The following is a 228,020-nucleotide window of genomic DNA, read 5'->3' as shown; positions in this document are numbered from 1 at the left end:
ACCGCGCCGAGCGCAACAATGGCGCGCAGGTTGGTCATTTCCGCGATGGTGTCCTTGAAGAAGTCGCGGCAGGTATTGATTTCGGCAGGCGTCGGCTTGTTCTCCGGCGGCACGCACCGCACCGCATTGGTGATGCGGCAGTCGATCAGCGCGAGGCCGTCGTCGATGCGGGCATCGAACTTTCCATTGGCAAAGCCAAAGCGCGACAGGGTGTCGTAGAGCAGGTCACCGGCGTAGTCGCCGGTGAAGGGGCGGCCGGTGCGGTTGGCGCCTTGCACGCCCGGCGCCAGGCCGACGATCATCAGGCGTGCATCGGCCGGCCCGAAGGAGGGCACCGGAGCGTTGAACCAGTCGGGTTGCTTGACGCGGCAGTCATTCCGATAGGCGACAAGGCGCGGGCAGCGCGGGCAGTCGCGGCCCGGCTTGCCGCTGTCCGGCCAATCGTATCCATCAGGTTTTGTTGCGGTGGAGCGCGCCACGGCACGCTCCCACTAGCTTTGGCGGCTTCGGCGCGTTTTCGTCACGCGAACGGTTCCCACGGTGCCGTAAAACGCGTTGCTCAATCCTCGAAATCTTCGTCGGCGGCGCCAGCCCGCTGCGGCGCCGGTCCGCGCTGCAGGAACTGCGGTGTGTGGCTGCCATGGCCCGGACCATGTCCGGCGTCAGCCGGGTCACGCGTGCGCATGGGCCGTTCGGACGGATCACGGCCGATCTTGCTCTGCAGGCTCATCAGGTCGACGAAGACGTCGGCCTGGCGGCGCAACTCGTCGGCGACCATCGGCGGCTGCGTAGTAACCGTCGAAACGACGGTGACGCGCACGCCCTTGCGCTGCACGGCTTCGACCAGACGGGTGAAGTCGCCATCGCCAGAGAACAGCACGATGTGGTCGACATTGCTGGCGGTCTCCATGGCATCGACGGCGAGTTCGATATCCATGTTGCCCTTGACCTTGCGGCGGCCGGTCTGGTCGACGAATTCTTTGGTCGCCTTGGTGACGACGGCGTAGCCGTTGTAATCGAGCCAGTCGATCAGCGGGCGAATCGATGAGTATTCCTGATCCTCGATGATCGCGGTGTAATAGAAGGCCCGCAGCAGATATCCGCGCGACTGGAATTCCTTCAGCAGTTTCTTGTAGTCGATGTCGAAACCGAGGGATTTGGCAGTGGCGTAGAGATTGGCGCCGTCAATAAACAAAGCGAATTTTTCGCCGGTCATGGTCAGGTCCTGTGGTCCTTAAAGTCGCCGCTGTGCGTCGCGGACAGTTTCATGCCGAATGCGGCGTCAGCCGGGCGCACGCGCCGAGCGCGGGCCGAAAAGCCTGTGGAGAGGGCTGATCTGGGTATCAACGGCACGTGATGAACAATTCTGTTGGCACCCGCGCAATCGAAGCCGCCACCGATAATACCTTCGGCCGGCCTTCCTTGCGGTCGCTAGCCGTTCGCTAACAGGAAGATGGGGCCAAACCAAGACAAAAAAGGGTTGAAAAACACGGTCGCAGAGGATAGGTAGCCCCTAATCTCGAAATTATACCATTTTGAGGAGTGACGAGCCGATGGCCCGTGTCACCGTAGAAGACTGCATCGACAAGGTTGAGAACCGTTTCGATCTCGTGCTTTTGGCGAGCCACCGCGCCCGCATGATTTCGTCGGGCTCGCAGATCACCGTCGATCGCGACAACGACAAGAACCCGGTCGTGTCGCTGCGCGAAATCGCGGAAACCACCGTTTCCCCGGGCGATCTGAAGGAAGACCTGATCCATTCGCTGCAGAAATACGTCGAAGTGGACGAGCCCGAGCCCGAAGCGCCGCTCATCGGCGCCGGCGTCGATTCGGACGACACCGATATGGTCGTCCCAGACCGCATGACCGAGGAAGAGCTGCTCAAGGGCCTCGAGGGCCTGGCCCCGCCGGAAGAGGTCCCGGAAGACGACGCCGAGTAAGCGCCGTCCGTCAGCGTAAATTTGGGGTAAAGGCCCGGCCGCTGTGCCGGGCCTTTGTCGTTTGGGACGTTCGCCGGCGAGGGGCGGGCTGTCGTCCCGTCCGGCGCGCCTGCGGGTAAATGATTAAGCAGAGTGCAACACCGCTTGCGGCTCCGCGAAATTGACGTGATATCTATGTCATGATGGGCCGCCGGGGCCTTTGAGACGCGTCTTCGGCGGTATTTTAAGGCTGGAACCGACCGAATGCGCACGCGCTCCGACCTTCCGCGCATGCAGAGCCAGGCATTGACCCGGGCGCCGCTGCACGCGCCGCCGGTTCCCCCGCCGTCGCCGGAAAAGGCCGCCCCGCGCAAGCCGCAGATGATGCGGCAGTACGATCTGATCGAACGGGTCCGCGCCTATAACCCGAACAGCGACGAAGCGCTGCTCAATCGCGCCTATGTCTATGCCATGAAGGCGCATGGCGATCAGCGCCGCGCCTCGGGCGATCCGTATTTCTCGCACCCGATCGAAGTCGCGGCGATCCTGACCGACCTCAAGCTCGACGATGCGACCATCGCCGCCGCACTGCTGCACGACACGATCGAGGACACCGATGCGACCCGCGCCGACATCGACCAGTTGTTCGGCAAGGACATCGGCGCGCTGGTCGAGGGCCTGACCAAGCTCAAGAAGCTCGATCTCGTCACCAAGGAGGCCAAGCAGGCGGAAAACCTGCGCAAGCTTCTGCTCGCCATCGTCGACGACGTGCGCGTGCTGCTGATCAAGCTGGCCGACCGCCTGCACAATATGCGGACGCTGGAATACATGCCGCCCGCCTCGCGCCGGCGCACGGCGGAGGAGACGCTGGAAATCTATGCGCCGCTCGCCGGCCGCATGGGCATGCACGAGATGCGCGAGGAGCTCGACGACCTGGCGTTCCGGGAACTTTATCCCGACGCCTATCAGGTCGTTACGGCTCGGCTCGATTCCATCGCCGCGCTCAACGCGCAATTGATCTCCGAGATCGAACAGCAGCTCACGCGCAAGCTCGCCGAGCGCGGCATCACCGCCGCCGTTTCCGGGCGGCGCAAACGCGCTTATTCGGTGTGGCGCAAGATGGAGCGCAAGGGCGTCGGCTTCGAGCAATTGTCCGACATCTACGGCTTCCGCGTCATCGTCGGCAACGTGACCGAATGCTACCAGGCGCTCGGCATCGTGCATACGACCTGGCCGATGGTGCCGACGCGGTTCAAGGACTACATCTCGACGCCGAAGGCCAACGACTATCGCTCGCTCCACACCACGGTGATCGGGCCGGGCAAGCAGCGCGTCGAGCTGCAGATCCGCTCCAAGGAAATGCACCAGATCGCCGAATACGGCATCGCCGCGCACGCGCTCTACAAGGACGGGGTCGGCACGCCGACCGAAATGCTGTCGCGGGAATCGAGCGCTTATGCCTGGCTGCGGCGCACCATCGAGGCGCTGGCGGAAGCGTCTAACCCGGAAGAATTCCTCGAGCACACCAAGCTCGAGCTGTTCCACGACCAGGTGTTCTGCTTCACGCCGAAGGGCAAGCTGATCGCGCTGCCGCGCAAGGCAACGCCGATCGACTTTGCCTATGCCGTGCATACCGATGTCGGCAACACCGCCGTGGGCTCGAAGATCAACGGCAAGATCGCGCCGCTCACGTCGGAATTGATGAATGGCGACGAGGTCGAAATCCTCACCTCCAAGGCGCAGTTGTCGCCGCCGTCGGCTTGGGAGGCGCTAGTCGTCACTGGCAAGGCGCGCGCGGCGATCCGGCGCGCAACGCGCACCGCGGTCCGCGAGCAATATGCGGGCCTGGGGCGCCGCATCGTCGAGCGTCTGTTCCAGCGTGCCAAGATCGCCTATTCGGACGAGAAGTTGACCGGTGCGCTGCCGCGACTGGCGCGCTCGTCACTTGAGGACGTGATGGCGGCGGTTGGGCGCAGCGAACTCAAAGCTTCCGATGTCGCCCGCGCCATGTATCCCGACTACAAGGAAGAGCGCGCAGCAGCCAATGCGGCGCGGCCGAAGCCGGAGACCGGCAGCGGCTGGTTCGGTCTGCGCAAGCTGACTTCGGTGAAATTCAAGGTGCCGGACGCGACCGGGCCTGCGATTCCGATCCGCGGCATCAACGGCGACCTGCCGGTGCGCTTCGCGCCCGAGGGCGGGGCCGTGCCGGGCGACCGCATTGTCGGTATCATCTCGCCGGGCGAGGGCATCACCATCTATCCGATCCAGTCGCCGGCGCTCGCCGAGTTCGAGGACAAGCCGGAGCGCTGGCTCGACGTGCGTTGGGACGCCGAAGAGTCGGTGCGGCGTTTTCCGGCGCGCATCACGGTGCAATCGGCCAACGAGCCCGGTTCGCTGGCGCAGATCGCGCAGGTCATCGCCGAGCATGACGGCAATATCGACAACATCGCCATGACGCGCCGCGCGCCGGACTTCACCGATGTGCTGATCGATCTGGAGGTGTATGACCTGAAGCACCTTAACGACATCCTGTCGCAATTGAGGGTGAAACCGATGGTCGCCAAGGCGGAGCGCGTGAATGGGTAAGCCGTTACGGTTGGGCGTGAACGTCGACCACGTCGCCACCATCCGCAATGCGCGCGGCGGCCGGCATCCCGATCCGGTGCGCGCCGCCAAGCTGGCGATTGCCGCCGGCTGTGACGGCATCACCGCGCATCTGCGTGAGGACCGCCGCCATATCCGCGACGACGACATGGCGAGGCTGAAAGCCGAGATCGACAAGCCCTTGAATTTCGAAATGGCGGCGACCGACGAGATGGTGGCGCTGGCGCTCAAGACGCAGCCGCATGCCTGCTGCCTGGTGCCGGAAAAGCGCGAGGAGCGCACCACCGAAGGTGGCCTCGATGCCGCCGGCCAGCAGGCCCATCTCAAGCCCGTGATTCACAAGCTCAAGCACGCCGGCATTCGCGTATCGCTGTTCATCGGCGCGCAGCCGGAGCAGATCGAGACCGCCGCGGCGCTCGGCGCGCCGGTCATCGAGATTCACACCGGCGCCTGGTGCGAGGCTTTGGCCGACGGCCACAGGGAAAAGGCGCAGGCCGAGTGGCAGGCGATCGTGAAGGGCGCCGAACTTGCCGCCGGTCTTGGTCTCGAGGTCCATGCCGGCCACGGCCTCGACTACGCCACAGCCGAGGAGATCGCGGCGCTGCCGCAGATCGTCGAGCTCAATATCGGCCATTTCCTGATCGGCGAGGCGGTGTTCGAGGGTTTGACCGAGACCATCAAGTTCATGCGCGCCGCTATGGGTCGCGGCCGGGCCCGCATATCCCGATGATCGTTGGTCTCGGCTCCGACCTCTGCGACGCGCGCCGCATCGCCAAGACCATCGAACGCCACGGCGAGCGCTTCCTGTCGCGCATCTTCACGCCGATCGAGCGCGAAAAGGCCGACCGCCGCAAGAACCGGATCGAGACCTATGCCAAGCGTTTTGCCGCCAAGGAGGCCTGCGCCAAGGCGTTGGGCACCGGGATGAGCCATGGTGTGTTCTGGCGCGACATGGGGGTGGTCAATCTGCCGGGCGGCCGGCCGACGCTGCGGCTGACCGGGGGGGCGCTGCGCCGGCTCCAGGAACTCGTACCGCCGGGTCACGAGGCCCGCATCGACCTTTCCATGACGGACGAGGGGCCGCTGGCGCAGGCCATCGTCATCATCCAGGCGATTCCCGTCGCTAACCTGGCGGACTCCCGCTAAGGCGGATAAACCGATATTGTCCAGTGGGTTACGCCCTATTTTGAGGGAACTTCATTGCACTGCATAAGGCCAGCGGCTACAAGACCGCCGGGGCGCTTTGCGGACCTTTATCGCGTTCGCATCAGCCAGGACCGAAAGGCGCAATGAGCGTGACATCCAGCAAGCGGCACGAAGGCGGCGTCGGCGAAACGATCCGCGTCATCTTTCACGCGTTGATCATTGCACTCGTGATCCGCACGTTTCTGTTCCAGCCTTTCAACATCCCATCCGGCTCGATGAAGGCGACCTTGCTGGTCGGGGACTATCTGTTCGTCTCGAAATACTCCTACGGCTACAGCCAGTACTCGCTGCCGCTGTCGCTGCCATTGTTCTCGGGGCGCATTCCCGGCGGCATGATGCCGGAGCGCGGCGACGTGGTCGTCTTCCGTCTGCCGTCGGACACCTCGACCGACTACATCAAGCGCGTCATCGGACTGCCGGGCGACAAGATCCGCGTCACCGACGGCGTCGTGTCGATCAATGGTGCGCCGGTGAAGATGGATCGCATTGCCGACTTCGTCGGCGAGGCGGCCTGTCCCAACCCGTTCATCGACCGCGTCAAACAATGGCGCGAGACGCTGCCGAACGGCGTGACGCATAACGTGCTCGATTGCTCGACCGATCACTCGCGCTTTCCGCAGACCACCGAAGAATACGTCGTGCCGCCCGGCTATTATTTCATGATGGGCGACAACCGCGACAATTCGACCGACAGTCGTTTCTCATCGGTCGGCTTCGTGCCGTTCGAGAACTTCGTCGGCAAGGCGCAGATCATCTTCTTCTCGGTCAATGAAGGCGAACAGGCCTGGCAGTTCTGGCGGTGGCCGGTCTCGGTGCGCTGGAACAGGCTGTTCACGATCGTCCGATGAGCCGCAAGGTTAAAGACCGTTCGGGTCTCGAGGCGAGGATCGGCTACAGCTTTTCCGACAAGTCGCTGCTCGAGCGCGCGTTGACGCACATCTCGGCTTTGTCGGGCGGCCCGCAGAACCGCGTGTCGAGCTATCAGCGGCTCGAGTTTCTCGGCGATCACGTGCTCGGCCTCGTCATCTCCGACATGCTCTACCGCAACTTTCCGAAGGCGAACGAGGGCGAACTGTCGAAGCGGCTCGCCGATTTGGTGCGCAAGGAAACCTGCGCCGCGGTTGCGAAAGACATGGACCTCGGCCCTGAACTGCGGCTGGGTAATTCGGAGTCGCATGCCGGCGGCCGCCTGCGCACCACGATCCTCGCCGATGCCTGCGAGGGGCTGGTCGGCGCCGTCTTCGTCGATGGCGGCTATCCGGCCGCCGAGGCGCTGATTGCCAAGTTCTGGCAGGATCGCATGGTGCAGTCGGTCAAGCCGACGCGCGACGCCAAGACCATGCTGCAGGAATGGGCGCAGGCGCGCGGCCTGCCGACCCCGGCCTACAAGGAAGTGGCGCGCACCGGGCCGCATCACGATCCGCAGTTCAGGGTCGCGGTGCTGCTGCCGGACAAGCCGCCGGCCGAAGGCGTTGGGGCCTCCAAACGCGCGGCCGAGCAGGCGGCAGCGGCGGCCATGTTGACAAGCGTCGGCGTAAAGCTGGACAAGGCCTGATGGCAGAACAAATCACGGCCGGCGCGGAACCGGGCGCAGGCACGCGCTGCGGCTTCGTTGCGCTGATCGGCGCACCCAATGCCGGCAAGTCGACTTTGCTCAATGCGCTGGTTGGTTCCAAGGTCACCATCGTCTCGCACAAGGTGCAGACGACGCGGGCGCTGATCCGCGGCATTAGCGTCGAAGGTTCATCGCAGATTATCTTCGTGGATACGCCTGGCATCTTCGCGCCGAAGCGGCGGCTCGACCGCGCCATGGTGACGACGGCGTGGAGCGGGGCGCACGAAGCCGATCTCACCGCGGTGCTGGTCGACGCGCGCAAGGGGCTGGACGAAGACATCGAGCCGATCCTCGATCGTCTCAAGGAGGTGAAGGGGCCGAAGATCCTGATCCTCAACAAGATCGATGTCGTGCCGCGCGACAGCCTGCTTGGCCTCGCCAAGGCGGCGAACGAGAAGGCCAAGTTCGAGACCACCTTCATGATCTCGGCGCTCAAGAGCGACGGCGTGGTCGATTTGAAAAAGTGGCTGGCCGAGCGCATGCCGGCAGGCCCGTGGCTCTATCCCGAAGACCAGATCGCCGACGCGCCGATGCGCCAGCTTGCCGCCGAGATCACGCGCGAAAAGCTGTTCGAGCGCCTGCACCAGGAACTGCCATATCACTCCACGGTCGAGACCGAGCAGTGGAAGGAACTGCGCGGCGGCGACGTGCGCATCGAGCAGACGATCTATGTCGAGCGCGAAAGCCAGCGCAAGATCGTCATCGGCAAGGGCGGGCAGACGCTGCGCGCCATTGGCGAAGCGGCGCGCAAGGACATCGCCGAGATCGCCGACGCCAAGGTGCACCTGTTCCTGTTCGTGAAAGTGCGTGAGGGCTGGGGCGACGACCCGGAGCGCTATCGGGCGATGGGGCTGGAGTTTCCGAGGGAGTGATGTGTCGTCCCCGCGCATAGCCGCCCGAAGGACGGCGTTCTTTCCGAACGCCTATGGGCGGGGACCCATACGTCGCAGCGTTACCTTGTGGCACGAAATGAAACGGTTTTTATTCGAGATTGTGCGCCGTCGTTAGCTCAGGGGTTATGGGTCCCCGCTTTCGCGGGGACGACAAAGAAATGCAATGGACCGATGAAGGCATCGTGATCGGCGTGCGGCGGCACGGGGAGGCATCCGCCATCCTCGAACTGATGACGCGCGAGCACGGCCGCCATGTCGGCATGGTGCGCGGTGGTTTCGGTTCGCGCATGAAACCGGTGCTGCAGCCTGGCAATAGCGTCTCTGCCACCTGGCGCGCACGGCTCGAAGACCACATGGGTAACTATACGATCGAGCCGCTGCGCCAGCGAGCGTCCAATTATTTCGCCGCGCCCCATGCGATTTACGGCGTCTCGCATCTCGCCGCGCTGATGCGCCTCTTGCCCGAACGCGATCCGCATGAGGGCCTGTTCAACGAATTCCAGACGATCCTCGACCGCCTCGAGGATGCCGCCTGGGCCGCGCCGCAGGTCGCGCGCTTCGAGATGCAGTTGCTGTCGGAGCTGGGCTTCGGCCTCGACCTTGAAGAATGCGCGGCGACCGGTGCCACCGAGGACCTGATCTATGTGTCGCCGAAGTCCGGGCGGGCGGTGTCGCGCGAGGCGGGCGCGCCTTACGCCGACCGGATGTTCAAGCTGCCGCCGTTCCTGATCGATGCGGGAGTCAGTCCCAATGGCAGCGATCTCGACGATGGGTTCAAGCTGACCGGCTTTTTCCTCGCGCGTCACGTGCTGGAGCCGCGCGGCATGCAGCTCGCCGACGAGCGTATGCATTTCCTCGCCGCGCTGGCGCGGGCGGTGCCCAAGGTCGCCTGAAAGCGGTTGCGAAATGAAAAGGCCCGGCGTCGCCGCCGGGCCTTTGCATGTGAGATGAACGTCGCGTTTACCAGACGCGCCGACAGACGCGCTCGTAGTGGCAGCGGCGACCATAGGGAGTCCAGCGGCAGACGCGGACGTTATGGCAACGCACCCGCGGACGGCGGTGATAACGATAGTACTGCGTCTGCTCAACCAGGTTCTGCCCGGTGATGGCCGCGTTGATGTCCGCGATCGGGGCGGCGCTGGCCGGAGCTGCGGCCAGTCCAAGGCCGATGGCAAACAGGGACGAAAGGATCAAGGCGCGCATTGCATTTTCCTCCTGCTAGACCGTGCCGCGACCTGCGGCTGGTATTATTTCAATAATGCCGGTCCCCAAGGTTCCCGGCTGTGACATAGATCACAACATCATGGCACAGTTCCTCGGCGACCCCGGTACCGGATCATGGTTCCGGCGCGGTCGCCGCAGCAATGAACGCCTGATGTTGCTGCCGGTTCAAAAACTAAACGGCAAAACTCGAAAATTTGCTGGCCGGGGCGTTCATCAGCCATTCATCGCCCGAATCCCCGGGTCCAAAAGCGGGCCACGCCGGGGGTCTTGTTCGGCCCGCGGCCCCGCAGTATCCCGTGCCGCATGGCAAAAAAAGTGATTCCCCCCAATAACGGCGGCCCGCCGGGCGGCATCGTCGAACCGGTTGCGTTGCAGTCGGCGCTGGAAGAGCGCTACCTCGCTTACGCGCTGTCCACGATCATGAACCGCGCGCTGCCCGATGCGCGCGACGGCCTCAAGCCGGTGCACCGCCGCATCCTGCACGTGATGCGCAGCCTGCGACTCGATCCCGGCGCGGCGTTCAAGAAGTCGGCCAAGGTGGTCGGCGACGTGATGGGTAACTTCCATCCGCACGGCGACCAGGCGATTTACGACGCGATGGTGCGTCTGGCGCAGGACTTCGCACAGCGTTACCCGCTGGTCGACGGTCAGGGCAACTTCGGCAATATCGACGGCGATAACGCCGCGGCGATGCGCTATACGGAATCGCGTCTCACCGATGTCGCCAAGCTTCTGCTCGACGGTCTCGACGAGGACGCCGTCGATTTCCGGCCCAGCTATGATGGCTCCAACGAAGAGCCGGTGGTGCTGCCGGCGGCGATTCCCAATCTCTTGGCCAACGGCTCGCAGGGCATCGCGGTCGGCATGGCGACGTCGATCCCGCCGCACAACATCGCGGAACTCGCCGACGCTGCGCTGCATCTGATCGAGACGCCGAATGCGCGCTCGAAGACGCTGCTTAAATACGTCAAGGGTCCGGATTTCCCGACTGGCGGCATCATTGTCGATCCGCCGGAAGCGATTGCCGAAGCCTACAATACGGGCCGCGGCTCGTTCCGCGTCCGTGCCAAGTGGTCGGTGGAGGAGGGCTCGCGCGGCACCTACGTGATCGTCATCACCGAGATGCCGTGGCTGGTGCAGAAATCGCGTCTGGTCGAGAAGCTCGCCGAGCTGCTCAACGAGCGCAAGCTGCCGCTGGTCGCCGACATCCGCGATGAATCGGCCGAGGACGTCCGTCTCGTTATCGAGCCGCGCGCCCGCACCGTCGACGCCACCATCCTGATGGAGTCGCTGTTCAAGCTCACCGAGCTTGAAACGCGCATTCCGCTCAACATGAACGTGTTGGTGAAGGGCCGCATCCCCAAGGTGCTGGGGCTCGCCGAAGCGCTGACGGAGTGGCTGGAGCACCGCCGCGATGTTTTGCTGCGCCGGTCCAAGCATCGGCTGGCCGAGATCGAGCATCGCCTCGAAGTGCTGGGCGGCTATCTGGTCGCCTATCTCAACCTCGACAAGGTCATCAAGATCATCCGCACCGAGGACGAGCCCAAGCCCGTCCTGATGAAGACCTTCAAGATCACCGAGGTGCAGGCCGACGCCATCCTCAACATGCGGCTGCGCAACTTGCGCAAGCTGGAGGAAATGGAAATCCGCGGCGAGGAGAAGCGCCTCAACGAGGAGCGCGCCGGTCTCAAGAAGCTGATTGGCTCGACCGATCTGCAGTGGAAAGCGATCGCCGCGCAGGTCAAGGAACTCAAGACCCAATTCGGGCCCAAGACCGAGCTTGGCAGGCGCCGCACCGAATTCTCGACCGCCCCCGAGCACGACGAGGCCGCGATCGAGGAGGCGCTCGCCGTGCGCGAGCCGATCACGGTCGTGGTGTCGGAAAAGGGCTGGATCCGCGCGCTGCGCGGCCATCAGTTCGATCTGTCCGGTGTCTCGTTCAAGACCGACGACGCGCTGAAATTCGCGTTCCAGACCGAGACCACGGCGAAGATCCTGATCTTCGCCGGCAACGGCAAGTTCTACACCCTCGATGCGTCGAAGCTGCCGGGCGGCCGCGGCCACGGCGAGCCGATCCGTATGTTCTTCGATATCGAGGCGGATTACGACATCGTCGCGGGCCTCGCTTATCAGGGTGGCCGCAAGTTCATCGTCGTCAGCTATGACGGCAACGGCTTCATCGTGCCCGAGGACGAATGCCTCGGCACGACGCGCAAGGGCAAGCAGGTGCTGAACCTGAAGGCGCCGGACAAGGCGGCGGCACTCAATGTGGTCGATGGCGACACCGTCGCGGTGATCGGCGAAAACCGCAAGATGGTCGTGTTCGGTCTCGATCAGGTGCCGGAGATGACCAAGGGCCGCGGTGTGCGTTTGCAGCGCTATCTGCAGAAGGGCCTGTCCGACATCACCACGTTCAAGGCCGCCGACGGCCTGTCCTGGGTCGACGGGGCAGGGCGCACGCAGACCATGACGATGAAGGACCTCAAGGACTGGCGCGGCAACCGCGCCGATGCCGGCCGCATCGCGCAGGGCCTGCCGAAGAACAACAAGTTCCGCGGCGCACCGGCGGCGAAGAAGAGCGACGAGGGCTGAACCTCAAACTCCGTTCGTTCCCGCGAAAGCGGGAACCCAGTTAAACCGCAAAGTCCGCCTGCGACAATCTGGGCCCCCGCTTTCGCGCGGACGAACGGTGGTGGTGCTTCGCCTGGCGTTCGTGTTCGCCCGCAATATCTTCCACACACCGTGTGCGGTCGCGACGGCACGTGGGCCCCGCCGCGCGCGCATGCCTCAGCTCACCACGAACACCAGCGACTGCTGAGCCTTTTCCAGCAGCGCCGTGGCGGTATCGCCGAAGAACAGTTTCTCGCCGGGCCGGCGGCCGGCGCCCATGATGATGACATTGTGCTTGCGCCGCGCGGCTTCGCGCAGGATCGCATCGCCGGCCGCTTTCTCGGTGCGCACCGCCGTGCGGACGTCCACCGAAAAGCTCTCGGCCAAGGCTGAGATGTCCTTGAGGATGGCCTCCTCGGCGCGGCGCGACCGCGCCTTGCCCTGCGGCGCGACATAGATCGCCGTGAGCGGAGCTTTGGTGGCGCGCGCGATCGCAACCGCGACCTCGGCGGCGCGGCGCGACACCTCGGTGCCGTTGACCGGCAACAGGATGCTGACGGTGCCGTGCAGCGGGTGCTTGCGATGTTCCTCGCGGGCATCGGCGATGAGCAGGGGGCCTTCGAATCCAGTGGCCAGTTTGGTCACTGCATCGGAGAAGTGGTTGGTGCGCGCCACCATCTTGTCGATGCCGAGGATCATGGCGCCGTAGCCTTTCGCCGCTTCCTCGGCGACGATCTCGGCGGTCGGCTTGCCGACCAAAGTGCTGACCTCGAGCGACAATAGGCTTTGCTCTTCAAGGGTTTTGGTGGCCTCGGCGCGTTCGGCCACTTCCTGAACGATGGACGCGGCGTCCTTGGCCTTGGCAGCTTCCTGCTTGACGCGCTTTTTGTCGTCGATGTCCCCTTCGGTGATGTGCATCACCGTCGTCGGCATTTCGTGGGTGGCGGCGACGATACCGGCAAGCCTTGTCGCGAAGGTGCCGTTGGTGGATTCATCGACTGCCAGCAGCAGCCGCTCGATATTGGCGAGAAAGCCCTGGCTTTCGATTTCCTCACGCTCCAGTCGTTGCTTCTCTTCCTTGCTCAAAGGAATGCGCGATAGCGCCCAGCGCAAGGTCGGCGGCATGGCAAGTGTCGTGACCACCGCCATGGTGACGATCATGGTGAAAAGGTTCTGGGTCAGCGCGCCCATCGACAGGCCGACTGTCGCGATGATGACTTCGGTTGAGCCGCGCGCATTCATGCCGCAGGCCAGCGCAAAGCCTTCGCGCTTGGTCAGGCCGCCAAGCTCGGCGCCGATGAAAGCGCCGCCGAACTTGCCGATACTGGCGATCAGGATGAGGCCGGCAGTGGCGAGCGCGATTTGCGGGTCGGCGAGAATGGTCAGGTCGGCCGACAGTCCAGCGAGGCCGAAGAACACCGGCGCGAAGAACGCCGTGATCAGCCCGCGCAATTGCTCGTCGATATGCTTGGTCAGGATTGGCGATTCACCGACCAGAATGCCGGCCACGAATGCGCCCAGCACCGAATGCACGCCAATGGCATGCGTTGTCAGCGCCATCACGCTCATGATGATGAGGATCGCGGTAATCACCGCGAAGTCGCTCTTGAGTACGTCGTTGGCCCAGCGGATAGCGAAGAACACCAGGCGCCGGCCGACGGTCAGACTCAGCACCATGAAAATGAAGGTGCCGACCACACTCTGCGCCAGCGACCAGGCATCGACTTCGCCATGCAGCGCCAGTGAGAAAATGATCGAGACGATGATCCAGCCGACGCTGTCATCGATGATGGCGGAGGCGAGGATCACCTGGCCGACATTGCGGCGCATGAAGTTCATTTCGCGCACCACCATGGCCACGATCTTCACCGAGGCGATCGACAGTGCGGTGCCGAGGAAGAGGGCGGTGATCAGGCGCCGGTCGGGATGCGGCAGCATGTGATCCGGAATGAAATAACCGAGCGCCACGCCGAAGCCGAACGGCACGACGATGCCCATCAATGACGCATAGACCGAGGCCTTGCCGGTGGCGCGCACCAGCCGCAGATCGGTCTCCATCCCGGTCAGCAGCAGCAGTAAGAGAATGCCGGCTTCGGAGATGCCCTGGAGCATGGCCTTCTGCTCCGGTGCCTGGGGGAACAAAGCGTGTTGGAAGTCGGGCCAGAGGAAGCCGAGGAAGGACGGGCCGAGCAGCAGGCCGGCGATGAGCTGCCCCATCACCGCCGGCTGGCCCATGCGGAGCATGGCCTCGCCGAGGAGGCGGCCGACAAGCATCAGTGCCACGAGCTGGGCAATGAAGATGACCTCGGACGGTCCTTTGGCGCCGCCGGCGGCCCAGGCCGGCATGCCCGCCGTGAAGAGGAGGGCGATGGCTCCGACGATGGCCCACCGGCCGGACACGGTGATTGGTCTTGTTGTCAGTGTCGCCCCCTGCGGCCTGGTGCCGGCCCGCCGCTACAACGGCCGTTTCCTGCCGGAGTTCCAATTTTTGCAATTGCAACTTATTCGCAATTAGACTATTTGAACGGGATTGCTACCCCGGCGAGCCGGCCTTCGCCGTCGCTTGACCCTAAGGCTGCCTATCCATGGATGCGATGTCGAATTCCCGGACTGAGCCACACCCAGGGCGCGATGGCTTCCGTTTCGCCCGCGTTGCCGCGGACCAGAAGAGCCTCGCCGAGGTCCATGCCAGCGTGCAGGTGCCCTTGGGCGGCTGGTGGTTGCGCCGGCTGCTGGCCTTCTCAGGCCCCGGTTACATGGTCTCGGTTGGCTACATGGACCCGGGCAACTGGGCGACCGATCTCGCGGGCGGCTCCAAGTTCGGTTACACGCTGCTCGCCGTCATCATGATCTCGAACCTGATGGCGATCCTGCTGCAGGCCTTGTCGGCGCGGCTCGGCATCGCCAGCGGACGCGATCTGGCGCAGGCCTGCCGCGACGCCTATCCGCGGCCCGTCGGCTATGTACTGTGGTTCGTCTGCGAACTTGCCATCATCGCCTGCGATCTGGCCGAAGTGATCGGCACAGCCATTGCTCTCAAGCTTCTGTTCGGCATCCCGCTGATCGGCGGCGCGCTCATCACCGCGCTTGATGCCTTCCTGGTGCTGATGCTGATGAGCCGCGGCTTTCGCTACCTCGAAGCCTTTATCATTGCGCTTCTGATCGTCATCGCGGTCTGCTTCGCCGTCCAGATCGCGCTGGCGGCCCCGCCGGTCGCCGCTGTCTTCAGCGGTTTCATTCCGTCGCCAGAGATCGTCACCAATCCGGAGATGCTCTACATCGCCATCGGTATCCTCGGCGCCACGGTGATGCCGCATAATCTCTATCTGCATTCCGCGGTCGTGCAGACGCGCGCCTATGAGCGGAGCGAAGATGGCAAGCGCAGCGCCATCCGCTGGGCGACCACGGACTCGACCATCGCGCTGATGCTGGCGCTGTTCGTCAACGCCAGCATTCTCATCGTTGCCGCGGCGGTGTTCCACAGCGCTGGCAAGGATGTCGCCGAAATCGAGGAAGCCTATGCGCTTTTGTCGCCACTGCTCGGCGTCGGCATCGCCTCGACCTTGTTCGCCGTCGCGCTGCTGGCCTCCGGCCTCAATTCGACGGTCACCGCGACGCTCGCCGGCCAGATCGTGATGGAGGGCTTCCTCCATATCCGCCTGCCGCACTGGATGCGGCGGCTCATCACCCGCGCCATCGCCATCGTGCCGGTGGTGTTCGTCACCGCGCTCTACGGCGAGAGCGGTACGGCCAAGCTGCTGATCGCCAGCCAGGTGGTGCTGTCGATGCAACTGCCCTTCGCCGTGATCCCTCTGGTGCAGTTCGTCTCGGACAAACGCAAGATGGGGGTGTTCACCATCGGCAAGCCGGTGGCGCTCCTGGCGTGGCTCGTCGCCGCTATCATCGTGGTGCTGAACGTGAAGCTGCTGATGGATACGTTTGCGGGCTAGGCGTCGTGCCCGGCCATGATGGGAAGACTCATTTATCCACCCGCGCCCATCCCGCCGGCATCAGGCGTTCCTGCGGCAGGAAGCGGCCCTTGTAATCCATCTTCTTCGAGCCTTGCACCCAGTAGCCGAGATAGACATAAGGCAGCCCCATCGCTTTGGCGCGCGCGATGTGGTCGAGGATCATGAAGGTGCCAAGCGAGCGGTGCGCCTCTTCCGGATTGAAGAAAGAATAGACCATCGACAGCCCGTCCGACAGGACGTCGGTCAGCGCCACCGCCATCAGTTCGCCGGCGCCGCGATGGGTGAAGCCTGAATCCGCGTCGCGCTTGCGGTAATTGACGACGCGGGTCTCGACATGGCTGTCCTCGACCATCATCGCGTAGTCGAGCACGGTCATGTCGGCCATGCCACCGTCGCGGTGGCGCGCATCGAGATAGGCCCGGAACACCGAATACTGCTCCGAGGTCGGCGCCGGCTCGCGCATGTCGCCGATGATGTCGTCGTTGAGTTCGAGATTGCGCCGCATGTTGCGCGACGGCGCAAAGTCGTTGACCACGACGCGCACCGAGACACAGGCGCGGCAGGTCTCGCAGGCGGGACGATAGGCGATCGACTGGCTGCGGCGGAAGCCGCCATGCGTGAGCAGGTCATTGAGTTCGCCCGCTCGCGCGCCGACCAGATGTGTGAACACCTTCCGCTCTTCCTGGCCCTTGAGATACGGGCAGGGCGACGGCGCGGTCAGATAGAATTGCGGCGTGTCGCGGGAATGCTGGGTCACGGCTTCCGGTCGGTTATTGGCCTGTCAGTCTGGCTCCGCAAGGGACTCGTTTCGCCTCCAGCATTGCGCGGTCCGGGCCCGGCGTCAAAGCGGTCACACCGGGCTGGTGGCGAAGCCGCGCAGAATGGCGGCCCGCTGCGGATTATTGATGATCACGGTACCGAGCAGGATGTCGTGCAGCAGCCGGCGGCGGCGGTTGAAGAATGCGACCAGCAGAATGAACGGCGTCAGCGCCGACACCGACACCCAGAACAGGATGACGTGGACGGCGCCGAGCACGAAATAGGCCGGGGCGCCGTACCAGGTGCGCATCTCCAGATCCATCACCCGCATGCCGATGGTGGCCGAGCGCTCGCCGGCGACGCCGAGGCCGAAATAGACGATCGCCCAGATCACCGAGGCCGGCGGCAGCAGCCAGTACAGCGCCCAGCCGAAGCCGAGTGTCACAATGCCGAACACGAAAATGACCATTGCCGCCAAGATGACCGGCGCGCCCACACAGACGAAATCGATCAGGAAGGCGATGATCCGGCGTGCCAGCACGCCTTCGAACAATTCCGGGTTCAGGTCCGGGTCATAAGCATGCGGCCGGACATCCATCGAAATTGACATAATCGGGTCCCCGAAGTCTGGTCTTGACCATCATAGCCCGAGATGGATCGTGGGCGAAGCCTTCGCAAGAGGCGGCGGCCGGTTGGCAGAGCACGGCAACCTGCGGCATGGTGTGCCAGAGCCGCAGGAATCGGAGCCTTTCGTGACCGTCACCATCGCCGATATCGAGGCCGCCCGAAAGGTTATCGCCGGGGCGGTGCTGCGCACGCCGATGCTGCCGGCGCCGCGCCTCTCGGCGCTCACCGGAGCGGAGGTGTTCGTGAAATACGAGAACCTCCAGGTCACCAACTCGTTCAAGGACCGCGGCGCGCTCAACAAGCTGTCGTCGCTGAGCGAGGCCGAGCGCCAGCGCGGCGTTGTCGCCATGTCGGCCGGCAACCACGCCCAGTCGGTCGCCTACCATGCCGCGCGCCTGGGCATCCCGGCGACCATCGTCATGCCGGTGACGACACCGCATGTGAAGGTCGCGGCGACGCGCTCGCACGGCGCCGAGGTGGTGCTGCACGGCGAGACGGTCGCCGACGCGCAGTCGCGCTGCGAGGCGATCATGGCCGAGCGGGGCATGACGCTCGTGCATCCTTACGACGACGAGAAGGTCATTGCCGGGCAGGGCACCATCGCACTCGAGATGTTCGAGGACGTGCCCGACCTCGACATGATGGTGATCCCAATCGGCGGTGGCGGGCTGATCTCCGGCAACGCCATTGCCGCCAAGGCGCGCAATCCGAAGATCGAAGTCATCGGCGCCGAGGCGCTGCTCTATCCGGCGGTGTGGAATGCGCTGGAGCATGGCAATCGGCCGATCGGTGGCCCAACGCTGGCCGAAGGCATTGCCGTCAAGAATGTCGGCAGACTGACGCTGCCGATCATCCGGGAACTCGTCTCCGACGTGATCCTGGTCGACGAGGCCCATCTCGAACGCGCGGTGAACGCCTATCTCACCTTGCAGAAGACCATGGCCGAAGGCGCCGGCGCCGCAGGGCTGGCCGCATTGTTCGCCGAGCCGGTGCGCTTCAAGGGCAAGCGCGTCGGCCTCATTCTGTGCGGCGGCAATATCGACCCGCGCATTCTCGCCTCCATCATGGTGCGCGAACTCGAGCGCGAGACGCGCATCGTCGCCTTCCGCCTCATCATCCCGGATCAGCCGGGCGTGCTCGGCATTATCGCCACGCGTCTCGGCCAGCTCGGGGCCAACATCCTCGAGGTCGAGCATCGCCGCCTGTTGCTCGATGTCCCGGCCAAGGGTGCCAGCCTCGACGTCACCATCGAGACCCGCGACGCGGCCCATGCCCGCGACGTCATGGAAGCGCTCGCCGCCGACGGCTACAAGCCGAAGCGGCTCGGTTCGGGGGCGCCAGTCTAACGGTTACCTCGGTTATCCCGCCTAAAGGAGTGTCGCACCGGGTTCGAACCCGGTGCTAGGACACCGGGTGGAACCTGTCTCGCGTCATCCGCGTTTCGTGGGGATGCGCCCAACAATTGGAGATGACGGATGTCGACCACTGCGATCAGGCCGGTCTATGCGACGTCGCCGCTTGCGGATACGGCACTGCTCATCGGACGTATCGTCCTGGTGGTGATCTATTTGATGTCCGGCGTCCAGAAGTTCACCGACCTCGCATCCATCGCCGCCATGATCGGCGCCAAGGGCCTGCCGCAGCCGATGATCCTCGCCACGCTCGCGGCGATCACCGAAGTCGCTGGCGCCTTGCTGATCGCGGTCGGCCTGCGGACGCGGCTGGTGGCGATCGGCCTCCTGATCTTCACGCTGATCGCGACGTATTTCTTCCACGACTTCTGGAATCAGCCGCCGGGTCCCGAGCAGATGAACAACATGATCCACGCCATGAAGAACCTGTCGATCTGCGGCGCTTTCCTGATGCTGGCCGGCAGCGGCCCGGGACGATTCTCGATGGATCGGCGCTAGATGCCGGCGCGCAGCTTCTCAGCCACGCGCGGCGCGAAGTAGGTGAGGATGCCGTCGCAGCCGGCGCGCTTGAAGGCGACAAGGCTTTCCAGCATCGCGCGTTCGCCATCGAGCCAGCCATTATTGGCGGCCGCCATGATCATCGCGTATTCGCCGGACACCTGATAGGCGAAGGTCGGCATGCCGAAGGCATCCTTCACGCGCGCGCAAATGTCGAGATAGGGCATGCCCGGTTTGACCATGATCATGTCGGCGCCTTCCTCGATGTCGAGCGCGACTTCGCGCAGCGCCTCGTCGGTGTTGGCCGGGTCCATCTGATATGTGCGCTTGTCGCCATTCAATGTCTTCGACGAGCCAACGGCGTCGCGGAACGGGCCGTAGAAGGCCGACGCGTATTTCGCCGCATAGGCCATGATCGACACGTCGGTGAGCTTTACCGCATCAAGCGCCTCGCGAATGGCGCCGACGCGGCCGTCCATCATGTCGGACGGCGCGATGATGTCGCAGCCGGCTTCGGCCTGCACCAGCGCCTGCTTCACCAGCACCGCGACAGTCTCGTCATTGAGGATGACGCCATCATCGCGCAACAGGCCGTCATGGCCATGGCTGGTATAAGGGTCGAGCGCAACGTCGCAGAGAATGCCGATCTGCGGCACCTCCTTCTTGATGGCGCGCACGGCGCGGCAGACGAGATTGTCGGCGTTGAGCGCCTCGGTGCCGTTCTCGTCGCGCAATGATGGGTCGGTATAGGGGAACAGCGCGATGCAGGGGATGGTCAGTTCGGCCGCGCGCACGGCCGCGCGCACCGCCTGATCGACCGACAGGCGCTCGACGCCGGGCATCGACGCCACCGGCTGGCGGGCATTGTCGCCATCCATGACGAAGATCGGCCAGATCAGGTCGTCGGTGGTGACGACGTTCTCGCGCACCATGCGGCGCGCCCACTCGGCGCGCCGGTTGCGGCGCATGCGCACCGTGAGATCGAGCGGCTCGGCGCTCGCCTCGCCGGGGGCGAAGCGCACGGTGTGTTGCAGGGGGCGTCCGTACTTGATGGCCATGGCTGAAACTCCAGACGGCTCTCTCATAGCCGCTTCGCGCCGCGACCGCCACCCGGAGAGAGCTCTCAGCCATGCAGGGCAGCCGCCTTGACCCGGACGGGCGGGCAATCGCCAGCGTGGTGTCGCCCTCCTGACGGCCTCAACAGGGGGCCTTGGTGGCCGGCGTTCTGCCTGCTAGCAATCCGGCAGGGAGGCGACCGGGCCGATGGATTTTTCCCTCACCGAAGAACAACAGGCTTTTCAGGCCACCGCGCGGCAGTTCGCCCGCGACGCGATGATGCCCCATGCGCGCGATTGGGACGCTGGCTCGATTTTCCCGGTCGAGACATTGCGCGAGGCGGCGGCGCTGGGCTTTGCCGGCATCTATGTCCGCGACGACGTCGGCGGTTCCGGCCTGACCCGGCTCGACGCGGCGCTGATCTTCGAGGAACTGGCGCAAGGCTGTACTTCCACTGCGGCTTACATCTCCATTCACAACATGGTGGCGTGGATGATCGACACTTATGGCTCGGATGCGGCGCGCCAGCGCTTCCTGCCGAAGCTGTGTTCGATGGAGCACTTCGGCAGCTACTGCCTGACCGAGCCCGGCTCGGGGTCCGACGCCGCCAGCCTCACCACCAAGGCACGGCGCGACGGCGACCATTACGTGCTCGACGGCGCCAAGGCCTTCATCTCCGGCGGCGGGATCTCGGATCTCTATCTCGTGATGGCGCGCACCGGCGAGGGCGGGCCGCGCGGTATCTCCTGCATCGCCGTAGAGAAGGGCACGCCGGGGCTCACCTTCGGCGCACAGGAGAAGAAGCTCGGCTGGAAATCGCAGCCGACCTCCATGGTCATGTTCGAGAACTGCCGCGTGCCGGTATCGAACCTGATCGGCAAGGAAGGCGAGGGCTTCCGCATCGCCATGGCCGGGCTCGACGGCGGCCGCCTCAATATCGGCGCCTGTTCGATCGGCGGCGCGCAGTTCTGCCTCGACCGCACCGTGGAGTACATGAAGGAGCGCAAGCAATTCGGCACCCGGCTTGCCGACTTCCAGGCACTGCAATTCCGCATTGCCGACTATGCCACCGAGATCGAAGCCGCACGTTTATTACTACATCGTGCCGCCGTCGCCGTCGGCGAGAAGGAGCCGGCGGCGACGCAACTCGCCGCCAAGGCCAAACGCTTCGCCACCGATACCGGCTTCGAGGTGGTCAATGGCTGTCTGCAATTGCACGGCGGTTACGGCTATCTCAACGACCATCCGATCGAACGCGTGCTGCGCGACGTGCGCGTCCACCAGATTCTCGAAGGCACCAACGAAGTCATGCGCGTGATCGTGTCGCGGAATATGTTGGGAAATTAAGCGGTGTCGATAGACGAAGCAGCCGAAATCCTGTTCGAACGCCGTGGTGCCGCCGGGCTGATCACGCTCAACCGGCCGAAGGCGCTCAATGCCGTCACGCATGGCATGGTCAATGCCATGCGCGCGCAGCTCGACGACTGGGCGGACGATCCGGCGGTGACGCGCGTCGTCATCATGGCCGCGGGCGACAAGGCCTTCTCTGCCGGCGGCGACATCCGCCATCTCTACGATCTCGGCAAGGAAAAGCGCTTCGACGAGCAGCTGCAATTCTGGCGCGACGAGTATCCGCTTAACGTCGTCATCAAGAACTACCGCAAACCCTATGTGGCGCTGATCGACGGCATCGTCATGGGCGGCGGCGTCGGCGTGTCGGTGCACGGCTCGCACCGCGTCGCCGGCGACAGATATTCCTTCGCCATGCCGGAAGTGGGCATCGGCTTCTTTCCCGATGTGGGCGCCACCTGGTTTCTGCCGCGCATGCCGGGCGAACTCGGCGCTTATTGCGCGCTGACCGGCGATCGGTTCGGTATCGCCGACGCGCTCTATGCCGGGCTCGCGACGCATCGCATTTCCTCGGCGCGCTTTCCCGACCTGCTCGACGGTCTGACCGGCACGGTATCGGTCGATGCCGTGCTCGCCGCATTCGCCGAGCCGGCCGGGGAGGGGCCGATTGGCGCGCGGCGCCATCTGATCGATCATATTTTCCACGGCCACGATGTCGAAGTTATCCTGGAGCGGCTCGATCATGAAGCGGCCACAAACAGCGCCGATGCCGAATGGGCCGGCAAGACCGCGGCGACCATCCGCGCCAAATCGCCGACCAGTCTCAAGCTGGCGCTGGCGCAGGTGCGCTTCGGCGCCATCCACGATTTCGAGACTTGCATGCGGGCCGAGATGCGCATCGTCTCGCGCGTCGTGAAGGCCCACGATTTCTACGAAGGCGTCCGCGCCGTCATCGTCGACAAGGACAACAAGCCGACATGGAATCCTCAGACTTTGAGCGAAGTGACGACCGAGGCTATCGAGGCTTACTTCGCCTCCTCGGATGGCGGCGAGCTGATCCTGCCCTAGATGGGGCGGTCGCCGATCCTTACGCCGACCCTTACGCGGACTTGCGCGATCTCGAGCCGGTCCACGAGCAGGAGGGCGAACCCGGCGTCGGGCGCTGGACGCGCCGGCTTGTGCTGTTCTTGCGCATCATGGCAGGGATATCGATGCTCAAGGGCCTCTATCACTGGGCCAATATCTGCGGCGTCGGCGTTGGCGATGACGATCTCTACGCCAACCATTCGATTGCCTGGCAGACCGCCACAGTCTTCTTCGCCGTCATCGATCTCGTCGCCGCGGTCGGGCTGTGGCTGGCGGCCGCCTGGGGCGCGGTGATCTGGCTGACCGCGGTCGCCTCGATGATCGCGGTGCAGCTGTTCTTTCCGCAGGTCTTCGGCCGCGGTTTCTTCACCATCCTGTTTGAAGGCGGCATGCTCGGCATCTATCTTTATCTGGCGCTGAAGTCGGCGCGCGAGCAGCCGGTGTGACGAGACAGGCGACGGCATCGCGATATAACGAGAAAACAAGAGAAGAGGGGAGAGTTAGACATGGCGCGCATTGCATTCATCGGGCTCGGCAATATGGGCCTGCCGATGGCGGTCAATCTCATCAAGGCCGGCCATCAGGTCGAAGGCGTCGATGTCAATCCGGCCTCGGTTGCCAAACTGAAAGAGGCCGGCGGCACGCCGGTCGAATTCGCGCATGTCGCCGCGGCGCGCGCCGATGCCGTCATCACCATGCTGCCCGCCGGCCAGCACGTGCGCGATGTCTATCTGGGCGCGAACGGTATCGTCGCCACTGCCAATCCCGGCACGCTGCTGATCGACTGCTCGACCATCGACGTCGATACGGCGCGCGCCGTCGCTTCCGCTGCCGAGGCCAAGGGCCTGTTCATGGTCGATGCGCCGGTCTCCGGCGGCGTCGGCGGCGCCACCGCCGGCACGCTCACCTTCATGGTCGGCGGCAGCGCGCAGGCCTTCCAGCGCGCCGAGCCGATCCTGCAGAAGATGGGCAAGACCATCGTCCATGCCGGCGGGGCAGGGAACGGCCAGGCGGCGAAGATCTGCAACAACATGATCCTCGGCATTTCTATGATCGCGGTGTCGGAGGCTTTCGTCATGGCCGAGAAACTTGGCCTCGATCACCAGAAGCTGTTCGACATCTCCTCGAAGTCGTCGGGACAGTGCTGGGCACTGACCACCTACTGTCCCGTTCCGGGACCGGTTCCGACGTCACCGGCCAACCGCAATTATGAACCGGGATTTACCGTAGCGATGATGCTGAAGGATTTGCGGCTGGCGCAGGAAGCGGCGCGCGCGGTTGGCGCCAATGCCGAAATGGGCGCCGAGGCGGAAAGGCTTTATTCAGCCTATGCCGACAGCGGCGAGGCGGGCCGCGACTTCTCGGCTATCGTGCGTTTCATCCGCGGTTAGCGTGGATTTCGGCGTTATCGCGCCCGAATTCCGGCACAGGCGCTTCTCGTCGTGCCGGATGACGGAGCAGAGGAGAGGGTGAACAACTCCTTGCTGCGATCGTTCGACTTGAATCCATGAACCAAGGATTCACCCTCGCAAATAAACCTAACGTTTATGCTGTTATTTAAGCCGATTTTAGAAGGCCCCGAATAGGTTGACGCATGTAAGGGACGAGGAAAACAGGGCCTCGTCACCTCGGCCACAAAAAACGGCCGGCGTTATAAAAACGAAGGGGCGTTAGACATGAAAGCCGTAGTGAAGACGGTCGAACCCGCCGAACGCGAAGCGCGGTTCGACACCATCCGTCCTCTGTATCAGGAGGCGCTTACCTTGGTCGAGCGGCTGCATCGCCGTTTGCTCGACGTCATCAAGGACGAATTCGACCGCCGCGGTCGCTCCGACATCAACTCGGTGCAGGCGCTGCTGCTCTACAATATCGGCGACAAGGAATTGACCGCCGGTGAGCTGCGCACGCGCGGTTATTATCTCGGCTCCAACGTCTCCTACAATCTGAAGAAGCTTGTGGAGATGGAGTTCCTCGATCACCAGCGCTCGCGCGTCGATCGCCGTTCGGTCCGCATCAAGCTGACCGCGAAGGGCCAGGAAGTGCGCGACATCGTCGATGCGCTTTATCAGAAGCACATTCGCACCGTGGAGCAGGTGGGCGGCATCAACTCCGAGGAGTTCGCGACGCTGAACAAGTCGCTGCACCGGCTCGAGCGTTTCTGGACCGACCAGATCCTCTATCGCCTGTAAGCCTTCTGACTCTGCAAGCCTTCAAGTTCAAGCCTTCAAGTTTGTAAGCCTTCGAAGTCTCTGAAGTCTTCAGTCTTTGCCTCTTCTGGCGTGACGACTTGCCCCGGCCGGGAAAACCTCCCCTGGCTGGGGCTTTTGTCGTGCGTGCCGGTCGTTCCGTTGTCCGTGGGTGAGAGTCGTTCCGCCTGCCTGGAGAGGACGGCGTTTGCGCTGCCGCCATCAATAAGCGCGCGAGCCGCCGCGGGAGTCTTCTACGCGATAAGAATAATACCCTATATTGCAATACGCATGTAATGTGTATTGTGGCTGTCATGCAAATGACCTCCGTCGGGGCGCGCCGCAGCCAGCCCCTCAGCCATGCCGAACGCAGCGCCGCCACGCGGGCGCAGATTCTCGACGCAGGCATAAAGGTCATGCGCGCCAACAGCTTCCGCGCCGCCTCGATGTTCGAGGTTGCCAAAGCCGCGGGTGTGACCCCGGGCGCCTTGCAGCATCACTTCGGCTCCAAGGCCGAGCTCATGATGCATCTCCTGGAGCGCGCGATCGGGTCGATCCCCGAGCGCGACGGACGCAGCGCCTGGCCCAAACCGACCGACAGCCTGTCGCGGCGTGCGTCCGGCTTCGTGCAGGCCTTGTGGGCCTACTCCTACGAGCCGCCGCGTTTCCTCGTCGCCTGGGGCATTTATTTCGGCAGCGCCGGCGATCCCGAGACGCTCAAGCGCGTCGTCGCCATGAGGGCGCGGCTGCGCGTGACGTTGCATAACCATTTCATCCGGACCTTCCCCGAACTCGCTGGCGCGCCTCGTCTCGAAGCCTTCATCGATCTCGTGTTGTCGAGCCTGCGCGGCATCGGCGTTGTCCGCCTGTTCGGACCGGCGCCGCAATCCTGCGCGGCTCAACTCGCGGAACTGGCGGCGGTCATCGCGTGGCGCTGCCGCCAACCGATCAAGAAGACCAACAAACCGGCCACGGCGAAACGGCCTGGTCGAAGGAGAACAGCATGAAGACGTTTCAGCTTTCGCCGGCGGCGCTGTGCCGCTGGCTTGCGGCCTGTCTGTTCGCGGTGGCGCTATGCGGGCCGGCCGCAGCCGACTACCCCGATCGACCGATCGTGCTCGTAGTGCCATACCCGGCAGGTGGCGCAGCCGACACGCTCGGGCGAATTATTGCGCGTCATCTCACCGAGCAAGTGCCTGGCAGCACATGGGTGGTGGAGAACAAGGGTGGCGGGGGCACGGCGATCGGCGCCGGGCTCGTCGCCCGCGCCAAGCCGGATGGCTACACTTTGCTGGTCTCGGGCAATACGACCTACACGCTCAATCCGGCGCTCAAGTTGAATCTGCCGTACGATCCGCTGGCCAGTTTTGAATCGCTGGGCATCCTGGGCGAAAGCCCGCTGGTGCTGGTGGCCAATGCGAAGTTTCCGGTCAGCTCGGTGAGAGAACTGATCGCGATGGCCAAGCGTGAGCCGGGCAAGCTGAACCTGGCGTCGTTCGGCTTCGGCACCACGTCCCATTTCGCCGGCGAGATGTTCAAGGCGGCGGCCGGGCTCGACATGGTGCATGTGCCCTATAGCGGCAGCGCGCCGGCGATGAAGGATCTGATCGGCGGGCAGGTGCAGCTTTCGTTCGACACGAATGTTGCCAGCGTGCCGCAGGTGGAGTCCGGGACCATCAAGGCGCTGGCCCTGACTTCGACCTATCGCATCGACACCTTGCCGGGCGTGCCGACCCTCGCCGAATCCGGCTTTCCTGGCTTCGACCTGACGGCCTGGATCAGCGTCGTCGCGCCGCGCGGCCTGCCGGAGCCGGTGCGTGCGGTGCTGGTGAAGGCGATGGCCGATGCCATCGCCAAGCCGGCGATGAAGGCCGATCTGGAGCGGGCCGGGCTCGTCGTTCGCTTCCAGCCGCCGAGCGCCTACGAGACGCGGGTCAAAAGCGAGTTGCAGACGATCCGGGCGATCATGCAGCGCGCCAATATGACGGCCCAATAGAGTGACGCGCGTGCCGGGCAACGTCACACACCGGGATATCCTCGACCTCAGTGCGGTGCGGATGCGCGCGCTCATCGGCGCGCGGCAGCTTTCGCCGGTGGAACTGATGGATGCGTGTATCGCCCGCATCGAGGCGGTCAATCTCGCCGTCAACGCCATCGCCGCCACCGATTTCGAGCGCGCCCGCGATGCGGCGGTGGAAGCCGAGGCGCGCGTCATGCGCGGCGAAGCGCTGCCGCCGCTGCATGGTCTGCCGCTCGGCGTGAAGGACTTGCAGGACACCGCCGGCTTGCTGACGACCTGCGGCAACATCGCGCTGCGCGGCAACGTTCCGCGCACGGACAACAGTCTGGTCGCGGCGCTGCGGGCGGCCGGCGCCATCGTCACCGCCAAGACCAACGTGCCGGACATGGGCGCGGGCGCGAACACGCGAAACCCGGTCTGGGGCGCGACCGGCAATCCGTTCAACCCGGCGCTCAATGCCGGCGGCTCGTCGGGCGGTTCGGCCGCGGCGCTCGCCACCGGCATGCTGCCGATCTGTACGGGTTCTGACACCGGCGGCTCGCTGCGGATCCCGGCGGCGCTGTGCGGCGTCGTCGGTTTGCGGCCGTCGCCGGGCCTTGTCGCCAATGCCAGCCGGCCGCTCGGCTGGTCGGCGATTTCGGTGCTCGGGCCGATGGGCCGGACCGTGGAGGACACGGTCTTCCTCATGGCAAGCTGCGTCGGGCTCAACCGGCACGACGCCTTGTCCTATCCGGCGGCAGCCAATGAGTTCTGGCCGCTGACGCCATCCGATCCGGCGCAATTGCGTGTCGGCTACACCGAGGATTTTGGTTTCTGCGCGGTGAGCGCCGAAGTGCGCCGCGTGTTTCGCACGCGGGTCGAGGCGCTGGCGCGGCATGTGAAGCTGTGCGAACCGATCGCGCTGGACATGTCGCAAGCCGATCGGGCCTTTGACGTCATTCGCGCCGAAAGCTTCGTCGCCGCCTTTGCCGAGACCTTCCGCACCGCGCCGGAGACGCTCGGCCCGAATGTGCGGGCCAATGTCGAGCTCGCTGCCGCGTTCACGCTGATGGATCGCGCCGAAGCGCATCTGGCGCAGACACGGATCGCAGCGCAATTTGCCGACGCCTTCGAGCAATACGATCTCATCGTCGCGCCGGTGACGCCGGTGTCGCCGTTCCCATGGACGGAGTTGTACGCCAAGGAGGTGGATGGCCAGGCGATGGCCAACTACTATCGCTGGCTGAGCCTGTGTTACGGCGTGACCTTGTCCACGCATCCGGCTTTGTCGCTGCCCTGCGGCCGCGACGAGCACGACATGCCGTTCGGCCTGCAGATGATCGGCCGCTTGCGCGGCGACGCTGAATTGTTGTCGGCGGCCGCCGCTATTGAGCGTGCCTTCGCCGACGATACGAAACTGGCACGTCCTGAACCTGATATCGCGGCGCTGGCCGCCAAACCGCAGCCATCGCTGAAGTCCATCGTCACCCATCCGCCGCTGGTTGATGCAGCCGCGCCGGTCGCGATAAACAATACCGCCGTGTAGCCGCCATGCCCGATCCGTAAGCGCTTGACGTGGATCAATGCGCCTTCCGTTTTGGCAGCGCGACATGCGGGTCATTCACGGTGGAATGATCCGCGGAGGCGCTGGTGGTAAAGACGGTCACCCTCATCGTATTCGGCGTCATCATTGCCGCCGCCACATTGCTCGATAGCGGGCATATGGCGCAGGCGTGCAGCTTCATCCTGTGGAACACCAATGGTCGCGCGGCGCTGGCGGCGCGTACCATGGACCTCTACGTCGATGAAAAGCCGCGCCTGGTGTATCTGCCGCGCGGCATTGCCCGTCGTGGGGTCGCGGGCCCCAACGCAGCGACGTGGACTTCGAAATATGCAAGCGCCGTACTGACTGCGTTTGACACCGCCGCCAGCGACGGCATGAACGAGGCCGGGCTCAGCGCGCATCTGCTTTATTTGCACGGCACCGAATACGAGCCGGCTGACCATCGGCCAGGCGTCTCCAATCGTCAGTGGGTGCAGTTCGTGCTCGATAATTTCGCCACGGTCGCAGACGCCGTCGAGGCGCTGAAGCAGGTCCGCATCGTGTCGGAACAGGCGTTCGGGCGCGAATGGCCGCTGCATCTCGCGCTCGCGGATGCGTCGGGCGATGGCGCCGTCATCGAGTTCGTCAAGGGACGGGCCGTGATACATCACGGCAAGGACGTTACCGTGATGACCAATGAGCCGACGCTCGATGAGCAGCTCGCCAATCTCAAGCGCTACAAGATGTTCGGCGGCGATCTGTCGATGCCCGGCGACATTGACCCGATGAGCCGCTTTGTCCGCGCCGCATCCTATCTGAAGACCTTGCCACAACCGTCGGACGCCTCCGAGGGGGTTGGCCGTCTCGCCGGGATTCTCCGCAGTGTTGCCGTACCGTTCGGGGCCGTCGACACCTCAGGCGGCGGATCGGTCGACTCGTGGCCGACGCGTTGGGGCACGGTCGCGAACCTTACGGACAAAATTTATTATATCATGCCGGTGAACAGCCCGAACGTATTCTGGGTGGACTTCAGCAAGCTCAGCCCCACCTCCAAGGAGATCCTGGCGGTGCCGGCCTATGATGCCGGCCTTAGCGGCGAGGTTTCGGCGCAGCTCAAGCCCTTCAGCTCGGTGCAGACGCCGTTCCCGCCGTCGCCTTAGAGCATGATCCCGAAAAAGCCTGCCCCCGACTTGATCGGGGGTGGAAACCGGTTTTCGGAAAAGATCATGCTCAAACAAAAAACTAGACCATGATCAGATTCTATCCAGATGGATCATGGTCTAGTGCTTGCCCGGCCGGTTGTCGCCAAAAGCGCGTTCCAGCGCCATCGCTTCTTCGAGGCCGGAGCAGGGAACGGCGGTGGTCGAACGTTTCGCCAGGTCTTCGTCGGAGGCGCCGACGACCAGCGGCTTGCCCTTGATCAGATAGGTGTCGAAACCTTGTTTCGAACCCTGCGCCGATTGTTCGGGATAAAGCGCGAAGACGAGGTCGTGCGCCTCGATCACCTGGCGCAGCGCATCGGCGGGCACGGGCGCAGCGGCGATGCGGTTGAGGTTCTCCCGCGCCATGGCGAGCAGTTCGGCGTTGGTCATCGTGTCCCTATATTTGGCGTCCCCATACTTCACATCGGCGGCCGAGGCGAGTCGGCTATAGTGCAGCGGCGATGGCAAACGAATCCCGGCGCGAATCCGAAGTCTATTTCGAGATCACCGTCATCGGCGGTAGCGCTAAGGTGGCGGCCGTCGACGCCGCGACCGCGATCGAGGTGGCGGTGGTCGGACCGGCCAGCGCGTCCCTGACGGACCTCAAAAAGCTGGCGCTGGCCAAGCTGAAGGCGCGCATCGCCCGCGAGCGTCGCGAGGGCGGAATTCCCTGAGATTTCCCTACATCTTGCGCCTGTGATCCGGCGCCCGTGCCATCGCTTGGCGGGTCGGGGCCGATATGCTATTCGCAGATGCGAACCGGAACCCCCGGAAATCCCCACGAAAACGGCGCCGATTCTCTCATCGGGCGCCCGGAGACCTAAAGGTATGTCGGCAACGACACAGCAGTTCTTTTCCGCCCCCTCAAGGATGTCGACCCGGAAATCTTCGACGTGATCGGCAAGGAGCTCGGTCGCCAGCGCGACGAGATCGAGCTGATCGCCTCGGAGAACATCGTTTCCCGCGCCGTGCTGGAAGCGCAGGGTTCGGTGCTGACCAACAAATATGCCGAAGGTTATCCGGGTCGCCGCTACTACGGCGGCTGCCAGTTCGTCGACGTTGCCGAGACGCTCGCCATCGAGCGCGCCAAGAAGCTGTTCGGCTGCAACTTCGCCAACGTCCAGCCGAACTCCGGCTCGCAGATGAACCAGGCCGTGTTTCTCGCGCTGCTGCAGCCGGGCGATACCTTCATGGGCCTCGATCTCAATGCCGGCGGCCATCTCACCCATGGCTCGCCCGTCAACATGTCGGGCAAGTGGTTCAAGCCGGTGCCTTATGGCGTGCGCCGCGAGGACCAGCTCATCGATATGGACGAGGTGGCCAAGATCGCGCGTGAAACGAAGCCGAAGCTCATCCTCGCTGGCGCCACCGCCTATAGCCGCGTCTGGGACTTCAAGCGCTTCCGCGAGATCGCCGATGAAGTCGGCGCCTATCTCATGGTCGACATGGCGCATTTTGCTGGTCTCGTTGCCGGCGGCGAACATCCCTCGCCAATCCCACATGCTCATGTCGTCACCACGACGACGCACAAGTCGCTGCGTGGTCCGCGCGGCGGCATGATCCTGTGCAACGACGAAGCCATCGCCAAGAAGATGAACTCGGCGGTGTTCCCCGGCCTGCAGGGCGGACCGCTGATGCATGTCATCGCGGCGAAGGCGGTCGCCTTCGGCGAGGCGCTGCAGCCAGAGTTCAAGACCTACGCCAAGAACATCGTCGCCAATGCGCGGGCGCTCGCCGAGACGCTGAAAGCCAGCGGCCTCGATATTGTCTCGGGCGGCACCGATAACCATCTGATGCTGGTCGATCTGCGCCCCAAGCGCCAGACCGGCAAGGTCGCGGAGACCGCGCTCGGCCGCGCCCACATTACCTGCAACAAGAACGGCATCCCGTTCGATCCCGAAAAGCCGATGGTGACCTCGGGCATTCGTCTTGGCACCCCGGCCGGCACCACGCGCGGCTTCGGTACCGCCGAGTTCAAACAGGTCGGCGAGATGATCGTCGAGGTGCTGGACGTGCTGGCGCAGAAGGGCGTGACCGAAGACTCGCTGGTCGAGGAAAAGGTACGCGGCAAGGTGAAGACGCTGCTCGACAAGTTTCCGATCTATCAGTGAAGACCGTCATCACCGGGCCGCGCCGAAGGCGCGTGACCCGGTGATCCCGCTTAGGGGCGCAGTGCCCATCTAAGCGGGATGGCCGGGGCAAAAGGGCGTTTACGCCCGTCTTCGACGGGCTATGCCCGGCCATAACAGACAGGGAGGAGTGGCTAAACCATGCGTTGCCCAAGCTGCGGTAGCCTCGATACGCAGGTGAAGGATTCTCGTCCGACCGAAGACTCGGCCGTGATCCGCCGCCGCCGCGTTTGTCTGTCCTGCAATTTCCGCTTCACCACCTTCGAGCGCGTGCAACTGCGCGAACTCACCGTGATCAAGCGCAACGGGCGCCGCGTGCCCTTCGATCGCGACAAGCTGATGCGCTCGGTGCAGGTTGCCTTGCGCAAGCGGGCGGTCGAGCCGGAGCGCATCGAACAGATGGTCTCGAAGATCGTGCGCGAACTTGAAAGCATGGGCGAGAACGAAGTGACGTCGGAGACGATCGGCGAAGCGGTGATGCAGCATCTTCGCGAGATCGACGACGTCGCCTATGTGCGCTTTGCCTCGGTCTATCGCAATTTCCGCGAGGCCAAGGATTTCCGCGCCGCGCTCGATGAATTGCGCGGCGAAGACGACGAGGTTCCGGTCCGTAAATGAGCGAAGCCGAAGCCACCCAGGCGGCGCCGTCCGCGGCCGCCGATGACGAACGTTTCATGCGCCTGGCGCTCTCGCTTGGCCGGCGCGGCCTCGGCAATGCCTGGCCGAACCCGGCGGTCGGCTGCGTCATCGTCAAGGATGGCGTCATTGTCGGCCGCGGCTGGACGCAGGCCGGCGGCCGCCCGCATGCCGAGGTCGAAGCCTTGCGCCGCGCCAAGCGCGCCGCCAAGGGCGCGACGGCCTATGTCACGCTCGAGCCGTGCTCGCACGAAGGCAAGTCGCCCCCTTGCGCCGACGCCATTATCAAGGCTGGCGTCGCGCGTGTCGTCTCCGCGCTCGAGGATCCGAACCCGGAAGTCGCCGGGCAGGGCCATGCCCGCCTGCGCGAGAATGGCATTGCCGTCGATGTCGGCCTGTGCGCCGATGAAGCGCGCCGCGCCCATGCCGGCCACATCGCGCGCATCACGTCCGGTAAGCCTCATGTGACGCTCAAGCTCGCGGTCTCGGCCGACGGCAAAGCTGGTCTGGCCGGCCGCAAGCAGGTCTTCATCACCGGCGACGAGGCGCGCGATCGTGTCTTCAACATCCGCGCCCAGCATGACGCCATTCTGGTGGGCCTCGGCACGGTGCTCGCCGACAATCCGCAACTCACGTCACGCCTGCCGGGCCTCTATGAGCGCTCGCCGGTGCGCGTCGTGCTCGATGCGCAATTGCGCGTGCCGCTGTCGGTGTCGGTGATCTCGACGGTGCGCGACGTGCCGACATGGGTATTCTGCGCGCACAAGGCGTCGCCGGTCGCCGAGGAGATTCTGGTGTCGAAAGGCGTCAAGGTATTCCGCGTCGACGATACGCAAGGCCGGCTCGATCTCGATGAGGTCATGAAGGTGCTGGGCGGTGAGGGTATCACGCGGCTGATGGTGGAGGGCGGCCCGACGGTAGCGGCCTCGTTCGTCGCCGCCGATCTGGTCGATGAATTCGTGCTGCTGAAAGGGCCGAAGGAGATCGGTGACGGTATCGGCCCGCTCGAAGGCATGCCGCTCGACAGATTGACCGGCAAACTCAAGCTCGACGGCACCGAGCCGCTTGGCGCCGATACGCTCGAGCATTATGTGCGGGCGGGACAAGAGGCAGCCTGATGTTCACCGGTATCGTCACTGACCTTGGCGAAATCCGCTCCGTCGATGCGAAGGCCAACAACCTGTCGCGGCTGACAATTTACACGCGCTACCCGCGCGAAGAACTTGTCGAGGGCGCCTCGGTCGCCTGCAATGGCGTTTGCCTCACCGTGGTCGATACCGGCGAGGAGGATGGCCGTACCTGGTTCGCTGCCGATGCCGCGGCAGAGACGCTCGCCATCACCTCGGTCGGCCGCTGGCGTCACGGCAGCCGCATCAACCTCGAACGGCCGCTGAAGATCGGCGACGAACTTGGCGGCCATCTGGTCGCCGGCCATGTCGATGGCCTCGCCAAGGTCATCGCCCGCGACGACATGACCGACATGGCACGCTTCACGCTGCGCGCGCCGCCGGTATTGGCGCGCTTCATCGCGCCGAAAGGCTCGGTCGCGCTCGACGGTGTGTCGCTGACCGTGAACCAGGTCAGCGGAGACGATTTTACCGTTCTGATCATCCCGCACACACTGACGGTGACGACCTTCGGCGGTCTCCGCCAGGGCGATGACGTCAATCTCGAGGTCGACACCATGGCGCGCTATGCGGCGCGGCTGATCGAGACGCGCTGACGCATCGGCTGCGGGTTTTTACCGCGCCGGCCTCGATTGTAGACGGCGCGCGCTGTAATCGAGAACGGTAACCAGTAACCCATTCATAACGGACTATACGTAGCTTGTTCGGAATCAAGCGCGGTTCGGCGTACTTTCGAAGTCGACCATCGCGATTCTGTCGGGAAAAGTCCTTATGCGCCTCAATACACCTGTGACCGCGACCGAGCATGCGTTGCGTGACGGCCGGACCATCGTGTCGACGACCGATCTTCAGGGCCGGATCACCTACGCCAACCCGTATTTCGTCGAGGTCAGCGGTTACACCAAGGAAGAACTGATCGGCGCACCGCACAACATCCTGCGCCATCCCGACATGCCGGCGGGCGCCTTCGCCGATCTGTGGGCGACCATCAAAACTGGCAAGCCGTGGACCGGTATCGTCAAGAATCGCTGCAAGAACGGCGACTACTACTGGGTCTTCGCCAATGTCACGCCGGTGGTCGAGAACGGCAAGCCGGTCGGTTATGTCTCCGTGCGCACCAAGCCGAGCCGCGAGCAGGTGGCGGCCGCCGATGCGCTCTATCGGCAGGTGGCGGCGGGCATGCCGTTGAAACTGCGTCAGGGCCAGGTACTCGGCGGCGGCTTCATTGGTGCTGTCGCCCGGGCCATGCATCTGTCGCTGCGCGGCCGTATCGCCGTGACGCTGTCGCTCATTCTGGTTGCGCTCGCAGCGTTCGGCTGGACGGCCTGGTCCTCCGACGACCTGGCGCGCGCCGGTCTCAGCGGCTGGGGCGCCGGATTTGCCGGCGCGGTGGCGCTCGCGACGGCGTCGTTCTGGCTCTACCTCGAGCGTAATGTCGCCCAACCGATGCAGCAGGCCCTGAAAGCCGCGCTGTGCATGGCCGGCGGCGACATGACCAGCACCATCGAAACGACCCTGACCAACGACGCCGGCCAGTTGCTGCGCGCGCTGCGCCAGATGAATATCAATCTGCGGAGCATCATCGCCGACGTGCGCCGCAATTTCGAGACGATGCAGAAGGCAACCCACGAGATCGTCGAAGGTAACGTCGATCTGTCCGGCCGCTCGGATTCGCAGGCCGCCGCGCTCGAGGAAACCGCCGCCAGCATGGAGCAGCTTGCCTCGACCGTGCAGTCGAACGCGCAGCGCTCGACGAAGGGCAACGAGGTCGCCGCCGCTGCGCTCGCCATCGCCGAAAAGGGCGGCACGGTGGTGCAGCAGGTCGTCTCTACCATCGGCGAGATCAGCGAGTCCTCGTCCAAGATTCACGATATCGTTGATATCATCAACGGCATTGCGTCACAGACCAATCTCCTGGCGCTCAACGCCGCGGTCGAGGCCGCGCGCGCGGGCGAAGCGGGCCGCGGTTTTGCCGTGGTGGCGACCGAGGTGCGCAATCTCGCCCAGCGCAGCGCCGCGGCGGCAAGCGAGATCAAGCAACTGATCGAGGTCTCCTCCGCCAAGGTCAATGCCGGCACGACGCTGGCGCACCAGGCCGGCGACACCATGAAGGAAATCATCCAGGCGGTGAACGGCGTCACGGCGATCATGAGCGAAGTCGCGGCTGCGTCGATGGAACAGAGCGCCGGCATCGGCGAGGTCAATCTGGCGATCACCCAGATGGACGAGGTGACGCAGAAGAATGCCGAACTGGTCGAATTGTCGGCGCGCGCCACTGCCGGTCTCGATGGCAGCGCGACGACGCTGATGGAGGCGCTCGCGATCTTCAAGCTCGGGAGCGTGAAGGCTGAGGCGGCCGCCCGACGGGAGCGCCGGGAGCCGGTGCGGCGCGCCGCATAACGGCGGCGTTTCGCGGCCATTTTCGATCCGATTCCGCTTTGCCGCCGCGCACTGGCGCAGAGCCCTTGTTCGCCGTTCGCGCCCTTGCTACGACGCCGCCCGAACAGGGACAGAGAGATAATGGCCAAAAAGACAGTTGCTGCCAAAACGGGTGGCAAAGCCGCCACGGGCAAAACGGCGGCGAAGGCGAAACCGCCGCACGTGCTCATCGTCGAAGCGCGTTACTATGATGCGATCGCCGACGAACTGCTGCGCGGCGCCAAGGCCGTGCTCGATGAGGTCGGCGCGACCCATGAAGTCGTCACGGTTCCCGGCGCGCTGGAAGTTTCGCCGGCCATCGCCATGGCCCTCGATGCGCCGAGGACCAAGGGCAAGTTTGACGGTGTCGTCGCACTCGGCTGCGTCATCCAGGGCGAGACCTATCATTTCGACATCGTGTCGAATGAATCGGCGCGCGGCCTGACTGATCTGTCGATCGCGCGCGCGCTGCCGATCGGCAACGGCATTCTCACCGTCGACAACGAAGGCCAGGCGCGCGCGCGTCTCGGCGGTCTGCATGGCCATAAAGGCGAGGGCGCCGCCAAGGCCGCGCTGGCCATGATCGCGCTCAAACGGAGCCTCGGCGGAAAATAATGGCGCCCACCAGCGACAAGGACGCGCGCAAGGAGCCGCCGAAGGCGAACAAGCGCGGCGCGGCAAGGCTTGCCGCCGTGCAGGCGCTCTACCAGATGGATCTCGCCGGTGCGGGCCTCAACGACATCCTTGCGCAGTTCGAGAGCCACTGGCTCGGCCGCGAGGTCGAGGGCGCGCAATATCTGCCGGCCGAGGCCGCGTTCTTCCGCGATATCGTCACCGGCGTGGTGCGCGAGCAGCGCATTCTCGATCCGATGATCGACGACGCCCTGCAGCAGGGCTGGCCGCTCAAGCGCATCGAGGCGGTGATCCGCGCCGCCTTGCGCGCCGGCGCCTACGAACTGTCGCACCGCCGCGACGTGCCGGCGCGCGTCGTTATCAAGGAATATGCCGACGTCGCCGCCGCCTTCGTCGAGCGCGACGAAACCGGCATGGTCAACGCCGTGCTCGATCAGCTGGCCCGCAAGCTGCGCGGCGAGGAGTTCACGGCCTGACACGTCATGGAGTAGGGTGCGCCCTATGTCCTCAGACTCCCCCTCCGGCGAAGACAAACTCATCGCCCGCTTCTTCGGTCCCATCGCCACCGATCCCGGTGCGCTCGGGCTGACGGACGACGCCGCTTTCATCAAGCCGCCGCCGGGCACCGAGATGGTGCTGAAGACCGACGCTATCGTCAGCGGCATTCATTTCTTTGCCGAGGACCCCGCCGATGCCGTGGCGCAGAAGGCGCTGCGCGTGAACCTTTCCGACTTGGCCGCCAAAGGCGCAAAGCCGCTCGGCTTCCTCGTGTCGCTGGCGCTGCCAAAGGACATTGGCGACGACTGGCTCTCTGCTTTCGCATCCGGCCTGCGCGAGGACGCTGCAACCTACAAATGCCCGCTGTTCGGCGGCGACACCGTGCGCTCGCCGGGTCCAGTCATGGTGTCGGTCGCGACCTTTGGCAGCGTGCCCGAAGGCCGCATGGTGCGGCGGTCGGGTGCGAAGGCCGGCGACCATGTGTTCGTCACCGGCAGCATCGGGGATGCCGCCCTCGGGCTCAGGCTACGCCAGGGCGCCGAGTGGCCGCTTGATGAGAAGCAGCGCGAACACTTGCTGTCGCGCTATCTGTTGCCGCGGCCGCGCAACGCGCTGGCGCAGGCCGTGCTCGATTACGCCTCGGCCTCGATGGACGTCTCCGACGGCCTGGCCGGCGATCTCGCCAAGCTGTGTCGTGTTTCCAAGGTTGCCGCCGAAATCGACGCCGCGCGCGTGCCTTTGTCCGACGCCGCGCAAGCCGCGGTCAGGCATGACGCGTCACTGCTCGAGCCCGTGCTCACCGGCGGCGACGATTATGAAATTCTCTGCACGGTATCGCCCGCCAATATCGACCGCTTCCGCGTTGCCGCCATGATGGCGCGCACCGCCATCGCCGATATCGGCACCATCGCCGACGGCGAGGGCGCGATATTCCGCAGCCCCAACGGCCAGCCGCTGCACTTCAGCCGTACCTCGTTCAGTCATTTCTGACCGTCCGCAAACAACACAAGACAAAAAATCAAGAGGAAACGATGGACGAAGACAAACTCCGGCAGTCTTTCATGCCGGCGGGCCAGACCGCGAACTTCCAGAAGCATCTGCGCGAATTTCCGACTTCGCTCTTCTTCCGCAAAAAGGCGCCGCGCCGCGTACCGCGCTTCGCTTTCGAATATGGTGACACCGGCGCCGGCGACGATGTCGGTATTGCGCACAACTGGGCCTCGCTTGATGGCGTCAAGATTGTGCCGCGCTACGGCGTCACCGCGGTGTCGCCGCCGGTTGGCGTCGAACTTTTCGGCACGAAGTATTCAGCGCCGGTCGGCATCGCGCCGATGGGCGGGCCGTCGATCGTCTGGCCCGGCGCCGATCTCATCATGGCCAAGGCGGCGCAGGCGGCGCGCGTGCCTTATGTGCTCAGCGTGGTCGGCGGCGCCACCGTCGAAGAGGCCGCGGAGGCCGCGCCCGACGTCATCTGGTTCCAGATCTATCGCTTCGCCCGCGACGATCACCGCATGGGCTTCGATCTCGTCCGCCGCGCGCAAGCGGCCGGCATCAAGGTGCTGACGCTCACCGTCGATACGCCGGTGCGGACCGTGCGCTCGCGCGAAACCTATGCCGGGCTCGGCAACGAGTTCCGCCCCAATGCGCGCATGATCGCCGAGATGCTGGTGCGGCCGCGCTGGCTGATGGCCCTGCTGCGCAACGGCTATCCGCGTTTCGCCAGCATGCAGCAATATGCCGGCGGCAAGACGCGCACCAACGACATCATCCGCTTCGCCCGCAGCGCAATGGGCGGCGCCTTTCTATGGGACGAGATCGCGCGCTACCGCGACGCCTGGAAGGGACCGATCGCGCTCAAGGGCATCATGCACCCTGAAGACGCCGAGAAGGCGCTGGCGCTCGGCATCGACGGCATCTGGGTGTCGAACCATGGCGGCCGCCAGATCGAAGCGCTGGCGCCGACCATCGATGTGCTGCCGTCTATTGCGTCCGTGGTCGGGAACAAGGCAACGATCCTGTTCGACAGCGGCATCCGCTCCGGCCAGGACGTGATGCGCGCGCTGGCCCTCGGCGCCAATGCCGCCTTCGCCGGCAAGTCGTTCCTGTGGGCGATCGCCGCGCTCGGCGAGGAGGGGCCTGGCCAGCTCATCGATCTCTACATCAACGAGTTGCGCGCCTCGCTCGGGCAGATCGGCGCCCAGTCGCCGGCCGAGGCCCGCGCCGCCAAGGTTCTGCACCCGACCCGCATCGCGTTCTGACGGCACCCGGGGCACGGCCAGAAGGGGATCGCGACAGTCCCGTTGATCTGAGTCAACCGCTTGATTTCCGTTTGCGCCATCATGATCAAAAGCGGGCACGGCCCGCTCACCGAGTCACTGGACTTCAATGCGGAACATCAAGCTCGTCTTCTGGGGCACGCTTGTGCTCCTGAGTGTGCTCTGGGCGGCGGCGGATCCCAGCGCATTTTCGCTGGCCGGATTCTTCGCGCTTCGCGATGCGATGACGCAGTACACAGGTGTCATCGCCATCGGTTGCATGAGCGTCGCGATGATCCTGGCAGTGCGGCCGCGCCGGCCGGAGCGGTGGCTCGGCGGTCTCGACAAAATGTATCGCCTGCACAAATGGCTCGGCATTGGCGGGCTGGTGTTCGCGGTGGTCCACTGGTTATGGACGCAAGGCCCCAAATGGGCAGTCGGCCTCGGCTGGCTCGAGCGCCCGGCCCGCGGAGCAAGACCGGTTCTGGAAAATCCGATCGAACAATTCTTCATGACATTGCGCGGCGCCGCAGAGGGGCTTGGGGAATGGGCCTTCTACGCCGCCGTGGTGCTCATCGCTTTGGCGTTGATCCAGCGCTTTCCCTACCGGCTGTTTTACAAGACGCACCGCTGGCTGGCCGTGTCGTATCTGGTGTTGGTGTTCCACACGGTGGTGCTGACGAAGTTCAGCTACTGGCTTACGCCCTTGGGCGTCGCGCTGTTATTGCTGCTGGCTTGCGGCACGGCCGCCGCCGTCATCGTGCTGCTGCGGCGGGTCGGCGCCGGTCGTCAGGTCGAAGGCACGATCTCCAAACTCATCTATTATCCGACGCTGCGTGTGCTGGAAGGCGAGATCGAGATTCCCCACGGCTGGCCGGGGCACAGAGCCGGGCAGTTTGCTTTCGTCACCTCGTCCGAAGCGGAAGGGGCGCACCCGTACACCATCGCCTCGGCATGGCACGACGCCGAGCGCCGGCTCACCTTTATTGCCAAGGAGCTGGGTGATCACACCCGGACTCTAAAGGAGAGGCTGCGGATCGGTCAGAAGGCGACCATCGAAGGACCTTACGGCTGCTTTACGTTCGACGATGATTGCCCGCGCCAGATATGGGTCGGCGGCGGAATCGGCATCACGCCTTTCATCGCCCGCATGAAGCAGATTGCGTTGCGGAGCAATGAAGAGCCCGGTCGATCGCAGCCGCAAGCGATCGATCTATTTCACACCACCACCGATTACAGCGAGGAGGCTATCGCCAAGCTGGAGGCCGATGCCAGAGCGGCGAATGTTCGCTTGCATGTCCTCCACGACCTCCGCCACGGCTTGCTCACTGCCGATCGTATCCGCGCCGAAGTGCCGGAGTGGCGTGACGCGAGTATCTGGTTTTGCGGTCCGCCAGGCTTCGGCGCGGCGCTGCGCCGGGATTTTGCGGCGCACGGATTGCCGGTGACGCAGCGATTTCATCAGGAGTTGTTCCAAATGCGGTAACGGGCGGCCACAGGCCGAGGGCCCCTTACTCCGGTAGAGGAGGAAAACAACCCAGCCTTGCGACTTTCGGAGTAGCGGCATTCTGCGTCGCCCGCTAAGAGGGGAAAAATTTTGCCCGGGAAACTCGCCCATGTCGGCGGCCGCCGAACCCCTTCCGCATGCCTTCGATGACAATCTGGCCAAACGCAACGCCCGGGTGCTCGCCGTGGCGCAGGCGCTCGCCGGCGGCAACAACACCGTCATCGTGTCCACGGCCTCGATCGTCGGTTCCATGCTTGCACCAGACAAAGGGCTGGCCACCCTGCCGGTTACCGGCATGGTGGTCGGCATGTGGGTCGGCACGCTGCCGCTCGGCTGGCTGGCGCGCCGCTATGGCCGGCGCAATGCGCTGCAATCGGGCTCGCTGTTCGGCGTGCTGTCCGGGCTGGTCTCCTACACGGCGGTGATGCAGGGCTCGTTCTGGCTGCTGATCCTGGGCACCTTCTTCGGCGGGCTCTATGCCGCCGCGCATTTGTCTTACCGCTTCGCCGCCGCCGACACGGCGAGCGAGCGTCTGCGGCCCAAGGTGGTGTCTTGGGTCCTGGCCGGCGGCGTGTTCGCCGCGGTGATCGGGCCGCAACTCGTCATCTTCACCAAGGATATCCTGTCGCCCTACGTTTTTGCCGCGAGCTATCTCGGCCAGTCGGCCTGCGCCGTGCTCGCCGCCATCGTGCTCGGCTTCGTCAAGGTGCCGCCGCGGCGCGCGGCGCATCACGTCGACGGTATGCGGCCGCTCGCCGAGATCCTGCGCATGCCGCGCTTCGTCGTGGCCGTGGCCTGCGGCGTTGTCAGCTACGGCGTCATGAATCTGGTCATGACCTCGGCGCCGCTCGCCATGGTCGGCTGCGGCCACTCGGTGACAGACGCCGCCCTCGGCATTCAGTGGCATGTCATCGCCATGTATGCGCCGAGCTTCTTCACCGGCTCGCTGATCGCGCGCTTCGGCGTCGAGCGTATTGCCGGCCTCGGTCTCCTGATCCTCGCCGGGTCGGCTGTGGTCGCGGTCGCCGGTCTCAGCGTCGCGCATTTCTGGTGGACGCTGATTCTGCAGGGCATCGGCTGGAATTTCGCCTTCATCGGCGCCACCACGATGGTGACGCAATGCCACCGGCCGGAAGAACGCACCAAGGTGCAGGCCTTCAACGACTTCATCATCTTCGGCGCGATGGCCGTGACATCGTTCTCGTCGGGCCAGTTCCTGGCTTTGTTCGGCTGGGCGACGCTGAATGAGCTGGTATTCCCGCTGGTCGCGGTTGCCGGCGCGCTCCTCGTGTGGCTGGTGATGCGCAAGCGCGCCGAGGCGGTGGCGGCAGTTTAGGAGCTTTCCAGGCGAAGTGGATTTCGGTTCGCCGGCCAGAAACTTGACAACATCAACAATCTGCTATCATGGCGTCATGACGCAAACGCCATCCTTTGCCATCCAGCACGTCCAGAACGCGGCCGATCTGGCCGACGTCATCCGCTTGTTCCGCGCCTATGCGGAATCGCTGCCCATTGACCTTGCCTATCAGGGCTTCGAGGCCGAGATGGCGGCGATGCCGGGCAAATACTCAGCCCCCAAGGGCGTGCTGCTGATCGCGCGCAACGGCGAGGGCAGGGCGATTGCCTGCGCCGCGCTGCGGCCGATCGAGCCCGCCGGCACCTGCGAGATGAAACGGCTCTATGTGACGGCCGAAGGCCGCGGTCTCGGCCTCGGCAAGCGCCTGGTCGAAACCCTGTTCGATGACGCCCGCCGGATCGGCTATCGCGAAATGCGGCTCGATACCTTGCCGACGATGACGGAAGCCATCGCGCTCTACCGCCGCTTCGGCTTTGCGCCGATGGAGGCGTATTACGATACGCCCATTGAGGGCACGTTGTTTATGCGGAAGGTGTTGTGAGGCTTCCGCGTTGCTCGGCGTCATCGCCCGCGAAGGCGGGCGATCCAGCGCTTTTGGCGAATTAGAAAACACTGGGGCCTCCGCTTTCGCGGAGGACGACGGTAATTGTTGTCCCGGGTTTCGCTTCGCTTCACCCGGGCTACAAGCACGACCATGCCGCCTAGAAAATAGTCCTTGACTCTTATTCCTAGGACATTATAGGCTCATTTCGTCCTGTTCCGGCCGGGGGCGCTGTCATGAGGCGTCGTTTCAGTGGGGGCAGGGCGCGGTGCCCGCGGGCTTGGGAAAACGCATCCCAGGTGCTCGGGCGGCGAGGGGGCTCCGCCCGGAGGCACTATGACCTCCTGCAAGGAGCTTGCTGATGGTGAGCGCTACCCATCGCAAGATGGATCAGCCGCCAGAAGCGCGGCCCGTCGTCGTAACGACACCGCGATGGAGCGCCGCGGGGCGCAGGTTTCTCCGATCGCAAGGAGGGGCCGTGCACCGCAAGGTGCAAACGTTAGGGCGCCTCGCGGCGCTCCATCCCCTCGGCGTTTGCCGAGGGTGAAAGAGAGAGGCAGGCCGCCCCGGGCCTTCAAGAACAGGGGCGATGACGCACGCCGTGAGTCTCCCGCAGCCCCTTCCGCCCCGGCCCCGCATTGAAATTCCTGTAAAATCAGCCCCGTCGGGCCGTTGCTTTGCGATTATGTTTTTGGCATGGTCCGCGCGCTCATCGGTCGGGGTGAAGCGCCCTCACAAGCGGCCATCCTCGACGCTCCTGGCACCGGCGGGAGCGTTATGTTCCCGCCCGCCATCAATCAATTCGAGGATGATTCATGACTGCTCTTTGGGCCATTATCGCCTGCGGTGCGCTCTCCATCGTCTACGGCATCTGGGCGATCAAGTCCGTGATGTCCGCCGACGCCGGCAATGCGCGGATGCAGGAGATTGCAGCTGCGATCGCTGAGGGCGCGCAGGCTTATCTCAAGCGTCAATACACCGCGATCGCCATCGTCGGTGTCGTCGTTTTCGTCGGCCTTTGGCTGCTGCTAGGCAGCTGGGTCGCCATCGGCTTCCTGATCGGCGCCGTGCTGTCGGGTGCCGCGGGCTTCATCGGCATGAACGTGTCGGTGCGCGCCAATGTCCGCACCGCGCAGGCCGCGACCAAGTCGCTGTCCGACGGTCTCGACATCTCGTTTAAGGCGGGCGCCGTCACCGGCATGCTGGTGGCCGGTCTCGCTCTGCTCGGCGTCGCCGTCTACTACTGGTTCCTGATCGGACCCAAGGGCCTCGCCCCCGATAACCGCGTCGTCATCGACGCGCTGGTCGCGCTGTCCTTCGGCGCCTCGCTGATCTCGATCTTCGCCCGTCTCGGCGGCGGCATCTTCACCAAGGGCGCCGACGTCGGCGCCGACCTCGTCGGCAAGGTCGAGGCCGGTATCCCGGAAGATGATCCGCGCAACCCGGCCACCATCGCCGACAACGTCGGTGACAATGTCGGCGACTGCGCCGGCATGGCGGCCGACCTGTTCGAAACCTATGCGGTGACCGTGGTCGCCACCATGGTTCTGGCGGCGATCTTCTTTGCCGGCCAGCCGATCCTCGGCTCGGCGATGCTGTATCCGCTCGCCATCTGCGGCGCCTGCATCGTGACCTCGATCATCGGTACGTTCTTCGTCAAGCTCGGCCCGAACGGCTCGATCATGGGCGCCCTGTACAAGGGTCTCATCGCCGGTGGCGTGCTCTCGATCGGTGGTCTCGCCATCGCGACGCACTACCTCATCGGCTGGGGCCAGATCGGCACCGTCGCCGGCATGGCGATCACCGGCAAGAACCTGTTCATCTGCGGCGTTCTCGGCCTCGTGGTGACGGGTCTCATCGTCTGGATCACCGAGTACTACACCGGCACCGGCAAGCGTCCGGTCGTCTCGATCGCGCAGGCTTCGGTCACCGGTCACGGCACCAACGTCATTCAGGGCCTCGCGGTCTCGCTTGAATCGACGGCGCTGCCGGCTCTCGTGATCGTCGGCGGCATCATCGTGACCTACCAGCTCGCCGGCCTGTTCGGCACGGCGATCGCGGTCACAACGATGCTCGGCCTTGCCGGCATCATCGTCGCGCTCGACGCCTTCGGCCCGGTCACCGACAACGCCGGCGGCATCGCCGAAATGGCGGGTCTGCCGAAGGAAGTGCGTCACAACACCGACGCGCTCGACGCGGTCGGCAACACCACCAAGGCCGTCACCAAGGGCTACGCCATCGGTTCGGCCGGCCTCGGCGCGCTGGTGCTGTTCGCCGCCTACACCAACGACATCGCCGCCTTCACCAAATCGGGCGCGGCGTACTTCCAGGGCATCGGCACGGTCTCGTTCGACCTGTCGAATCCCTACGTGGTTGCCGGCCTGATCTTCGGCGGCCTGATCCCGTACCTGTTCGGCGGCATCGCCATGACCGCGGTCGGCCGGGCGGCCGGCTCGGTGGTGCAGGAAGTGCGCCGTCAGTTCAAGGAAATGCCGGGCATCATGCAGGGCACCCAGCGTCCGGACTACGGCCGCGCGGTGGACATGCTCACCCGCGCCGCCATCAAGGAGATGATCATCCCGTCGCTCCTGCCGGTGTTGGCGCCGATCGTCGTCTACTTCGGCGTGCTGGCGATCTCGGGCTCGAAGGCTAATGCCTTCGCGGCCCTCGGCGCCTCGCTGCTCGGCGTGATCGTCAACGGCCTGTTCGTCGCCATCTCGATGACCTCGGGCGGCGGCGCCTGGGATAACGCCAAGAAGTCGTTCGAAGACGGCTTCGTCGACAAGGACGGCGTCAAGCACCTGAAGGGTTCGGAGGCTCACAAGGCGTCCGTGACCGGCGACACCGTCGGCGATCCCTACAAGGACACGGCGGGCCCGGCCGTGAACCCGGCGATCAAGATCACCAACATCGTGGCGCTCTTGCTGCTGGCGATTTTGGCTCACTAAAGGCGAGGGCCGGGGGTATCCCCGGCCGTCTCCTCAAGACGAAAAAGAAAAGGCCCGCGGTTCGCCGCGGGCCTTTTTGTTTTGGATGTTTCGCTTGAAGGCGAGGATCGCCTCAGAACATCTTGAACGTGTTGAAGATGCCGCGCAGGTAATTGAGCTGGTTGCCGCCGGTTTCGGTGGTCTGCGACACGAAGTCGAAAATCTTGCCGTCCTTGATGCCGTAGTTCGCCAGGCGCGTGACCTTGCGGTCCTTGTCGAAATAGACGGCGACGACGCGCTGGTCGGTGACCTGATGCGGCTGGAAGGCGGCGCTACGCTCGGCCTTCTGTGAGATGTAGTAGAACACGTCGCCGCTGACGGTCGCGACTGTCGACGGTGTGCCGAGAACGATCAGCACTTGCTCCTGCGTCGCGCCGATCGGGATCTGCTCCAGCGCGCCTTCGGGCAGCACATAGCCGCGCTGCAGGGTTTCGCCGAAGCTGCCACAGCCGGCCAGCAAAACCGGCGCGGTCAGGGTCAGGCCAAGGGCGAGCACGCGCGCGAAACGGCGAGCGGGCAGGCGGGTCGAGCGGGCGTTCGTCATCAAATCGGGATCCTCGAAATCGGCCAATCCTAAGGTCGCGCGGCCGGCGCGTCACCAAAGGCCATACGATCTGGCCCTTGTTATCTAGCTCTTGCATCCGGCGGTGCGTGCACTAAACCGGCGCCAATCCTGCGGCTTGAAAAAAGCCGCCGTCAGGCACCGGGCTCATGATCTTTTCTCTGTTCCGCCGCAAGCCTCAGCGCGACACCATTTCGGCCCTGTATGGCATGATCGTGGCGCAGGCGCGATTGCCGGTGTTTTACCGCGACTATGCCGTCGCCGATACGGTTAACGGCCGTTTCGACCTGATCGTCCTCCATCTGGCCCTGGTCCTCGAGCGGTTGACCGTCGACGGGCAGCTCGATCCGGCCGGGCAGGCGGTTTTCGACCGCTTTTGCCAGGACATGGACGACAACCTGCGGGAAATGGGCATCAGCGACCTCAAGGTGCCCAAGGAAATGAAGCGCATGGGCCAGGCCTTTTACGGCCGGTCCAAGGCCTATCTGGATGCTTTAAGCGACCGCCGGGCTCTGGTGTCGGCACTGGCCCGGAATATCTATGGCGGGGCGCCGTCGGCCTACGAGGCCGCACCCCGGCTCGCTGATTATGTTGCCGCCGCCGCCGCCGCGCTCAAGGGGCAGGACGTCGCGGCCATTGCCGCGGGCGATGTGCACTTCCCCGATCCGGCGCGTGTTCCGGTATCCGGCGCCTGAGGCCGCCGGCCGAAAATCTGGTAAGAGTTCGATCATGAGCAGGAAAAGTGCCCCGCAGCGCGGGCCTCAACAGGCGGTTGCCGGCATCGCCGAGGTGGTACCTTGGAGCGCACCGGTTACGCTCGACCAAATTCCGGAGAGTGGGCTGCATCGCGCCATCGAGGCGCCGGAATCGGCCCGTGACGCCATTGCCCGGCTGGCCGATCTGCGGGACGTGTCTGCTCTCAGCGCCACCTTCGATTTGGCCAAGCGCGGCGCCAAGGTTCACGTCACCGGCCGCGTCCGGGCCCGGGTCGGCCAGACCTGCGTGGTGTCGCTGGAGCCGATGGAAACCGACATCGACGAGGCCATCGACCTGACCTTCGCGCCGCCGGCCGCCGGTGCCGTTGTGGACGAGCACAGCGCATCGGAGCCGCCGCGTAAGGCCGCTGAGGACGCCCCCGAGCCGCTTTTGGGCCATTCGATCGACCTCGGCGCCATCGCCGCCGAGTTCCTGATCCTTGCCATCGATCCCTATCCGCGCAAGGAAGGGGCCGAATTTGCGCCGCCGGCCGTTGAGGAAACCGGCAACAAACCCTTCGCCGCCCTGGCGGCGCTGCAGAAGAATCCGGGAAAGCGCAACAACTAAAACGGCTTGTCACGGTCGGCGCACCCGCTATGTTGCCGGCGGGCGCCTCGGCTCCGGACCTTTGGCCGGACGGGCGCGCTCAACGCCATTCTGGCGGGCGCATGATCCCGACTGCTGGGGAGCCGTCTTGAAAGACATGATCATGCCCCCGACCGCCGTCCAGTCCAGGCCGCCCGGGCCACCCTTCGAGCCGATACATGCCCGATAAGATCCGCATTGCGATTGACGCCATGGGCGGCGACCACGGCCCGTCCGTGGTTCTGCCGGGCGCAGCGCTTGCGCTGGAGCGGCATCCGGACATCGAGTTCCTGCTGTTCGGCGACCAGGCGGTCGTAGCGCCGCTGCTCGACAGCCTGCCGAAGCTCAAGGAGAAGTCGACCTTCACACACACCGAGGTGTCGATCCGTATGGACGACAAACCAAGCCAGGCCTTGCGCTATGGCCGTGGCAAGTCGTCGATGTGGCTGGCCATCGATGCGGTGAAAAAGGGCGCGGCCGACGTTGCCGTGTCCGCCGGCAACACCGGCGCGCTGATGGCCATGTCGTGGTTCAACCTGAAAATGATGGAGGGCATCGAGCGCCCGGCCATCGCCGGGCTGTGGCCGACGCTGAAGGGGGAGTCCGTCGTCCTGGACGTCGGTGCCTCGATCGGCGCCGACGAGCATCACCTCATCAATCTCGCCGTCATGGGCAGCGCCATGGCGCGCGTCCTGTTCGACATCGAGCGGCCGACCGTGGGTCTGCTCAATATCGGCGTCGAGGAGGTCAAAGGTCTTGAGCAGGTGCGTGAAGCCGGCCGCCTGCTACGCGAAGGCGACTTCCCGCATTTCGATTATCAGGGCTTCGTCGAGGGCGACGACATCGGCAAGGGTACGGTCGACGTCGTCGTGACCGAAGGCTTTGCCGGCAATATCGCGCTCAAGGCCGCCGAAGGCACCGCGAAGCAGTTCGCGCAATATCTGCGCTCGGCCATGAGCCGGACCTGGCGCGCGCGCCTCGGCTATCTGCTGGCCAAGCCGGCCTTCTCGCTGCTGCGGGAAAAAATGGACCCGCGGAAGGCCAATGGCGGCGTCTTTTTGGGCCTCAACGGCGTTGTCATCAAGAGCCACGGCGGCGCCGACGCCGAAGGTTATGCCGCCGCTATCGACATGGGATACGATATGATCCGTTACGAGCTTCTCGCCAAGATCGGCCAGGACCTGGCCCGCGATCTTGAGAGCCGTGCGGCGGCGCAGGCCGCCAAGGAGGCTGTGACGGAGCCGGCGGCAAATGGGGCGGCCTCGTCGTGACAATGAAGCGTTCTGTAGTTCTTGGCTGCGGCAGCTATCTGCCGGCCCGTATTCTCTCCAACGACGAGTTGGCGAAGTCGGTCGACACGACCGACGAGTGGATCGTCCAGCGCACCGGCATTCGCGAGCGCCATATCGCGGCGCCCGGCGAGCTGACGTCCGACCTCGCCACCCACGCGGCGCGCTCGGCCTTGGCGCATGCCCATGTCGAGGCCGACACCATCGACCTCATCATTTTGGCGACCGCCACCCCGGACCAGACCTTCCCGGCCACCGCGGTGACGGTGCAGAACAATCTCGGCATCTCGCAAGGCGTCGCCTTCGACCTGCAGGCCGTCTGTTCGGGCTTCGTGTTTGCTCTGTCGGTCGCCGACAGCATGCTCAAGGCCGGCACGCACAAAAGGGCGCTGGTGATCGGCGCCGAGACCTTCTCCCGCATTCTGGACTGGAACGATCGCACCACCTGCGTGCTGTTCGGCGACGGCGCCGGCGCCGTCGTCATGGAGCTCCAGGATCAGCCCGGCACCTCCGCCGACCGGGGCCTGCTGACCACCCATCTGCGCTCGGACGGCAAGCACCGCTCCAAGCTCTACGTCGATGGCGGCCCGTCCTCAACCCAGACCGTCGGCCATCTGCGCATGGAAGGCCGGGAGGTTTTCAAACATGCGGTGGTCATGATCACCGACGTGATCGAGGACGCCTTCGCCGCCACCGGCACCACCGCCGCCGACATCGACTGGTTCGTGCCGCATCAGGCCAACAAGCGGATTATCGACGGTTCGGCCCATAAACTCGGCATTTCTCCCGATAAAGTGGTGATCACTGTCGACCGTCACGGCAATACCTCGGCGGCTTCGATTCCGCTGGCGCTGGCTGACGCGGTGACCGACCGACGCATCAAGCGTGGCAACCTGATTCTGCTTGAAGCGATGGGTGGCGGCTTCACCTGGGGGTCGGCGCTGCTACGCTGGTAGTGCGAAAGCAAGGCCTTTCATGGTGCCCACCAGGTCCAAATCGGCCGTTGACCGCCTGCGCTGTAGCTAATATCTTTGATTATTCAGCGAGATATCTTCGCCAAAGGTTGTTTTGGGTTGGGCTGGGGCGATGACTGGTAAAACAGTAACGAGAGCGGACCTGTGCGAGGCCGTCTACCAGAAGGTGGGCCTGTCGCGGACCGAGTCCGCGTCACTGGTCGAGCTTGTCCTGAAGGAAATCACCGATTGCCTCGAGCGCGGCGAGACCGTGAAACTGTCGTCTTTCGGTAGTTTCGTGGTGCGCAAGAAGGGTCAGCGCATCGGCCGCAATCCGAAGACCGGCAAGGAAGTTCCAATTTCGCCGCGCCGCGTCATGGTGTTCAAGCCGTCCGCCATCCTCAAGCAGCGGATTAACGGGCATAACGTCGCCGACGAAGCCGAACACGCATAACAATCGTCGTTCGTCTGTTGTAAATTCCCTTCCATCGCAATCAGGCAGGTCAGACCGCTTTGGACGACAAGGCGCCGGGCGCATTCCGTACCATCAGTGAAGTGGCCGACGAGCTCGATCTGCCGCAACACGTTCTGCGCTTTTGGGAAAGCCGGTTCAACGAAATCAAGCCGATGAAGCGCGGCGGCGGACGCCGCTACTATCGACCTGACGACATCGACCTGCTGCGCGGTATTCGTCATCTGCTTTACGGCGAGGGCTACACCATCCGCGGTGTGCAACGCATCCTGCGTGAGCAGGGCGTCGATTTCGTGCAGACGATTTGGCAGGAAGGTGCGCAGGCAATCGCGAGCGAGGACGAAGAGGACCTCGTTGACGAGGCGCTCGACGCCGAGGATGAAGCCGAAGACGAAGAGAGCGAAGAAGATGCCGACGAGACTGAAGAGACCGGCGGTCTTCGCGGTCGCATCGGTTCGCTGATTGGCCGCGACCTCAACGAGCGCGATACGCGCGCCGACCGTACCGAGCCGCCGCTGCATGACGCGCCGATGCCGCGCATCGATCCCGGCGATCGGCTTGGCGGCGTGACCCGTGCGGTGCCCGAAGCTCCGACACCATCAGCCAAACCGACACCGATGGCTGCAGCTTTGCCGGCAGGGCTGAGCGCGGAGCAGAAGGACCGTCTGCGGCAGGTGCTCGACGAGCTCAAGGAGTGCCGCCAGCGTCTTGACGCCGCTCTGTCGCCTGCCGAATCTCAATAGGTCTGCGAAATATCCTGCATCGCTGCCGTGCCCGGCCGCGATTGGCGGCGGCGAGAGCCCGTGTTAGGCAAGGCCGTTTTTGACCGAAGGCCGAGGCCAGGACGCGACTCATGACCGAACCCGATCCGCTGCTCGTCGAACATCCGACGGACGACATCGTCGTGCTGCGGCTCAACCGACCCCAGGTCCGCAATGCGCTCAGCCTGCTGCTGCGCCAGCGTTTGGCCGAAGAGACCTTGCGTCACGGCGCCGATGCAAAGACGCGCGTCATCGTCATCACCGGTGACGACAAGGCCTTCGCCGCCGGCGCCGACATTGCCGAGATGGCCAAAGCCGGCCCGGTCGAGGTGATGGCTCGCAACGTGCAGCAATACTATCGACCGATCGCGGAATGCCCCAAGCCGGTGATCGCCGCGGTCGAAGGCTTCGCGCTCGGCGGCGGCTTCGAACTGGCGCTGTGCGCGGACTTCATCGTTGCCGGCGAGACGGCGAAGCTAGGCCTGCCCGAAGTGAAGCTTGGCATTCTGGCCGGCGGCGGCGGTACGCAGAAGCTGGTGCGTCTCGTCGGCAAGCAACGCGCATTGATGCTGCTGATGACCGGGCGCTTCCTGTCGGCCGCGGAAGCCCTCGCAATGGGCGCGGTGGCCGATGTCGCGCCGGCCGGGCAGGCGCTGGCTCGCGCGCTCGACATTGCCCGTGAAATCGCGGCGATGCCGCCGATCTCGGTCCAGCAGATCAAGGAGATCGTCAATGCCGGCGTGAATGCGCCGCTCGAGACGGCCTTGATGCTGGAGCGCAAGGCGTTCCAGTTGCAGTTCGCAACGCAGGATCAGAAGGAAGGCATGGCCGCCTTCCTGGAGAAGCGCAAGCCGACTTATGAAGGCAAGTAAAACTTCATGGCATTCGATCTGACGAAATCTGATCTCGTCGTCGCCGTGTTCGGCGCCGGCACCATGGGCCGCGGCATTGCGCAGGTCTGCGCGCAGGCCGGCATTGAAACGCTGCTCTATGACGCGCGCGCCGGTGCGGTCGAAGAGGCCATCGCCGCTGTCGGCAAAGGGCTGGACGGTCAGGTTGCCAAGGGCCGTATGACGGCGGACGCCAAGGCGGCGCTACTGGCCAAGCTCAAACCAATGGCAGTGCTTGAAGACGCCAAACGGGCAGGGCTCATTATCGAAGCGATCGTTGAGGACCTCGCCGTCAAGCGCGACCTGTTCTCAAAACTCGAAGCCATCGTTGCGCCGGACGCGGTGCTGGCGACCAACACCTCGTCGCTGTCGGTGACGGAGATTGCTGCCGGCTGCTCGCGGCCGGAGCGCGTCGGCGGGCTGCATTTCTTCAATCCGCCGCCGGTGATGAAGCTTGTCGAGGTGATTGCCGGCCTGCGCAGCGATCCATCATTGACGGATGCTATGGTCGCTCTGACAAAACGCATTGCCAAGACGCCGATCGTCGCCACTGACACGCCAGGCTTTGTCGTCAATCACGCTGGCCGCGCTTATGGCCCGGAGGCGCTACGTATCGTCGCTCAGGGCATTGCCTCGCCGCGCGAAGTCGATGAACTGATGAAAGAGGCGGCCGGCTTCCGCATGGGCCCGTTTGAACTGCTCGATCTCATTGGCGGCGACGTCACCCATGCGGTGATGGAGAGCATGTACGGTCGCTATTACGAAGAGCCGATGTATCAGCCGTCGGCACAGATGGCGACGCGCGTTGCGGCTGGGTTGTATGGCCGTAAGAGCGGCATCGGCTTCTATGATTACAAAAACGCCGATACGGTAAGCGGGCCGACCGTCAACGTGGCGAAGCAGCCGATACCGACCGCGGTGTGGGTTGCCGACGAAGATGGCGGTCGCGAGTTGGCCACGGCGCTGGACGCGGCCGGCGTCAAGACACATGTCGGCGGAACACCGCCGAAGGACAGCCTTTGCCTTGTCACGCCGCTTGGCGAGGACTGCACCGGCGCCGCTTTGCGTCTAGCACTCGATCCGGCGCGCACGGTAGCGGTCGATATGCTCGGCCGTTTCGGCAAGCGCTATACGGCAATGAAGAACCCGCTCACCAGCGCAGATGCGCTTGGCAGCGCCATCGCCGTGCTCGGTGCTACAGGTGCCGCGGTGACGGCGATCAATGACTCAACGGGCTTCGTTACGCAGCGCCTGCTCGCCATGATCGTCAATATCGGCACGCGGATCGCCGAACTGCGCGTCGCGGCGCCGGGCGATATCGACACTGCGGTCGAACTTGGCCTCAATTATCCGAAAGGTCCGCTGGCACTCGGCGATATAATTGGGCCGGCGCGCGTGCTCGCGGTGCTCGACGGTATGTTCGCGGCCACGCACGATCCGAAGTACCGCGCCACCACCTGGCTGCGCCGCCGTGCTGCGCTCGGCGCGTCGCTCAAAACGCTGGACTGAGTAGCGCTGCGTCCTGATCTAAGTCTCTGATATATAAGAAAAAGGGATCGCCAGAGGCGATCCCTTGCTTGCGATTGCGATATCACTTGACACATACCGACCAGTTGGTATGCTTTGAACACCGACGAAGGGTGCCGCTATGATCAAAGCCGCAACGCCAGACGCCAGGACGAAGTTGCTCGATGCCGCCTTGGACGTGATCCGCACTAAAGGTTATTCGGCAACGACGGTCGATGAACTCTGCGCCGCGGCCGGTGTCACCAAGGGCGCCTTTTTCCATCACTTCAAGAGCAAGGAGGCGCTCGGCGTCGCCGTTGCCGACTACTGGTCGGAGCAGACCGGTGCGCTGTTTGCCACGGCCGCGTATCACGAACTGTACAAGCCGTTCGATCGCGTGATCGGTTATCTCGCCTTCCGCAAGGCGCTGCTGCAAGGCCGTGTACCGGAATTCACCTGCCTCGTCGGCACCATGGTGCAGGAAGCCTACGAGACGACGCCCGCTATTCGCGATGCCTGCGACCGCAGCATCAGCGCCCATGCCGCCACACTGGAAGCCGATATCGAAGCGGTCATGCGCGAGCGCAAGATGACGCCGGGATGGACCGCGAAATCGCTGGCGCTGCACACTCAGGCCGTTCTGCAGGGCGCGTTCATTCTGGCGAAAGCGAAAGGTGGCGCCGAGATTGCTGCCGACAGCATTGATCATCTCATTCGCTATCTGCGGCTGCTCTTCAGCCCGGACAATACTCAACGTCAATCATAAGCAGCAGGGAAGGAAAGCGAAATGCCCAGCACCATCAAGCTTCATCGCGTCATCGCCGCCAAGCCAGAGAAGGTCTACCGCGCCTTCATCGAGAGCGACGCGGTCGCGAGCTGGCTGCCACCTTACGGCTATCTTTGCACGGTCCATGAACTGGACGCGAAAGTCGGCGGCAAGCACAAGATGTCATTCCGCAATTTCACGACCAGCCACGGCCATTCATTCGGCGGCACTTATCTCGAACTCGTGCCGGGTTCGAAGCTGGTCTACACGGACCGCTTCGACGACCCGAATTTGCCGGGCGAGATGCGTTGCACCGTGACGCTGACGGCGGTCTCGGTCGGCACCGAGCTCAACGTCGTTCAGGAAGGCGTGCCGGACGTGATCCCGGCGGAGGCCTGCTATCTCGGCTGGCAGCAGTCGCTGCGCAAGCTCGTCGATTTGGTGGAGCCCGAGATCAACCAATAGCGCGATCTTACAAAGCCGAGCGGGTGTCCTATGGTGCCAATAATCACCGCATTTGAACGGTCGCCCGATCGCGGCAAGGGCCTGGCACGCGACATGCGCGTGCGCTGGGCGCTGGAGGAAGTCGGCCAGCCTTACGAGGTGCGGCTGGTTTCCTTCAAGGCCATGAAACAGCCGGCGCATCGCGCGTTGCAGCCTTTCGGTCAGATACCGAGCTATGAGGAGGGCGACCTCGTCCTGTTCGAGTCGGGTGCCATCGTGCTGCATATCGCCGAGCGGCATGGCCAACTCTTGCCGAAGGATGCGAATGCACGGGCGCGCGCGATTGCCTGGATGTTCGCGGCACTCAATACGGTGGAGCCGCCGATCTTCGAGCGCATGTTGCTGATGATCCTCGATCGCGACAAGCCGTGGTATGGGGAACGTCTGGCAGCGCTCGAAAGCATCCATTCGGATGCGGCTTGAAGACCTGTCGCGCCATTTGGGCGAGGCCGAGTGGCTCGATGGCGCCTTCAGCACCGGCGATTTGCTGATGATAACGGTGCTGCGCCGGCTGACACAGTCCCCATTCATGGACGAATTTCCGAACCTTGCCGCCTATGTCGCGCGCGGCGAAGCGCGCCCCGCCTACCAGCGCGCTTTCGCGGCGCAACTCGCGGTGTTTGAAGCGGCGCAGGCAACGTCGCTCGCGTAAATCCTGTCACGCCAATCCGCAGATCGTCGCCGCGAGCGCCTGCGTGCGCGGCAGCAGCGTGTCGAGACGGAGGAATTCGTCGTCGGTATGCGCCTTGCCGCCGACCGGGCCGAGGCCGCACAAGGTCGGTACGCCGAGCGCGGCGGTGAAGCCTGAATCGGCGCAGCCGCCGGTGAACTCGCCGCCGACCTCAAAGCCGATGCCGGCCGCGGCCTGCCGATATCGCTCGAACAATGTGAGCGAGTGCTTCTCCTCGAGCGGCATGAACAGTGCCTTCGTGGTGATTTCGCCGCTGGTGCCGGGCACGTCCTCGGCTTTGACGATGCGTTCGATCTCGCTCATCAGCCGCGCGCGCTGCTCCAGCGTGGTGAAGCGCAGATCGAGCTCGGCTTCCGCCCAGGGCGCGACGGTGTTGTGGGTGTTGCCGCCCTTGATGACACCGACATTGGTGGTGACGCCGCTTGCATAGTCGGTGAGGGCATGCAGGCGCACGATCTTGCGCGCCAAAGCCTCGATGGCGCTGGCGCCGGCCTCATGATTGACGCCGGAATGCGCGGCGCGGCCCTTGATGCGGATATGGAAGCTCGTTCCGCCCTTGCGGCCGGTGACGACATTGCCGCTGACGCGGCCCGGCTCGGTGTTGAAAACGGCGCGCGCACCTTTGGCAGCAGCCTCGATCTCGGCGCGGCCGGTCGGGGAGCCGATCTCCTCGTCCGAGGTGAACAGGGCGACGACCGGGAAGGGCAAGCCGCCGGCGGCCTGGATCGCGCGCAATGTGAAAATGTTGGCGACGAGGCCGCCTTTCATGTCGGCGACGCCGGGTCCGAAAGCGAGATCGCCATCACGCGAATAGCCGCGCGTGGCGACCGTGCCCTTGGCGAACACCGTATCGCGATGGCCGAGCATCAGGGCGTGCTGGTTCAGCCCATGGCCCGGGACTTCGGCCTTGAAGACGTCGCCGAAGCCCTCCTTGGCGATGCGGGTGACGGCAATGCCGTCGTTCCGCAGTACTTCGGCAATGGCCTCGCCAACGGCGTCGGTGCCCGCTTTGTCGAAGCTGTTGGAGTCGATGTCGACGAGCCGGCGCAGCAGCGCTTCCATCTCGTCGGCGCGTGGCGCTAGCCAGGCCAGCACCTTGTCGGTCACGTCGCCTTCCAGCGCGGGGGCGGTCGTCACTTGCGCCGCTCCTTGAGAATACGCCCGCCGTCCTCGCCGAGATCGTAGAACAGCCCAGCCATGATCTGCAGCGCTTCGCGCGCCACCGAGCCGAGCAGGTGCTCATCCGGCGCGTGCTGCGAGCAGGACGGATAGGAATGCGGCACCCAGACCGTCGGCATGCCGAGAATGTCGGCGAATACGTCATTGGGCAGCGAGCCGCCGAGATTGGGCAACAGCGCTGGCTTCTTGTTGGTGGTCTTGGCCATCGAGGCGAGCGCCCAGGTCACCCAGGGGTCGGTCGGATCGAGGCGGGTCGCAGTGAAGGTCTCTATGCGCGCGGGCCGGACCGCGACACGTTGCAGGCCATGCGCATCGAGATGCGCGCGCACTGCCGGCAGGATGGCGTCAACATTGGTGCCGACGACGAAACGCAGCTGCATCGTCGCCTTGGCCGAAGGCGGGATCGCGTTCACAGGTGCCTCGGGCGTGCCGGTCTTGAACGCCAGCACCTCGAGCGTATTCCAGCCGAAGATACGCTCTTCCGTGGTCAGACCCGGCTCGCCCCAATCGGGATCGACCTGCGGATCGTTCGGCTCCTGGCCGATCTTGACGTCGGCAAGCGCGTCGCGCACCGCCTGCGGCAGGCTCGATGGCTTGAGCGCGTCGACCATGATGCGGCCTTTGGAGTCGACCAGCGCTGCAATGGCGTGGGCGAGCAGGGTGCCGGCATTGGCGAGGCCGCCGCCCCAGTTGCCGGAGTGATGGCCGCCTTCGCGCAAGTCGACCGACAATTCGAAATTCATGGCGCCACGCGAGCCGAGGAAGATGGTCGGGCGCTGCGCCGACAGGCGCGGCCCATCCGAGCCGATCAGCACGTCGGCGGCAAGCGCGTTGCGTTCGGCCGCCGCCAGCGTGCGCAGGCCGGGGGAGCCGGCTTCCTCGCCCATCTCGATCAGAAGCTTGCAGTTGAAGCCGAGCTTGCCGCCGCGCGTCGCCATCACCTGCTCGAGCGCGGCGATGTTGATGCTGTGCTGGCCCTTGTTGTCGGCGGTGCCGCGGCCGTACCAACGGTCGCCCTCGACCGTGATCTTCCAGGGATCGAGGCCGGTGCGCCAATTCGCGGCATGGCCGAACACGACATCGCCATGGCCATAAGTGAGAACGGTCGGCAGCGTGTCGCCCTCATGGCGCTCGGCGATCAGGAACGGGCCGTAGCCGGGCGCGGGGTTTTCGACGATCCGACAGCGGAAGCCGAGCTTCTCGACCGCGGGAATGATGTCGTCGGTCAGATAGGCGCGCAGCACGTCCAGTTTGTCACCGCCCTGGCTTTCGGTCGGAATGGCGACGCGGCGGGACAGAACATCCTTGAAGGTACCGCTGTCGTAGTAAGCGGCAGCGCGGGCAATGGCGTCCAGGCGGGTCATTACGAAGCTAAGGCCTCTTCTTGAACGAGATGACAGGTGGCCCAGCCGTCGCGCAGAACCGTCACGGCCGGCGGCTGGGTGCTGCAGACTCCGATCGCGCTCGGGCAGCGCGGCTGGAACGGACAGCCGTTCTGAGCGGCCATCGGATTGGCATTCATGACGCCCAGATGGGTGTCGGGCACGCCGAGATCGGGGTCCGGCGTCAGCACCGACTCCAGCAGGCCGCGCGTATAAGGATGACGCGGGCCGGCGAACAGGCCGGCGCGCGTGCGCTCTTCCACGATGCGGCCGAGATACATCACCGCGACGCGATCGGCGAGATGCTCGACGACCGCGAGATTGTGGCTGATGAAGAAGTAGGTGAGGCCGAGGTCACGCTTGAGCTCCAGCAGCAGGTTGAGAATCTGCGCCTGCACCGACACGTCGAGCGCCGAGGTGGGTTCGTCGCAGATCACGACCTCCGGCCGCATGACCAGCGCCCGGGCAATGGCGACGCGCTGGCGTTGCCCGCCGGACAACTGACCGGGATAAGCGTCGAGCAGGCGTGTCGGCAAGCCAACCAGATCGAGCATCTCGCGCACTTTGGCGCGGCGCGAAGCGGCATCGCCGATGCGATGCACGACCAGCGGCAATGCGATCAGTTGCTCGATCGACTTGCGCGGGTTGAGCGAGGAATAGGGGTCCTGGAAAATCGGCTGGATGCGCCGCGCCACCGCGATACGGTTGTCGGCGTCGATCGGCGCGCCGTCGATGAGGATCTCGCCCGAGGACGGCGGCAACAGGCCGAGTAGCATCTTGGCCAAAGTCGATTTGCCGGAGCCGCTCTCGCCGACCAGCGCGAAGACCTCGCCGCGTTTGACCTGCAGCGACACATCGGCGACCGCGGTCAGCGTCGCCGAGCCCTTGAAAGCGCCCTGCGACACCTCGAAACGGCGCCAGACATTCTTCAGTTCGAGCGCGATGTCGGTCATGCCACCGCCTTTTGCGCTTCGAGGCGAACGCAACGAACGTCGTGGCCGGCGTCGATCGGCACGAAGCGCATGTCGCCGGCACATTCCGGCGCGGCAAAGTCGCAGCGATTGCGGAAGGCGCAGCCTTCGAGCCGGCCGATCAGGTTCGGCAACTGGCCGCGAATGGCGCCGAGCGGTGTGCCCGGCGCTGTGCGGCCGGGTACCGGAATGCAGTTCAGGAGGCCGCGCGTGTAGGGGTGCGAGGGCGCCTTGAACACCGAGCGCGCCGGTCCACGTTCGACGATGGCACCGGCATACATGACCGCGACCTTGTCGGCGACGCGGGCGACGACCCCGAGATCGTGGGTGATGAGGATCATCGCCATGCCGAACTCCTTCTTGAGATCGTGCAGGAGACGCAGGATCTGAGCCTGGATGGTGACGTCGAGCGCGGTGGTCGGTTCGTCGGCGATGATCAAATCGGGTTTGCACATCAGCGCCATGGCGATCATCACCCGCTGGCGCAGGCCGCCTGACAGTTGATGCGGATACTGCAGCAGCCGCCGCTCGGCGCCGGCGATGCCGACACGCTCGAGAAGCTCGATGGCGCGGGCGCGCGCTTTCTGGGCGCTGACATTCTCGTGGCAGCGCAGCGCTTCCATCAACTGGTTGCCGATGGTGTAAGCCGGATTGAGCGAGGTCATCGGCTCCTGAAATATCATCGCCATGCGGTTGCCGCGCAATTTCCGCATCTGCGGTTCCGGCATGGACAGGAGGTCGGTGCCATCGAAGGTCAGCCGTGCGGCGTGGCGCTTCGCGACGCGCGGCAACAGGTCCATGATGGCGAGCGAAGTGAGCGACTTCCCCGAGCCGCTTTCGCCGACGATCGCCAGCGTCTCGCCGCGCTCGACGGAAAACGACACTTCGCTGACGGCATGCAGCATGCCGTTCGCGGTTGGGATATCGATGACGAGGTCCTGAACGTCGAGCAGTGCCATGGCGGTCAGGTCCGATTTTCCGGCGCGGTCACGTCGCGCAGGCCGTCGCCGACGAGGTTGATCGCCAGAACGAGGAAGATCAGCGCTGTGGCCGGCACGCCGATCACCCAGGCGCTGAAGAACATGTACTGCTTGCCTTCGGCGATCATCAGGCCCCAGGACGGCAGTGGCGGTTGGACGCCGAGGCCGAGGAAGGACAGGGCGGCCTCGAGCAGAATGGCGTGCGCCATTTCCAGCGTGGCGACCACGATCAGCGCATTGAGGATGTTCGGCAAAATTTCCATGAACAGGATGCGTGGCGTCGAACAGCCGATGGCCTGAGCCGCTGCGACATAGTCGGTGCGCGCGATCTGTTGTGTGGCCGAACGCGTGACGACGGCGAAGCGGTCCCACAGCAGGAGGCCAAGAACGATGATGACCCCCTCCAGCGAGCCGCCGACCAGCGCCGCGGAGGCGAGGGCGACCAGCACAACCGGCAGTGCCAGCCGCGTGGTGATGACATAGCTCAGGATGGCGTCGACGCGGCCGCCGAAATAGCCGGCGCAAATGCCGACAACCGTACCGATGACTCCGGAGATCGCGACCGTGAGCATGCCAATGAGCAACGAAATCCGGGCGCCGTAGAGAAGGCGGCTCAGGTAATCGCGGCCGAGTTTGTCGGTGCCGAGCACATGCTCCCAGGTCCCTTTGGGATGCCAGATCGGCGGAATGAGGCGCTGCGCCAGGTTCTGGGCATAAGGATCGTGCGGCGCGAGCAACGGCGCGGCCAGTGCGGCAACGATAATGATGAGTAGAACGCTCCCACCGATGAGGAGGCCGCCATGGCGGCGCGCCCGGCGCACGAACGCGGAGAACGGCGAGCGGCGGACCGGCGCCACGTCGAACTGCGCGGAACCGGTAGCGGGATCGATGCTGGGGGCGATGTTGCTCATGCCAGCCGGATCCGTGGATCAAGGAATGCATTGGCGACGTCGGCCAGGAAGGTGAGGCCGACATAGATGGTCGCCAGAATAAGCACCACCGCCTGCACAACGGGGAAATCGTTGCGCGCGATCGATTCCCAGGCGAGGTAGCCGAGGCCGTGCATCGAGAATACCGCCTCGATGACGATCGAGCCGCCGAGCATGAAACCGAACTGCACCGCCGCAAGGGCAACGACCGGAATGATGGCGTTGCGCAGCGCATGCTTGAAGATGACGACCCTGGGCGACAATCCTTTGGCACGCGCGGTGCGGATGTAATCGGCCGACAGCACTTCGAGCATGCCGTTGCGCGACAGCCGCATCACCGCGGGCACCGCGTACCAACCGAGCGCGATCGACGGCAGGATGAAATGCTTCCAGGTCGAGGCGCCGGACACCGGCAGCCAGCGCAGTGTTATCGAAAACAGGATGATGAGGCCGAGGCCGAGGCAGAAGGTCGGAATGGCCTGACCGATGACAGAAAATGACAGCGCCAGCCGGTCGATGATGGTGCCGTTATAGACTGCGGCGAGCACGCCGAGCGGCACCGCGACGAGAAGCGACAGGCACAGCGAAATCGCGCCGAGCGTCAGCGTCACCGGAATACGCGCGGCGATCAGCGAGACCACGCTGGTGCGAAAGAAGAAAGAGTCGCCGAAGTCGAACTGGAGCGCCCGCCACAGCCATTCGAGATACTGGAGGACGAGGGGCCGGTCGAGCCCGAACTCCTTTCGGATCGCTTCGACCTGCGCCGGCGTCGACTCTGGCCCGGCGATCGACATCGCGATGTCGCCCGACAAGTGTAGCAGAAAGAACGCGACGATCGACACCGTGATGGCCACGGAGATCGCAACGACCAGACGTTGCAGGGTGTAGCTAAGCATAAGAGCCGCCGGCCAGAGGGATTTGCGCGCGGCGCTCCGGGAGGGAACGCCGCGCGCGAGCTTCGGTTACTTCCAGCGTGCCGCGTAGAAGCGCGGCAGTTCATCCGGCTGAGCGGTGAAGGACAGCTCGCTGGAGAAGGCATAGTTCGCCGGGTAGGAGTACAGCGGGAACAGGTAAGACTTCTCGGCGATGGTCTTGAGCGCTTCCTGGTACAGCTTGAGGCGCTTGTCGACGTCGACCGATGTGTCGGCTTCGGTGAGCAGCTTGCCGACTTCCTTGTCGCCGGTCATGTCGTCGGCCGAACCCTTGAAGTAGTTGCCGGTGAAGGCCGAGGCATCGGCGACCGAGAACGAGCCCCAGGTCTGGAAAGCCATCGGAGCTTTGCCCTCGCGGATCAGGGTGCGCATCGCGGCATATTTCAGGTAGTTCAGGTTCACCTTGATGCCGACGGCGGCGAGATAGCCGATCACCGCTTCGGCATACTCACGTTCACGATAGGCCACTAGTTCGGTGGTGAAGCCATTCGGGTAGCCGGCTTCGGCCAGCAGTTTCTTGGCTTTGGCCGGGTCGTAGGAATAGGTCGGCACGCCCTTGTCGGTGCAGCCGAACTGATCGATGAAGCAGGCCGAGTTCATGATGCGGGCGCCGCCGCCGACCAGATTGTCGAGCATGGCCTTGCGGTCGATAGCATAGGCGACCGCCTGGCGGACGCGCTGGTCCTTGAACGGGGTCGATTTTTCCGAACGGCCGAGCGTATCGAACTGCAGGAAGCCGACGCGCATGGTTTCGGCCGACAGCACCGCGACGTTCGGTGCGGTCTTGAGCTGCTTGGCCTGATCCACCGGCACGCGCCAGATCCAGTCGACGCCGCCGGTCATCAGTTCGGCCATGCGCGTTTCGGCGTCCGGGATGACGCGGAACACAACCTTGCCGATCGCCGGCTGCCCCAGCGGGCTGCCCTTCCAGTAATTGGCGTACTTCTCCATGGTGACGCCCTTGCCGGGATCGACCTTGGTCACGCGATAGGGGCCCGATCCGATCGGCGCTTTGGAGAAACCGGTGAGGCCCACCGACTTGAAGTACTTCTCCGGATAGATCGGCACCGGGCCGGCGAGATATTCGATCGCGGCCGGGAACGGGCCGACGAGATGGATGCGGACCTGATCCTCGCCGGTCTTCTCGGCGCTCTTGATCCAATCGGTGTTCTGCTTGGTAACGACCTTGGCTTCCGGGCTCACGACATAGTTCAGCGTGAACACGACGTCGTCCGCGGTGAGCGGATCGCCGTTGTGGAAGGTGACGCCCTTGCGGATCGTCAGGTCGAGCGTGGTTGGATTGGCCCAGGCCCACTTCGTCGCCAGTTGCGGCTCGTACTTGCCGGTCTTGGGATCGCGATAGATCAGATTGTCGAAGACATGCCGGGCGATGATGACGCCCTCGCGCAAGTTGTTGTGGTAGGGGCTGACGTTCTCCGGCTCGGAATCGGACGCATAGACCAGAGTGTCGTTGGCCTTGTTGGCGAATGCGCCGGTGCTGGCAGCGCCGAGCGTAATCGCGACCGCGCTCATCAGAACAAGATGTGCCTTCATGTGCCCTCTCTTCATGTGCCTCTCGTTTGAGGCGCTCCCCGCACCTCGGTTGGTATTATATTGTAATACTTAGAATTATATGATAATCAGGGTACGAACGCGCCCGAGCGGTGTCAAGAAATCGTCGCGCCAGCGCGCGCATCAATTGCAGGCAAATTGCTGCGGAGGAAGGCTCGAACTTGAGCAAACGCGCGCAGGATACGTTGTTCGTCGGCTCGCTCGAAAAGGGCATGCGCGTTCTGAACGCGTTCGATCACAATCACACGTCCATGGGCCTGAGCGAAATCGCCGAGCGCGCCGGTCTGGAGAAGAGCGCGGCGCAGCGCCTGAGCAATACGCTCTACAAGATCGGCTATCTGGACAAGGATCCGGAAACGCGACGCTTCACCCCCTCGCTCAAATTCCTCGAACTCGCCAATGCCTACTGGTGGGCGGACCCGCTGGTTCAACTGGCTCTGCCCAAGCTCATCGAACTGGGGCAACGATTTCAGGAACGCGTCAATCTTGCGCGTCTCGATGGCTCCGAGATCGTCTATGTCGTTCGCATCCCTACGCAACTGACCCGGTTCGAAGCCATGATCGCCGGCCGGCGCCTACCGGCACTGACGACGTCGAGCGGCCGCACCATGATCGCGCGCCTGTCCACGGCCGAGCGCAAGAAAGCCGTCAAGACCTGGCCGCTGATCGCCATGACCCCAAAAACGACGATGGACCGTGCGAAGATCGCCGCGTCGGTCGAGGAAGCCGCGTCGGCCGGCTATTGCCTGACCCACAGCGAAAACATGCTGAACGAGATCGCGATCGCAGCGCCAATCCTCGATCACGACGGACGGCCGATCGCGGCCGTTCAGTGTTCGGTGTCGAGCCTGAAATGGAGCGCCGACAAGGTGCGGCGAGACATCGCGCCGCGCCTCATCGAAGTGGCAAACTCGTTCAATCCGATGAAGATGCGCTGACGCGCACCTTTCGTCGTTTATCCACCCGGAGCCTGCTGATTTGAGCCGGGTGCGCACGGCCAATCAGCCGTTGCGATAGGTGTAGCTGTAGCCGTTGATCGCCGGCGCGCCGCCGAGATGGGCGTAGAGCACCTTCGAACCGGCCGGGAAGTATCCCTTCTTCACCAGGTCGATCATGCCCTGCATGGATTTGCCCTCGTAGACCGGGTCGGTGATCATCGCTTCGGTGCGCGCGGCGAAACGGATGGCTTCGTTGGTCTCGTGGCTCGGCACGCCGTAAGCCGGATAGGCGTAGTCATTGAGAATGACGATCTCGTCGTCGCTGACCTTGCGGCCGAGCTCGACCAGCTCGGCGGTGTTGTCGACGATCTCGCGGACCTGCGTGCGGGTCTGCTGCGGAGTGCCGGATGCATCGATGCCGATGACGCGGTTGGCGCGGCCGTCGGCGGCGAAGCCGACGATCATGCCGCCTTGCGTCGAGCCGGTGACGACGCAGACGATGATGTAGTCGAACTTGATGCCCATCTGCGCTTCCTGGGCGCGGACTTCTTCGGCGAAGCCGACATAGCCGAGACCGCCGTACTTGTGCACCGAAGCGCCGGCCGGAATGCCGTAGGGCTTGCCACCGGCATCCTTCACCGACTGGATGGCGTCTTCCCAGCTCTTGCGGATGCCGATGTCAAAGCCGTCAGGAACGATACGGCTGTCGGCGCCCATCAGGCGGGTGAGCAGGATGTTGCCGACGCGGTCATAGACGGCGTCTTCATGCGGCACCCAGCTTTCCTGCACCACCACGCACTTCATGCCGATCTTGGCCGCGGTCGCGGCGACCATGCGGGTATGGTTCGATTGCACGCCGCCGATCGACACCAAGGTATCGGCGTTCGAGGCGATGGCGTCCGGCACGATGTATTCGAGCTTGCGGAGCTTGTTGCCGCCGAAGGCGAGGCCCGAATTGCAGTCGTCGCGCTTGGCGTAGATCTCGACCTTGCCGCCGAGCGCTTCCGTCATGCGGGGCAGGTGCTCGATTGGCGTCGGGCCGAAGGTGAGCGGATAGCGTTCGAACTTGTCGAGCCTGAGCATCGATGTCTCCGGGACGGAAAGGGGGATTTCGGCGGAAATCCTAGCCGAATGGCTCGGAAAGGTGCTTTCTAAATGCGGCGCATTATATTACGTTTTGTGCCAATAATTACCATTATGTCGTAGTGGATATCAATGAATGGTCACCAGATGAAAGAATCTTCCATATCGCCAGAGTTGGATCGGACCGACCGCCGGATTCTCCAGCGCCTCCAACGCGACGGCCGGATGAGCAACGCGGACCTGGCAAAGGCCGTCAATATCAGTCCGGCCACCTGCCACCGGCGCACCCAGCGACTGTTCGACGAGGGGGTCATTCGCTCCGTTCGTGCCGAAGTAGCGTCGCGCCATGTCGATCGGGGCACGCTGGTGATCGTTGGCGTGGTGCTGGACCGTTCGACACCCGACAGCTTCGCCGCTTTCGAGGCAGCCATTACAAAAATGCCGGTCGTGCTCGATTGTCACCTCGTCGCAGGCGACTTCGACTTCTTCCTCAAGATCCGCGTGCGCGACATCGACGACTTCAACAAGCTGCACGGCGAGCAGTTGATCGGGCTTCCGGGCGTGCGGCAGACGCGGACCTTCTTCGTCATGAAAGAAGTGGTCGATAACCGCCCGCTCGACTTTTAGCGGGGAATGGCCCTCGGCCAATGCCATTGCAGGACCACGATAAATTCCCGGACAGCGGTTGCGCGGGCTCTGGCGCCTCCCTATAGTCCGCGCCGTTCCGGTCGGGGCGTGGCGCAGCCCGGTTAGCGCACTAGTCTGGGAGACTAGGGGTCGTGGGTTCAAATCCCGCCGCCCCGACCAATTTAATCAATAATTTCAAGTAATTGTACGGCGGCCCACTTGGGCCGCGGCCCCGGCGCGCGTCGCCGCCGCCAGGCCCCAGATCAGGCCCAGCACCAGGAAGAAGGTGCGCCAGTGGTCGGTGTCGATGATGAAGCCTTCCAGCACCAGGCCGAGCCAGGTTCCCGCAGTGGCGATGGCATAGCCCTGCCACGGCGTGCGCTTGATGGCGTTGGCGAAGGCGATCCACGTGGTCGACAGCACCAGCAGCACATAGGCAAAGCCGCCGCCCCAGCCATAGACCAGGAAAGACTGCAGATAGACATTGTGCTGTTGCAGGCCGAACACCCGCGAGAACTCGAATGGGCCCATCCCGTTCGGGTACTCGAGGACAGAGCCGATAGCGAGTTGCTGCAGCACAAAGCGGCCGCCGGTGCCAACATCATAGCTTTGAATGAGCTGGGCCCGCTGCGTGAACATGTTGCCCAGCGACGTCATGGTCAGCAACAGCACGAGCAGCACCGCGAGGGCCGCCATTCCGGCAATGCTCAACCCGAGAATCCGGAGGCGAATTCGTGCCGTCGGTGCCGTGAAGAAGTCGAGGATGATGGTGACGGTAAGGCCGACGGCGAAGACGAACCATGATCCGCGCGAGAAGCCAAGCAGTAACCCGAACATGATGACGCCGGCGAGACCGAGACCAACGATGTCAATCCGTTTCACCAGCATTCGTTGCAGCAGGAAAAGCAGCGGCAGAATCAGGAATGGGCCGTAGACGTTCGGATCCTTGAACATGCCCATGGCGCGGTCATACAGCGTGAACATTCCGGCGCCGGGGAACAAATGGAAATAGCCGGCGATTCCGCAAATGGCCGAGATGACAGCGGCCATCACATAGGCGACCTCGAGTGTGGCCATGCGCGGCATGGTTTTGTCGGCAACGACCAGTGCAAAGATCAGCGCTGCGATGGCCAGATAAACCGAGGTCGCGGCGTACTGCACCGTTTCCTTCTGGTCGGGCACGTTGAGGAGGGTCAGCAGGCCGAAGAAGTTCCAGATAACCAGCAGCGCGAACGGAACGATGAGAATGCGGTGGAAACGCGCACCGGCCGCCAGCGCAACAATGGCCAGCACGCCCATCAGGGCGTCATGCGGCGACGGCTCGATGAAGGCGACGCAGCTTGCCAGCACGGCCGCGAACAAGACGGTCGTCAGCAGGCGCTCGCGAAACGGCGATTTCACATGGGGCGCCGTATAGGTGGCCGATGCCCAACCGGACGCGGGAATGACTCCCGGCGCGAAGCCACGCGGCGCCATGTCACCGGCGGTGATCAATAGGCGTTCTCGGTCTTGAGCAGCGAGATCGGCGTGCGCACCAGGATGGAGAGGTCGAGCAGCAGCGACCAGTTCTCGATGTAGTACAGGTCGTGTTCGACGCGCGCCTGGATCTTCTCGTGCGTATCGGTTTCACCGCGCCAGCCATTGATCTGCGCCCAGCCGGTAATGCCAGGCTTGACGCGATGTCGGGCGAAATAGCCGTCGACCGCGTCGGCATAGAGCTTCGCTTCGGCCTTGGCATTCACCGCATGAGGGCGCGGGCCGACCAGCGACAGGTTGCCCTTGAAGACGACGTTGAAGAGCTGCGGCAGTTCGTCGATCGATGTCTTGCGAATGAAGCGGCCAACGCGGGTGACGCGCGGATCGTCTTTCGTGACGAGCTTGGCCGCGGTGGCGTCACTCATGTCGGTATACATCGAACGGAACTTGTAGACCTCGATCAGGTCGTTGTTGAAGCCATAGCGCTTCTGCCGGAAAATCACCGGGCCCTTGCTGTCGAGCTTGATGGCGATGGCGGTGGCGATCAGCACCGGCGACAGCGCGATCAGCGCCAGCGTGCCGATGATTTTGTCGAACAGCCACTTCATCACGACGTCCCAGTCGGCGATCGGGCGATCGAACACGTCGATCACCGGAATCTTGCCGATGTAGGAGTAGGAGCGCGGCCGGAACTGCAGCTTGTTGGTATGGGCCGCCAGACGGATGTCGAGCGGCAGCACCCACAGCTTGCGCAGCATGTGGAGGATTCGGTTTTCCGCCGTGATTGGCAGCGAGAAGATCACGAGATCGACGCGAGTGTTTCGGCCGAACTCGACGAGATCATCCACGGTGCCGAGCTTCGGCAACCCCGCGCATTCGTCGCCGCCACGGTCGCCGCGGTCGTCGAACACGCCAATAAGTTCGATGCCGGTGTCCTTCTGGCGACGCAGTTCCTCGATGATGCGTTCGCCGGCTTCACCGGCGCCAACGATCACGGTGCGGCGGGTGAGGCGGCCTTCGCGGGTCCAGCGCCGGACAATGTAATAAAGAACCTTGCGGGAGACGATGAGCGCCAGAAGCCCCCCGACGTAATAGGTACCGAGCCAGACGCGTGAATAAAGGTCGCCGGCCTTCAGGAAGAATGAGCCGCCAATGGCGATCAGGAAGACTACGGACCACGCCGAGGCCATCCGCATGTACTGCTTCTCGTGGCCGCGGAAGGCGTGGACCTGATAGATGTCGGCGATCTGGAAAGCGAGCGTGGCCAGCGTGGCGATGGCCAGGACGGCAGGCAGGTAAAGCCAAAGGTGTGCGCTGACCGGCGAAACATAAGCGGCGAAGATCGCCAGTCCGACCGCGACCATCAGGATGAATTCGATGACCCGTACGGCGCCCGCGAGCACGATCGGCGAGATCGGCGCAGCCATCGGCTTATCGATGATGGCGCGGGCTTTTGGCGAGAGAGTGCGCGGTGCAGCTTCGGTCCGCGGACCTTCGCGCAACCGGTCGAGCACGGCAGCAGCGCCGGCGCCGGCCGCGTTGAGGGCAGGGCGGGATTCAGAGTCGATCATTTCGGTACGCCATACTGAGACGGCCGGACTGAACGACGGCCGCCGAACGTCGTAAATCTGCGTAAATATCTAGGGAAAGACTCTCAAGAAAGGTTTAGCGCGGTGGCGGAAAAGTCGTTAACGCCGCCCTTCTGCCGCGGCCATGCCAAGGGCGGCTCGGTAACCGGCGAGGACGCCGTCTACCATGGCGTCGACCGAGAACAGCTTCGCGACGCGCTCGTTCAACGCCTTCATGCGCTGGGCAAGACGTTCGGGATGGTCGAGTGCCTCGGCAATGGCGGCGATAAGAGCGTCGGCGCTGTCCGGCGCAATCAGCGTATCGGCCAGCGGGCCATAAATTTCGGGAATGCCGCCGACGCGGGTCGTGATGAGAGGCACCTGCGCGGCGATGGTTTCGAGGACGATGTAGGGCAGGGATTCCGCGCGCGACGGCACCACCATCAGGCGGCCGAGGCGGAACGCCTGCCGCGCATTCATGGCGCCGGGGAACTTGATGGCGTCGGACAGCCCGGCGGCTGCCGTCTGCGCCACGAACGCCTCGCGATCCGGTCCGGCGCCGACCAAGGTCGCGGTCAGCGGGCGGCCGTTGCGGCGCAGCGTCGCGATGGCCTCGATCAGCAGATCAACGCCCTTAAGCTGGCGCAATTCGCCGATGAAAACGATGTCGGTGGCATCCGGCGCCGGGACGACCGGCTCGAATTCGGCGCGCGAAACGCCGTTGTGGACGACGCGGACGAGGCAATCCGGTACGCCGATATTCACGCGCGACGCGTCGGCGCTGAACTGGCTCTCGTAGAGCAGCAGATCGCTGCGCTTCATGAACAGCCTTTCGGCGGCGAGGTAGAATTTGCCCTTCAACGTATCTTTGGAGAACCAGAGGCTGCCGCCATGGGGCGTATACACCCGGATGGCGCGGCGGTTGCCGAGCGCGAGCCGGGCATAGGCGCCGCCCTTGGCGCCGTGGCCGTGCAGCACGTCGGCGTTAGCCGCTGACGCGCGCCGCATCGTGTGCAGGATCGGCTTCCAGTCGGCCGGGCCGACCTGCCGGCTCATCGGAATGCGGGTGATACCATGGGCCAGCAGCGGTTCCAGGGTCGCGAAAGCCGCGTCGGCACGCTCGCCGCCGGTCGTGCTGTCGGCGATCAGCCCGACCCGGTGGCCGCGCTCGGCCTGGGCCCGTGCCAGATCCATGACGTGGCGGAACAGGCCGCCGACCGGGGTGCGGAAGACATGGAGAATGTTCAGGGGAGCCATCGTCCGGTCTTCCGAGTCAACAAATGCGCAGGCCGGATTAAGTGGGCCGCACGGTTAACAAAACCTTCCGGCGCGGAACCTTACCGCGCGACCAGTTAACGCGGCGGCAACCATAATCGGGTCAGATCATAGGTGCCGCTCGAAAGAGTCGTGTGTTGGAGTCGCCATGTTTTTCCGCAAGAAGTCGAAGGCTGCTGCGCCCGCCGCCGCGCCAATTCCGATGGCGCGTCCGATTCCGGCGCAGATGCCTGCGCCGGCGATGACCGACTTCGGCGGCGAGCCGGACCTGCGCAGCATCGGTCATGCCTTGTGGGCGAAGAAGACGATGATTTTCGGCGTGACGCTGCTCGCGACGGCGGGCGCGTTTTTCGTCGTCAACTCCGTGACGCCGCGTTACCAGTCCGAGACAAAGCTCCTGCTCGAGAGCCGCGAAAACGTCTTCATGCGCGCCGACGCCGACAAAAATCAGACCGACCGCGGCGCGATCGACGAGCAGGCGGTGACCAGCCAAATCCAACTCGTGCTGTCGCGCGACGTGGCCCGCGAAGTCATCAAGAAGGAAAATCTAGGCCAGAGCTCCGAATTCGATCCGGCCGTCGGCGGTCATTCGCTGAGCCAGGCCTTGCTCGGGCTGATCGGCCTCGGCCGCGACTATTCGGTGATGACTCAGGACGAGCGCACGCTCGCCGCCTATTACGATCGTGTCAACGCCTATGCCATCGAGAAGTCGCGCGTCATCGCCGTCGACTTCTCGTCGGCCAATCCCGAGCTCGCCGCACGCGTCGCCAATGCGATCGCGGACGCCTATCTCGCTTCGCAGCGCTCGGCCAGGACAGATCAGACCAAGGCCGCCAGCACATGGCTGGCGAGCGAAATCGAGAGGTTGCGGGCCAAGGTTGCCGATGCCGAAGCCAAGGTCGAGGACTACCGCACCAAATCCAACCTGTTCGTCGGCACCAACAACACCTCGCTGCCGAACCAGCAGCTTACCGAGATCAATTCGCAGATCGCGGCCGCGCGTGGTCAGAAGGCCGATCTCGAGGCGCGCGCCAAGCAACTGCGCGAACTGGTGCGCTCGGGGCAGCCGATCGACTCGTCCGACATCGCCAATTCGGAATCGATGCGTCGCCTGACGGACCAGGGCTCGGCACTGCGGGCGCAACTCGCCGAGCAATCGACGACGCTGCTCGATCAGCATCCGCGTATCAAGGAGTTGCGGGCTCAGATCGCGGAAATCGAGCGGGCCAAGCGCGCCGAGGCCGAGCGTCTGGCGCGTCAGCTCGACAACGATGCCAGGGTCGCGTCGGACCGGTTGACGGCGCTCACCGCCAGCCTCGATCAGGTCAAGCAGGTGGCCTCAACGACGAACGAGCAGGATGTGCAGTTGCGTGCGCTGGAGCGCGACGCCAAAACGCAGCGCGATCTGCTCGAGTCTTATCTCGTGAAATACAGTGAAGCCTCCGCGCGCGACAACATCAATGCGGCGCCGCCGGAAGCGCGTATCATCTCGCGCGCGACGCCGGCCATCAAGCCGACTTATCCGAAGAAGCTGCCGACCATTCTGATTGCGGCCTTTGCCGGCTTCGTGCTGTCGACGGGCTTTGTCGTGACGAGCGCGCTGCTGGCTTCGCCCGGTGCAGCAGCGCCCCGTTATGGCATGGCACCGCCGATGTTCCCTGATCCGCACGCGCCAATGCCGATCTCGCGCATGCCCGCATCGACGCCTTTTGTCGCGTCGCCGCCGCTGAGCCCGGCGATGGCGCCGTCGCCTTTCCCGGCGCAGCAACCGGCTGCTTTTGTGGCGGTGCCTCCGCTGCCGGTGAGCACGATCGAGCAAATTGCGCAATCGCTGCGGGCCTCGGGCGAAGCGGGCCGCCGCGTCACCGTTGCCGGCACGGCGCGCAATGCCGGCACCACCTATGCCGCGATCACGCTGGCGCGGGCACTGGCTGAAGGCGCCAATGTCGTGCTGGTCGATTGCGCATTCGGAGCGCCGAACCTGTCGGTGATCTCGACTGATCCGAATGCGCCCGGCATTGCCGAACTGGTGCGCGGGCAGGCGGGCTTCGGCGACATCATCACCCGCGATCAATATTCGCAGGTTCACATTGTCGCCACCGGCAATGTCGGCAACGACGCCGCGGCGCTGACGGCCTCGCCTTATATCGCGACCATTATCGACGCACTGGCGCAGAGCTACAATTTCGTGGTCGTCGATGTGGGGTCGGTGGCGGATGCGCCGGTCGAATATTTCGCGCGTCTGGCGCAGCGTTCGGTGCTGGTGGCGGCAGACCCGGTGGCGCCCCAGACGCGCAGCGCGCGCGAGCGCATGGCGATGTCCGGCTACGGCGACGTGATGCTGCTCGCCGGCGCGACCGAAAGCAGCGCCGCCTAAACCGCCTCGCTCTTCTTGTTGGTCAGCCGCGCCTTGATGCGGCGGGCGGCAACGACGACGTTCCACAATGCAGGATTCTGTTTCACAGCGCGCTTGGCGGCGGCAAAGCCGCGATGCATGAGCGCAAAGGCGCGGCCCTTGGCGGTGAGTGGCCAATCGCTGTCGAACATCGGATCGGGATCGCAGAACATGGTCTTGTAGCTCGCTTCGCCGACGCCGAGATCGAACGTATGCAGGCCGCGCTCGCAGCAATCGCGCACGACGCGCACGAGCAACTGTTCGCCCGGACTTTCGGTCTTGAAGCGATCGTGGATGATCGACGAGAACATGGCGCTGAAGCGTCCGTCGGCGCAGACGCCGCCCATGGTGGCGACGATCGTATCGCCGACCGACAACGTATAAAGCTCGATGAGGCGGGAGCCGGCGGGGGTGGGGGTGAGCGCGCCGGCCATGACGAAGTCGCGCACATCTTGCGCGGCGAACACGTCGGGCAGGCCGATGGCCCGCATGCGCGCGCTTTTCTGAGTGAAGAAATCCTCCGCAACGCGGCGGATGTCGGTCTCGGTCGAGGCGCGGGCGAAGGTGACCTCGCCGAAACCGGCGAGCGTGCGCTCCTTCTTGCGCATCTTGCGGCGGCCGACGGCGCTGGTGCGCGCATCGAACAAAGCCTCGAAATCGCGCTGCAGCGGACCTGAGAAGCCGAAGCTGGGGGAGGCCTGGTGGGGCAGCAGCGCCAGCGGATTGTCGCGGCCCGCCCACATCAGCGGCTGGTTGCCGAGCGAGACGACATCGGCCTCGCCGGACAAATGCGCGAACACGCCGCGCAGGTCCTCCGCCGTAACGGCGGCGAGATAATCGGCGCGCCACAGGCCCATGTTGAAGTTCGAGTGCTTGCCGCCGAGGAATTCGACTGCCTTGAGGCCGCCCGCCATGCGGCGGCGGCCGAGCGGCAGCACGAACAGCGGCGCATCCGCTTCATCGAAGACCACGAGAATGCATGGCTCGACGCCTTCGCCGGCGCCGATGTGACGCTGCCACAAATCGAGGAAATCGAAGGCCTGGTAGGGCGTCATGAAACAGCCGTGCTGCTCGAGCGCCAGCCAGTGCGGCCGCGCCGCCGCCATGTCGCGGACGATCTCCACCCGGGCGATGCGGGGGCCGGCCGCCGCAGCGTCGGCGCGATTGGCGATCGTGGGGCGGACGAGGGTGGCGACAGTCATGCGGTAAAATCCGGGGTCAGGAGTACGCCGGGGACCGTCGCAGGGATTTCTCAATAAAGAGTTGGAATATTGCCCGACACGCGCGGGCCACAGGGGATTCCGGGTTCCCGTCCGCGCGGCATGGTTAATATGAAGAAGACGATTATCAGAACGGCGCTGGAAGGGCTGTATTTTACCGGCATGCATCACTGGATGCGGCCGGTGGTCGGCGGCGTCGGCTGCATCCTGATGCTGCATCACGTGCGCCCGCCGCGCAGTGACCCCTTCCAGCCGAACCGGCTGCTGGAAGTCTCGCCGGTGTTCTTCGAAGGGCTGCTGCGCCGCCTCAAGCGCAGCCGCGTCGACGTGATCTCGCTCGACGAGATGCACCGCCGCTTTGTCGAGCGCGACTTCGGCCGGCGCTTCGTCTGCATCACCTTCGACGACGGCTACAAGGACAACCTGCGCTGGGCGCACCCTCTGCTGCAGCAATACGAGATGCCGTACACGCTTTTTATCCCGACCAGCTTCCCCGACCGGCTCGGCGAATTGTGGTGGGTGGCGCTGGAGCAGGTGGTGGCGCGCAACACGCGCATCGGCCTCACGGTGAACGGCGAGGAGAAGTTCTTCGACGCCCGGAGCATCGGGGAGAAGCGCGAACTCTATGACGCAATCTACGGCTATCTGCGCAGCATGAAGACCGAGCAGGAGGTGCGCCGCACGATCCGCGATTTGTGCGCGACCTATCACGTCGATATTCCGGCGATCTGCGAAGACGAATGCATGGACTGGCAGGAGATCGCGCAGATGGCCGACGACCGGCTGGTCACCATCGGCGCGCATACCGTGACCCATCCGATGCTCAAGAAGGTACCGTCCGACGAGGCGGTGCGGGCGGAGATGGAACAGAGCAGGGCGGTGATCGAGGCCGCGCTCGGCAAGCGTCCCGAGCATCTGGCCTATCCGGTGGGCGACCCGACCTCGGCGGGGCCGCGCGAATTCAACATCGCGGCCGAACTGGGCTTCAAGACCGCGGTGACGACGCGGCCGGGCGTGCTGTTCAAGGCGCATGGCGACCACCTGATGGCGCTGCCGCGCATTTCGGTGAACGGCGAATATCAGCAGCAGCGCTATTTGAAAGTGCTGATGTCCGGCGCCGGCACCGCGCTGTGGAACGGCTTCCGCCGCGTCAACGCGGCGTGATGGGATGGCTCGACCCCGACGAGCGGTTGGCGCCCGCGCCGCGGCTGCGGCTGATTAGGAGACGCAGAATTCTGCTGTGTCTCGTCTTGTCGCTAGTGCTTGTTTCTTTTGGACTGATTGCGGCGTGGGCGGGAGTATTCGCGACAGAAGGTGGTGTGATAATTTTTGCGGTAATCTTTGCATTGGTCTTCATGGGAGTGGCCATTTGGAGCGGCAGCAAGCTACTCAAAGTTGAATGCCCACGTTGCAATTGGAACATTTCCTTTAAGCAGCAGAACTTCCTTGCCCCGTTCGTTCCGTCGACTTGTCCAAACTGTGGATTTGACCTTGAGGCTGGCTCGTCGCCTGGAGGCGCAGTTTAGTTTTGCTCCCTAGCGCCGAATTGCCGGCACCGCGCTGTGGAACGGCTTCCGCCGCGTCAACGCGGCGTGACAACGTCGCAGCTCAAGCCACTCCTTCGTCCGGAATATTGAGCAGCTTGCCGCAGGCTTTGCAGTGCACGGCGTCGGCATCGTGGCGCATCAGGCCGCAATCAGGACAGGTGAAGCGCACCTTGGTCGGGCTGATCAGCGCGCGCGCCAGGTAGAAGAACAAGGTGACGCCGAAGATCATGATCACCACGGTGATGAGCCGGCCGGCGGTGCCGGGCAGGGTGATGTCACCGAAGCCGGTGGTGGTCAGCGCCGTGACGGTGAAATACAGCGCGTCGGCATAATTGGCGACCTCCTTGTTGGTGGCCTGCTGAGTCTCGTAGACCACCGCTGTCATCACGAAGATGAAGACGGTGAGATTGGTGACCGCGAAAATGACTTCCTCGTAGCGGCGGAAATAACGGCTGTCGGCACGCAATTGCGCCAGCAGGCGATAGCTGCGCAGGAGGCGCAAGGTGCGCAGGATGCGCAGGAAGCCCGCGCCTTCGCCGACGATGGGCGCGAGAAAGGAGACGATGGCCACAATGTCGGCCCAGGCCGCCGGATGCATCAGGTCGCGCCAGCGACGGTCGCTGATGAACAGCCGTGCGCAGAAATCGCACAGGATGACAAGGCCGAACAGGATATCGAGCGCCTCGATCCACGGCTCGCGCTGGATGAACGACGTGCCGATGATGAAGACGATGGTGACGATATCGAAGACCAGCAGCGTGTAACGGAAGTGATAGCCGGCCGGCGCAGAGCCTTCGTAGAGGCGGCTCAAGGTCTCGCGGAATGCGGCGAGGCGGCCGGGCTTCGTCCTGGCGGCCGATTTCGCTTTGGCTCTGCTCACGCGGGCATCCTCCTGGGCGTCGTCGTGAATCAACTTATCACGTTCAGATCGGTTCGCGGCGCTAACGCGCGCGGCCGCGGCGCGTCTTGCGGCCATCGAGTACCAATTCGGCGAGCTTGGCCGGCGGCAGCAGCGGCAGATAAATGGCGAGGCACTGCTTGGGCTCGCCGCAGCAGGCCTTGGTGCGGCGGCAGAGTTTGCGCGAGCAGATCGCCGGCGCGCGCACGATGTGGGCGAGCTGACGCCGCGCCGCGTCGAGGCCCAGATCGCCGGTCGCCGCCGTCTGTTGCTGCGTTGAGGGCAGGCGATCGAGCAATGCCTCGGCGCGGTCCATCACTTTGGCGGCGAGCTGCTCGAAGCGTGCGCGATGCTGCCGCTTGAGTTCGGCGGCCCGGCGCGCTTCCTCCGCGCGCTGTTCGCGCAGCCGCTCCTGCTCGCTGTAGTAATCGCGGCGATGCGGGCTCGGCTCGTAGGGGTCGGTGGGCATGGTGTGGGGCTCCTGGTGTCGAGTGTCGTGGGTGGGTTTGCGGTGAGGGTTGAGTGCAAGGCTTGGATGCAAGGCTTGCGGACAAGTTTCCGCGTTCCCGCGGCGCGAAGGCGCCCGGGTCTTGGCCTTGGAGCCCTCGCCGAAGAAGGCGAGGGGGACGGCGCGCCGGAAGGCGCGACGTGCCTTATGTGCACGCAGCTCTTTCGAGCCGCGTGGCGCCTCCCGGCGCGCCGTCGGCGGCGTCGTTACGGCACCGGGCCGCGCTTCTGGCGGCTGATCCGCTTTCGCGGGTAGCGCTCACCATCAGCGAGCTCCTCGCGGCCGGTCATAGTGCCGGCGGGCGGAGCCCCGGCGCCGCCCGAGCCCCATGCCTTGCGAGGGCACGAGCCGCGGGCGCCGCGCCCACCCCAACGAGCCGGAGCAACCGGTTCGCACCCCTCGACGGGGCGAGCGGGAATGAGGGTATTAAGTCATAGGATGAAAGTCAAGAGAAGGTAGGAATAAAAAGGTAGGACAGGAGGGCTGACCTAAATGCCGTGGCCCGTGCGCGAGGCGAACCGTCCTGCCGGCCATGGCGTCGCGCCGTGCGCTCATCGCTCGCGCATTAAGCCTCGCTATTGCGCGCCAAAGGGCCTAAGTTCGATTCCATCATCGGCCGATACAACGGGCGCCGGTGACTGAGAGACAAAGAGACGCTGCGCCAGGTGTCCGGGCTCCCGCCTCAACAGGAGCACAGCTGGATGCAGGTTTTCGTTCGCGACAATAACGTCGATCAGGCGCTGCGCGTTCTCAAGAAGAAGATGCAGCGCGAGGGCGTGTTTCGCGAGCTCAAGCGCCGCCGCTTTTACGAGAAGCCGTCCGAGCAGACGGTGCGTGAGAAGGGCGAGGCGGTTCGCCGCATCCGCAAGATGGCGCGCAAGAAGGCGATCCGCGAAGGCCTGCTGCCCGCGCCGAAGCCGAAACCGAAACTCGACGCTCAGGGCAAGCCGATCGCGCCGCGCGGCCCTCGGCGCGCCGGATTGTAAGGAGTGATCACCATGCGTCTTTATATGTTCACCTCCGAGGACAACGACCTGTCCGCCTTCTGTGGCGATGCGAAAGGCAGCAAGCTGCCGGCGCAATTCGCGCCGTGGACGCCCGCCGGCTTTGTCGAGAACGGCGCGCAGCCGCCGCACAACTTCTCCCGCTTCAAGATCGAGGCGGCGCTCAAGCTGGTGGGATTCCAGCTTTGGCGCGTGAAGGAGAAAGAGAAGGCGGAGTAGGGGACGGCGGGCCGGGACTTGCCGCAGGCACTGTCCCGGATTTCGCCGCGCTCATCCGGGCGACGCGGGCTCACCCCGCGGCCGCTCGGCGCCTGCGCCAGCGCACCAGATCGACGATCGCGAAGATCAATCCGGCGATCGCCAGCACGGCCGGCACCAGCGACAGCAGGCTCAACATCACCAGGCCCATCGCGGCGTTGGCCAGGCCTTCGTACCAGGCGCCGCCGCAAGACAGGCCGGTGTTGGCCGAAAAGCCCGGGCACAGGTTGAACGTCTCGGTGACGGCGATCACGAGCGTCGCCGCGCCGACGACGGCGAAGGCGACATAGCAGAGCATGCGGAGGATCGTGAGGACGGTGCGCATGCGCCGACGCTAGCATGGCGGCGGCATCAGCCGCCACTGGAGCGAGGACACCCAAGGAAGAGGCCATCGTCTTCGGCGCGCGGGCGTGCTGCGGCGCGGTGTGAGGTGTAGGGCGGGTTAGCCGAAGGCGTAACCCGCCGTATTGCTGATGAATGGCGGATTACGCTTCGCTAATCCGCCCTACGGGCTTTATTGACGCAATTCTGGGTTGTTTCACTTGGAAAATTGGCAGTACCATCGTGACCCTGTGGGGGATTCAGGATGGCAAAAAAGACCAAGCGACAGCGGCGTAGAAAGCGCGAGCCGCTCGTCCACCAACATTTAGAGAATGTCTCTCGCGATTTGCTTGAGAGGCACCCCGATATCGTGAAGCAGTTTATCGGACGAAATGCCGGCATCTACGCGCTCTATAAGAAGGACAAGCTGTACTACGTCGGGCTCGCGACGGGACTGCGAGGCCGGCTAAAAGCTCACATAAAAAACAGGCATGGAAGTTCTTGGGATAGATTTTCCATCTACCTCACAATCAAGGATCAGCATCTCCGAGAAATTGAGGCGCTGCTTCTCCGCATCGCAAATCCGGAAGGAGCAAAGCAGCGTGGCAAACTCGCGCAATCTAAAGATATGCGCCGAGGCATCGCGAAGGCGATAAGAGTCAAACAGAATAGTGAGGCCTCGTCGCTTTTTGGTAGAGAGACGACTCCCGTTAAGACGTCTAAGTCAGTTTCTGGAGTCGATAGCGACCTTTTACGGTTCTTTCCGCAGGGCGCGAAAATCAGAGGGACGCTCAAAGGTAAGGTTTTCCGAGCCCGCGTGCAGCGAAACGGAAAAGTACGTTTTGGCGGCAAGTTATATAATTCGCTTTCCGTTGCAGCTCACGCTGCGATTAAGCGCCCCACAAACGGATGGTGGTTTTGGCAGATCGAGCGCGGCCGCAAGAATTGGGTGCGATTAAACAAAATTCGCCGGGCTGGCACGCCAATATACATAGAGTGAGGAAGCTAGAGGATATAGCCAAAGACGTAACCTGACTCTTTGCAATGAGTGGCGGACTGCGCTGCGCTAATCCGCGTTGCAAGTTTTCACGCAGCCGCTTTCGGAGACGTAATATTTTTCGCCCAGCCGCCTATATCAGCGCGCGTTTTAATTGTTCTGATCACCAGCGCTGTGGCGAGTAGAAACGGGCCGGTGACCTCGGAGATCGTGATTTTGTTGCTCACGATCTGTAGTCGGTCTATCGAACTGGCTAAGCCAACTGCGGCAAGTCCCAAGTATAGGTAGTCCAGCTCTTTGACCCACTTCTCGCTGCGCCATTGCGTGAGCCGCGCCGCGAGACCAGCTATCAGTATCTCACAAAGCGTAAGGAACAACATTCCTGCGTAGACGAATGTTGCAGCTATCATCTCGATTAGATGGATGCGAGGAGCGCTCTGAATCTGGCCGATAACCTGCCAGACAAACATACCCAGGACGAATACGAAGAGGAGCCACGTATAATTCCGTCGCCGTTTCGGTTGGAAATGTGCCATTCCTAATGTTATGAGCATCAGAATAGAGAGGCTCAGCGGATAGTCGAGTGTGACTCCGTCAATCAGCGCCCAAGCCTGCTCAGCGCAACCTATAACAGTGTTCATGTGCGCCCCCCAAAAAAATTGCGGCAAGACTGCCGCAGGCGCGCGACACGCTCAATCTCTTTATTAAGCCTTTGTCATTTACTCCGCCGCCTTCTGGCCCTTCTTCTTCGGACCCGCATCCTTCTTCGCCAGCACCGGCTTGAGATACTGCCCCGTATAGCTGCGCTTTTCTTTGACGATGTCCTCCGGCGTTCCGCCGCTCATCCTTCGAGGTTCGCGCGTTCCGCGCTCGCGCTACTTCGCCGCCACCGGCGTCAGTTCAAACACGCGGCCGTGCTTGGCGGCTTCGGCGATGTTGCCGGCACGCAAGGCGAGGCGGACGGTGTCGAGCTTCTTCGCATCGGCAGGGGTGAGGTACGGCGACCACGCGGTGTCGTCCTCGATCAGTTCGACCGGGACCTCGGCAGCGTATTTGCCTTCGTGAATGAGCTTGATGCTTTTTCGGGTCATGGCACCAGTCGCTTTCTGAAATCGCTATCCCACAGTTCCGGGTCGGGCCGATAAGCAGTCACCAACACCGCCGGGTGCCGCTGGCCCGCTGGAATGCCCCAAAGGACATGTATCGGCTGCCCGCTCCCATCGTGCTGCAAGGCGAGAACGCTGGGGCCGCGCACGCGATCCGGATAATCCTCAATGGCGACCGCGACGGAGAGTCCTGCCAGAGCATCGACAGGCAAAATACCATCTTTCGCGAGTTCGTCATAGCCGTGGTCGGAGATGAGATAATCACCGGCAAGCACCAGCGTTTGGATGCGTCGAAGCGTTTCGCTCATTGACGATCACCCCCACCCCGGCGCTTCGCGCCGACCCTCCCCACATAGCTCGCCGGACGGCGAGCGTCCGCTCGCCTATGGGGGAGGGTGAAGAAGAAACTACTCCGCCGCCCTCTGGCCCTTCTTCTTCGGCCCCGCATCCTTCTTCGCCAGCACGGGCTTGAGATACTGCCCCGTATAGCTACGCTTTTCCTTGACGATATCCTCCGGCGTTCCGGCCGCGACGATCTCGCCGCCGCCGTCGCCGCCTTCGGGGCCGAGATCGATCACCCAGTCCGCGGTCTTGATGACCTCGAGATTGTGCTCGATGACCACCACGGTGTTGCCGCCCTCGACCAGCTCGTGCAGCACTTCGAGCAGCTTGGCGACGTCGTGGAAGTGCAGGCCCGTGGTCGGCTCGTCGAGGATATAGAGCGTGCGGCCGGTCGAGCGCTTCGACAATTCCTTGGCGAGCTTGATGCGCTGCGCCTCGCCGCCGGACAAGGTCGTGGCCTGCTGGCCGACATGGATGTAATCCAGGCCGACGCGGTGCAAGAGCGCCAGCACGTCGCGCACGCGCGGCACCGCCTTGAAGAACTCCAGCGCTTCCTCGACCGTCATGTCGAGCACGTCGGCGATCGACTTGCCCTTGAACAGCACCTCCAGCGTCTCGCGGTTGTAGCGCTTGCCCTTGCAGACGTCGCAGGTGACGTAGACGTCGGGCAGGAAGTGCATCTCGATCTTGATGACGCCGTCGCCCTGGCAGGCCTCGCAGCGGCCGCCCTTGACGTTGAAGGAGAAGCGCCCGGGCTCGTAGCCGCGCGCCTTGGCCTCGGGCAGGCCGGCGAACCATTCGCGGATCGGCGTGAAGGCGCCGGTATAGGTCGCGGGGTTGCTGCGCGGCGTGCGGCCGATCGGCGACTGGTCGATGTCGATGATCTTGTCGATGTGCTCCAGGCCCTCGATACGGTCGTGCGGCGCGGGGGCGAGGCTCGCGCCGTTGAGCTTGCGCGCCACCGAGGCATAGAGCGTGTCGATCAGCAGCGTCGACTTGCCGCCGCCGGACACGCCGGTGATGGCGGTGAACAGCCCGAGCGGAATCTCGGCCGTGACGTTCTTGAGGTTGTTGCCGCGGGCGTTGACGATTTTGAGCTGGCGGCGCTTCTCGGGCGCGCGGCGCTGCGGCACCGGCACGTTCATTTCGCCGGACAGGTACTTGCCGGTCCATGACTGCGGCGCGGCGATCAGGTCCTCGACCTTGCCCTCGGCAATGATGTTGCCGCCATGGATGCCGGCGCCGGGGCCGATGTCCAGCACATGGTCGGCGAGGCGGATGGCGTCCTCGTCATGCTCGACCACGATCACGGTGTTGCCGAGATCGCGCAGGCGCTTGAGGGTCTCGAGCAGCCGCGCATTGTCGCGCTGGTGCAGGCCGATCGACGGTTCGTCGAGCACATAGAGCACGCCGGTGAGGCCCGAGCCGATCTGCGAGGCGAGACGAATGCGCTGGCTCTCGCCGCCGGACAACGTGCCGGAGGCGCGGGAGAGGGTGAGATAATCGAGGCCGACATCGTTGAGGAAGCGCAAGCGATCGCGGATCTCCTTGAGGATGCGCGGCGCGATCTCGTTCTGCTTGGCGTTGAGATGCTTCGGCAGTTCGGTCACCCAGTCACCGGCGGCGCGGATCGACAGCTCGGCGATCTCGCTGATGGTCTTGCCGGCGATCTTGACGCACAAGGCCTCGGGCTTGAGGCGCGCGCCGTGGCAGGCTTCGCAGGGCGTGTCGGAAAAATACTTGCCCAGCTCCTCGCGCGCCCATTCCGAGTCGGTTTCCTTGAAGCGGCGCTCGAGATTGGTGATGACGCCTTCGAACGGCTTCTTGGTGGTGTAGCCGCGCATGCCGTCGTCATAGACGAACTTAATGTCGTCCTCGCCGGAGCCGTAGAGGATGGCCTCCTGCGTCTTCTTCGGCAGGTCCTTCCATTTGGTGTCGAGGGTGAACTTGTAGTGCTTGCCAAGCGCTTCGAGCGTCTGGGTGTAATAAGGCGAGGATGATTTCGCCCAGGGCGCGATGGCGCCCTTGCCGACCTTGGCGTCGCGGTCGGGGATGATCAGTTCGGCATCGATATGCTGCTCGACGCCGAGGCCGCCGCAGGCCGGGCAGGCGCCGAACGGATTGTTGAATGAAAAGAGGCGCGGCTCGATCTCGGGAATGGTGAAGCCGGAGACCGGGCAGGCGAACTTCTCGGAGAAGATCAGCCGTTCGTGCGTGGCGTTGCGGCCGCGATTGGCGGCGGCGCCGGTCGCCTTGGTGTCGGCGAGTTCGACCACGGCAAGCCCCTCGGCGAGCTTGAGGCATTGCTCCAGCGAGTCGGCGAGGCGCGCGGCGATGTCGGGCTTTACGACGAGGCGATCGACGACGACGTCGATGTCGTGGGTGAACTTCTTGTCGAGCGGCTTGACCTCGGCAATCTCGTGGAATTCGCCGTCGATCTTCACGCGCTGATAGCCCTTGCGCATGTACTCGGCGAGTTCCTTCTTGTACTCGCCCTTGCGGCCGCGCACGACGGGGGCCAGCACATAGATGCGCGTGCCTTCCGGCAGCGCCAGCACGCGATCGACCATCTGCGACACGGTCTGCGATTCAATTGGTAATCCTGTTGCCGGCGAATAGGGAATGCCGACGCGCGCCCAGAGGAGGCGCATGTAGTCGTAGATCTCGGTGACGGTGCCGACGGTCGAACGCGGATTCTTCGAGGTCGTCTTCTGCTCGATGGAGATGGCGGGCGACAGGCCGTCGATCTGGTCGACGTCCGGCTTCTGCATCATCTCCAGGAACTGGCGGGCGTAAGCCGAGAGTGACTCGACGTAGCGGCGCTGGCCCTCGGCATAGATGGTGTCGAAGGCGAGCGAGGATTTGCCCGAGCCCGACAGGCCGGTGAACACGACGAGCTGGTCACGGGGGATGACCACATCGACATTCTTGAGATTGTGCTCGCGGGCGCCGCGGATGGTGATCTGGCGGCTGTCGAGGAGGCGCTTGGTCGACAGGGAATTGGCGGTCTTGTCGGTCATGAGGGCGAACGGAACCTGTTGGCGCGGCAAAAAGGCCGGCGTTCCGGCGACCGACTGGGTCCGCTGGAGCACACGACAGGAGGAACGTAGTGAGAACGGAGCCGCTTCGCTAGGGGCAGCAGTTACTTTCATACGGAGCGGTGCGCATTGGGGATAACCGCTGTTCCAGGGGGCCGGAACAACAAAAAAGGGCCGGCGCGAGGCCGGCCCTTTGCATTTGATACTGTCGAGTGGCGTCGATCAGAACCGATAGTTCAAACCGGCGCGGACGACGTTGTACTTGAAGTCGCCGGTCGCGGTGGCGCCGGCCAGTGTCAGGGTCGTGTCGCCGGAGTCGATGTAGAGATATTCGCCCTTCACGCTCCAGCGATCCCACACCGCCCATTCGAGACCGCCGCCGACCGCGTAGCCCGAACCCCAGGCCGAATCCTCGATCGACGCAGTGCCGACGCTCAGCTTCAGCTTGGTCTTGGTGTAGGCCCAGCCGCCGGTGCCGTAGATCAGTGCACGGTTGAAGGCATAGCCGATGCGGCCCCGCACGGTGGCGTAGGCGTCGATCTTGCCTTCCGCCGTGACGGCACCGGCCGTTTCGGTTGCCTTGATGGTCGTGCCCTGGAAGTCGCCTTCCACGCCGAGCACGAAGCTGCCGATCTGCCAGTTGTAGCCAACCTGGCCGCCATAGACGCCGCCCTTGGCGTTGTCGGCGAAGGAGTCGGACCAGCCGTAGCCGCCATTGATGCCGGCGTAGAATCCGGTCCACGAAAAATACGGTGCGTAATAGGCCGGAGCGGGGGCCTTGAGCGGGATGTCGGCCGCCGACGCCGAAACGGCGAGCGCCGGCAAACAGACACAGCCAAGCAATAACGCGTGAAAGCGCTTCATCGCGATCCTCATAGGTTTGTTGTGGTGGCGAAACGCAATACGCGCAGCAACGAAAAATGCTGCCGCGACCCTGCGTTGAGTCGCGTTGATGAGTTATTAACGACGGCAATCTGGCTATTGGAGCGACCGACCCATGAATCAAAAAGAGGCCGGCCAAAGGCCGGCCTCAGTTGGAACGGAGGTTCGAGATCAGAAGCGAACGTTCACGCCAGCACGCACCATATTGATCCGCGGCCTGAAGGTGGTTTCGACACCGCAGACGCCGGCGTCGCAGGTCGCTTTGCCGAGATCGGCATAGAGATATTCCGCTTTCACCGACCAGTCCCGGCTGATGCCGTATTCGATGCCGCCGCCGGCGGTCCAGCCGGTGGTGGTCCTGGTGTTGCTGCCGGTGCTGGTCGATATCTTGGCCCCGGAGAAGGCCGCGCCGCCGGTGATGTAAGGCAGCCAGCGGTCCATCGCGTAGCCGACGCGACCGCGGGCCGTACCGACCCACGTGTTCTTTACTTCGCAGCTCGCGGCGCCGCAGGTCGCGACATTCGAGCCGTTGCCCTTGATGAAGGCGTAGTCGATGTCGCCTTCGAGGCCCCAGACCCAGACACCGGTTTGGATGTTGTAGCCGACCGTCACGCCGGCGAGCCAACCGTATTGCGAATTGGTGGTGAAATCGGCGAGCGAGTTGGTGACGTGAGCCTTGCCCCAGCCGTAGCCGCCATTGGCGCCGACATAGATGCCGCTCCAGTTGTACGGCACGTAAGCGGGCAGGGGCGGCGCCTTGTAGATGGGTCTACGCAGATCGGCTGCGAATGACGGTGCCGTCATCGCCAGCGCGATAATCCATAACGAAACGATGCGGATGACATGCGTCATCGCGATCCTCCTGTTTTTCGATGAAAAACCCAAGACGAAGGACTCGACGCAACGCTGACGGGAATAATTCAACATAACGTATTTGTGGATGATTCGCATCTATAAGTTGCATTCATCGCAAAAATGTAGAAACGACGGCGATTCTCGATGGCTCCCATTTGACAAAAGTGGCGCGAATGAATAGAACAAAAACGGAACAAACGTGGGCGAGCCCTGCGGTGGGCCGGATAGGGCTTCTCCCGATGCCATGATCCGCTGTGGATTAAGGGCGGCAAGGAGAGACGCCTCCCGTGTCGCGCCGTAGGGTGAGTTGGCAAGGGTAAATGAGCAGGGGACGCCGCGCGGCGAGCGGCCCCTTTATATGGAAAGCGGCGACCGGTTGCGTTGCGCTCAAGCCGTTTAGGATCGGCTGTGGCGCAAGATTAAGTTCAAGAACGTTCGGTTCGGCTTTTGTCGGCAGATCGGTCAGCCAGGCGGAGAGCATCATGGCGGGTAGCGTCAACAAAGTGATTTTGGTCGGCAATCTGGGCGCCGACCCGGAAATTCGCCGCACGCAGGACGGCCGTCCGGTCGCCAACCTGCGCATCGCGACATCGGAGACGTGGCGCGACAAGAACACCGGCGAGCGCAAGGAAAAGACCGAGTGGCACCGCGTCGTCGTGTTCAACGAAGGCTTGTGCAAGGTCATCGAGCAGTATCTCAAGAAGGGCGCCAAGGTTTACCTCGAAGGCGCGCTGCAGACCCGCAAGTGGCAGGACAAGGACGGTCAGGATCGCTACTCGACCGAGGTCGTGCTGCAGGGCTTCAACTCGGTGCTGACCATGCTCGACGGCCGCGGCGGTGGGGGCGGCAGCTCGGGCGGCGGCGACGTCGGCAGCAATGACGACTTCGGCTCCAGCGGTGCCAGCGGAGGCTTCAGCGGCGGCGGTCAGCGCCGGCAGCCGGCCATGGCCGGCGGTGGCGGCCGCGGTAACGATATGGACGACGAGATTCCGTTCTGATCGATAACGGCGGAAAATTGCCGATTTGGCATTGCGGATTTGGCAAAGAGCGCGGGACCGTCCCGCGCTCTTTTTCTTTTGCACCTGCTTCTTTTGCATCTGCCATCCTGCGAATGTCGCAAAGATGCGCTAGTCTTTGCGTCATAGAACATAAAGGGAGGCGTCCGATGTTGCGCGCGCTGCAGCTTGCTGTCGCGAAGTTCGTTTGTGCGCTGGTTCTCTTGTCGCCGCTGCCGGCGCTGGCGCAGAGCGATCTCATCGTCGAGAAGAAGACCTTCTCGATACCGAGCTACACCACGGTGGGCGGCGCGACCATCAAGGACGTCAAGATCGGGTGGCAATCCGCCGGTACGCTCAATGCCGACAAGTCGAATGCGATCCTCATCACACATTTCTTTTCCGGCACCAGCCACGCCTTCGGCAAATATTCGAAGGACGACAAGGCCGCGGGTTACTGGGACTATCTGATCGGGCCCGGAAAGACGATCGACACGAATAAATATTTCGTCCTGTCTTCCGACACGCTGGTCAATCTCAATGTCAACGCGCCGAATGTCGTCACCACCGGTCCGGCCAGCATCAATCCGGATACCGGCAAGCCCTACGGCATGAGCTTCCCGGTGGTGAGCATCAAGGATTTCGTGCGCGTCCAGAAGGCGCTGATCGACAGTCTCGGCATCAAGAAGCTGCACGCGGTGATGGGCGCTTCGATGGGCGCCTTGCAGACTTACGAATGGGCCGCGACCTATCCCGAAGCGGTCGACCGGATCGTGCCGGTGATCGGTACGCCCGGAGGCGATGCGTTTCTGATCGAATGGCTGAACATCTGGGCCGCGCCGATCAAGCTCGATCCGAACTGGAACGGCGGCAATTATTACGGTGGCAAGCCGCCGAGCGACGGGCTCAAGCTCGCGCTGAAGATCATCACGCTGCAGGCCAATCACTCGGATTGGGCGATCAAGACTTTCGGCAACGCGCCGGCCGATCCGGCGAAAGACCCGGCGGCTGCGATGGAGAACCAGTTCAAGATTGAGGCTGCGATCGACGCGGCGGCCGCGGCCCGCGCGGCCACGTCGGATGCCAATTCGCTGATCTATCTCGCCAAGGCCAATCAGCTTGCCAATGCCGATCCGGCCAGGATCAAGGCACCGGCGCTGATCCTTTATGCGCCGACGGATCTCGTTTTCTACGCGCCACTCGTCGAGGAAGCGGCGCGGAAAATTGCGGCCGGCGGAACGGCGGTAGAGACCGCGCAACTGCCGGGACCGAATGGACATCTCAACGGCGTGCTGGCCGTGGCGCAGCAGGCCGACAAGATCAAGGCGTTTCTCGGCAAATGACTCGGCAAGTGATCAACGGCGCGGGCGGGGATCACTCCCGCTCCGCCATCAGCGTCGCCAGGCACAGCGCACAGAACGCGGCGAGTGTCAGCGCCGCATTGGCGGCGTGCGACATCTCCCATTGCCAGCGTAGCGCCTGCCAGCCGGTGGGCGCCACGGTCCAGTTCGCGGTGGCGATGTTGGCCGGATAGGTGAAGGCAAAGAAGATCGCGAGCCCGCCGGCAAGGCAGAACACAGCGAGCAGCATCAGCCGGAACGGCACCGTCTGCTTTCTGAGCGCGAAGGCGAGCACGGCATTGGCGACGAGCGCGCCGACGGAGGCAATACCGAACAGCGCCCAGCCGTTATAGACCGCCTGCGCCGTGAAGTAGGCGTCCTGTGTCATGGCCAGCTTGGTGAGGAGCGAGGCGGCATGCGAGGCGCCCGGCACCAGGGCGAAGGCCGTGAGGAAGAGCGCGATGAATTGCAAAAGAAGCATCGCCGCAGGCTGGCGCGGAACTGCGGCAATGGCGTGTCGCCGCCCTCACGCTTTGTGCGTGTTCAGCGGTTCTGACGCCGGTTCACTGAGCCGACACGCGTCGCGATGATGCGGTCGATGCGGCGGCCGTCGCGGTCGGCGACCTCGAAGCGCCAGCCATGGACCGCGATGGTGTCGCCGATTTCCGGAATGGCCTGGAATTGCGCAAGCAGGAAGCCGGCCGCGGTCTGATAGCCGCGGTCGCGCGGCAGGGCGATGGAGAGCAGGTCGGCCATCTCGTCGGCGGCGAGCGAGCCGGCGAGCGACCAGCGGTCGGGCCCCAGGCGCACGGCGGCGGGCTCTTCCTGCGAGGCCGTGTCATGGAAGGCCTTGCCGGCGCCGACAATGACTTCCATCAGGTTGGCGGGCGTTACGATGCCTTCGAAGTGACCGTATTCGTCATGCACCAGTGCCAGCGGGATGGCGGCGTCACGCAGCACCGGCAGCACGTCGAGCGAATCCATGGTGTCGATGACGACCGGCGCGGTCCTGACGAAGCGGCGCACCGACAGGTCCTCGCCGGCGAGCGCGGCGCGCAGCAATTCGCGCAGCCGCACCACGCCGTGAATGTCGTCGATGTTTTCGCCGGCCGGCAGCAGAGCGTGGTGGGTGTCGTCGAGAATGCGGCGGACGGTCGCGTCGTCGGCATTGACGTCGATCCATTCGACCTCGTGACGCGGCGTCATGGCGCCGCGAACCGAGCGGTCGGCAAGCCGCATCACGCCGGAGATGAGCTGGCGCTCGCCGGCTTCGATGACGCCGGCGGTTTCCGCTTCCGCCATCAGGCTCTGGATTTCCTCGTCGCTGACGCGCGATTGACCGCGCTCGCTTTGGCCGATCAGCTTGAGCACAGTGCGGCCGGAGACATCGAGCAGCGTCACGAGTGGCGCGGCGATTTTCGACAGCACGGTCATCGCCGGCGCGACGCGGCAGGCGACACGTTCGGGATCGCGCAGTGCGACTTGCTTCGGCACCAGTTCGCCGAGGATGAGCGAAAGATAAGTGATGACCAGCACGACGAGGCCGACGCCGAGAGAGTCGGCAACGACGTTGGGGACGCCGAGACTCTGCAACGTGCCGGTCAGGCGCAAACCGAGCGTCGCGCCCGAAAACGCGCCGGACAGGATGCCGACCAGGGTGATCCCGATCTGCACCGTCGATAGAAAACGGCCGGGATCGGAGGCGAGAGCCAGTGCCCGGCGCGAGCCGTAGACGTCACGGGCGATCATGGTCTTCAGGCGGCTGTGGCGGGAGGACACGATCGCCAGTTCCGACATGGCAAGCGCGCCATTGACGAGGGTGAGGGCGATGACGATGGCGATCTCGAGGTAAAGCATGGCCGCTTCTCTCTAGCACTCCGGCCTCCACGGTGCCGGCCGGGCGTCACTATGACGCTGAGTCATGGCCGCGAAGCGTCCGCCTGGAAAGATTGCCGTTTGCCCGCCCATGAATGCGTTTGACAGGGCCGGGTATCCCTGTGCACGATCATGGTGCCGGTATTTCGTGACGCGCCTTGGGCGGGCGCGAGGTCGTGAGGGGCAGTCCATGACGGACCAGCGCGCTTCCGGTGTTTCCTATGAAGTCGTCACCGTCGAGTATTTCGACAAGCGCCGCCTGAAGCGGCATGCGCGCGTATGGTCGCTGTGGGCCCTCGGCGTCGGCGCCGTGATCTCGGGCCACTTCTCCGGGTGGAATCTCGGCCTCGCCTCGGGCGGCTGGGGCGGCATGTTGATCGCCGCCATCCTGATCGCGATCATGTATCTGGGCCTCGTCTTCTGCATCGCCGAGATGTCGCCGGCATTGCCGCACACGGGCGCCGCCTATTCCTTCGCGCGCACCGCCATGGGGCCGTGGGGCGGTTTCATCACCGGGCTGTGCGAGAATGTCGAATACGTCATCACGCCGGCGGTGGTCGTATTCTTCATCGGCTCTTATCTCGGCTCGATCTTCGGCACGCCGGCGTCGTTTCAGCCGGTCTATTGGATCTTCTGCTACGCCATCTTCGTCGGCCTCAATATCGCCGGCGTCGAACTGTCGTTCCGCGTCACGCTGGTGGTGACCGTGGCGGCGCTGGCCTGTCTGGTCGCGTTCTGGGTGAGCGCGATTCCGAACATGAACTTCTCGCGCTGGGCTCTCAATGTCGCGGCCGACGGCAGCGAACTGCCGAATGGCGGCGGCCCCTTGCTGCCGATGGGCATCTGGGGCGGGCTCGCCGCCATGCCCTTTGCGGTGTGGCTGTTTCTCGCCATCGAGCAACTGCCGCTGGCGGCGGAGGAGTCGGTCGATCCCAAGACCGACATGCCGCGCGGCATCATCGCCGGCATGCTGACGCTGATCGTGTCGGCCTTCATGATCCTGTGGCTCAATGCATCGGTCGCCAACGGCACCTTCGCACTCGGCAAATCGGGCGAGCCGCTGCTCGACGGCTTCAAGGCGATTTACGGCGAGGGCATCGCCAAGGTGCTGGCGCTGGTCGCCGTGGTGGGGCTGATTGCGAGCTTCCACACCATCATCTACGCCAAGGGCCGGCAAATCTATTCGCTGTCGCGCGCCGGCTATTTCCCGCGTGCGCTCTCAATCACGCACGCGACCTATCGCACGCCGCATTTCGCCATGATCGGCGGCGCGCTGGTGGCCTTGGCGATCATGCTGGCGATCTGGTTCGCGTTAGGGGCCGAGCAGGGCACGGCGGTGATCGGCGGCACGCTGCTCAATATGGCAGTGTTCGGCGCCATGATCTCCTATGTGATGCAGGCTTTATCTTTCATCATGCTGCGGGTGAAGCTGCCGGGCATCGAACGGCCCTACAGGAGCCCGTTCGGCATTCCGGGCGCGGTACTGACCATCGTCATCGCGCTGGTCACCATCGCCTTCCAGCTTGTCGACCCGGTGTATCGCCAGGGCGTGATCGGCGTCGCCGTCTGGTTCGCGGTCGGCATGATCTATTTCGCGCTGATCGGGCGCCACAAGCTCGTGCTGTCGCCCGAGGAGGAGTTTGCCATGGGCAAGGGACAGGTCGCCTACAGGACCGACTGAGGCGGCCGCGGAACGGTGCTAGGCGGCGATCGTGGCGCGCACGCCGTCGATCACGAACTGGACGGCGAGCGCCGCGAGTAGCACGCCGAGCAGCCGCGACAGCACCATGTTGGCGGTCGCGCCCAAGAGGTTGCCGAGCCGCGTCGCCATCAGGAACACGACAAGGCACAGCAGCATGATGGCGACGATCACGGCGAACAGGATGCCGAGCCTGACCGGATCGCCGTCGGCGCGTCCCGACAGCAGCACCGAGGCAGTGATCGCCCCGGGGCCGGCCATCAAGGGAATGCCGAGCGGGAAGGCGGCGATGTTGCGCACGCGCTCTTCGATGGCCTGTTCGGCGGCCTCGGTCTGACGCGTGACGCGCACGCCGAACACCATTTCAGAGGCGATGGAGAACAGCAGCAGCCCACCGGCGATGCGGAAGGCGGGCAGGGTGATCGACAGCGCGTTCAGCAGCCAGTTTCCGATCAGCGCCGCGCCGGTCAGGATCGTCGTTGCGATCAGGCAGGCGCGCAGCGCCACCTGAAGGCGGTTCTTCTCCGGCAGGCCGTGGGTGACGGCGAGAAAGGCCGGCACCAGGCCGATCGGATCGATGACGACCAGCAGCGTCACCAGCGCCGAGACGAGGAAATCGAAGGGGATGGAGCCGAGCATCATGGCGGCGATGGTAGCCGGTTGGCAGCCCAATGACGCGGCCTAAAACCGCTTTTGCGCGGCTTTCTTCGCGAGGCGCGGCGGACCCGTCCGGTGGCCTAGAAAATGGCCTGCAAGTAATTGAAAATACATCAGAAAAAGACTGTCTTGCCGGACCTTTAAAATTGGCGTCCAAAGGCCAAATCAGCTACAAATTCCCCGCAGATTCTTTGCGCTCAGAACGCTTCCAGGAAGCCTGAATTTTGTCCGATACCGAGACTCCCAAAACGGGGGGTGAAAACCCCTCCGACGTGCGCCCCGTTTCCATCACCGAAGAGATGAAGCGCAGCTATCTCGATTACGCCATGAGCGTGATCGTGTCGCGCGCGCTGCCCGATGTGCGCGACGGCCTCAAGCCCGTGCACCGGCGCATCCTCTATTCGATGCATGAGCAGGGCCATACGCCTGACAAGAAATACGTGAAATCGGCCCGCGTCGTCGGCGACGTGATGGGTAAGTATCACCCGCATGGCGACAGCGCGATCTACGACGCGCTGGTGCGCATGGCGCAGGATTTCTCCATGCGCCTGATGCTGATCGACGGGCAGGGCAATTTCGGCTCGGTCGACGGCGATCCGGCGGCGGCGATGCGTTACACCGAGTGCCGTCTCGCTAAGCCGGCGATGGCGCTGCTCGACGACATCGACAAGAACACCGTCGATTTCCAGGACAATTACGACGGCAACGAAAAGGAGCCGGCGGTCCTGCCGGCGCGCTATCCCAATCTGCTGGTCAACGGCGCCGGCGGCATCGCCGTCGGCATGGCGACCAATATCCCGCCGCACAATCTCGGTGAGGTCATCGACGCTTGCGTGGCGATGATCGACAACCCGGCGATCACGACTGACGACCTAATCAACATCGTGCCGGGACCGGATTTCCCGACCGGCGGCATCATCCTCGGCCGCTCCGGCATCTATTCGGCGTTCACGACCGGGCGCGGCTCAGTGGTGATGCGCGGCAAGGTCGCCTTCGAGCAGTTCGGCAAGGACCGCGAAGCCATCATCATTTCGGAAATCCCGTACCAGGTGAACAAGGCCACCATGGTCGAGCGCATCGCGGAGCTGGTGCGCGACAAGAAGATCGAGGGCATTTCCGACCTGCGCGATGAGTCCGACCGCGACGGCTATCGCGTCGTCATCGAGTTGAAGCGCGATGCCGAGCGCGAAGTTGTGCTCAACCAGCTTTATCGCTTCACGCCGCTGCAGACCTCGTTCGGCGTCAACATGGTGGCGCTCGACGGCGGCCGTCCGTTGTTGATGACGCTGAAGGACATGCTGTCCGCCTTCGTCGCCTTCCGCGAAGAGGTGGTGTCTCGGCGTACCAAGTTCCTGCTCGGCAAGGCGCGTGACCGCGCCCATATCCTTGTCGGCCTCGCCATCGCGGTCGCCAATATCGACGAGGTGATCAAGCTGATCCGCGCCTCCAAGGACGCCAAGGAAGCGCGCGAGGCCTTGATGGCGCGCGACTGGCCGGCCAAGGACATGATCAACATGGTGCTGCTGATCGACGATCCGCGGCATCGCGTCTCCGATGCCGGCGAGACCCGGCTGTCGGCCGAACAGGCGCAGGCTATCCTCGATCTGCGCCTGCAACGCCTCACCGCGCTCGGCCGCGACGAGATCAAGGAAGAACTGGACAAGCTCGCCGCCGAGATCGCCGATTATCTCGACATTCTGCGTTCGCGCGCGCGCATCCAGACCATCATCAAGGACGACCTCGCCGAGCTGAAGAAGCAGTTCGCCACGCCCCGCCGCACCGAGATTTCGGAAGCGGCCGGCGACATGGACGACGAGGACCTGATCCAGCGCGAGGACATGGTCGTGACCGTGTCGCATCTGGGTTACGTCAAGCGCGTGCCGCTCTCGACCTATAGGGCGCAGCGGCGCGGCGGCAAGGGTCGCGGCGGCATGCAGGTGCGCGATGAGGATTTCGTCGCCCGGCTGTTCGTCGCCTCGACGCATACGCCGGTGCTGTTCTTCTCGTCGGCCGGCAAGGTCTACAAGGAGAAGGTGTGGCGGCTGCCGCTGGCGGCGCCGCAGGCGCGCGGCAAGGCCTTCATCAATATCCTGCCGCTCGACAATGGCGAGACCATCACCTCGATCATGCCGCTGCCTGAGGACGAGAAGACCTGGGCCGAGCTCGACGTCATGTTCGCCACCACCAAGGGCACGGTCCGCCGCAACAAGCTGTCGGACTTCGTCGAGGTGCGCCGTTCCGGCATCATCGCCATGAAGCTGGCTGACGGCGAGGGTATCGTCGGCGTGCAGATCTGCACCGAGAAGGACGACGTGCTGCTGACCTCGTCGGGCGGCCAGTGCATCCGCTTCGCGGTGCCGGAGGTGCGCGTGTTCACCGGCCGCACCTCGATGGGTGTGCGCGGCATTGCGCTCGAGGATGACGACCGCCTGATTTCGATGTCGATCCTGCGCCACAGCGAAGCGACGTCGGAAGAGCGTGCGGCTTATCTCAAGAAAGCGAGCGCGGTGCGCCGCAGTTCCGGCGGCGACGACGAGGCGGTGGCGGCCATGCAGGTCGAAGCCGAGGAGAACGTCGCGGCGATCGAACTCAGCGAAGAGCGCTATGTCGAAATGTCGGCAGCCGAGCAGTTCGTGCTCACTTTGTCGGAGCGCGGCTACGGCAAGCGGACTTCGTCGTACGAGTACCGCATCACCGGCCGCGGCGGCAAAGGCATCGTCGCCATGGATATCTGGCAGAAGGCCAAGGGCGGCGGCTTCGAGCTCAAGCCGAAGATCGGCCGCCTGACGGCGTCGTTCCCGATCGAGGAAGACGACCAGGTGATGCTGGTGACCAATGCCGGCAAGCTGATCCGCACGCCGGTGTCGGGCATCCGCATCGCCGGCCGCTCGACGCAGGGCGTCATCGTGCTGGATACGGCCGATGACGAGCGCGTGGTGTCTGTCGAACGCCTGAGCGAGGACGAGGGGGAGTAGAAATTTCCCGCTAGACAACCGCGTTGGGCAGGGATTACTGGCATCGTCCGCAAATTCGCGGGCGATGAAAGCGAGACCTTTTCCCATGAACTGGCAGCTGTTTTCGGCCTTCCTCGTCATCACCACCATCCTCATCGCTGTTCCGGGTCCGGTCGTGACTTTGGTGATCGCCACCGGCGCGCAGCGCGGCATCCGCCCGGCGCTGGCGACTGTGCTCGGCACCATGGTCGGCACCGCTGTGCTGCTGGCCGGCATCGGCTTCGGCCTCGGCTGGATTCTCAAGATGTCGTCCGAGCTGTTCGAGGTGATGCGCTGGGCCGGCGCGGCCTATCTGCTCTGGCTCGGCATCCAGGCCTGGCGCCACGCCGGCGACCCGGTGCCGAAGCTCGAACCGCGCGGTCATGTGTTCGCGACCCGCGGTTTCCTCGTCGCGGTAACCAACCCGAAGACCATCGCCTTCTTCACGGCGTTTCTGCCGCAGTTCATCGATCCGACTTTGCCTGTCGGTTTCCAGATCTTTGTGATGTCGGTGACATCGCTGCTGATCGCGGCGGTGCTGGACTCTGGCTGGGCTGTTGCTGCCGGACTCGGCCGCGCGTGGTTTCTGAAGCCCCACCACAACAAAATCCTCGGTCGGATCTCGGGCGTCGTGCTGATGGGCGGCGGCGTGTGGCTGAGCCTGGCGCGAAAGCCGGGCTGAGTGTTTTTGGGAATGGCGGGAGGAACTAGCGCGCTCCCGCTTTCTCCAGGATCGCCACCATCTCCGCATAGCCGCGGTTCTTCGCCAGCGTCAGTGGCGTCGCGCCCGCGCGGTCGGCGATGTTGACGTTGGCGCCGGCCTCGACCAGGGCCTTCAAGGTCGCGACATGACGTTCGCCGCCCTGGCCGAGCACGATGGACTCGATCACCGCCGTCCAGCCGAGATTGTTGACGTGATCGAGTGGCGCCTTGGCCGCAATCAGCATGCGCACCACCTCGTCATGGCCGAGATGCGCGGCGGCGATCAAAGCCGTGCCGTGATAGGGGCTGGTGATGTTGGTGGCCTTGCAGCCGCCGTCGAGCGACAATTTGAGCATGGCGACGTCGTCGGCAACCGAAGCGATGGTGACGATGTCATAGGCCTGCGCGTCGAGCGCATTGGCGTCGGCGCCCAAGCGGATGAGGGCGCGCGCGGCATCCGCCTTTTTCAAATGCACGGCGACATGGAGCGGCGTGCGGCCGCCGCCGTCGCGCGCTTCGAGCGCTGCGCCTGCCTTGGCGAGCCTCTCGATCTCGGCGGTATCGCCTCTGGCGGCTGCAGCATGCAGGCCCTGATAGGCGGCGATGTCGCTGGCGCCCGGGGCGATCTGCGCGGTCGCGAACGATGTCGACAGAACGAGCGCGGCAATGATGGAGCGGACGAGCACGCGGTTTCTCCCCGGATTTGGTTTCTTCTGAAGTCCAGGCCGCTGGCGGTGACGTCTCGCCGAGGAGCGGCACTTCTGCCGGCATTTTATTCGATAAATTAAAGCCGGTTTACCGACCGCGTTAAGCAAACCTTCGCGATCCCGAGCGTAAACAACAGAAAATCCGTGCGCAATGGTCTGGGAGGCAAGGGTGTTTCGCGTGACGGCCACAGAGATCCGGCAAGCCTTGCCGCCCGTCATGATCATTGTGGTCGTGTCGATAGTCTGCGGTGTGGTCGTCCTGACCATCGGAATGCCCTTGATCGGATTCGAGCAGATCCGCTTGCATTATACGCTGGCCGTCGTCTTTCCCCTCATCATCACCCCCATTCTCGTATTTCCGCTCGTCATCATGGCGCAGCGGTTGCAAAAGCTGAAGGCGGAGCTCGAAGGGCTTCTGCGGGTCGACGGTCTGACCGGAATTCCCAACCGGCGCGCCTTCTTCGAGCGGGCGCGCGCCGTGTTCTCGGGCGATAGCCCTGCCGGTGCCATGATGATCGATGTCGATTACTTCAAGAAGGTCAACGACACCTATGGCCATGCCGTCGGCGACGCGGTTTTGCGCGCGGTCGGGCAGGTGATCAAGCGTGTGGTTGAAGCCTCGCCATATGGTGGACCGCGCATCGCGGCGCGTCTGGGCGGCGAAGAGTTCGGCGCCTTGATCGAGAATATCGGGCCGAATGATGCGGCACGGTTGGCTCAGGAGATTGTGGAGCAGGTGCGGGCCGTGCCGGTGGTGGCCGGCGAACATACCATCCCGGTGACTGTGAGTGTCGGTCTCGCCCTTCGGCGCGATGAAGAAACCCCGGATGCGCTGATGCAGGCGGCCGATGCCGCCTGTTACGAGGCAAAGCGCCTGGGTCGCAATCGCTGCTGTCACGCGGCCGGACTGGTCGAACGGCTGCGGTATGATGGCGAGGCGCTCGGTGTCTTGTGCCAGCTTGCCGCCGCTGGGTGACTGGCGGTTAAGCCTCCCGAACCGCCTTGCCGCAAAGCCGGGGGCGGGGTAGACGGATTTCATGTCGCGGATCGCCCTTTACGCCGGCTCGTTCGACCCGGTCACCAACGGCCATATCGATGTGGTGCGCCAGGCCGTCCGGCTGGCCGACAAGCTCGTCCTCGCGATCGGCATCCATCCCGGCAAGGCGCCGCTGTTCCCGGCCGACGACCGCCTGGCCATGCTGCAGGAGACCTGCGGGCCGATTGCCCGCGAGGCGAAATGCGAACTCGCCTGCATCACCTTTGATGGCCTTGTCGTGGCTACGGCCGAGAAGGCGGGTGCGAGCCTGCTGATCCGCGGCCTGCGCGACGGCACCGACTTCGACTACGAGATGCAGATGGTCGGCATGAATGCGGCCATGGCTCCGGAATTGCTCACTGTTTTCCTGCCGGCTTCGCCGATGGTGCGCCCGATCACCGCCACATTGGTGCGCCAGATCGCCGGCATGGGCGGCGACGTGTCGAAATTCGTGCCGGCCAGCGTCGCCGAGCGGCTGAAGAAGCGCTTCGCCAAATCCTGAATCTTCCGGAGACCGATCCATGATCTCTCGCCGACTGGTTTTGTCGCTGACCGTGCTCGCCGCCGGTCTGGCTCCGGTACTGGTGCAGCCGGCTTTGGCGCAAAAGGCCAGGCTCGGCGATCCCGCCGCACTCACGGAGCAGGCGCCGGCAACTTACAAGGCGAAGTTCGACACCTCGAAGGGCTCCTTCGTCATCCAGGTGACACGGGCCTGGGCGCCGCTGGGCGCGGACCGCTTCTATAACCTCGTCAAGAACGGCTTCTTCGACGACGGCCGTTTCTTCCGCGTCATCTCCGGTTTCATGGTGCAGTTCGGCCTCAACGGCGATCCGGCGCTGAACGCCAAGTGGCGCGTCGCGCGCATCCAGGATGACCGGGTCTCCCAGAGCAACACGCGCGGCATGGTGACCTTCGCGACCTCGGGCCCGAATGCGCGCACCACGCAGGTCTTCATCAATTTCGACGACAACAGCCGGCTCGACGGCATGGGCTTTGCGCCGTTCGGCAAGGTCATCTCGGGCATGGATGTCGTCGACAAACTTTACGCGGGCTATGGCGAAGGCGCGCCGAACGGCCAGGGCCCCAACCAGAACCGCATCCAGACCGAGGGCAATGCGTATCTGACGCAGAGCTTTCCGCGGCTCGATCACGTCACCAAGGCGACGATCGTCCCTTAACCCATCCTTGTCATCACCGGGCTTGTCCCGGTGATCCCGCTAAGGGGCGCAGTGCCCACCTAAGCGAGATGGCCGGGTCAAGCCCGGCCATGACAGTCAGAGGCAAGATTTCAAAGGAGACAAACAATGGCCAAGCCGGAAGATACGCTGACGCTCGAAACCACCAAGGGCAATGTCGTCATTGAGATGCGCCCGGACCTCGCGCCCGGCCATGTCGCGCGCATCAAGGAACTGGTGAAGCAGGGCTTCTATGACGGCATCGTCTTCCACCGCGTCATCGACGGCTTCATGGCGCAGACCGGCTGTCCGCAGGGCACCGGCATGGGCGGCTCGGGTCAGAAGCTGAAGGCCGAATTCAACCGCGAGCCGCATGTGCGCGGCACGGTGTCGATGGCGCGCGCCTCGAACCCGGATTCGGGCGACAGCCAGTTCTTCATCGTGTTCGATGACGCCACCTTCCTCGACGGCCAGTATACGGTCTGGGGCAAGGTGATCGAAGGCATGGACAACGTCGACAAGATCAAGCGCGGCGAGCCGGTCCGCGATCCGGACAAGATCGTCAAGGCGACGATGGGGGCGTGAGGCCCTGCGGGGTCGGCACTGCATTCAACGTGTCATGCCCCGCGAAAGCGGGGTATGATGGCATATCGTCATGCACGCCGCGCTTGTCGAAATGTGGCTCAGGCCGGCGACTGGGTCTGCGGTGGCGCAGTGCTGTCGACGTCCGCATTGACCGTTCGATTCCGGCCTCCCGCTTTGGCCTGATACAAGGCGCTGTCGGCGCGGGCAAGGAGCGCTTCAAACGTTTCGCCGGGCCGGTGCTGGGCGACGCCGAAGCTGGCTGTGACGCGCTCTGAACCCGGCAGGAACGGGAACGGGGCGGCCGCAAGGCTGTCCCGCAAGCGTTCGGCAACAAGATGTGCGCCGTTGTCGCTCGCTCCAGGCAACAGCACCACGAACTCCTCACCGCCGAGACGAGCCACCACATCGGCGGTGCGGGCCGTCCTTCGCAGCAGTTCGCCGAACGTGGTCAAGACATGGTCTCCGGCCGCATGGCCGTGACGGTCGTTGATCTGTTTGAAGCGATCCAGATCGCAGGCGATGAGCGCGCATGGCGAGCGCCAGGCCTGGGCCAGGATCGCCTCGGCGCGCGCCTCGAAAGCGCGCCGGTTAAGGACACCGGTGAGCCCATCGATGTCGCGTTCGTGACGTAGATCGTCGATGACGTCGGAGAGCGCGGCGGCCAGCAGCGCGGCCGCCAGCGCGGTGCCCAGCACGGCCAGTGAGAGGTGCAGGGTGTGCCAGAACAGCGAAGCCGCGAAGGCCGGAGCGGTCGTCGGTGCCTCTAAGCCAATGGTCAGGATCGTTCGCGGGAAGAAGTGCAGGGCAAAGACGAAAAGCGTCCAGAAAAGGATGCGATCGATGAGACGGCGGTTCATCAGGGAGGTCAGATGAAGCGCCGCGATCAGCAGTATGATTCCATATCCGAAGTTTTGAAGGTAAACGCGCGCGAGCAGGTTCGGCGCCACAAACGCGAAGTACCAGAGACCGCCGGTGATCGCGGCCAGAATCGCAAGATCGAGCAAAAGTCCGAGACGCCGACCGCTACGGCGAAGGATGCCTTCGGCCGCGAGCAGTACCGCCGAGGTGTACAGCAGGCTCGAGAAGACAGCGTTTGGTCCCGTCCCCGGCGGCCAGCCGAATACCTGGGAAAGAACGCCGAGGGCGAACAGGCACGGCGCTGCAGCGAGCAGGAGGAGGTAATGACGTTTTTTCTCGATGACCCAGGCCCACAAGAAACAGAGCCCGAACACGCACAAGATGCCCGGGCCGATCAGCGCCATCGTTATCCGAGCTGTGGGTTCGCCCAATGTCTTGTTCCCGTCCGCGTCCGACGCGCTGAAGTCACAGCAGCGGCGTTAACAAACGCGTAAATTGCACCGGACATTTAGCCTCGTCTCGGGCCTTGAATGCATGCGAGCCAACCGGCAATGAGAGGGGATGCGCACCGATCTCTTCGATTTCGACCTGCCCGCCGAGCGCGTTGCGCTGCGGCCCGCCAGCCCGCGCGAAAGCGCGCGGTTGATGGTGGTGCGGCCGGATGCGGCCGGGGAGGCACTGGACGACCGGCACATCGCCGACCTGCCGGACCTGCTGGCGCCCGGCGACTGCCTGGTGGTCAACGACAGCAAGGTCATCGCGGCCCGGCTCAAGGGCCGGCGCATCGGACGCGGGGAGGCGGAACCGGCGATCGAGGCGACGCTGCACAAGCGGCTCGACGGTTCGACCTGGCGCGCCTTCATCCTCGGGGCCAAGAAGGTCCAGGTCGGCGACGTGCTGCGCTTCGGCTCCGAGGGGCGGGTCTGCTTTCTCGATCAGCTCGATGCTCAAGTTTTACATAAAGATGAGGGTGGTGACGTAACCCTTTCATTTTCCTTGACGGGCCCGCATCTGGACCAGGCCATCGAGGAGCGGGGCGACATGCCGCTGCCGCCCTATATCGCCTCGAAACGGCCGACCGACGCGCAGGACAAGACCGACTACCAGACCGTCTTCGCCCATGAGGACGGCTCCGTCGCCGCGCCGACCGCCGGGTTACATTTTACCGCCGACCTCTTAACGCGCCTTGAGCGGCGCGGCGTTGCGCTCCACAAGGTCACCCTGCATGTCGGCGCCGGTACTTTTCTCCCGGTGAAGGCCGATGACACCGAAGGCCACAAAATGCATGCCGAGTTCGGCGTGGTGAGCGGCGCAACGGCGGCGGCGCTGAACGCGGCCCGCGCCAAAGGCGGGCGGATCGTGGCGGTTGGCTCGACGGCGCTGCGGCTGCTGGAAAGCGCCGCTAGCGCGGACGGACTTGTCCATGAATTCGCCGGCGACACGGCGATCTTCATTACGCCGGGTTATCGTTTCAAGGCGGTGGACCTGATGATGACCAATTTCCACCTGCCGCGCTCGACTTTGTTCATGCTGGTGTCGGCCTTCTCCGGCCTCGACACTATGCAGCGGGCTTATCGGCATGCCATCGAGACCGGCTACCGGTTCTACTCCTACGGCGATGCGTGTTTGCTGTATCCGCGGCGCGCGGGGTAAACGACGCCCATGCCCCAAGCCTTCTCCTTCACTCTGCATAAGACCGACGGTATGGCGCGCCGTGGCACCGTCACGACGCCGCATGGCCCGGTCGAGACGCCGGCCTTCATGCCGGTCGGCACCCAGGCCACCGTGAAGGGCCTCTATCCGGAAGCGGTTGAAGGCACCGGCGCGCAGATTCTGCTCGGCAACACCTACCACCTGATGTTGCGGCCGGGCGCGGAGCGCGTCGCCGCGCTGGGCGGCCTGCACAAATTCATGAACTGGCCGCACGCCATCCTGACCGACTCCGGTGGCTTCCAGGTCATGTCGCTCGCCACGTTGCGCAAGCTGACCGAGCAGGGCGTCACCTTCCGCTCTCATATCGACGGCACCAAATACGAACTGACGCCGGAACGCTCGATCGAGATTCAGGCGCTGCTCGGCACCGACATCACCATGCAGCTTGACGAGTGCCTGAAGCTGCCGGCCCCGCGTGACGAGATCGAGCGCGCCATGCAGTTGTCGCTGCGCTGGGCCGAGCGTAGCAAGCGCGCCTTCGAGGGCCACGCCCGCGGCGGCTACGGCCTGTTCGGCATCGTCCAGGGCGGCGACGACGTCCCGCTGCGCCAGCAGAGCGCCAGAGCGCTCACCGGTATCGGCTTCCACGGCTACGCCATTGGAGGGCTGGCGGTGGGCGAGCCGCAGGAGGTGATGCTCAAGGTGGTCGAGGAGACGACGCCCGTGCTACCGGCGGGCGCGCCGCGCTACCTGATGGGGGTGGGTACGCCGCATGACATTCTCGAGGCGGTCGCCCGCGGCGTCGATATGTTCGACTGCGTGATGCCGACCCGGAACGGCCGCCACGGCATGGCTTTCACCCGCTTCGGCCAGATCAATCTGTCCAACGCCCGGCACGCCGACGATCCACGGCCGCTGGATGAGGAAAGCCCGCACCCGCTGGCACGGACCTATTCGCGGGCCTACCTGCACCACCTGACCAAAGCCAACGAAATCCTCGGCCAGGTCATGCTATCGACCATCAACATCGCCTATTATCAGGCGCTCACCGCCGGCATGCGTTCCGCCATCGAGGCTGGCCGCTTTGCCGAGTTTCGGATGGCGGTGCTGGACGGCTGGCGCAAGGGCGATTTGCCGCCGCGGTAGGTTGAGAAACCCGCTGGCCTTCGCTATCCCCTCGCTCCAGACCATTTCCGGAGCCGCACCCCCATGACCGTCGATCTGTCCTTTCTTGAGCACCGGCGCAAACCGCTGGTGAAGCTGCCGCTGGGAGCGACCGACGCGCACTGCCATGTGTTCGGGCCGGGAGACCGTTTCCCTTACGCGCCGAACCGGCGCTACACGCCCAAGGACGCACCCAAGGAGGCGTTGCGGGCGCTTCACGACCATCTCGGCGTGTCCCGCGCGGTGATCGTGCAGGCGAGCTGCCACGGCACCGACAATGCGGCCATGCTCGACTGCATCGCGTCAGACCCCAAGCGTTACCGCGGCGTCTGCATTGCCGACGACAGCTTCACCGACAAGGACTTCGAGAGGCTGCATCAAGGCGGTGTGCGCGGTGTGCGCTTCAATTTCGTCAAGCATCTTGGCGGATCGCCCGATATGGGCGTTTTCATGCGTATTCTCGATCGGGTGAAGGGCCTCGGTTGGCACGTCGTGCTGCATCTTGACGCGCCGGACATCGTGCCGCTCTCCAGCATGATCGCGCGTCTGCCGCTGCCTTTCGTCATCGACCATATGGGCCGCGTGCCGGCGGTCGCCGGCGTCGACCAGGAGCCGCTCCGGGCCCTGGTCAAGCTCGCCCGCCTGGATAATTGCTGGATCAAGGTCTGCGGCGCCGAACGCATCGACATGCCGCCATACAACCGGGCGGCGCCGATCGCGCGCATTCTCGTGGAGGTCAATCCGGAGCGTGTGCTGTGGGGCACCGATTTCCCGCATCCCAACCCGACCCACGAATGCGACGAGGCCGATCTGGTTGATCTGATCCCGCACTACGCGGTGAACGAGCGGACACAGCATCGCCTGCTGGTCGACAACCCGGCACGGCTGTATGGTTTCTGAATACCGGACCGATTTAACAGACGACAGTGGAGGAATATTCAATGGCTAAGCGTTTTTTTGACGGTGCGCGGCGCGGCTTCGTTCTGGCCGGCGCGGCAGCCGTCGTGCTGGCGGCGATGCCGCAGGCGCAGGCCGCATGGCCGGAGAAACCGGTTCGCATCATTCTGCCGTTCGGCGCCGGCGGCGTCGGCGACGCGACGGCCCGCATCGTTGCCGACAAGCTGAGCGACAAGCTGGGCCAGCGCTTCCAGATCGAGAATATGCCGGGACCGGGCGGCATTAGCGCCGCGCGCGCGGTGACGACCGCGCAGCCGGACGGTTACACGCTCGGCCTCCTGAGCAACGGCACGGCCGCGGCGATGGCGACCTTCAAGAAGCTGCCGTTCGATCCGTTGACCGAATTCCAGATGGTCTCGACCATGGGCCAGTTCGACGCCGTGCTCGCGGTGTCCGCGAAGTCCGAGTACAAGACGCTCGGCGATCTCATCAAGGCCGCCAAGGCCAATCCGGGCAAGATCAATGTCGGCACCATCACCGCCGGTTCGACCCAGAATCTCGGCGGCGAGTATTTCAAGTCGGCGGCCGATATCGACGTCGTGATCGTTCCCTACAAGAACTCGCCCGATATCGTCGTCGGCCTTCTGCGCAACGACGTGCAGATGATGCTCGACTTCCCGCCGGCGGTGAAGGGCCAGGTGGACTCGGGCGACATTCGGCTGCTGGCAACGGCTGCGGAAAAGCGCTCGCAGATTTTCCCGAACGTGCCGACGGCGGCCGAGCAGGGCATGAAGGGCTTCCGCGTCTATTCGTGGAACGGCATCTTCGCGCCGAAGGGCACGCCGAAGGAGATCGTCGACAAGCTCAATGGGGCGATCCGTGAAGTGCTGGCCATGAAGGATGTGCAGGAGCAGTTGGCCAAGCTGTCGATCGAAGGCGTGCCGTCGACCCCGGAAGAACTGATGCAGCGTCTCAAGGACGACGCCGCCAACCTGAACATGGTGGTCGACAAGGCGGGCATCGTCCGCAAGTAACGCGGCAACGCGAGGAAGATCGATGGACTGGTCGCGCCCCATCGATCTCTATTGCGAAAGGCTCGGCCCGTCGTTCTGGGCCGAGCCGGTCAATGCCATCACCAACGCTTCATTCCTCATCGCCGCCATTGCCGCCTTTCTCATGTGGCGGCGCGGCGAGCGCGACTGGCCGGCGTTGGCGCTGATCGGCGTCACCTTCCTGATCGGCATCGGCTCCTTCATCTTCCATACCGTTGCGACCCGCGGTGCCGCGCTGTTCGACACCGTGCCGATCGCGGTCTTCATCTACAGCTATCTGTGGCTGGCGTTGCGGCGCTTTCTTGGGCTGTCGGCTTGGGCGGCGCCGGCGCTCGTCGTGGCATTTGGCTTGTTGAGCTACGCCGAGGCGCTGGTGGTGCCGCGCGGCGCGCTAAACGGTTCCCACGCCTATCTGCCGGCTCTGACGGCGTTGCTCGTCGTTGGCTGGCTGACACGGGAGGCAGCGCCCCGCAGACTTCTGTTCTCGGCGGCGGCCGTGTTCGCCGTCTCGATCTTTTTCCGCAGCATCGATCAGGCTGTATGTGACGCCCTGCCGCTCGGCACGCATTTCCTCTGGCACAGCCTCAACGGCCTGGTGCTGTATCTGCTGCTGCGGGCGGCGCTGATCGCGCCCGGCAAATCTGGGGGTTAGGCGGCGGCGCGGCGCTCGAGCAGCCGCGGCAGCAGCTTGGCGATGTCCTGCTGGAAAGCGCTTGCCGTTTGCGCCTTGGCAAGCAATTCCTCGCGTTCGCGCTTGAAGGCGGCGCGCTCGCGGTCGAACTCGGCGATCAATTCCTTGACGGTCGCCTCGGCGTTGTCGCGGGTGACGTTGATCACGGTGTCGAGGAAGGCAATGTGGCTGTCCTTGCCGGCGGCGGTCTCGATAGCCGCCGCGATTGCGGCGTGGCTGTCGTCAAGCAAAGCGCGCAGCGCGGCGATCTCCTCGCCCAAGGTCATCTTGTCCTGTTCGAGAGCGCCGAGGCGGCCATCGCGCTCGGCGATGAGGGCCTGCAGGTCGGCGATGCGGCGCTCGCTGTTGGTGATCAGCGAGCCGCGTTCGTTTTCATAGCGGCGTGCGACACGCTCTTCGGCGGAGACGACCTGGGTCGCCAGCGCCACCTGCGCCGCGGCGAGTTCCGCGCGCAGATGCTCGATCAACTGCTCGGCCTCGGCGAGGTCGCTATCTCTATGGCTCAGCGCTCCCTCGCGGGCCTCGAGTCGCACCGAGGCATTGTTGGCGTCGCGCAGGGCGGAAGCGAGCTGGGATTCCAGCGCCACCTTGTCGGCCTCGGATTCCATGAGCCGGCGCGTGAGTTCGGCGATCTCGCCGTCGCGTTCTCCGGTCAGTTCGCGCAGGCTCTTGATGGCGAGGGCCTGGCGCTCGAGGTGCTCGCGGGCTTCGCGCAACTCGTTCGCCTGGCGGTCACGGGTGGCGGTGAGTTCGGCGATGCGCTGTTCGTGGTCGCCCATCGTGATGGCACGCGCGGCCGCGATCGGTTCGGCAATGTCTGGAGCCGGGGGTTCTTCGCCCGGCACCGGCAGGCGCGGCCAATGGCGCGCGCCGGCCGCCGGGACTGCCACCGGCTCGCGGCGTGGGGGCGGCGCGCTGCCGCCGCGAGCCCCTTGGGGCCGCCGCCCGCCATTGAGCGTGTCGATGCGGCTCGCCAGCGCGGTGAGCCGCGCTGACAACTCGTCGATGTCGGGCGGGTTGTCCGCGTGTTCGGCGTGATGGTCTGTCGTGCGCATGCGCCCCCCGAGCGCAACCTGACGCGTTCGCGACTCGTCGTTTAACGACCAGTTAACCGTGGACCGCCGCCGGTTAACGACCCGTTAATCCAGGAACTTCGGCCGGGCTGCGAGGGGGTAGTGGCTAGTCCTGCGCGCTGTCCGCGGGCATCCGTTCGTCCAGGGCGATCGACGAGCTTGAGGTGGCGCCGCAGGATTCGCATTCCCAGTAGTGACGAATCTCACCGCCCTCGACGAAAGCGGAAGCCGTTGGTGCGATCAATTGGTCGCCGCAGCTGGCGCAGACGAAGGGCGCGCCGAACACACGAATGGAGGAGAGCGTCGCCGGATAGCAGTTGAGCTGCATGTGAGCCTCCTGTTCGCTCATTCATCGTTGTGCGCGACACTGTCGATCAACCATGGCGGCCGAAAGGCGACGCGATGGAACTGTCGTGTCCGCTCAAGCAAGGTTTTGTGACGCCTGGAATGGCTCCACTGTATGTCGCATCGCGGCAAGTCCAGGCGGCACCGGCATTTATGCGTCAAACAAAAAGGCCGGCGCGTGGCGCCGGCCTGTCATCGCCTTGTCACGCCGACATTCAGTCCTCGATATCGTCGAGCGGCGGCAATTGCCGAATCGGCCCGGTCGAGAGCGTGATCTTCTTGCGCTGGGAGGGCAGGGCTTCCGCCGCCTTCGGACCCTTGCGGGATTTGGCGAACAGGTCGGAGCCAAGATTGCCGCCATGCTCGGCGAGATCGTCCTCGTCGCAGGAGGCGGCGATGGCGACACCGAGCGACGCAAGGTGCGAGCGGCGATAGCAATATACCGCGAGCATGGCGCGCGTATTGGCCGGCACCGCATCGATCAGCGCCGGCAGGCCCTGCGGCGTGACGCGATAGAGCTGACCCAGCAGCGACTCAGGAACGGGACACGTCTCTTCGTTGAGAAGCATTACAGGATCCTCCAACCCCGGGGATTCCGATGTGCCTTGATTTGGTTAACAAGAAGGAAAGATCGCTGCCGGTCAGGTGTTGCGCTGCGGCCGGGGTTGGGGCGCGCTGTCGATGATCTGCTGCCGCATCGACAGTTCCAGGCTCGCCATCAAGAGCAATTGCTCGACCGTCTCGAGCTTGAGTTCGCGCGCTGTATAAAGCGATTGATCGATATTCTGCGCTAATGCGCGCATCATGAAATCCATGACGGGCCTTCTTCATTGGCGGCCGTGGCGCGTAATGCGCCCGACTCGCGATGCTGGTTTTGGGATGGCGTCGTCTTGGAAAAACGGCCCGGCCTGGATGCTCGACGCAAGCGTTGCAGGCTTAAAAAGGCAATAGAACCTTGCGGCCGATTCGGGTTCCATCGCAAGCGCAGTTTATGCGCGCCGATCGATGCTGCGGCATGAACAACGACGTCAGGGCCTGCGAGTTGTTTGTACGCAAATGCTGCCGCTAGCCGGCTTTCTTCATGGCGACGCCATCGAGCCAGTCCTGCGCTTGCGCAACCGCGAGCAGGCCGTCGCGCATTTTCGTTAGACGCTCGTGCTCGTCACCGCTGATCATCGGGTCCTTGCGGCGGGCATCGCATCGCGCCGCCCATTGCCGCAGCTCCGCGGACGTGAGGTTGGTATTCATAGATGTCACTCCCGGCGAGGAAGTGTAGGGCGGGGGATGCGGCGACACGATGGCGACCGCGGCGCACAATGTCAGGAGAGCCTTTAGCTCAGTCCTTCTGCAGATTGTCTTCCTCGACCGTGCGCTCGAAATTCTCGGTCGGACTCTTGATGCGGTAGAGAATGCGGTTGTCGCGCTCGACCGGCATGTGGCGGACGACCTTGCACAGGCCGCGCGCGCCGCCGGCGTGGATACCGGCTTCGAAATAGACAGACGCTCCGACGGGATATTTGTGCATCATGGCGTCCCTCAAGGCAGCGTCGAAACGCCATAGAAAAAAGAACGCCCGGCCCCATGCCGGGACCGGACGTTCATGCGAACAGCTTAGGCGTTCTGCAGATTGCCTGCGGCCTGCTTGCCACGCTCGGTGACGACTTCGTACGACACCTTCTGACCTTCCATCAGGGTGCTCATGCCGGCGCGCTCGACGGCGGAGATGTGCACGAACACATCCTTCGAGCCGTCGGTCGGGGTGATGAAGCCAAAGCCCTTTTGGGAGTTGAAGAATTTCACAGTTCCGGTTGCCATCAGGCAATTTCCTTTAGATGTTTGATACACGTCATTGTGCGCCCTGGGCATTCGATGCCCGGGCGATCGAAACAGGGTTGATTTTCAGGGATGGTCCGCTCCGTGCGGAGGCGAAAGCACAACTAAAAGATCTTGTTTCAACACGCCACCCGTACGCTGTTTGTGCCGCAAAGTCAACAAAGGCCTGAATCCGGGATTACCGGGTGATGACCCGGTATTTCTCCTGTGAACTGCGGAATAAACGGGGGCATGGAACCATTGCCCGATTGCGACGTTATTGATCCATGACCACAACATTATCTGATGCCGAGCGCGCCAAGAAGCGCGCAGAAACCAACTTTCGAATGCGCGTTCGCGAAATCGAAGGCCAGAAAGCGTCCAGGGAATACTGGACGGCGCAGCAGGAGGCGATCGATCGCATTCCGCGGCTGCGCGCGTTGCGTCTCGAACGCGAGGCGCAGGAAAGACAACAAGAGAAGCGAGAGAAAGCGGTGAAGGCGACCAAACCGGCCAAGGCGAAGAAAACCGCCAGCGCCTGAGGCGTCTCCGATTTATCAGTGAGCCGCGATCTGCCTAAGCGCCGGAAACGGCGCGGCCGGCGGTCGCGGCTTTTGCATGCGTTGGTAGCCTGCTCGTTATTGGCACCGCCGGTTTGATGCACCTCAAATAGCAAGGACCGCCGCGCCTTATCCTTTGTCGACTGCGACGAAGGAGGAGAGCGCCATGACGTTCAAGGCTCCGGTCCTCGGATTTGCAATTGCCGTGACGCTAGCTACCGCGCCGGCCGCATCGACGGCCTTCGCCGACGACGCGACAACGGGAGGTACCATGTACCGGCTCTATTGCGCGAGCTGCCACGGCGAAAGCGGCGCCGGCGACGGCCCGGTCGCCTCATCGCTCGTCGGCGGCGCGCCGGACTTGCGCCTGCTTGAAAGAAACAACGGCGGTGTCTTTCCCGAAGCGGTGCTGCGTACCGTGATCGACGGACGCCGGACCTTACGCGCGCACGGCAGCTACGCAATGCCGGTGTGGGGCCGTGACCTCTCCGCCACCGGTGGCGGCGCCACGCAGACGATCAACGCGATCGTGGAGTATTTGAAGGGGCTGCAGGTGAGGTAGGGGGCTTAGCAAAGCCTAAGGATGGGCCGAGGTCTTTATTTCGCACGTTTGAGCGCTTGCCGATGCAGCTTCGCAGGAAGGAGTGCGCGGCCTCCGCGCGAATAAGCGTTCACTATGCGGGAGTATGGGTAAACTCGCTTAGGCAGGTCCTCTAGTGCGATCAAGTTGATGTATTGAGGGTTGCGGTGGATCATCAGTTCGGGGATGCGGCGCCATCCTTCCTTTTGGAGGTTTCCGTTCATAGCGCGTCGCGTCGCGTTCGTTAATATGTCGACCAATTCTAGGCCGGGGCACGTGTCCGACCGAAACTGTAAATTATCGCTTATTATGGCCTTGATATCGAGAGGAGGTGGGTCCCCCTCGGTCCAAGCGGACATCTCTTTGATGAAATCGTCGGGTTCGACGTCAAAGCGTTTCATTTTCGAATAGTCGCCGACGGGCAGCATCTTGAAAGGTTGCTTGAAGGATCGCGACTGAAGAAATGGCATGATGACCGTTGACCACCATTCCTCCCATTGATTGGGTGTGTCGAGGTTTCCTTTGGCATCAATTGTCCAATGGAATTCTGCAAGTTCTGTTGGGCGGCGGGTGGCATAATAGTTCGTGCTGAGTTCAATCAGTTTTGGGATCAGTTCGAACGTTGCCATTGTCTGAATCATTAAAGGAAGTTTGAATTTCTCAAACTTATCTCTGTAGGCCCAAACCTGTTTTGTCAGCGTTGCACTGTGTTTGTCGGTTAGATTGTTCGTCATTCTCTCAGCTTGTTCAGCTTGGAATTGTTTCAGGCCGTCTTCTGTGTGCGCACCGACGTCGACCCCAGTTGCATCAAATAGGGTGCTGTGTTCAAACAACATCGGAATAAGAGATGCGACCTGCTTCTCCGTAAGCGCGCGACCTTTCACTTCGCCGCGGTCGTCCCGCGGAAAATTCCGGCTGAGTCGATTGTATTGCTTCTCCAAGCTCGCCAGCCGTTCATCGGGTACCACTAGAGCGCCCACTAGTGACACGCTCGGGAATTCGCCAATGCCGCTAAACGACCCTGTTTCGTCGATAAAAATATGCATCGGGCAATCCGTGTGCTGCACCCTGCCTTGTCGCTGAGGCGAAAAGTAAACTGCATAGTGCAACCAATGGCTGCAGTGCAGGTGGCTTTCCACAAGTAAACGGCGCGCTAAGCCGAGGCATTAAAAGGGCCTACGCTGCGGTCGAGACAGCACGGAACTGTTCAACGGCCCCCGAATGCACGCAACACCAGCAGACACTAAAAGTGGTGAGCGCGATGGGACTCGAACCCATGACCTCGCGATTAAAAGTCGTGTGCTCTACCAGCTGAGCTACGCGCCCGTCACCAAACGCGATGATCTCATCCGAGTGGCCCGCCGGAAGCGGGGTCACGAAGCGGGTCGGCCCCGAGGGGACCAAGCCAGTCGGATCATGCGCGACCGGCTGTTTAGGGGGGTGGGGGCCGTGGGTCAATAGCCGGGCGGCCCTGTCCCGGCCCCTGTTGATGGCGGATTCTGGTGAATTTGCCGCGATTTATGCCTGCATCTTGAACTCGCCCCGGCGCCGCGGCCTGCTACACTTCCTGTCGAAGCGCGCGCCGGCAAAGTGCCGGCAGCGGATACCCTCAAAGGACTTGCCATAAGGACCCGTCATGCCGATCGTCAACCGCGTCGCCGACCTGCATTCCGACATCACCGCCTGGCGGCGCGACCTGCACGCCCATCCCGAGATCCTCTACGAGGTGCACCGCACCGCGGCCTCCGTGGCCGAGAAGCTGAAGGCCTTCGGCTGCGATGAGGTGGTGCCGGGCATCGGCAAGACCGGCGTGGTCGGCGTCATTCGCGGCCGCAAGCAGGGCTCCGGCAAGACCGTGGCGCTGCGCGCCGACATGGACGCGCTGCCGATCACCGAATTGAACGACCTGCCGTACAAATCCACAACGCCCGGCGCCATGCATGCCTGCGGCCATGACGGCCACACCGCCATGCTGCTCGGGGCGGCGCGCTATCTCGCCGAGACCCGCAATTTCGACGGCACCGTGGTCGTCGTGTTCCAGCCGGCGGAGGAGGGCGGTGCCGGCGCGCGCGCCATGCTCGAGGACGGCATGGCCGAGCGCTTCGGCATCGACGAGTTCTACGGCATGCACAATTACCCCGGCATGCCGGTCGGCGAGTTCGGCATTAACAGCGGGCCGATCATGGCGGCAGCCGATTATGTCACCATCGACATCGAGGGCTATGGCGGCCACGCGGCGCGCCCGCATCTCACCATCGACCCGGTGCTGGTCGGGGCCCATATCATCACCGGCATCCAGTCGGTGGTGTCGCGCAACACCGACCCGCTGAAGTCCGCGGTGGTGTCGATCTGCGTCGTCGAGGCGGGCTCAGCCGACAACATCATCCCGCAGTCGGTGCGGCTTCGCGGCACCGCGCGCACGCTCGACGACAAAGTGCAGGACATGGTGGAGGCGAACCTTGCCCGCCTCGTCGAGAACACCGCGGCGGCCTTCGGCGCCAAAGCCAAGTTCACCTACCGTCGCAATTACCCGGTGCTGGTCAACCACGAGGCCGAGACCGGATTTGCGGCTTCCGTGGCGCAGGAGATCGCCGGCAAGGAGCGCGTCAACACCAAGCTGCCGCCGATGATGGGCGCGGAGGATTTCTCCTTCCTGCTGCGCAAGCGGCCCGGCGCCTTCATCTGGGTCGGCAATGGCGACACCGCCGGCTTGCATCACCCGCGCTACAACTTCAACGATGACGCCATCCCGGTCGGCACCTCGTATTGGGTGCGGCTGGTGGAGACCGCGCTGCCGGCTTAGCGAGAGTACGTAAGACCTTGCGGCTGCCTCGGCATGCTCCCTCTCCCCTTGGGGGAGAGGGTTGGGGTGAGGGGGCAAGTGCCTATCGATAGTTTGTAACCCCTCACCCGACGCACTTCGTGCGTCGACCTCTCCCAAAGGGAGAGGTGAAGCAAGATCAGCCCGCCGCCTTCATCAGGCTGTCGCGCAAGGCGACGATCTCGCCGCGCAGCCTGACGGCGGCCTCGAGCGGCAGGCCGGTGGCGGCGCCGACGCAGGCACTGACGTCGCGCGCCTTCTTGCGGAGGGCAGAGCCTTTGTCGGTGAGGGTGAGCCGCACCTGGCGCTCGTCCTCGCGGTCGCGCTTGCGCGCGAGATAACCCAGCGCCTCAAGCCTCTTGAGCAGCGGCGTCAGTGTGCTCGATTCCAGGAACAGCTTGGCGCCGATCTCGCCGACGGTCTGGTCGTCCTGCGCCCACAGCGCGACCATCACCAGATATTGCGGGTAGGTGAGTTTCAGCTCATCGAGCAGCGGCTTGTAGACGCGGTTAAAGGCATGGCCGGCCGAGTAGATCGCGAAGCAGAGATGGTCGGCAACCTCGCGCGGCGCGGCTTTGGCAACGGATTTGGCGGCGGGCGCTGTCGGTCGTCTGACGGTAACGCCGAACGAGAAAGGGCGCCCGCAGGCGCCCTTTTTTGTGTCGTTGCCCGGAGAGATTACTGCACCAGTTCCCGAGACTCCTGCGCCACCACCTGAGCGGGGGTCACTGCCTGCGCCTTGACCTTGACCAGGCGGACGCGGCGCGCGAGCGCGGCGATGCCGCCGCGGTAGCTCTCGAGCACGGCATAGTCATTGAAGCGCGAGCGCTCCCACAGCGCGATCAGCACCGCTGCGGCGAACGGCAGCGCCTGGATCACCAGCACGCCAGCGAAGATGTAGATTTCGCGCACTTCCTTGTTGTTGGTCTGCACCAGCAGGATGGCGCCGGCCACGAGCAGCGCCGCGATGATCGACTCCCAGAACGCGTGGAAATCGGTCTTGCGCTTTCCGCCACCCTTGTCGGTGCGTACGAAGGGCAGGTGGTCCTTGATCAGGCCCATAGCCACGGCGCGCGCCACTGTCCACTGCACCGACATTGCGGCGATCGCGGCCGCCACCATCTCGGTCTTGGTGATGCGCACGCGCAGGCGATAGAGCGCGGCAAAGTGCAGCAGCGTCACGGCGAAGCTCGCCACGATCGGGACGGTCAGGATGCGATCCGGCACGGCGATGTCGAGGATGGCGATCACCGGCACCCAGAGGATGTTGAGGATGGCGACCACAACGCCGACGCTTTCGGCGCCCAGCCAGTTGAGCCAGCCGAGAGCGAATTCGCGCTTCTGGTCGCGGGTGAGCCGCGTGTCGCGCGACAGCATGTTGCGCCAGTGCTTCTTGACGATCTGGAAGCCGCCATAGGCCCAGCGGTCGCGCTGCTTCCTGAAGGCGTCATAGGTGTCAGGCAGCAGGCCGTAGCCATAGCGCTTGTTGGTGTAGTGCGCTTGCCAGCCGTGCTCGAGCAGGCACAGACCAAGATCGGTGTCCTCGCAGATGGTGTCGCTCGACCAGCCGCCCGACGCCTCGATGGCCTTGCGGCGCATCAGCACCATGGTGCCGTGCGTGACGATGGCGTTGTGCTCGTTCCGCTGCACCATGCCGATGTCGAAGAAGCCAGCATATTCGGCATTCATCGCGGTGTGCAACGGGCTGCGCGCGCCGTCGCGGTGATCCTGCGGCGCTTGCACCATGCCGACCGTCGGGTCGTTGAACAGAGGCGTCAGATCGCGCAGCCAGTCCGGCGTCACGACATAATCGGCGTCGATGATGCCGATGATCTCGGCGTCGTCGGCGGTGTGGATGGCGGCAAGGCGCAGAGCGCCGGCCTTGAAACCTTGCAGGTTGTTGGCCAGCACGAACTTGAAACGCTCGCCAAGCAGCTTGCAGTGCTCCTCGATCGGCATCCACATCGCCGGATCGGGCGTATTGTTGACGACGATGACGCACTCGAAATTCGGGTAATCGAGCGCGGCCAGCGCATCGAGCGTCTGCTTGAGCATTTCCGGCGGCTCGCGATAGGCCGGAACATGGATCGACACTTTCGGCGCCGGCATATCGGGAGCCAGCGGCGGCGCGACGGGTACAAGGCGCGCCGGCTTGCGGCCGAAAGCGATGGCCGCGATCTCCTCGATGCGGGCGAGGGCGATCAGGATCAGCGGGATCAGCAGCAGCGTACCGAGGCCGAGCGCGAAAGCGGCGCCGGGCACGAAGTAGTGGCCGTACCAGTAGCCGAACAACGCGGACGACCACGCGCCGACCATGTTGGCGGCGGCGGCAAGCGTCGTTGCCTGCCAGAACGAGGCGCCGGCCAAAGTCAGGATCGGCAGCGACAGCAGTACGCTGACCAGCAGCGCGATGGCCGCGAGCTTCCAGTGATCGGGGTCGGTGACGGGGCCGGTCCAGGCGAATTTCGCCTCACGCGAGGCATTGAGCATGCCCCAGTACGGGCCGACGCCGCCTTCGAAGATCTTCCAGGGCTGGTCGATGGCTTCGACGATGTTGTAGTCGACGCCGTAGGCTTCCGCGCGCGCAACGAAGTCGCGCAGGATCACGGCCTGCTCGATGCGGCCCGGATAGGCGTTGTGATAGTTGTAGCCGGAGCTCGGCCAGCCGAATTCGGCGACGACGACGCGCTTGCCCGGATAGGCGCGGCGCAGCTTGTCGTAGATGATGATGGCCTGATCGACGGTCTGCTTGTCGGAGAAGCCTTCCCAGTAGGGCAGGATGTGCGCGGCGATATAGTCGACCGAGGCGACGAGTTCAGGGTGATCGAGCCAGACGCTGTAGATTTCGCCGGTGGTCACCGGCACGTTCACCTGCCGCTTGACCTTCTGGATCATCTTGATGAGGCGCGCGACGCCGATGTCCTCGCGCAGCTTCTTTTCTTCGGCGGCGGTCTTGGCGCCCTGCAGCTTGGCGGCTTCCTCTGCCGACAGCTTGTCGCCCGGCTTCGGTGCCAGTTCACCGCGATAGATCGTTTCGTTGCCGACGAAGATGCCGTTGACGTTGCTATGGCGCTTCGACAAGTCGACGACAGCGCGCATCTCGCGCTCGTTGCGATCCTTGTTGTTGTCGATCCAGGCGCCGATCGTCGCTCGCAGGCCGAACTCCGAAGCGATGCCAGGCACGAGTTCAACGCCGGCGGTCGACGAATAGGTGCGGACCGCCTTCGTCATCGGCGCGAGGATTTTGAGATCCTCGCGAATCTTTTTGGCTTCAGCCTTGCCGCCGTCTTCCGGGTTCACATTGCCCTGGAACGGCGCGTAGGAAACGCTCGACAGCTGGCCTGTAAAGTTGGGAGCGTCGACTTTCTCCTGGCCAAGCAGCCACAAGCCGGCATGCACGCACGCCACGAGGGCGACGACAGCAGCGACGGTGCGCATAGACTTCAATACCAAATGGGGCTGGGTGGCAGGCCCCCGAACCCGTCCCCTGGGCTCGGCCGGAGCATTTCATGCTGTACTGCAGCATAGCTCAGGTTAGACCGTTCTTTCAAGTAGATACCGGACATGGCGAAACCAAGACTGACGGGTGACGGGGGCACGAAAATTTTGCACGCCGCCGGACAACGTCACTGGCGTGCCGTCGTTCCCTCCGAACCAGGAGATTGCGTGTTAGCCGCCGCGGCCGGGGCCGGCGCCAGGCCGGGATTGAGCCAACAGGCATGCACTCGGCCGGTCAGCGTTTCCGGGGCTTTCGGATCGATATTGCCTTGGCGGACGATGCAGCGGAAGGTCGCCTGGATGTGGGCGCTCGGGCAGCCGAAGCGGTCGTAAAGGTCGAGATGGCGGAAGGCGGTATCGAGGTCGTCCCGCCAGAGCAGGCTGACGACACGGCGACCCAGCCAAACGCATTCGGGATTACCGGCCGGGCCCACCAGGACCTTGGTGGCCTCGGCGATTTCGTCGATCTTCTTCTGACCTTCCTTGGCGGCGGCGTCCTTGGCCGCGGCGTCGGCGGCAGCCGGCTTCTGCTGCTCGGTCTGGGCGCCGCCCGACTGCGCCAGGGCGCCCGGCGCGGACAGAGCGAACGAGACCGCACACAGGGCGGCAACCAACATACGCAGCGAAGTCATGGACGGAAAATTCCCGACGATATTGTTAAAGCCACTGACGCGGCTCAGCCTTGGCCTTTAGTGCAGGCGGATTGAGACGCTTATGCGGCGTCCTGGCTGAACCGGCGCTGAATGACTGAAAGCCCAGGGCCCCCCGGCCCAAAGTCCCTCATACCCCAAAGGCCGGGTTAAGCCCGATGGTCCGGGAACCGCCCGCCTGTGCGCGCGAAACTTGGCCTCAGTCCCGGTTTTTGTCCAGAGGCATGACGACATAGCATCACCGCGACGGACTATGGGCTGTCGCGCGCTCAATTGCCGCGTATCTCAAAGCCGATCTTGGCAGACTCCGGGCGAGGCGATAAGCCGGTCCGGCCGGACGGTAGCGCCGGCTGTCGCGCCGCGCCCTGAAGGTCAGCCATGCGCCTTGCCTTTGCCTGCCTCGCCGTCACTGTGGCGGCGATTGCCGCCGTGTGGACTTGGCTCGGCCAACCGATCCCGATGCCTAGTGCGCCGCTCAAGGCGGACGACAAGCTGTGGTGCCTGTCTTACGCGCCGTTTCGGGGCAGCCAGTCGCCGCACCAGGAGGGCATCCAGATCGGGGCACCGCAGATCGAACAGGACATCGTTCAACTGGCGAAGATATCGAACTGCGTCCGGGTCTATGCCACCGATCAGGGTATCGAAAACGTGGTGCCGATCGCTGCCCGCCACGGCATGAAGGTTCTCCAGGGCATCTGGGTCTCCAACAACCCGATCAAGACGCAGCTCCAGGTCGAGGCGGCGCTGTCGCTCGCCGAACGCTATCCGGACACGGTGATGGCGCTTGTCGTCGGCAACGAGGCGCTGCTGCGCGGCGACATTTCGGCGCCCGACCTCGCCGCGCTGATCCGGAGCGTCAAGGCCCGGGCCAAGGTTCCGGTGACCTACGCAGACGTGTGGGAATTCTGGCTGCGGGCGCCGGAGGTGGCTGCGGCGGTCGATTTCGTCATGATCCATATCCTGCCTTATTGGGAGGATTTCCCGATCGCCGCGGACAAGGCGGCGGCCCACGTCAACGACATTCACAAGAAGATGGCGGGCCTCTATGCGCCGAAGAGTGTCTACATCGGCGAAATGGGCTGGCCGAGCCAGGGCCGCATGCGCGAGGGCGCGCTGCCGTCGCCGGCCAACCAGGCCCGCGTGATCCAGGAGGTGCTCGCTTATGCCGCCCGGGAGGATTACCGGGTCAATGTCATCGAAGCCTATGACGCGCCGTGGAAGCGCGCGCAGGAAGGCGTGGTCGGCGGCCACTGGGGTCTGTTCGGCGACGCCGACCGGGCGATGAAGTTCGGCTGGGGCCAGCCGGTCTCCAACCATCCGTTCTGGAAGGCGCAGGCCGCCGTCGGTATTCTATATGCGCTGGCAGTGTTCGGCGTCGCGTTGTGGATGCGGCGAGGCGAAACGCCGGCGCGGGTCTGGCTCGCGGTGACGGCCAACGCACTCGCCGGCGGGCTGACCATCGGCTGGACGCTGCATAACGTGCCCATCGAAAGCATCGGCATCGGCGGCTGGATTCGCTGTATCGCGCTGGCGGCGGCGGCCATTGCTTCGCCGCTTGTCTTAAGCGTGGCCATCATGCGCGGCATCCCGCAGCCGGCCTTCGCCCGCATCATTGGTCCCGAGGTCGGCCGTACCGGGGACAAGGTGGCGATCGTGGTCGGTCTTGTGGCCATGCTGACTTTGCTGGTCGCCGTCATCACCGCGCTGGGGCTGGTGTTCGACCCGCGCTACCGCGACTTCCCGTTCGCACCGCTGACCGCGGCGGCGGTGCCGTTCTTCGTGGCGAGCCTGGTGACGCAGCGCCCGGCGGGCGGCGCGCGGCAGATGGCCGAGACTGGCGGTGGGGTGATGCTACTCGCGTCCGCGATCTACATCGTGCCGAACGAAAGCCTCCACAACTGGCAATCGCTGTGGCTGTGCGCGGCACTGGTGTTGTTCGCGATCAGTCTGGTTCGGGTACGCGACGCGCAAAGCTGAGCACCAGAAGCCCGATCGCCAGCGCCGACAGCATGACATTGTAGAGCACCACGCCCATCAGCGCGGTGGCGAGCGCCAGTGCAAAAATGATGAGCGTTGGCCGCAAGAGATGGATCGCCGCCAGTACGACGGCGGTGGCGCCGATCAGCGAACGGTCGAACAGCGCGGCAAAGACCCGCCGCTGCGTGCACATCCAGGTATCGAGGCCGGCATTGCAGGCAAGCCCCACGCCGGACTGTTCGATGCCCATGTAGCGCACATAGAGTGCATAACCGAGCGCGGAAAAGCCGATGATCATCAAGACATTGGTGGCGCGGGCGCTGGGCAAAAACAGTTTGTGCGGTTCCATGAATTCTCTCGTCGTCAGGCGCGGCGGAGTATGCCGCCGCGCAGGATCGAGAGCAAACCGCGCGCGCTACGGGACGAGTTTCTCGCCGGCGTAATCGACGGGACGGCACGGCACTTTCGACGCATGCAGGCGCGAGCAGATCTGCGCCGCCGCAGCGCCATTCGGCAGCGGGCCGACGATGAGCCGGTAGGGAATGATGCCCGGCCGATCGTCGTAACCGGCCAGCGGACGCAGCCCCTCGATCACCGGGCCGAAATTGGCCTTCACGGCCACCCAGCGGGCCTGCAGGATTTCCATGGAGCGCGCGCCGCCGAGATCAACGCCAAGCTCGGGCTTGCGCGGCTCTTCGGGCGCTGCTTGCGTCGCTGTCGCAACACGGGTGGGCGGCATCGGGACGTTCACCATTTGCGGTGGCTTCTCAGCCGCGACGTCGGCGCGGGCTGGGACTTCGGCAGGCGATGGCTGCGGTGCCGGCTCGGGCCGAACGATGGGGGCTGCCGTGGTGACCGGAGGGGCCGTCAGCACCGGCGCGGGCGCGGCAGCCTGTGGCGTCTCCTGCTTGGCCGCGAGCGCGGTGGCAGCAACCGCGGAAATATCGCGTTTGATCGAACCGGTGAGGTCGCTGAAGTTCTGCTCCAGCGCCGCCAGGCGGGCGCTGAGCTTGTCGCGGTCGGCCGCGAGTTCGCGCAGCCGCGTCTCAAGGCGGCGATTTTCCTCGGCACGCTGCGCCTCGACGCGCTTGAGAAGCGTGTCTTCGACCGCGGCCTGCTGCGCTGGCGCCGGCTGCGACAGGGCCAGCACAACGCGGTCGAGACCGAGGTCGGCGTTCAATATCAACAGCGTCGCGGCGACGGCCACGGTCGCGGCGCCGCCCCAGAGGCTCAAGCGCCACATAAGCGTGTTATCACGCAACGGCCCGTGTTCCGGCGGGTCAAACGCGTCGGCCATAGCTGCCCTCGAAAGCGACGAATCAGGTCATTGAAAACATTAGCAGAATCCGGCATTGCTGGCCTTTGAAACTTGGGCCGTGGCGTCGCCCGCCCCGCTAACACCTTGAGTTCACTCGCATGCACCAACCGAAAGGCTCGAACCGATCCTGCCTAGCCATCGTGCTCGCGGCCGGCGAGGGCACGCGCATGCGCTCCAGCCTGCCCAAGGTGCTGCACGCCGTCGGCCACAAGAGTCTGGTTGCTCATGTCCTGACCGCAGCGATGAAAGCGGGTGGCGCGGACATCGCGGTGGTGGTCGGCCCCGGCCGCGACGATGTCGCGAACGAAGCTAAGGCCATCGCCTCGGGCGCGAGCGTTTTCGAACAGCGCGATCGCCTCGGCACGGCTCATGCCGTGCTGGCGGCGCGCGACGCCATCACCAAGGGCGCCGATGACATTCTCGTCATGTTCGCCGACACACCGCTGGTGCGCCCGGAAACATTGAGCCGCCTGCGTGCTGCGATTGCAGGCGGCGCGGCGGTGACGGCGCTCGGCTTCCGGCCGAAGGATCCGAGCGGCTATGGTCGGATGGTCATGAAGGGCGATGACCTGGTCGCCATCGTCGAGGACAAGGATGCGACGCCCGACCAGCGCAAGATTACGCTCTGCAACGGTGGCCTGATGGCGTTGGCCGGCGCGTCGGCGCTCAAAATTCTGGGTCGCATCGGCAATGACAATGCCAAGGGCGAGTACTATCTCACCGATGCGGTGGCGATCGCCCGCGACATGGGCCTGAAGGCCACTGTAATCGAAACCGACGAGGACGACGTGCGCGGCATCAACACCAAGGCGCAACTGGCCGAGGCCGAAGCAGTGCTGCAGCAGCGCCTGCGTGCGGCGGCGATGGAAGCGGGCGTCACGCTGATCGCGCCGGAGACGGTATTTCTTTCGTCCGACACGACGTTCGGCAAGGACGTGACCGTCGAGCCGAATGTGGTGTTCGGTCCCGGAGTCGCGGTCGAAGATGGTGCTACCATTCGCTCGTTCTCGCATCTGGAAGGCGCGGTGGTCGGTAGAGGCGCGCGCGTCGGCCCCTTCGCGCGGCTGCGCCCCGGCGCGAAGCTTGGGCAGGACGTGCACATTGGCAATTTCGTCGAGGTGAAGGCGGCGACGATTGAAGACGGCGCCAAGGCCAATCATCTGGCTTACATCGGCGATGCGCGGGTCGGCGCCAAGGCCAATATCGGCGCTGGCACGATTACCTGCAATTATGACGGTGTGAACAAACACCTTACCGATATCGGCGCCGGCGCCTTCATCGGCACCAATTCGTCGCTGGTGGCGCCGGTGAAAATCGGCGATGGCGCCTATGTGGGTTCCGGCTCGGTGGTGACCAAGGACGTGCCGGCCGATGCGTTGGCGATCGCGCGCGGCCATCAGGTCAACAAGGAAGGCGGCGCGTCGCGCTTGCGCGAGCTTTACAACAAAATGAAAAAGGCCAAGAGCTAACTGTACGTGGGCCGTTAAGGTTTTTGAGGCTCTTCGCGGTTAACGTCCGCTGACATACGGCGAAACAGGTTTTGATTTCAGCGCCGTTGCCGCGGCCGCTACAGCATTATTCAAATTTTCAAAAGGGGCGGGCCCTAGCGCATGTGCGGGATTGTCGGAATTCTCGGGACCAGGCCGGTTGCCGGCCAACTGGTCGATGCGCTCAAGCGGCTCGAATATCGCGGCTATGACTCGGCCGGCGTCGCCACGCTCGATCATGGCGTCATGGGACGCCGCCGCGCCGAAGGCAAGTTGCAGGCGCTGGAGGCGAGGCTCAAAGAGGAGCCGCTGTCAGGCAACACCGGCATCGGCCATACGCGCTGGGCGACGCATGGCAAGCCGACTGAAAGCAATGCTCATCCGCACGCGACCGACAAGGTCGCGGTCGTCCACAACGGCATCATCGAGAATTTCCGCGAACTGCGCGAGAAGCTCATCGCCGCCGGCCACAAGTTCGCCAGCGAAACCGATACCGAAGTCGTCGCGCATCTCGTCACCGATTACATGCAGAAGGGCAAGTCGCCGGCCGATGCCGTTGCGGCGACACTCAAGGAACTCCGCGGCGCCTTCGCGCTCGCCTTCTTGTTCACCGGTGAGGACGATTTGCTGATCGGCGCGCGCAAGGGTTCGCCGCTCGCGGTGGGTTACGGCAAGGGCGAGATGTATCTCGGCTCCGACGCCATCGCGCTGTCGCCATTCACCGATACGATCAGCTATCTCGACGACGGCGACTGGGTGGTGCTCACGCACACCAGCGCGTCCGTGCGCGACGCCCAGGACAACGTGGTCAAGCGGCCGATCGTCAAATCCTCGGTCACAGCCCAACTCGTCGACAAGGGCAATCACAAGCACTTCATGGCCAAGGAAATCCACGAGCAGCCGGAAGTGGTCGGCCATACATTGGCGCATTACATCGACATGGTCGGCGAGCGCGTGGCCTTGCCGGGCAAGCTACCGTTCGACTGGACGAAGCTCAAGCGGCTGTCGATCTCGGCCTGCGGCACCGCGTTCTATGCCGGGTTGGTCGCCAAATACTGGTTCGAGCGCTTCGCCAAATTGCCGGTCGAAATCGATATCGCCTCCGAATTCCGTTATCGCGGCGCTCCGCTGGAGGAGGGTGATCTCGCGCTCTTCATCTCGCAGTCGGGCGAGACCGCCGATACTTTGGCGACCTTGCGTTACGCCAAGGAGATGAAGCAGCACGTCCTATCGGTGGTGAATGTCACCTCGTCGACCATCGCCCGCGAAAGCGACGTGGTGATGCCGACCTTGGCCGGCCCCGAAATCGGCGTCGCTTCGACCAAGGCCTTCACCTGCCAGCTCGCCGTGCTGGCCTGTCTGGCGCTGGCCGCCGGCCGCGCGCGCGGCCACCTGTCGGAGGATGACGAGAGGAAGCTGGTTCAGGCGCTGATTGCGGTGCCGCGCCTGATGGCGCAGGCACTGATGCTGGAGCCGCAGATCGAGAAGCTGTCGCACGATCTCGCCAAGGTGCACGACGTGCTCTATCTCGGCCGCGGCACCTCGTTCCCGATTGCGCTCGAAGGGGCACTCAAGCTCAAGGAAATCTCCTATATCCACGCGGAAGGCTATGCCGCCGGTGAACTCAAGCATGGACCGATCGCGCTGATCGACGAGACCATGCCGGTGATCGTGATCGCGCCGCATGACCGGGTGTTCGAGAAGACGGTGTCGAACATGCAGGAAGTGGCCGCGCGCGGCGGCAAGATCATCCTCATCACCGATCCCAAGGGCGCCGAGGAGGCGACCATCGAGTCGCTGGAGACACTGATCCTGCCGGAAATGGCCTCGACCGTGACGCCGCTGGTCTATTCGATCCCGGTGCAGCTCATGGCCTATCACACGGCTGCGGCCATCGGCACCGACGTCGACCAGCCGCGCAACCTCGCGAAATCCGTCACGGTGGAGTAGACTGCGGCCCGACCGGCGGCGAATGGGCCGTTTCGGTCTTTTTGAGTTCGTAGGCGGGTTGCGCATGAGCGAGACGGAACAGAAGCCGGGCGAGGCGATGTCCGAAGACGTCAGGGAGATGGCGTCTTCGCACACCAGCCTGGCCGGACGCCTGCGCAACTATTTCCTCACCGGCCTTGTCGTCGCCGGGCCGCTGTTCATCACGGTTTATCTGACCTGGTCGTTTATCACCTGGGTCGATAACTGGGTGCGACCGTTTATTCCGGAACCATACCGGCCCGAAACTTATCTGCCGTGGCCGATCCCCGGTACCGGTCTGGTCATCGCTATCGTGGCGCTGACACTGCTCGGCTTCCTCGCCGCCAATCTCGTCGGCCGGACGCTGGTCGAACTAGGCGAGGGTATCCTCAACCGCATGCCGATCGTGCGTCCGGTCTACAAGACCATGAAGCAGATCTTCGAGACCCTGTTCTCGAAATCGGGATCGAGCTTCCGCAAGGTGGCGCTGGTGGAGTTTCCGGCGCCGGGCATGTGGTCTCTGGTCTTCATCTCGCAGCCGCCGGCGGGCTCCATCGCCGCGAGTCTGCCGGAGCCGGACAATGTCTCGGTGTTCCTGCCGTGTACACCGAACCCGACCACCGGCTTTTTCTTCTTCGTGCCGCGCAACAAGCTGATCGAGATCGATGTCGGCGTTGAAAGCGCAATGACCCTGATCATGTCCGCCGGCATGGTGCAGCCGGGCGCCGACAAGGATGCGCAGAAGAAGCTCGCCGATCTCGCTGCCACCGCACGGATGGCGCAACTGGCGAAGGCGAGGGAAACGGTGGAGTAGTGGCGGAAGGCGGGCTAAGGCAAGCGCGTTTTACCCCGCCCTTACCAGCTTGATCGCCTCGTCTTTGCCGAACAGATAGAGCAGGTGGCGCAAGGCCTGCCCGCGTTCGCCCTGCAACTGCGGGTCGCGCTCCAGGATCAGCTTGGCGTCGTCCCGCGCGGCGCCGAGATATTTGCCGTGCACTTCCAGCCGCGCGACGGAAAAGCCGGGAAGGCCGGACTGCCGCGTGCCGAGCAGATCGCCTTCACCGCGCAGGCGCAAGTCTTCCTCGGCGATGCGGAAGCCGTCTTCGCTCTCGCGCAGGATGGCTAGGCGCGCCTTGGCGGTTTCGCCGAGCGGACCCTTGTAGAGCAGGAGGCAGGTCGACTTGCCCGAACCGCGGCCGACTCGCCCGCGCAACTGGTGGAGCTGCGCCAGTCCGAAGCGTTCAGCGTGCTCGATCACCATGATGGTTGCTTCCGGCACATCGACGCCGACCTCGATCACCGTGGTGGCGATGAGCAACTGGCTCTGCCCCGCGGCAAAGCGCGCCATGGCGGCGTCCTTCTCGGCGGCTTTCATCTTGCCGTGCACGAGATCGACCTTGGCCCCGAACCTCTGCCGCAGGTCCTCGTAACGCGCTTCGGCGGCGGCAAGATCGATCTTCTCGGATTCCTCGACCAGCGGGCAGACCCAGTAGGCGCGTTTGCCCTCGGCGATGGCGCGGCCGATGGCATCCTCGACGTCGCCGACGCGGTCGAGCGCGATGGTGCGGGTGTCGATCGGCTGGCGGCCGGGCGGCTTTTCGCGCAATTCGGAAATGTCCATGTCGCCGAAATAAGTGAGCACAAGGGTGCGTGGGATCGGCGTCGCGGTCAGAACCAGCACATCGACGGATTCGCCCTTCTGCGTCAGCGCGAGACGCTGATGCACGCCGAAGCGGTGCTGCTCATCGACGATGGCAAGCGCCAGGTCGTGAAACAGCACCTCGTCCTGGAACAGCGCGTGCGTACCGACGACGAGGTCGATCTCGCCGAGCGCGAGCCGATCGAGGATGGCCGTGCGCTCGCCGCCGCGTTCGCGGCCGGTGAGGATGGCGACATGAATGCCGGCGGCCTTGGCCAAAGGTTCGATAGTGGCGAAGTGCTGCCGCGCCAGAATTTCGGTCGGCGCCATCAGTGCCGCCTGCCGCCCGGCCTCGATGACGGTCGCGGCCGCGATCAGCGCCACCACCGTCTTGCCGGAGCCGACATCGCCCTGCACCAGCCGCAACATGCGCTGCGGCAGAGCGAGATCGTTGACGATGTCGTTCACCGCCTGCTGCTGCGAATGCGTCAGCGTGTAGGGCAGGGCTTTCATGATTTTGGCCCGCAGCAGGCCCTCGCTCGACGTGCCGCGACCGGCCTGCCGGCGCATATGTGCGCGCATCAGAGCGAGCGCCAGTTGGCCGGCGAGCAGTTCGTCGAAGGCCAGCCGCGTGAAGGCGAGGCTCTCGGGCGTGACATCGTGCGGGTCCTGCGGCTTGTGCAGGCTGCGCAGCGCCTCGGCAAAGCCGGGCAAGCGTTCGCGCGACACCCAGGCTTCGTCCTGCCACTCCGGCAATTCGGGAATGCGTGTCAGCGCGCCGTCCATGGCGCGGCGGACATTGCCGAGGTTGAGGCCTTCGGTCAGCGGATAGACCGGCTCGACCAAAGGCAAGTCGGCAAACCCTTTCTCGTCCACGACGCGGTCGGGATGAACCATCTGCAAGCTGCCGTCGTAGAACTCGGCGGTGCCGGAGACGTAGCGTTTCTCGCCGACCGGTAGCAGCTTCTCCAGATAGTCCCGCTTGGCGTGGAAGAAGGTCAGCGTCAGCGTGTTGGTCTCGTCAGAAGTAACGACGCGATACGGCGCGCGCGGCCGGTTCGGCGGCGGCGGTCGGTGTTCCTCCACGGTAACCGAGACGGTGACGACCTGGCCCGGCTGAACCTCGTTGAGCTTCGGCCGGGCGCGCCGGTCGATCGTGCCGGACGGCATGTGCAGCAGGAGATCGATGACGCGCGGCTCCTCGCGGCCCAGCAGGCGGCCATAGAGCACCGCCAGCTTCGGCCCGACGCCGGGCAGGCTGGTGATCGAGGCGAACAGGGGATTGAGGCGAGGCGGGCGCATGAGGACACTTTATGCCAGTCGCCCGCTTCACACGCCATCATGGCCGGGCATAGCCGTCCGAAAGGACGGCGTCGCTTGCGCGACGCCTATGCCCCGGGCATCCACGTCTTCTTCACGGCATCAAAGACGTGGATGCCCGCAACAAGTGCGGGCATGACGGTGACTTTGGCCGTCATGCGTCCTATATAACCCCGCGCCCGGCACCGTCCGGGTTTTTGGCGTTGGAGAACTCCCTTGAGTGGCACCGAAATCTCGAGCGAAGGGTTGGACCTCAGGCTTCGCAAGCTGAAGTTCCGGCTCTGGCACCGCGGCATCCGGGAGATGGACCTGGTCATGGGCGGCTTCGCCGATGCCGAGCTGATGAACCTTAGCGAGACCGAACTCACTGAGGTCGAAGGCTGGCTCGACATCCCGGACCAGCAGATGTTCGCCTGGGTCAATGGCTCGGAAACGCCTCCGGCCGATCTCGACACGCCGTTGTTCCGTAAGCTGCGCACCTTTCACGGCCAGCGCCCTTAAGACCCTGACGACAAGACGACTGGAATTCGATGGCCCATTCTCCCGCTCAATCGCTCAAGGCAGGCCGCACGCTGACTCTGGCGCAGGTCGCCGATGGCGCCGAAGGCCTGGTGCTCGCGGACCTTGCCCGCGCCATTGCCGCGCGGCCCGGCGCGCCGGCGATCTCGCTGGCGGTCGTGTGCCGCGACGGCCAGCGCATGGCGCAGCTTTCGCGCGCGCTGTCGTTCTTCGGCCCCGAGATCGAGGTGATGGAGTTTCCCGCCTGGGACGTGCTGCCGTACGACCGCGTGTCGCCCAATGCGGCCATCGTCGCCCAGCGCATGACGACCCTGTCGCGCCTTGCACGCGTGAAGGGCCGCGACAAGCCATCGATCCTGGTCACGACCGCCAATGCCATCACCCAGCGCGTGCCGGCACGCGAATTCACCGCGACCCATGCTTTGTCAGTCGCGCCGGGCAATGTGCTCGGCATGCAAAGCGTGGTCGAGTGGCTGGAGCTCAACGGCTACCAGCGCGCCTCGACCGTGCGCGAGCCGGGCGAATATGCGGTGCGCGGCGGCATTCTCGATCTGTTTCCGCCGGGCCTCGATCTGCCGGTGCGGTTCGATTACTTCGGCGACTCGGTCGAGAGCATCAAGACCTTCGACCCGCAGACCCAGCGCAGCGAACTGCCCATGTCAAAGCTCGACCTGGTGCCGGTTGCCGAATTCCAGCTCATCACCGAGACCATCCGTCGTTTCCGCACCGGCTATGTGTCGCAATTCGGTGCCGCCGGCCCGGACGATCTGCTGTACGAGGCAGTGACCGAAGGCCGCCGTTATCCCGGCATGGAGCACTGGCTGCCGTTGTTCCATGACGGCATGGACACCTTGTTCGATTATCTGCCCGAAACGCCGGTCGCGCTCGAGGCGCTGGCCGACGACGCCGTCGACCAGCGGCTTGCGCAGATCAAGGACTACTACGAGGCTCGCGCCGAGGCGCTCAAGGACGGCGTGACACCGGCCTACAAGCCGATGCCGGCTGACAAACTCTACCTCACTGACGTCGAGTGGAAAGAACGGCTCGGCCAGCTTGCGGTGGCCAAGCTCAATCCGTTCGACCTGCCGCCCACCGCCGACGTGATCGATATCGGCGCCACGCCCGGCCACAACTTCGTCACTGAGCGTACCGAGCCCGGCGCCAACGTGTTCGAGGCGGTCGCCAGGCACGTCAATACGCTGCAGGCTGATGGCAAGCGCGTCGTCATCGCTCTGTGGAGCGAGGGCGCGCGCGAGCGCATGGCCCATGTGCTTGCCGACCATAAGCTGGTCAACCTCAAGAGCGTGGGTTCCTGGCAGCAGGTGGTCGCCGCGCCGAAGCACGAGATTTCGCTCGCCGTGCTCGGCATCGACGCCGGCTTTGTCACCGACGATGCCGCGGTCATCAGCGAGCAGGACATTCTCGGCGACCGCCTGGTGCGCACCCGCAAGGCCGCGCGCCGCGCCGACAATTTCATCCAGGAAGCGACCTCGCTGTCGACGGGTGATCTGGTCGTTCATGTCGATCACGGCATTGGCCGCTTCATCGGCCTGCAGCCGATCACCGTCAACGGCGCGACGCAGGACTGTCTCGAGATCCACTACGCCGAAGGCGCCAAGCTGTTCCTTCCGGTGGTGAACGTCGAACTGTTGTCGCGCTACGGCTCAGAGCAGACCAATGTCGAGCTTGACCGGCTCGGCAGCAGCAACTGGCAGGCCCGCAAGGCGAGGATGAAAAAGCGCATCCTCGAGATGGCGGGCGAGCTGATCAGGATCGCCGCCGCGCGCCAATTGCGCGAAGCGCCGAAACTCACGGTCACGCCTGGCGCCTATGATGAATTTGCCGCCGGCTTCCCGTATGAGGAAACCGACGACCAACTCACCGCCATTGACGCGACGCTGAACGACCTTGCCTCCGGCCGTCCGATGGACCGCCTCGTCTGCGGCGATGTCGGGTTCGGCAAGACTGAGATCGCGCTGCGTGCGGCCTTCGACGCCGTGATGAACGGCAAGCAGGTCGCGGTGGTGGTGCCGACAACTTTGCTCGCGCGTCAGCATTTCAAGAATTTCTCCGAGCGCTTCCGCGGCTTCCCGGTAAACGTCGCGCAATTGTCGCGGCTGGTACCGGCGGCGCAGCTCACCGCCAACAAGAAGGGGCTGGCCGACGGCTCGGTCGATATCGTCATCGGCACCCATGCCGTGCTCGGCAAGGCCATCAAGTTCAAGGACCTTGGCCTTGTCGTGGTGGACGAGGAGCAGCATTTCGGCGTGTCGCACAAGGAACGGCTGAAGTCCTTGCGCGCCGAGGTTCATGTGCTGACGCTCACGGCGACCCCGATCCCGCGCACCCTGCAACTGGCGCTGACCGGCGTGCGCGACCTGTCGATCATTGCCTCGCCGCCGGTCGACCGGCTGGCGGTGCGTACCTTTGTGACGCCGTTCGATCCGCTGGTGGTGCGCGAGGCGCTGCTGCGCGAGAAATATCGCGGCGGTCAGGCCTTCTATGTCTGCCCGCGCATCGAGGATCTGGCCGAGGCCAAGGATTTCCTCGACAAGCATGTGCCGGAAGTGCGCGTCGTCGTCGCCCATGGCCAGATGGCGCCGACCGTGCTCGAGGACATCATGTCGGCCTTTTACGACGGCCAATACGACGTGCTGCTGTCGACCACCATCGTTGAATCCGGCCTCGATATTCCCACCGCCAATACGCTGATCGTCCATCGCGCCGACATGTTCGGGCTGGCGCAACTTTACCAGCTGCGCGGCCGTGTCGGCCGCTCCAAGCTGCGCGCCTATGCGTTGCTGACGTTGCCGGTGAACCGGACCATTACGCCGCAGGCGGAGCGGCGCCTGAAGGTGCTGCAGTCGCTCGATACTCTGGGTGCGGGCTTTCAACTGGCCTCGCACGACCTCGATATCCGCGGCGCCGGCAACCTGCTCGGCGAGGAGCAATCCGGCCACATCAAGGAAGTCGGTTTCGAACTCTACCAACAGATGTTGGAGGAGGCGGTCACCAGCGCCAAGGCCGGCATCACCGAGATCGTCGCCGACCGCTGGTCGCCGCAGATTACCATCGGCATGCCGATCCTCATTCCGGAGGACTATGTCGCCGACCTGTCGGTCCGCCTCGCACTCTATCGCCGCCTCGCCGACATGGAGGAGGAACGCGACATCGACAGTTTCGCCGCCGAGATGGTGGACCGCTTCGGTTCGCTGCCGAAGGATGTCGAGCATCTGCTGCAGATCGTGCAGATCAAGGCCCTTTGCCGAAGGGCCAACATCGACAAGCTCGATGCCGGCCCGAAGGGCGCGGTGCTGTCGTTCCGCGACAACGAATTCGCCAATCCGGAAGGCCTGATGATCTTCATCCGCGACCATGCGGCGAGCGTGAAGGTGCGCAACGACAAGAACGGTCAGCGGCTGGTGTTCCTCGACGAATGGGACAGACCAGAAGAACGCCTCAAGGGCGCGATGGCCATCGTGCGGCGGCTGTCGTCGATCGCGATCAAGGCCAAAGCAGCGTGAAATCGGCAGCGTGACGGGCACCGTGTCTTAGGAAGCGCGTGTTTGCATCTGAAGTTCGGCCGCGCCGGGCGCCGAGTCCGCTGGCGGCCAGATACAGTTCCGGCCACGCTGCTTGGCTGAATAGAGTGCGCGGTCCGCGGTCGCGATCGCCTCGGTGAACGTTATCTTGGCGTCGGGCCGCACGATGGCGACGCCGATGCTGACCGTCACCACGGCCGCAGTCGGCGACGCGATGTGGGCGATGCTGCGTTGCTCGAGGCCCTTGCGCACGCGTTCCGCCACCTGGATGCCTTCGGACATCTCGCTGTCCGGGAGCACGGCGAGAAACTCCTCGCCGCCGAGCCGCACAGCAAGATCAGTGCCGCTGCGCAGGGCGCCCTGCAGCACTTCAGCGACCATCTTCAAACAGGCGTCGCCGGCCTGATGGCCATAGCGATCGTTGAAGCGCTTGAAGTGGTCGATATCGAGCATCATGAACACGGCCGGTCTGTGCGCCAGGTGCGGCGCCGACCAGAGAGCGTCGACGAACTGCTCGAGACGGCGCCGGTTGGCGAGACCGGTCAACGGGTCCAGCATGGAAATGGCGCTGAGTTCCTGGTTGACGTTCATCAGCTGCAGCGACAGCAACTCCTCGCGCAGGCTCATCAGATAGGTGCGGCGGTCGTCATGCTCCGCCTTCCAGTTCGTGATCAGGCAGAGCATGGTGGTCATCGCCAGCGTCAGCACCGCACCGAAGATGACGTCGTCGGGCATATATTTGACATGCGGAATGACTGCGGCATAAAGCGCGACGGTGATGACCGAGGCGGGCATCGCATACCAGAAGCGGATGCGCTGAACGATGTTGGGAAACACCAGGATCAGAATAATCGAGTAGTGCGCATGGGCCGCCAGTGGGCTGTCGCTGATCATGATCAGGTACAGCAATCCGGCGCAGATAAGGACCGTCATGACGGCTTCCATGGATTCTCGAATCCACGGCCGCGGGTTGTGCCACAATACGGCGAGCATACCGAGCGCCAGCGGTGTGATGATGCCAACGCGGAAGATCACCGCTTGTCTGAACAGGTCGCCGAGCAGAAGGCGGTCGCGCACAAGAAACAGCTGGAAGAAAACGAGGGTGATCGCTCCGGTGACCATCAGGAAGCGCGAGCGCCTTTCGCCGGTGTCGGCCTCGAACCTGGCTTCGATCGGCGCGGGAAATCGCAACCGGCGGAATCCGCCCGCCAGTACCTCATCGATGTCAGCAATGGTGATGCCTGATTTCGGCATTTCCGGTCCGCTCAATCGACACCGACCGAGGCGCCGCCGATCATCACTCCAGCATGATGCCTGTAATAACCGGGTTAATTCCGTCCTATAAATGGATGCGGTTGATCGAGATCAGGCCAGGATACCAATCAATAAACGCCTTCAAATGCGCGAGTTCCGATACTGGAACTCTGAAAAACTAATCTGTTGGCCCGTTTTCGGCCTGCGCGGTGCGGGCGATCGCTTCGGCGAGATACTCTGGCGATTGCGCGCCCGATACCGCAAAGCGGCCGCCGAAAATAAACATCGGCACGCCATGGATGCCGGCCTCCTTGGCGCTTTCGGCTTCCTGCGTCACCGCTTCGACATCCTGATCGCTGTCGAGCGCGGCGCGGATATCCTCCGGATCGAGGCCGACATCGGCCGCGGCCTGCACCAGCACCGCCTTGTTGGTGAGGTCGGCGCCTTCGGTGAAATAAAGGTCCATCAAGCGTTGTTTCATCGCGGCTGCCTTGCCGATGCCGCCCGCCCAACGGATCAGGCGATGGGCGTCGGTGGTATTGGGCTGGCTTTTGATGTTGTCGGCGTCATAGACGAGGCCTTCGGCGGCAGCCGCGGCTTGTACGCGTCCTGCGATCTCCTTGTAGCGATCTACGCCGCCGAATTTCGTCGTCAGATAATCGACGCGCGAGATGCCTTCGCGCGGGATCCAGTCGTTCAGGAAATAGGGGCGGTAGTGCACCTCGACCGGAATGCCCGGTTGCATGGCGATCGCCTGCTCGAGCCGCTTCTTGCCGATGAAGCACCACGGGCAGACAACGTCGGACACGACGTCGATGCGGACGGGCTGGGTCATGGGTCACTCCCTGTTGGGAACTAACCTAGTGATCCCGCTACTCGGCCGCAACCATGGGGCTGTCCATCACGCGCTGCATCAGGCTTTGCAGCGTGTCGCCGTTCTTGAACGACGCGAGCGTAACATTGGCGGTAATGCGGTCGTTCGGATTGGTCGGCGCGCGCATCACGTTCTTGACGGCGGCGGCGACGCGGCGGGCAACAACATGGCCGCTGCGCAAATCGGTCTGCGTGAAGGCCGCCAGCAGCGCGCCGTCGTCATCGTTGCAGGCGAAGTCGATGTTGCGCATCAGCTTGCTGGCAAGCCGGGCGCCATCGAAATGACAACGGCGGTCGTGAGCGCCGTCGAAGGTAAAACGGGCGAGCGTCAGCGCGTGGCTGCGGTCCGCGGCTTCGGCGACCGCCTTGTTCAGTTCGCGCCAGAACGCCTCCGGCGTCATCAGGCCGGTGCGCGGGTCGAACATGCCGTCGGTGTCGAGCGAATGTAGCATGCGCTTAAGGCGGGACTGCAGTGCGTGGAGCCGGATCAGCGGCACCATGCGCGACACGAGACGCTCCGGCGCCTGCATGATGCTGTCGAGGTTAGGCAGGCCGCCTTCGTAGCCCTGCGGAATGTCGCCCATCACGGCGACCGGGATTTCGTGGAAGCGGGCTTCATGCGCGAGCATGGTGAGGAAGGCCTCGATCATGCGCGGCGAGAAGCCATCGCCGATGATGATGCCGTCGATGTCGCGCTCTTCGAGGTGGCGCGCGGCAGCCTCGACGCTAAGCGCCCCCACCATCTTGGCCTGCTCGCCCATGGCAACGCTGAGCGCCGGATAGAGCGGGCCGCGACCGGCAATCAGGACCGTCGCGTCATCGAGCGGGTCGCCGACCGGCAGGTCCGGCATGGTGCCGCCTTGCGCGGCGAAGGTCTCGATGCGGCGCAGGACCGTTGAATGCAGGGCGCGCACGCGCAGGGCTGATTGCAGGCGCCCGATCATGGTTTCGAGCGGCGCGTCGAGGTCGGCGGTCAGCGCGGTGGGGATGGCGGCGTCGCGCTCGGCGTCGGCCATGGCCACGATCGGGACGATGGCGCCATGGGCGGTCGCGACCTGGAGCGCCAGCATACGGCCGGAGGCTTCGCTCGCGGGTGCACCCGGCTCGGCTAAGACGATGGCCGATGGCTTGACCGACACAAAAGCGGTCGGCGCGTCGGCCCATTTTGTTTCGATGATGGGGAAAGCGCCGGCGGCGCTCAGCGCCTCGACGACAATAACGGCCGGTTCGTCCGAGACGACCAGAACAGGACCTTGCAGCGACATGATACGCAACGCCGTACAAATGTTACGCGACAAACGCGGCTCATACATCGAACCGCGCCTAACGGATTGCAAACCATAGCCATGCGGCCCTTAACGCCGCGTCAACGACAAACAAACACTGGGAAACAAATAAGTTAAGCCGCGAGACCGCGCGGGCGGAATGCGCCGGCGATCAGAGGATTGCCGCCCTGGGCGAGGATGGCTGCGGCCACGTCGGCATTGTCGATCGCGCTGCCGGCGAGCTTCTGCGCCATCAGGCCGCCGGGCAGGGCAACGATGGTCGCCGCCGGGTCGGCCATCGACACCTGGGTTTCGAGGTCGCGGGTGGTGAAGCGGTAGCCGCCAATGGCGGCGATGCCGCCCGGCGGTCCGCTCACTGTCAGCGTTTTCGCTTCCTCGTCGACGCGGCAGGTAAAGCCGGTCTCGACAAAGCCGTCTTTGTCGGCGGCGAGATAGGGCTCGGGACCGTGCTCGACGCCGGGCGGGAAGGCGGCCTTCGGTACCATGGCCCCGCGCAGGAGGAGCGTGCCGCTCTTGCTGCGCGCGGTTTCGATGTCGTGCGGCGCGCCGACCGGGCCGAGCGGCATCGCCGCCGGCAGTCCGTCGCCATCGCGCGGCAGCGCGATGACGCCGAGTTCGCCGAAGCATGACACATCGACGAGCCGCGCCGGGCCGGTCCATGCCGCCGAGATATTGAGCTGCTCGGGCGAGCGCCACAGCGCGACGAGACCTTTGAGCGATTGAAAGCGTCCAGTCTTGGCGAGCGGGGCCAGCGCCGGTCCGGGGACAATCGCTGTGTTGATGCCCGTGCCAATCTGTTCGGCGAAGGCTTTGGCATCGAAGCCGTGATGCAGCGACAGGCAGCCGCCGCCGAACAGCCACGGCACGATGGTCACGGCAAGCCCGGCAAAGGACGAAGGCGGGATCGCCGCCAGGAGCGACATATGCGGGCCGACGCCGATCTCCTGCGCCAGCGACAGGCCGCCGGCAATCAACTCGCTGTGGCTGCGGGCGACCGGCACGAGGCCCGAGGGCGTCACATCGAGCGTCACGACGGCGACGTGCTCGGAAGCCTGTCCGCCGCGCAAGGTGCGCGGCACGGTCGAGGCGGTCTGCGTGTCGAAGACATCGTCCAACGTCAGCACGCCGTCCGGCAGATCGTCACCGAAGCCGCAGATGAAGCGGATCGGAAAAAGTTCGGCGCCGACTTCGCCCGCAAGCTCAGCATGTTTGACGGCGCCGATGCGGGACGTCGTAACGATGGCCTTGGCGCCGAGCGGGCGCAGCGCGGCGAGGATTTCCTTCTGCCGCCACAGCACCGGGAGCGGCACGGCGATCATGCCGGCGCGTAACACCGCCAGGAGCGTGATGACGGCTTCGACCGTGTTGGGTAACTGGATGGCCACCAGGGTGTCGGCTTGCAGGCCGGCGCGGCATAACTTGGCGGCGAGCGCGGAAATGGCGCGGTCGGTCTGCGCGTAGGTCAGCCGACGCAGGACGCCGTCAGTAAAGGATGAGCGGTTTGGCGGATCGACGAGCGCCAGCGCATCCGGATCGTGGACCGCCGCGCGGCGGAACAGATCGTCGAGGGTGGGGCGTCCTGCCCCCGCAGTGCCGGTATCGTTTTCGTTTGCGCTTGTCTCGCTGCGCAAGATCATCGGAATTCCAGACCGTCAGGCGCCAGGGACCGCAGGCGCCACACAAACGCAGCACCAAGACTCAAGGCACAACGTGTCGGGATCGAAGCCTCAGGCGCCCGTTCGCCACCATGTCTCCGGCAAATAGCCGAACAATGAAGTCTGCGATGGATGAGCGATTCGCGTCCAGCGCGCCACCCATTGAACCGGGGGAAAATACAAAGGCACCACGTAGAAGCCTGACAGCAACACGCGATCGAGCGCCCGGGTTGCGGCGACGAAGTCGTCGCGCTCGGTTGCCGCCAGCATGGCGGCGATCATCGCATCGACAGCCTTCGACTTGACGCCCATGTAGTTACGGCTGCCGTTCTGGTCGGCGGCATCCGAGCCCCAGTAGAACAGTTGTTCGTTGCCGGGCGACAGCGACTGATCCCAGCGGTATTGCATCATGTCGAAATCGAAGGCGATGCGCCGGCGCTCGAACTGCGTGGCGTCGATGGTGCGCACCTGAGCCTCGATGCCGGCGCGCTTGAGGCTGGCGCTGTAAGCCAACCCAAGCCGCTCCTGATCGCGTGTGGTGCAAACGATCTCGAAGGCGAAAGGCGCGCCTGTCCTGGTGTTGACGAGCTTCTGGCCGTTGAGCGTGTAACCGGCATCGGCGAATAAATCGAGGGCGCGCCGAAGCGCTCGGCGGTCGCGGCCCGAGCCGTCGGTGACCGGCGGCGCCCATTGCCCGGCCATGATGTCGGCGCGCACAGTATCGGGGAAGGGGGCCAGCAACTCCTTCTCGCGGGCATTGGCCGGTACGCCATGCGCCGACAGATCGCAGCCGTCGAAATAGGAGGCCGTGCGCTTGTAGAGATCAAAGAAGTAAGTGTGGTTGATCCATTCGAAGTCGAACAAATGCAACAGCGCTTCGCGCACGCGGATGTCCGCGAATATCGCTCGTCGCGTATTGAACACCAGCCCGTCCATGCCTTTCGGCAGACCGTATTGCAGTCCTTCCTGCACCGCGGTGCCGTTTCGGATGGCCGGGAAATCGTACGCCGTCTGCCAGCGCCCTGGATCGGTCTCGAGCCGCACGTCGCAGTCGCCGCGTTTGAAGGCTTCGAAATGCGTATTGCCGTCGCGGTAGTAATCGAACTTGATGGTGTCGAAATTCCATAAACCGCGGTTGATGCCGAGATCGCGGCCCCAATAGTCTTTGTTGCGGGTAAAGGTGACGCTGTCACCGGGACGCACCGCGGTCACGCGATACGGCCCGCTGCCGAGCGGAGGCTCGAAGGTTGTGTCCTCGAACTTCGCGGGATCGATGGCGTGCTTGGCGAGCACCGGCATCAGGCCGAGGATCAGCGGCAGTTCTCGGTCGCCGGCGCCGGTCAGATCGAAATGCACCGTGCGTTCGTCGCGCGCTTCGACCTTGGCAACCTTGCCGTAGTAGATGCCGAAGAGCGGCCGGCCATGGTCGCGCAGCAGGTTAAACGAGAACACGACGTCGTCGGCCGTGACCTTGCGGCCGTCGGCGAAGCGCGCTTTCTCATTAATGGTGAACGTCACAAAGCTGCGGCCGGCATCGGTGACGACACCGTCGGCGAGCAGTCCGTAAAGCGTGAAGGGCTCGTCATAGCCACGCGCGAGCAGGCTCTCGACGACATAGCCGCGGATGTTGGCCGCGGGCAGACCTTTGACGATGAAAGGGTTGAGGCTGTCGAAGGTGCCGAGCACGCCTTGCGTCAATTGGCCGCCCTTGGGCGCGTCTGGATGGACGTAGGTCGGCGCCTTGAAACCGGCCGGCCACGCAGGTTCCCCGTGCATGGCAATGGCATGGGTTGCGCTGGCGGCATGGGCCGTACGCCATGGCAACCCGGCCACGGCGGTCAGCCCGCCGATCACGACGGCACGGCGCGAGAGGTTAAGGCCGGTCGCGGCGGAGTTACGGAAACGTGTGTCGGGCGCGGATGGAATTGTCTTGCGACTCCTGTGTCGGCCGGCTTTTTATCACAGGGTGGGCGCGGGTTTGGCCCGGTATTTTTCGCCGTGCCGACGCCTTTATTGACGCGGTGAATTCGGCTATCAGGCAGCGGTCGAGGGTCACGCTCCCGCCGCATTTCGAAACGACAGAGCCGCACAACGGATGCGCGGTTCAATTCGGGACGCCCCGGCCGCATGCGTAGCCGGGCGGAAACAAAGGACGGATTTTTCAATGGATCATCGGATCGCTTCTGCCACGCGCCGGTCTCGCCTGATGGCGGTGGCCGTGGGTGCGGGGCTCATTGGCGCTGCCATCCTGGCGCAACCCGGTTTTGCCCAGCAGCCCAAACCGGCCGCTCCGGCTCCGGCCGCGCCTGCGGCACCCGCCGCACCGCAGGCCGCCGCGCCGCAACTGCCGCCGCTGATGTACTCCTCGTGGGTCAAGCTGTGCCAGCAGGGTGCCGAGACCGACAACAAGAAGGTCTGCGTCGTCCATCGCGACGGCCGCATGGAGAACGGCATGCCGGTCGTGATGACCGAACTGCTGCAGGTGGAAGGTGCCCAGGAGCGCCTGCGCGTCACCATTCCGATGACGATCATCGTGCGTCTGGCCGAAGGTACCCATCTGGTGCTGGACAACCAGGACATGGGCACCGCGCCCTATATGGTCTGCACCCAGGTCGGCTGTCTGTCGGACTATGCCGCCAGCCCCGACCTGGTGAAGAAGCTCAAGGCCGGCAAGCAGCTCGTCGTCCAGACCTACCTGATGAACGGCCAGGTGCTCAGCATCCCGGTGTCGCTCACCGATTTCGGCAAGGCCTATGACGGCCCGGCGACCGATCCGAAGGTGGTCGAAGAGCAGCAGCGCAAGCTGCAGGAAGAGATGCAGAAGAAGGCCGAAGAAGCGCGCAAGAAGCTCGAGGCGCAGCAGCCGGCCGCCGCGGCGCCGGCCAAGAAGCCGTAAGACTTCGGGCCTACATCCAAACGCGAAAGGCGCGAGGTTTCGACCTCGCGCCTTTTTTGTTGTGGCGAACCTTGTAGCCCGGATGAGCGCAGCGAAATCCGGGAGCTTTACCCCGCATTCCGCTTCGCTTGATGCGGGGTATGAAGGTGCTCGTCAGTTCAGCAAATTGTCGAGCGGTTTGTATTCGCCGTTGTCGTCGTACTCGAACACTTCCTCGACCTGAGGGTGCCGGATCGGCGTGCCCGACGTGTCTGGAAGTAGGTTCTGTTCCGAGACGTAAGCGATGTACTCGGTCTCGGCGTTTTCGGCGAACAGGTGATAGAACGGCTGATCCTTGCGCGGCCGAACGTCGGTCGGGATCGCCTCCCACCATTCCTCGGTGTTGTTGAACTCCGGGTCGATATCGAAGATCACGCCGCGAAATGGAAATACGCGGTGTTTGACCACCTGTCCGATCTTGAATTTGGCAGTAGCGGTCTTGCCCATGCCCGACCACATAATTCATATCCGGCCGAAGAGGAAGCCGGGCTTTGTGACAGTTGCGTGGCGCCTTCGGCCAGGGGACTGCCGCGAACCGAACTTTGTGATTGTTCGAAGCAGGCACCGATGGTATCTCTTTCTGGATGGAAAGAGTTAGTAATATCAATATCTTAGAACTATTCTTAAGTGCCAGGCCGAAGCTTGAAGCGGCCATTTTTCGTCTTGTCCGGTGTCGCAGTACGGCGGCCGATCTCCTCCAGGAAACATGGCTTCACCTGTCAGATATCGAGCCCGACCGCCCGATCGGCAACGCCGGAGCTTATGTGCATCGGGTGGCGATCAATCTCGCCCTTGACCATGTCCGCGGCGAAAAGCGGCGCCGGAATTTCGACCATGGCGCCCGCAGCCTGCTCGATCATGGCGCGGAGGAACGCACGCCGGAACGTGTGCTGGCGGGGCGCGAACAGATCGCCTTGTTGCAGCGAGCGGTTTCCGAACTCCCGGCGCGCAGCCGGCAAATCTTTTTCATGAACCGTTTTGAGGGAAAGTCGCATCGTCGGATTGCCGAAGAACTCGGCGTTTCCGAGACGACCGTCAATTTCCATATCCGGCGGGTGCTGGAACGGCTCTGCGAACTGCGCGACAGGCCCGGCGAATCCCCTTAAATACGCTCATCATTTCGTGGATGCGCTCTCGGCAGGTTAGGCGATTGTCGCTTTCAACCGTCAATGAGCTAGGACTGCTGCCGACGCCGCAGCCCATAGGCCTGCGAGTCCAGACCTTATGACGGAGCCCCCAATTTCCGCCGGCGAGGCGAGCGCGCGTCACGAAGCCCGCGACTGGGTTATTCGCCTAGCGTCGGGTGAAATGATGCCGCCGGAGCGTGCCCGCCTTCAGGCGTGGCTCGACGCCAGTCACGTCCATCGCGACGCCTTCGCCCACGAGCAGGCGTTTTGGCAGGACCTGAATGTCCTCAAGGACGATTTTGCGCCCTCGGCCCGCTGGGGACGTTCGGTGTCACAGCTCTGGGCCGTCCGCACCATAACGGCGGCCGGCGGCCTTGCCGCTCTTGCGCTCGTCGCGGGGCTTTGGCTAGCCGGCATCGTCCCGTCACGCCTGGTGGCTGACCATGTCACCGCGGTCGGCGAACAGGCGGTCGTCAATCTTCCGGACGGTTCGGTGGCGCATTTGAATTCCGGCAGTGCCATCGATGTGCGTTACCGTGATCAGTTGCGGCTTATCGTGCTCCGACGCGGCGAAGCCTTGTTCGAGGTGAAGCCGGATGCCGCGCGCACTTTCCGCGTGGCGGCGTTGGGTAGCAACACCGACGCGACCGGAACGATCTTCGCGACCGAAGAGCGGGATGGTCACGTCACTGTCACGGTCGCCGAAGGCAGTGTCCGCGTATTTGGCCCAGCGCCGCCGGACGCACCCCGTGCGGCAGGCGAAGGACTGAGTGTCGCCGCCAATCAACAGACCGCCTATTCGAGCCAGCGGCGGGCGCTGACGATCCGCCCGGTCAATGCTGTCGATACGCTGGCATGGCGGAATGGTTCGCTGGTGTTCGACGGCCGGCCTTTCGGACAAGCGATCGCCGAGGTCGGCCGCTACATTCCCGAACGCATCGTGCTCAATGCCGGATCGCATCGGGCGCGGCCGGTGAGCGGCATCTTCTCCATTCATGCGCCTTATCGTGCGCTTGAAGCTTTGGCCGCCACTCAAGGCCTCGATGTTTATCGCGTGCCGTACGTCGCGATTTTCATCAACTGACAATAGCGGCTCTCGATCTGGACTAATTCAAAACAAGGTTTTTTTGATTCGGCCCCTTGGGCGGTAACGCCTCTCGCACGTCACTGTAGCGGGTAGGCAATGGTGGATCGTCAACAAACGGTCCGCCCGCGATTCAGGGGCTGCAATGACGTACTCGACAAAACGCACGACACGGCGTGAACATTATTTGGCGAACGCGACGGCGGGCGCCCTTGGCATGGCTTTCGCGCTTGTCGTGACGGCGGCCGTATCCGTTCCGGCGCAGGCGCAACAGCTCGAGGCCAACACGCTCGATTTCAAGATTGATCCGCAGAGCCTGTCGTCCGCGTTGCGCGCGCTGGCGAGCCAGTCCGGGCTGCATCTGGGCTACACGACCGCCGACGTCGCCGGCCTGCAGAGTAAGGGTGCGCGGGGCCGGCTGACTCCGCATCAGGCGCTGCAAAAGCTGCTCGAGGGCACCGGCATTGCGTTCAGCGTCACCGGGCCTAATACCGTGGCGCTGCGGCCGGTCAACGCCCAGAGCACCGGCAGCGACGGCGTAACGCTGGATACAATCAGCGTGACCGGCGAAACCGCCTGGGGGCCGGTGGATGGTTATGTCGCGAGCCGCAGCGGCGTCGGCACCAAGACCGATGCGTCTATCCTCGAGACGCCGCAGTCCGTTTCCGTCGTCACCTCCGACCAGATGCGTGACCGTGGCGTTTCGACTGTCGTCGAGGCGCTGCAATACGTGCCGGGCCTCAACACGCATGTCAGCGGCAAGGATCCGCGCTATGACACGTTCACGATCCGCGGCTTCAGCGCCCAGGGCAACGGCAATTATCGCGACGGTCTGCGCGAAATCGGCGACGCCAATCTTTTCTCGTCGGCCCGCACCGAGACCTACGGTCTCGAACGGATCGATGTGGTCCGCGGTCCAAGCTCGGTGCTTTATGGCCAGACCGGGCCGGGCGGCGTCATCGACAAGATCAGCAAACGCCCGACCGACAAGCCGTTCTATGAAGTCGTCGGCCTTGCCGGCAATTACAACCGTTATCAGGGTGCCTTCGATCTCGGCGGACCGCTCGACAAGGACAGGACGCTGCTCTACCGCCTGACCGGCGTCCTTCGTGAATCCGAAGCGCAGGTTGCAAATATTTCTGACTACGTGAAGGACGATCGCAAATATATCGCGCCGGCTTTCACCTGGCAGCCAACCAGCGACACCAAATTCACGTTTCTCAGTGAATATCAGAAGGACATGACCGGCAACGCCTTCCCGTTGTCGCGTCTGCGCACCAGCGGAGCGACGGTGACCGTCGTCGAAGCCGTGCCGCTATTCCTTGGCGATCCGAACTGGAACAAATACGACCAGGAACAGTTTCGCGTCGGTTACGAGTTCGAGCATCGCTTCAACGAAGCCTTCACGGTGAAGCAAAAGCTCCGCTACAGCGATATCGATCTCGACTATCGGTATATGACCGGATATCTCGTCAACAACGGCACGACGGCCGCGCGCACCGCCAACTGGGTCGTGGCCAAGACCAATGGCGTCACGATCGATAATCAGCTTCACGGCAAGCTGCACACCGGTCCGCTCGATCATAACGTGCTGGTCGGGCTCGATTATCAAAAGACGAATTTCGACGAGATTTACAAGTACGACAACAGCATCTCGCTCAGTTCCACCAATCCGGTGTACTTCCGGTCGATCGCCGCGCCGACGACCCTGCGGACGAGCACGAAGCAGGATGTGTCGCAGCTTGGCCTCTATGCGCAGGACCAGATCAAGTTTCAGAACCTTTTGCTGACACTTGGCGGCCGTCAGGACTGGGCGGATCTCGAAAGCAACAACCGCGTCGCCAACACGACGACGACCGCCGAAGACAAGGCGTTCACCAAGCGCCTCGGCCTGACTTATCTGGCCCCCAGCGGGCTGGCGCCGTACGTCAGCTATTCGGAATCGTTCATGCCGCAGACCGGCACGTCCTTCTCAGGCGAGCCGTTCAAGCCGACCGAAGGCAAGCAATGGGAAGGCGGCATCAAGTATCAGCCGCCGGGTTCCCGCACGCTCCTGACCCTCGCCGTATTCGACATCACCCAACAGAACGTGCTGACGACCGACCCGGCGCACACGAGCTACAGCGTGCAGACTGGCGAAATCCGTTCCCGGGGCATCGAGTTTGAAGCCGCTACGTCGCCGGTCGAAGGCCTGCAAGTGATCGCCTCCTATACGCAGATGAAGATCGAGGTGACGCAGAGCACAAAGGCCGATCTCGGCAAGGTGCCGGTGGTGACGCCGGAGCGACTGGCGTCGCTGTGGGCCGACTACACGTTCAAGAGCGGGCCGCTCGACGGTCTCGGTTTTGGAGGCGGCGTCCGCTACAACGGCAAGAGCTACATGGATCTCGCCAATACGCTGGTCAACGATCCCTATACCGTGTTCGATGCGGCCGTTCACCTGGACTGGAAGGGCGCGCGTTTCGCCATCAATGTGAGCAACGTCTTCGACAAGGAGCAGGCACTCTGCACCTCGACGGGCGGCTGTCAGTACATCAGTCCGCGCATCGTGACCGCTTCCGCCAGTTACAAGTGGTAGCGCGGGCGTGGTGCGTGTTATGCCCGGACGTAAGCTACTCGTCACCATTCACCGCTATGTCGGTCTTATCATCGCTTTGTTCATGGTGGTGGCGGGGCTGACCGGCAGCGCCATCGCCTTCCGTGACGAACTCGACGCCTGGCTCAATCCGGAACTGTTCGAGGCGCACAGCACCGGTGCGCTGTTGCCGGTCGGCGAGATCGTCGCGCGGGTGGAGCAAAGCGACCCGCGCATTATGGTCAGCCTGTTGCCGCTGCACCCGGAGCCGGGCGCGACTTATGCGATCGGCGTGCTGCCGCGCGTCGATCCCTCGACGGGCCGGCCGTTCGTGCTCAATTACAACCAGGTCTTCGTCGATCCGGCGAGTGGTGACTTCTTGGGACAGCGCAAGACCGGCGCCTGCTGCTTCGAACGCAAGCACCTCATGCCGTTTCTCTACATCGTGCACAACAACCTCATGCTGCCCGGCCGGTACGGCAACTGGCTGATGGGCGGCATCGCGCTACTATGGGCGATCGACTGTTTCGTCGCCATTTCACTCACATTTCCGCGCAACCGGCCGTTCTTCGAGCGCTGGCGACAAGCCTTCCTGATCCGCCGTGGTACCAAAAGCCAGCGCATGGCGCTCGACATGCACCGTTCCGGCGGGCTGTGGCTGTGGTGCCTGCTGCTGATGCTGGCGGTGACCGGAGTTTCGCTCAATCTTGCCGACGAGCTGGTACGGCCGGTGCTGGCCAAGGTCTCAACCGTCACGCCGAGCCCGCGCGAGCAAGGGCGTTCGCGTTTCACCTTCAAGCCGCCGGCACCCACCTTCGATTTCACGCAAGCCGCGGCAAAGGCTGAGGCGGCGATGGCGGCGCGCAGCGCGGCGGTGAAAGCCTTCGAAGTCGCTTATCTGGCCTATTACAAAGTTTATATCGTCAGCCTGGCCGAGCCTGGCCGCGATCCTGAAACGGGCCTCGGCCACCCGCATATCTATCTAGACAGCGTCTCGGGCGAAGCAATTCGCGCCGACATTCCGGGCGAGGGCGGTGCCGGTGACGTTTTCCTGCAGTGGCAGCTGCCGTTGCACAGCGGCCGCGTCATCGGACTGCCCGGACAGATTCTGGTGGCGGCCAGTGGCATCGTTGTCGCCGTGCTGGCCGTGCTGGGCGTGGTGATCTGGTGGCACAAACGACGCGCCCGTGCGCAGCGTTCACGCTGGGGTTCCGAGGGCGCGGCCGCGCTTCAAAAGCCGTAGGCCGCCGCCATATCAGGGTCCTTGGCGGCCACGAGTTTCGCCAGATCGATCAAGACCTTGGCCTGCTTCCAGGTGGCGTCGTCCTGCATCTTGCCGTCGATCATGACAGCGCCGGCGCCATCCGGCATGGCGTCGACGATCTTCCGGGCGAAGGCGACCTCGGCCGGGTCGGGCGCATAGACTTTTTTGGCGATGGCGATCTGCGACGGGTGCAGGGTCCAGGCGCCGACGCAGCCGAGCAGGAACGAGTTGCGGAACTGGACCTCACAGGCGGCCGCATCCGAGAAATCGCCGAACGGGCCGTAGAAGGGTTTGATGCCGGCGGCGGCGCAGGCGTCGACCATTTTGGCGGTCGTGTAGTGCCACAGGTCCTGCTGATAGGCGGCGCGGGGGCCATCACCGGCAGCGTCCGCGAGCACCTTGTATTCGGGATGGCCGCCGCCGACGCGGGTCGTCTTCATCGCGCGCGAGGCGGCCAGATCGGCCGGGCCGAGGCTCATGCCGTGCATGCGCGGTGAGGCGGTGGCGATGGCCTCGACATTGTTGACGCCCTGCGCGGTTTCCAGAATGGCGTGGATCAGGATCGGCTTTGAAATCTTGTGCCGCGCTTCAAGCTGCGCCAGCAGCTGGTCGAGATAATGGATGTCCCATGGGCCATCGACCTTCGGCAGCATGATGACGTCGAGCTTGTTGCCGATGGCGCCGACGATCTCGATGACGTCATCGAGCGCCCAGGGCGAATTCAGCGCGTTGATGCGGGTCCACAGGCCCGTCGGGCCGAAGTCGACCGATTGGCCCATCTCGATAAAGCCTTTGCGGGCGGCTTCCTTGGCCTCGACTGGAATGGCGTCTTCGAGATTGCCCAGCACCACGTCCACCTGTTTGGCCAAATCCGGCACCTTGGCCCGCATTTTTTCCATATGCGGCGGGACGAAGTGGATCATGCGCTCCAGTCGCACGGGCAGTTCGCGCATCGGGCTTGGCGCGCCAATGGCCAAAGGCTGGAAAAACTGACGAGGGAGCTTCACGGGCATGAACCTTTCAAATCGGGCCTTTCAAAAGGGGCGGCTGCCGTTTAGAGCAATGCAAAGGCCGCGCCAAGTCGGGAATCCAGGGAGGATGTCCGGACCGAGAGCCGGGCGCCGCCGGAGCCCATGATCGAAGTCCTCAATCTCGCGCTGCCTTTCTTCGGCCTGATCATCATCGGTTTTGCCTGCGGCAAGATCAAGCAGATCCCCGATACCGCGCTCGGCTGGATGAATTTCTTTATCGTCTATGTGTCGCTGCCGGCGCTGTTCTATCGCATCCTGGCACAGACGCCGCTCGAACAACTGGCGCAGGTCGATTTCATCGTGGCAACGACGTTGTCGACGTTCTGGGTGTTCGCGGTCGCCTTCGCCATCGGTATCGCCGTCACCAAGGGGCGCATCGACCAGTCAACGATCGCGGGGCTTGCCGGCGCCTACGGCAATATCGGCTACATGGGGCCGGGCCTCGCACTGTCGACTTTGGGGCCGACCGCCGCGGTGCCGGTGGCGCTGATCTTCTGCTTTGACACGCTTCTGCTGTTTTCGCTGGTGCCGTTCATGATGGCGATCGCCAGCCCGCAGAAGAAAAGTGTCGCCTCGGTCGCGCTGGAAGTCGTCAAGCGCATCGGCACCAACCCGCTGGTGATCGCCAGCGTGCTTGGCATCCTGTCGGCCGCGGTTCATTTCCAGCCGCCGGTCGCGGCCGAGAAGCTGATGCTGTTCCTGTCGAACGCCTCGGCGCCCTGCGCGCTGTTCACATTGGGCGTGACGGTGGCGCTGCGCCCGCTGAAGAAAGTGCCGTGGGAAATGCCGATGCTCACCACGGTGAAGCTGGTGATGCATCCGATCATCGTCTTCGTGTTGTTGTCGGCGTTCGGGCCATTCGAGCAGATGTGGGTCGATACCGCGGTGCTGATGGCGGCGCTGCCGCCGGCGCTCAATGTGTTCGTGTTCGCGCGGCAGTACGACACCTGGGTCGAGCAGGCCTCGACCGCTGTTTTGGTCGGTACCGTCGTGTCGGTGCTGACGCTGACGACCGTGATGTGGATGGTGAAATCGGGTACGCTGCCGCCGCTGTTGTTCAGATAGCGGACCGTCTCATGCAGCCATTAAAGGGACTGCTGGTTCTCGATTTCACCACGCTGCTGCCGGGGCCGCTGGCGGCTTTGATGCTGGCCGAAGCCGGTGCCGAGGTGATCAAGATCGAGCGGCCGGGCGGCGAGGATATGCGGCGGTTTCCGCCATTGGTGAATGGCGAGAGCGCGGTCTACGCCATGCTCAATCGCGGCAAGCAGGTTCTGAGCCTCGACCTCAAGAGCGAATCCGACCGTGAGAGACTCAAGCCGCTGATTGCGCGCGCCGACGTCGTCATCGAGCAATTCCGCCCTGGGGTGATGGCGCGACTCGGGCTCGGCTATGACGACATGCGTGCCATCAATCGCAAGATCATCTACTGCGCCATCTCCGGCTACGGCCAGAGCGGGCCGCGCGCCAGCGAAGCGGGCCACGACATCAATTACATTGGCGCGACCGGCTTGCTCGATCTGCAGCCGGGACCGGCGGACAATCCGGTGCCGCCGCCGGCGTTGATCGCCGACATTGCCGGCGGCAGCTTTCCGGCGGTGATCAACATTCTGCTGGCGCTACGTGCCCGCGATCAGAGCGGCGAGGGCGCCTTCATCGACATCGCCATGACCGATGCGATGTTCACCTTCGGCTGGACCGCGCTGGCTTTGGGTATTGCTGGCGGTCGCTTTCCCAAGCCGGGCGAATTGCCGCTGGTGGGCTCGTCGCCGCGCTACCGGCTTTATCCGGCGAAAGACGGCCAGCTCGTCGCCTGCGGCGCGCTGGAGCAGAAATTCTGGGAGGCATTCTGCGCGGCGATTGAACTGGCGCCGACGCTCGTCGATGACCGGCGCGATCCGAAGGCCACGGCCGAAGCGGTCGGCCAACTGATCGCCGCGCGCACCAGCGAGGAATGGCGGCCGGTCTTCGCCAAGGCCGATTGCTGCGTCACCATCGTCGCCCCGCTGGAAGAAGCCTTGCGCGATCCGCATTTCGTCGAACGCGGCCTGTTTGCGCATAAGATCGATCTGGGCGGCAAGGACATGCCGGCGCTGCCGGTGCCCGTTGATCCGCAGTTTCGGCGGAATCCTTAGACCGTCTCATCCCGCATCAGTCTCGGCCTTCCGAAACGCGGGGCGATGCCTTCGCGCATCACGGCGCGGCGCAAGGGGCCGATCTTGTCGAGCGCGAACAGGCCGAGGCCGCGCAGGCCCTGCAGCGGCAGGAAATCGCTGAGCAAGGTGCGGTTGGCGATGTCGATGACCATGCCGCGGCTCGTGACGTCGCCGCGCCGCGCCTTCTCGTAAGCGGCCAGCACATCGGCGCCGCCGATATCGCGCCCATCATCTTTCGCGGTCGCGGCCAGCTCGGCGATGGTGACGGCATCGCGCAGGCCGAGGTTCAAACCTTGCGCCCCGATCGGCGGCACCACATGCGCGGCTTCGCCCACCAGCGCGATGCGCCGGGCGCCGAAGCGTCGCGCCGTCTGCACACTCAGCGGAAACAGGGCGCGGCCGGGCTCGACCGTCATCTTGCCGAGGATCGAATGCGCCATGGCCTCGATTTCCAGCGCCAGCTCCTCGTCGCTCAGTTCGGCGATGGCGTCGGCATCCGCCGGGCGCAGCACCCAGACGAGGCTGGAGCGGTTGCCCGGCAGCGGCACCAGCGTGAACGGGCCGCTGGCGGTGTGGAATTCGGTCGAGGTGTCGTGATGCGGCCGCGTGTGCGTGAGGCATACGGTGAGCGCGACCTGCTTGTAGGGGCGATTGCTCAGTTCGATGCCGGCCGCGGTGCGGCTCATCGAGTTGCGGCCGTCGGCGCCGACGACGAGCGGCGCGCTGAGCCGCTCGCCGCTCTTGAGTTCGACGATCACGTCATCGTCGGCCGGTTCGACCGCAATCACCTCGTCGTCGATTAGCCGCACGTTCGACAGTGATCCGGCACGCTGTTCCAGCGCGTCTATCAGGACCGGGTTCTCGATGTTGTAGCCGAAGGCGTCGAGATCGATTTCGTAGGCGTCGAACTTCACCTCCGGCGCGCGCCACAGCCGGCCGGTGGCATCGACCAGCCGCATGGTGATGAGCGGCGCGGCCTTGTCGGCGCACAGGTCCCAGACGCCGAGCTTCTCCAGCGCGGTGATGGAACTGGCGAGCAAGGCCGTGGTGCGGTTATCGGTGCGAGGTGGTCGTTTTCCCGCGAGGACCGTGGACACGCCGGCTTCGGCCAAAGCGATCGCCGCCGTCAGTGCCGCCGGGCCGCGGCCGACCACGATGGCCTCCGGGTTCCGCAGCGCGGCTTTTTCTGTCCCGATTTTGTCCGGCATCAATGCACCCTTCAGGGATCGGGAGCGGGGTAGCACGACCCGCCTGCCGAGACCATCAGGTATCGCCCGGATTTCGCGTGGGCCGCCAATGCGCTATTGAGAGTCGCCCATGACCGAACTGTCCCGCCACCCCCTCGACCATCTGTCTCCCGCCGCCGCCCGCCTGGCTGCGGTATTTGCCCGGCCGAAGGTGCTGGCGGTGCTCTGCATCGTGGCGCTGACCGGGCTGGGCTGGCTCTATCTCGGGCTGCTGATTGGCGAGATGGGTGGCCCGGCGGCCTGGCTCGGGCCCGGCATGTCGCTGCTTGATCTCTTGCCGCGCGCCTGGAACGTTCTGTGCAGCCCAACCTTCGGCATCTCGCTGATGCCGGAAGGCGAGTGGGGCGTGACCGGCTTCCTGCTGGTCGGCTTGATGTGGATGGCGATGACCTTGGCGATGATGCTGCCGAGCGCGGCGCCGATGATCTACACCTATGCCGAGATCGCGGACACAGCGGCGAAGAAGCACGAGAAGGTCGTGTCGCCCTTCATCCTGACCGCGGGTTATGCGGCGGTGTGGTTCGCCTTTGCCGCCACCGCGACGCTGGCGCAGTTCGCTCTGACCGAAGTCGCACTGCTCAATCCAAGCATGGCCTCAGCCAGCGGCTTGTTCTCCGGCGCGGTGTTCATTGTCGCCGGCGTCTATCAGTTCTCGGCGCTGAAGAACGCCTGTCTCATCCAGTGCCGCTCGCCGTTTCCGTTCTTCTTCACCAACTGGCAGACGACGCCGAGCGGCGTATTCCGTCTCGGTCTCAAGCAGGGGCTGTTCTGCTTCGGCTGCTGCTGGGCGATGATGCTGGTGATGTTCGCCGTCGGCATCATGAACGTGGTGTGGATGGCGGCGCTCGGTGTTTTGATGACTATCGAGAAGATGACCATCACCAACCGTCTCACGCACGCCATCGGCGTTTTCGCCATCGCCGCCGGGCTGGCCTTTATCGCCAGCGCGTTCATGGCGCATTGGCCGGTGGCCGCGAATTGAGCTAACAATCGAGAAAAGCTGGGGAGTGATATCGTGACGGAAGCCTGGACCCTCAAGGGTGAAATGACCCTGTCGTGCAATTGCACGGTGTTCTGCCCCTGCGTGCTGTCGCTTGGCGAACATCCGCCGACGGAAGGGCGCTGTCAGACCTGGGCCGGCGTGCGCATCGACGAGGGCCAGTTCGACAATGTCGATCTGTCCGGCATTAATCTCGGCCTGATGATGGACCTGCCGGGCATCATGGCGCGCGGCAACTGGACCGCGGCCTTGTTCATCGATGACAAGGCGCCGATCCAGGCGGTGAAAGGGCTGACGCGCATCTTCACCGGCCGGGTCGGCGGCACCACGCATCTGCTGTCGATTCTGGTCGGCCAGTTCCTTGGCGTGCATCAGGTGCCGATCCGCTACGAGACGCAGGGCAACACCCGCATCGTCAGCCTCGACAAATATGGCGGCGGCGCGGTGACGCCGGTGCGCGGCAAGGACAAGGACGGCCTCGTCGCCATCCAGAACAGCGAATACTGGATCGGCCCGGAGGTGATCGTCGCCAAGTCCGACAAGTCGCGCTTCCGCGGCTTCGGCCGCAACTGGAACCTCGCCGGCCGCTCGGCCGAGATCGTCAAGCTCGACTGGGGTAACCAGAAGTAATGCGCCCCGAGCACATCGGCGCCTTCGCGATCCATGTGCTCACGGCCAGTGGCGCGGCACTGGCGCTCGTTGCCCTGATCCTGGCGACCGGTGGCCACTGGACAATGATGTTCGCCTGCCTCGGCCTCGCGCTGGTGGTCGATGGCATCGATGGACCGCTGGCGCGGGCCTTGCACGTCAAGGACGTGCTGCCGCGCTGGGACGGCGCCGGGCTCGATTTCGTTGTCGATTTCACGACCTATGTGTTCGTGCCGGCTTATGCCGTGGCGGCGAGCGGCCTCATGCCTGACGGCTTCGGCGTGCCGGCGGCGGCGCTGATCGTCGTCACCGGTGCGCTCTATTTCGCCGACCGCAACATGAAGACCGACGACAACTATTTTCGCGGTTTTCCCGCGGTGTGGAATGTCATCGCGTTCTATCTCTACGTGCTGATGCCGCCGCCGTGGATCGCGGCGGCAGCCATTGTCGCGCTCGCGGCGCTGACCTTCGTGCCCATCCGTTTCGTGCATCCGCTGCGGGTGCGGCACCTGCGCTGGCTCAATATCGCGCTGATGGCGCTCTGGGCCGCGCTGGCGTTGATTGCAATTCTCGCCAATCTCGAGCCGGGGCCTTATGTCGTCGCCGGCCTCTCAGTGATCGCGCTTTACTTCCTGGGCGCCGGTTTGTTACGCCGGGCGGACTGAACCACATAAAATCGTTTGGGAGAGATGCTCATGTCGAGACCCGTCCTTCTTGTTGCCGGCGGCAGCCGCGGCATCGGCGCGGCGATTGCGAGACTCGCCGGCAAGTCGGGTTACGACGTGGCCGTGAACTATCACAGCAATTCCAATGCGGCGGCCGGGGTGGTGAAAGACATCGAGGCCTTCGGCGCCCGCGCCGTCGCCATTCAGGGCGACATGGGGCAGGAGGCCGATATCGAGCGCGTCTTCGCCGAGACCGACAAGTTCGGCACGCTGACCCATTTCGTACACTCGTCCGGCATCATCGGTCCGATGTCGCGGCTCGATGAGGCGAACACGGAGACCATCCGCGCCGCGCTCGACGTCGACACCTTCGGAGCGCTGCTGTCGCTGCGCGCCTCGATCCGCCGCATGTCGACCAAACACGGCGGCCAGGGCGGCTCGATCGTGATGATTTCGTCGATGGCGGCGATCATCGGCGGGGCCAATGAATGCGTCTGGTACGCCGCCGCCAAGGGTGCGGTCGATTCCATGGTCGTCGGCATTGCTCGCGAGGTGGCGCGCGAAGGCATCCGCGTCAACGGCGTCAGCCCCGGCATGATCGACACCGACATCCAGCCGCCGGGCCGCGTCGAGCGCATCACGCCCATGATTCCGAATGGCCGCGTCGGCTCGCCGGACGAGGTCGCCGACGCCGTGCTGTACCTTCTGTCCGACAAGGCCTCCTACGTCACAGGCGCGAACCTGCGCGTCTCCGGCGGGCGCTGACACGTTTGCGCGAGCAGGGCGGCCAATTTGGCGGCCATAACTTGCGCCCCCGCCCGCGGTGCCTATGATCGCGGCCCGAACAGCTTTCCCAAACAGAAATTCAAGGGGTGAAACATGGTTGCCGCAGTACGTGTCCATAAGGTCGGCGGTCCGGAAGTCCTGACATTCGAGGACATCCAGGTTCCGGCACCGGGCGAGGGGCAGCTCAAGATCAAGCAGCACGCCTGCGGCGTGAATTTCATCGACACCTATTTCCGCAGCGGCCTCTATCCATCGCCGACCGGCCTGCCATTCGTTGCCGGCAATGAAGGCGCCGGTGAGGTGATCGAGGTCGGCCCCGGCGTGTCCGACTTCAAGGTTGGCGACCGTGTTGCCTATGTCGTGGCGCTTGGCGGCTACGCGCAGGAGCGCCTTTTGCCGGCGGCGCGCGCCGTGAAGATGCCCGATAACATCAGCTATGAACAGGCGGCGGCGATGATGCTCAAGGGCATGACCGCCGAGTATCTGCTTCATCGCACCTTCAAGGTCCAGAAGGGCTCGACCATTCTGGTGCATGCCGCCGCGGGCGGCATGGGGGCCATCCTTTGCCAGTGGGCCAACCATATCGGCGCCACCGTGATCGGCACCGCGGGGTCCAAGGAGAAGGCCGAACTCGCCAAGGCCCACGGCGCGCATCACACCATCCTTTATCGCGAGGAAGACTTCGCCGAGAAGGTCAAGGAGATCACCGGCGGCAAGCTGTGCGATGTGGTTTATGACGGCGTCGGCAACGACACCTTCCCGAAGTCGCTGGACTGCATCCGGCCGCTCGGCATGTTCGTGTCGTTCGGCTCGGCCTCGGGTCCGGTCAAGGCGTTCGATATTAATTTGCTTCAGGCGAAGGGATCGCTGTTCGCGACCCGGCCGACGCTCAACACCTACGCGGCCAAGCGCGAGGACCTCGTCTCGATTGCCGACAACCTGTTCAAGGTGGTCGGCTCAGGCGCGGTGAAGATCCCGGCGAGCCACAAATACGCGCTCAAGGACGCCAGGCAGTCCCATATCGATCTCGAGGGCCGCAAGACCACCGGTTCGATCGTCCTGATGCCGTAAGTCGCGGGGCCGCAAAAATGACCCTCCCCCCTTGCAGGGGGAGGGAATTGCGTTACGGATGGCGTGACAGTTTTCGAGAATGCGCCTCCATGACCACCCCCGATCCCGCCGCGCTTGATCCTGTAGTTCTCGGCCAACGCGCCGATTTGATGATCCGGACGCTGGCCTCGATTTCGGCCGAGCCGAACCGCCTCATACGGGGCTTCCTCACGCCCGAACACCGGGCCGCCGCCGATCTGGTGGCCAAATGGATGCGCGAGGCCGGGCTCGAGGTCTCGGAGGACGCGCTCGGCACCGTGCGCGGACATTTGCCGGGCGAGGGCCGGAAGCGGCTGCTCATCGGCTCCCATATCGACACCGTGATCGATGCCGGCATGTTTGACGGCCCGCTCGGCGTCATCGTCGGCATTCTCGCCGCCGGCCATTTCGCGAAAGCTGGACGCAAGCTGCCGTTCGGCCTTGATGTGCTCGCGTTTGGTGACGAGGAGGGCTCGCGCTTTCCGGTCACCTTGTCGTCGTCCCTGGCGGTTGCCGGGCACTTCGATACCTCGCGCTTGCAGGCCATGGACGCGGACGGCACGACCTTCAGTGAGGTCATCGGGCAGTTCGGGAAGTCGGTCGCCGATATTCCACTTGCCGCCTATTCGCGCGACGAAGCCGCCGCCTATATCGAGGTCCATATCGAGCAGGGGCCAGTGCTGGAATATCGGGGCCAGCCTCTCGGTGTCGTAACGGCGATCGCCGGGCAGACTTATGTGAACGTCGAATTCCTCGGCGAGGCCGGACACGCCGGCACCGTGCCGATGCTGTTGCGACGCGACGCGCTCGCCGGCGCGGCGGAGACGGTGTCGCTTGCCGAACGGCTGGCGCGCGAGACCAAGGGCGAAGTGGTGGCGACCGTCGGCGTGCTGCGCATCCCCAATGCCGCGGGTAATGTCATTCCCGGCAATGTCGCCCTGATCGTCGATATCCGCTCGGGTTCCGACACGGCCCGGCACAAATTTGTCGAGGCTTTCAAACGCGAGGTCCGGGCGCTGGCCGAACGCCGCCATCTCGGCGTCACCATGACGGATACGCGCAACGTATCGGTGACGCCGTGCGATCCGGCGCTTCAGGACGGAATCGCCAAAGCGATTGCCGCGGTCGGCGGCGAGCCGGTGTCGCTGGTCTCCGGCGCCGGTCATGACGGCATGGCGATGGCAAAGCTATGCCCTATTGCAATGATGTTCGTGCGCTGCCGCGGCGGCATCAGCCACAACCCGGCAGAATATGCGAGCCCGGCCGACATGGGTCTCGCCGCCGCGGCGCTGATCAAGTTCATCGAGACGACGAATTTCTAGTTCGCCGTCTCGACGTGGTCCCTTTACCGATAAATATACGTCACACGCCGCGTGCCGGGTTCGACCAGCACCGGAACGCCGTTCACATAGGCGTAGCTGTATTCGTAGTTGGGCACGGGCGTGAGCACGACATCCTCGGGCAGGCCGACGCCCTGCACGACTTCGCCGTTGATGTAGACCGGCGTCACCGGGTTTTGGGTGACGTAAGTCTGCACCGTTGCCGGCGGCGGCGCGATGGCGAGGGGCGCGTTTGGCGCCGGCGCGACGAATTCACCTTGGATGCTCGGCGTCACCACCGTCGTGGTCGCCCCGACCGTGGTGGCCGGCGCGTCGAACGTTAACGCGGGGACGGTCTGACTGACGACAACGGCCTGGCCGCCCGCCGAAGCCGTCATGTATTGCGAATAGGCCCAGCCTTGTTTGCCGTTATAGGTCACCTGACACCACAGGCTGCCGGCGATGCAGCCGGTGACAGTAGCCTGACCTCGGTCGGGGATGGCGCCGATCACCGGGTATTCGGGGCCCGGGCCGGTGCGGATGTTGAGCGATGTCGTGGCCGTCGCCAGCGTCGCGGCCGAAGCAGGCAGCGACACAGCCGCCAGTACCGTGATGGCGGCCAACAGGGTCGCGGTTTTGCGCTGCATGTTCACACTCCATGGGTTGAAGGAGTGTTTATAACGCCCGGTCCTGTGCTTGCGTTCCCGCTGGAACCCGCCGCTCACGCCAGACGCGGCGCGCGCACCACGGTGACGCTACAAGGCGCGTCGGTTGCGACCTTGGCGGACACGCTGCCCAGAACGCGGCGCCTGAACGAGTCCTGGCGCGCGCCGATCAGGATATGATCCACGCGATTGGCAGTTGCGAACTCCAGAATGGCGGCGGCTGGATCAGTGCCCTCCAGTACATGCGCGGTAAGGCGGCGCTCGTCGAGCTTGAGCGGCGCGGCCCAGGCTTTGAGACGAACCAGCCGATCGATCTTCTTGTTGTGGCCCCGGTCATCGAGCGTCGAGTCGAGGGCGATCGCGTTCGTCTTCAGGACGTTGAGACAGGCGAGCCGGGCCTGCGGCAATGTCGCGAGAATACGCTGCGTCACTTCGAACAAAGCGGCGTTGATCGGTGCGCCTTGTTCGCCGACGTCCACCGCGACGGCGACGATGGGCGCCGAGGCGATCTGCGTCGCGACCGGTACCTTGCGCGGCGCCGTCAGGTCGGTGTTGAAACGTCGGCGCATCGCCGTGGTCCACGGATCGCGCTTGATCTTCTCCGAGCGCGTGGTGAGCTTTACTTTGTCCGGGTGGCTGAGATCGAAAGCAAGCTGCGCCGCAGTCGGATGGCGCCGGCCGGGTTCGACCTCCAAGCAGCGCAGCGCGACTTCCTGTAGCCACGGCGGATAATCCGAACGCAGTTCGCGCGGCGGCTTCGGGTCGCGCCACAGGCGGCGGCGCATACCGCGCAATGTTTCGCTTTCGCCGAACGGACGCTCGCCGGTCGAGAAGAAATACAGAAGCACGCCGAGCGCAAACAAGTCGCTGCGCGGATCGTTGCGGATGCCGCGCAACTGCTCCGGCGACATATAAGGCGCGGTGCCGAAGGGTACGCGGAATTCCTCTTGCATCAGGTCAGGCAACTGATCGTGGTGAGACAGGCCGAAGTCGATCAGCACCGCCGCGCCGTCGGGACGGAACATGATGTTGCTCGGTTTGACGTCGAGATGCACGACATGCTGGCGATGCAGGTCGTCGAGCGCCTCGGCGATCTTGACGCCGATACGCGCAACCTCGTCATAAGGCAGTGGCAATTCGGGGAGACGCGTGAGCAGGCTGACGCCGCCGATCGCTTCCATCACCACATAAGGTTGCTGTGAGAAATCACCCGCGGCGATGAATTTCGGCACATGCGGGCCGTTCAGCTTCGGCAGGATCATCTGCTCCATCTCGAAGCTGACGATAGCGGCCGGATCGGTGCCTTCGCCGATGCGCGGCACTTTCATCAGCATCGGCGCGTCCAGGCCGTCCTTGCTGACGCGCCACAGCATGGCCATGCCGCCTTCGTGCACCAGTTCGTTGAGGCGGAAGCCATCAATGACAAAGCCGGGATCGTGCAGCGGTCGCGCCACGGGCTATCTCCCGGCGTAGAGGCGTTCGGCGAGGAACGGCGGCAGCCCTTGCTGGAGTATGCGCCGCGCCGCCGCCTCGATGTCGTAGGGCACGCGGCGATAGGTGAGTTCGCCGCTCTCGGTGTCGAACAGGCAATAGGCTGCGGCCGGATTGCCGTCGCGCGGCTGGCCGACGGCGCCTAACACCGCGAGCCATCGCCGGCCAGGCAGCAGCGGCACCGGCGCGTCGGCGGTTGGTGTGAACGCGGTCATCTTGGCGGTCGATGACAGGCTGTAAAGCGCCGGCCGGTGGACGTGGCCGCAGAATGTAGCATGCGCCTGCGTGGCGGTGAGGCTGTCCGCGGCTTCGAGCGTGCCGATGACGTAGGTCCAGCGCTCCGGATGGCTGGCCTCGGCATGAACGTAGAGCCGGTCGTGATCGGATTGCGTCAAGGGCAGGCCGGCGAGGAAATCGCGGGCCGGCTTGCCGAGTTCGGTGCGGGTCCATTCGATGGCGACGCGGGCTTCGAGGTTCATGCTGTCGGCCGAGCCGCCAATGGCGGCGTCGTGATTGCCGAGTACCAGCATGGCGCCGTCCTCGGCGAGTGCCATGACCCGGTCCATCACCCAATCGGGATCGCCGCCATAGCCGACGAAGTCGCCAAGAAGCACGATGCGCTGCGCGCCGCGCCCGTGCGCGTCGGCAAGGCAGGCTTCGAAGGCCTGCCGGTTGGCATGGATATCGGCGAAGAGAGCGATCAGCACTGACGTTGCGCCACCAAACGACGTTTCAAACCCGGTCCAACCGATACCAGAAATATTTGACAGCGTTGCAGAAACAATCAGCAACGAAACGGTCAAATTGCCGTACCGACCATGCACCATACCGCTGCCGGGGCTAGACAAGGAGCTCAAGTGATGCGGCGTTTAATAGTCGGTTTGGCGGTTGCCGGAAGTCTGACCGGCATCGTGATTGCAGTACATGCGCAATCCGTCGACGGTACCGTTCGTCCCGCAAAAATTCAGGACCGCCATACGACCGAAGGAGCTTTGGTGGCGAGGCCCGATTATGGCGCGACACTCACTGAGTTGGCGCAGGCGGTACGTCCGCAGCCACTCAAAACGAGCGACCGCCCCGATCCCGATCTGCGCGGGACGTGGCCGCAGGACCCGAGAGGTAGCGAAGGCGGTGCGGACATGAAACGCCCGCCGTTCGGAGGGCAACTTCCGCCGCCGCCGATGCGCGCGGCTTGCCTCGAAGAGATAAGCGTCAACGTGGCGCTTGCCGGTTACATGAAAAGCAAACTCAATCTGCAGCCGACTCAGAGAGAGTTGTGGCGCAAAATCGAAGATGCCGCCGAGCCGCATCTCGATCGGTGGCGCAAGGCGTGCTCTCTGCTGCCGGAAAAACCCGGCGCATCACCAAATTTTCCCGAGTTGATTTCGGCGGCCGCGGAACGCATGGCCGCGCGGGCGGCATTCCTCGCGGCCGTTAACGAACCGTTCCAAGCGCTCTATGCGACGCTGGCCAGCGATCAGCGCGACACGCTCTTGTTTGCGATGCCGCCGGCGCCTCCCATGATGCCGATGCCGTTCTTCCCACCCCTTAGGCCGCCGCAGGCTCTGTGAAAGCTCTGCTGTTTTAGTCCCCCAAGAAACGGTAGAGCCGATGACCGCGGCGGCAAGGCCGCGGTCATCACTTATTCGGATGAGACCGTCGCCGCTCAGAAACCAACGGCGGTGCCGTGCAGGTCGTATTCGTCGGCGCGCTCGATCTTGACCGTGGCGATCTCGCCGACGCGCAAGGGGCGGCGGCTGGCGACATAGACGGCGCCGTCGATCTCCGGCGCGTCGGCCATCGAGCGGCCCTTGGCGACGGTTGGCCCCGCTTCGTCGATGATGACCTGCTGGCGGGTGCCGACTTTCCGTTTTAGCCGCCGCGCCGAAATCTTCTGCTGCGCGGCCATGAAACGGTGCCAGCGCTCTTCCTTGACCTCTTCGGGCACCGGATTGCCCAGCGCGTTGGCCGACGCGCCGGCAACCGCCTCGTATTTGAAGCAGCCGACGCGGTCGAGCGAAGCTTCATCGAGCCATTCGAGCAGGCTCTCGAACTCGGCATCGGTTTCGCCGGGAAAGCCGACGATGAAGGTCGAGCGCAAGGTCAGGTCAGGACACATCTCGCGCCAGCGTCGGATGCTGTCGAGCGTCTTTTCCTGCGAGGCCGGGCGTTTCATGCGGCGCAGCACGTCGTGATTGGCATGCTGCAGCGGCATGTCGAGATAAGGCAGGATCTTGCGATCGGCCATCAGCGGGATGACGTCGTCGACATGCTTGTAGGGATAGACATAGTGCATGCGCACCCAGACGCCGAGCTCGCCGAGCGCGCGGGAGAGATCGAGAAATTTGGCGCGTACTTCGCGCGTCTCGCCGTTCGCGTTCTTCCATGAACTTGCGGCGTATTTGATGTCGAGACCGTAGGCCGAAGTGTCCTGCGAGATGACCAGCAGTTCCTTGACGCCGGCCTTTACCAGCCGCTCGGCTTCGCGCATCACATCGGCGGCCGGGCGCGAGACCAGATCGCCGCGCAGCTTCGGGATGATGCAGAAGGTGCAGCGGTTGTTGCAGCCTTCGGAAATCTTCAGATAGGCGTAGTGCCGCGGCGTCAGCTTGATGCCTTCCGGCGGCACCAGGTCGATGAACGGATTGTGCTTGGGCGGCGCGGCACGATGCACGGCATCGAGCACGCTCTCGTATTGCTGCGGGCCGGTGATGGCGAGCACGCCGGGATGCGCCTTGGTGATGTTCTCGGGCTCGGCGCCCATACAGCCGGTGACGATGACTTTGCCGTTCTCGTTCAGCGCCTGGCCGATGGCGTCGAGCGACTCCGCCTTGGCCGAGTCGAGGAAGCCGCAGGTGTTGACGATGACGAGGTCGGAGCCCTTGTGCTCGCGGGTCAGCTCATAGCCCTCGGCGCGCAGGCGCGTGATGATGCGCTCGGAATCGACCAGCGCCTTGGGGCAGCCGAGCGACACGAAGCTGACCTTGGGCGCAGGCTGGCCGTCAGTATCCGGGGCGGGATGTGCAGGGGCGTCGAGCATGGGCAGGAGGTAGAGGGCAAAGCGGGGGATGGCAAGGGTAAACGCTGTCATGCCCGCGAAAGCGGGCATCCAGTAAACGCAGGATTTGCGGTCAAAATCTCAACGCGGAGTGTACTGGATCACCCGCTTTCGCGGGTGAAGACGCTCGCGGCGTCACCTGTTCCGCAGCGCCTCGGCTTCCTCGTAGAACTTCTTTTCCCAGGCCTTCTGGTTGTCCATGCCCTCGCGGATGAAGGGGGTGAACACGGCGACGTTGAGCAGCAGCCAGTTCAGGAGATTGGCCGGGAAGCGCAGCGGCTTGCGGAAATCGACGAACAGCACCACGCGCACCTTGTCGGTGTTATTCCAGGCCTCGTGCTCGAAGGCGTCATCGAAGATAACGGCTTCGCCTTCCTTCCAGCGATAGGTTTCCGTCTCGACGCGGATGCCGAGCTTTTCGCGCGGCTCGGGGACGATGAGGCCGAGGTGCAGGCGCAGCACGCCGTTATAGGGGCCACGGTGCGGCGGCAGGTGCTTGTTCGGCTCGAAGATCGAGAACATCACGGTGATCAGGCCCGGGATCTTCTGGCAGATGCGCCACGTTTCCGGACACTGCCTAATGTTGTTCTCTGACTTGAAGCCGTAACCGGACAAGAGGAAGGTCTTCCAGCCACGGTCCTGGCTGATGGTCGAGACATCGGTCGCCAGCTCGTGGAAGCCGGGCAGTTCATCCTTGCGGGTGAGCACCTTGTCGAGTTCGGCGCGGATCGCCGGCCATTCTTTCTCGATCTCCTTGGCCCAGGGAAATACCGCCTTGTCGTAGATCGGCGGGTTGCCGACCTTGGAGAACTTGAGGTTCAGCCGCTCTGCGAAGGCGACCACGCTCATGAAGAACCGGGTGACAGCGCTGGGACGCCCCATGGGCTTGATGCCCTCGGTGCCGAACTGCTGGGCCGGCTCATTGGTCTGATTGGCGAGGGTCACAGTCGGTCGTCTCCATTGGATCGGCGGCCGCAAAGGGGCCAAGGCAGCGCCAATCTAGTCATCGGAGGCGCGCCGCAAAAGGTAGAGTTCCGCATGGTACTCAGTTGTTCAGGGCCAATCTGGGGCGACGGCCATTCGGAAATGGTCTAGAAAAGAAAAACCGGGCGGCCAGGAGGCACAGATGAAGCGATCAGTATGGCGGGCATTCGTTGTCGCGGCGTCGATGGCTTATTTTGTCATCGCGGCGGTCGTCGGGACGGAGCAGGCCCAGGCGGCCGAAGCGGCCCTGCCGCGCGCCAGCGCACCGGCGACGATGCTGCCGTTTCCGCGCAGCGAACGCGCCCAGGCGGTCTGGGCCTCGAGCGCCTGTCTGCGCGACTGCGGCGCTTATTGCGCCTGGGGGCAGACGCAATGCCTGACCCGCGATTCCCAGGGCCAATGCCTCAAGCTGACCGACGACTGCGACCGCTACTGCCAGCGGTCCTGCAGAACGTCGGGCGGTCCGTGGCTGCCGCTCGACTTCTAGGCCCGCCTCCGGGCACCATGGCTAACGGCCCGTTACGGCGATCGCGCCATTTGCAGCACGCGCCGGAACGGAATGGAACTTTTTGTGTGCGAAACATGGCGGCAATGTGCGGCCCCGTGGAATTCCCGCCGAGGAGTTTCCTGCCATGTCTCGTGCCATGTTCTTCAGGCATCGCTTGATCCTGCTTATGACCACCGCGTTTTGCGCGGCTCTGCTGCTATGTCCGGTCGGTGGCAGGACGCCTCCGGCGGTGGCGCTCGGCCCGCTCACGAGCGCCGCGCCGCCGCTTTTCGCCGCCAGCACAATCTCGGCCGGGGACGATGATGCGGCCATGAACGCACTGCACCGGGAGGCCACCCTGGCGCTGGGCCAATTGCGGGGGCGGGCCGCGCCGTAGCCCCGTTCGCTTGCTGGGCTTTGAGTGCCCACCTATAAGCCGGGCGCATTCCGTGAAGGCCGCGCCATGACTCGCACCCAACGCCGCGTCGCGCAGAAGCAGGCATCGTCTGCTGCAGCGGAGCTGTTCCAGCGCGCGCTGATGCATCATCAGCAGGGCGATCTGCCGGGCGCGGGGATGCTCTACAAGAAAGTTCTCGCGGCGGACGCCGCCCACGCGCCAGCCTGCGACCGGCTGGCGGCGGTCTATCTGGCGCAGGGCAAGCGAGACAAGGCGTCGGTCCAATATGCCGAGCTGGCGCGCATCGCGCCGCAGACGCTCAACCAGTTCGACACCGTGCTGGCGACCCTGAAGGCGCTACAGCCGGATTTTGCCGCAGCGCTCGATGCCGTCGTGCGCGGCGCTGGAGCGCCGCCTCTGACCGACGCGATTGCCGGTGACGTCTATCTGCGCTGCGTGCTCGAGAACACCGCGGTGCGCGACTGGAGCTTCGAGCGATGGCTGACGAGGGTGCGCGCGTCGCTGCTGGCGCAGGCGCTGGATGACACCGCAAAGCCGAGCGGCGAACTCGTCGCCTTCGCCGCGGCCTTGGCGCGGCAGTGCTACATCAATGAATATGTGTTCGCGCTCGGGGAAGGCGAGGCCACGAATATCGCCCCCCTAAAGCGCCGCGTTGTCGAGAGCCTCGACACCGGCACGCCCGTCGCGCCGCTGGCGCTTGCAGTGCTCGCATCATATGAGCCGCTTCACATCCTGCCCGGCGCCGACAAGCTGCTCGCCCGCAAGTGGCCTTCCGCCGTCGACGCTGTGGTGACGCAGCAGATACGCGAGCCGCGCGAGGAGGCGGCCTTGCGCGCGACCATGCCAGTGCTCACGCCGATCGCCGACGGCATCACCGCGGCGGTGCGTCTGCAATATGAGGAAAATCCTTATCCGCGCTGGGTGCGACTGCCTTCGCCGCCGCCGCCAATGGTGCTCGACGAACTCATCCGCCATCAGTTTCCGACAGTGCCGTTCCGGCCGCTCAATAAAACCGACCAACTCGACATCCTGATCGCTGGCTGCGGCACCGGACGCATCGCGCTCGAAGTGGCGCAGAGTTTTGCCGGCGCGCAGGTGCTGGCGGTCGATCTCAGTCTCGCCAGCCTCGCCGCCGCCAAGCGCAAGACGCCGGCCGCGCTGAAAGGCAAGATCGAGTTCGCGCAAGCCGACATCATGTCGATCGGATCGATCGGCCGCGATTTCGATTTCATCGGCGTCGGCGGGGTGCTGCATCACATGGCCGATCCTCTCGGCGGCTGGCGCGAACTCATCAAGCTGATGCGGCCGGACGCGCTGATGCAGGTCGGGCTCTACAGCGCGCATGCGCGCCGGGAGATCAATGCGGCGCGTAAACTCATTGCCGAACGTGGCTATCCATCAACGGCGGATGGCATCCGCCAGGCGCGGCAGGATCTGTTCGCCGCGCCGAAGCACTACAATTTCATGACCTTGCGCGATTTCTTCACCACCAGTGAAGTGCGCGATCTCATTTTCCACGTCCACGAACGGCAGTTCACGATTCCCGAGATCGCCGATTTCATCAGCGCCGACGGGCTCAACTTCATCGGCTTCGAATTCAGTAATCAGGCCGTTCATCAGCACCATCGCACCGTGTTCGCGAGGAACGGCTGGTCGCTTACCGATCTGGCGCGCTGGGACGCTTACGAGCGCGACAACCCCGACACCTTTGCCAACATGTACGTGTTCTGGGTGCAAAAGAGCTGAAGCGACGTATTTTTGCGTAGCAGGACTGCAGTCCGCATAACATTGTTTCGTTGTTCAGCAGCGCACAGAGGGGCGTTAGCTTGAGGCAGGAAAAGGCTAACATCCTGCAACTCCATGGATAAACCACATCGAGCCGCCGGTATTTGGATAATACTCAATACGGTGTCTAGAAGTGTTCCTAAGTATTACCAATTGCTTCTTTCTGAATTGGTCCCTCCCGAATCGATTGTAATTCTGCAACTGTATTTGTACCCTTGGGTGAGTTACCGCTTTGGTGCAACCAGTGGCTAAACGGGGGCAAGGATGAAATTCAAAGTCGGCGATGTTGTTCAATTGAACTCCGGGGGGCCGCGCATGACCGTCCTCGGCAATGGCGTCAATGAAAACGGTAAACCCGTCGTCGGTTGCAGTTGGTTTGACGGGGTCAGCCACTGCCATGCGGTTTTTCCCGAAGAAAGCGTGAGGCCACCGCGGCCGAGCAAACTCGCACGTTGGCTGGGGCTCGCGCCCACCGCGGCAGACTCCGAAGGCCGTCTGCGATCGGCTTAGTATCTATTCATTGGGGTGGATCGATTGTGGGGGCTTCCAAATCGGGCGGGCACTTCATTCAAGACGCCGTCTGGATTTGAGGCCAGCGGCCAACGACCTGACGCTGATGTGATGCGCTCACGTCTGATGTCGGCGGCCGCACACAAGCAAATGGCGGAAGGGGTGAGATTCGAACTCACGGTGGGCTTGCACCCACGCCGGTTTTCAAGACCGGTGCCTTAAACCACTCGGCCACCCTTCCAGCATTGAAATCATTGGAGAAATCGCGGTGCGATGTCTCCAAAAGACCAGTTTGCTACCATTTTGGTGCCCGATCGCTTTGGGCCGCGGCGCTATGTGCACCGAGGAAGCCAAAAAGGGAAGACACTTTGCCCGACATCGTCCCGACGCCGTGCCTAACTGTCGGCTCGCGATCTTGAGCTCCGCTGAAACAGCTTCGACACCGCCTGACGGATGGATTCCGCGAATAAAGCCGGCGCCAGGGCCAGGGATGAGTTGGCCCGGTGGATCAAGGTCAGCGGATGCGATTTCAGCGAACGGTCCAGAATACGGACATAAGTCAGCCTGTTCTCGCGCACCTCTTCCGACACGTCGGTGGCACTGAGAAACGTCACGGCCCGGTCGTGGATGGCAAGATACTTCATCAGTTCGATTGAATTGGTCTCAAAGGCCGCCTGCATCGTCACCTTCGAGCCGATGCAGGCATTCTGCATCAGGCGATAGATCGATAAGGTCTGGTCGGCCATCACGATCGGATAGTCGCAGCACTGTGACAGGCGTACACCGGGCAAACCCGCCAGCGGATGGTCGCTGGCGACAATGGCCCCAAGCCGCGCGTCGAACACATCCATGATGTGAAGGCTCGGGTCGGTGCGCATGCTGTAGCCCAGTCCGATATCGGCGTCGCCTTGCTCCACAGCCTTGAGGATGGCCTCACCCAGAAGACTTTTCACGATGATCTTCATGCCGGGGTGCTTCTTCTTGAATTCCACGGCGAGTTGCGAGACGACGCCGCTGGCAAGGCCGTTCATTGTCGCAACCTTTATGGTGCCCCGCGACAGCCCTTGCAGTTCAAGAATGCGCGTCTGTACCTGGTCGTGGTCGCGCAGTGTCTGCCGAACATGCGTGATCAGCACTTCGCCGGCGGAAGTCAGCCGCAGGCCGCGCGGCAGACGCTCGAAAATCTGCGCCTGCAGACTTTCTTCGAGTTCGAGGATCTGGCGGTTGATCGAGGAGGAGGCGACGTTAAGCTTTTCGGCAGCTTGCCGGATTGAGCCGGAATTCACCACCTCGTCGAGATAACGCAGCAACCGGGAATGCAACATCGGGCAGCGCCTCTCGCAAAACTACTGCTCTCTTTTTCGCATCGCGATGCTCGAAAATCAATGCTTTTAGAGAGCCCTCCGCCGAGCTTGAGTCAGTGGTATCCGATGCGCGGGCCTCAAGGAGGACCGTGTGGGACTGGAGGAGCCGATGAACGTCGAGGTCCGGAATTCGCAGATTGCGCAGAAAAGCCTGCCGATCATCGATATTTCCGCTTTTCTTGATGGCGACTTCCCAGCCCGCCAGGCGGTAGCGCAGCAAATTCGGCTGGCCTGCCTCGACAAGGGCTTCTTCTATATTTCCGGGCACGGTGTTCCGGAAACGCTGATCGACGACACGATCGCGCAGGCCAAGCGGTTCTTCGACCTGCCGCTCGACGCCAAGATGGCGCTCGACAAGGCAACCTCCAAAGCCAATCGCGGTTACGAGCCGATGTCCGGCCAGCGTCTCGAGGCCGGCGCGCCGCCGGACCTGAAAGAGAGCTACTTTGTCGGCGGCGAATTGCCGCCTGACGATCCGCGGTTGCTGCGCGGCCAGTTCGGGCGTGGTGCCAACCAATGGCCCGCCGAACTGCCAGGCTTTCGCGAAACGCTGCAGGCCTATTACACCGCGATGACGGAACTTGGCGGTCGCATCAACGGCGCCGTCGCTTTGTCGCTCGGCTTGCCTGAGAACTATTTTGCGACTTTCTATCAGGAGCCGCTGAACACGCTGCGCATGATTCACTACCCGCCGCAGCCGGCCAACCCGCACCCTGATCTGAAAGGCTGCGGCGCGCACACTGATTTCGGCGGCCTGACGTTGCTGCTTCAGGATTCCGCTGGCGGCCTTCAGGTCTGGGACGAAAGCGCCGGCGCATGGATCGATGCGTGGCCGGTGCCGAACACCTACGTCGTCAATCTCGGCGATTTCATATCGCTGTGGACCAACAACACCTATCGCTCGACGATGCACCGCGTCATCAACACGTCGGGCCGCGAGCGCTATTCGGTGCCGTTCTTCGTCAATGGCGATCCGGATTTCGAAGTGTCATGCATTCCCTCGTGCCTCGCGCCGGGGGAGACACCGAAATTTCCGCCCACCACGATCGCCCATCATTTCCAGGCGATGTACAGCAAAACCTATTTGCGCTGATTGCCTCGACAAAAAAGGTGCATTGAGACATGCTGATCTACTCGCCGCCGAAGCCCGCGACCTCCATTCCGGTGATCGACCTCGAACAGACGTTCGAGGGCGGAAGCATTGCCCGGCAAAAGGCCGCCGACGCGATCCAGACCGCATGCCGCCAGACCGGCTTTTTCTATGTCGCCAATCACCGCGTCCCGGCAAAGCTGATCGAAACCCAGTTCGCTGCCGCCAAGCAGTTCTTCGACCTGCCACTGTCGGAAAAGATGGCCATTCACATGAAGAAATCGCCGACCACGGCCGGTTACGAGCCGATCGGCGGCCAGACGCTCGACAGCCAGGATGACAAATCGGAGAAAGCGCCGCCCGATCTGAAGGAAAGCTTCTATTGCGGTCTTGAAACCGAGCCCAACGATCCGCGCTTTCCCAAGCCGGTCCGCGGCTACGGCCACAATCAATGGCCCAACCTGCCGGGATTCCGCGAGCAGATGATCACTTACTACGCAGCGGTGAGTTCGCTCGGCGCGCATCTCTTGACGCTGCTGGCGCGCTCGCTGGAAATGCCGGAAGACTGGTTCGCCAAATTCCACGCGCCGGCCTCGGCGACCTTGCGCATGATCAAGTATCCGCCGCAGGCTGCGGACGCGAAGTTCAACCAGATCGGCGCCGGCGCGCACACCGACTGGGGTGGCATCACCATTCTGGCGCAGGATGATGTCGGCGGCCTGGAAGTGCAGACTGTCGATGGCACCTGGATCGAAGGCCGGCCGATTCCCGGCGCTTTCGTCATCAATCTCGGCGACCTGATGGCGCGCTGGACCAATGGCATCTACTCGTCGAATGTCCATCGCGTGAAGAACAACAACAGCAACAGGGACCGCTATTCGATCCCGTTCTTCTACGGGCCTTATCCGACCAGCACGATCGAGGCGATTCCGAGCTGCGTCGGCGAGGGGCAGGCGCCGCGCTTTGCCACATGCACGGCGGCCGAGCACATGCAGGAGATGTTCCGCCGTTCCTACGGCTACACGCCGCAGACCGCAGCATGAGTACGAGTAAAGTTTCAGCGCGCCTCGCTTACGCCAACGTCTTTGCCGCCGATATCAACGCGCTATCGCAATTCTATAGCAAGCTTCTCGGCTTCCCGTTGATGCCGGAGCGCTCATCGCCGATCTATCGCTGTCTCGATGCCGGTGGTGGTCTCGAACTCGGCTTCAACGCGCCGCTGGCTTACGAGTTGCTCGGCGTCGCCGGACGAAAGCCGGACCATGAGGGCCGCGTCAATGTCTACCTGACCTTCGAAGTCGCATCGGTCGCGGACGTCGACAATATCGCGGAGAGCGCCGTCACGCTGGGCGGGAGCATCGTGAAGCCGCCCTACGACACGTATTACAACGCGCGACAGGCGGTGCTCGAGGATCCGGAGGGCAACGTGTTTCGCATCAATCACCGCAAGGGGCCGCGCCTGCCGGCCGAGGAGGTTAGCAATCCGCCGTGGGCGGCGAAGGCATAAGACGGTGATGGCATGAAATTTGCTGGTTTACCGGTAGGTTATTTGAACGAACGAACGTCATGAGCGAGCCGCCCGTTATCAGTTTCGACAATGTCGAGCAGGTCTTTGTTGACGACAAAGGCGCTTCGGTTGTCGCGTTGAAAAATCTCTCGCTGTCCGTCGGTCGGCACGAATTCATCGCCATTTTGGGGCCGTCGGGCTGCGGAAAGTCCACTTTGCTGCGGCAGCTTGCCGGTCTGATCAAGCCGACGCGCGGCACCGTCTCCATTTACGGCATGCCGGTGACACAACCGCGCGACGACACCGGCATCGTGTTCCAGCGGCCGACCTTGTTGCCATGGTTCGATGTGCTCGGCAACGTCACTTTCGTTGCCCGTCACAAATACGGCCGTGTCACCGCCGAAGACAAGGAACGCGCGCACGAACTGCTGAAGCTGGTCGATCTCGACAGCTTCGCCGGCGCCCGCATCGACCAATTGTCCGGCGGCATGCAGCAGCGCGTGGCGATCGCCCGCGCGCTGCTGCTCGATCCGGACATTCTGCTGATGGACGAGCCGTTCTCTGCGCTCGACGCGCTGGCGCGCGACGAGATGAGCTTTGAACTTCTACGCATCTGGACCGAACGGCCGAAAACCGTCGTCTTCATCACTCATTCGATTCCCGAGGCGGTGCTGTTGGCGGACCGGATTGTTGTGATGACACCTCGTCCGGGCACCGTTCGCGAAATTCTCACCGTTCCGCTGCCCCGTCCGCGCTCGCTCGAAACCTTGTCGGATCCGCGCTTTAATGAACTCGCCAATCACATCCGCTCTCAGCTCTTCACGCGCCGTGCGGCCTGAAGCAGAAGTCGCGGGCCCGACCGTGTCGCGGTGGCTGGCCGCGCTGGCCTACCGCTTTGCGCCGCTGCTCGTCTTCGTCGGCGTCATTGCCGTTTGGGAAGCCGGCTGCCGCCTGCTCGAAGTGCCGTCATTTCTTTTGCCGGCGCCGAGCATGATCGTGAAGGGATTTCAGGAGCAGGAACTCAGCACCTGGGCCGCTCACACCTGGGCGACATTGCGTGTCGCCATCATGGGCTTCATTGTCGCGGTCGCTGTCTCGATCCCGCTCGCGATCGGTCTGGCGACGTCGAAACTGATGTCCCGCGCCGTCTATCCGCTGATCGTGGTCATTCATTCGATGCCGATCGTCGCGGTTGCGCCGATCATCGTCGTCACAATGGGAACGTCCGACCTGCCGCGCGTTGCCATCACCTTTCTGATCACCTTCTTCCCGATCGTGGTGACGACGACGGCGGGCCTCCTGGCGACGCCACCAGAACTGATCGAACTGTCCCGGTCGCTGCGCGCCGAATGGGCGCGCGAGACCTATCACATCCGTCTGCCTTTCGCGTTGCCTTACATTTTCAGCGCGCTGAAAATTTCGACGACGCTCGCCGTCATCGGCGCCGTGGTTGCGGAATTCGTTTCGGCCGAGAAGGGCCTCGGCTACATGATCCAGTTCACGACATCATTCTTCAAGATCAACCAGGCCTTCGCGGCACTGACGCTGCTTGTGGTCATCAGTCTCTGCTTCTTCCAGTTCATCGCGCTTATGCAACGCATCATCGTTCCGTGGGCGCGGGAGGAAGTCGGGAAATGACGTACCGCGCGGACTTCTTGACCGCTGCCGCAAAGGCAGCGCTCCGCTCTTTTAATGGTGCTGGTTCTTGCATGCGCCAGTCTTTTGTATCGTTCGATACCGTCACCTTAAATCCCTGCCGGGACACACGACTTCGTAGCACTGGAGGTTGAAATGCGTTTGATGAGCGTTGGTCTGGCCATTGGCATGGCTCTCGTGTCCGGCACCGCCGGTCTCGCGGCCGACAAGGTGACCATGCAGTTCGGCTGGGTGCCGGGCGGCGATCGCGCGGCCTATTACATTGCCAAGGAAGCGGGCCTGTTCGCGGCTGAGGGCCTCGACGTGCAACTCCTAGCCGGCAAGGGCTCGAACGACGCCATCACCAAGGTCGCGACCGGTGTCGCCGATTTCGCCGAAGGCGGCCTCGATGCGCTGCTGCGCGCCAAACTACAAAACAATGTGCCGGTGACGGCCGTGATGCCGGTCTATACCAAGGCGCCTGACGCGCTGGTGACGACGCCCGCTTCCGGCATCAAGTCGCTGAAGGACGTAACCGGCAAGAAGGTCGCGACGTCGCCTTTCACCTCGTCGAACGGTCCGTGGCCTTTCCTGCTGCAGTCCATTGGCGTCGATCCCGACAAGGTGCAACTGATTAAGGCGGATCCGAATGCGCTCGCGCCGATGCTCGCGACGGGTCAGGTCGATGCGATCATCCAGTACGTCACCAATGCGCCGGCCACCACCGCGATCCTCAAAGAAGCGAAGAAGGACATGGTGATGCTGCCTTGGGCCGAATATGGCCTCGCCGGCTATTCGAGCTCGGTCTTCGTGTCGAATGCCACCCTGGCGAACAAGCGCGACATGGTCGTGCGCTTCACTCGCGCCCTCAAGAAGGCCGAATTGATGATGCAGGCCGATCCCGAAAAGGCGGCCGCCGCCGTCAAGGCTTCGGTTCCGGAAATCGATCTTGCCATCACGGCCGCGCTGGTGAAGGCGACGCTGCCGCTGATGTTCAACGACCAGACCAAGAAGGACGGCCTCGGCGTGTTCTCACCCGATCTCGTCAAGACGACGTGGGAATGGGTGGCGAAGCAGGAGAAGGTTCCGGTCGACAAGATCGATCCGATGTCCGTCGTCGATATGAAGATCACGCAGTAAGAACATGACGACGGCCAGTGACATCACCGACAAGGATCGCGCGTTCATGCGACGCGCGTTCCAGCTTGCCGAAGCGGCGGTGGAGGCGGGCGATCGGCCTTTCGCCGCCATCATCGTCGATGCGGACGGCAATATCCGAGCCGAGGCAACCAGCGTGCAGCGGAAAATGGCGGACATCACGGCCCACGCCGAGGTGACCGCCATCCGCAACTCCTGCAACGACATGAGCCGCGACGAATTCGCTGCCGCGACGATCTATTCGAGCGCGGAACCCTGCGCCATGTGCGCCGGGGCGATCTACTGGTCCAATCTCGGGCGGCTGGTGTTCGGCATCAGCGAAGGTCGCCTGCGCGACCTGCGCAATACCTCGCTGAAGAACGCCGCGTTACGCATGACCTGCTCCGAGGTTCTGGCGACCGGCGCGCATGAGACCACGATTATCGGCCCTGTACTGGAGGACGAGGCCGCCGTCGCGCATCAGATATTCTGGAAGCGCGACGCCGAAGCCGATCTCGCCAGAGGCAAGGAGTCCATTCTTTAAAGTGATTCCGCCGGCGACCGCGCCGGCGGCTGATGGGAGTAGAAGCAGTCAGCGCCACCGGCGCCGGTCATTGCTCCTTTAACCCGCGGCCTTCGGGCCGCAAGCGAAGAAGGAGATAGAACATGACGACCCAGACCAATGGCAGCTACGGCCTTGCCGAGCTGAACAAGGAAAAAGGCATCGGCGGCATCGGCGGCCTCAAGCAGCGCGAGGTGCCGCGCATCGACATGAGCCACTACGAGGCGCGCAAGGCCGAGATCGCCGACCAGCTCTGGAGAGCATCGACCGAGATCGGCTTCTTCCAGCTCGTCAATCACGGCATTCCGCAGTCGCTGACCGACGAAGCCTTTGACATGACGGCGCGGTTCTTCGACCTGTCGAGCGAGACCAAGGCGAAGTATCCGCTGCTGAAGGGCACCAACGCGGGTTGGGAGTTCAAGAGCCAGGTCCGCCCCTCGACCGGCACCGCCGACAACAAGGAATCTTACCAGATCACGCTGCCGCGCATGGCGAAGCTTTGGCCGTCGGGTGACGAACTGCCGGGCTTCAAGGCGACCATGCTGCTGTTCGAACGCATGAACTGGGCGCTCGGCATGAAGGTGCTGTCGTGCTTTGCGCTCAAGCTCGGCTTTGCGCCCGACTTCTTCACTGAAGCCCACGACCCGATGTCGCCGGAATATCAGAGCACGCTTCGCCTGCTGCACTATCTTCCGATGACCAATGCCAAGCCTGATGATTTCACCGGCTGGCGCGCCGGCGCCCATACCGATTTCGATTGCCTGACGCTGCTGCACCAGCGCACGGGGCAGGGTGGCCTGCAACTCTGCCCGGGCAAGGAGTCCGACGGCGAGTTGCTGTGGACCGATGTCGAGCCGCTACCGGGCGTCATCACCTGCAATATTGGCGATATGCTGATGCGCTGGAGCGACGACAAGCTGCAATCGACGTTGCACCGCGTGCGCATGCCGCGCGCGGATGAGTATCTCGGGCCACGCTATTCGCTGCCGTTCTTCTGCCAAGCCAACAAGGACGCGATCATCCAGGGGCCGGCCAAGATCTACGAACCGATCACGGCGCACGACTACCTGCAGCAGCGCATCGCCGCCAACTTCGCTGGCTGAGGGGGCATCGCGGCGACAAAGAAGGCCGAGCGGCAAACGAAGTTCTGATGACCGGGATGCTCCGCATCCCGGTCACGATCGTTCAGGTCCTGCCGTGGGGAGCCAAGCCGTCATTCAGCAACGAGATGGACGACCTTCATCCGGCGCGCTTTCAATTCCGCGATCAGCATAGGCAAGAGCTTCACGGTCTCCGGCTGGCTGTCGTGCAGGATGAGGATGCCGCGGTCCTGGCGGTCGAGAAGGCCGCGCAGGCGTTCGAAGGTTACGTTCGCCGGCTGGCCGCGCCAATCGGCCGGACTGATGTTGGTATTGACCACCGTGCCGTGATGCTCATGGACGAACGACACGAGCGCGGGCGTTGATTTGAATCCCGGAAAACGCACGAGGCGAGGGCGGTCCACCGCCGTGCCGTAGGCAGCTTTCTCAACGGACTCGTAGCCGCGCCGGATGTCGTCATTGGCCTCGTCGGCCGGCAGCTGGTTCAACTCGCGATGCGTGAACGAGTGGCTGCCGACAGTATGCCCGCGCTCGCGGACGAGTGTGGCGAGTTGAGGCTGGGCTTCGGCGCGCTTGCCGATCATGAAGAAAGTCGCTCGTACACATTCCTTGGCCAGGACATCAAGGATAGCGGGCGTCGTGCCTGGCATCGGACCGTCATCGAAGGTCAGGATGATTTCGCCATGCGCGAGGCCAAGTGCCGGATAGCCATGGCCAATGCCGATGGTTTGTTTCGTCGATATCGTAAGTGTGCGCGACGTGCCGAGCGCGCCTCCGTCGCAGGCGTACGCCGGGACTGCGCTCGCGATCGATCCGATAACCAAAAGCGCTGCGATTCTGCTTCGCATCATCGAAACATATCGCGCAAAAGGGCCGGTTTTGCGGCGCCTGGTCCACAATTGCGTCGCGATCCTTTGCCAGTCTCAAGACATGAACGTTCCACGGCGCACGTTTCTCGCGGGTCTTTCGTCGTTTGGCGTTGCCGCATTTGCAGGCTCCGGCATGGCGGCGCCTACGACGTTGAAGGCCGCCGCCGATAGCCGCGGCCTGATTTGGGGCGCGGCTGTCCAGCACGCACAGCTTAGGGAGGACACCGGGTTCGCCGCGCTGGTATCGCAGCAGTGTTCTTCGATCACTCCTGAGTGGGAGATGAAATGGGCGGCCATCGAGTCCCGGGAGGGCAAAAGGAACTTTGCCCGTGCAGACGCCATTGCAAAGTTTGCAAAGGATAACGGCCTCGGCGTGCGTGGTCATACACTGGTTTGGCATCGCAGTGTGCCCGAGTGGGCGCGTGACGGTCTCACATGGGAAGCCGTTGCGGCGCATGTGGAAGCCATACTGCGTCGCTATCGTGAAGCACCGTTCGCCGAATGGGACGTGCTCAACGAGGTGATCGAGCCGAAGGACGGTCGCGATGACGGCCTGCGCAACAGCCCGTTTCTCAAGGCGCTGGGCCCGGACTACATTGCGCGAACGCTGACGCTGGCGCGCGCCACGGCGCCAACTGTCAAGCTCTACATCAATGAATACAGTCTCGATTACAACGGTTCCATCGAGCGAGCGCGTCGCGACAAGCTGTTGCGCCTCGTTGACTCGTTGAGAAAGGCGAACGTTCCGCTCGATGGCGTCGGCATTCAGGGCCATCTTCGGATCGACAAGTCGCCGTTCTCGGCCGAAGCGCTGCGCAAGTTTCTTGCGGAACTCTCCAGCCGCAATGTCAGGATTGCGATCACCGAACTCGACGTGCGCGAGCAGAATCTCGACGTCCCGAACGACGAGCGCGACCGGCTCGTCGCCGCCGAGGTCAAGCGATACCTCGATGTCGTGCTCGACGAGCCGGCGGTCACCGGCATCACGGCTTGGGGCCTTTCGGATCGCTATTCCTGGCGCTCGCCGCCTGAACTCATCGCCACGGGTCGGCGTAATCGCGGCCTGCCGTTTGACGAGTCGCTCGCGCCCAAGCCGTTCAGGGATACAATTCTCGCGGCATTGGAGCGGGCCCCGGTACGTTGAGGCGCGCGGCGGCAACACGGGGCTGCACCAGCGGCGCGATGACAAGCGCGAGCGTCAGCGCGAAGGCGATGCTGGCGTAGCCAACCATGCCACTGAAAGGCGTCGCTTCGGTCATCCCTCGCAGCATGAAAAAGACCAGCAGCGCTGCTTCGTTAACCGCACCCAGCCGGTGCGCCTGCCGGAACGTCTGCCAGAGCGCATAGAGGAAAAGCGCGAGCAGGGCGATGCCGCCAGCGAACAGCAGCTCGAGATACATATTGTGTGCGTGCGCCGCGACGTGGAACAGCCGCGGGTCGAGCGGCAGGATCGCCAGTGCCGACGTGTACCCGTAACCGGTGAATGGCCTTTCCGCCCACATATCAAGCACCACCGACCAGATCGCGGAACGACCGGTGGCGCTGGTGATTTCCTCGGCGCGGCCCGAACGCGACAGCAGCGCGAAAATTTCATCGGAGAAGAAAACCAGCGCCGCCGCGACGACCATGCCGATCGTGACGGTCAGCAGTATCTTTGGAGCCGCATTTCTGCGGAATACGTATCCGACCCACAAAGCTGCGGCGAGCGCCATCATTGAACTTCTGTTGTTGCTGAGCACGAGACAGATCAGCGCGCTCGGAATGAGCGCCAGCGCGACCGAGCGGCCGAAAACGTCCAGCGAGCGATAATAGAGAATCGCCATGGCTGCGCCGAACGCGGCTATGAATCCGATGCCATTGGCGGAGCCGGTCAGGCCCTTCATGCGACCGATCTCACCGAAGCCGCCTTCCGCCGTCCAAGCCTGCATGACGCCGATCGACGGAATGGCGAAGTAGACGAAGATCGAGCCGGCACAGAGCAGGAGCGCCGCGCACATCATCACCTGCACCGCTACGCGCCGGGACAGCCACACCGACAGGTAGATCGCATAGAGATAGCAGGTCAGAAACAGTAGTGCGCAGGTCAGCGCGAACGGGACCTTGACCGCATAGAGCGCGCAGCCCATCAGCGCGGCAAAGAAGGCCAACCAAACAAAGAACAGGCGCGGAAAGCGCAGGCGGCCGATTGCGAAACTGTAGAACAGCGCGGTGGTGGCGAGGATCATCGCGAACGAGCCGAGTTTTCCTGCCACCTGAAAATCGATGCTCTTGTCGTCGTAGTCGCGAATGCGGAAGATTGCCGCGGCAACAAAAATATAGACCACCGCCATGACTGCGCCAAAGTGGCGCTCGCCGAGCGCGCCCTGCGCGACGGCGTAAAATCCGATCAGCGCAGCCGGGGTCAACGCCAGCAGGCCGAGCGCGGTCATGTCGTCTTCCACAAGCGGCATCGCCGCAACCGCCGCCGCGGCGCAAAGCAGACCGAAAGGCAGGACGAAGTAGACAATGCCAGGTCTGGTCGACGTCATCGGAGCGGCACCTGGGTCTCGGTGTCAGAGGTCTGCTGAATTAATGAGCACGGCAAAGTTCCACCCGTATAGTCACGCTACGCCATCACTGTGACCAGATTGCGGGACATCTTTCGCGATGAACATTGATCGATGTCGACATAGGCCATGGAACCGAGACCTCATATGTCGCTGATGCACAGCCTCAAGCAGCGGCTTGGCGGCATAACGGCGGTCTTGCCGCCTTCGCGACCGATCGTCTATCTCGATTACCCGGTTCACAACAATGTCGGCGATCTCCTGATCCATCAGGGCGCCGATGTGTTCCTTGAGGACTACAAATACGCCGTCCTCGGCCGCTTCAGCATGCACGATTTCACAAGGCGTGGTCGCGACGATGAGGCATCGCTTGTGCTGAAACCATCGGTGCGCGATCTCGACGCGCTGGTGAGGGGCGGCTGCGCGATCGTTCTCCATGGCGGCGGCAATTTCGGCGATATCTGGCCGCAATTCCAGATGTTTCGCGAATTGATCATCTCGCGCTACCCCGGCACGCCGATTGTCGTCCTGCCGCAGACTATTCATTTCGACAATGCCGTGCAGCCGGAACGCTCGGCGCGAATTCTGTCCGCCCACCGGCAGCTCCACATTTTCGTCCGCGATCGTGAATCGCTCACGTTCCTTCGTGAGGCGGGTGTCGGCGGCGAACTGATGCCAGATATGGCGCATCAGCTCTGGGGGCGGCCGGAACTTGCGGTGGCCGGCCCCGAATCCGGGACGCTCGTCGTTCGCCGGCGCGACCGCGAAAGCCGCAACGCCGCCGATGCCACGCAGTTCGACTGGGACGAACTCAACGGTGGCATCTCGCGGGTCACGCTGCGAGCGCTGCGAAAATGGCAGACCATCGACAATCCACTGCGCCATTGGGTGCCGAACTACGCCCTGTGGCGCCTCTATCGCGACGGCCTGGTGGCGCGCGCTGTGGCGCGCTTTCGGCCCTATGCCGTCATCGATACGGACCGGCTGCACGGCATGATCCTCGCCGCGTTGATGAACAAGCAGGTTCGCTATCGCGAGGGCAGTTACGGCAAGCTGCAGCGTTATGCGGGCCTATGGCTCGACGGGTCCGACCGGATCGGCACGGAGCGCACGCTTTCGGCGGCAGAATAGGGCAGGCCCAGACGTGTCGAAACGCCTGAGAACACAAGTGGTTCGCGCGGTGCCATGGAGCGTCGCCGAGAGCGTTCTCAACGGGCTTGCCGGTCTTGCACTCGTCTTCACGCTGGCCTGGCTGCTCACGCCGGCCGAAATCGGTCAAGCCACGGTTGCGCTTGCTATCGTGGGTACGATCGAGATTCTCGCACAGGCCGGGATGACCGAGGCCGTGGTCGGCGCGAAGTCAGCCGATACGCGCGCGTCCGATACGGCCTTCACCGTGGTCATTACTTTGTCCGTTGCCGCCGCGTTGCTCTGCTATCTGGCGGCAGACGCGGTTGGACGTTTTTACAACGAGCCGGAGATCGCACAGCTTCTGAAGGTCGCGGCGCTGATATTGCCCGTGAATGCGCTGCTTGCGGTACCGACAGGCCTGTTTCTGCGCAAAATGCGAGCCGCGGTCGTTACGCTACGCATGTCAGTGATGCGTATCGTTACCATCTTTGCTACGGCGCTTCTCGCCTACTTGCATTTCGGCGCATGGTCGTTGGTGCTGGGTACGCTCGCTGGCTCGGTCGCGACGTTGTTCGCGGTCGCGCCGGTGATGTCGCGCTGGCCCCGCTTTCGCTTCAGTTGGGAAGAGTTCCGCAGGCTGATCTCGTTTGGGGCGGCATTGAGCGTCGAACGCCTGTTATGGGGTGTGATGACGCGGCTGTTCTGGCTCGTGATCGGTTACGTCCACGGCGCGACGATTCTCGGATATTTCCAGTTTGCACAACGGCTCATCGACGAAACCGCAAATCTGGTGCAGACCTTTGCGATCCGCTTCGGCCTGTCGTTTTTCGCGGCGCTGGAGCGGGCCGGACGCGACCCGGCTGATGCATTCCTCAAGGCGACGCGCCTCATCACCGCGGTTGCCGCGCCGATCTTCACGGGACTCGCTCTGGTCATGCCGGATCTGGTCGGCACGATCTTTTCGGCGAAATGGCAGCCGGCGGTGATCGTCGCGCAGGTTGCGGCGCTTGGCTGGGTGGTGGGCTTCAATCGCGTCCTCGTGGGTCCGGCGCTGCGGGCGCGTGGCCGGCAGGCCGGTCTCGTCTTCTACGCGGCGCTTGCCTGCGCCGTCTCGATCATCGCCGCCCTGCTGACTGCGGGCTACGGTCTGCCGGCCATTGCGGTCGCCTGGGTCATGCGTCACCTCGTCGGCGCACCGTGGAGTGTCTTCGCCATCCGGCGCTATCTCGGTATCCCGGTGGCGCGGCAGGTCGGCGCGGTGATCCGTTCGCTGACGGCAGCGGCCCTGATGGCCGCTGTAGTGATTGGCGTCGAAATACTGATGCAGGGGCAGGCGGCGCTGCCACGGCTGATTGCCGAAGTCGCGGCCGGGGCCGTCACCTATATTGCCGCGCTCGTTGTAATCGACCGCGCCACGTTGCGGTTGCTGCGCGACCTCGCCAGCGATCTTCGCGGGCTCAGAGCGCCGGCGCGGCAGCAGCCGGCCGAGTGATCTGCTCTCCAGAGCGATCGTGCGGCGACAAGGCGATGTCGTCGAGCCAGTCAAAGAATGCCGCTCCGTTCGTCGCCTCGAACTTGCGGGCGAAGACGAATCGCTTGCCCAGAAACGCCGGGGCGTCGTCAGCGGTCAGTGTCTGCGGATGGCCGCGCCGCGAACCGCGCATGTTGTAATAGCGCCGGTTGTCATTGACGAAACGAAATTCCGGTTCGTTCACCAGCACGGTCTGAACGAAACTTTCGTCAGGGATGAGCACGCGGCGCATGTAAGCGACAACGCCCGGATTTCTGTCGGTGAAGTCGAGCAGATAGTCGGCACAGCGCCGCCGAATCGTGTGCCAGTAGCTGCCGGCGTAGCAGCGGAACCGGTCGGTGAACGGGATTGCCGCGGCGCGACGTCCAAGTAGCAGGCCGTAGGCCGTATTGATCCGGTACGGAGCGTCAAGCCGATCGAATGCCACGCGTGGCCATTTCAGCGCAACGCGTTCGATCACGCTCGGCCTGTCCTTGATCTTCCTATACTGGAAGTAATAGCGCCCATAGCCGTGTCCCGGCGGCCAGCGCATCGGCGACATTCGGTCCGCGTTCTGCTGCACGGCGTCAAAATGATGGAGAAAACCATCATGTTCCGAGGCAGCCAGTTCGGCGGCGAAGCCGGCGAGCGAAGACACAGGATAATCCTGCCCGCTGAGATTGGTCACCCAGTCGTAGTCGATGTTCTCGCGCGCCCAACGCAGCGCGGCGAGGTAGCCGTCGACAATTTCAAAGTCGCCGCGCCCCCCTTTGCCTTCGATAATATGGACATGTGGATCGTCGCCAAATGTCGAGGCCGGCAGCGGCGCGGCGCGGAAGTCGTGGCTGACAAGAACCTGACAGTTCGGGCAGCCCATGCGCAGCACGCGAGCGAGTCGCGCGAGTTGCGCCGGCTCCTTGTGGCTCTGGATCAGGAACAGAGGTCGCATCGGTCCTCGTGTCAGTCGAAGGCGCCGGCGGCAGCAAGCTTGGCTTTGGTCGCCTCCGCGTCGCTGAAGCGGCCGTAGGGGCCGACCTCGATGTCCTTGCGGATGATTTTTGCGGGATTGCCGACGACGACGCACCGCGGCGGCACGTCTCTGGTCACGACGCTGCCGCTGCCGATGACACTGCCGTCGCCTATCTTGATGCCCGGCAGGATTATACTGCGGGCGCCGATGAAGCAGTTCCGGCCGATATGCGTATGCAGATAGAGACCGCGCGTCATATCGTGAGCCAGAATCGCGGCGTCGAACGCGATATAGCTCCAGGCGCCGATATGCACGCCCGCCGGATAGGTCTTGTCGAAGCGGGCGCTCAAGGAGAAAGAGGCGGTGGGGTCGATGTCCATGCCCCACACCCGCGTATAGTAAAATGTCTTGGCGCGAACCAGCGCGCGGCGCAGCCAGCCAAATGCATTGAGACTGCGTTGCCTTTGCCGGCGTGGAGACCGCGCCGGTGCAGTTTGCAAGGTGTCGGCGTTGTTAGTGAGCATCGTGCCGCTTCTTCAGGATCACGTTCGGGCCGTCCGAAAGGACGAATGCAGGATTGGCGCTGAGGAATTCCCGGGTCGCCTGCGCGCAACCGCCATAGTCGTGATAGTCGTCGAGCAGAATAAGTCCGCCAGCGGTCAGGCGTGGTGCGATCCGCTCGAGGCAGAATTTCACCGGGTCATACCAGTCGCAATCGATATGACAGAAGGCAACGCGGCCGAGATCGGTGCGGGGCAATGTGTCCTCGAACAGTCCCTTCACCAGAGAGATCGTTTGTCCGTCGACGGAGAGGCCATTGCGATGGAAAGCCTTGACGACGTCATCGTAGAGATTGTCGCGGTACCCGTAATAGCGGTCGCCGCCGATCCCCGTGGCCCGTCCGCTGGCGATCACCTCGTAGCGCTGCTTCGACTTCGCGTCGTCCTTGCCGGAGACCGGAGGTGGAATGAGGCCGAAGACGTCGAAGCCGAAAAAGCGACGCCGTGCCGTCGCGGCCGCACTGGCGATCATGATGGCTGAGCCGCCGAGCGCTACGCCGAACTCAACAAAGACGCCGTCTTCGGCCGCGGCTTGTCGCAGAGCTTGATCAAGCCGCAGCAATTTGGCGTCGGACAGATAGGTCAGCTTCTGTTTCTTCACCGTTCGAGCCAGCCTGCTTAGCCGCAGCGGGGCCAGCTGATTGACGATGCGTCCAAAGAGTGATTTCGAGCGGGGCAAGGACGCGGCGTGATCCGAGTGGGTGCTCATGCTCCACCTCGCATGGTTTGGCACGATTTCGCCGAAAGTGCAGGCATCATCACCGTCAGCCCGATGGTTCTGGCTTGGCGCTGTTCGCCGGACGTGAAGACCCGCGCGGTGCCGCGCGGGAAGCGCCGGCAAAACTGGGTCAACGTGGCGGCCGCCGCCATCATTGTGTTCTGCCGCGGTTCGATGGCGATCAGACCGGCTTTGAGCACATAGGCGTCTTTCACGTTGGGCAGTTCAAGCGTCCGCTGACAGACCCTGAAGAGGTCTTGGTAGAGCCGCGCCGGCTTGGTGAGAGCGCCGGCCATGCCCTGTAGAATGTAATCACGGCTTTGGGCGCATCCATTAGCCGCCTCGGCGCCGCCCGTGCAGAGCGCCAGCAGCAGGGTCGCGAGCGATGCTGCGGCCGGCCGCATCACGTTGCCGACTCCGTGGCGCCGGCACGCGGCTGTCCGAGGTAGGAATACGGCGTAATGTACGAGCTGCTGCGGTAGTAGTCGTAGTCGCGGAGCCTTTCCATGTCGACGCGGGTCAGCACGGTGCCGAGCAGATGCCCCTCCATGAGAGCCAATGTTTCGAGCGCCTGCGCCACGACATCGCGCGGAGTGGCATCCCAGCGGATGGTCAGCAGCACCCGGTCGGCGATTTCGCCCAGTGCCCGCGCGTCAACCAGCGGCACCAGCGGCGGCGAATCGATGACGACGTAGTCGAAATGCGTGCGCAGACGCTCGAGCATATTGCGCATTGCATCGGAGAAGACGAAGTCGTTGGCCGCGCCACGCGGCCGAGGCGGCGAGGGGAGCACCGCGAGCCCGGTCGGGCGATCAATGAACAAGGCCTTTTCGATGGGCGCCTCGCCGAGCGAGACCTCGACGACTCCCACTTTCGCCTGCGGACAAAGCGAGCGGCTCATCTCCGGGTTGCGCAGGTCACCTTCGACCAGAATCGTGCGCTGGCCGAGCGCGGCGATCGACAGGGCGAGATTGGTGGCGAGCGTCGTTTTGCCTTCGCCGTCGATCGAGGATGTTACCACGATAGACTTGGCCGGTCCGTGCCGCCCCGCGCGCTGAACTGCCAGCCGTACCGCGCGTACAGACTCCGCGAATAGCGAGGTTGGCTCGTCAAGCACGTAGCGCATCAGCGGTGGCTGCATCGCCGTGGGCAGGAGTTGCGCGGCATTCGGATCGTAATTTTCGAGGGCCGCCCGCCCTCTGTTGGCACGGTTCGAGAGTTCCCGCGTGCCGATGACGGGGATTGCGGCCAATGTCGGGACGCCCGTCAATTCTTCCGCGTGCCGTAACGACTTGACGCGATGGTCCGCGCTATCGAGCAGGAATGCGAGCACGCTGCCGAAACCGATGCCGAACATCGCGGCCGCAGCAAGAATCAGTGTGCTTTTCGGGAAGGAAGGCTGGATCGGAACATCGGCCCTTGAAACCAGACGCGCGTCCGGCAATTCGAGAGTTTCCTGCGCGCTGGTTTCCTTGTAGCGGGCGAGGAAACTTTCGTAGAGCGTGCGGTTGGCGTCGGCCTCTCGCTGCAGTTCGCGCAGCCGCACTTGTTCGAGGCTCGACTCATTCGAAGCATTCTTCAGGTGCGAAAGGCTCTTTGTCAGCGCGTCTTCGCGAGATTGGGCGACCTTGTACGCTTGACGAGTGCTTTCGAGGATGCGCTGCACCTCCTCGTCAATCAACTTTTTCGTTTCTCTCAATTGCGCTCTGGCATTCACGACCAGAGGATGCTGTGGCCCATACTTGCTCGACACGTCGGCGAGGGTCTTCGCCACGTCGGCATACTGGGTGCGAAGCCGGGTGATCAGATCGGATGCGAGGGCCTGTTCCATCGTGCCGGGGTCGGTCTTGGCCTCGACAATGGACTCGACTTGCTCGAATTTGGCACGTGCTTCGGCGGTTTGCACATGCGCGTCGATCAGCTTGTTGTTAAGGTCGGTTAGCTGCTGGTCGTTGACCGTGACGCCTTGAGTAATAGTGAGGTTATTCTTTGCGCGGTACTCCTCGACGGCGCGGTCGGACTCCTGGACCTTGGTCTTAAGCGCCTGAAGCTGCTGGTCGAACCACTTTGCGGCAATCTTGCGGGTGTCGAACTTGCTCTGAACCTGCTCTGCGAAATAGGCTTCGGTCACGGCATTGGCGATCTTGGCGGCCTTTTCCGGGCTTTCCGAGGTTGCATTGATATTGATTACGAAGGTGGCTCCGTCACGCGCCACTTTCAGCTGATTTGTCCCCAATTGCGAAACAGCCTTTGCTTCTGCGACATCTTGGGCGTCCTGTTGGGCGGCCGTCGGGCGCGTCGGAGTGAACAGACGCATGATGGGCGCTAACAGGCTTGTGCGCCTGCCGAACTCCGGATCGTCGGCGAGGTTCAACTGACCGACCACGCGCCGTAGTACGGCAGGCGATTGCAGAAGAACCGTCTGACTGTTCACGGTCGCTTCGTCGCTGGTGGGGTTGGAAGACTTCTGCTGGCTGGCGTCGTTCTCGGCAACACTCGACCGACGGGGATCGATGAGCACGGTCGCCGTCGCCGTATAACGGGGCGATACCAACGTGATGAACAACATCGCCGCAGCGACGAATGAAAATGTCGTCAATGCAATGATGCCACGGCGGCGCTTGAGCACGCGAAGGCCATCGCGAAAATTCTGGGTATAGTTCGCTATCATATCAGGTGAGGGCGGCGTAGGCTCGTGCGAGCCGCTACGTGCATGAGACACCGACACGTGTTGAAGCATCGAATCCACCCGGGAACTCGTCCCGCCCCTGTCACGCCACGTAACGGCGCGCCCTCCTACAATCGACGCCATCGCATGGCGACCGCGAAACTCACTCACCCCGATCTGCTGGCCAACAGCAGGGCCATAGATTGGTTCCTGCGCTGCAGCATGAAAACCGATTGCGTCAAAGGCGCGGCGATTGAGTGTCGAAATCGGCATTGCTGTTAGTGCATCAGTTTTCATCGCGTTGCTCGCCATAAATGGCGAACCAATGTGCAGATGGCGTGATTGGAACAAACTGATTCATCGAGTCATCGTGCTCGTTGGATCGCTCTGCAATCTACGCCGTAATGTTTTCACATAGAGCACCGATGCTGTCGCGGCCGCGGATCATCAGAGGGGCGTCAAATGAAACTTGTTCTGATTTCAACATCGAATATCGAGTCCGGTCGTGTCGATGTGCTCGAGCGGATGGTGAGCAGTGTGGAGAGGGCGGCCACTGTGCTCGACAAGCGCGTTTCAATCAGAATCCTGCTGTTGCTGCAGAAGTGCCCCGAGTATCGTTACTGGGCGCTCAGCAAAAGCCTGCCGCCCTTCGTGCAGGCGATTCCATCCACCGACGCGCTGTCGCTGTCGGCGGCGCGTAATCTGTTGCTGTCTTACGCCATCTCGAATGGCATGATCGATTCCGCAACTGTCGTGGGGTTCCCGGACGACGATTGCTGGTATCCCGCTGGGGTTCTTGAGTCCGTCGCCCATGCTTTCGCAACCACGCCGGAGCTCGGCCTGTGGTTCAGCAAGTATTCGTCGACGCCGGTTCCGATCGTCCATGTCGGCGCCGCCACACGGGCGTCAGCACGGGATGTTATTCGGGAAATATCGTCCAATACGATGTTCGTGCGCGGACGCGTGCTGCGTTCCGCCCCGGTATTCGACGAAAGTCTTGGCGTTGGCACGGTGAATGGAGGCGGGGAGGACACCGAATTCGGGCTTCGTGCCTATTTGTCGAGCGCACAGTCGCTTTATGTCCCGGCAGCCGTCATAGGCCATCGTGACAAATCTCCGCAATTGCGGCCCAAATATTATCGTGGCGGTTTGATCGCGTTGGCGCGCCACGCCAAGCAGCAGCCGCGTATCGGCGTCGAGTTTGCACGCAAGCTTGCCGTCGGCGTCTGGCTGGTGGGCACCCGCCAGCTGCCCGTGGCCGCGTTCCGCACGGCGGTTAGTGCCGCGCTTAAGTCCCGCCAGTCCGCCGCTGCTTGAACCCAAAAACAGGAGAAGTCCGATGATCGATAGGTCGTGTGTGATCGTCGTCGAGAATCTGCCTGTGCCGATGGACCGCCGGGTCTGGCAGGAAGCGCTGGCACTGCGCCAGGCCGGCTGGACGGTCTCGGTCATTTGCCCGACGAATGAACGTCATCCGGAGACTTACGAGGAACTCGATGGCATCGCGATTTACCGCCATCTGCTGCCGGTCGAGGCACGCGGCCGCTTCGCTTTCCTGTTCGAATACGCTGCGGCGCTGTTTCATGAGTTCCGGCTGCTGTGGCGTGTCTGGCGCGAGCGCGGCTTTACTGTGATCCAGGCCTGCAATCCGCCGGATCTCATTTTTCTCGTGGTGCTGCCGTTCAAGCTCATGGGCAAGCGCTTCGTGTTCGACCATCACGATGTTTGCCCCGAATTGTTCGAGGCCAAGTTCGGTCGCAAGGGCATTGTCCATCGGGTCCTGCTGTGGGCCGAGAGGCTCACCTTCATGTCGGCGGATATGGTGATTTCGGCGAACGACACCTACCGCGATCTGGCGATCACGCGAGGCGGTCAGGATCCCAAGGACGTCGTCACCGTCTACAGTATTCCGGACAAGTCGCGCATCTACCGCTTGCCACCCGAGCCGAGCCTGCACCGGGGCAAAAAGTTCATTCTCGGCTATGTCGGTGTGATCGGCGACCAGGATGGCGTCGATCACCTTGTGTTGGCGCTTGACCACCTCATCCGCGATCACGACCTGCACGATTTTCATGCGGTCGTGGTCGGTGACGGACCGGCGCTGGCCTCGGCGCGGAAACTGGCCGAGAACCGCGGCCTGAGTGATTACGTCACGTTCACGGGCTATCTGAATGGCAAGGAGTTACTGCGTCAGCTCAATACGTTCGATATCGGCATCATCCCCGACCCGGTGAATGCCTATAACGACAAGATCAGCATGAACAAGGTGTTCGAATACAGCGCGCTTGGCATCCCGAGCGTTGCCTATCCGCTCACGGAGACGCGGCGCCTGCTCGGCGGCGCCGGCGTCTACGCGCAAGGAGAAACGCCGGCCGAGTTGGCGCACGCCTGCGCGACACTGATGCAGGACGATGTGTTGCGCATCCGCTGTGCCGACGAGGCGGCGCGGCTCGCTCAGCACGCATTCAGCTGGACGCGAGAGGCGGGCAAATATGTGGCCGCCTATGAGCGGTTGTCGCCATCGGCACCCGCACCCGAGGCGGTCAGAATTGAAAGGAAGCGTTGATCCCGATCACATGCTTTTCGTAGCTGTTGGTCAGGATGTTACTGTCGCGCTGCAGGTACCGGTAATAGGCTGAGGCCGATGCCCAATTGTTGAGCAAGCGTTTGAGGCGCAGCTCGGCGGCGTAAACATTGTCGTCGCGTGGGGTGCCCTTGAACTTGTCCTTCTCGTAGATCAGCAACGGCGAGAAGATCAGGTTCGGGCGGATTTCGTAATCGGCGCCGAGCTGGAACGAGGTGGCGAGCGCCGCCGTCGTACTGGTGTCGGACGTGGTCGTGACCACCTGTTCGGACTTGAAGTGTACATCCAGTTGCCGCGTCGGGCTCCACGTGAGGGCCGCGCGGTAGGTCGGTCCGGATATGTCGCCAATAGTCGCCGAGACGAAACTCTGGTTCAGATAGCCGGCGGCAATTTCACCTCTTATCAGATGGGTTAGTTCCAGGTTGATGCCGGCGAGGGCCCGATAGCCATTCGAATCCAGAGAGGCGGTTGGGGTCCCGCGCAAGTCCCGCCAGTTGTGCTCAAAGGCGGCGAACACCGCGGACTTTTCCGAAGATGCATAATCCACCCGCCCATGCGCGATGTAGACTTCGCCGTCGCGTGAATCCTGGTTGATCGTGGCGCCGTTGGCCGCGAGGACGGAGCCGTAGTCGTAACGATCGACGCGCGCGCCGCCCGAGGCCGTGAAGCGGCCGAATTGCTTGCGCAGGCTCACGTCGCCCGAAAAGAAGCCGTACGGCGTCGGCTCGATGGCGCCGGTCGGCGAGGTGAGAGAGCCGACCTGATCGTGCTGATAGGCCGCCTGAAAGCGGCTGAGCAGTTGGGTGCTGTGGTCGATATCGATGCGGCCATTGGCGCTGAAATCGACGTTGCTCTCGTTCAGGCTCGTGTTTCTTCGATAGGTGGTGGTGTCGGCGATGAGCCGCAGGTCGAGCGAATGCCGCTCCCACAGGCTCTGCGCGCGCAGGCCGCCGACGAAGCGCGAGGCAAAATCGGCTTGCTTATCGGTCGAGGAGGAAAAGACGTTGCTGTCATAGAAGCCGCCGGCAGTCACCGTCGGGTGAAACATCCAAGGACCAAAGCGAATGCCATGCGGCGCGTATTCCGGACGCAGGCGCGTTCGCACCGGCGTGTCCTCAGGCGCCACGGGATCGCGCGTTTCGGGCTCGGACAGGATCGGAAGCGGCGTTGATTCGAGTGGTCGCAGCGCATTCCAGGGCGGGGCGATCTCGCGGGGCGGATCGATAATGAACTGAGCCTGTGCATCTCCCGCGGCAAGCGCGACAAGAGCCGTTCCCCCGAGCAGGCAGGCAAGAGGTCGAGATAATTTGTGTTTGGCTGCCATCGAGCGGTGCGCGTGGGCGCTATTAGAAATAGCGCTCTGCAACCCGTAGATTGTCGCCCGGATAGACGCGGACTGAGCCTTCGACCGGGACAATTACTGTCTCGTTCGAGCCGGCTCGGCGCAGCAGCACCTTGTCCTCGTTGGCTCGATAGGTGAGGCCGCCGGCCGTCGCTATCGCGTCCGCCACGGTAAGACCTGGCTGGAATGGGTATATGCCCGCCTTTTTGACCTCGCCATGGACATAGAAGGGCGCATAAGTCGTGATCTCGACATTGACCTTGGGATCGTTCGCGACCTTGCCCCGCATGCGGGCCATGAGCGCATTCTCGAGTTGTGGCGTGGTCAGTCCGGCGGCCTTCACCTGTCCGACCAGCGGGATCGAAACGAAGCCGGCGCTGTTCACCTCATAATCGCCGTTCACGTCGGCGTCGCCATAGATCTTCAGTCGCACCTTATCGCCCGGTCCGAGGACATAAGGGCCCGCGGTCCCACGCGTCGGAGGCGGGCCGTAGCTAGAAGCCTGCGTGTCCTGATACGTCGCCGGCCCGCCGGTGCACCCCGCCAGAACGAATGTCGGCCACACGCACAATAGAATGAGACGCAGCTGAGCCATATTTGCCCCCACGCAATACAAGTTGTTACGCACATTCCCCCGGCTGACGATGCAAACGCAAAAATGGCGCTTTCGTTCCAGGTTGGCAAAAAAATTTAGGTCAGGAACTTGATGCTCGCGAGGATGATCACCCACGCCAAGAAATTGAGCAGCACGAAGCCGCCGCGCATTTGCGAAGCGCTGCACTCGTTAGGCCCAGCAATGCACTTGTTGAGCAAAGATCGAAACTTGGTCCGTTTTGCGGCCTCCATGGCGCAACCCCGCCTGATATCGAGGCATCAACAAAGCCATTCTGCACACAAAATGACACACATTATGTCAGTCGCTGTCGTGTGCCTGCCTAACTGTTTTCACATTGCACCGTCAGTTTGGTTGCACTGCACATACCGAAGAGGGCGCGATGAATTTTTCATTTGCGACTGATCGCCTGCGCCACGCAGGAAATGCGGCCACGCTGGAACGTTCCGAATCGCTTCTGCGGCGAGCAAGATCGCGAGACACGCTCGCGTTCAAACGTCGCTCGGCAAATGTCGGAGTTCGCTCGATTCCTGAGCCATCGCAGGCGATGCTTGCGACCAAGCGCGCGATCGATGTCAGTGGGGCTCTGTTCGGTCTTGTTGTATTTGCTCCGTTGTTCATCGGAATCGCGATCGCTATCAAAGTGACCTCAAAGGGACCGGTGTTCTTCCGGCAGAAGCGCTACGGTTATCACAATCGCCGGTTCTGGATTTTCAAGTTCCGCACGATGTACGCCGATCGCGGCGATGCGCGCGGCGTCCAGCAGACTGTCGGCAACGATCCACGCGTGACACCGATCGGGCGTATCCTGCGCAAGTCGAGCCTCGACGAACTGCCGCAGCTGATAAACGTTCTCAAGGGCGATATGTCGCTGGTCGGGCCGCGCCCGCATGTTCCTGGCATGCTGGCGGGCGGCATGCTCTACGAACAACTCACGCCATACTATTTCCAGCGTCACATGATGCGCCCCGGCATTACCGGGCTTGCGCAAGTCAGCGGCTTTCGTGGTGAAACGACCGTCGCATTGCCCGCGATCGAACGGCTTGATTACGACTTACGCTATATCGCGACCTGGTCACTCTGGCTCGATATCAAGATTATCCTCCGCACCGTGATTCGCGAGGTTACGCGCGGTTCGGGTGGCTAACTGCGGAGAACTACACCTTGGCGCTTTTGGCGGCTTTACGGAGCGCAGAGATCATGATGCGTGTCGGGCGTGACAAGGTGGTATTCTTCGGCACCAAAACTTGAGCGACCACTTCCGTCCGAGGCCGTACCTTGAGACGTACGAGACCGTGATCGCGGTTGTCCATCAGCCAGAACGGATCGACAATGGCGACGCCAGCGCCCGCTCGCGCGAGCGCGCAAGCGACAGACGACTGGTTGACCTCGAGCGTGATGCGGCGCGGTACACCCGCATCACGGAACGTCTTCTCGACCAAGACGCCGAGCGGAAGGCTGCGGCTGAACGAGATGAGCGGGTAGGATTCCAGATCCTTCGGCGTGACCTGCGACCGCGTGGCCAGGGGATTGTCGGGGTGCACGACGCAGATGAGTTCGGCGGAGCACAGCTCGAATAATTGCGCATCGAAATGTGACAGGGGGGACAGTACCAGCCCGAAGTCAACGTGCTCGTCAATCACGCTGTTGACGACACTGATATTGTCCATCGTGTGTATCGTGATCTGAACGTGCGGCCGGCTCTGCTTGAACGCGGCCACCGCCGTCGGCAGCAGGTTCTCCGCGAGCGTCGGCGTCGCCGCAATCTGGATCGAGCCGACCTTGGTATCCCTCATGTCTTCGAGCATGCGGCCGACGCGCTCGACGCCGTCGAAGATGCGATCGAGGTCGGTCATGAGCGCCGACGTTTCCATGGTCGGCTGCAGGCGCCCCTGCTTGCGCAGAAAGAGAGGGAAACCGGCGGCGCGAGTACAGTCGCGCAGCATCATGCTCACGGCCGGCTGGGAAATTCCGAGCGCGCTCGCGGCCCCGATGACCGAGCCATGCCGGGACACGGCCCGCACCACCTCCAACTGGCGAAAACTCAATGACATAAGGAATACTGATATAGATGTAAGTTGAGGTCAATTGACCTTATCTCACACGCCGGTAGCGTTCGAACCGTAAGGATAGAAAAGCCAAGCAGGGCGGGATCGAACGACACATCATGGCCAGTTCCGTGAAGATCACGTCTGTCGAGAGCTTCGTCGTCGCGCTGCCGTGCGATATGGGCGGCCCGCCGCCGCTGTTCGCCGGTAAGCCCTGGACGCATCTCGAAATCCTGCTGGTCAAGGTGACGACCGAAGACGGGCTCGTCGGCTGGGGCGAGGCGTTCGGACATGCCGCCATCCCCGCCACCAAGGCGGCGCTGGACACCATCGTCGGTCCGCTGGTGATTGGACGCGACGCCAGTGACATCAATGCCCTGACTCGAAGCATCCAGCACGCCACACATCTGCTCGGCCGCAACGGTCCCTTCGTCTTTGCCTTTTCCGGCATCGAAATTGCGCTGTGGGATCTGCTCGGCAAGCGTTGTGGCAAGCCGCTCTATCAGCTTCTCGGCGGTGGGCAGCGGACCGAACTCGACGCCTATGCGAGCCTGCTAGCCTACAGTAACCGGGAGGACCTGGTGGCCCGGAACACGGCCGCGGCCTGCGCCAGCGGCTATCGCCACATCAAGCTCCACGAGACGACGCGCGAAGCCGTGCTGGCTTCGAAAGAGGCCGCGCGCGCCAGCAACGCGCGCATCATGCTCGACGTGAATTGCGCCTGGTCGGTGCCGATGGCGCGTGACATGGCCGACGCCCTGGCCGATGACGACCTGATGTGGCTCGAAGAACCGGTCTGGCCGCCGGAGGACTGTCATGGGCTGGCGAGGGTCCGTGAACGCGGCATCCCGATTTCCGCGGGCGAGAACGTGGCCGGACTGTTCGGCTTCAAATCGCTGGTCGAGGCCGGTGCGATCGACGTTGCGCAACCAAGCGTGACCAAGATCGGCGGCGTCGGCGAGATGGTGCGCGTAATCAACTATTGCCAGTCGCAGGGCGTCGAGGTCGCACCGCACAGCCCGTATTTCGGTCCGGGCTTTATCGCGACGCTGCACATCACGGCGGCACTCATTGAAAGACCGCTGGTCGAGGTGCTCTGGCTCGAAATGGAGGGCAACCCATTCGGCTCCTGGGTGACGGCAACGAACGGTAAAGTACAGGTGCCGCAAGGGCCGGGGCTCGGCTGCGATCCCGATCTTGATTTGGTGGCGCGCTATGCGCCCGCCGCCGCAACATCCGGTCAGGTGAGCCGATGAAGATCGCCCGCGTCGAAACCCGTCCGGTCGTGGTGACGCTGAAGAAGCCGATCGGCACGGCGTTCGGGCAGATCAACACCTTCGGCTGCGTCCTGGTTTTCGTCCACGGCGACACCGGGGTGGTCGGCGAGAACCTCGTCTTCACGTTGAACAACCGGCGCACCAAAGTCCTTCGCCAGATGATCGACGAACTGGCGGATCTCCTCATCGGCCGCGACGCCGGTCATATCGCTGAGTTCTGGGCACGCGCCTGGAAGGATATCAATTTTCTCGGCCACAAGGGCGTACCGGTGGTCGGTATCTCCGCGCTCGACGGTGCGCTCTGGGACGCGCTCGGCAAGAGCGTGAATCTGCCGCTCTACCGCTTGCTGGGCGGCGCGCAGAGCAGGGTGCCGGCCTATCACAGCGGCGGCCTGTGGCTCACCAGCACCATCGACGAACTCAAGGCCGAGGCCGAGAGTTTTGTCGCGGCCGGCTTCAAAGCTATGAAGATGCGGATCGGCGCTGCCGACCCGGTGACGGATGCTGCGCGCGTGCGTGCCGTGCGTCAGGCGATTGGGCCCAAAATTCGCCTGATGGCGGACGCCAATCAGCAACTGAACGAAAACCAGGCGATCCGGCTCGGCCGGATGCTGGAGGAGTTCGATCTGACATGGTTCGAGGAGCCGCTGCCGGCCTGGGACCTTGACGGTCTAGCGCGGGTCTCGGCCGCCCTCGATACGCCGATTGCCAGCGGCGAAACGGAATATACGCGTTACGGTTTCCGGCGCATGCTCGAATTGCGTTCGGCGGACATTTTAATGCCTGACCTGCAGCGGGCCGGCGGCGTCAGCGAATTCATGCGGGTGGGGCATATGGCCGAAAGCTATGACGTGCCGGTGTCGAGCCATCTCTTTCCCGAAACCAGCATTCAGGTGCTGGGCGCTCTCTCGAATGCCATCTACCTCGAATACATGCCCTGGTTCTCCGAATTGTATCGCGAACAACTCGAATTCGAGAGCGGCGATGCCATTGTGCCTGAAAGGCCGGGATGGGGTTTCACGTTCAATATGGACTATGTTGAGCGGCTGAAAACTTGAAGTCTCAGCCGCTGCGATAAAAACGACGACCACAAAAAAACAAAGGGAGGAAGCCATGAAGATTACTCGCCGCGATTTCACGAAGGGTACGGCCGCCGCCGCCGGCGCCGCTGCTTTCGGGCTTGCCAGCCCGGCCATTGCGCAGTCCGGTCCGATCCGCATCGGCTGGCTCGCGGCCCTGACCGGACCAAGCTCCGCACCGGCCATCGGTTTCGACCGTGGCGTCAAGTTCGCCACCGAAACGATCAATGCCGCCGGCGGCGTCAAGGGCCGCAAGATCGAGATCATCACCCGCGATACGCAAGGCGACCCGACCAAGGCTGTCAACGCCACGCAGGAGATGATCAGCCAGTTGAAGGTCGATGCGGTCTGGGGGCCGACGAATTCGGGCGAGTCGCTGGCGATTACGCCGATCATGTCGCGCGCCAAGATGCCGAATATTCATCCTTGCGTGATTGACAGCCTGATCGACGAAAAGAAGTTCCCCAATGCTTTCCGCCTGTCGCCGTCCAATACGCAGTGGGATGACGCGGTACGGCGCTATGCGTTGCAGATCCTCAAGGCCAAAAAGGTCGCCGTCATCGGCGACACTACGGGTTACGGAGTCGCCGCACTGAATGCATCGGTGGCCGGGCTCAAGAAGGACGGTGCCGACGTGGTCTATCAGGCCAATATCGACGCCACGCAGCCGGATATGACGCCGGACCTGTTGCGCGCCAAGAACGCCGGCGCCCAAGCCATCGTCGTCTGGAGCACGTCCACTGGCATGGACGCGCGCCTTTTTAATACGCGCGCCAACATGGGCTGGGACGTCGCCTTCGTCGGCCATCCCTCCATGTCATCTGGCGAAATCAAGGCGCTGATCGAAAAGCCGGCCAACTGGGAGAAGGTCTACGCGGTCGGTTACCGGAGCTGCAGCTATGACGCCGGAGGCAAGCTGCCGCCGCGGAGCGAGGAATTCGTCGGAAAACTCAAGGGCAAGGTTGACCTCAAGGACACGCTGCTGTGGTGGGTCGCGGGTGGCTATGACGCCATCAACTTGATCGCCAAGGCGTTCCAGGAAGGTGCCGCGTCCCACGAGGACATCATCAAGTACTGGAACAGCGTAAAGAAGTATCCCGGCTATTTCGGCGAATACACATTCACGCCTACGGAGCACAATGGTTATCCGGGCCAGGACGTGGTGATGTCCGATGCCAGCAGCGCGAAGGATGGCACGTTCCGCCTCGCGCCCGGCTACGCATAAGGATATCGGCACACAAATGCTGGCCTCGATCCTGGCGTCAGGTCTCGCGGTGGGCGCGGTTTACGCGCTCATCGGCGTGACATACAACACGATGTTCTCGACATCGCGCGTCATGAGTTTCACCGCCGGGCAGCTTGGCATGCTCGGCGGCGTCTTCGGCTCGCTGTTCATGGTGCGGCTCGGTTTCCCGTTCATCCCGGGGCTGATCGCGACGTTGTTATGTTGTGCCGTGCTCGGGGTCATCACCGAGATCGTCGCCGTCCGTCCGGTGCTCAAGAGCCTGGATCAGCACCTTTACGTTCTGTCGACATTGGCGCTGGCGCTGATGATCCAGCAGGTCACTGCGATCGAGTGGAGCACCGAGCCGCAACCTTTCCCGAAGATATTCGCGATCGGATCGGGCATCTTCGACGAGAAATTCTGGCTGCCCATCGTCGCCTGCGTCATCACGCTCCTTGGCCTCGAATTTCTGTATCGACGAACACTGGTCGGCCACGCCTTCGTGGCGATTGCCGAGGACAATTTCGCCGCGCGCGCGCTCGGCCTGCCGGAGCGCAATCTGCGGATGGCCAGCTACGCTCTGGCCGCTGCGATCGGTGGATTTGCCGGCTTCGCCGGCGGCCAATTACTGCTGGCCTTCGTCGCCAACGGGCCGCTGCTGAATTTCTACGGCTTCGTCCCTGTCGCGCTGGGTGGGCTCGGCAACAACCGCGGCGCGGTGGTCGGCGGCTTCGCGCTCGGGCTGTTCCAGCAGACCGCCAATTTCCTCGTCGGCGGCATCTTCTCGTCGGTCGCGGTTTTCGTGATGTTCATCGTTGTACTGCTGGCGGCCCCGCAAGGCCTGTTCGGCTCGTCCTCGGCCCGGAGGGTTTGATGAAGGCCGACACGCAGGCTGCCGGGATTCCGGCCTCCCGGGCGCAACCGGCCTGGCGCGACACGGCAATCCATGTTTTGCCGTTCCTCGCGATCTTCGGCTTCGCCGCGATCGTCCCGATGGCCACCAACGATTACTGGGCGCTGATCGCCACGCGGGCGGCGATCTACTGGATGCTGGTGTCGGGCCTCAATCTGATCCTCGGCTTCGCCGGTCAACTCGCCATCGGCTATGTCGCGCTGTTGACGCTCGGAGCCTATACGACGAGCGTGCTGGTGAGCAGCAATGTGCTGCCGCCGATGCCGCTCTTTGTCGCCTTCGGCGTCGCGGCGCTCTTCGGAGCGATTTTCGGTGTCATCGTCGGGCTTCCGGCCCTTCGTCTGCGAACCTTCTACTTCGCCATGTCCACGCTCGGCTTCGCGACGATCGTCACGCAGATCGCGCTCGCGTGGCAGAGCGTCACCGGCGGCGGGATCGGCTTGCCGGGCCCCGAATTTCCGGCGCCCTTCAACACGACCAAGGGCTTCTTCTACTTCTGCCTCGGTTGCGCCGTACTCGGCACCTGGATGACCGCCAATGTGGCGCATAGTCGCTTCGGCCGCGCTCTGATCGCCATCCGTGATGCCGAGGTGGCGACGGAGTCGCTTGGCATTTCCAAGCCTAAAATGCTGATCTCGATCTTCCTGCTGGCTGGCGCCTTCGCGGCGTTTGCCGGCGGGCTGTTCGCAACCCTGCAAACCTACATCACACCGGAAGCCTTCAGCTTCGATCTATCAGTTCTGTTCTTCATCGCCATTCTCATTGGCGGCCGTGGCTCGATCCTCGGGCCGCTGCTGGGAACCATCATCCTCACCTTGCTGCCGGAGTTCGCCGCGCCGCTCGCAGCCTGGTCGACATTCCTATATGCCGTCCTGCTGCTGGCGGTCGTCCTTGTCGCGCCCGGCGGTATCGCGGCGCTTCTGGATTTCAAAAACCGGCGGCCGCTGCAATCCAATCGCGCCATCGTACCGCGGTCGGCGCTGCTGCCGGAGATTCTGGCGGGCGAGCGCGTCCAGACAGCCATTGCGTTGCGTGGCATTGCCCTGAGTTTCGGGGCCGTCCGCGCCATCGATGGCGTCGACCTCGACGTCGGGCCGGGACGCATTCATGGCCTGATTGGTCCGAACGGTAGCGGCAAGACCACGACGCTCAACGTCATCTCCGGCTACTATCGTCCGCAAAGCGGTACCGTCATGCTCGGCGGCACCGAACTCGAACCGGGCAGGCCAGAGACCCGTGCGGCGCTTGGCATCGCGCGCACCTTCCAGACGCCGCGGATCGTCGGTGAGGCGTCAGTGCTGCAGAACGTCATGATCGGCGGCACGATTGCGGGGCAGGGCACGCTTGTCGAGTCACTGCTGGCGCTGCCGCGTCACCACGACGACGAGCGCAAGCTCGCCGAGGCCGCCCGGCTCGCCTTGCGGATCGTAGGCTTGGAAAGTCTTGCCGCGGTGCGCGCGGACCGTTTGCAGCACAGCGAACTGCGCTTTCTGGAAATTGCGCGCGCGCTGATGTTGCGTCCGCAATTTCTCATGCTGGATGAACCGGCCGCCGGCCTTTCCGTCGACGAGATCGCGCGGCTCGGGGACTTGATCAGGGAAATCAGTCGGCAGGGTGTCGGCGTCCTGCTGGTCGAGCATCACGCCGATCTCATTTTCGACATTTGCGATCAGGTCACGGTGCTCAACCTCGGCCGGGTCCTCGCGGCCGGCACGCCGACCGAAATCCGCCAGCACAAGGAGGTGGTCAGTGCCTATCTCGGCGGCTGAATCACTGATCGAAGTGAAGGACCTCGCCAGCGGCTACGGCAAGATCGGCGTGCTGCATGGCGTCAACCTGGCCATCGGCAAAGGCGAGGTGGTGGCGCTGCTCGGTCCCAACGGCGCCGGCAAGACGACCTTGCTGCGCACCATTTCCGGGTTGCTGCCGGCGAGCGACGGCACGATCCGGCTCGACGGCCGCGACGTGCGGGGCTCGGATGCCCGCGCGATGGTGCGGGCGGGTGTCGCCCATGTCATCGAAGGCCATCGCGTCTTCACCCAGCTGAGCGTCACCGACAATCTGTTGCTGGCAGGATATTACGTACCGCGAGGCGAACGCGCCGCCCGCATCGAGGAAGCGCTCGCATACTTTCCCGAGATCGCCGAGAAGCGCCACGAAAAGGGAGCGGCGCTGAGCGGCGGCCAGCAACAGATGCTGGCGGTGGCGCAGGGCCTCGTGCAACGGCCGCGGCTGCTGATGCTCGATGAGCCTTCGGCCGGCCTGTCGCCGGTCCTGGTCGATCGCGTGTTGAACGTGCTTGGCCGGCTGGCGCAGGCGGGCACGGCGGTGCTGCTGGTCGAGCAGTTGGTCGAGAAGGCGCTGGCGGCAGCCAACCGCGTCTATGCTCTGGCGCAGGGCCGCATCGTGTTCGAAGCGCAGACCAGCGAGCCTAACATTACGGTGCAACTCGAACATGCTTATCTCGGCGGACGCGAATGACGCACCGGCAAAGTATGACCGCTAGCTGCCGCGATAGGTCATGTATGAACCGGGCGTCAGCAGCAGCGGGACGTGGAAGTGCTCTTCCGGATTCCACACCGAGAAGGCGACGGTGACCTTACCGAGGAACGAGCGCGCCGGCGTCGGATAGCCTCTCGCGGCGAAATAGGTCGGCGTGTCGTAACGCCATTCATAGGTCCCCGCGCGCAGACGGCCTTGCCCGAGCAGATCGTGACCGGAGGCGCCGTTGGCGTCGGTCGTGAAGCTCTCGAGACAGATCGGCTGACCCGAGGCATCGCGCCCCCACAATTCGACCCCGAGCCCTGCGGCCGGCATGGCGCGCACAGTGTCGAGTACATGGGTCGATAGGCTCCCGGTCGGCGCCGGTTGCACGCGATCCAGTAGGCGCATCCAGCTGATGGCCTGAACTTCGGCAAGAGCCTCGGCGCGCTCGGCTTCGGGCGTTGCCGCCAGCCGGCGCTCGAAAGTCGCGAGCATGGTGGGCAATGAAGCGCGCCGCACCGCGAGAATGAATGGGAAGCCGAACTTCGAGTCATAGGCGGCGTTCAGCGCGGTGAGTTTCGCGATCGTTGCCTCGTCGAGCGCGCCGATGCCCGCTGCGGTTTGCTCGGCCGTCGATTCTGCCGTCGTGCCCTTCCGCAAGGTCTCCGGAGAGAGACGGGGATGACCGCGCAGGAAGGCCACCTGCACGTCGTCCGGCTGTTCGGCGATGACGCTCAACATCGCCTTATGCAACGCCGTGAGGCTGGCGAAGGGCCGCTTCGCCGCCACCCCTTCGGCAATCCAGGGAGCGTTCTCGAACACCGGCGCAAGCGCGGCCATGAAATCGCCGGCCGGCATGGCATTGAGCTCGGCAAGTGTCGTCATCGCGGCCGGCACGTGTGTTCCCTCATTGTCATTTCATGAAGCGCGAGAAGCCGGCGAGCCGTTCCATCAGCAGCATGAGCAGGATGGTGCCGATGATGATGACGCCGCAGGCCGACGCCGCGCGATTGTCGAGCTGGTTCTGGATGATGTCCCACAGATAGATCGGCAGCATCTGCGTTCGTGCGTCCTGCAGGAACAGCGAAACCGGGATGTTGTCGAAGGAGGACATGAAGGCGATGAAGGCGCCGGAGGCGACGCCGCGGCCGATCAGCGGCAGCGTAATCCGGCGGAACGTGTAGAAATCGGAGGCGCCGAGGCTGACCGAGCAATCCAGCAGTGCCGGATCGAGCTGGGCGAGGCTCGACAACGTCGTGCGCAGCACGAAGGGCACGCAGACCACGATATGGCCGATCGACAAAGTGAGGATCGACGGCCGGAAGCCGAGTATCGAGAACATCATCAGCGAGGCGAAGCCGAAAGCGAGCGCCGGCAGGATCAGCGGCGACATAAACAAGGTTTCGAGGCTGCGGACCCAGGTCTTCCTGCTGCGTGCGATGGCGAGCGCCGCCGCGACGCCGAGAACAACCGAGGCGATGACCGTGATGAGCGCCACCTTCAGCGAGATGATGAAGGAGTCTCGCAGTTCGTTGGCTGACAAAAGCGCCTCGTACCATCGCAGCGAATAGCTTGACGGCGGGAAGTGCAGGGCCTCTTCGCCGGTGAACGATAGCATGAGGATGACGATCACCGGTGCCGCCAGCGCGGCGATGGCGATGAGTGACAACAGCCAAAACACGGCTCGGAAGGAGACTTCGTTCCAGTCAATGGCGCGTCTCATGCCGCCCCCTAGCCGTAAAGCCGAGCGGCGCGGCTGCGCGACAGCGCCACCAGCAGGCCGACAATGAGCAGCACGGAAATCATGAAAAGAACGGAAATCGCGGCGGCGAAGGGCCAGTTCTGCAGATCCATCGCCTGCTGGAAGATCATCATCGGCATATAGAGCAGCCGCGAGCCGCCGATCAGCGACTGCGTGACGAAGGCGCTGACGCAAGCTGTGTAGGTGAGGATCGTGCCGGCGATGATACCGGGCATCGACAGCGGCAGCGTGATTTTGAAGAATGTGCGCCACGCCCCCGCACCCAACGCCTGTGAGGCGCTGGCAAGGTTCGGGTCGATGCGCTGCAGGACGGTGACCAGCGGCAGGACCATCAGCGGTAGTTGAACCTGCGTCAGAACGATGACCACGCCGGCTTCGTTGAACAGCAGCCGCAGCGGTGTCGCCGACAGGCCCATAGCGATGATGGCGTCATTGACGATGCCGCGCCGGCCGAGGATGACGATCCAGGCGAAGGTGCGCACCACGACGCTGGTCACGATCGGAAGTATGACGAGGAAGATCAGCAGAGCCTGCATCCGGGCGGATACGCGGGTGATAAGCCACGCCAGCGGATAGCCGAAGATCAGGCACAAAGCGGTCGCCTTGACGCCAAGAATGAGCGTATTGCTCAAGACATCGAGATTGAGGCTGTCGCCGAGGAAGACGGCGTATTGGTTGAGGCCGAGTACGCCGGTCATCTGGCGCTCGGCCTGGAAGCTGATGCCGATCAGCAGGAGGAGAGGGCCGACGAAGAAGGCAACAAAGAACAGAGTCAGCGGTAGCGTTAGCCGCCATTCCTGTCCTTCCTTTGCCGCACCGTCGGCCATCGTTCGTCCTTTAGGCGCGGATGTCGCGGTTGAACTGCGCCGTCCACTCGGCACGGCCCTGGTTGACCTTCTTCCAGTCGAAGAACACCATCTTTTCGAGATCCGCCGGAGTCTTGGCGATCTTGCTGGCGACCAAACCGTCGAATGGCACCTTGGAATTGGTCGGGATCACGTTCCACGGCGACTTCTGCATTTCACCCTGCACCTCGGCCGACAACTGGCTGTCGATATAGGAATAGGCGAGGTCGGGTTTCAGCGCACCCTTGACGACATGCATGGTCGTTTTCCAGGCGGGAGTGCCGGTCGAAACGCGCACGAATTCGATCGGAACACCTTTGGCTTTCAGTTCCTCGGCGAAGTTGAAATTTTGCACGCCGATATCGATCTCGTTCTGCTGGAACAGTGCGCCGTGCGCACCGAAGTTCGCCGAAACGGCGGCGAGGTTCGGCAGAAGCGTTTTCAGTTTCTTGAAGGCGGGCTCCATGCTCGCTTCCGTGCCGCCTTCGAGGCGATTGATATCGAGCAGAAATGCGAGCCCCAGAGTCGAGGCGAGCGAGGTGATGCCGACACGGCCCTTGTATTCCGGCTTCCACAGATCGGCCCATGAGGTCGGCGGCGTCTTCACGGTCTTCGGATTATAGGCGATGCCGATCGCCTGCATGGTGATGGCTGGGCCGTATTCGGTTTTGAAACCGGGCGCGAGGGAGGCGAAGTTCGGCGCCTTCGACGGATCGAATTTCTCGACCAAGCCCGCGTCAATGGCGGCGATGTTCGGACCGTCGTCGAGCATCGCGACATCGAACGGCGGTTGCGCTCCCTTGGCGGCGGTCAGCTTGGCAATCTGTTCGGTCGCCAGCATCGGCGACTGCACGACCGTCGCGCCCGACTTCTTGCTGAAATAGGGCGCCAGGATTTGCTTGTGCACATTGGCCCAGGTGCCGCCGAAAGTGGCGGCGACCAGTTCCTCGGCGGCGAAAGCCGTGCGAGGCAGAAGGGACAGGCCGGCTGCAGCCGCGGTCCCGGCTAAAAGATGGCGCCGTGTGATGTCGAACATGAATATCTCCTGTCGTTACGATTGCTGGGTTTTGGCGAAAAGGCCGCTGATGCGATCGGTCCTGATCGAAAGGAAAGCGTTGTCGCCGAGGTTGCCGCTGCTCTCGGCGCGGTCCTGTACGATCTTCACTGGCGTGCCGCTCTCGAGCAGCACCTCGTAGATCAGCGATGGGCCGATCGGCAGCACGGCGGCGATGCGCACCGGCAAGCCGCCGGGCGTGGCGGACAGCCGGACACTTTCCGGTCGTACCGATACGAGGACCGGCGCGCCGACGGCGACCGGACCGGGCAGCGGCACGTCGATGATAATGCCGCCGATGCGGACGGACGAGCGGTCGGCCGATTTGGCTTCGAGAACGCCCTCAATGAGATTGGCAGTGCCGACGAAGGTGTTGACGAATAGCGAGCGCGGCCGGTCGTAAATTTCGGTCGGTGTATCGAACTGCTCGAGATAGCCGCGCGACAGCACCGCGATGCGGTCGGAGATGCTCAGGGCCTCTTCCTGATCGTGCGTCACGAGGACCGTCGTGATGCCCGATTGCTGCTGCAGCCGTTTGACCTCGATCTGCATGTCGAGACGCAGATTCTTGTCGAGCGCGCTGAAGGGCTCGTCCAGCAACAGAATCTTGGGGCGAATGGCAAGGCAGCGCGCCAGCGCCACGCGTTGCTGCTGACCGCCGGACAGTTCGCGCGGCAGACGGTGGCCGAAGGCGCCCATCTGCACGATGCCGAGCATCTCCTTGACCACCGCGGCGATCTCGTCTTTCGGCCGGCCAGCAGCGGCGAGGCCGTAGCCAACGTTTTCCGCCACCGTCATATGCGGGAAGAGGGCGTAGTTCTGGAACACGATGCCGACCTGCCGCCGGTTCGGCGGTAGATGCGAAATCGATTGGCCGTCGACCAGCACGTCGCCTTCGCTCTGACGCAGGAAGCCGGCGATGATCTTGAGCAGGGTGGTCTTGCCGCAGCCGCTCGGGCCGAGCAGCGAGATCAGTTCACCGGGCCTGATGTCGAGATTGATGTCGCGGGCGGCAACGAAGTCGCCGAAGCGGTGCGTGAGGTGCGCGAGCGTCAGCGCATGTCCGGTGGCGTCAGTCACGATACGCTCAGGGTTCCACAGCCTGCGATGGTCTCCGGCAAGGCTATGGTGGCGCGCGGCACCATTGCCGTCTAGCGCCGTTTCGGCAATCATGCATGCGCAAAATTAGAATGGTCTGCCGAATGCCGTCCCTCGTGCCCGCTGCCTTGCGTTACGCCGATCAGGTCGCCCGCTCAGGCTCGATCCAGCGCGCGGCCAAGGAACTGAACGTCGCCGCCTCAGCGATCAACCGCCAAATCATTCAATTGGAGGGGATTTTAGGCGTTCCGCTGTTCGAACGGGTGGCCAGGGGCATGCGGCTCACCCCGGCCGGGGACGCCGTTGTGACCTTGGCGCGGCGCTGGCACGCCGACGAGCGGCGCGCCGCGGCCGACCTCCAACAGCTGCAAGGCATCCATCAGGGCCATGTCCGCATCGTCGCGATGGACAGCCACGTCAACGGCTTCCTGCCCGATGTGGTGCAGCAGCTAGCCCGGGAACATCCGCGCATAGCGCTCGAAATCGAAATCGGCAGCACCGACGCGGCAGGCAGCGCACTGATCGGCGGCACGGCCGATATTGCCGCCGTGTTCAATCTGTCACCGCGCCGCGAACTGCATGTGCTGTGGTCGGCGGAGTTGCCTTTTGGTTGTGTCGTTGCGCCTCATCATCCGCTGGCGCGCGAGCGCTCGATCAGCATGCAGGAGGCAGTTGCGTATCCCATCGCCCTGCAGAGCCGGGCGCTGATGATCCGCCGTTATTTGGAGACTCGGCATGGCTGGCTATTCACCGAAGGCCAGAAGGTGGTCGAAACCAACTCGCTGCAATTGGTGAAGTCGCTTGCGCGCAGCGGCGACTATATCGCCTTCACGTCGGAACTCGACGCCGCACCGGAACTGATTGACGGCTCGCTCACATTCATTCCGGTGCGAGACAAGGGCGCCGAGCCGCAGACCGTCAGTATCGCCATCGATGGGCGCAAACCGATCAGCCGGATCGGGCGTATCGTGGCGCAAACGCTGACGGACAATATCCAACGCACACTCGCGCGCGTTCAGCTGGAACGCAGCCTCTGAAGGTCCAAGACGTGCCTCCAGCGCGGTATGGCCTCGTGTGACGCAATGCCACCTGTGCGCCAGTCATTGGTCGATGCCGGGCGCGCTTGCCAGGAGGCACCGCCTTAAGTATCCGGGATATCGACGATTTGTGTCGATACGGGGCCAAAGCCCGTGTCGAACCAATCGTTTACCACAACGGCGCTGGCGGGTTTCCGCCGGGGCCGGTTGAGGTTAATATTGTTGCGCTGCCACCGGGGACGATTTCGTCAAGCATGCCTGTTTTGCAAGAGAGCGGCCGGATCGGTCTGTGCGCGCGCGTCGCTGCGGTTGTCGCGGGCGGGCTGCTGCTCGCCAACTGTTCTGCCAATTCCCGTCTCGACCCCAAATGGGGCGTGGCGGCGAGCCCCCGAGTCATCGAGGACGGCGAGCCGGTCCCGAAGGGTGGCGGCAAATACCGCGTCGGCAAGCCCTATACCGTCGCCGGCCGCACCTACGTCCCCGAAGAGGACGTGAACTACAAGGCCGAAGGTTATGCGTCGTGGTACGGCTCCGACTTCCACGGCCGTTACACCGCCAATGGCGAAATCTTCGATAAGGAATCGATTTCGGCCGCGCATCCGACCATGGCGTTGCCGTCTTATGCGCGGGTCACCAACCTGCGCAACAAGAAGTCGATGATCGTGCGCGTCAACGATCGCGGGCCCTATGTCGGCAACCGCGTCATCGACCTGTCGGCGCGCGTGGCGCGCCTGCTGGAGTTCCACGGTCATGGTGTCACCAAGGTGAGGGTCGAGTATGTCGGCCGGGCGCCGCTGGCCGGCTCCGATGATCGCAAGCTGGTGGCCACCTTGCGTGACGGCAATGCGCCGCCGCCGAAGGTGCAGGTGGCCTCGTCCAAGGATTTCGCGCCTTATTTCGACCCCAAGCCGATGGCGGAGGCGCCGCGTCAGGCCAAGACGCCGGCCACCAAGACGCCGGCGGCCCAGCAGGTTGCCGCGGTCGCGGATGACGACGAGGCCGAGACTGAAGTACCGGCCCGCATCGCGGCGGCCAGTTTGCCGGCCCCGATGCGCTCCGCGGCTGTGCAAACCGCACAGGCCCCGGCCGCCGCAGCGGTTTCGCCGGTTTCGGCCTATGCCCCGACCCGGTATGATGGCCGCGCGGGATTCATGAACGGTCGTGGCCTCTACTGAGGCGCGCCCGATACACCCGTCACAGCGCTGCCATTTTTGCCCGGTGGAACCGGCTTGAACGGCCGTTGTGGGCCGTTCGGCATGTCTTTATTCGGCATGTCTTTAATCGTCTGACCGGTAGATCGGGAATGTCGGGTCGCTGCATGACAGCGTTTTGTGCCAGGATCGTCAGGGCGACGACAGCGGCGCTGTTTGCGGTTGCCGTCTGCGCGCCGGCTTTTGCCGCGACCAAGGCGCATCGGCCCGGCTCCGGCCACAAGCCGGCCTCCGGGCTTGCCGCCAAGAAGGACCCGGCGAAGAAAGACGATCCGCCGATCAACGCCAAGCACGCTATCCTCATCGATGCCGAGAACGGCAGCGTGCTGTTCGAGCGCGACCCCGATGTGATGATCTATCCGGCCTCGCTCGCCAAGCTGATGACGGCGGAGTACGTCTTTAACGAAATCAAGCAGGGCCGGCTCAATCTCACCGATGAGTTTCCGGTCAGCGAAAATGCCTGGCGAAAGGGCGGCGCGCCGTCCCGCACGTCGACCATGTTCGCGGCGCTGCACAGCCGGATCCCGGTCGATGCGCTGATTCACGGCATGATCATCCAGTCCGCGAACGATGCCTGTATCGTGCTGGCGGAGGGCATTTCCGGCACCGAAGCCGAATTCGCCCGCAAGCTGACGGAGCGGGCGCGCGCCATCGGGCTGACGAAATCGACCTTTGCCAATTCCAACGGATTGCCCGATCCGGGCACGCAAGTGACGACGCGTGAACTGGGTCTGCTGGCGCGCCACATCATCGTGACCTATCCCGAACTCTATAAGATTTACGGCCAGCGCGATTTCACCTGGAACAAGATCAAGCAGCCGAACCGCAATCCGCTGCTCGCGCTGGAGATCGGCGCCGACGGTATGAAGACCGGCTTTACCAAGGAAGCCGGCTACGGCCTGGTCGGCTCGGCCGTGCAGAACGGCACGCGCCTCATTGCCGTCGTCAATGGGTTGAGTTCGCCCAAGGAGCGGGCCGAGGACGGCCGCAAGCTGCTGGAATGGGGCTTCAAGAATTTCGACCACCGCATCCTGTTCGCCGAGGGCCAGATCATCGGCACCGCCAAGGTCTATGGCGGCGCCGAAGGCAGCGTGCCGCTGCTGGCGCCGGGGCAGGTGCAGGTCATGATGCCGAAGGCCGGCGGCGACCGCCTCATCGCCCGCATCGTTTATAACGGGCCGGTGCCGGCGCCGGTTGCGAAGGATCAGCCGATCGGCGTGCTGCGCGTCTGGCGCAACGACAAGGTCATTCTCAATGTGCCGCTCAAGGCGGCCGAGGCGGTGGCGCAAGGTTCGCTGTCGCAGCGTGCGGTCGATGCGGCCGCCGAGCTTGTGATCGGAGTTTTCCGCGCCGGCGCTCAAAAGTTGTGAGCGCAGAAACCATGAGCACGCGCGGCAAGTTCATCACCTTCGAGGGCGGCGAGGGTTCCGGCAAGTCGACGCACACGGCGTTGCTGGCCGAACGGCTGCGCGCACGCGGGCTCGACGTCGTGCTGACACGGGAGCCGGGCGGCTCGCCTGGCGCCGAGATCATCCGCCACATCATCCTGTCCGGGATCGCCAAGCCGCTCGGCACCGAGACGGAGACGATCCTGTTCGCCGCCGCGCGCGACGATCACGTCAACGCCACCATCCTGCCGGCGCTGCAGGCGGGCAAATGGGTCGTGTGCGACCGTTTCATCGATTCGACTCGCGTCTATCAGGGCGCTCTTGGCAAGGTCGATATGAAGCTGATCCGCGGCCTCGAGCGCGTGACGGTCGGCGAGGCCATGCCAGATCTGACCATCCTCATCGATGTACCGGCCAATATCGGGCTCGCCCGCGCCAAGACCCGGCGCGGCGAAGGCGCCGCCGACCGCTTCGAGGCGGAGTCGGTTGAGTTTCACGAGAATCTGCGTCTGGCGTTTCTCGACGTGGCGAAGAAGGAGCCGAAGCGCTTTGCCGTGATCGACGGCCGTCCGCCGCGCGATGTCGTCGCCGAGCGCATCTGGGATGCTGTCGCGCAGCGCCTTCTGGGCGAGGTTGCCGCACCGGCCGAGGCTACCGTGCCATGAGCGACAAGTCCGACAAGGCGGACGATGGCGAGGCGATTGCGCCGCACCAGACCACCGTGCTGTTCGGCCATGCCGACGCCGAGCGGACGCTGCTCGACGCCTATCGCGGCGGCCGCATGCCGCATGCCTGGCTGATCGGCGGCCAGCCCGGCATCGGCAAGGCGACGCTTGCCTATCGGCTGGCGCGCTTCGTGCTGGCGCATCCCGATCCGGCCTCGGCCGAGGTCCAGAACGCCGCCTCGCTCGCCGTCGATCCCGATCACCCGGCGGCCCGGCGCATGGCCGTGAAGGCTCAGGGCGATCTTCTGGTGCTCGAGCGCGTCGTTAATCCACAGACCGGCAAGCTGTTTCAGAATATCCGTATCGACGACGTAAAACGGACCGTGGGCTTCTTCGGCTCGACCGCGGGCGAGGGCGGCTGGCGCATCGCCATTGTCGATCCGATCGACGACCTGCAGCGCGACGGCGCCAACGCGCTGCTGAAGATCCTCGAAGAACCACCGCCGCGCACGATGCTGCTGCTGATCAGCCAGTCGCCGGGCCGTGAGTTGCCGACCATCCGCTCACGCTGCCGCCGGCTGCTGCTGCGACCGCTGGCGACGGAGGACGTCACGCGCGCTCTGGCAGCGGCCACCGGCGCCGCCGACGAGGAACTGCGGCAGGCTGCCGAAGCATCCGGCGGCAGTCCGGGCCGCGCGCTCCGCCTGATCGACGGCCCGGCGCTGGCCTTGCGCGGCCGTGTACTGGAGGTGATGCGGCAACTGCCGAACCCCGATCCGCGTGCGCTGCATGCGCTCGGCGACGCCCTGTCCGGCACGGACCCGGAATCGCTGGAGACCTTCGTCGATCTGGTCAATGGCTGGCTGTCAGACCGCCTGAACGCGGAGATCGGTGCCGGCCAGATGAACAAGGCCGCGGTCGCCTGGGACCGGATCAACCGGGCTGCGCGGGACGTCGAAGCCTATAACCTCGAACGCAAGCCGCTGGTCTTCGCCGTTTTCAAGGAACTGGCCGAGGCGGCACGGCGCCCCTGATCGCAGTTGTGTTGGCGATCACAGCCAGCCCCGAAACGGCCGCTTATGAACGCCATTATCCGCTCGATTGCATTCGCCGAGCGAAGTGGGACGGCAGTTCAGGGGAGACACGCCGATGAAATCGCTTGTGACCAAACGCTCGATCGTCATCGCGGGCCACAAGACCAGCGTCAGTCTCGAGGATGCCTTCTGGGACGAGCTGAAGATGTTTGCCGAAAAGCAGCGGATGACGCTGTCGTCCGTCGTCAATGATATCGACACGAAGCGGGAAGGCGGCAACCTGTCGTCGGCCATTCGGCTCTTCGTGCTGGAGCGGGCTCGGGCCAGGGCATTGGAAGTGTCGGCACAATGTCAGAAGGGTCAAACCGCCGCGAATGCCGACTTGACCTCGGATACGATTCGCGCCCGCTGACCGTCGCACGGCACGTCAAACGAAATCGCCGGCCACATGGGCCGGCGATGAATTGACGATGAATTGACTTGGCAGCAAAGCCCGAGGGCTCAGTAGCCGCGCTTCTTGTTCTTCTTTGCCGCCTTGCGGGCGGCGTAACGGGCGTCGCGCTTGGCCTTTTGCTCGGCGAGAAGAGCCTCATTGGCGGCGGCCTTGTCGGCGGCCTCCAGGGCGGCGAGTTCCTCGGCTTCCTTCTGCAACTTGGCCTGGCGCTCGGCCTCGATGGCGGCGAGCCGGGCTTCCTCGGCCTCACGAACCTTGCGGGCGGCTTCGCGCTCGGCGTCGCGCTGGGCCTGGCGCTCGGCGCGTGCCTGGGCGATCGCCAGACGCTCCTGACGCTTGGATTCAAGTTCCGGGGCCTGGGTGGCGGCGCGGAATTTCTCGAGCATCGCCTTTTTGACGGCAGCGGCATTGTTCCGGCGCTCGAACGCGTCCGGACTTCTGAATTGACTCAAATTTTTCTCCTGGAGGATCGCTGGGCGGGTCTTCAACGAATGAGGATGACACGCGCTATATGGCGCGCCGGCGCGTCTCAATCAACTGGGATGCGCCATTTTACCGGCGCGACTATGCGAAAAAAAGTGGCCGGAACGAGGCTTCGCCCCGGCCACTTTTAGGTCTCGCGGCGCGATTCGCGGGCCTTACAGCCGGGCTGTCTCGAAAGCATTCACCCACATCGCGCAGATGCCGGAGCGGACAATCTCCGCGCGGGTAAATTCAACGACCGGGACCGGCAGGTTCTGCCCGTCGATGATCTCGATGACCGTGCGCAGCCCGGATTCCTTCGGCAGATCGCACTGACTGATGTCGCCGTTGATGACGACGGTGCAGTCCTCGCCGATGCGCGTCAGGAAGGTCTTGATCTCGGCGGCCGTGGTGTTCTGCGCCTCGTCAAGCAGGACGAACGCGTTCTTCCACGAGCGGCCGCGCATCACCTCGAACGGCACGAGTTCGATGGCGCCGTTCTTGAGCGCGATGTCGTAGGCGGCCTTGCCGATGCGCTCCTTGATTGCCTCGATCACCGGCGCAGCCCAGGGCGCGAACTTGTCCTCGAGCGAGCCGGGAAAAAAGCCGAGCGACCGGCCGCACGGTACATTGGGCCGGGTCAGGATGATCTTGTCGATTTGTCGGTTGCGGAGGAGGTCGGCGGCGTGGGTTGCCGCGATCCAGGTCTTGCCGGTGCCGGCTGGTCCGAGGACGATGACCTGGGGAAATCTGCGGAGCGCGTCGAGGTAGTCAGCTTGTGTCGGATTGAGAGGTTTTATCGGCGGTAAGACCCGTTCAGCTTCGAACTTGTTCTGGAAGTTGATGATCTCGGCGGTTCCAGACAAGCGTTCATGGCGGCGTCTCTTCTTGTTCAGGTTCTTACCCAAGGCCGACTCCTTCTCGTGGACTGCTTGAGGGTCGCAAGCGCCCGCGGTCCGTCACGGACGCAGGATGAGCCATGCATCGAACGTGCCAATCCCGGTCCATTGTGGCGACCTGGACGGGCAGAGCGGGCTTTGCGAGGGACGGCGGCTGGCTTTGATCGTTCGGGGTCGTGTTGGTCCCGACTGACCTGAGCACCTTATCGATCCGTAATCGACGAACCGCCATGTGAGGAAGCGTAGGCGATTCGGATGACGCTTTCTTAAAAATATCGCGCCGCGGAAAACCGGCGGAACCTGTCACTGCCCGGCAAAGACCTATTGCTTAGAGATGCCGCAATAGCGGAGGCGGCCGTCATCCCAACATCCGCTGCGCATGCAGACGTTTTTGCGCACGCCGCATTCGGTCAAGCATGCCGACTTCGTTGAGGCAGGACTCTTGGGGCAAGCCTGCTGACAGGTCTTTTCTAGACCGCTGCATTTCATGGGTTGAGCGTTGGCCGCGCTGGAAAACAGGAGCGCGGTGGAAAGGGCGATGAGGGTGAGGCGCAGTGTGAGCATGCGGAAGGCTTACGCTGAGTCGCCCCCCATGGCCTACCCGCGGCAACCTAGATCGGCAGGCCCGCAGAAAATTCGTGAATCCATTCTGTGGCTTAAGGGTCATTTAACCCTAATGGCGGAGCGTAGAAATCGAAAGATCGTCTTGGGAATGCCGGCGTAAAGGCCGTGTGTCGAGTTCGAGTTGCGTAACGCATGACGTATACGGCCGCCGCCACTGTCGACGCATTCTGGCGTGAAGATCGGCGCTCGTCGTCCGCTGTTGTCGGACGGGGGCTGCGCACGGTGCGCAATTGCATCATTCTCGGCACTGCTGCCGTCGGCTTTGTCGCCGTATCGGCTTTGGCGGTCACCTTCACCGCTGCGTGGATGGCAGGCGGTACGATGCAGCCGCATGTCCGTCTGCCGAGCGGCCCTGGATCGTTGGTGCTGGCGCCACATGAGCAGATGGCCAGGACGGCGGCGCGCGGGCAGGGCGGCTCGCAGTGGGCGGATGCTTATATCGACCGCACCAAGCCGATCCTGCCGGCAGAGAAAACGCGGCCGACCGTGGTGCAGCCGAAATCGGCGCCGTCATTCAACTCCGCTGTGCCTTTGCCACGGCCCTTGCCGCCGCGGCTGGCTCAAACCCGCGCCGAAATCGAAACGCCGAAACCCGTTGTGACTGTCGAAGCGCCTGTCGCGGTACCGGCCGTTGCTCTCCCGGCACCGAAGCCGGAAGGCCTTTCCAAACATGATGCAATGGCAGCGATCGACTCTCGGACGGCGGCCAAGGATCTGCCCAATGACCTGGTGAAGGACGAGGCAAAGGCGCCGCCGAAGCTGGCGCCGGTCGCGTCTATTCCCGCTTCATTGCCCTCCGCGGTGCCGGACTCGGTGGCGCGCACCGCCGTGTACGACATTACCGGCAGCGTCGTGCATATGCCCGACGGCAGCAAGCTCGAAGCTCATTCCGGCCTGGGCGAGCGCATGGACGATCCGCGCCACATCAAGGTGCGCATGCGCGGCCCGACGCCGCCAAATGTCTATGTGCTCACCGAACGCGAACGGCTCTTCCACGGCGTGCGCGCCATCCGTCTCAATCCGGTTTACGAAGACAGGATGTTCGGCCGCGATGGCATGCTGGCGCACACCTATATGCTCGGCCCGAACGGCCAGTCGAACGGTTGTGTGTCGTTCAAGGACTACAAGAAATTCCTGACGGCCTTCCTCGACGGCAAGGTCGATAAGCTGGTGGTCGTTCCCGACCTCAAGGGTACGTCGTGGAAGGCGGCGGCGCTGCAGGCTGATGGTATCCCGGCCTCGGCGCGCCGCTTTGCCGGCGGTTACAGCCGGCCGACCGTCATGCCGCGCGGCGGCGACGACGCCGAACCGCGTTATACGGCCGCTCTGGGCTTTGCTGCGGAACGCGGCGCCGGGACCTGGTGAGCGGCCTGCGCTCTAACACCCTGAAATGGCTCTAGAACCGCCTTGCTTGCCGAAGCGGCAGGGGGTTGTTACCTAACCCCGCAGAATCCAAGGGCTGCGGAACCCTCTCGCGCCCGGTTTTTGGGGCCGCCACGGCCCCGGTGAAGGCCTCAATGTCCGCGAAGCAGCCCTTTTACATCACCACGGCCATTTCCTACCCGAACGGTCATCCGCATATCGGTCACGCCTATGAGGCGATCGCGACCGACGCCATCGCCCGCTTCATGAGGCTGGACGGCTACGACGTCTATTTCCTCACCGGCACCGACGAGCACGGCCAGAAGATGCAGCAGACCGCGGCCAAACTCGGCCTGACGGCGCGGCAGTTGCGCGACCAGAACGTGCCGCGCTTCGAAGCCATGGTGAAGATGCTCAATTTGTCGAACGACGACTTCATCCACACCACGGAGGAGCGCCATTACCGCTCATCCGAAGAGATCTGGCGGCGGATGGAGGCCAAGGGCGACATCTATCTCGACAAATATGCCGGCTGGTACTCGGTGCGCGACGAGGCCTATTACGCCGAGGACGAGACCCATGTGAACGAGCAGGGCACGCGCCTCGCCACCAAGACCGGCACGCCGGTCGAGTGGGTCGAGGAGGAGAGCTATTTCTTCAAGCTGTCCGCCTACCAGGACAAGCTGCTCGAGCTGTACGCCAAGGTGCCGGACTTCGTGCTGCCGAAGGAGCGCCTGAACGAGGTGGCAAGCTTCGTGAAGGGCGGTCTCAAGGACCTGTCGCTGTCGCGCACCACCTTCGACTGGGGCATTCCGGTGCCGGGTAACCCGAAGCACATCATGTATGTGTGGGTGGACGCGCTGACCAACTACATCACCGGCGTCGGCTTCCCCAACGAAAACGACCCGAAATTCAAGCGTTATTGGCCCGCCGCGCTGCACGTGATCGGCAAGGATATTGTGCGTTTCCACGCTGTGTACTGGCCGGCTTTCCTGATGTCGGCAGGCGTCGCGGTGCCGAAGCGCATTTTCAGCCACGGCTTCCTGTTCAACCGCGGTGAGAAGATGTCGAAGTCGGTCGGCAACGTCGTTGATCCCTTCACCATGGCGGAGACCTACGGCGTCGATCAGATGCGCTTCTTCTTCCTGCGCGAGGTGCCGTTCGGCCAGGACGGCAGCTACAGCCATGAGGCCATCGTCAATCGCATCAACGCCGATCTCGCCAACGATCTCGGCAATCTGGCGCAGCGCTCGCTGTCCATGGTCGGCAAGGCCTTCGATGGCAAGCTGCCAGTGCCGGGCGAATTCACGCCGGAGGATCAGACCATCCTCGCGGCGGCCGACGCCATGCTGCTGGCGGCACGTGAGCACATGAAGACGCAGCAGCTCCACCAGATGCTGCACGTGGTGTGGTCGGTGGTGGCCGATGCCAACCGGTATTTCGCCTCCGAGGCGCCCTGGGCCAAGGCCAAGACGGATCCGGCGCGGCAGGGGACGATCCTCTACGTCACCGCGGAGATCATCCGGCAGGTCGCCATCCTCGCCCAGCCCGTGATGCCGGTGTCGGCCGGCAAACTGCTCGACCTCCTCGCCATTCCGGCCGAAGAACGCAGCTTCGCGGCGCTCGAGGGCGGCAAGCGCATTGCGCCAGGCTCGGCTCTGCCGGCGCCGCAGGGCGTCTTCCCGCGCTATGTCGAGCCGGAGACGGCGGACGATGCCGCCAACGCTCCCAAAGAGCCCAAAAAGCCAAAAAATCAGCCGAAAAAGCCTTGATGCTCGTCGACAGCCACTGCCACCTCGATTTCCCGGAATTCGCGCCCGAACTCGACCAGATCGTGGAGCGGGCGCGCGCGGCCGGGGTCGGGCGCATGGTGACGATCTCAACCCGGGTGAAAAAGCTGGCGCAAGTCCTTGCGGTCGCGGAGAAATATCCGGAAGTCTTTGCCTCAGTCGGGACCCATCCGCATAACGCCCAGGAAGAACCGGATATCGCCACGGGCGAGCTTGTGACGCTGTCCCGGCACCCCAAGATCGTCGCCATTGGCGAGGCCGGCCTCGATTATCATTACGACAAGTCGCCGCGCGACCTGCAAGCCCAGGGCTTCCGCCGCCACATCGCGGCGGCGCGCGAAACCGGGCTGCCGCTGGTGATCCACACGCGCGAGGCCGATGCGGACTGCGCCGCGATCCTTGAAGAAGAAATCGGGAAGGGCGCCTTCCCGGCCGTGCTGCATTGCTACACCGGCGGCCGCGATCTCGCCTTCAAGGCCGTCGAGCTCGGCCTCTATATCGGCTTCACCGGCATCATCACCTTCAAGAACGGCGAAGCGCTGCGCGACATCGCCCGCGACCTGCCCGCCGACCGCATTCTGGTCGAGACCGACGCGCCGTTCCTTGCGCCGATCCCGTATCGCGGCAAGCGCAACGAGCCGTCTTTCGTCGTCAACACGGCCAAGGTGCTGGCCGAGACGCGCGGCGTATCGGAGACCGAAATTGCGCGGCAGACCACGGAGAACTTCTTTCGCCTGTTCTCGAAAGTACCGCGTTCGCTTGCCGGCGATGCTAGGAAGGCCGGATGACGCTGCGTTTTACGATTCTCGGCTGCGGCTCGTCCATGGGCGTGCCGCGCGTCGCGCTGGGCTGGGGCGATTGCGACCCGGCCGAGCCGAAGAACCGCCGCCGCCGCTGCGCGCTTTTGGTGGAACGCATTGCCGCGCCTGACAAGGTGACGCGCGTCCTGATCGATGCCGGGCCGGATATCCGCGAGCAACTCATCGACGCCAATGTCGACTGGGTCGACGGCGTCCTGATCACCCACGAGCACGCCGACCACACCCACGGCATCGACGACCTGCGCCCGATGTTTGTCAAGCACCGGCGCCTCGTCGATGTCTACATGGACGAGCCGACCTCGATCGCGATGCATGCCCGCTTCGGCTACTGTTTCAGGACGCCCGCAGGCAGCAATTATCCGCCGATCCTTGCCGAGCACCGGCTCAAGCCGGGCAAGCCGGTGACGATCGAGGGGCAGGGAGGCCCTATTGAGCTTTTGCCGTTTCTGCAGGACCACGGCGATATCGTCTCGCTCGGCTTCCGCTTCGGCGATGTGGCCTACTCGACCGACATGAAGGGCTTGCCGCCGGACAGCATCGCGGCGCTGGAAGGACTCGACATCTGGATCGTGGACGCGCTGCGCAAGGCACCGCATCCGAGCCACATGAACCTCGAGGAATCGCTAGCGCTGATCGCGCGCATCAAGCCGAAGCGCGCCATCCTGACCGACATGCACACCGATCTAGACTATCAGACGCTGCGCCGGACGCTGCCGGACGGCATTGAGCCGGCCTATGACGGCATGCAGATCGAGGCCTGATGGCGCATGGAAAACTGCGCGATTTCAATAAAATGCGCGGAAATCCTGATGTGTCGCGTCGGCTTCTGGTCAATCCGGCCACACAGAAATATTCCATAATATGTCTTATGCGAATCGGGTTGAGATCGGCGGGGCTGGCGAAGTCTCTGGATAAGCCCGCCGCCCGCCGCGCCTTGGCGGACTTCCGCCGCTACGGTGCCCGGCATCGTTCCGAACGCTCATGAGCCGCCCGTGAAGCCATCCCGTGACATCTCCCGCCTGATCGAGATCATGGCCGCGCTGCGCACGCCGGTGACCGGCTGCCCGTGGGACCTCGAGCAGAACTTCGCGACCATTGCGCCATACACGATCGAGGAAGCCTACGAGGTCGCCGACGCGATCTCGCGCAATGATCTGGTCGATCTGCGCGATGAACTCGGTGACCTGCTGCTCCAGGTCGTGTTTCACGCCCGGATGGCGCAGGAGCAAGGTGCGTTCGATTTCGGCGGCGTGGTCGATGCCGTGACGTCGAAGATGATCCGGCGCCATCCGCATGTTTTTGCCGATGCCGACGGCAAAACCGCGGCCCATGTCAAAGACCTCTGGGAAGACATCAAGCAACGGGAGAAAGCCGCCAAAGCGGCTGCCAAAGGCGTCGCGGTCAGCGACAAGCCGGCGAGTGCCCTTGATGGCGTGCCGGTCGCCCTGCCCGCATTGACCCGCGCCCTGAAGCTGCAGCAGAAGGCCGGCCGCGTCGGCTTCGACTGGAACGATCCGCGCGCGGTGCTCGCCAAGATTCGCGAAGAGGCCGACGAGATCGAGGCCGAGCTCGATCGCGCCGAGAACGAGAAAGCCGCTGCCGAAGTCGGCGATCTCCTGTTCGCCGTGGTCAATCTGGCGCGGCATCTCGACGCCGACCCGGAAGCGATCCTGCGCGCCACCAACGCCAAATTCGAACGCCGCTTCACCGCCATCGAGGCCGCGCTGGCGTCACAAGGCCGGAAGCCACAGGATGCCACACTCGCCGAAATGGACGCGCTGTGGGATCAGGCCAAGGCGGCGGAGACGTAGTACGTCCGCCTAGAGCCTACCGCCATCGACGATGAAGCTCTGGCTGGTGATGCCGGAGGCGTCGTCAGAGGCCAGAAACAGCGTCATCCGCGCGCAGTCCGCCGGATGCAGTTTGTGCTTCAGGCACTGCCGTTCCATCAGTTTTTTTTCGGCTTCGGGCGTCAGCCACAGATCAAGCTGGCGCTGCGTCATGATCCAGCCCGGAATAATGGCGTTGACGCGGATATTGTGGACGCCGAGATCGCGCGCCAACGATTTGGTCAGGCCGAGAACGCCTGCTTTCGAAGTCGAATAGGCCGCGAGATTCATTGCGCCCGTGAGCCAGGCGCTCGACGAATAATTGATGATCGCGCCGCCGCCGGCGGCCTGCATGTCGGGATAGATCGCCTGCGCGGCAAAGAACTGGTGCCGCACATTGACGGCGATCCGGTTGTCCCAGAACTCCGGCGTGACCTCGTCGATCTTGTGACGTTGATCGTGTGCGGCATTGTTGACCAGAATGGTGATAGGCCCGAGCGCTTTGCGGATGTTGCCGATAGCCGTTTTCAACGCGGCGATATCGGTGACGTCACAATGCTCGTAGTGGACCTTGGCCTTGGCGCCGATGTCCGCGATCAGCGCTTTGGCCGCATCGTCGGCGATATCGACAAAACCCACTTTCGCGCCCTGCTCGGCGAAGTGCCGCACGATGGATTCGCCGATGCCGCTGGCGCCGCCGGAAATGAATACGACCTTGTCCTTGAGGCTCGGATAGTTCGCGTAGGCCACGTCAGCCCCCCATTTTGTTCGATGCAGAGCGTCGATTGCGCGCAAGTCACCAGAAGCGACAAGGCAAGGCAATAGCCTGAGCCCGCGGGGGTCTGGTTCAGCTATGCAGGCCCGGCGCTTCGTAGCCGGTGCGGGCGACATATTCGGTGTAGCCGCCGCCATAGGCGTGGACGCCGTCGGGCGTGAGTTCGAGCACGCGGTTCGACAGCGCGGCCAGGAAATGCCGGTCGTGCGATACGAACAGCATGGTGCCTTCGTATTTCGACAAGGCCTCGATCAGCATTTCCTTGGTCGCCATGTCGAGATGGTTGGTCGGCTCGTCGAGCACCAGGAAGTTCGGCGGGTCGTATAGCATGATCGCCATGACGAGCCGCGCCTTCTCGCCGCCGGACAGGACGCGGCATTTCTTTTCGACATCGTCGCCGGAGAAGCCGAAGCAGCCGGCGAGCGAGCGCAGTGAGCCGATGCTGGCCTGCGGGAAGGTGTATTCGAGCTGCTCGAACACGGTGCGCTCGCCATCGAGCAGGTCCATGGCGTGCTGCGCGAAATAACCCATCTTGACGCTGCCGCCGACCGTGACCGTACCGCCATCGGGTTCGGTGGTGCCGGCGATCAGCTTGAGCAACGTCGATTTGCCGGCGCCGTTGACGCCCATGACACACCACCGGTCGAGGCGCCGGATCGAGAAATCGAGGCCGTCATAGATCGTGCGGCTGCCATAGGCCTTGGCGACGTCCTTGAGGATGGCAACGTCTTCGCCCGAACGCGGCGCCGGCGGAAAGTCGAAGCTGACGCTCTGGCGCCGCCGCGGCGGCTCGACGCGTTCGATCTTGTCGAGCTTCTTCACCCGGCTCTGCACCTGCGCGGCGTGCGACGCCCTCGCCTTGAAACGCTCGATGAAACGGATTTCCTTGGCCAGCATCGCCTGCTGGCGCTCGAACTGCGCCTGCTGCTGCTTCTCGTTGAGCGCGCGCTGCTGCTCGTAGAATTCGTAATTGCCCGAGTAAGCGGTGAGCGAACCACCGTCGATCTCGACGATCTTGTTGACGATGCGGTTCATGAACTCGCGGTCGTGCGAGGTCATCATCAGCATGCCGTCATAGCCCTTGAGGAACTGCTCGAGCCAGATCAGGCTCTCGATATCGAGATGGTTCGACGGCTCGTCGAGCAGCATGGCGTCGGGCTTCATCAAGAGTATGCGCGCCAGCGCGACGCGCATCTTCCAGCCGCCGGATAGCTTTCCGACGTCGCCGTCCATCATATCCTGGGTGAAGCTCAGGCCTGCCAGCACCTCGCGGGCGCGGGCATCCAGGGCATAACCATCGAGTTCGGAGAAGCGTTGCTGCACTTCGCCGTAGCGCTCGATGATGGCGTTCATCTCGTCGGCGCGGTCCGGATCGGCCAGATCGGGATCAGACATGGCGGCTTCGAGTTCTTTCAGCTCGGCAGCGACTTCGCTGACCGGCCCGACGCCGTCCATGACTTCGGCAACGGCGCTGCGGCCCGACATCTCGCCGACATCCTGGCTGAAATAGCCAATGGTGATGCCGCGATCGACGACCACCTGCCCTTCGTCTGGCGCCTCCTGCCCGGTGATCATGCGAAACAAGGTCGACTTGCCGGCGCCGTTGGGGCCGACAAGGCCGACCTTTTCGGCGCGGTTGAGCGCGGCCGAAGCCTCGATGAACAGGATCTGGTGGCCGTTTTGCTTGCTGATGTTGTCGAGGCGGATCATGGAGAGCGAATTCCGGAACGGGCGGCGCACTTCACACGCCGCATAGGCGCTGCTTTTGCGCCGGGTTTCATGATGATTTGATGATGGATGCGTGAGATGGCTTGAACGTCAGCTACAGCGCGAATTTAGCCCTCACCTGCGCAGCCTTGTCGGGTGTGGCGCGGACGGTGACCGAGACATGGCCCTCGTCGTCCGTTGTCTTGTCGAGTACTTCGGTGTGGCGGTAGAGCCAACTCAGGCCGGCGCCATCCGATGCATCAAGCGTTACCGACAAGGTTTGCCGGCTTTCGCCGAGACGGTTTTCGATCGCGCCGGTGAGGTTGTCGATGCCCTCCCCGGTCAGCGCCGACACGATGATCGGCGCACGCTCCGGGGCCTGCCGGGCGGCGAGGTTGTGAATGCGCTCGCGGCCGTCGGCGTCGAGCGCGTCGATCTTGTTCCAGACCTCGATGATGCGCCGGTCGGTCGGCTCGATGCCGAGCTCGCCGAGCACCTTGGCGACATCGGCCGACTGGGCGCCGGTGTCCTCGTGCGACATGTCACGGACATGCAGGATGATGTCGGCTTCGATCACTTCTTCGAGCGTGGCGCGGAAGGCCGCGACCAGCATGGTCGGCAGATCGGAGATGAAGCCCACGGTGTCCGACAGGATAATGCGGGTGCCGTGCGGCAGGTCGATGGAGCGCAAGGTCGGATCGAGCGTGGCAAACAGCATGTCGGCCGAGAGGACGCTCGCCGCGGTCATGCGATTAAACAAGGTCGATTTGCCGGCGTTGGTGTAGCCGACCAGCGCGACGATCGGATACGGCACGCGCTTGCGGCTCTCGCGATGCAGCTTGCGGGTGCGCTTGACCTTCTCCAGATCGCTTTCGATCTTGCCGATGCGCTCCGAAAGCATGCGCCGGTCGGCCTCGATCTGGGTCTCGCCGGGACCGCCGAGGAAGCCGAAGCCGCCGCGCTGGCGCTCAAGATGCGTCCAGGAGCGAACCAGCCGGCCCTTCTGATAGGTCAGATGGGCGTGCTCGACCTGCAGCACGCCCTCCTTGGTCCGGGCGCGGCGGCCGAAGATTTCAAGGATCAAGCCGGTGCGATCGATGACCTTGGCGTTCCAGGCTTTCTCGAGGTTCTTCTGCTGCACCGGCGAGATGGGGCAATCCATGATGACGACGGAGGCCTCATGGCCTTTCACCAGTCCGGCGATCTCATCGACCTTGCCGGAGCCGATATAGGTCGCGGGCTTGACGACCTGCAGCGGCACGAGGCCGCCTTCGACGACGTCGAGATCGATGGCGCGCGCCAGCCCCATCGCCTCGTCGAGGCGCGCCTGCGGCGTGCGCGTGTCGGCGCTCGCGCCACCCTGGCTGCGCAGATAGGGTTCGATGACGAGCGCACGCCCGCTGCCTGACCCTGAGGGAGTCAGCAGGTCCGCACTCTTGTCGCGATCACGCAGTTCCAATGAGCTATCTTTTCCGGCGCATGATCTTACCCGAAAACCGGAGGACCACTTTTCGGGATCATGCGCTTACGCCTTTTCCGGCGTCAGTGGTTCTTCGCCGCCTTCGAACAACTGGATCGGGTGTCCGGGCATGATGGTCGAGATGGCGTGTTTATAGACGAGCTGCGAATGCCCGTCCCGACGCAACAGGACGCAGAAGTTATCGAACCAGGTGACGACGCCTTGCAGTTTCACGCCGTTGACCAGGAAGATGGTCAGCGGAATCTTCGCTTTGCGGACGTGGTTGAGAAACGTGTCTTGTAAGTTCTGCGCTCGATCGGCAGCCATGGCCGTGGTCCATTTTTTAGCTCGCATCTTAACGCGCGAGACAATCGTTGCCCTTTAGTCCTCGGCGACACCGCTGGTATCCCCTGTCGAGCGGTGGAATCCGAGGCCCGGGAAATCCTATTAGATGGCACCCTGCCCGTTCGCGCAAGCGAAACGTCGATGTTTTGGCCTCAAGCCACTGAAATATGGACCATTTTGGTGCATTATGGACGCTGTCGGGGCTCAGCTGAATTCCGCCCTGCTGTGGTAGTCGCGGCGCAGGGCGCCGGCCGTCAATCCCGGCGCACCGTTGCCGACCGGACGCCCGTCGATTTCGGTCACCGGCATGACCGACTGGCTGGCGGAGGTGACGAAGGCCTCCCGCGCCGCATGGGCCTCCTCGACCGTGAAGGCCCGCTCCTCGAAGCGCAGCCCCTGTTCGGCGATCAGATCTAGCAAGACCGAACGGGTGACGCCCGGCAGGATGTCGCCGGCCAGTGGCCGCGTCACCAGGATGCCGTCACGGGTGACAATCCAGGCGGTCGATGACGCGCCCTCGGTGACATAGCCCTTGGCATCGACCAGCCAGGCCTCATGCGCGCCCTTGTCGCGCGCGGTCTGCTTGGCCAGCACGTTCGGCAGCAGCGACACCGATTTGATATCGACATGGCGCCAACGCTCGTCCGGCACGGTGACGACCACAATGCCTTTGGCGGCGCGCGCCTCGATCTTCGCCAAATCGTTGCTACGCGCTGTGACAACCAGGGTCGGCTGCGTGCCCTCAGGCGGGAACGTAAAGTCGCGGCGCATCTGACCGCGGGAAACCTGCACATAGACGATGCCGTCGGTGACACGGTTGCGGCGGATGGTCTCGCGCATGATGACAGCGAGCGCTTTCACCGACACCGGTCGCGCCATATGCAGACGATCGAGCGAGCGCTGCAGGCGCGCCATGTGGCGGCGCTCGTCGACCAGTTTGCCGCCGATGACTTCGCAGACTTCGTAGACGCTGTCGGCGAACTGGAAACCGCGATCGTCGATGGACACGCCGGCTTCGGCGTGCGGCAGATACCGGCCGTTGACGTAAGCGATGCGGGACATGGTGCGCTAGCCTATTCCCAGCGCCTTGAGCTTGCGATGCAGCGCCGAGCGCTCCATGCCGACGAATTCGGCGGTGCGCGAGATGTTGCCGCCAAAGCGGGAGATTTGCGCCACCAGATATTCGCGCTCGAACACTTCGCGGGCATCGCGCAGCGGCAATCCCATCAACTGCTCGCCGCCATTGCCATTCGGCATGGCCGGCACCATCGAGCCGACATCCTGCGGCAGCATGCTGGCATTGATCACGGCGTCTGGATCGCCGCCGGCGAGGATCATCAGGCGTTCGATATTGTTGCGCAGCTGGCGTACATTGCCCGGCCAATTGTGCGACTGGAGTACCGCCATGGCGTCCTCGCCGATCCGGCGTTTCGGCAGGCCGGTCGATTGCGAGATCTGATCCATGAAGTAATCGATGAGCTCGGGGATATCCTCGCGGCGCTCCGACAAAGGCGGCACACGCACCGGCACCACGGAGAGACGGTGATAGAGGTCCTCGCGGAATTGCCCCTGCGCAATCGCGGCCTCGAGATTGCGGGCGGTCGAGGCGACAATGCGCACATCGACGGCGACCTTGCTCGAACCGCCAACGCGGCTGAAGGTCTGATCGACCAGCACACGCAGTATCTTGTTTTGAGTTTCGCGCGGCAGGTCGGCGACGTCGTCGATAAACAGCGTGCCGCCATGCGCCTCTTCCAGCGCGCCGGTCTTGCGCGCTTCAGTGCCGTTCGCCTCGACCCCGAACAGCTCGGTCTCCATGCGTTCGGGCGTGATCGCCGCGGCGTTGATGACGATGAAAGGTCCGCCCGTGCGCTGCGACAATTCGTGCATGGTTCGCGCGGCGAGTTCCTTGCCGGCGCCGGAGGGGCCGACAATGAGCACACGGCTGTTGGTCGGCGCAACGCGGTCGATGGCCTGCCGCAGGCTCGACATCGCCGCCGAGCGCCCGACCAGGGTCGAGGGCGACGGCGCGAGTTGTTTCAGCTGCCGCACCTCGCGCTTGAGCCGTGACGTCTCCAGCGCGCGTTCAGCCACCAGCACCAGCCGGTCGGCCTTGAACGGCTTTTCGATGAAGTCGTAGGCGCCCTGCTTGATGGCCGCGACCGCGGTCTCGATGTTGCCGTGGCCCGAGATCATCACGATCGGGATCTCGGGATGCTCGGCCTTGAGGATAGTCAGCAACTGCAGGCCGTCGAGCTTGGAGCCCTGCAACCAGATGTCGAGGAAGATCAGGTTCGGCCGCCGCGTCACGATGGACGCCAGCGCGTCGTCGCTGTTGCGTGCGGTGCGCGCGACGAAGCCCTCGTCCTCCAGGATGCCCGCGACCAGATCGCGGATATCGGCTTCGTCGTCGACGATGAGGATCTCTGCTGCCATGCGCTGTTACTCGTTTGTCGTCTTTTCCGGATCGGCCGCAGGCGCGACCTCGGGGGACTCTGAGTGCGTCGCGCCAGGCTTTGCGGCGGCGGAAAACCGCATCCGCATCCAGGCGCCGCGCTGACCCGGAATCTTGTCGGCGGCGTCGCGCAATTCGAGCGCGCCGCCGTGTTCCTCCAGAATGCGCCCGACGATGGCGAGACCAAGGCCGGTGCCCTTCTCGCGCGTCGTCACATAGGGCTCCATCAACCGGTTTCGGTTTTCCTTGGGCAAGCCGATACCGTTGTCGACCACGTCGATGACGATGTTCTCGCCGTCGCGGCCGGCAAAGACACGGATCGTGCCTTTCCAGCCTTCGACGCGCTCGGCATCCGGTACGGCGGCGATGGCCTCGGTCGCATTCTTGATGATGTTGGTGAGCGCCTGCGAAATCAGGCGACGGTCGAACTGGGCGTGCAGCGGCTCTTCGGTGATCTCGGCCGAGATATCGAGATCGGCATTGCCGACGCGCTGCAGGAACACCGCCTGACGTACGGCGTCGGCGACGTCCTCGCCAACGATGACAGGCTTGGGCATGCGCGCGAACTTGGAGAACTCGTCGACCATCTGCCGTATGTCGTCGACCTGCCGGATGATGGTGTCGGTGCATTGCTGGAAAACGCCGCCTGCATCTTCGCCGATCACCTTGCCGTACTTGCGACGCAGACGTTCGGCCGACAACTGGATCGGCGTCAGCGGGTTCTTGATTTCGTGCGCGATGCGCCGCGCGATGTCGGCCCAGGCCGACGAGCGCTGCGCGGTGACGAGTTCAGTGATGTCGTCCAGCGTAACGACATAGCCGTGGTTGGTAGCGCCGGAGCGCTCACTGGTGACGCGCACCGACAGATTGCGCTCGCGCCCTGCTCGGTTGATCGTGACCTGGTCCTGGGTGCGGCCGCCATGCTTGGCCGCCAGCATAATGCCGGCGAGTTCGGGAAACACTTCGTTGAGCGGCTTGCCGACGGCCTGGGCCTCGGTATAGCCGATCAGCTTTTCGGCCGAGCGGTTGAGAATGGCGACATTGTCGAAGGTGTCGACGCCGATGACGCCGGCGCTGGCGCCCGCCAGAACCGCCTCGGTGAAGATACGGCGGGTGTCGATGACGTCGCGGGCGCGCACCAGATCGTCGCGCTGCGTGCGCAGTTCCTGCGTCATGCGGTTGAAGGTCTCGCCGAGATGCGCGAGATCGCCTTCGGACTGCCGCACCGGCACGCGGACATAAAGATTGCCTTCGGACACGGCATTGGCCGCACCGATCAGGCGGCGGATCGGCGCCACCAGCTTGTTGGCGAAGTTGAAGCCGATCCATACCGCCGAGAGCAGCACGATCAGCGCGATCACCGTGTACATGAGGCCGAAGGCGACCTGGACGCCGAAGCGCCGTTGCTCGATGGCAATGTATTCGGACACGCTGGCGCGCGTCTCGCGCAGTTGCGGTACGACGCGCGGATCGAGCAGGCGCGTTACGTAGAGAAAGCGGTTGTCGTAGTTCTGCAATTTGATGACCGCCGCGACATAGTTGGTGTCGGGCAGCAGCACGAGTTGCGGCTCCTTGTCGCTGATGGTCGCCAGCGCTTCACGCGGCGGCAGCGCAAAGGTCTGGTTCGTGCGAACGTCGGCCCGCGCGATCTCCTTGAGATCGCCATCGAACAGGATCGCGGAGGCAAGGCCGCGCACCGCGGCCTGATAATTCAGGAATTGCTTGAGCTGTTCGGGGCTTTCCTCGATCACTTGCCTGGCGCGAGACAGATCGAAGGCCATCACCAGAATGTCGGAACGGACGATCTGAGCGTGGTCGCGCAGGTAAGCCTCGGCGACGACGAGCGAGTTCTCGATCGCGGCACGGGTCCGGTTTGAGAACAATCGATCGAGGCCACGGTCCAGAGTGACGCTGGCGACGATGGCGACGAGGATCGCCGGCGCGGCGGCGATGATCGAGAACAGCCCGACGATGCGGACATGCAGCCGCGCGGCTGCCCTGCCCGAGCGCCGCGCCTGCACCACCTGCCACACCTCGCGCACGATGATGGCGAGCAGCAGGATGACGGTGGCCGCGTTGGCCAGCAGCAGCGAGACGACGACGTAGTGGGTCGGCGCGATCGGCGTCAGGTCGGCGAGCACGATGAACGTGGCGAAAGCCGACAAGAGCGCCAGAACGACGGCGATGGGGCCGAGAACGCGGCTTGAGCCTTCCCGTCTGGACGGCGAAGCCGTACCTGTAATCTCAGCCGTTGTGGCCTGGTCGAGGCTCATACGATCGTCAGGCCCTGTGGATCGGTTTCGCAGTCAGACAGGCGCTGGGAGCGCCCCGTGCCGCCGGGAATCTTCCACGGCACTGATGCTTTTATACAACAATGTTGCCGAATTGCGACAAGACTGCGGCAGGCTGACTCACAGATTTAAGGCCTGTGGGAGCGCAACAAGCTAACCGACCAGCTCCCGCACCAGCGGCGCGACCTTGGTGCCGTAAAGCTCGATACAACGCATCATCTTGGCGTGGGACAGCGGGCCGGCCGAATACTTCATGTCGAAACGTTGCGCGCCCAGCGCCTTCACGGCGGCGGCAATCTTTCTCGCCACCGTCTCTGGTGAGCCGACATAGAGCGAGCCATGCTCGATCTCGCGCTCGAACTCGGCCTTGCCGAACGGCGCCCAGCCGCGCTCAGCGCCGATCTTGTCGCGCATGCGCTTATAGTCGGAGAACAGTTCTTCCCTCGCCTGTGCGTCGCTCGCGGCGATGTAGCCGTGCGAATGCACGCCGACGGGAAGCTCCGGCTTGTTCATCTCGGCGAGCGAACGTCGGTAGAGATCGGCATAGGGCGCGAAGCGCCTGGGATCGCCGCCGATGATCGCCAGCATCATCGGGAAGCCGTAATTCACCGCGCGCATCACGGACTCAGGCGTGCCGCCAACGCCGATCCAGGTCGTCAGCGACGCGTCGAGTTTGGGATAGACACTCTGGTTCTTCAGCGGCGGCCGTGTCGTGCCTTCCCAGGTCACCGGCTCCTGCTTCAGTACGGCCGCATAGAGGTCGAGCTTCTCGTTGAACAGTTCCTCGTATTTGTTGAGGTCGAAGCCGAACAGCGGAAAGGACTCGATGAAGGAGCCACGACCGAGCATGACTTCGGCGCGGCCGTTCGAGGCGGCGTTGAGCGTGGCAAAACGCTGATAGACGCGGATGGGATCGTCCGAAGACAGCACCGTCACCGCCGAGCCGAGCCGGATGCGTTTCGTCCGTCCGGCGATTGTCGCGAGCACCATTTCCGGCGACGACACGGCGAAGTCGGCGCGATGATGTTCGCCGACGCCGATGAAATCGACACCAGCCTCGTCGGCCATTACGGCCTCGTCGACGAGGTTGCGGATCACCTGCGCCGCGTGCAGTGGCTGGCCGTCCGGCCCGTCGGTGATGTCGCCGAAGGTGTCGAGTCCGAGTTCAATCGTTTGCGCCATGGAAGCCTGCCCCGACGGTGTCACCGCCTATCTAGCGGTGCGAGCATCGAGGGCAAGTAGGCACAAACATTAGCCTGTACCGGCCTTAGGCCGGGTGAGCGTAGCGAAACCCGGGACAGTGCCTCTTTCATCCCGGATTTCGCTACGCTCATCCGGGCTACAAACTAGTTCCCGCCGCGGTAGACCTGAATATCCAGGTCGCGGATCTTCTTGCGCAAGGTGTTGCGGTTGACGCCAAGCAGATCGGCGGCGCGGATCTGGTTGCCGCGCGTCGCCGCCAGCGCTGCCGTGAGCAGCGGATATTCGATCTCGCGCAGGATGCGATGATAGAGCCCGGCCGGCGGCAGCCCATCATCAAAGCCGGCAAAATAAGTCGACAGGTGCCGCTCGACCGCGCCGCTCAGGGATTCCTCACCGCGCGGTTCATCTCCCGCGGCCGGCAGCGCCGGCTGCGCCAGTTCGCTTTCGATCACGGCGGCGGTGATGGTCTCCTGCGGATAGAGCGCGGCGAGACGGCGCGCGAGATTTTCGAGTTCGCGCACGTTGCCCGGCCAGCGGTGCCGCTTCAGACGATCGAGTGCCGCTTGGTCGATCTGCTTGGGCGGCAGGCCTTCACGCTGCGCCTGGGCGAAGAAGTGACGGATGAGATCGGGAATGTCCTCGGTGCGTTCGCGCAAGGGAGGCAGCCGCAGCGGCACGACGTTGAGGCGGAAGAACAGGTCCTCACGGAACAGGCCCTGCTGTATCTGCAGGCGCAGGTCCTTGTTGGTGGCGGCGATGATGCGCACGTCGCTCTTGATCGGGGTACGGCCGCCGACCGTGGTGTATTCGCCCTGCTGCAACACGCGCAAGAGACGCGTCTGTGCTTCCATCGGCATGTCGCCGATTTCGTCGAGAAACAAGGTGCCGCCTTCGGCCTGCTCGAAGCGGCCGGCAGAGCGGGTGTTGGCGCCGGTGAAGGCGCCCTTCTCGTGGCCGAATAGCTCGGATTCAATGAGGTCGCGCGGGATCGCCGCCATGTTGATGGCGACGAAGGTGCCGGCGCGCCGCTTGCCGTAGTCGTGCAGCGCCTTGGCGACCAGTTCCTTGCCGGTGCCGCTCTCGCCGGTGATCATCACCGTGAGGTCGGTCTGCATCAGGCGCGCCAGCACGCGGTAGATTTCTTGCATCGCCGGCGAACGACCGACCAGCGGAATGGCGTCGAACTCTTCGGGCTTGGTCGGCTGGGTGCGCGGCTCCTTTGGCTCGGACAGTGCGCGGCCGACAATACCGATCAGTTCCTTCAGATCGAAAGGTTTCGGCAAATACTCGTAAGCCCCGCGCTCCGAAGCGCGGATCGCGGTCATAAAAGTGTTCTGCGCGCTCATGACGATGATCGGCAGATCGGGCCGAGCCTTGCGGATGCGCGGAATGAGATCGAACGCGTTCTCGTCTGGCATCACGACGTCGGTGATCACGAGATCGCCGTCGCCCTGATTGACCCAGCGCCACAAGGTCGCGGCATTGCCGGTCGAGCGCACTTCATAACCGGCGCGCGACAGAGCCTGATTGAGAACGGTACGGATAGCCGCATCGTCATCGGCGACAAGGATGCTCCCCGTCGGCATGTATCTACCTCACGAAGTCTGGGCCGACGGCGCGTCTTCGCTTGCGCCGCCTTCGCCGCTGTAAATGGGCATCAGCACGCGGAAGGTCGTCCGCCGCGGCTGGGATTCACACTCGATGATGCCGCCGTGATCGCCCACGATCTTCGCCACCAGCGCCAGGCCCAATCCGCTGCCGGATGGTTTGGTGGTGACGAAGGGGTCGAACAAATGCGGCATCAGGTCGTCGGATACGCCGGGTCCGTTGTCGCGCACGCAGAATTCGAGCGGCAACGACACGCGGGCATTGGTGCCCGGCACGGCCAGGCGCACGCCCGGCCGGAAGGCGGTGGTGAGATGGATTTCGCCGTCGGTCGCATCCTCGCCGATCGCCTCGGCTGCGTTCTTGACGAGATTGAGGAAGACCTGGACGAGCTGGTCGCGATTGGCGAGCACCGGCGGCAGCGACGGGTCGTAATCCTCGACGAACTTGATGTGGCGCGCAAAGCC

The 228,020-nt window shown here is 63.8% G+C and carries 215 protein-coding genes, 3 tRNA genes and 2 pseudogenes (2 of these 220 cut by a window edge); 127 read left to right on the top strand and 93 right to left on the bottom strand.

All coding sequences use genetic code 11. The features are described from left to right. A protein-coding gene (locus E8Q40_RS12895; protein ID WP_137044941.1) for a uracil-DNA glycosylase crosses the window boundary here: on the bottom strand, positions 1–479 show its 5' portion. Its footprint begins 208 nt before the window's first position; only the first 479 of its 687 coding nucleotides appear in the window; it begins with the start codon at positions 477–479; its stop codon lies beyond the left edge, outside the window. Between the two features lie 80 nt (positions 480–559). Beyond that, positions 560–1,216 carry an NYN domain-containing protein gene (locus E8Q40_RS12890; RefSeq protein ID WP_137044940.1) on the bottom strand — a complete coding sequence of 219 codons (657 nt, stop codon included), beginning with the start codon at positions 1,214–1,216 and terminating at the stop codon, positions 560–562. A gap of 337 nt (positions 1,217–1,553) precedes the next feature. Between E8Q40_RS12890 and rpoZ the strand changes: the two genes are divergently transcribed. The 8 genes from rpoZ (at position 1,554) to recO (ending at position 9,130) form a co-directional block, all read left to right on the top strand. After that, on the top strand, positions 1,554–1,940 hold the full coding sequence (rpoZ, locus tag E8Q40_RS12885) for a DNA-directed RNA polymerase subunit omega (protein ID WP_137044939.1): 387 nt from the start codon (positions 1,554–1,556) through the stop codon (positions 1,938–1,940). A 243-nt stretch (positions 1,941–2,183) separates the two neighbouring features. Beyond that, positions 2,184–4,505, top strand: a complete 2,322-nt coding sequence (locus E8Q40_RS12880; RefSeq protein ID WP_137044938.1) for a bifunctional (p)ppGpp synthetase/guanosine-3',5'-bis(diphosphate) 3'-pyrophosphohydrolase — start codon at positions 2,184–2,186, stop codon at positions 4,503–4,505. Next, the gene (locus E8Q40_RS12875; protein ID WP_137044937.1) at positions 4,498–5,253 is read left to right on the top strand and encodes a pyridoxine 5'-phosphate synthase; all 756 of its coding nucleotides are present in this window, start codon (positions 4,498–4,500) and stop codon (positions 5,251–5,253) included. Before E8Q40_RS12880 ends, E8Q40_RS12875 begins: the two co-directional genes overlap by 8 nt. After that, positions 5,250–5,669, top strand: coding sequence for a holo-ACP synthase (acpS, locus tag E8Q40_RS12870; RefSeq protein WP_137044936.1), 420 nt, complete (start codon positions 5,250–5,252; stop codon positions 5,667–5,669). Before E8Q40_RS12875 ends, acpS begins: the two co-directional genes overlap by 4 nt. A gap of 143 nt (positions 5,670–5,812) precedes the next feature. Next, a complete protein-coding gene (gene lepB / locus E8Q40_RS12865) occupies positions 5,813–6,577 on the top strand; it encodes a signal peptidase I (RefSeq protein WP_137044935.1) in 765 nt (254 codons plus the stop codon). Then, a complete protein-coding gene (gene rnc, locus E8Q40_RS12860; RefSeq protein WP_137044934.1) occupies positions 6,574–7,284 on the top strand; it encodes a ribonuclease III in 711 nt (236 codons plus the stop codon). Before lepB ends, rnc begins: the two co-directional genes overlap by 4 nt. Further along, entirely contained in the window at positions 7,281–8,216 is a 936-nt protein-coding gene (gene era / locus E8Q40_RS12855) for a GTPase Era (protein ID WP_370455258.1), read from the top strand. Before rnc ends, era begins: the two co-directional genes overlap by 4 nt. A 179-nt stretch (positions 8,217–8,395) precedes the next feature. Next, positions 8,396–9,130, top strand: a complete 735-nt coding sequence (recO, locus tag E8Q40_RS12850) for a DNA repair protein RecO (RefSeq protein WP_137044932.1) — start codon at positions 8,396–8,398, stop codon at positions 9,128–9,130. Positions 9,131–9,197: 67 nt separating this feature from the next. Here the strand turns inward: recO and E8Q40_RS12845 are convergent, their stop codons facing one another. After that, the gene (locus tag E8Q40_RS12845) at positions 9,198–9,440 is read right to left on the bottom strand and encodes a hypothetical protein (protein ID WP_137044931.1); all 243 of its coding nucleotides are present in this window, start codon (positions 9,438–9,440) and stop codon (positions 9,198–9,200) included. 324 nt (positions 9,441–9,764) lie between these two features. On the opposite strand from E8Q40_RS12845, the gene parC reads away from it, so the two are divergent. Continuing rightward, a complete protein-coding gene (gene parC / locus E8Q40_RS12840) occupies positions 9,765–12,053 on the top strand; it encodes a DNA topoisomerase IV subunit A (protein ID WP_137044930.1) in 2,289 nt (762 codons plus the stop codon). Positions 12,054–12,248: 195 nt separating this feature from the next. Here the strand turns inward: parC and E8Q40_RS12835 are convergent, their stop codons facing one another. Then, entirely contained in the window at positions 12,249–14,417 is a 2,169-nt protein-coding gene (locus E8Q40_RS12835) for a cation:proton antiporter (RefSeq protein WP_137044929.1), read from the bottom strand. 22 nt (positions 14,418–14,439) lie between these two features. Between E8Q40_RS12835 and E8Q40_RS21975 the strand changes: the two genes are divergently transcribed. Further along, positions 14,440–14,586 (top strand): hypothetical protein, encoded by a 147-nt coding sequence (locus E8Q40_RS21975; protein ID WP_168197828.1) that lies wholly within the window; start codon positions 14,440–14,442, stop codon positions 14,584–14,586. A gap of 70 nt (positions 14,587–14,656) precedes the next feature. Then, complete coding sequence (locus E8Q40_RS12830) at positions 14,657–16,021, top strand: Nramp family divalent metal transporter (RefSeq protein ID WP_370455186.1); 1,365 nt, start codon at positions 14,657–14,659, stop codon at positions 16,019–16,021. 28 nt (positions 16,022–16,049) lie between these two features. Here the strand turns inward: E8Q40_RS12830 and E8Q40_RS12825 are convergent, their stop codons facing one another. Next, positions 16,050–16,799 carry an arginyltransferase gene (locus E8Q40_RS12825; protein WP_137044927.1) on the bottom strand — a complete coding sequence of 250 codons (750 nt, stop codon included), beginning with the start codon at positions 16,797–16,799 and terminating at the stop codon, positions 16,050–16,052. A gap of 93 nt (positions 16,800–16,892) precedes the next feature. Beyond that, a complete protein-coding gene (locus E8Q40_RS12820) occupies positions 16,893–17,411 on the bottom strand; it encodes an RDD family protein (protein WP_137044926.1) in 519 nt (172 codons plus the stop codon). A gap of 142 nt (positions 17,412–17,553) precedes the next feature. Here E8Q40_RS12820 and E8Q40_RS12815 point away from each other — a divergent pair, with 142 nt between their 5' ends. Then, positions 17,554–18,774, top strand: coding sequence for a threonine ammonia-lyase (locus E8Q40_RS12815; RefSeq protein WP_137044925.1), 1,221 nt, complete (start codon positions 17,554–17,556; stop codon positions 18,772–18,774). Positions 18,775–18,903: 129 nt separating this feature from the next. Further along, positions 18,904–19,338 (top strand): DoxX family protein, encoded by a 435-nt coding sequence (locus tag E8Q40_RS12810; RefSeq protein WP_137044924.1) that lies wholly within the window; start codon positions 18,904–18,906, stop codon positions 19,336–19,338. Here the strand turns inward: E8Q40_RS12810 and hemB are convergent. Next, positions 19,335–20,396: a porphobilinogen synthase gene (hemB, locus tag E8Q40_RS12805; RefSeq protein ID WP_137044923.1), complete on the bottom strand. Its 1,062-nt coding sequence runs from the start codon at positions 20,394–20,396 to the stop codon at positions 19,335–19,337. The two genes, E8Q40_RS12810 and hemB, sit on opposite strands and share 4 nt — an antisense overlap. Positions 20,397–20,601: 205 nt before the next feature. On the opposite strand from hemB, the gene E8Q40_RS12800 reads away from it, so the two are divergent. The 9 genes from E8Q40_RS12800 to E8Q40_RS12760 all read left to right on the top strand — a co-directional run bounded on the left by E8Q40_RS12800 (position 20,602) and on the right by E8Q40_RS12760 (position 29,718). Beyond that, positions 20,602–21,741 (top strand): acyl-CoA dehydrogenase family protein, encoded by a 1,140-nt coding sequence (locus E8Q40_RS12800; RefSeq protein ID WP_137044922.1) that lies wholly within the window; start codon positions 20,602–20,604, stop codon positions 21,739–21,741. Positions 21,742–21,744: 3 nt separating this feature from the next. Next, positions 21,745–22,812, top strand: a complete 1,068-nt coding sequence (locus E8Q40_RS12795; protein ID WP_246662825.1) for an enoyl-CoA hydratase/isomerase family protein — start codon at positions 21,745–21,747, stop codon at positions 22,810–22,812. 41 nt (positions 22,813–22,853) lie between these two features. Then, on the top strand, positions 22,854–23,276 hold the full coding sequence (locus tag E8Q40_RS12790) for a DUF6163 family protein (RefSeq protein ID WP_137044921.1): 423 nt from the start codon (positions 22,854–22,856) through the stop codon (positions 23,274–23,276). Positions 23,277–23,336: 60 nt separating this feature from the next. Then, positions 23,337–24,221: a 3-hydroxyisobutyrate dehydrogenase gene (gene mmsB / locus E8Q40_RS12785; RefSeq protein WP_137044920.1), complete on the top strand. Its 885-nt coding sequence runs from the start codon at positions 23,337–23,339 to the stop codon at positions 24,219–24,221. A 285-nt stretch (positions 24,222–24,506) separates the two neighbouring features. Further along, positions 24,507–25,019 carry a transcriptional regulator LdtR gene (gene ldtR, locus E8Q40_RS12780; protein WP_137044919.1) on the top strand — a complete coding sequence of 171 codons (513 nt, stop codon included), beginning with the start codon at positions 24,507–24,509 and terminating at the stop codon, positions 25,017–25,019. A gap of 317 nt (positions 25,020–25,336) precedes the next feature. After that, positions 25,337–26,023, top strand: a complete 687-nt coding sequence (locus E8Q40_RS12775; protein WP_168197827.1) for a TetR/AcrR family transcriptional regulator — start codon at positions 25,337–25,339, stop codon at positions 26,021–26,023. Next, entirely contained in the window at positions 26,020–27,012 is a 993-nt protein-coding gene (locus E8Q40_RS12770; RefSeq protein ID WP_137044917.1) for a tripartite tricarboxylate transporter substrate binding protein, read from the top strand. The genes E8Q40_RS12775 and E8Q40_RS12770 overlap by 4 nt, the downstream gene beginning before the upstream one ends. A 10-nt stretch (positions 27,013–27,022) precedes the next feature. Beyond that, positions 27,023–28,561: an amidase gene (locus E8Q40_RS12765; RefSeq protein WP_370455185.1), complete on the top strand. Its 1,539-nt coding sequence runs from the start codon at positions 27,023–27,025 to the stop codon at positions 28,559–28,561. Between the two features lie 104 nt (positions 28,562–28,665). Continuing rightward, on the top strand, positions 28,666–29,718 hold the full coding sequence (locus E8Q40_RS12760; RefSeq protein WP_137044916.1) for a linear amide C-N hydrolase: 1,053 nt from the start codon (positions 28,666–28,668) through the stop codon (positions 29,716–29,718). Between the two features lie 120 nt (positions 29,719–29,838). Here E8Q40_RS12760 and E8Q40_RS12755 read toward each other — a convergent pair whose 3' ends face one another. Further along, on the bottom strand, positions 29,839–30,150 hold the full coding sequence (locus E8Q40_RS12755; RefSeq protein ID WP_137044915.1) for a hypothetical protein: 312 nt from the start codon (positions 30,148–30,150) through the stop codon (positions 29,839–29,841). Positions 30,151–30,221: 71 nt separating this feature from the next. On the opposite strand from E8Q40_RS12755, the gene E8Q40_RS12750 reads away from it, so the two are divergent. The 14 genes and pseudogenes from E8Q40_RS12750 to E8Q40_RS12685 all read left to right on the top strand — a co-directional run bounded on the left by E8Q40_RS12750 (position 30,222) and on the right by E8Q40_RS12685 (position 45,809). After that, the gene (locus E8Q40_RS12750) at positions 30,222–30,434 is read left to right on the top strand and encodes a hypothetical protein (protein ID WP_205995509.1); all 213 of its coding nucleotides are present in this window, start codon (positions 30,222–30,224) and stop codon (positions 30,432–30,434) included. Between the two features lie 189 nt (positions 30,435–30,623). Further along, a pseudogene (glyA, locus tag E8Q40_RS12745) lies at positions 30,624–31,871 on the top strand (serine hydroxymethyltransferase); the annotation flags it as partial. A gap of 159 nt (positions 31,872–32,030) precedes the next feature. Next, a complete protein-coding gene (gene nrdR, locus E8Q40_RS12740; protein ID WP_137044913.1) occupies positions 32,031–32,507 on the top strand; it encodes a transcriptional regulator NrdR in 477 nt (158 codons plus the stop codon). Next, on the top strand, positions 32,504–33,643 hold the full coding sequence (gene ribD, locus E8Q40_RS12735; RefSeq protein ID WP_137044912.1) for a bifunctional diaminohydroxyphosphoribosylaminopyrimidine deaminase/5-amino-6-(5-phosphoribosylamino)uracil reductase RibD: 1,140 nt from the start codon (positions 32,504–32,506) through the stop codon (positions 33,641–33,643). Before nrdR ends, ribD begins: the two co-directional genes overlap by 4 nt. After that, a complete protein-coding gene (locus E8Q40_RS12730) occupies positions 33,643–34,248 on the top strand; it encodes a riboflavin synthase (protein WP_137044911.1) in 606 nt (201 codons plus the stop codon). Before ribD ends, E8Q40_RS12730 begins: the two co-directional genes overlap by 1 nt. Before the next feature lie 175 nt (positions 34,249–34,423). Beyond that, the gene (locus E8Q40_RS12725) at positions 34,424–36,052 is read left to right on the top strand and encodes a PAS domain-containing methyl-accepting chemotaxis protein (protein WP_137044910.1); all 1,629 of its coding nucleotides are present in this window, start codon (positions 34,424–34,426) and stop codon (positions 36,050–36,052) included. 120 nt (positions 36,053–36,172) lie between these two features. Next, a complete protein-coding gene (gene ribH, locus E8Q40_RS12720; RefSeq protein WP_137044909.1) occupies positions 36,173–36,685 on the top strand; it encodes a 6,7-dimethyl-8-ribityllumazine synthase in 513 nt (170 codons plus the stop codon). Beyond that, positions 36,685–37,179 (top strand): transcription antitermination factor NusB, encoded by a 495-nt coding sequence (gene nusB, locus E8Q40_RS12715; RefSeq protein ID WP_137044908.1) that lies wholly within the window; start codon positions 36,685–36,687, stop codon positions 37,177–37,179. Before ribH ends, nusB begins: the two co-directional genes overlap by 1 nt. A 25-nt stretch (positions 37,180–37,204) precedes the next feature. Next, a complete protein-coding gene (gene thiL, locus E8Q40_RS12710) occupies positions 37,205–38,191 on the top strand; it encodes a thiamine-phosphate kinase (RefSeq protein ID WP_137044907.1) in 987 nt (328 codons plus the stop codon). A 41-nt stretch (positions 38,192–38,232) separates the two neighbouring features. Beyond that, on the top strand, positions 38,233–39,459 hold the full coding sequence (locus E8Q40_RS12705; protein WP_137044906.1) for an alpha-hydroxy acid oxidase: 1,227 nt from the start codon (positions 38,233–38,235) through the stop codon (positions 39,457–39,459). Positions 39,460–39,586: 127 nt separating this feature from the next. Next, the gene (locus E8Q40_RS12700) at positions 39,587–40,942 is read left to right on the top strand and encodes a ferric reductase-like transmembrane domain-containing protein (protein WP_137044905.1); all 1,356 of its coding nucleotides are present in this window, start codon (positions 39,587–39,589) and stop codon (positions 40,940–40,942) included. A gap of 130 nt (positions 40,943–41,072) precedes the next feature. After that, positions 41,073–42,299 carry an MFS transporter gene (locus tag E8Q40_RS12695; RefSeq protein ID WP_137044904.1) on the top strand — a complete coding sequence of 409 codons (1,227 nt, stop codon included), beginning with the start codon at positions 41,073–41,075 and terminating at the stop codon, positions 42,297–42,299. A gap of 43 nt (positions 42,300–42,342) precedes the next feature. Then, on the top strand, positions 42,343–42,861 hold the full coding sequence (locus E8Q40_RS12690; RefSeq protein WP_246662824.1) for a GNAT family N-acetyltransferase: 519 nt from the start codon (positions 42,343–42,345) through the stop codon (positions 42,859–42,861). A gap of 815 nt (positions 42,862–43,676) precedes the next feature. After that, a complete protein-coding gene (locus E8Q40_RS12685) occupies positions 43,677–45,809 on the top strand; it encodes a sodium-translocating pyrophosphatase (RefSeq protein WP_137044902.1) in 2,133 nt (710 codons plus the stop codon). Between the two features lie 112 nt (positions 45,810–45,921). On the opposite strand, the gene E8Q40_RS12680 is transcribed toward E8Q40_RS12685, so the two are convergent. Then, positions 45,922–46,392, bottom strand: coding sequence for an outer membrane protein assembly factor BamE (locus E8Q40_RS12680; protein WP_137044901.1), 471 nt, complete (start codon positions 46,390–46,392; stop codon positions 45,922–45,924). A gap of 227 nt (positions 46,393–46,619) precedes the next feature. Here E8Q40_RS12680 and E8Q40_RS12675 point away from each other — a divergent pair, with 227 nt between their 5' ends. The 11 genes and pseudogenes from E8Q40_RS12675 to E8Q40_RS12625 all read left to right on the top strand — a co-directional run bounded on the left by E8Q40_RS12675 (position 46,620) and on the right by E8Q40_RS12625 (position 55,544). After that, positions 46,620–47,105, top strand: coding sequence for a ubiquinol-cytochrome C chaperone family protein (locus E8Q40_RS12675; RefSeq protein WP_246662823.1), 486 nt, complete (start codon positions 46,620–46,622; stop codon positions 47,103–47,105). 34 nt (positions 47,106–47,139) lie between these two features. Then, complete coding sequence (locus tag E8Q40_RS12670; protein ID WP_137044899.1) at positions 47,140–47,733, top strand: DUF177 domain-containing protein; 594 nt, start codon at positions 47,140–47,142, stop codon at positions 47,731–47,733. A gap of 197 nt (positions 47,734–47,930) precedes the next feature. Next, the gene (plsX, locus tag E8Q40_RS12665) at positions 47,931–49,022 is read left to right on the top strand and encodes a phosphate acyltransferase PlsX (protein WP_137044898.1); all 1,092 of its coding nucleotides are present in this window, start codon (positions 47,931–47,933) and stop codon (positions 49,020–49,022) included. Continuing rightward, positions 49,019–49,996, top strand: a complete 978-nt coding sequence (locus E8Q40_RS12660; RefSeq protein WP_137044897.1) for a beta-ketoacyl-ACP synthase III — start codon at positions 49,019–49,021, stop codon at positions 49,994–49,996. Before plsX ends, E8Q40_RS12660 begins: the two co-directional genes overlap by 4 nt. 130 nt (positions 49,997–50,126) lie before the next feature. Then, complete coding sequence (locus E8Q40_RS12655; protein ID WP_115518858.1) at positions 50,127–50,447, top strand: integration host factor subunit alpha; 321 nt, start codon at positions 50,127–50,129, stop codon at positions 50,445–50,447. Between the two features lie 59 nt (positions 50,448–50,506). Then, positions 50,507–51,208 (top strand): MerR family transcriptional regulator, encoded by a 702-nt coding sequence (locus E8Q40_RS12650; protein ID WP_137044896.1) that lies wholly within the window; start codon positions 50,507–50,509, stop codon positions 51,206–51,208. Positions 51,209–51,318: 110 nt separating this feature from the next. Then, a complete protein-coding gene (locus E8Q40_RS12645; protein WP_137044895.1) occupies positions 51,319–52,098 on the top strand; it encodes an enoyl-CoA hydratase-related protein in 780 nt (259 codons plus the stop codon). Positions 52,099–52,104: 6 nt separating this feature from the next. Continuing rightward, entirely contained in the window at positions 52,105–53,625 is a 1,521-nt protein-coding gene (locus E8Q40_RS12640) for a 3-hydroxyacyl-CoA dehydrogenase (RefSeq protein ID WP_137044894.1), read from the top strand. A 139-nt stretch (positions 53,626–53,764) separates the two neighbouring features. After that, positions 53,765–54,388: a TetR/AcrR family transcriptional regulator gene (locus E8Q40_RS12635; protein WP_137044893.1), complete on the top strand. Its 624-nt coding sequence runs from the start codon at positions 53,765–53,767 to the stop codon at positions 54,386–54,388. A gap of 21 nt (positions 54,389–54,409) precedes the next feature. Beyond that, positions 54,410–54,853 carry an SRPBCC family protein gene (locus tag E8Q40_RS12630; protein ID WP_137044892.1) on the top strand — a complete coding sequence of 148 codons (444 nt, stop codon included), beginning with the start codon at positions 54,410–54,412 and terminating at the stop codon, positions 54,851–54,853. A gap of 30 nt (positions 54,854–54,883) precedes the next feature. Next, positions 54,884–55,544: pseudogene (locus E8Q40_RS12625) on the top strand (glutathione S-transferase family protein). 6 nt (positions 55,545–55,550) lie between these two features. Here E8Q40_RS12625 and E8Q40_RS12620 read toward each other — a convergent pair. The 7 genes from E8Q40_RS12620 to E8Q40_RS12590 form a co-directional block, all read right to left on the bottom strand. Then, a complete protein-coding gene (locus tag E8Q40_RS12620) occupies positions 55,551–56,645 on the bottom strand; it encodes a M20 family metallopeptidase (RefSeq protein WP_137046698.1) in 1,095 nt (364 codons plus the stop codon). Between the two features lie 71 nt (positions 56,646–56,716). After that, complete coding sequence (locus E8Q40_RS12615) at positions 56,717–58,126, bottom strand: M20 family metallopeptidase (RefSeq protein ID WP_137044891.1); 1,410 nt, start codon at positions 58,124–58,126, stop codon at positions 56,717–56,719. Next, positions 58,126–59,097 carry an ABC transporter ATP-binding protein gene (locus tag E8Q40_RS12610; protein ID WP_137044890.1) on the bottom strand — a complete coding sequence of 324 codons (972 nt, stop codon included), beginning with the start codon at positions 59,095–59,097 and terminating at the stop codon, positions 58,126–58,128. Before E8Q40_RS12610 ends, E8Q40_RS12615 begins: the two co-directional genes overlap by 1 nt. Further along, positions 59,094–60,074 carry an ABC transporter ATP-binding protein gene (locus tag E8Q40_RS12605; RefSeq protein ID WP_137044889.1) on the bottom strand — a complete coding sequence of 327 codons (981 nt, stop codon included), beginning with the start codon at positions 60,072–60,074 and terminating at the stop codon, positions 59,094–59,096. The genes E8Q40_RS12610 and E8Q40_RS12605 overlap by 4 nt, the downstream gene beginning before the upstream one ends. A gap of 5 nt (positions 60,075–60,079) precedes the next feature. After that, a complete protein-coding gene (locus E8Q40_RS12600; RefSeq protein ID WP_137044888.1) occupies positions 60,080–61,006 on the bottom strand; it encodes an ABC transporter permease in 927 nt (308 codons plus the stop codon). Further along, complete coding sequence (locus E8Q40_RS12595; RefSeq protein ID WP_137044887.1) at positions 61,003–61,920, bottom strand: ABC transporter permease; 918 nt, start codon at positions 61,918–61,920, stop codon at positions 61,003–61,005. The genes E8Q40_RS12600 and E8Q40_RS12595 overlap by 4 nt, the downstream gene beginning before the upstream one ends. A 66-nt stretch (positions 61,921–61,986) precedes the next feature. Next, positions 61,987–63,510: an ABC transporter substrate-binding protein gene (locus tag E8Q40_RS12590; protein ID WP_137044886.1), complete on the bottom strand. Its 1,524-nt coding sequence runs from the start codon at positions 63,508–63,510 to the stop codon at positions 61,987–61,989. 179 nt (positions 63,511–63,689) lie between these two features. Here E8Q40_RS12590 and E8Q40_RS12585 point away from each other — a divergent pair, with 179 nt between their 5' ends. Further along, positions 63,690–64,466 carry an IclR family transcriptional regulator gene (locus E8Q40_RS12585; RefSeq protein WP_205995507.1) on the top strand — a complete coding sequence of 259 codons (777 nt, stop codon included), beginning with the start codon at positions 63,690–63,692 and terminating at the stop codon, positions 64,464–64,466. Between the two features lie 63 nt (positions 64,467–64,529). Here E8Q40_RS12585 and E8Q40_RS12580 read toward each other — a convergent pair whose 3' ends face one another. Beyond that, the gene (locus E8Q40_RS12580; RefSeq protein WP_137044885.1) at positions 64,530–65,549 is read right to left on the bottom strand and encodes a 1-aminocyclopropane-1-carboxylate deaminase; all 1,020 of its coding nucleotides are present in this window, start codon (positions 65,547–65,549) and stop codon (positions 64,530–64,532) included. Between the two features lie 147 nt (positions 65,550–65,696). On the opposite strand from E8Q40_RS12580, the gene E8Q40_RS12575 reads away from it, so the two are divergent. Further along, positions 65,697–66,176 carry an Lrp/AsnC family transcriptional regulator gene (locus E8Q40_RS12575; RefSeq protein WP_137046696.1) on the top strand — a complete coding sequence of 160 codons (480 nt, stop codon included), beginning with the start codon at positions 65,697–65,699 and terminating at the stop codon, positions 66,174–66,176. Between the two features lie 102 nt (positions 66,177–66,278). Further along, positions 66,279–66,356: transfer RNA gene (locus E8Q40_RS12570), tRNA-Pro, on the top strand. A 15-nt stretch (positions 66,357–66,371) separates the two neighbouring features. On the opposite strand, the gene E8Q40_RS12565 is transcribed toward E8Q40_RS12570, so the two are convergent. The 3 genes from E8Q40_RS12565 to E8Q40_RS12555 all read right to left on the bottom strand — a co-directional run bounded on the left by E8Q40_RS12565 (position 66,372) and on the right by E8Q40_RS12555 (position 70,477). Continuing rightward, a complete protein-coding gene (locus E8Q40_RS12565) occupies positions 66,372–67,670 on the bottom strand; it encodes an O-antigen ligase (protein WP_137044884.1) in 1,299 nt (432 codons plus the stop codon). Then, the gene (locus tag E8Q40_RS12560) at positions 67,667–69,223 is read right to left on the bottom strand and encodes an undecaprenyl-phosphate glucose phosphotransferase (protein ID WP_137044883.1); all 1,557 of its coding nucleotides are present in this window, start codon (positions 69,221–69,223) and stop codon (positions 67,667–67,669) included. Before E8Q40_RS12560 ends, E8Q40_RS12565 begins: the two co-directional genes overlap by 4 nt. Before the next feature lie 117 nt (positions 69,224–69,340). Continuing rightward, positions 69,341–70,477, bottom strand: a complete 1,137-nt coding sequence (locus E8Q40_RS12555) for a glycosyltransferase family 4 protein (RefSeq protein ID WP_137044882.1) — start codon at positions 70,475–70,477, stop codon at positions 69,341–69,343. A 166-nt stretch (positions 70,478–70,643) separates the two neighbouring features. On the opposite strand from E8Q40_RS12555, the gene E8Q40_RS12550 reads away from it, so the two are divergent. After that, a complete protein-coding gene (locus E8Q40_RS12550; protein ID WP_137044881.1) occupies positions 70,644–72,872 on the top strand; it encodes an exopolysaccharide transport family protein in 2,229 nt (742 codons plus the stop codon). Here E8Q40_RS12550 and E8Q40_RS12545 read toward each other — a convergent pair. Continuing rightward, positions 72,869–74,092 (bottom strand): GNAT family N-acetyltransferase, encoded by a 1,224-nt coding sequence (locus tag E8Q40_RS12545; RefSeq protein ID WP_168197826.1) that lies wholly within the window; start codon positions 74,090–74,092, stop codon positions 72,869–72,871. The two genes, E8Q40_RS12550 and E8Q40_RS12545, sit on opposite strands and share 4 nt — an antisense overlap. Before the next feature lie 129 nt (positions 74,093–74,221). On the opposite strand from E8Q40_RS12545, the gene E8Q40_RS12540 reads away from it, so the two are divergent. After that, positions 74,222–75,274 (top strand): polysaccharide deacetylase family protein, encoded by a 1,053-nt coding sequence (locus E8Q40_RS12540; RefSeq protein ID WP_246662822.1) that lies wholly within the window; start codon positions 74,222–74,224, stop codon positions 75,272–75,274. Positions 75,275–75,718: 444 nt separating this feature from the next. Here E8Q40_RS12540 and E8Q40_RS12535 read toward each other — a convergent pair whose 3' ends face one another. Continuing rightward, on the bottom strand, positions 75,719–76,468 hold the full coding sequence (locus tag E8Q40_RS12535; RefSeq protein ID WP_246663100.1) for a potassium channel family protein: 750 nt from the start codon (positions 76,466–76,468) through the stop codon (positions 75,719–75,721). Between the two features lie 130 nt (positions 76,469–76,598). Beyond that, positions 76,599–77,024: a hypothetical protein gene (locus E8Q40_RS12530; protein WP_137044877.1), complete on the bottom strand. Its 426-nt coding sequence runs from the start codon at positions 77,022–77,024 to the stop codon at positions 76,599–76,601. A 740-nt stretch (positions 77,025–77,764) separates the two neighbouring features. Here E8Q40_RS12530 and rpsU point away from each other — a divergent pair. Both rpsU and E8Q40_RS12520 read left to right on the top strand, forming a co-directional pair. Beyond that, complete coding sequence (gene rpsU / locus E8Q40_RS12525; protein WP_137044876.1) at positions 77,765–78,049, top strand: 30S ribosomal protein S21; 285 nt, start codon at positions 77,765–77,767, stop codon at positions 78,047–78,049. A 12-nt stretch (positions 78,050–78,061) separates the two neighbouring features. Then, the gene (locus E8Q40_RS12520) at positions 78,062–78,286 is read left to right on the top strand and encodes a hypothetical protein (protein WP_137044875.1); all 225 of its coding nucleotides are present in this window, start codon (positions 78,062–78,064) and stop codon (positions 78,284–78,286) included. 70 nt (positions 78,287–78,356) lie between these two features. On the opposite strand, the gene E8Q40_RS12515 is transcribed toward E8Q40_RS12520, so the two are convergent. Beyond that, positions 78,357–78,650, bottom strand: coding sequence for a hypothetical protein (locus tag E8Q40_RS12515; protein WP_137044874.1), 294 nt, complete (start codon positions 78,648–78,650; stop codon positions 78,357–78,359). A 261-nt stretch (positions 78,651–78,911) separates the two neighbouring features. Here E8Q40_RS12515 and E8Q40_RS12510 point away from each other — a divergent pair, with 261 nt between their 5' ends. Then, complete coding sequence (locus E8Q40_RS12510; RefSeq protein WP_137044873.1) at positions 78,912–79,646, top strand: GIY-YIG nuclease family protein; 735 nt, start codon at positions 78,912–78,914, stop codon at positions 79,644–79,646. A gap of 86 nt (positions 79,647–79,732) precedes the next feature. Here the strand turns inward: E8Q40_RS12510 and E8Q40_RS12505 are convergent, their stop codons facing one another. The 7 genes from E8Q40_RS12505 to E8Q40_RS12480 form a co-directional block, all read right to left on the bottom strand. Continuing rightward, the gene (locus E8Q40_RS12505; RefSeq protein WP_137044872.1) at positions 79,733–80,284 is read right to left on the bottom strand and encodes a hypothetical protein; all 552 of its coding nucleotides are present in this window, start codon (positions 80,282–80,284) and stop codon (positions 79,733–79,735) included. 78 nt (positions 80,285–80,362) lie between these two features. Next, a complete protein-coding gene (locus tag E8Q40_RS22350) occupies positions 80,363–80,488 on the bottom strand; it encodes a hypothetical protein (RefSeq protein WP_255473847.1) in 126 nt (41 codons plus the stop codon). Between the two features lie 30 nt (positions 80,489–80,518). After that, complete coding sequence (locus tag E8Q40_RS12500) at positions 80,519–80,734, bottom strand: hypothetical protein (protein WP_137044871.1); 216 nt, start codon at positions 80,732–80,734, stop codon at positions 80,519–80,521. Continuing rightward, on the bottom strand, positions 80,731–81,057 hold the full coding sequence (locus tag E8Q40_RS12495) for a DUF4258 domain-containing protein (RefSeq protein ID WP_137044870.1): 327 nt from the start codon (positions 81,055–81,057) through the stop codon (positions 80,731–80,733). The genes E8Q40_RS12500 and E8Q40_RS12495 overlap by 4 nt, the downstream gene beginning before the upstream one ends. 99 nt (positions 81,058–81,156) lie before the next feature. Continuing rightward, entirely contained in the window at positions 81,157–84,111 is a 2,955-nt protein-coding gene (uvrA, locus tag E8Q40_RS12490; protein ID WP_137044869.1) for an excinuclease ABC subunit UvrA, read from the bottom strand. Between the two features lie 240 nt (positions 84,112–84,351). Then, positions 84,352–84,993, bottom strand: coding sequence for an outer membrane protein (locus E8Q40_RS12485; RefSeq protein ID WP_137044868.1), 642 nt, complete (start codon positions 84,991–84,993; stop codon positions 84,352–84,354). A 189-nt stretch (positions 84,994–85,182) separates the two neighbouring features. Next, positions 85,183–85,863: an outer membrane protein gene (locus E8Q40_RS12480; protein WP_168197825.1), complete on the bottom strand. Its 681-nt coding sequence runs from the start codon at positions 85,861–85,863 to the stop codon at positions 85,183–85,185. A gap of 485 nt (positions 85,864–86,348) precedes the next feature. Here E8Q40_RS12480 and E8Q40_RS12475 point away from each other — a divergent pair, with 485 nt between their 5' ends. Both E8Q40_RS12475 and E8Q40_RS12470 read left to right on the top strand, forming a co-directional pair. After that, positions 86,349–86,864, top strand: a complete 516-nt coding sequence (locus E8Q40_RS12475; RefSeq protein WP_137044866.1) for a single-stranded DNA-binding protein — start codon at positions 86,349–86,351, stop codon at positions 86,862–86,864. Between the two features lie 167 nt (positions 86,865–87,031). Continuing rightward, the gene (locus tag E8Q40_RS12470) at positions 87,032–88,204 is read left to right on the top strand and encodes a homoserine O-acetyltransferase (RefSeq protein ID WP_137044865.1); all 1,173 of its coding nucleotides are present in this window, start codon (positions 87,032–87,034) and stop codon (positions 88,202–88,204) included. A 31-nt stretch (positions 88,205–88,235) separates the two neighbouring features. Here E8Q40_RS12470 and E8Q40_RS12465 read toward each other — a convergent pair whose 3' ends face one another. Both E8Q40_RS12465 and E8Q40_RS12460 read right to left on the bottom strand, forming a co-directional pair. Continuing rightward, the gene (locus E8Q40_RS12465) at positions 88,236–88,682 is read right to left on the bottom strand and encodes a DUF1772 domain-containing protein (protein WP_137044864.1); all 447 of its coding nucleotides are present in this window, start codon (positions 88,680–88,682) and stop codon (positions 88,236–88,238) included. Positions 88,683–88,744: 62 nt separating this feature from the next. Beyond that, positions 88,745–90,058 carry a hemolysin family protein gene (locus tag E8Q40_RS12460; RefSeq protein WP_137044863.1) on the bottom strand — a complete coding sequence of 438 codons (1,314 nt, stop codon included), beginning with the start codon at positions 90,056–90,058 and terminating at the stop codon, positions 88,745–88,747. A gap of 208 nt (positions 90,059–90,266) precedes the next feature. Here E8Q40_RS12460 and E8Q40_RS12455 point away from each other — a divergent pair, with 208 nt between their 5' ends. Beyond that, positions 90,267–91,757: an amino acid permease gene (locus E8Q40_RS12455; RefSeq protein WP_137044862.1), complete on the top strand. Its 1,491-nt coding sequence runs from the start codon at positions 90,267–90,269 to the stop codon at positions 91,755–91,757. A gap of 18 nt (positions 91,758–91,775) precedes the next feature. On the opposite strand, the gene E8Q40_RS12450 is transcribed toward E8Q40_RS12455, so the two are convergent. Then, positions 91,776–92,417 carry a MarC family protein gene (locus E8Q40_RS12450; RefSeq protein ID WP_246662821.1) on the bottom strand — a complete coding sequence of 214 codons (642 nt, stop codon included), beginning with the start codon at positions 92,415–92,417 and terminating at the stop codon, positions 91,776–91,778. Between the two features lie 239 nt (positions 92,418–92,656). On the opposite strand from E8Q40_RS12450, the gene gyrA reads away from it, so the two are divergent. Both gyrA and E8Q40_RS12440 read left to right on the top strand, forming a co-directional pair. Next, entirely contained in the window at positions 92,657–95,407 is a 2,751-nt protein-coding gene (gene gyrA / locus E8Q40_RS12445) for a DNA gyrase subunit A (RefSeq protein WP_205995505.1), read from the top strand. 85 nt (positions 95,408–95,492) lie between these two features. After that, positions 95,493–96,107, top strand: a complete 615-nt coding sequence (locus E8Q40_RS12440; RefSeq protein ID WP_168197824.1) for a LysE family translocator — start codon at positions 95,493–95,495, stop codon at positions 96,105–96,107. A 25-nt stretch (positions 96,108–96,132) separates the two neighbouring features. Here E8Q40_RS12440 and E8Q40_RS12435 read toward each other — a convergent pair whose 3' ends face one another. Further along, complete coding sequence (locus tag E8Q40_RS12435; protein WP_246662820.1) at positions 96,133–96,813, bottom strand: ankyrin repeat domain-containing protein; 681 nt, start codon at positions 96,811–96,813, stop codon at positions 96,133–96,135. A 190-nt stretch (positions 96,814–97,003) separates the two neighbouring features. On the opposite strand from E8Q40_RS12435, the gene E8Q40_RS12430 reads away from it, so the two are divergent. From E8Q40_RS12430 to E8Q40_RS12415, 4 genes are all read left to right on the top strand, one after another. Beyond that, the gene (locus tag E8Q40_RS12430) at positions 97,004–97,810 is read left to right on the top strand and encodes a GGDEF domain-containing protein (protein WP_246662819.1); all 807 of its coding nucleotides are present in this window, start codon (positions 97,004–97,006) and stop codon (positions 97,808–97,810) included. 61 nt (positions 97,811–97,871) lie between these two features. After that, a complete protein-coding gene (gene coaD / locus E8Q40_RS12425; RefSeq protein WP_137044859.1) occupies positions 97,872–98,372 on the top strand; it encodes a pantetheine-phosphate adenylyltransferase in 501 nt (166 codons plus the stop codon). A gap of 19 nt (positions 98,373–98,391) precedes the next feature. Further along, positions 98,392–99,048, top strand: coding sequence for a peptidylprolyl isomerase (locus E8Q40_RS12420; RefSeq protein ID WP_137044858.1), 657 nt, complete (start codon positions 98,392–98,394; stop codon positions 99,046–99,048). Positions 99,049–99,174: 126 nt separating this feature from the next. Next, a complete protein-coding gene (locus E8Q40_RS12415; protein WP_137044857.1) occupies positions 99,175–99,630 on the top strand; it encodes a peptidylprolyl isomerase in 456 nt (151 codons plus the stop codon). 98 nt (positions 99,631–99,728) lie between these two features. Here E8Q40_RS12415 and E8Q40_RS12410 read toward each other — a convergent pair whose 3' ends face one another. After that, positions 99,729–100,892 carry a GGDEF domain-containing protein gene (locus E8Q40_RS12410; protein ID WP_137044856.1) on the bottom strand — a complete coding sequence of 388 codons (1,164 nt, stop codon included), beginning with the start codon at positions 100,890–100,892 and terminating at the stop codon, positions 99,729–99,731. A 157-nt stretch (positions 100,893–101,049) separates the two neighbouring features. Here E8Q40_RS12410 and queA point away from each other — a divergent pair, with 157 nt between their 5' ends. The 5 genes from queA to E8Q40_RS12385 all read left to right on the top strand — a co-directional run bounded on the left by queA (position 101,050) and on the right by E8Q40_RS12385 (position 105,906). Then, positions 101,050–102,141 carry a tRNA preQ1(34) S-adenosylmethionine ribosyltransferase-isomerase QueA gene (gene queA, locus E8Q40_RS12405; protein WP_137044855.1) on the top strand — a complete coding sequence of 364 codons (1,092 nt, stop codon included), beginning with the start codon at positions 101,050–101,052 and terminating at the stop codon, positions 102,139–102,141. A gap of 9 nt (positions 102,142–102,150) precedes the next feature. After that, positions 102,151–103,287 (top strand): tRNA guanosine(34) transglycosylase Tgt, encoded by a 1,137-nt coding sequence (tgt, locus tag E8Q40_RS12400; RefSeq protein WP_137044854.1) that lies wholly within the window; start codon positions 102,151–102,153, stop codon positions 103,285–103,287. A gap of 63 nt (positions 103,288–103,350) precedes the next feature. Continuing rightward, complete coding sequence (locus tag E8Q40_RS12395; RefSeq protein WP_137044853.1) at positions 103,351–104,205, top strand: amidohydrolase; 855 nt, start codon at positions 103,351–103,353, stop codon at positions 104,203–104,205. 41 nt (positions 104,206–104,246) lie between these two features. Continuing rightward, positions 104,247–105,236: a tripartite tricarboxylate transporter substrate binding protein gene (locus E8Q40_RS12390; protein ID WP_137044852.1), complete on the top strand. Its 990-nt coding sequence runs from the start codon at positions 104,247–104,249 to the stop codon at positions 105,234–105,236. 22 nt (positions 105,237–105,258) lie between these two features. Next, positions 105,259–105,906, top strand: coding sequence for a ceramidase domain-containing protein (locus E8Q40_RS12385; protein ID WP_137044851.1), 648 nt, complete (start codon positions 105,259–105,261; stop codon positions 105,904–105,906). On the opposite strand, the gene E8Q40_RS12380 is transcribed toward E8Q40_RS12385, so the two are convergent. The 7 genes from E8Q40_RS12380 to E8Q40_RS12355 all read right to left on the bottom strand — a co-directional run bounded on the left by E8Q40_RS12380 (position 105,903) and on the right by E8Q40_RS12355 (position 109,178). Then, positions 105,903–107,000 (bottom strand): hypothetical protein, encoded by a 1,098-nt coding sequence (locus E8Q40_RS12380; protein ID WP_137044850.1) that lies wholly within the window; start codon positions 106,998–107,000, stop codon positions 105,903–105,905. The genes E8Q40_RS12385 and E8Q40_RS12380 overlap by 4 nt on opposite strands. Before the next feature lie 124 nt (positions 107,001–107,124). Then, a complete protein-coding gene (locus E8Q40_RS12375) occupies positions 107,125–107,346 on the bottom strand; it encodes a hypothetical protein (protein WP_137044849.1) in 222 nt (73 codons plus the stop codon). A 232-nt stretch (positions 107,347–107,578) separates the two neighbouring features. Further along, positions 107,579–107,932: a hypothetical protein gene (locus E8Q40_RS12370; RefSeq protein ID WP_137044848.1), complete on the bottom strand. Its 354-nt coding sequence runs from the start codon at positions 107,930–107,932 to the stop codon at positions 107,579–107,581. Between the two features lie 72 nt (positions 107,933–108,004). Next, positions 108,005–108,178, bottom strand: a complete 174-nt coding sequence (locus E8Q40_RS21970; protein ID WP_168197822.1) for a hypothetical protein — start codon at positions 108,176–108,178, stop codon at positions 108,005–108,007. A gap of 250 nt (positions 108,179–108,428) precedes the next feature. Beyond that, a complete protein-coding gene (locus E8Q40_RS12365) occupies positions 108,429–108,611 on the bottom strand; it encodes a hypothetical protein (RefSeq protein WP_137044847.1) in 183 nt (60 codons plus the stop codon). Between the two features lie 88 nt (positions 108,612–108,699). Next, entirely contained in the window at positions 108,700–108,891 is a 192-nt protein-coding gene (locus tag E8Q40_RS12360; RefSeq protein ID WP_137044846.1) for a hypothetical protein, read from the bottom strand. A gap of 83 nt (positions 108,892–108,974) precedes the next feature. After that, positions 108,975–109,178: a cold-shock protein gene (locus tag E8Q40_RS12355; RefSeq protein ID WP_137044845.1), complete on the bottom strand. Its 204-nt coding sequence runs from the start codon at positions 109,176–109,178 to the stop codon at positions 108,975–108,977. A gap of 344 nt (positions 109,179–109,522) precedes the next feature. Between E8Q40_RS12355 and E8Q40_RS12350 the strand changes: the two genes are divergently transcribed. Continuing rightward, positions 109,523–109,717 (top strand): hypothetical protein, encoded by a 195-nt coding sequence (locus E8Q40_RS12350; RefSeq protein WP_137044844.1) that lies wholly within the window; start codon positions 109,523–109,525, stop codon positions 109,715–109,717. A gap of 184 nt (positions 109,718–109,901) precedes the next feature. Continuing rightward, positions 109,902–110,297 (top strand): cytochrome c, encoded by a 396-nt coding sequence (locus tag E8Q40_RS12345; RefSeq protein WP_137044843.1) that lies wholly within the window; start codon positions 109,902–109,904, stop codon positions 110,295–110,297. Between the two features lie 35 nt (positions 110,298–110,332). On the opposite strand, the gene E8Q40_RS12340 is transcribed toward E8Q40_RS12345, so the two are convergent. Next, entirely contained in the window at positions 110,333–111,361 is a 1,029-nt protein-coding gene (locus tag E8Q40_RS12340; protein WP_137044842.1) for a hypothetical protein, read from the bottom strand. A gap of 204 nt (positions 111,362–111,565) precedes the next feature. Continuing rightward, positions 111,566–111,641: transfer RNA gene (locus tag E8Q40_RS12335), tRNA-Lys, on the bottom strand. A gap of 310 nt (positions 111,642–111,951) precedes the next feature. Between E8Q40_RS12335 and E8Q40_RS12330 the strand changes: the two genes are divergently transcribed. Continuing rightward, positions 111,952–113,118, top strand: coding sequence for a M20 aminoacylase family protein (locus E8Q40_RS12330; RefSeq protein ID WP_137044841.1), 1,167 nt, complete (start codon positions 111,952–111,954; stop codon positions 113,116–113,118). A 157-nt stretch (positions 113,119–113,275) separates the two neighbouring features. Here E8Q40_RS12330 and E8Q40_RS12325 read toward each other — a convergent pair whose 3' ends face one another. The 3 genes from E8Q40_RS12325 to E8Q40_RS12315 all read right to left on the bottom strand — a co-directional run bounded on the left by E8Q40_RS12325 (position 113,276) and on the right by E8Q40_RS12315 (position 117,266). Further along, on the bottom strand, positions 113,276–113,671 hold the full coding sequence (locus E8Q40_RS12325; RefSeq protein ID WP_246663099.1) for a MarR family winged helix-turn-helix transcriptional regulator: 396 nt from the start codon (positions 113,669–113,671) through the stop codon (positions 113,276–113,278). A gap of 143 nt (positions 113,672–113,814) precedes the next feature. Further along, on the bottom strand, positions 113,815–116,574 hold the full coding sequence (locus E8Q40_RS12320) for a glycosyltransferase (RefSeq protein ID WP_137044839.1): 2,760 nt from the start codon (positions 116,572–116,574) through the stop codon (positions 113,815–113,817). A 188-nt stretch (positions 116,575–116,762) separates the two neighbouring features. Beyond that, the gene (locus tag E8Q40_RS12315) at positions 116,763–117,266 is read right to left on the bottom strand and encodes a beta-1-3, beta-1-6-glucan biosynthesis protein (protein ID WP_205995503.1); all 504 of its coding nucleotides are present in this window, start codon (positions 117,264–117,266) and stop codon (positions 116,763–116,765) included. A gap of 396 nt (positions 117,267–117,662) precedes the next feature. Between E8Q40_RS12315 and E8Q40_RS12310 the strand changes: the two genes are divergently transcribed. Next, a complete protein-coding gene (locus E8Q40_RS12310) occupies positions 117,663–119,261 on the top strand; it encodes a beta-(1-6) glucans synthase (RefSeq protein ID WP_205995501.1) in 1,599 nt (532 codons plus the stop codon). On the opposite strand, the gene E8Q40_RS12305 is transcribed toward E8Q40_RS12310, so the two are convergent. Continuing rightward, entirely contained in the window at positions 119,227–119,610 is a 384-nt protein-coding gene (locus tag E8Q40_RS12305; RefSeq protein WP_137044838.1) for a hypothetical protein, read from the bottom strand. The genes E8Q40_RS12310 and E8Q40_RS12305 overlap by 35 nt on opposite strands. A gap of 66 nt (positions 119,611–119,676) precedes the next feature. Beyond that, entirely contained in the window at positions 119,677–120,504 is an 828-nt protein-coding gene (locus tag E8Q40_RS12300; RefSeq protein WP_137044837.1) for a hypothetical protein, read from the bottom strand. Between the two features lie 173 nt (positions 120,505–120,677). On the opposite strand from E8Q40_RS12300, the gene glmU reads away from it, so the two are divergent. The 3 genes from glmU to E8Q40_RS12285 all read left to right on the top strand — a co-directional run bounded on the left by glmU (position 120,678) and on the right by E8Q40_RS12285 (position 124,848). Then, a complete protein-coding gene (glmU, locus tag E8Q40_RS12295; protein ID WP_137044836.1) occupies positions 120,678–122,048 on the top strand; it encodes a bifunctional UDP-N-acetylglucosamine diphosphorylase/glucosamine-1-phosphate N-acetyltransferase GlmU in 1,371 nt (456 codons plus the stop codon). A gap of 141 nt (positions 122,049–122,189) precedes the next feature. Further along, positions 122,190–124,016, top strand: a complete 1,827-nt coding sequence (gene glmS, locus E8Q40_RS12290) for a glutamine--fructose-6-phosphate transaminase (isomerizing) (RefSeq protein ID WP_137044835.1) — start codon at positions 122,190–122,192, stop codon at positions 124,014–124,016. A 64-nt stretch (positions 124,017–124,080) separates the two neighbouring features. Next, entirely contained in the window at positions 124,081–124,848 is a 768-nt protein-coding gene (locus E8Q40_RS12285; protein WP_370455184.1) for a DUF502 domain-containing protein, read from the top strand. A 30-nt stretch (positions 124,849–124,878) separates the two neighbouring features. Here E8Q40_RS12285 and recG read toward each other — a convergent pair whose 3' ends face one another. Next, the gene (gene recG / locus E8Q40_RS12280; protein ID WP_137044834.1) at positions 124,879–126,975 is read right to left on the bottom strand and encodes an ATP-dependent DNA helicase RecG; all 2,097 of its coding nucleotides are present in this window, start codon (positions 126,973–126,975) and stop codon (positions 124,879–124,881) included. 234 nt (positions 126,976–127,209) lie between these two features. On the opposite strand from recG, the gene E8Q40_RS12275 reads away from it, so the two are divergent. Further along, entirely contained in the window at positions 127,210–127,494 is a 285-nt protein-coding gene (locus E8Q40_RS12275; RefSeq protein ID WP_137044833.1) for a succinate dehydrogenase assembly factor 2, read from the top strand. Between the two features lie 29 nt (positions 127,495–127,523). Continuing rightward, a complete protein-coding gene (gene mfd / locus E8Q40_RS12270) occupies positions 127,524–131,036 on the top strand; it encodes a transcription-repair coupling factor (RefSeq protein WP_137044832.1) in 3,513 nt (1,170 codons plus the stop codon). 27 nt (positions 131,037–131,063) lie between these two features. Here mfd and E8Q40_RS12265 read toward each other — a convergent pair whose 3' ends face one another. From E8Q40_RS12265 to E8Q40_RS12245, 5 genes are all read right to left on the bottom strand, one after another. After that, positions 131,064–132,308: a diguanylate cyclase gene (locus tag E8Q40_RS12265; RefSeq protein WP_137044831.1), complete on the bottom strand. Its 1,245-nt coding sequence runs from the start codon at positions 132,306–132,308 to the stop codon at positions 131,064–131,066. Positions 132,309–132,486: 178 nt separating this feature from the next. After that, positions 132,487–133,143 (bottom strand): DsbA family protein, encoded by a 657-nt coding sequence (locus E8Q40_RS12260; RefSeq protein ID WP_137044830.1) that lies wholly within the window; start codon positions 133,141–133,143, stop codon positions 132,487–132,489. 37 nt (positions 133,144–133,180) lie between these two features. Continuing rightward, the gene (locus E8Q40_RS12255) at positions 133,181–134,479 is read right to left on the bottom strand and encodes a GGDEF domain-containing protein (protein WP_137044829.1); all 1,299 of its coding nucleotides are present in this window, start codon (positions 134,477–134,479) and stop codon (positions 133,181–133,183) included. 101 nt (positions 134,480–134,580) lie between these two features. Then, positions 134,581–136,104 carry a class I adenylate-forming enzyme family protein gene (locus tag E8Q40_RS12250; protein ID WP_137044828.1) on the bottom strand — a complete coding sequence of 508 codons (1,524 nt, stop codon included), beginning with the start codon at positions 136,102–136,104 and terminating at the stop codon, positions 134,581–134,583. A 90-nt stretch (positions 136,105–136,194) separates the two neighbouring features. Then, the gene (locus E8Q40_RS12245) at positions 136,195–137,976 is read right to left on the bottom strand and encodes an extracellular solute-binding protein (RefSeq protein WP_370455183.1); all 1,782 of its coding nucleotides are present in this window, start codon (positions 137,974–137,976) and stop codon (positions 136,195–136,197) included. Between the two features lie 310 nt (positions 137,977–138,286). On the opposite strand from E8Q40_RS12245, the gene E8Q40_RS12240 reads away from it, so the two are divergent. Next, on the top strand, positions 138,287–139,018 hold the full coding sequence (locus tag E8Q40_RS12240) for an invasion associated locus B family protein (protein ID WP_137044826.1): 732 nt from the start codon (positions 138,287–138,289) through the stop codon (positions 139,016–139,018). A 153-nt stretch (positions 139,019–139,171) separates the two neighbouring features. Here E8Q40_RS12240 and hspQ read toward each other — a convergent pair whose 3' ends face one another. After that, positions 139,172–139,504: a heat shock protein HspQ gene (hspQ, locus tag E8Q40_RS12235; protein ID WP_137044825.1), complete on the bottom strand. Its 333-nt coding sequence runs from the start codon at positions 139,502–139,504 to the stop codon at positions 139,172–139,174. Positions 139,505–139,605: 101 nt separating this feature from the next. Here hspQ and E8Q40_RS12230 point away from each other — a divergent pair, with 101 nt between their 5' ends. The 4 genes from E8Q40_RS12230 (at position 139,606) to E8Q40_RS12215 (ending at position 145,086) form a co-directional block, all read left to right on the top strand. Continuing rightward, on the top strand, positions 139,606–140,163 hold the full coding sequence (locus tag E8Q40_RS12230) for an RNA polymerase sigma factor (protein WP_137044824.1): 558 nt from the start codon (positions 139,606–139,608) through the stop codon (positions 140,161–140,163). Positions 140,164–140,281: 118 nt separating this feature from the next. Continuing rightward, on the top strand, positions 140,282–141,268 hold the full coding sequence (locus E8Q40_RS12225) for a FecR domain-containing protein (RefSeq protein WP_137044823.1): 987 nt from the start codon (positions 140,282–140,284) through the stop codon (positions 141,266–141,268). 217 nt (positions 141,269–141,485) lie between these two features. After that, positions 141,486–143,846 (top strand): TonB-dependent siderophore receptor, encoded by a 2,361-nt coding sequence (locus tag E8Q40_RS12220; RefSeq protein WP_137044822.1) that lies wholly within the window; start codon positions 141,486–141,488, stop codon positions 143,844–143,846. Between the two features lie 19 nt (positions 143,847–143,865). Then, a complete protein-coding gene (locus tag E8Q40_RS12215) occupies positions 143,866–145,086 on the top strand; it encodes a PepSY domain-containing protein (protein WP_137044821.1) in 1,221 nt (406 codons plus the stop codon). Here E8Q40_RS12215 and E8Q40_RS12210 read toward each other — a convergent pair. Further along, entirely contained in the window at positions 145,074–146,114 is a 1,041-nt protein-coding gene (locus E8Q40_RS12210; protein WP_137046690.1) for a CoA ester lyase, read from the bottom strand. The genes E8Q40_RS12215 and E8Q40_RS12210 overlap by 13 nt on opposite strands. Before the next feature lie 126 nt (positions 146,115–146,240). Here E8Q40_RS12210 and E8Q40_RS12205 point away from each other — a divergent pair, with 126 nt between their 5' ends. Together E8Q40_RS12205 and E8Q40_RS12200 are read left to right on the top strand one after the other, a co-directional pair. Further along, on the top strand, positions 146,241–147,203 hold the full coding sequence (locus E8Q40_RS12205) for an AEC family transporter (protein ID WP_137044820.1): 963 nt from the start codon (positions 146,241–146,243) through the stop codon (positions 147,201–147,203). A gap of 11 nt (positions 147,204–147,214) precedes the next feature. Then, positions 147,215–148,273, top strand: a complete 1,059-nt coding sequence (locus E8Q40_RS12200; protein ID WP_137044819.1) for a CaiB/BaiF CoA-transferase family protein — start codon at positions 147,215–147,217, stop codon at positions 148,271–148,273. Here E8Q40_RS12200 and E8Q40_RS12195 read toward each other — a convergent pair. Beyond that, positions 148,270–149,502 (bottom strand): UbiH/UbiF family hydroxylase, encoded by a 1,233-nt coding sequence (locus E8Q40_RS12195; protein WP_137044818.1) that lies wholly within the window; start codon positions 149,500–149,502, stop codon positions 148,270–148,272. The two genes, E8Q40_RS12200 and E8Q40_RS12195, sit on opposite strands and share 4 nt — an antisense overlap. Positions 149,503–149,611: 109 nt before the next feature. On the opposite strand from E8Q40_RS12195, the gene E8Q40_RS12190 reads away from it, so the two are divergent. The 6 genes from E8Q40_RS12190 to E8Q40_RS12165 all read left to right on the top strand — a co-directional run bounded on the left by E8Q40_RS12190 (position 149,612) and on the right by E8Q40_RS12165 (position 155,051). Beyond that, positions 149,612–150,523, top strand: coding sequence for a DUF2182 domain-containing protein (locus tag E8Q40_RS12190; RefSeq protein ID WP_137044817.1), 912 nt, complete (start codon positions 149,612–149,614; stop codon positions 150,521–150,523). A 63-nt stretch (positions 150,524–150,586) separates the two neighbouring features. After that, positions 150,587–151,171, top strand: coding sequence for a DUF1326 domain-containing protein (locus E8Q40_RS12185; protein WP_137046689.1), 585 nt, complete (start codon positions 150,587–150,589; stop codon positions 151,169–151,171). After that, the gene (locus E8Q40_RS12180; RefSeq protein WP_137044816.1) at positions 151,171–151,854 is read left to right on the top strand and encodes a phosphatidylcholine/phosphatidylserine synthase; all 684 of its coding nucleotides are present in this window, start codon (positions 151,171–151,173) and stop codon (positions 151,852–151,854) included. The genes E8Q40_RS12185 and E8Q40_RS12180 overlap by 1 nt, the downstream gene beginning before the upstream one ends. A 30-nt stretch (positions 151,855–151,884) precedes the next feature. Further along, a complete protein-coding gene (locus E8Q40_RS12175; RefSeq protein WP_370455182.1) occupies positions 151,885–152,619 on the top strand; it encodes an SDR family oxidoreductase in 735 nt (244 codons plus the stop codon). Positions 152,620–152,733: 114 nt separating this feature from the next. Continuing rightward, the gene (locus tag E8Q40_RS12170; RefSeq protein WP_137044814.1) at positions 152,734–153,711 is read left to right on the top strand and encodes a quinone oxidoreductase; all 978 of its coding nucleotides are present in this window, start codon (positions 152,734–152,736) and stop codon (positions 153,709–153,711) included. Between the two features lie 89 nt (positions 153,712–153,800). Next, complete coding sequence (locus E8Q40_RS12165) at positions 153,801–155,051, top strand: allantoate amidohydrolase (RefSeq protein WP_137044813.1); 1,251 nt, start codon at positions 153,801–153,803, stop codon at positions 155,049–155,051. 23 nt (positions 155,052–155,074) lie between these two features. On the opposite strand, the gene E8Q40_RS12160 is transcribed toward E8Q40_RS12165, so the two are convergent. The 3 genes from E8Q40_RS12160 to E8Q40_RS12150 form a co-directional block, all read right to left on the bottom strand. Beyond that, the gene (locus E8Q40_RS12160; protein ID WP_137044812.1) at positions 155,075–155,695 is read right to left on the bottom strand and encodes a DUF1236 domain-containing protein; all 621 of its coding nucleotides are present in this window, start codon (positions 155,693–155,695) and stop codon (positions 155,075–155,077) included. Positions 155,696–155,769: 74 nt separating this feature from the next. Further along, positions 155,770–157,167, bottom strand: a complete 1,398-nt coding sequence (locus E8Q40_RS12155) for a bifunctional serine/threonine-protein kinase/universal stress protein (protein WP_246662818.1) — start codon at positions 157,165–157,167, stop codon at positions 155,770–155,772. Between the two features lie 3 nt (positions 157,168–157,170). Continuing rightward, a complete protein-coding gene (locus E8Q40_RS12150) occupies positions 157,171–157,911 on the bottom strand; it encodes a metallophosphoesterase (RefSeq protein WP_137044811.1) in 741 nt (246 codons plus the stop codon). A 153-nt stretch (positions 157,912–158,064) separates the two neighbouring features. On the opposite strand from E8Q40_RS12150, the gene E8Q40_RS12145 reads away from it, so the two are divergent. Then, a complete protein-coding gene (locus tag E8Q40_RS12145) occupies positions 158,065–158,775 on the top strand; it encodes a Spy/CpxP family protein refolding chaperone (RefSeq protein ID WP_168197821.1) in 711 nt (236 codons plus the stop codon). A gap of 95 nt (positions 158,776–158,870) precedes the next feature. Here E8Q40_RS12145 and rimO read toward each other — a convergent pair whose 3' ends face one another. Next, positions 158,871–160,244, bottom strand: a complete 1,374-nt coding sequence (gene rimO, locus E8Q40_RS12140; RefSeq protein ID WP_137046687.1) for a 30S ribosomal protein S12 methylthiotransferase RimO — start codon at positions 160,242–160,244, stop codon at positions 158,871–158,873. A 153-nt stretch (positions 160,245–160,397) separates the two neighbouring features. Further along, on the bottom strand, positions 160,398–161,207 hold the full coding sequence (locus tag E8Q40_RS12135; protein WP_246662817.1) for an aspartyl/asparaginyl beta-hydroxylase domain-containing protein: 810 nt from the start codon (positions 161,205–161,207) through the stop codon (positions 160,398–160,400). 181 nt (positions 161,208–161,388) lie between these two features. On the opposite strand from E8Q40_RS12135, the gene E8Q40_RS12130 reads away from it, so the two are divergent. The 4 genes from E8Q40_RS12130 to E8Q40_RS12115 all read left to right on the top strand — a co-directional run bounded on the left by E8Q40_RS12130 (position 161,389) and on the right by E8Q40_RS12115 (position 164,446). Further along, a complete protein-coding gene (locus E8Q40_RS12130) occupies positions 161,389–161,733 on the top strand; it encodes a hypothetical protein (RefSeq protein ID WP_137044809.1) in 345 nt (114 codons plus the stop codon). Between the two features lie 145 nt (positions 161,734–161,878). Further along, positions 161,879–162,130: a hypothetical protein gene (locus E8Q40_RS12125; protein WP_137044808.1), complete on the top strand. Its 252-nt coding sequence runs from the start codon at positions 161,879–161,881 to the stop codon at positions 162,128–162,130. Between the two features lie 66 nt (positions 162,131–162,196). After that, positions 162,197–163,897, top strand: coding sequence for a class I SAM-dependent methyltransferase (locus tag E8Q40_RS12120; RefSeq protein ID WP_137044807.1), 1,701 nt, complete (start codon positions 162,197–162,199; stop codon positions 163,895–163,897). Positions 163,898–164,200: 303 nt separating this feature from the next. Next, the gene (locus E8Q40_RS12115; RefSeq protein WP_137044806.1) at positions 164,201–164,446 is read left to right on the top strand and encodes a YodC family protein; all 246 of its coding nucleotides are present in this window, start codon (positions 164,201–164,203) and stop codon (positions 164,444–164,446) included. Between the two features lie 151 nt (positions 164,447–164,597). On the opposite strand, the gene E8Q40_RS12110 is transcribed toward E8Q40_RS12115, so the two are convergent. Together E8Q40_RS12110 and E8Q40_RS12105 are read right to left on the bottom strand one after the other, a co-directional pair. Continuing rightward, a tRNA-Ser gene (locus E8Q40_RS12110) sits at positions 164,598–164,687 on the bottom strand. Positions 164,688–164,841: 154 nt separating this feature from the next. Then, positions 164,842–165,771 (bottom strand): LysR family transcriptional regulator, encoded by a 930-nt coding sequence (locus E8Q40_RS12105; RefSeq protein WP_137044805.1) that lies wholly within the window; start codon positions 165,769–165,771, stop codon positions 164,842–164,844. Positions 165,772–165,919: 148 nt separating this feature from the next. Between E8Q40_RS12105 and E8Q40_RS12100 the strand changes: the two genes are divergently transcribed. From E8Q40_RS12100 to E8Q40_RS12065, 8 genes are all read left to right on the top strand, one after another. Continuing rightward, positions 165,920–166,903: an isopenicillin N synthase family oxygenase gene (locus E8Q40_RS12100; RefSeq protein WP_137044804.1), complete on the top strand. Its 984-nt coding sequence runs from the start codon at positions 165,920–165,922 to the stop codon at positions 166,901–166,903. 29 nt (positions 166,904–166,932) lie between these two features. Next, positions 166,933–167,943 carry an isopenicillin N synthase family oxygenase gene (locus tag E8Q40_RS12095; protein WP_137044803.1) on the top strand — a complete coding sequence of 337 codons (1,011 nt, stop codon included), beginning with the start codon at positions 166,933–166,935 and terminating at the stop codon, positions 167,941–167,943. Further along, positions 167,940–168,407 (top strand): VOC family protein, encoded by a 468-nt coding sequence (locus E8Q40_RS12090; RefSeq protein ID WP_137044802.1) that lies wholly within the window; start codon positions 167,940–167,942, stop codon positions 168,405–168,407. Before E8Q40_RS12095 ends, E8Q40_RS12090 begins: the two co-directional genes overlap by 4 nt. Before the next feature lie 59 nt (positions 168,408–168,466). Next, positions 168,467–169,246, top strand: coding sequence for an ABC transporter ATP-binding protein (locus tag E8Q40_RS12085; protein WP_137044801.1), 780 nt, complete (start codon positions 168,467–168,469; stop codon positions 169,244–169,246). 22 nt (positions 169,247–169,268) lie between these two features. Further along, positions 169,269–170,045, top strand: a complete 777-nt coding sequence (locus tag E8Q40_RS12080) for an ABC transporter permease (protein WP_246662816.1) — start codon at positions 169,269–169,271, stop codon at positions 170,043–170,045. 162 nt (positions 170,046–170,207) lie between these two features. Continuing rightward, positions 170,208–171,182 carry an ABC transporter substrate-binding protein gene (locus E8Q40_RS12075; protein ID WP_168197820.1) on the top strand — a complete coding sequence of 325 codons (975 nt, stop codon included), beginning with the start codon at positions 170,208–170,210 and terminating at the stop codon, positions 171,180–171,182. Between the two features lie 4 nt (positions 171,183–171,186). Next, positions 171,187–171,723 (top strand): nucleoside deaminase, encoded by a 537-nt coding sequence (locus E8Q40_RS12070; protein ID WP_137044798.1) that lies wholly within the window; start codon positions 171,187–171,189, stop codon positions 171,721–171,723. Positions 171,724–171,845: 122 nt separating this feature from the next. Next, positions 171,846–172,844 (top strand): isopenicillin N synthase family oxygenase, encoded by a 999-nt coding sequence (locus E8Q40_RS12065; RefSeq protein WP_137044797.1) that lies wholly within the window; start codon positions 171,846–171,848, stop codon positions 172,842–172,844. A gap of 110 nt (positions 172,845–172,954) precedes the next feature. On the opposite strand, the gene E8Q40_RS12060 is transcribed toward E8Q40_RS12065, so the two are convergent. Further along, a complete protein-coding gene (locus tag E8Q40_RS12060; RefSeq protein ID WP_246662815.1) occupies positions 172,955–173,491 on the bottom strand; it encodes a polysaccharide deacetylase family protein in 537 nt (178 codons plus the stop codon). 67 nt (positions 173,492–173,558) lie between these two features. Between E8Q40_RS12060 and E8Q40_RS12055 the strand changes: the two genes are divergently transcribed. Beyond that, complete coding sequence (locus E8Q40_RS12055; protein WP_137044795.1) at positions 173,559–174,854, top strand: endo-1,4-beta-xylanase; 1,296 nt, start codon at positions 173,559–173,561, stop codon at positions 174,852–174,854. On the opposite strand, the gene E8Q40_RS12050 is transcribed toward E8Q40_RS12055, so the two are convergent. Then, the gene (locus E8Q40_RS12050) at positions 174,808–176,238 is read right to left on the bottom strand and encodes an O-antigen ligase (protein WP_137044794.1); all 1,431 of its coding nucleotides are present in this window, start codon (positions 176,236–176,238) and stop codon (positions 174,808–174,810) included. The genes E8Q40_RS12055 and E8Q40_RS12050 overlap by 47 nt on opposite strands. A gap of 165 nt (positions 176,239–176,403) precedes the next feature. Between E8Q40_RS12050 and E8Q40_RS12045 the strand changes: the two genes are divergently transcribed. Continuing rightward, complete coding sequence (locus tag E8Q40_RS12045) at positions 176,404–177,387, top strand: polysaccharide pyruvyl transferase family protein (protein ID WP_168197817.1); 984 nt, start codon at positions 176,404–176,406, stop codon at positions 177,385–177,387. A 13-nt stretch (positions 177,388–177,400) separates the two neighbouring features. Continuing rightward, positions 177,401–178,879, top strand: coding sequence for an oligosaccharide flippase family protein (locus E8Q40_RS12040; protein WP_168197816.1), 1,479 nt, complete (start codon positions 177,401–177,403; stop codon positions 178,877–178,879). Here the strand turns inward: E8Q40_RS12040 and E8Q40_RS12035 are convergent. The 5 genes from E8Q40_RS12035 to E8Q40_RS12015 all read right to left on the bottom strand — a co-directional run bounded on the left by E8Q40_RS12035 (position 178,845) and on the right by E8Q40_RS12015 (position 184,125). Continuing rightward, positions 178,845–179,774 (bottom strand): beta-1,6-N-acetylglucosaminyltransferase, encoded by a 930-nt coding sequence (locus E8Q40_RS12035; RefSeq protein WP_246663095.1) that lies wholly within the window; start codon positions 179,772–179,774, stop codon positions 178,845–178,847. The genes E8Q40_RS12040 and E8Q40_RS12035 overlap by 35 nt on opposite strands. Before the next feature lie 83 nt (positions 179,775–179,857). Beyond that, entirely contained in the window at positions 179,858–180,367 is a 510-nt protein-coding gene (locus tag E8Q40_RS12030; protein ID WP_370455257.1) for a DapH/DapD/GlmU-related protein, read from the bottom strand. Between the two features lie 13 nt (positions 180,368–180,380). Continuing rightward, positions 180,381–181,160 (bottom strand): TylF/MycF/NovP-related O-methyltransferase, encoded by a 780-nt coding sequence (locus E8Q40_RS12025; RefSeq protein WP_137044789.1) that lies wholly within the window; start codon positions 181,158–181,160, stop codon positions 180,381–180,383. Beyond that, positions 181,133–181,552: a hypothetical protein gene (locus E8Q40_RS12020; protein ID WP_137044788.1), complete on the bottom strand. Its 420-nt coding sequence runs from the start codon at positions 181,550–181,552 to the stop codon at positions 181,133–181,135. The genes E8Q40_RS12025 and E8Q40_RS12020 overlap by 28 nt, the downstream gene beginning before the upstream one ends. Next, positions 181,549–184,125 (bottom strand): polysaccharide biosynthesis tyrosine autokinase, encoded by a 2,577-nt coding sequence (locus E8Q40_RS12015; protein WP_246662814.1) that lies wholly within the window; start codon positions 184,123–184,125, stop codon positions 181,549–181,551. Before E8Q40_RS12015 ends, E8Q40_RS12020 begins: the two co-directional genes overlap by 4 nt. 150 nt (positions 184,126–184,275) lie before the next feature. On the opposite strand from E8Q40_RS12015, the gene E8Q40_RS12010 reads away from it, so the two are divergent. Together E8Q40_RS12010 and E8Q40_RS12005 are read left to right on the top strand one after the other, a co-directional pair. Continuing rightward, positions 184,276–185,130: a glycosyltransferase family 2 protein gene (locus E8Q40_RS12010; protein WP_137044787.1), complete on the top strand. Its 855-nt coding sequence runs from the start codon at positions 184,276–184,278 to the stop codon at positions 185,128–185,130. A gap of 22 nt (positions 185,131–185,152) precedes the next feature. Further along, positions 185,153–186,379: a glycosyltransferase family 4 protein gene (locus tag E8Q40_RS12005; protein ID WP_137044786.1), complete on the top strand. Its 1,227-nt coding sequence runs from the start codon at positions 185,153–185,155 to the stop codon at positions 186,377–186,379. Here the strand turns inward: E8Q40_RS12005 and E8Q40_RS12000 are convergent. Then, positions 186,357–187,721, bottom strand: coding sequence for an outer membrane beta-barrel protein (locus E8Q40_RS12000; protein WP_137044785.1), 1,365 nt, complete (start codon positions 187,719–187,721; stop codon positions 186,357–186,359). The genes E8Q40_RS12005 and E8Q40_RS12000 overlap by 23 nt on opposite strands. Positions 187,722–187,743: 22 nt before the next feature. Then, a complete protein-coding gene (locus tag E8Q40_RS11995; protein ID WP_137044784.1) occupies positions 187,744–188,334 on the bottom strand; it encodes a polysaccharide biosynthesis/export family protein in 591 nt (196 codons plus the stop codon). A 400-nt stretch (positions 188,335–188,734) separates the two neighbouring features. Between E8Q40_RS11995 and E8Q40_RS11990 the strand changes: the two genes are divergently transcribed. Then, positions 188,735–189,499, top strand: coding sequence for a sugar transferase (locus tag E8Q40_RS11990; RefSeq protein WP_137044783.1), 765 nt, complete (start codon positions 188,735–188,737; stop codon positions 189,497–189,499). Positions 189,500–189,509: 10 nt separating this feature from the next. Here E8Q40_RS11990 and E8Q40_RS11985 read toward each other — a convergent pair whose 3' ends face one another. Continuing rightward, the gene (locus E8Q40_RS11985) at positions 189,510–190,406 is read right to left on the bottom strand and encodes a LysR family transcriptional regulator (RefSeq protein WP_137044782.1); all 897 of its coding nucleotides are present in this window, start codon (positions 190,404–190,406) and stop codon (positions 189,510–189,512) included. A gap of 113 nt (positions 190,407–190,519) precedes the next feature. Here E8Q40_RS11985 and E8Q40_RS11980 point away from each other — a divergent pair, with 113 nt between their 5' ends. The 6 genes from E8Q40_RS11980 to E8Q40_RS11955 are packed head-to-tail and all read left to right on the top strand — an operon-like array spanning position 190,520 to position 197,375. Continuing rightward, the gene (locus E8Q40_RS11980) at positions 190,520–191,656 is read left to right on the top strand and encodes a mandelate racemase/muconate lactonizing enzyme family protein (RefSeq protein ID WP_205995499.1); all 1,137 of its coding nucleotides are present in this window, start codon (positions 190,520–190,522) and stop codon (positions 191,654–191,656) included. Further along, complete coding sequence (locus E8Q40_RS11975) at positions 191,653–192,735, top strand: mandelate racemase/muconate lactonizing enzyme family protein (protein WP_137044781.1); 1,083 nt, start codon at positions 191,653–191,655, stop codon at positions 192,733–192,735. Before E8Q40_RS11980 ends, E8Q40_RS11975 begins: the two co-directional genes overlap by 4 nt. Positions 192,736–192,790: 55 nt before the next feature. Further along, positions 192,791–193,981 carry an ABC transporter substrate-binding protein gene (locus E8Q40_RS11970; protein WP_137044780.1) on the top strand — a complete coding sequence of 397 codons (1,191 nt, stop codon included), beginning with the start codon at positions 192,791–192,793 and terminating at the stop codon, positions 193,979–193,981. Continuing rightward, positions 193,947–194,855: a branched-chain amino acid ABC transporter permease gene (locus E8Q40_RS11965; protein ID WP_246662813.1), complete on the top strand. Its 909-nt coding sequence runs from the start codon at positions 193,947–193,949 to the stop codon at positions 194,853–194,855. The genes E8Q40_RS11970 and E8Q40_RS11965 overlap by 35 nt, the downstream gene beginning before the upstream one ends. Beyond that, entirely contained in the window at positions 194,855–196,663 is a 1,809-nt protein-coding gene (locus E8Q40_RS11960; protein ID WP_137044778.1) for an ATP-binding cassette domain-containing protein, read from the top strand. Before E8Q40_RS11965 ends, E8Q40_RS11960 begins: the two co-directional genes overlap by 1 nt. Beyond that, on the top strand, positions 196,644–197,375 hold the full coding sequence (locus tag E8Q40_RS11955) for an ABC transporter ATP-binding protein (protein ID WP_168197813.1): 732 nt from the start codon (positions 196,644–196,646) through the stop codon (positions 197,373–197,375). The genes E8Q40_RS11960 and E8Q40_RS11955 overlap by 20 nt, the downstream gene beginning before the upstream one ends. Before the next feature lie 21 nt (positions 197,376–197,396). Here E8Q40_RS11955 and uraD read toward each other — a convergent pair whose 3' ends face one another. From uraD to E8Q40_RS11930, 5 genes are read right to left on the bottom strand one after another with little or no spacing between them, the layout of a single operon-like run. After that, positions 197,397–198,275: a 2-oxo-4-hydroxy-4-carboxy-5-ureidoimidazoline decarboxylase gene (uraD, locus tag E8Q40_RS11950; protein WP_137044776.1), complete on the bottom strand. Its 879-nt coding sequence runs from the start codon at positions 198,273–198,275 to the stop codon at positions 197,397–197,399. A gap of 16 nt (positions 198,276–198,291) precedes the next feature. Continuing rightward, positions 198,292–199,101, bottom strand: coding sequence for an ABC transporter permease (locus E8Q40_RS11945; protein ID WP_137044775.1), 810 nt, complete (start codon positions 199,099–199,101; stop codon positions 198,292–198,294). An 8-nt stretch (positions 199,102–199,109) separates the two neighbouring features. Next, positions 199,110–199,967 carry an ABC transporter permease gene (locus tag E8Q40_RS11940; protein ID WP_137044774.1) on the bottom strand — a complete coding sequence of 286 codons (858 nt, stop codon included), beginning with the start codon at positions 199,965–199,967 and terminating at the stop codon, positions 199,110–199,112. 10 nt (positions 199,968–199,977) lie between these two features. Then, positions 199,978–201,021, bottom strand: coding sequence for an ABC transporter substrate-binding protein (locus tag E8Q40_RS11935; protein ID WP_137044773.1), 1,044 nt, complete (start codon positions 201,019–201,021; stop codon positions 199,978–199,980). Between the two features lie 15 nt (positions 201,022–201,036). Continuing rightward, complete coding sequence (locus tag E8Q40_RS11930; protein ID WP_246662812.1) at positions 201,037–202,119, bottom strand: ABC transporter ATP-binding protein; 1,083 nt, start codon at positions 202,117–202,119, stop codon at positions 201,037–201,039. Between the two features lie 122 nt (positions 202,120–202,241). On the opposite strand from E8Q40_RS11930, the gene E8Q40_RS11925 reads away from it, so the two are divergent. From E8Q40_RS11925 to E8Q40_RS11900, 6 genes are all read left to right on the top strand, one after another. After that, entirely contained in the window at positions 202,242–203,174 is a 933-nt protein-coding gene (locus tag E8Q40_RS11925; RefSeq protein ID WP_168197812.1) for a LysR family transcriptional regulator, read from the top strand. A 254-nt stretch (positions 203,175–203,428) separates the two neighbouring features. Further along, positions 203,429–204,349: a septal ring lytic transglycosylase RlpA family protein gene (locus tag E8Q40_RS11920; RefSeq protein WP_137044770.1), complete on the top strand. Its 921-nt coding sequence runs from the start codon at positions 203,429–203,431 to the stop codon at positions 204,347–204,349. Positions 204,350–204,492: 143 nt separating this feature from the next. Next, entirely contained in the window at positions 204,493–205,755 is a 1,263-nt protein-coding gene (locus tag E8Q40_RS11915) for a D-alanyl-D-alanine carboxypeptidase family protein (RefSeq protein WP_137044769.1), read from the top strand. Positions 205,756–205,766: 11 nt separating this feature from the next. After that, the gene (tmk, locus tag E8Q40_RS11910) at positions 205,767–206,438 is read left to right on the top strand and encodes a dTMP kinase (RefSeq protein ID WP_137044768.1); all 672 of its coding nucleotides are present in this window, start codon (positions 205,767–205,769) and stop codon (positions 206,436–206,438) included. After that, the gene (locus E8Q40_RS11905) at positions 206,435–207,472 is read left to right on the top strand and encodes a DNA polymerase III subunit delta' (protein WP_137044767.1); all 1,038 of its coding nucleotides are present in this window, start codon (positions 206,435–206,437) and stop codon (positions 207,470–207,472) included. Before tmk ends, E8Q40_RS11905 begins: the two co-directional genes overlap by 4 nt. A 115-nt stretch (positions 207,473–207,587) precedes the next feature. Further along, positions 207,588–207,884 carry a ribbon-helix-helix domain-containing protein gene (locus E8Q40_RS11900; protein WP_137044766.1) on the top strand — a complete coding sequence of 99 codons (297 nt, stop codon included), beginning with the start codon at positions 207,588–207,590 and terminating at the stop codon, positions 207,882–207,884. An 89-nt stretch (positions 207,885–207,973) separates the two neighbouring features. Here the strand turns inward: E8Q40_RS11900 and E8Q40_RS11895 are convergent, their stop codons facing one another. Then, entirely contained in the window at positions 207,974–208,378 is a 405-nt protein-coding gene (locus E8Q40_RS11895) for a DUF6481 family protein (protein ID WP_137044765.1), read from the bottom strand. A 186-nt stretch (positions 208,379–208,564) separates the two neighbouring features. Continuing rightward, positions 208,565–209,254, bottom strand: a complete 690-nt coding sequence (locus tag E8Q40_RS11890; protein ID WP_370455256.1) for a PhoH family protein — start codon at positions 209,252–209,254, stop codon at positions 208,565–208,567. Between the two features lie 789 nt (positions 209,255–210,043). Here E8Q40_RS11890 and E8Q40_RS11885 point away from each other — a divergent pair. The 5 genes from E8Q40_RS11885 to mazG all read left to right on the top strand — a co-directional run bounded on the left by E8Q40_RS11885 (position 210,044) and on the right by mazG (position 215,695). Further along, positions 210,044–211,276, top strand: coding sequence for a DUF2778 domain-containing protein (locus E8Q40_RS11885; protein WP_137044764.1), 1,233 nt, complete (start codon positions 210,044–210,046; stop codon positions 211,274–211,276). Between the two features lie 152 nt (positions 211,277–211,428). Further along, positions 211,429–213,045 carry a methionine--tRNA ligase gene (metG, locus tag E8Q40_RS11880; protein ID WP_137044763.1) on the top strand — a complete coding sequence of 539 codons (1,617 nt, stop codon included), beginning with the start codon at positions 211,429–211,431 and terminating at the stop codon, positions 213,043–213,045. After that, a complete protein-coding gene (locus E8Q40_RS11875; RefSeq protein ID WP_137044762.1) occupies positions 213,045–213,851 on the top strand; it encodes a TatD family hydrolase in 807 nt (268 codons plus the stop codon). Before metG ends, E8Q40_RS11875 begins: the two co-directional genes overlap by 1 nt. After that, positions 213,848–214,645, top strand: coding sequence for an MBL fold metallo-hydrolase (locus E8Q40_RS11870; RefSeq protein ID WP_137044761.1), 798 nt, complete (start codon positions 213,848–213,850; stop codon positions 214,643–214,645). Before E8Q40_RS11875 ends, E8Q40_RS11870 begins: the two co-directional genes overlap by 4 nt. A 231-nt stretch (positions 214,646–214,876) precedes the next feature. After that, the gene (gene mazG / locus E8Q40_RS11865) at positions 214,877–215,695 is read left to right on the top strand and encodes a nucleoside triphosphate pyrophosphohydrolase (RefSeq protein ID WP_137044760.1); all 819 of its coding nucleotides are present in this window, start codon (positions 214,877–214,879) and stop codon (positions 215,693–215,695) included. 9 nt (positions 215,696–215,704) lie between these two features. On the opposite strand, the gene E8Q40_RS11860 is transcribed toward mazG, so the two are convergent. The 10 genes from E8Q40_RS11860 to E8Q40_RS11815 all read right to left on the bottom strand — a co-directional run. Next, on the bottom strand, positions 215,705–216,463 hold the full coding sequence (locus E8Q40_RS11860) for an SDR family NAD(P)-dependent oxidoreductase (RefSeq protein ID WP_137044759.1): 759 nt from the start codon (positions 216,461–216,463) through the stop codon (positions 215,705–215,707). Positions 216,464–216,560: 97 nt separating this feature from the next. Next, positions 216,561–218,198 (bottom strand): ABC-F family ATP-binding cassette domain-containing protein, encoded by a 1,638-nt coding sequence (locus E8Q40_RS11855; protein ID WP_137044758.1) that lies wholly within the window; start codon positions 218,196–218,198, stop codon positions 216,561–216,563. Positions 218,199–218,310: 112 nt separating this feature from the next. Next, positions 218,311–219,654: a GTPase HflX gene (hflX, locus tag E8Q40_RS11850; RefSeq protein ID WP_137044757.1), complete on the bottom strand. Its 1,344-nt coding sequence runs from the start codon at positions 219,652–219,654 to the stop codon at positions 218,311–218,313. Positions 219,655–219,720: 66 nt separating this feature from the next. Then, on the bottom strand, positions 219,721–219,981 hold the full coding sequence (gene hfq / locus E8Q40_RS11845) for an RNA chaperone Hfq (protein WP_056911246.1): 261 nt from the start codon (positions 219,979–219,981) through the stop codon (positions 219,721–219,723). 222 nt (positions 219,982–220,203) lie between these two features. Continuing rightward, positions 220,204–221,061 (bottom strand): D-amino-acid transaminase, encoded by an 858-nt coding sequence (locus E8Q40_RS11840; protein WP_137044756.1) that lies wholly within the window; start codon positions 221,059–221,061, stop codon positions 220,204–220,206. A gap of 6 nt (positions 221,062–221,067) precedes the next feature. Next, entirely contained in the window at positions 221,068–222,435 is a 1,368-nt protein-coding gene (locus E8Q40_RS11835; RefSeq protein WP_137044755.1) for a sigma-54 dependent transcriptional regulator, read from the bottom strand. A 6-nt stretch (positions 222,436–222,441) separates the two neighbouring features. After that, on the bottom strand, positions 222,442–224,727 hold the full coding sequence (locus E8Q40_RS11830) for a PAS domain-containing sensor histidine kinase (RefSeq protein WP_137044754.1): 2,286 nt from the start codon (positions 224,725–224,727) through the stop codon (positions 222,442–222,444). A 171-nt stretch (positions 224,728–224,898) separates the two neighbouring features. After that, on the bottom strand, positions 224,899–225,927 hold the full coding sequence (locus E8Q40_RS11825) for an LLM class flavin-dependent oxidoreductase (protein ID WP_137044753.1): 1,029 nt from the start codon (positions 225,925–225,927) through the stop codon (positions 224,899–224,901). Between the two features lie 164 nt (positions 225,928–226,091). Further along, on the bottom strand, positions 226,092–227,534 hold the full coding sequence (gene ntrC, locus E8Q40_RS11820) for a nitrogen regulation protein NR(I) (RefSeq protein ID WP_137044752.1): 1,443 nt from the start codon (positions 227,532–227,534) through the stop codon (positions 226,092–226,094). A gap of 9 nt (positions 227,535–227,543) precedes the next feature. Then, positions 227,544–228,020 carry the 3' portion of a nitrogen regulation protein NR(II) gene (locus E8Q40_RS11815; protein WP_246662811.1) on the bottom strand. Its footprint extends 678 nt past the window's final position, so only the last 477 of its 1,155 coding nucleotides appear in the window; the start codon falls outside the window, past its right edge — the gene reads right to left on this strand; the stop codon is at positions 227,544–227,546.

Origin of the sequence: Pseudolabrys sp. FHR47, assembly GCF_005153485.1 — a bacterium.
Taxonomy (GTDB): domain Bacteria; phylum Pseudomonadota; class Alphaproteobacteria; order Rhizobiales; family Xanthobacteraceae; genus Pseudolabrys.
Note: the sequence above shows the minus strand (reverse complement) of the source record. Positions and strands in the feature narration are given on the sequence as shown.

Coding starts and splice junctions, on each gene's coding strand:
- E8Q40_RS12890 (WP_137044940.1), bottom strand. CDS start 1,216: ATGACCGGCGAAAAATTCGCTTTGTTTATTGACGGCGCCAATCTCTAC.
- rpoZ (WP_137044939.1), top strand. CDS start 1,554: ATGGCCCGTGTCACCGTAGAAGACTGCATCGACAAGGTTGAGAACCGT.
- E8Q40_RS12880 (WP_137044938.1), top strand. CDS start 2,184: ATGCGCACGCGCTCCGACCTTCCGCGCATGCAGAGCCAGGCATTGACC.
- E8Q40_RS12875 (WP_137044937.1), top strand. CDS start 4,498: ATGGGTAAGCCGTTACGGTTGGGCGTGAACGTCGACCACGTCGCCACC.
- acpS (WP_137044936.1), top strand. CDS start 5,250: ATGATCGTTGGTCTCGGCTCCGACCTCTGCGACGCGCGCCGCATCGCC.
- lepB (WP_137044935.1), top strand. CDS start 5,813: ATGAGCGTGACATCCAGCAAGCGGCACGAAGGCGGCGTCGGCGAAACG.
- rnc (WP_137044934.1), top strand. CDS start 6,574: ATGAGCCGCAAGGTTAAAGACCGTTCGGGTCTCGAGGCGAGGATCGGC.
- recO (WP_137044932.1), top strand. CDS start 8,396: ATGCAATGGACCGATGAAGGCATCGTGATCGGCGTGCGGCGGCACGGG.
- E8Q40_RS12845 (WP_137044931.1), bottom strand. CDS start 9,440: ATGCGCGCCTTGATCCTTTCGTCCCTGTTTGCCATCGGCCTTGGACTG.
- parC (WP_137044930.1), top strand. CDS start 9,765: ATGGCAAAAAAAGTGATTCCCCCCAATAACGGCGGCCCGCCGGGCGGC.
- E8Q40_RS12835 (WP_137044929.1), bottom strand. CDS start 14,417: ATGCCGGCCTGGGCCGCCGGCGGCGCCAAAGGACCGTCCGAGGTCATC.
- E8Q40_RS21975 (WP_168197828.1), top strand. CDS start 14,440: ATGGCTCCGACGATGGCCCACCGGCCGGACACGGTGATTGGTCTTGTT.
- E8Q40_RS12830 (WP_370455186.1), top strand. CDS start 14,657: ATGGATGCGATGTCGAATTCCCGGACTGAGCCACACCCAGGGCGCGAT.
- E8Q40_RS12820 (WP_137044926.1), bottom strand. CDS start 17,411: ATGTCAATTTCGATGGATGTCCGGCCGCATGCTTATGACCCGGACCTG.
- E8Q40_RS12810 (WP_137044924.1), top strand. CDS start 18,904: ATGTCGACCACTGCGATCAGGCCGGTCTATGCGACGTCGCCGCTTGCG.
- hemB (WP_137044923.1), bottom strand. CDS start 20,396: ATGGCCATCAAGTACGGACGCCCCCTGCAACACACCGTGCGCTTCGCC.
- E8Q40_RS12800 (WP_137044922.1), top strand. CDS start 20,602: ATGGATTTTTCCCTCACCGAAGAACAACAGGCTTTTCAGGCCACCGCG.
- mmsB (WP_137044920.1), top strand. CDS start 23,337: ATGGCGCGCATTGCATTCATCGGGCTCGGCAATATGGGCCTGCCGATG.
- ldtR (WP_137044919.1), top strand. CDS start 24,507: ATGAAAGCCGTAGTGAAGACGGTCGAACCCGCCGAACGCGAAGCGCGG.
- E8Q40_RS12775 (WP_168197827.1), top strand. CDS start 25,337: ATGACCTCCGTCGGGGCGCGCCGCAGCCAGCCCCTCAGCCATGCCGAA.
- E8Q40_RS12770 (WP_137044917.1), top strand. CDS start 26,020: ATGAAGACGTTTCAGCTTTCGCCGGCGGCGCTGTGCCGCTGGCTTGCG.
- E8Q40_RS12755 (WP_137044915.1), bottom strand. CDS start 30,150: ATGACCAACGCCGAACTGCTCGCCATGGCGCGGGAGAACCTCAACCGC.
- E8Q40_RS12750 (WP_205995509.1), top strand. CDS start 30,222: ATGGCAAACGAATCCCGGCGCGAATCCGAAGTCTATTTCGAGATCACC.
- nrdR (WP_137044913.1), top strand. CDS start 32,031: ATGCGTTGCCCAAGCTGCGGTAGCCTCGATACGCAGGTGAAGGATTCT.
- ribD (WP_137044912.1), top strand. CDS start 32,504: ATGAGCGAAGCCGAAGCCACCCAGGCGGCGCCGTCCGCGGCCGCCGAT.
- E8Q40_RS12730 (WP_137044911.1), top strand. CDS start 33,643: ATGTTCACCGGTATCGTCACTGACCTTGGCGAAATCCGCTCCGTCGAT.
- E8Q40_RS12725 (WP_137044910.1), top strand. CDS start 34,424: ATGCGCCTCAATACACCTGTGACCGCGACCGAGCATGCGTTGCGTGAC.
- ribH (WP_137044909.1), top strand. CDS start 36,173: ATGGCCAAAAAGACAGTTGCTGCCAAAACGGGTGGCAAAGCCGCCACG.
- nusB (WP_137044908.1), top strand. CDS start 36,685: ATGGCGCCCACCAGCGACAAGGACGCGCGCAAGGAGCCGCCGAAGGCG.
- thiL (WP_137044907.1), top strand. CDS start 37,205: ATGTCCTCAGACTCCCCCTCCGGCGAAGACAAACTCATCGCCCGCTTC.
- E8Q40_RS12705 (WP_137044906.1), top strand. CDS start 38,233: ATGGACGAAGACAAACTCCGGCAGTCTTTCATGCCGGCGGGCCAGACC.
- E8Q40_RS12700 (WP_137044905.1), top strand. CDS start 39,587: ATGCGGAACATCAAGCTCGTCTTCTGGGGCACGCTTGTGCTCCTGAGT.
- E8Q40_RS12695 (WP_137044904.1), top strand. CDS start 41,073: ATGTCGGCGGCCGCCGAACCCCTTCCGCATGCCTTCGATGACAATCTG.
- E8Q40_RS12685 (WP_137044902.1), top strand. CDS start 43,677: ATGACTGCTCTTTGGGCCATTATCGCCTGCGGTGCGCTCTCCATCGTC.
- E8Q40_RS12680 (WP_137044901.1), bottom strand. CDS start 46,392: ATGACGAACGCCCGCTCGACCCGCCTGCCCGCTCGCCGTTTCGCGCGC.
- E8Q40_RS12675 (WP_246662823.1), top strand. CDS start 46,620: ATGATCGTGGCGCAGGCGCGATTGCCGGTGTTTTACCGCGACTATGCC.
- E8Q40_RS12670 (WP_137044899.1), top strand. CDS start 47,140: ATGAGCAGGAAAAGTGCCCCGCAGCGCGGGCCTCAACAGGCGGTTGCC.
- plsX (WP_137044898.1), top strand. CDS start 47,931: ATGCCCGATAAGATCCGCATTGCGATTGACGCCATGGGCGGCGACCAC.
- E8Q40_RS12655 (WP_115518858.1), top strand. CDS start 50,127: ATGACTGGTAAAACAGTAACGAGAGCGGACCTGTGCGAGGCCGTCTAC.
- E8Q40_RS12645 (WP_137044895.1), top strand. CDS start 51,319: ATGACCGAACCCGATCCGCTGCTCGTCGAACATCCGACGGACGACATC.
- E8Q40_RS12640 (WP_137044894.1), top strand. CDS start 52,105: ATGGCATTCGATCTGACGAAATCTGATCTCGTCGTCGCCGTGTTCGGC.
- E8Q40_RS12635 (WP_137044893.1), top strand. CDS start 53,765: ATGATCAAAGCCGCAACGCCAGACGCCAGGACGAAGTTGCTCGATGCC.
- E8Q40_RS12630 (WP_137044892.1), top strand. CDS start 54,410: ATGCCCAGCACCATCAAGCTTCATCGCGTCATCGCCGCCAAGCCAGAG.
- E8Q40_RS12620 (WP_137046698.1), bottom strand. CDS start 56,645: ATGGAAGCGCTGCTGCGCCGGCTCGTCGACATCGACTCCAACAGCTTC.
- E8Q40_RS12615 (WP_137044891.1), bottom strand. CDS start 58,126: ATGACCCGCCTGGACGCCATTGCCCGCGCTGCCGCTTACTACGACAGC.
- E8Q40_RS12610 (WP_137044890.1), bottom strand. CDS start 59,097: ATGACCGACATCGCGCTCGAACTGAAGAATGTCTGGCGCCGTTTCGAG.
- E8Q40_RS12605 (WP_137044889.1), bottom strand. CDS start 60,074: ATGGCACTGCTCGACGTTCAGGACCTCGTCATCGATATCCCAACCGCG.
- E8Q40_RS12600 (WP_137044888.1), bottom strand. CDS start 61,006: ATGAGCAACATCGCCCCCAGCATCGATCCCGCTACCGGTTCCGCGCAG.
- E8Q40_RS12595 (WP_137044887.1), bottom strand. CDS start 61,920: ATGCTTAGCTACACCCTGCAACGTCTGGTCGTTGCGATCTCCGTGGCC.
- E8Q40_RS12590 (WP_137044886.1), bottom strand. CDS start 63,510: ATGAAGGCACATCTTGTTCTGATGAGCGCGGTCGCGATTACGCTCGGC.
- E8Q40_RS12580 (WP_137044885.1), bottom strand. CDS start 65,549: ATGCTCAGGCTCGACAAGTTCGAACGCTATCCGCTCACCTTCGGCCCG.
- E8Q40_RS12575 (WP_137046696.1), top strand. CDS start 65,697: ATGAAAGAATCTTCCATATCGCCAGAGTTGGATCGGACCGACCGCCGG.
- E8Q40_RS12560 (WP_137044883.1), bottom strand. CDS start 69,223: ATGATCGACTCTGAATCCCGCCCTGCCCTCAACGCGGCCGGCGCCGGC.
- E8Q40_RS12555 (WP_137044882.1), bottom strand. CDS start 70,477: ATGGCTCCCCTGAACATTCTCCATGTCTTCCGCACCCCGGTCGGCGGC.
- E8Q40_RS12550 (WP_137044881.1), top strand. CDS start 70,644: ATGTTTTTCCGCAAGAAGTCGAAGGCTGCTGCGCCCGCCGCCGCGCCA.
- E8Q40_RS12545 (WP_168197826.1), bottom strand. CDS start 74,092: ATGACTGTCGCCACCCTCGTCCGCCCCACGATCGCCAATCGCGCCGAC.
- E8Q40_RS12540 (WP_246662822.1), top strand. CDS start 74,222: ATGAAGAAGACGATTATCAGAACGGCGCTGGAAGGGCTGTATTTTACC.
- E8Q40_RS12530 (WP_137044877.1), bottom strand. CDS start 77,024: ATGCCCACCGACCCCTACGAGCCGAGCCCGCATCGCCGCGATTACTAC.
- rpsU (WP_137044876.1), top strand. CDS start 77,765: ATGCAGGTTTTCGTTCGCGACAATAACGTCGATCAGGCGCTGCGCGTT.
- E8Q40_RS12520 (WP_137044875.1), top strand. CDS start 78,062: ATGCGTCTTTATATGTTCACCTCCGAGGACAACGACCTGTCCGCCTTC.
- E8Q40_RS12515 (WP_137044874.1), bottom strand. CDS start 78,650: ATGCGCACCGTCCTCACGATCCTCCGCATGCTCTGCTATGTCGCCTTC.
- E8Q40_RS12510 (WP_137044873.1), top strand. CDS start 78,912: ATGGCAAAAAAGACCAAGCGACAGCGGCGTAGAAAGCGCGAGCCGCTC.
- E8Q40_RS12505 (WP_137044872.1), bottom strand. CDS start 80,284: ATGAACACTGTTATAGGTTGCGCTGAGCAGGCTTGGGCGCTGATTGAC.
- E8Q40_RS22350 (WP_255473847.1), bottom strand. CDS start 80,488: ATGAGCGGCGGAACGCCGGAGGACATCGTCAAAGAAAAGCGCAGCTAT.
- E8Q40_RS12500 (WP_137044871.1), bottom strand. CDS start 80,734: ATGACCCGAAAAAGCATCAAGCTCATTCACGAAGGCAAATACGCTGCC.
- E8Q40_RS12495 (WP_137044870.1), bottom strand. CDS start 81,057: ATGAGCGAAACGCTTCGACGCATCCAAACGCTGGTGCTTGCCGGTGAT.
- uvrA (WP_137044869.1), bottom strand. CDS start 84,111: ATGACCGACAAGACCGCCAATTCCCTGTCGACCAAGCGCCTCCTCGAC.
- E8Q40_RS12485 (WP_137044868.1), bottom strand. CDS start 84,993: ATGAAGCGCTTTCACGCGTTATTGCTTGGCTGTGTCTGTTTGCCGGCG.
- E8Q40_RS12480 (WP_168197825.1), bottom strand. CDS start 85,863: ATGACGCATGTCATCCGCATCGTTTCGTTATGGATTATCGCGCTGGCG.
- E8Q40_RS12475 (WP_137044866.1), top strand. CDS start 86,349: ATGGCGGGTAGCGTCAACAAAGTGATTTTGGTCGGCAATCTGGGCGCC.
- E8Q40_RS12470 (WP_137044865.1), top strand. CDS start 87,032: ATGTTGCGCGCGCTGCAGCTTGCTGTCGCGAAGTTCGTTTGTGCGCTG.
- E8Q40_RS12465 (WP_137044864.1), bottom strand. CDS start 88,682: ATGCTTCTTTTGCAATTCATCGCGCTCTTCCTCACGGCCTTCGCCCTG.
- E8Q40_RS12460 (WP_137044863.1), bottom strand. CDS start 90,058: ATGCTTTACCTCGAGATCGCCATCGTCATCGCCCTCACCCTCGTCAAT.
- E8Q40_RS12455 (WP_137044862.1), top strand. CDS start 90,267: ATGACGGACCAGCGCGCTTCCGGTGTTTCCTATGAAGTCGTCACCGTC.
- E8Q40_RS12450 (WP_246662821.1), bottom strand. CDS start 92,417: ATGATGCTCGGCTCCATCCCCTTCGATTTCCTCGTCTCGGCGCTGGTG.
- E8Q40_RS12440 (WP_168197824.1), top strand. CDS start 95,493: ATGAACTGGCAGCTGTTTTCGGCCTTCCTCGTCATCACCACCATCCTC.
- coaD (WP_137044859.1), top strand. CDS start 97,872: ATGTCGCGGATCGCCCTTTACGCCGGCTCGTTCGACCCGGTCACCAAC.
- E8Q40_RS12420 (WP_137044858.1), top strand. CDS start 98,392: ATGATCTCTCGCCGACTGGTTTTGTCGCTGACCGTGCTCGCCGCCGGT.
- E8Q40_RS12415 (WP_137044857.1), top strand. CDS start 99,175: ATGGCCAAGCCGGAAGATACGCTGACGCTCGAAACCACCAAGGGCAAT.
- E8Q40_RS12410 (WP_137044856.1), bottom strand. CDS start 100,892: ATGGCGCTGATCGGCCCGGGCATCTTGTGCGTGTTCGGGCTCTGTTTC.
- queA (WP_137044855.1), top strand. CDS start 101,050: ATGCGCACCGATCTCTTCGATTTCGACCTGCCCGCCGAGCGCGTTGCG.
- tgt (WP_137044854.1), top strand. CDS start 102,151: ATGCCCCAAGCCTTCTCCTTCACTCTGCATAAGACCGACGGTATGGCG.
- E8Q40_RS12395 (WP_137044853.1), top strand. CDS start 103,351: ATGACCGTCGATCTGTCCTTTCTTGAGCACCGGCGCAAACCGCTGGTG.
- E8Q40_RS12390 (WP_137044852.1), top strand. CDS start 104,247: ATGGCTAAGCGTTTTTTTGACGGTGCGCGGCGCGGCTTCGTTCTGGCC.
- E8Q40_RS12385 (WP_137044851.1), top strand. CDS start 105,259: ATGGACTGGTCGCGCCCCATCGATCTCTATTGCGAAAGGCTCGGCCCG.
- E8Q40_RS12380 (WP_137044850.1), bottom strand. CDS start 107,000: ATGCGCACGACAGACCATCACGCCGAACACGCGGACAACCCGCCCGAC.
- E8Q40_RS12375 (WP_137044849.1), bottom strand. CDS start 107,346: ATGCAGCTCAACTGCTATCCGGCGACGCTCTCCTCCATTCGTGTGTTC.
- E8Q40_RS12370 (WP_137044848.1), bottom strand. CDS start 107,932: ATGCTTCTCAACGAAGAGACGTGTCCCGTTCCTGAGTCGCTGCTGGGT.
- E8Q40_RS21970 (WP_168197822.1), bottom strand. CDS start 108,178: ATGGATTTCATGATGCGCGCATTAGCGCAGAATATCGATCAATCGCTT.
- E8Q40_RS12365 (WP_137044847.1), bottom strand. CDS start 108,611: ATGAATACCAACCTCACGTCCGCGGAGCTGCGGCAATGGGCGGCGCGA.
- E8Q40_RS12360 (WP_137044846.1), bottom strand. CDS start 108,891: ATGATGCACAAATATCCCGTCGGAGCGTCTGTCTATTTCGAAGCCGGT.
- E8Q40_RS12355 (WP_137044845.1), bottom strand. CDS start 109,178: ATGGCAACCGGAACTGTGAAATTCTTCAACTCCCAAAAGGGCTTTGGC.
- E8Q40_RS12350 (WP_137044844.1), top strand. CDS start 109,523: ATGCGCGTTCGCGAAATCGAAGGCCAGAAAGCGTCCAGGGAATACTGG.
- E8Q40_RS12345 (WP_137044843.1), top strand. CDS start 109,902: ATGACGTTCAAGGCTCCGGTCCTCGGATTTGCAATTGCCGTGACGCTA.
- E8Q40_RS12340 (WP_137044842.1), bottom strand. CDS start 111,361: ATGCATATTTTTATCGACGAAACAGGGTCGTTTAGCGGCATTGGCGAA.
- E8Q40_RS12330 (WP_137044841.1), top strand. CDS start 111,952: ATGCCGATCGTCAACCGCGTCGCCGACCTGCATTCCGACATCACCGCC.
- E8Q40_RS12320 (WP_137044839.1), bottom strand. CDS start 116,574: ATGCGCACCGTCGCTGCTGTCGTCGCCCTCGTGGCGTGCGTGCATGCC.
- E8Q40_RS12315 (WP_205995503.1), bottom strand. CDS start 117,266: ATGACTTCGCTGCGTATGTTGGTTGCCGCCCTGTGTGCGGTCTCGTTC.
- E8Q40_RS12310 (WP_205995501.1), top strand. CDS start 117,663: ATGCGCCTTGCCTTTGCCTGCCTCGCCGTCACTGTGGCGGCGATTGCC.
- E8Q40_RS12305 (WP_137044838.1), bottom strand. CDS start 119,610: ATGGAACCGCACAAACTGTTTTTGCCCAGCGCCCGCGCCACCAATGTC.
- E8Q40_RS12300 (WP_137044837.1), bottom strand. CDS start 120,504: ATGTGGCGCTTGAGCCTCTGGGGCGGCGCCGCGACCGTGGCCGTCGCC.
- glmU (WP_137044836.1), top strand. CDS start 120,678: ATGCACCAACCGAAAGGCTCGAACCGATCCTGCCTAGCCATCGTGCTC.
- glmS (WP_137044835.1), top strand. CDS start 122,190: ATGTGCGGGATTGTCGGAATTCTCGGGACCAGGCCGGTTGCCGGCCAA.
- E8Q40_RS12285 (WP_370455184.1), top strand. CDS start 124,081: ATGAGCGAGACGGAACAGAAGCCGGGCGAGGCGATGTCCGAAGACGTC.
- recG (WP_137044834.1), bottom strand. CDS start 126,975: ATGCGCCCGCCTCGCCTCAATCCCCTGTTCGCCTCGATCACCAGCCTG.
- mfd (WP_137044832.1), top strand. CDS start 127,524: ATGGCCCATTCTCCCGCTCAATCGCTCAAGGCAGGCCGCACGCTGACT.
- E8Q40_RS12265 (WP_137044831.1), bottom strand. CDS start 132,308: ATGCCGAAATCAGGCATCACCATTGCTGACATCGATGAGGTACTGGCG.
- E8Q40_RS12260 (WP_137044830.1), bottom strand. CDS start 133,143: ATGACCCAGCCCGTCCGCATCGACGTCGTGTCCGACGTTGTCTGCCCG.
- E8Q40_RS12250 (WP_137044828.1), bottom strand. CDS start 136,104: ATGATCTTGCGCAGCGAGACAAGCGCAAACGAAAACGATACCGGCACT.
- E8Q40_RS12240 (WP_137044826.1), top strand. CDS start 138,287: ATGGATCATCGGATCGCTTCTGCCACGCGCCGGTCTCGCCTGATGGCG.
- hspQ (WP_137044825.1), bottom strand. CDS start 139,504: ATGGGCAAGACCGCTACTGCCAAATTCAAGATCGGACAGGTGGTCAAA.
- E8Q40_RS12225 (WP_137044823.1), top strand. CDS start 140,282: ATGACGGAGCCCCCAATTTCCGCCGGCGAGGCGAGCGCGCGTCACGAA.
- E8Q40_RS12220 (WP_137044822.1), top strand. CDS start 141,486: ATGGCTTTCGCGCTTGTCGTGACGGCGGCCGTATCCGTTCCGGCGCAG.
- E8Q40_RS12215 (WP_137044821.1), top strand. CDS start 143,866: ATGCCCGGACGTAAGCTACTCGTCACCATTCACCGCTATGTCGGTCTT.
- E8Q40_RS12205 (WP_137044820.1), top strand. CDS start 146,241: ATGATCGAAGTCCTCAATCTCGCGCTGCCTTTCTTCGGCCTGATCATC.
- E8Q40_RS12200 (WP_137044819.1), top strand. CDS start 147,215: ATGCAGCCATTAAAGGGACTGCTGGTTCTCGATTTCACCACGCTGCTG.
- E8Q40_RS12195 (WP_137044818.1), bottom strand. CDS start 149,502: ATGCCGGACAAAATCGGGACAGAAAAAGCCGCGCTGCGGAACCCGGAG.
- E8Q40_RS12190 (WP_137044817.1), top strand. CDS start 149,612: ATGACCGAACTGTCCCGCCACCCCCTCGACCATCTGTCTCCCGCCGCC.
- E8Q40_RS12185 (WP_137046689.1), top strand. CDS start 150,587: ATGACCCTGTCGTGCAATTGCACGGTGTTCTGCCCCTGCGTGCTGTCG.
- E8Q40_RS12180 (WP_137044816.1), top strand. CDS start 151,171: ATGCGCCCCGAGCACATCGGCGCCTTCGCGATCCATGTGCTCACGGCC.
- E8Q40_RS12175 (WP_370455182.1), top strand. CDS start 151,885: ATGTCGAGACCCGTCCTTCTTGTTGCCGGCGGCAGCCGCGGCATCGGC.
- E8Q40_RS12170 (WP_137044814.1), top strand. CDS start 152,734: ATGGTTGCCGCAGTACGTGTCCATAAGGTCGGCGGTCCGGAAGTCCTG.
- E8Q40_RS12165 (WP_137044813.1), top strand. CDS start 153,801: ATGACCACCCCCGATCCCGCCGCGCTTGATCCTGTAGTTCTCGGCCAA.
- E8Q40_RS12160 (WP_137044812.1), bottom strand. CDS start 155,695: ATGCAGCGCAAAACCGCGACCCTGTTGGCCGCCATCACGGTACTGGCG.
- E8Q40_RS12145 (WP_168197821.1), top strand. CDS start 158,065: ATGCGGCGTTTAATAGTCGGTTTGGCGGTTGCCGGAAGTCTGACCGGC.
- rimO (WP_137046687.1), bottom strand. CDS start 160,244: ATGCTCGACGCCCCTGCACATCCCGCCCCGGATACTGACGGCCAGCCT.
- E8Q40_RS12130 (WP_137044809.1), top strand. CDS start 161,389: ATGAAGCGATCAGTATGGCGGGCATTCGTTGTCGCGGCGTCGATGGCT.
- E8Q40_RS12125 (WP_137044808.1), top strand. CDS start 161,879: ATGTCTCGTGCCATGTTCTTCAGGCATCGCTTGATCCTGCTTATGACC.
- E8Q40_RS12120 (WP_137044807.1), top strand. CDS start 162,197: ATGACTCGCACCCAACGCCGCGTCGCGCAGAAGCAGGCATCGTCTGCT.
- E8Q40_RS12115 (WP_137044806.1), top strand. CDS start 164,201: ATGAAATTCAAAGTCGGCGATGTTGTTCAATTGAACTCCGGGGGGCCG.
- E8Q40_RS12105 (WP_137044805.1), bottom strand. CDS start 165,771: ATGTTGCATTCCCGGTTGCTGCGTTATCTCGACGAGGTGGTGAATTCC.
- E8Q40_RS12100 (WP_137044804.1), top strand. CDS start 165,920: ATGAACGTCGAGGTCCGGAATTCGCAGATTGCGCAGAAAAGCCTGCCG.
- E8Q40_RS12095 (WP_137044803.1), top strand. CDS start 166,933: ATGCTGATCTACTCGCCGCCGAAGCCCGCGACCTCCATTCCGGTGATC.
- E8Q40_RS12090 (WP_137044802.1), top strand. CDS start 167,940: ATGAGTACGAGTAAAGTTTCAGCGCGCCTCGCTTACGCCAACGTCTTT.
- E8Q40_RS12085 (WP_137044801.1), top strand. CDS start 168,467: ATGAGCGAGCCGCCCGTTATCAGTTTCGACAATGTCGAGCAGGTCTTT.
- E8Q40_RS12075 (WP_168197820.1), top strand. CDS start 170,208: ATGAGCGTTGGTCTGGCCATTGGCATGGCTCTCGTGTCCGGCACCGCC.
- E8Q40_RS12070 (WP_137044798.1), top strand. CDS start 171,187: ATGACGACGGCCAGTGACATCACCGACAAGGATCGCGCGTTCATGCGA.
- E8Q40_RS12065 (WP_137044797.1), top strand. CDS start 171,846: ATGACGACCCAGACCAATGGCAGCTACGGCCTTGCCGAGCTGAACAAG.
- E8Q40_RS12060 (WP_246662815.1), bottom strand. CDS start 173,491: ATGCCAGGCACGACGCCCGCTATCCTTGATGTCCTGGCCAAGGAATGT.
- E8Q40_RS12055 (WP_137044795.1), top strand. CDS start 173,559: ATGCCGATGGTTTGTTTCGTCGATATCGTAAGTGTGCGCGACGTGCCG.
- E8Q40_RS12050 (WP_137044794.1), bottom strand. CDS start 176,238: ATGACGTCGACCAGACCTGGCATTGTCTACTTCGTCCTGCCTTTCGGT.
- E8Q40_RS12045 (WP_168197817.1), top strand. CDS start 176,404: ATGTCGCTGATGCACAGCCTCAAGCAGCGGCTTGGCGGCATAACGGCG.
- E8Q40_RS12035 (WP_246663095.1), bottom strand. CDS start 179,774: ATGGGCTGCCCGAACTGTCAGGTTCTTGTCAGCCACGACTTCCGCGCC.
- E8Q40_RS12015 (WP_246662814.1), bottom strand. CDS start 184,125: ATGGCGAGCAACGCGATGAAAACTGATGCACTAACAGCAATGCCGATT.
- E8Q40_RS12010 (WP_137044787.1), top strand. CDS start 184,276: ATGAAACTTGTTCTGATTTCAACATCGAATATCGAGTCCGGTCGTGTC.
- E8Q40_RS12005 (WP_137044786.1), top strand. CDS start 185,153: ATGATCGATAGGTCGTGTGTGATCGTCGTCGAGAATCTGCCTGTGCCG.
- E8Q40_RS12000 (WP_137044785.1), bottom strand. CDS start 187,721: ATGGCAGCCAAACACAAATTATCTCGACCTCTTGCCTGCCTGCTCGGG.
- E8Q40_RS11995 (WP_137044784.1), bottom strand. CDS start 188,334: ATGGCTCAGCTGCGTCTCATTCTATTGTGCGTGTGGCCGACATTCGTT.
- E8Q40_RS11990 (WP_137044783.1), top strand. CDS start 188,735: ATGAATTTTTCATTTGCGACTGATCGCCTGCGCCACGCAGGAAATGCG.
- E8Q40_RS11985 (WP_137044782.1), bottom strand. CDS start 190,406: ATGTCATTGAGTTTTCGCCAGTTGGAGGTGGTGCGGGCCGTGTCCCGG.
- E8Q40_RS11980 (WP_205995499.1), top strand. CDS start 190,520: ATGGCCAGTTCCGTGAAGATCACGTCTGTCGAGAGCTTCGTCGTCGCG.
- E8Q40_RS11975 (WP_137044781.1), top strand. CDS start 191,653: ATGAAGATCGCCCGCGTCGAAACCCGTCCGGTCGTGGTGACGCTGAAG.
- E8Q40_RS11970 (WP_137044780.1), top strand. CDS start 192,791: ATGAAGATTACTCGCCGCGATTTCACGAAGGGTACGGCCGCCGCCGCC.
- E8Q40_RS11965 (WP_246662813.1), top strand. CDS start 193,947: ATGGCACGTTCCGCCTCGCGCCCGGCTACGCATAAGGATATCGGCACA.
- E8Q40_RS11960 (WP_137044778.1), top strand. CDS start 194,855: ATGAAGGCCGACACGCAGGCTGCCGGGATTCCGGCCTCCCGGGCGCAA.
- E8Q40_RS11945 (WP_137044775.1), bottom strand. CDS start 199,101: ATGAGACGCGCCATTGACTGGAACGAAGTCTCCTTCCGAGCCGTGTTT.
- E8Q40_RS11940 (WP_137044774.1), bottom strand. CDS start 199,967: ATGGCCGACGGTGCGGCAAAGGAAGGACAGGAATGGCGGCTAACGCTA.
- E8Q40_RS11935 (WP_137044773.1), bottom strand. CDS start 201,021: ATGTTCGACATCACACGGCGCCATCTTTTAGCCGGGACCGCGGCTGCA.
- E8Q40_RS11925 (WP_168197812.1), top strand. CDS start 202,242: ATGCCGTCCCTCGTGCCCGCTGCCTTGCGTTACGCCGATCAGGTCGCC.
- E8Q40_RS11920 (WP_137044770.1), top strand. CDS start 203,429: ATGCCTGTTTTGCAAGAGAGCGGCCGGATCGGTCTGTGCGCGCGCGTC.
- E8Q40_RS11915 (WP_137044769.1), top strand. CDS start 204,493: ATGACAGCGTTTTGTGCCAGGATCGTCAGGGCGACGACAGCGGCGCTG.
- tmk (WP_137044768.1), top strand. CDS start 205,767: ATGAGCACGCGCGGCAAGTTCATCACCTTCGAGGGCGGCGAGGGTTCC.
- E8Q40_RS11905 (WP_137044767.1), top strand. CDS start 206,435: ATGAGCGACAAGTCCGACAAGGCGGACGATGGCGAGGCGATTGCGCCG.
- E8Q40_RS11900 (WP_137044766.1), top strand. CDS start 207,588: ATGAAATCGCTTGTGACCAAACGCTCGATCGTCATCGCGGGCCACAAG.
- E8Q40_RS11885 (WP_137044764.1), top strand. CDS start 210,044: ATGACGTATACGGCCGCCGCCACTGTCGACGCATTCTGGCGTGAAGAT.
- metG (WP_137044763.1), top strand. CDS start 211,429: ATGTCCGCGAAGCAGCCCTTTTACATCACCACGGCCATTTCCTACCCG.
- E8Q40_RS11875 (WP_137044762.1), top strand. CDS start 213,045: ATGCTCGTCGACAGCCACTGCCACCTCGATTTCCCGGAATTCGCGCCC.
- E8Q40_RS11870 (WP_137044761.1), top strand. CDS start 213,848: ATGACGCTGCGTTTTACGATTCTCGGCTGCGGCTCGTCCATGGGCGTG.
- E8Q40_RS11855 (WP_137044758.1), bottom strand. CDS start 218,198: ATGATCCGCCTCGACAACATCAGCAAGCAAAACGGCCACCAGATCCTG.
- hfq (WP_056911246.1), bottom strand. CDS start 219,981: ATGGCTGCCGATCGAGCGCAGAACTTACAAGACACGTTTCTCAACCAC.
- E8Q40_RS11840 (WP_137044756.1), bottom strand. CDS start 221,061: ATGTCCCGCATCGCTTACGTCAACGGCCGGTATCTGCCGCACGCCGAA.
- E8Q40_RS11835 (WP_137044755.1), bottom strand. CDS start 222,435: ATGGCAGCAGAGATCCTCATCGTCGACGACGAAGCCGATATCCGCGAT.
- E8Q40_RS11830 (WP_137044754.1), bottom strand. CDS start 224,727: ATGAGCCTCGACCAGGCCACAACGGCTGAGATTACAGGTACGGCTTCG.
- E8Q40_RS11825 (WP_137044753.1), bottom strand. CDS start 225,927: ATGGCGCAAACGATTGAACTCGGACTCGACACCTTCGGCGACATCACC.
- ntrC (WP_137044752.1), bottom strand. CDS start 227,534: ATGCCGACGGGGAGCATCCTTGTCGCCGATGACGATGCGGCTATCCGT.